General features: G+C 72.6%; 184 protein-coding genes and 1 tRNA gene (2 of these 185 running past the window's edge). 115 read left to right on the top strand and 70 right to left on the bottom strand.

Going from position 1 to position 230,686, the window contains the following annotated elements:
• Positions 1 to 1,550, bottom strand: the 5' portion of a protein-coding gene (locus tag OHA99_RS05535; RefSeq protein WP_405694472.1) for an amidase family protein. It extends 58 nt beyond the left edge of the window; only the first 1,550 of its 1,608 coding nucleotides appear in the window; its start codon is at positions 1,548 to 1,550; its stop codon lies off the left edge, out of view.
• Positions 1,551 to 1,768: 218 nt separating this feature from the next.
• Between OHA99_RS05535 and OHA99_RS05530 the strand changes: the two genes are divergently transcribed.
• The gene (locus OHA99_RS05530) at positions 1,769 to 2,503 is read left to right on the top strand and encodes a lytic polysaccharide monooxygenase (RefSeq protein ID WP_153177129.1); all 735 of its coding nucleotides are present in this window, start codon (positions 1,769 to 1,771) and stop codon (positions 2,501 to 2,503) included.
• Between the two features lie 82 nt (positions 2,504 to 2,585).
• Here the strand turns inward: OHA99_RS05530 and OHA99_RS05525 are convergent, their stop codons facing one another.
• Together OHA99_RS05525 and OHA99_RS05520 are read right to left on the bottom strand one after the other, a co-directional pair.
• Positions 2,586 to 3,059 carry a MarR family winged helix-turn-helix transcriptional regulator gene (locus OHA99_RS05525; RefSeq protein WP_153177128.1) on the bottom strand — a complete coding sequence of 158 codons (474 nt, stop codon included), beginning with the start codon at positions 3,057 to 3,059 and terminating at the stop codon, positions 2,586 to 2,588.
• A gap of 82 nt (positions 3,060 to 3,141) precedes the next feature.
• Complete coding sequence (locus OHA99_RS05520; RefSeq protein WP_165684217.1) at positions 3,142 to 3,900, bottom strand: hypothetical protein; 759 nt, start codon at positions 3,898 to 3,900, stop codon at positions 3,142 to 3,144.
• Positions 3,901 to 4,052: 152 nt separating this feature from the next.
• Between OHA99_RS05520 and ggt the strand changes: the two genes are divergently transcribed.
• Positions 4,053 to 5,900: a gamma-glutamyltransferase gene (ggt, locus tag OHA99_RS05515; protein ID WP_405694470.1), complete on the top strand. Its 1,848-nt coding sequence runs from the start codon at positions 4,053 to 4,055 to the stop codon at positions 5,898 to 5,900.
• Here ggt and OHA99_RS05510 read toward each other — a convergent pair whose 3' ends face one another.
• Together OHA99_RS05510 and map are read right to left on the bottom strand one after the other, a co-directional pair.
• Positions 5,901 to 8,429, bottom strand: a complete 2,529-nt coding sequence (locus tag OHA99_RS05510; RefSeq protein WP_405694467.1) for an ATP-dependent Clp protease ATP-binding subunit — start codon at positions 8,427 to 8,429, stop codon at positions 5,901 to 5,903.
• Positions 8,430 to 8,582: 153 nt separating this feature from the next.
• A complete protein-coding gene (map, locus tag OHA99_RS05505; protein WP_164382068.1) occupies positions 8,583 to 9,359 on the bottom strand; it encodes a type I methionyl aminopeptidase in 777 nt (258 codons plus the stop codon).
• 98 nt (positions 9,360 to 9,457) lie between these two features.
• On the opposite strand from map, the gene OHA99_RS05500 reads away from it, so the two are divergent.
• The 8 genes from OHA99_RS05500 to OHA99_RS05465 all read left to right on the top strand — a co-directional run bounded on the left by OHA99_RS05500 (position 9,458) and on the right by OHA99_RS05465 (position 18,870).
• Positions 9,458 to 9,709, top strand: a complete 252-nt coding sequence (locus OHA99_RS05500; protein ID WP_115745036.1) for a helix-turn-helix domain-containing protein — start codon at positions 9,458 to 9,460, stop codon at positions 9,707 to 9,709.
• A 179-nt stretch (positions 9,710 to 9,888) separates the two neighbouring features.
• Positions 9,889 to 10,731, top strand: a complete 843-nt coding sequence (locus OHA99_RS05495) for a nitrilase-related carbon-nitrogen hydrolase (RefSeq protein ID WP_087788949.1) — start codon at positions 9,889 to 9,891, stop codon at positions 10,729 to 10,731.
• Complete coding sequence (locus tag OHA99_RS05490; RefSeq protein WP_153177122.1) at positions 10,728 to 12,011, top strand: aspartate aminotransferase family protein; 1,284 nt, start codon at positions 10,728 to 10,730, stop codon at positions 12,009 to 12,011. Before OHA99_RS05495 ends, OHA99_RS05490 begins: the two co-directional genes overlap by 4 nt.
• 33 nt (positions 12,012 to 12,044) lie before the next feature.
• Positions 12,045 to 13,691: a PucR family transcriptional regulator gene (locus OHA99_RS05485; RefSeq protein WP_405694463.1), complete on the top strand. Its 1,647-nt coding sequence runs from the start codon at positions 12,045 to 12,047 to the stop codon at positions 13,689 to 13,691.
• 114 nt (positions 13,692 to 13,805) lie between these two features.
• Entirely contained in the window at positions 13,806 to 14,648 is an 843-nt protein-coding gene (locus OHA99_RS05480; RefSeq protein WP_153177120.1) for a nitrilase-related carbon-nitrogen hydrolase, read from the top strand.
• Positions 14,649 to 14,749: 101 nt separating this feature from the next.
• Positions 14,750 to 16,150: a dihydropyrimidinase gene (gene hydA / locus OHA99_RS05475; RefSeq protein WP_153177119.1), complete on the top strand. Its 1,401-nt coding sequence runs from the start codon at positions 14,750 to 14,752 to the stop codon at positions 16,148 to 16,150.
• A gap of 18 nt (positions 16,151 to 16,168) precedes the next feature.
• Positions 16,169 to 17,191 (top strand): TIGR03842 family LLM class F420-dependent oxidoreductase, encoded by a 1,023-nt coding sequence (locus OHA99_RS05470; RefSeq protein WP_153177118.1) that lies wholly within the window; start codon positions 16,169 to 16,171, stop codon positions 17,189 to 17,191.
• A gap of 113 nt (positions 17,192 to 17,304) precedes the next feature.
• Positions 17,305 to 18,870, top strand: a complete 1,566-nt coding sequence (locus OHA99_RS05465) for an NCS1 family nucleobase:cation symporter-1 (RefSeq protein WP_405694458.1) — start codon at positions 17,305 to 17,307, stop codon at positions 18,868 to 18,870.
• On the opposite strand, the gene OHA99_RS05460 is transcribed toward OHA99_RS05465, so the two are convergent.
• Genes OHA99_RS05460 through OHA99_RS05450 form a run of 3 tightly spaced genes read right to left on the bottom strand, consistent with a single transcriptional unit; the run spans position 18,867 to position 20,797 of the window.
• On the bottom strand, positions 18,867 to 19,526 hold the full coding sequence (locus OHA99_RS05460; protein WP_054101400.1) for a hypothetical protein: 660 nt from the start codon (positions 19,524 to 19,526) through the stop codon (positions 18,867 to 18,869). The genes OHA99_RS05465 and OHA99_RS05460 overlap by 4 nt on opposite strands.
• Before the next feature lie 60 nt (positions 19,527 to 19,586).
• Positions 19,587 to 19,787, bottom strand: a complete 201-nt coding sequence (locus OHA99_RS05455; RefSeq protein ID WP_153177116.1) for a hypothetical protein — start codon at positions 19,785 to 19,787, stop codon at positions 19,587 to 19,589.
• The gene (locus tag OHA99_RS05450; RefSeq protein ID WP_405694455.1) at positions 19,784 to 20,797 is read right to left on the bottom strand and encodes a carboxymuconolactone decarboxylase family protein; all 1,014 of its coding nucleotides are present in this window, start codon (positions 20,795 to 20,797) and stop codon (positions 19,784 to 19,786) included. Before OHA99_RS05450 ends, OHA99_RS05455 begins: the two co-directional genes overlap by 4 nt.
• Before the next feature lie 167 nt (positions 20,798 to 20,964).
• On the opposite strand from OHA99_RS05450, the gene OHA99_RS05445 reads away from it, so the two are divergent.
• Both OHA99_RS05445 and OHA99_RS05440 read left to right on the top strand, forming a co-directional pair.
• Complete coding sequence (locus OHA99_RS05445) at positions 20,965 to 22,089, top strand: sensor histidine kinase (RefSeq protein WP_282881228.1); 1,125 nt, start codon at positions 20,965 to 20,967, stop codon at positions 22,087 to 22,089.
• Positions 22,086 to 22,760 (top strand): response regulator transcription factor, encoded by a 675-nt coding sequence (locus OHA99_RS05440; RefSeq protein WP_153177113.1) that lies wholly within the window; start codon positions 22,086 to 22,088, stop codon positions 22,758 to 22,760. Before OHA99_RS05445 ends, OHA99_RS05440 begins: the two co-directional genes overlap by 4 nt.
• A gap of 7 nt (positions 22,761 to 22,767) precedes the next feature.
• Here the strand turns inward: OHA99_RS05440 and OHA99_RS05435 are convergent, their stop codons facing one another.
• Both OHA99_RS05435 and OHA99_RS05430 read right to left on the bottom strand, forming a co-directional pair.
• Positions 22,768 to 23,832 (bottom strand): biotin/lipoate A/B protein ligase family protein, encoded by a 1,065-nt coding sequence (locus tag OHA99_RS05435; protein ID WP_153177112.1) that lies wholly within the window; start codon positions 23,830 to 23,832, stop codon positions 22,768 to 22,770.
• Positions 23,833 to 23,930: 98 nt separating this feature from the next.
• Complete coding sequence (locus OHA99_RS05430) at positions 23,931 to 24,911, bottom strand: sensor histidine kinase (protein WP_164382044.1); 981 nt, start codon at positions 24,909 to 24,911, stop codon at positions 23,931 to 23,933.
• A 352-nt stretch (positions 24,912 to 25,263) separates the two neighbouring features.
• On the opposite strand from OHA99_RS05430, the gene OHA99_RS05425 reads away from it, so the two are divergent.
• Together OHA99_RS05425 and OHA99_RS05420 are read left to right on the top strand one after the other, a co-directional pair.
• Complete coding sequence (locus OHA99_RS05425; protein ID WP_381498884.1) at positions 25,264 to 25,479, top strand: hypothetical protein; 216 nt, start codon at positions 25,264 to 25,266, stop codon at positions 25,477 to 25,479.
• Positions 25,476 to 26,771, top strand: coding sequence for an MFS transporter (locus OHA99_RS05420; protein WP_405694449.1), 1,296 nt, complete (start codon positions 25,476 to 25,478; stop codon positions 26,769 to 26,771). Before OHA99_RS05425 ends, OHA99_RS05420 begins: the two co-directional genes overlap by 4 nt.
• A 72-nt stretch (positions 26,772 to 26,843) precedes the next feature.
• Here OHA99_RS05420 and OHA99_RS05415 read toward each other — a convergent pair whose 3' ends face one another.
• Positions 26,844 to 33,761: a glycoside hydrolase domain-containing protein gene (locus tag OHA99_RS05415; protein WP_405694447.1), complete on the bottom strand. Its 6,918-nt coding sequence runs from the start codon at positions 33,759 to 33,761 to the stop codon at positions 26,844 to 26,846.
• A gap of 372 nt (positions 33,762 to 34,133) precedes the next feature.
• On the opposite strand from OHA99_RS05415, the gene OHA99_RS05410 reads away from it, so the two are divergent.
• From OHA99_RS05410 to OHA99_RS05380, 7 genes are all read left to right on the top strand, one after another.
• Positions 34,134 to 34,886 (top strand): (5-formylfuran-3-yl)methyl phosphate synthase, encoded by a 753-nt coding sequence (locus OHA99_RS05410; RefSeq protein WP_153177109.1) that lies wholly within the window; start codon positions 34,134 to 34,136, stop codon positions 34,884 to 34,886.
• A gap of 2 nt (positions 34,887 to 34,888) precedes the next feature.
• Entirely contained in the window at positions 34,889 to 36,298 is a 1,410-nt protein-coding gene (locus OHA99_RS05405) for an aldehyde dehydrogenase family protein (protein ID WP_405694444.1), read from the top strand.
• A 37-nt stretch (positions 36,299 to 36,335) separates the two neighbouring features.
• On the top strand, positions 36,336 to 37,439 hold the full coding sequence (locus tag OHA99_RS05400) for an alcohol dehydrogenase catalytic domain-containing protein (protein ID WP_405694441.1): 1,104 nt from the start codon (positions 36,336 to 36,338) through the stop codon (positions 37,437 to 37,439).
• Between the two features lie 81 nt (positions 37,440 to 37,520).
• Positions 37,521 to 38,432: a class I SAM-dependent methyltransferase gene (locus OHA99_RS05395; protein ID WP_366471305.1), complete on the top strand. Its 912-nt coding sequence runs from the start codon at positions 37,521 to 37,523 to the stop codon at positions 38,430 to 38,432.
• A gap of 171 nt (positions 38,433 to 38,603) precedes the next feature.
• Complete coding sequence (locus OHA99_RS05390) at positions 38,604 to 39,137, top strand: EF-hand domain-containing protein (protein WP_366471306.1); 534 nt, start codon at positions 38,604 to 38,606, stop codon at positions 39,135 to 39,137.
• Positions 39,138 to 39,321: 184 nt separating this feature from the next.
• Positions 39,322 to 41,184 carry a gamma-glutamyltransferase family protein gene (locus OHA99_RS05385; protein WP_405694437.1) on the top strand — a complete coding sequence of 621 codons (1,863 nt, stop codon included), beginning with the start codon at positions 39,322 to 39,324 and terminating at the stop codon, positions 41,182 to 41,184.
• 126 nt (positions 41,185 to 41,310) lie between these two features.
• Positions 41,311 to 42,156, top strand: a complete 846-nt coding sequence (locus OHA99_RS05380; RefSeq protein ID WP_164382029.1) for an inositol monophosphatase family protein — start codon at positions 41,311 to 41,313, stop codon at positions 42,154 to 42,156.
• Between the two features lie 79 nt (positions 42,157 to 42,235).
• On the opposite strand, the gene OHA99_RS05375 is transcribed toward OHA99_RS05380, so the two are convergent.
• On the bottom strand, positions 42,236 to 42,916 hold the full coding sequence (locus tag OHA99_RS05375) for an NAD(P)H oxidoreductase (RefSeq protein WP_165684104.1): 681 nt from the start codon (positions 42,914 to 42,916) through the stop codon (positions 42,236 to 42,238).
• A 104-nt stretch (positions 42,917 to 43,020) separates the two neighbouring features.
• Between OHA99_RS05375 and OHA99_RS05370 the strand changes: the two genes are divergently transcribed.
• From OHA99_RS05370 to OHA99_RS05360, 3 genes are all read left to right on the top strand, one after another.
• Entirely contained in the window at positions 43,021 to 43,962 is a 942-nt protein-coding gene (locus OHA99_RS05370; protein WP_153177101.1) for an AraC family transcriptional regulator, read from the top strand.
• 95 nt (positions 43,963 to 44,057) lie between these two features.
• Positions 44,058 to 45,467, top strand: a complete 1,410-nt coding sequence (locus tag OHA99_RS05365; protein WP_381498897.1) for a phytoene desaturase family protein — start codon at positions 44,058 to 44,060, stop codon at positions 45,465 to 45,467.
• Between the two features lie 42 nt (positions 45,468 to 45,509).
• On the top strand, positions 45,510 to 46,022 hold the full coding sequence (locus OHA99_RS05360; RefSeq protein WP_405694430.1) for an O-acetyl-ADP-ribose deacetylase: 513 nt from the start codon (positions 45,510 to 45,512) through the stop codon (positions 46,020 to 46,022).
• A 99-nt stretch (positions 46,023 to 46,121) separates the two neighbouring features.
• Here the strand turns inward: OHA99_RS05360 and OHA99_RS05355 are convergent, their stop codons facing one another.
• On the bottom strand, positions 46,122 to 47,300 hold the full coding sequence (locus OHA99_RS05355; protein WP_381567118.1) for a Cmx/CmrA family chloramphenicol efflux MFS transporter: 1,179 nt from the start codon (positions 47,298 to 47,300) through the stop codon (positions 46,122 to 46,124).
• Between the two features lie 316 nt (positions 47,301 to 47,616).
• Between OHA99_RS05355 and OHA99_RS05350 the strand changes: the two genes are divergently transcribed.
• The 5 genes from OHA99_RS05350 (at position 47,617) to OHA99_RS05330 (ending at position 52,849) form a co-directional block, all read left to right on the top strand.
• Positions 47,617 to 49,281: an ABC transporter substrate-binding protein gene (locus OHA99_RS05350; RefSeq protein WP_405694427.1), complete on the top strand. Its 1,665-nt coding sequence runs from the start codon at positions 47,617 to 47,619 to the stop codon at positions 49,279 to 49,281.
• 32 nt (positions 49,282 to 49,313) lie between these two features.
• Positions 49,314 to 50,282: an ABC transporter permease gene (locus OHA99_RS05345; RefSeq protein ID WP_405698902.1), complete on the top strand. Its 969-nt coding sequence runs from the start codon at positions 49,314 to 49,316 to the stop codon at positions 50,280 to 50,282.
• Positions 50,283 to 50,287: 5 nt separating this feature from the next.
• Positions 50,288 to 51,175: an ABC transporter permease gene (locus OHA99_RS05340; RefSeq protein ID WP_194279865.1), complete on the top strand. Its 888-nt coding sequence runs from the start codon at positions 50,288 to 50,290 to the stop codon at positions 51,173 to 51,175.
• An 86-nt stretch (positions 51,176 to 51,261) separates the two neighbouring features.
• On the top strand, positions 51,262 to 52,188 hold the full coding sequence (locus OHA99_RS05335; RefSeq protein ID WP_228126299.1) for an ABC transporter ATP-binding protein: 927 nt from the start codon (positions 51,262 to 51,264) through the stop codon (positions 52,186 to 52,188).
• Positions 52,181 to 52,849 (top strand): ATP-binding cassette domain-containing protein, encoded by a 669-nt coding sequence (locus OHA99_RS05330; RefSeq protein ID WP_366471309.1) that lies wholly within the window; start codon positions 52,181 to 52,183, stop codon positions 52,847 to 52,849. The genes OHA99_RS05335 and OHA99_RS05330 overlap by 8 nt, the downstream gene beginning before the upstream one ends.
• Positions 52,850 to 52,886: 37 nt before the next feature.
• Here the strand turns inward: OHA99_RS05330 and OHA99_RS05325 are convergent, their stop codons facing one another.
• Complete coding sequence (locus OHA99_RS05325) at positions 52,887 to 54,281, bottom strand: ricin-type beta-trefoil lectin domain protein (protein WP_405694422.1); 1,395 nt, start codon at positions 54,279 to 54,281, stop codon at positions 52,887 to 52,889.
• A 280-nt stretch (positions 54,282 to 54,561) separates the two neighbouring features.
• On the opposite strand from OHA99_RS05325, the gene OHA99_RS05320 reads away from it, so the two are divergent.
• Positions 54,562 to 58,476: a glycoside hydrolase family 2 TIM barrel-domain containing protein gene (locus OHA99_RS05320; protein ID WP_405694419.1), complete on the top strand. Its 3,915-nt coding sequence runs from the start codon at positions 54,562 to 54,564 to the stop codon at positions 58,474 to 58,476.
• A 27-nt stretch (positions 58,477 to 58,503) separates the two neighbouring features.
• Here OHA99_RS05320 and OHA99_RS05315 read toward each other — a convergent pair whose 3' ends face one another.
• Positions 58,504 to 58,866, bottom strand: a complete 363-nt coding sequence (locus OHA99_RS05315) for a metalloregulator ArsR/SmtB family transcription factor (protein WP_345961924.1) — start codon at positions 58,864 to 58,866, stop codon at positions 58,504 to 58,506.
• Between the two features lie 85 nt (positions 58,867 to 58,951).
• Between OHA99_RS05315 and OHA99_RS05310 the strand changes: the two genes are divergently transcribed.
• From OHA99_RS05310 to OHA99_RS05295, 4 genes are all read left to right on the top strand, one after another.
• Positions 58,952 to 60,874, top strand: coding sequence for a heavy metal translocating P-type ATPase (locus OHA99_RS05310; protein WP_366471734.1), 1,923 nt, complete (start codon positions 58,952 to 58,954; stop codon positions 60,872 to 60,874).
• A gap of 79 nt (positions 60,875 to 60,953) precedes the next feature.
• Positions 60,954 to 62,438 (top strand): AlkA N-terminal domain-containing protein, encoded by a 1,485-nt coding sequence (locus OHA99_RS05305; RefSeq protein ID WP_322746703.1) that lies wholly within the window; start codon positions 60,954 to 60,956, stop codon positions 62,436 to 62,438.
• 55 nt (positions 62,439 to 62,493) lie between these two features.
• Positions 62,494 to 62,988: a methylated-DNA--[protein]-cysteine S-methyltransferase gene (locus OHA99_RS05300; protein WP_381498912.1), complete on the top strand. Its 495-nt coding sequence runs from the start codon at positions 62,494 to 62,496 to the stop codon at positions 62,986 to 62,988.
• A gap of 227 nt (positions 62,989 to 63,215) precedes the next feature.
• The gene (locus OHA99_RS05295; protein WP_381498934.1) at positions 63,216 to 64,067 is read left to right on the top strand and encodes an LLM class flavin-dependent oxidoreductase; all 852 of its coding nucleotides are present in this window, start codon (positions 63,216 to 63,218) and stop codon (positions 64,065 to 64,067) included.
• 22 nt (positions 64,068 to 64,089) lie between these two features.
• Here OHA99_RS05295 and OHA99_RS05290 read toward each other — a convergent pair whose 3' ends face one another.
• Together OHA99_RS05290 and OHA99_RS05285 are read right to left on the bottom strand one after the other, a co-directional pair.
• Entirely contained in the window at positions 64,090 to 64,815 is a 726-nt protein-coding gene (locus OHA99_RS05290) for an NAD-dependent deacetylase (RefSeq protein WP_381498915.1), read from the bottom strand.
• A 40-nt stretch (positions 64,816 to 64,855) separates the two neighbouring features.
• On the bottom strand, positions 64,856 to 65,350 hold the full coding sequence (locus tag OHA99_RS05285; RefSeq protein ID WP_381498918.1) for an NUDIX domain-containing protein: 495 nt from the start codon (positions 65,348 to 65,350) through the stop codon (positions 64,856 to 64,858).
• 223 nt (positions 65,351 to 65,573) lie between these two features.
• Here OHA99_RS05285 and OHA99_RS05280 point away from each other — a divergent pair, with 223 nt between their 5' ends.
• Entirely contained in the window at positions 65,574 to 66,698 is a 1,125-nt protein-coding gene (locus OHA99_RS05280) for a glycerate kinase (RefSeq protein ID WP_381498937.1), read from the top strand.
• 282 nt (positions 66,699 to 66,980) lie between these two features.
• Here OHA99_RS05280 and pssA read toward each other — a convergent pair whose 3' ends face one another.
• The 9 genes from pssA to OHA99_RS05235 all read right to left on the bottom strand — a co-directional run bounded on the left by pssA (position 66,981) and on the right by OHA99_RS05235 (position 77,867).
• Complete coding sequence (gene pssA / locus OHA99_RS05275; RefSeq protein WP_007387957.1) at positions 66,981 to 67,799, bottom strand: CDP-diacylglycerol--serine O-phosphatidyltransferase; 819 nt, start codon at positions 67,797 to 67,799, stop codon at positions 66,981 to 66,983.
• Positions 67,800 to 67,821: 22 nt separating this feature from the next.
• Positions 67,822 to 68,478 carry a phosphatidylserine decarboxylase gene (locus tag OHA99_RS05270; protein ID WP_007387958.1) on the bottom strand — a complete coding sequence of 219 codons (657 nt, stop codon included), beginning with the start codon at positions 68,476 to 68,478 and terminating at the stop codon, positions 67,822 to 67,824.
• Between the two features lie 170 nt (positions 68,479 to 68,648).
• A complete protein-coding gene (locus OHA99_RS05265; RefSeq protein ID WP_164382002.1) occupies positions 68,649 to 69,854 on the bottom strand; it encodes an acyl-CoA dehydrogenase family protein in 1,206 nt (401 codons plus the stop codon).
• Positions 69,855 to 69,856: 2 nt separating this feature from the next.
• On the bottom strand, positions 69,857 to 70,369 hold the full coding sequence (locus OHA99_RS05260) for a MaoC family dehydratase (protein WP_164382000.1): 513 nt from the start codon (positions 70,367 to 70,369) through the stop codon (positions 69,857 to 69,859).
• A gap of 5 nt (positions 70,370 to 70,374) precedes the next feature.
• Positions 70,375 to 71,337 carry an HpcH/HpaI aldolase/citrate lyase family protein gene (locus OHA99_RS05255; protein WP_381502034.1) on the bottom strand — a complete coding sequence of 321 codons (963 nt, stop codon included), beginning with the start codon at positions 71,335 to 71,337 and terminating at the stop codon, positions 70,375 to 70,377.
• Positions 71,334 to 73,361: a protein meaA gene (locus OHA99_RS05250; protein WP_366471315.1), complete on the bottom strand. Its 2,028-nt coding sequence runs from the start codon at positions 73,359 to 73,361 to the stop codon at positions 71,334 to 71,336. Before OHA99_RS05250 ends, OHA99_RS05255 begins: the two co-directional genes overlap by 4 nt.
• 18 nt (positions 73,362 to 73,379) lie before the next feature.
• Entirely contained in the window at positions 73,380 to 74,723 is a 1,344-nt protein-coding gene (ccrA, locus tag OHA99_RS05245) for a crotonyl-CoA carboxylase/reductase (RefSeq protein WP_153177086.1), read from the bottom strand.
• Between the two features lie 386 nt (positions 74,724 to 75,109).
• Positions 75,110 to 75,925, bottom strand: a complete 816-nt coding sequence (locus OHA99_RS05240; protein ID WP_153177085.1) for a TetR family transcriptional regulator — start codon at positions 75,923 to 75,925, stop codon at positions 75,110 to 75,112.
• A gap of 136 nt (positions 75,926 to 76,061) precedes the next feature.
• Entirely contained in the window at positions 76,062 to 77,867 is a 1,806-nt protein-coding gene (locus tag OHA99_RS05235; RefSeq protein ID WP_405694409.1) for a 3-hydroxyacyl-CoA dehydrogenase family protein, read from the bottom strand.
• A 384-nt stretch (positions 77,868 to 78,251) separates the two neighbouring features.
• On the opposite strand from OHA99_RS05235, the gene OHA99_RS05230 reads away from it, so the two are divergent.
• Positions 78,252 to 78,875 carry an adenylosuccinate lyase gene (locus tag OHA99_RS05230; protein WP_405694407.1) on the top strand — a complete coding sequence of 208 codons (624 nt, stop codon included), beginning with the start codon at positions 78,252 to 78,254 and terminating at the stop codon, positions 78,873 to 78,875.
• A 578-nt stretch (positions 78,876 to 79,453) separates the two neighbouring features.
• Here the strand turns inward: OHA99_RS05230 and OHA99_RS05225 are convergent.
• The 5 genes from OHA99_RS05225 to OHA99_RS05205 all read right to left on the bottom strand — a co-directional run bounded on the left by OHA99_RS05225 (position 79,454) and on the right by OHA99_RS05205 (position 83,609).
• Complete coding sequence (locus OHA99_RS05225; RefSeq protein WP_405694404.1) at positions 79,454 to 79,999, bottom strand: GNAT family N-acetyltransferase; 546 nt, start codon at positions 79,997 to 79,999, stop codon at positions 79,454 to 79,456.
• Entirely contained in the window at positions 79,996 to 80,394 is a 399-nt protein-coding gene (locus tag OHA99_RS05220; protein WP_007387967.1) for a RidA family protein, read from the bottom strand. Before OHA99_RS05220 ends, OHA99_RS05225 begins: the two co-directional genes overlap by 4 nt.
• Positions 80,395 to 80,436: 42 nt before the next feature.
• Positions 80,437 to 82,023: an alpha/beta hydrolase gene (locus OHA99_RS05215; protein ID WP_405694400.1), complete on the bottom strand. Its 1,587-nt coding sequence runs from the start codon at positions 82,021 to 82,023 to the stop codon at positions 80,437 to 80,439.
• 178 nt (positions 82,024 to 82,201) lie between these two features.
• Complete coding sequence (locus OHA99_RS05210; RefSeq protein ID WP_153177080.1) at positions 82,202 to 82,501, bottom strand: putative quinol monooxygenase; 300 nt, start codon at positions 82,499 to 82,501, stop codon at positions 82,202 to 82,204.
• A 61-nt stretch (positions 82,502 to 82,562) separates the two neighbouring features.
• A complete protein-coding gene (locus OHA99_RS05205) occupies positions 82,563 to 83,609 on the bottom strand; it encodes an Rv2578c family radical SAM protein (protein WP_405694396.1) in 1,047 nt (348 codons plus the stop codon).
• 186 nt (positions 83,610 to 83,795) lie between these two features.
• Here OHA99_RS05205 and OHA99_RS05200 point away from each other — a divergent pair, with 186 nt between their 5' ends.
• The 9 genes from OHA99_RS05200 to OHA99_RS05160 all read left to right on the top strand — a co-directional run bounded on the left by OHA99_RS05200 (position 83,796) and on the right by OHA99_RS05160 (position 96,383).
• Entirely contained in the window at positions 83,796 to 84,239 is a 444-nt protein-coding gene (locus tag OHA99_RS05200; RefSeq protein ID WP_153177078.1) for an SRPBCC family protein, read from the top strand.
• A 150-nt stretch (positions 84,240 to 84,389) separates the two neighbouring features.
• Positions 84,390 to 86,870 (top strand): MFS transporter, encoded by a 2,481-nt coding sequence (locus tag OHA99_RS05195; RefSeq protein WP_366471318.1) that lies wholly within the window; start codon positions 84,390 to 84,392, stop codon positions 86,868 to 86,870.
• A 145-nt stretch (positions 86,871 to 87,015) separates the two neighbouring features.
• Positions 87,016 to 89,529 (top strand): SpoIIE family protein phosphatase, encoded by a 2,514-nt coding sequence (locus OHA99_RS05190; protein WP_405694391.1) that lies wholly within the window; start codon positions 87,016 to 87,018, stop codon positions 89,527 to 89,529.
• Positions 89,530 to 89,779: 250 nt separating this feature from the next.
• Positions 89,780 to 90,505: a class I SAM-dependent methyltransferase gene (locus tag OHA99_RS05185; RefSeq protein ID WP_153177076.1), complete on the top strand. Its 726-nt coding sequence runs from the start codon at positions 89,780 to 89,782 to the stop codon at positions 90,503 to 90,505.
• Between the two features lie 150 nt (positions 90,506 to 90,655).
• A complete protein-coding gene (locus tag OHA99_RS05180) occupies positions 90,656 to 91,489 on the top strand; it encodes a M55 family metallopeptidase (RefSeq protein WP_405694388.1) in 834 nt (277 codons plus the stop codon).
• Entirely contained in the window at positions 91,482 to 92,813 is a 1,332-nt protein-coding gene (locus tag OHA99_RS05175) for a M20/M25/M40 family metallo-hydrolase (protein ID WP_153177074.1), read from the top strand. Before OHA99_RS05180 ends, OHA99_RS05175 begins: the two co-directional genes overlap by 8 nt.
• Before the next feature lie 88 nt (positions 92,814 to 92,901).
• Positions 92,902 to 94,857, top strand: a complete 1,956-nt coding sequence (locus OHA99_RS05170; RefSeq protein ID WP_405694385.1) for a prolyl oligopeptidase family serine peptidase — start codon at positions 92,902 to 92,904, stop codon at positions 94,855 to 94,857.
• Positions 94,854 to 95,786 carry an LD-carboxypeptidase gene (locus OHA99_RS05165; protein ID WP_153177072.1) on the top strand — a complete coding sequence of 311 codons (933 nt, stop codon included), beginning with the start codon at positions 94,854 to 94,856 and terminating at the stop codon, positions 95,784 to 95,786. The genes OHA99_RS05170 and OHA99_RS05165 overlap by 4 nt, the downstream gene beginning before the upstream one ends.
• 18 nt (positions 95,787 to 95,804) lie before the next feature.
• The gene (locus OHA99_RS05160) at positions 95,805 to 96,383 is read left to right on the top strand and encodes a GNAT family N-acetyltransferase (protein ID WP_405694381.1); all 579 of its coding nucleotides are present in this window, start codon (positions 95,805 to 95,807) and stop codon (positions 96,381 to 96,383) included.
• On the opposite strand, the gene OHA99_RS05155 is transcribed toward OHA99_RS05160, so the two are convergent.
• Both OHA99_RS05155 and OHA99_RS05150 read right to left on the bottom strand, forming a co-directional pair.
• The gene (locus tag OHA99_RS05155; protein WP_042821946.1) at positions 96,355 to 96,702 is read right to left on the bottom strand and encodes a DUF6204 family protein; all 348 of its coding nucleotides are present in this window, start codon (positions 96,700 to 96,702) and stop codon (positions 96,355 to 96,357) included. The genes OHA99_RS05160 and OHA99_RS05155 overlap by 29 nt on opposite strands.
• A gap of 148 nt (positions 96,703 to 96,850) precedes the next feature.
• Entirely contained in the window at positions 96,851 to 97,201 is a 351-nt protein-coding gene (locus OHA99_RS05150) for a VOC family protein (RefSeq protein ID WP_153177070.1), read from the bottom strand.
• An 80-nt stretch (positions 97,202 to 97,281) separates the two neighbouring features.
• Between OHA99_RS05150 and OHA99_RS05145 the strand changes: the two genes are divergently transcribed.
• Positions 97,282 to 97,809, top strand: coding sequence for a phage holin family protein (locus OHA99_RS05145; RefSeq protein WP_405694377.1), 528 nt, complete (start codon positions 97,282 to 97,284; stop codon positions 97,807 to 97,809).
• Between the two features lie 82 nt (positions 97,810 to 97,891).
• Here the strand turns inward: OHA99_RS05145 and OHA99_RS05140 are convergent, their stop codons facing one another.
• Complete coding sequence (locus OHA99_RS05140; protein ID WP_405694374.1) at positions 97,892 to 98,854, bottom strand: LLM class F420-dependent oxidoreductase; 963 nt, start codon at positions 98,852 to 98,854, stop codon at positions 97,892 to 97,894.
• A gap of 181 nt (positions 98,855 to 99,035) precedes the next feature.
• Between OHA99_RS05140 and OHA99_RS05135 the strand changes: the two genes are divergently transcribed.
• From OHA99_RS05135 to OHA99_RS05075, 13 genes are all read left to right on the top strand, one after another.
• A complete protein-coding gene (locus OHA99_RS05135; protein ID WP_405694372.1) occupies positions 99,036 to 100,874 on the top strand; it encodes an FAD-dependent oxidoreductase in 1,839 nt (612 codons plus the stop codon).
• A complete protein-coding gene (locus tag OHA99_RS05130) occupies positions 100,871 to 102,718 on the top strand; it encodes a transketolase (protein WP_405694369.1) in 1,848 nt (615 codons plus the stop codon). The genes OHA99_RS05135 and OHA99_RS05130 overlap by 4 nt, the downstream gene beginning before the upstream one ends.
• Before the next feature lie 80 nt (positions 102,719 to 102,798).
• A complete protein-coding gene (gene ligD / locus OHA99_RS05125) occupies positions 102,799 to 103,704 on the top strand; it encodes a non-homologous end-joining DNA ligase (protein ID WP_153177065.1) in 906 nt (301 codons plus the stop codon).
• 133 nt (positions 103,705 to 103,837) lie between these two features.
• The gene (locus OHA99_RS05120; RefSeq protein WP_153177064.1) at positions 103,838 to 104,203 is read left to right on the top strand and encodes a gas vesicle protein; all 366 of its coding nucleotides are present in this window, start codon (positions 103,838 to 103,840) and stop codon (positions 104,201 to 104,203) included.
• Positions 104,204 to 104,273: 70 nt separating this feature from the next.
• A complete protein-coding gene (locus OHA99_RS05115) occupies positions 104,274 to 104,711 on the top strand; it encodes a gas vesicle structural protein GvpA (RefSeq protein WP_153177063.1) in 438 nt (145 codons plus the stop codon).
• The gene (locus OHA99_RS05110; RefSeq protein ID WP_381500722.1) at positions 104,708 to 105,481 is read left to right on the top strand and encodes a GvpL/GvpF family gas vesicle protein; all 774 of its coding nucleotides are present in this window, start codon (positions 104,708 to 104,710) and stop codon (positions 105,479 to 105,481) included. Before OHA99_RS05115 ends, OHA99_RS05110 begins: the two co-directional genes overlap by 4 nt.
• A gap of 4 nt (positions 105,482 to 105,485) precedes the next feature.
• Positions 105,486 to 105,749, top strand: a complete 264-nt coding sequence (locus OHA99_RS05105; protein ID WP_007445595.1) for a gas vesicle protein GvpG — start codon at positions 105,486 to 105,488, stop codon at positions 105,747 to 105,749.
• The gene (locus tag OHA99_RS05100) at positions 105,746 to 106,414 is read left to right on the top strand and encodes a DNA primase (RefSeq protein ID WP_405694364.1); all 669 of its coding nucleotides are present in this window, start codon (positions 105,746 to 105,748) and stop codon (positions 106,412 to 106,414) included. Before OHA99_RS05105 ends, OHA99_RS05100 begins: the two co-directional genes overlap by 4 nt.
• Positions 106,411 to 107,553 (top strand): SRPBCC family protein, encoded by a 1,143-nt coding sequence (locus OHA99_RS05095; RefSeq protein WP_381500716.1) that lies wholly within the window; start codon positions 106,411 to 106,413, stop codon positions 107,551 to 107,553. The genes OHA99_RS05100 and OHA99_RS05095 overlap by 4 nt, the downstream gene beginning before the upstream one ends.
• Entirely contained in the window at positions 107,550 to 107,876 is a 327-nt protein-coding gene (locus tag OHA99_RS05090; RefSeq protein ID WP_073730590.1) for a gas vesicle protein, read from the top strand. Before OHA99_RS05095 ends, OHA99_RS05090 begins: the two co-directional genes overlap by 4 nt.
• Positions 107,873 to 108,742, top strand: a complete 870-nt coding sequence (locus OHA99_RS05085) for a GvpL/GvpF family gas vesicle protein (protein WP_405694360.1) — start codon at positions 107,873 to 107,875, stop codon at positions 108,740 to 108,742. The genes OHA99_RS05090 and OHA99_RS05085 overlap by 4 nt, the downstream gene beginning before the upstream one ends.
• Positions 108,739 to 108,921, top strand: a complete 183-nt coding sequence (locus tag OHA99_RS05080) for a gas vesicle protein (RefSeq protein WP_003972471.1) — start codon at positions 108,739 to 108,741, stop codon at positions 108,919 to 108,921. Before OHA99_RS05085 ends, OHA99_RS05080 begins: the two co-directional genes overlap by 4 nt.
• Position 108,922: 1 nt before the next feature.
• Positions 108,923 to 109,228, top strand: a complete 306-nt coding sequence (locus OHA99_RS05075; RefSeq protein WP_007445600.1) for a gas vesicle protein K — start codon at positions 108,923 to 108,925, stop codon at positions 109,226 to 109,228.
• A gap of 68 nt (positions 109,229 to 109,296) precedes the next feature.
• Here OHA99_RS05075 and OHA99_RS05070 read toward each other — a convergent pair whose 3' ends face one another.
• From OHA99_RS05070 to OHA99_RS05060, 3 genes are all read right to left on the bottom strand, one after another.
• Complete coding sequence (locus OHA99_RS05070; protein ID WP_007445585.1) at positions 109,297 to 109,467, bottom strand: hypothetical protein; 171 nt, start codon at positions 109,465 to 109,467, stop codon at positions 109,297 to 109,299.
• 54 nt (positions 109,468 to 109,521) lie between these two features.
• Positions 109,522 to 110,343: a class I SAM-dependent methyltransferase gene (locus tag OHA99_RS05065; RefSeq protein ID WP_366471323.1), complete on the bottom strand. Its 822-nt coding sequence runs from the start codon at positions 110,341 to 110,343 to the stop codon at positions 109,522 to 109,524.
• 89 nt (positions 110,344 to 110,432) lie between these two features.
• Positions 110,433 to 111,938, bottom strand: coding sequence for a bifunctional phosphatase PAP2/diacylglycerol kinase family protein (locus OHA99_RS05060; RefSeq protein ID WP_405694355.1), 1,506 nt, complete (start codon positions 111,936 to 111,938; stop codon positions 110,433 to 110,435).
• Between the two features lie 181 nt (positions 111,939 to 112,119).
• Here OHA99_RS05060 and OHA99_RS05055 point away from each other — a divergent pair, with 181 nt between their 5' ends.
• The gene (locus OHA99_RS05055) at positions 112,120 to 113,739 is read left to right on the top strand and encodes an ABC-F family ATP-binding cassette domain-containing protein (protein ID WP_153177056.1); all 1,620 of its coding nucleotides are present in this window, start codon (positions 112,120 to 112,122) and stop codon (positions 113,737 to 113,739) included.
• A 49-nt stretch (positions 113,740 to 113,788) separates the two neighbouring features.
• Here the strand turns inward: OHA99_RS05055 and OHA99_RS05050 are convergent, their stop codons facing one another.
• Positions 113,789 to 114,910 carry a Vms1/Ankzf1 family peptidyl-tRNA hydrolase gene (locus OHA99_RS05050; protein ID WP_366471326.1) on the bottom strand — a complete coding sequence of 374 codons (1,122 nt, stop codon included), beginning with the start codon at positions 114,908 to 114,910 and terminating at the stop codon, positions 113,789 to 113,791.
• A 62-nt stretch (positions 114,911 to 114,972) separates the two neighbouring features.
• On the opposite strand from OHA99_RS05050, the gene OHA99_RS05045 reads away from it, so the two are divergent.
• Positions 114,973 to 115,251, top strand: a complete 279-nt coding sequence (locus OHA99_RS05045; protein ID WP_054101968.1) for a DUF6158 family protein — start codon at positions 114,973 to 114,975, stop codon at positions 115,249 to 115,251.
• Positions 115,252 to 115,414: 163 nt separating this feature from the next.
• Here OHA99_RS05045 and OHA99_RS05040 read toward each other — a convergent pair whose 3' ends face one another.
• Positions 115,415 to 115,957 carry a type 1 glutamine amidotransferase domain-containing protein gene (locus tag OHA99_RS05040; RefSeq protein WP_108988864.1) on the bottom strand — a complete coding sequence of 181 codons (543 nt, stop codon included), beginning with the start codon at positions 115,955 to 115,957 and terminating at the stop codon, positions 115,415 to 115,417.
• Positions 115,958 to 115,977: 20 nt separating this feature from the next.
• On the bottom strand, positions 115,978 to 116,376 hold the full coding sequence (locus OHA99_RS05035; protein ID WP_164381940.1) for a DUF2795 domain-containing protein: 399 nt from the start codon (positions 116,374 to 116,376) through the stop codon (positions 115,978 to 115,980).
• Positions 116,377 to 116,581: 205 nt separating this feature from the next.
• Here OHA99_RS05035 and OHA99_RS05030 point away from each other — a divergent pair, with 205 nt between their 5' ends.
• The 6 genes from OHA99_RS05030 (at position 116,582) to OHA99_RS05005 (ending at position 125,069) form a co-directional block, all read left to right on the top strand.
• Entirely contained in the window at positions 116,582 to 118,972 is a 2,391-nt protein-coding gene (locus OHA99_RS05030; RefSeq protein WP_165684072.1) for an excinuclease ABC subunit UvrA, read from the top strand.
• A 69-nt stretch (positions 118,973 to 119,041) separates the two neighbouring features.
• On the top strand, positions 119,042 to 119,470 hold the full coding sequence (locus OHA99_RS05025; protein WP_054101965.1) for a helix-turn-helix transcriptional regulator: 429 nt from the start codon (positions 119,042 to 119,044) through the stop codon (positions 119,468 to 119,470).
• A gap of 654 nt (positions 119,471 to 120,124) precedes the next feature.
• Positions 120,125 to 120,925 carry an RNA polymerase sigma factor SigF gene (locus OHA99_RS05020; protein ID WP_153177052.1) on the top strand — a complete coding sequence of 267 codons (801 nt, stop codon included), beginning with the start codon at positions 120,125 to 120,127 and terminating at the stop codon, positions 120,923 to 120,925.
• Between the two features lie 139 nt (positions 120,926 to 121,064).
• Positions 121,065 to 122,033: a hypothetical protein gene (locus tag OHA99_RS05015; protein WP_405694347.1), complete on the top strand. Its 969-nt coding sequence runs from the start codon at positions 121,065 to 121,067 to the stop codon at positions 122,031 to 122,033.
• Positions 122,034 to 122,526: 493 nt separating this feature from the next.
• Positions 122,527 to 124,026 carry an aminotransferase class I/II-fold pyridoxal phosphate-dependent enzyme gene (locus OHA99_RS05010; protein ID WP_405694344.1) on the top strand — a complete coding sequence of 500 codons (1,500 nt, stop codon included), beginning with the start codon at positions 122,527 to 122,529 and terminating at the stop codon, positions 124,024 to 124,026.
• Positions 124,023 to 125,069: an MBL fold metallo-hydrolase gene (locus tag OHA99_RS05005; protein WP_153177050.1), complete on the top strand. Its 1,047-nt coding sequence runs from the start codon at positions 124,023 to 124,025 to the stop codon at positions 125,067 to 125,069. The genes OHA99_RS05010 and OHA99_RS05005 overlap by 4 nt, the downstream gene beginning before the upstream one ends.
• 38 nt (positions 125,070 to 125,107) lie before the next feature.
• On the opposite strand, the gene OHA99_RS05000 is transcribed toward OHA99_RS05005, so the two are convergent.
• Both OHA99_RS05000 and OHA99_RS04995 read right to left on the bottom strand, forming a co-directional pair.
• Positions 125,108 to 125,734: a DedA family protein gene (locus OHA99_RS05000; RefSeq protein ID WP_087788867.1), complete on the bottom strand. Its 627-nt coding sequence runs from the start codon at positions 125,732 to 125,734 to the stop codon at positions 125,108 to 125,110.
• Positions 125,731 to 126,504, bottom strand: coding sequence for an MBL fold metallo-hydrolase (locus OHA99_RS04995; protein ID WP_165684068.1), 774 nt, complete (start codon positions 126,502 to 126,504; stop codon positions 125,731 to 125,733). The genes OHA99_RS05000 and OHA99_RS04995 overlap by 4 nt, the downstream gene beginning before the upstream one ends.
• A 94-nt stretch (positions 126,505 to 126,598) precedes the next feature.
• Here OHA99_RS04995 and OHA99_RS04990 point away from each other — a divergent pair, with 94 nt between their 5' ends.
• From OHA99_RS04990 to OHA99_RS04965, 6 genes are all read left to right on the top strand, one after another.
• Positions 126,599 to 127,000, top strand: coding sequence for a hypothetical protein (locus OHA99_RS04990; protein WP_007445582.1), 402 nt, complete (start codon positions 126,599 to 126,601; stop codon positions 126,998 to 127,000).
• Between the two features lie 116 nt (positions 127,001 to 127,116).
• Positions 127,117 to 129,258 (top strand): phage holin family protein, encoded by a 2,142-nt coding sequence (locus tag OHA99_RS04985; protein ID WP_228126057.1) that lies wholly within the window; start codon positions 127,117 to 127,119, stop codon positions 129,256 to 129,258.
• An 81-nt stretch (positions 129,259 to 129,339) separates the two neighbouring features.
• A complete protein-coding gene (locus OHA99_RS04980; protein WP_366471328.1) occupies positions 129,340 to 130,740 on the top strand; it encodes an amino acid permease in 1,401 nt (466 codons plus the stop codon).
• 80 nt (positions 130,741 to 130,820) lie between these two features.
• Entirely contained in the window at positions 130,821 to 131,882 is a 1,062-nt protein-coding gene (locus OHA99_RS04975; protein ID WP_366471329.1) for a MoxR family ATPase, read from the top strand.
• Positions 131,879 to 133,687, top strand: coding sequence for a DUF2201 family putative metallopeptidase (locus tag OHA99_RS04970; protein ID WP_153177046.1), 1,809 nt, complete (start codon positions 131,879 to 131,881; stop codon positions 133,685 to 133,687). The genes OHA99_RS04975 and OHA99_RS04970 overlap by 4 nt, the downstream gene beginning before the upstream one ends.
• Positions 133,688 to 133,774: 87 nt before the next feature.
• Complete coding sequence (locus OHA99_RS04965) at positions 133,775 to 134,200, top strand: OsmC family protein (RefSeq protein WP_405694337.1); 426 nt, start codon at positions 133,775 to 133,777, stop codon at positions 134,198 to 134,200.
• A 29-nt stretch (positions 134,201 to 134,229) separates the two neighbouring features.
• Here the strand turns inward: OHA99_RS04965 and narI are convergent, their stop codons facing one another.
• The 6 genes from narI to OHA99_RS04935 form a co-directional block, all read right to left on the bottom strand.
• Positions 134,230 to 134,952, bottom strand: a complete 723-nt coding sequence (narI, locus tag OHA99_RS04960; RefSeq protein WP_164381920.1) for a respiratory nitrate reductase subunit gamma — start codon at positions 134,950 to 134,952, stop codon at positions 134,230 to 134,232.
• A complete protein-coding gene (gene narJ / locus OHA99_RS04955; RefSeq protein WP_153177043.1) occupies positions 134,949 to 135,443 on the bottom strand; it encodes a nitrate reductase molybdenum cofactor assembly chaperone in 495 nt (164 codons plus the stop codon). The genes narI and narJ overlap by 4 nt, the downstream gene beginning before the upstream one ends.
• Positions 135,444 to 135,447: 4 nt before the next feature.
• Positions 135,448 to 137,043 (bottom strand): nitrate reductase subunit beta, encoded by a 1,596-nt coding sequence (narH, locus tag OHA99_RS04950; protein WP_153177042.1) that lies wholly within the window; start codon positions 137,041 to 137,043, stop codon positions 135,448 to 135,450.
• A complete protein-coding gene (locus tag OHA99_RS04945) occupies positions 137,043 to 140,738 on the bottom strand; it encodes a nitrate reductase subunit alpha (protein WP_381500687.1) in 3,696 nt (1,231 codons plus the stop codon). Before OHA99_RS04945 ends, narH begins: the two co-directional genes overlap by 1 nt.
• Positions 140,739 to 140,839: 101 nt before the next feature.
• The gene (locus OHA99_RS04940) at positions 140,840 to 141,661 is read right to left on the bottom strand and encodes an SAM-dependent methyltransferase (protein WP_366471332.1); all 822 of its coding nucleotides are present in this window, start codon (positions 141,659 to 141,661) and stop codon (positions 140,840 to 140,842) included.
• A 62-nt stretch (positions 141,662 to 141,723) separates the two neighbouring features.
• Positions 141,724 to 142,587: a helix-turn-helix transcriptional regulator gene (locus OHA99_RS04935; RefSeq protein WP_153177039.1), complete on the bottom strand. Its 864-nt coding sequence runs from the start codon at positions 142,585 to 142,587 to the stop codon at positions 141,724 to 141,726.
• Between the two features lie 218 nt (positions 142,588 to 142,805).
• Here OHA99_RS04935 and OHA99_RS04930 point away from each other — a divergent pair, with 218 nt between their 5' ends.
• On the top strand, positions 142,806 to 143,231 hold the full coding sequence (locus tag OHA99_RS04930) for a hypothetical protein (RefSeq protein ID WP_366471333.1): 426 nt from the start codon (positions 142,806 to 142,808) through the stop codon (positions 143,229 to 143,231).
• Here the strand turns inward: OHA99_RS04930 and OHA99_RS04925 are convergent.
• On the bottom strand, positions 143,213 to 144,031 hold the full coding sequence (locus tag OHA99_RS04925) for a helix-turn-helix domain-containing protein (protein ID WP_405694330.1): 819 nt from the start codon (positions 144,029 to 144,031) through the stop codon (positions 143,213 to 143,215). The two genes, OHA99_RS04930 and OHA99_RS04925, sit on opposite strands and share 19 nt — an antisense overlap.
• A gap of 122 nt (positions 144,032 to 144,153) precedes the next feature.
• On the opposite strand from OHA99_RS04925, the gene OHA99_RS04920 reads away from it, so the two are divergent.
• From OHA99_RS04920 to OHA99_RS04910, 3 genes are all read left to right on the top strand, one after another.
• Positions 144,154 to 144,459 carry a 4a-hydroxytetrahydrobiopterin dehydratase gene (locus OHA99_RS04920; protein WP_165684047.1) on the top strand — a complete coding sequence of 102 codons (306 nt, stop codon included), beginning with the start codon at positions 144,154 to 144,156 and terminating at the stop codon, positions 144,457 to 144,459.
• Between the two features lie 4 nt (positions 144,460 to 144,463).
• Positions 144,464 to 145,204 carry a class I SAM-dependent methyltransferase gene (locus tag OHA99_RS04915; protein ID WP_165684046.1) on the top strand — a complete coding sequence of 247 codons (741 nt, stop codon included), beginning with the start codon at positions 144,464 to 144,466 and terminating at the stop codon, positions 145,202 to 145,204.
• A 77-nt stretch (positions 145,205 to 145,281) separates the two neighbouring features.
• The gene (locus OHA99_RS04910) at positions 145,282 to 147,177 is read left to right on the top strand and encodes a rhamnogalacturonan lyase (protein WP_405694325.1); all 1,896 of its coding nucleotides are present in this window, start codon (positions 145,282 to 145,284) and stop codon (positions 147,175 to 147,177) included.
• Between the two features lie 53 nt (positions 147,178 to 147,230).
• On the opposite strand, the gene OHA99_RS04905 is transcribed toward OHA99_RS04910, so the two are convergent.
• Both OHA99_RS04905 and OHA99_RS04900 read right to left on the bottom strand, forming a co-directional pair.
• Positions 147,231 to 149,906, bottom strand: coding sequence for a cellulose binding domain-containing protein (locus tag OHA99_RS04905; protein ID WP_405694322.1), 2,676 nt, complete (start codon positions 149,904 to 149,906; stop codon positions 147,231 to 147,233).
• Between the two features lie 253 nt (positions 149,907 to 150,159).
• Positions 150,160 to 153,081, bottom strand: coding sequence for a glycoside hydrolase family 48 protein (locus tag OHA99_RS04900; RefSeq protein ID WP_405694319.1), 2,922 nt, complete (start codon positions 153,079 to 153,081; stop codon positions 150,160 to 150,162).
• 519 nt (positions 153,082 to 153,600) lie between these two features.
• Here OHA99_RS04900 and OHA99_RS04895 point away from each other — a divergent pair.
• The 3 genes from OHA99_RS04895 to OHA99_RS04885 all read left to right on the top strand — a co-directional run bounded on the left by OHA99_RS04895 (position 153,601) and on the right by OHA99_RS04885 (position 157,220).
• Positions 153,601 to 155,340 (top strand): cellulose 1,4-beta-cellobiosidase, encoded by a 1,740-nt coding sequence (locus OHA99_RS04895; protein WP_381500676.1) that lies wholly within the window; start codon positions 153,601 to 153,603, stop codon positions 155,338 to 155,340.
• Between the two features lie 160 nt (positions 155,341 to 155,500).
• Positions 155,501 to 156,421, top strand: a complete 921-nt coding sequence (locus OHA99_RS04890) for a methyltransferase domain-containing protein (protein ID WP_381500673.1) — start codon at positions 155,501 to 155,503, stop codon at positions 156,419 to 156,421.
• Positions 156,422 to 156,518: 97 nt separating this feature from the next.
• Positions 156,519 to 157,220 carry an SDR family oxidoreductase gene (locus tag OHA99_RS04885; RefSeq protein WP_153177015.1) on the top strand — a complete coding sequence of 234 codons (702 nt, stop codon included), beginning with the start codon at positions 156,519 to 156,521 and terminating at the stop codon, positions 157,218 to 157,220.
• Positions 157,221 to 157,279: 59 nt separating this feature from the next.
• On the opposite strand, the gene OHA99_RS04880 is transcribed toward OHA99_RS04885, so the two are convergent.
• From OHA99_RS04880 to OHA99_RS04870, 3 genes are all read right to left on the bottom strand, one after another.
• Positions 157,280 to 158,113 (bottom strand): aldo/keto reductase, encoded by an 834-nt coding sequence (locus OHA99_RS04880; protein ID WP_153177014.1) that lies wholly within the window; start codon positions 158,111 to 158,113, stop codon positions 157,280 to 157,282.
• An 83-nt stretch (positions 158,114 to 158,196) separates the two neighbouring features.
• Entirely contained in the window at positions 158,197 to 160,023 is a 1,827-nt protein-coding gene (locus OHA99_RS04875) for an AMP-dependent synthetase/ligase (RefSeq protein WP_405694313.1), read from the bottom strand.
• A 224-nt stretch (positions 160,024 to 160,247) separates the two neighbouring features.
• Positions 160,248 to 161,762, bottom strand: coding sequence for an MFS transporter (locus tag OHA99_RS04870; RefSeq protein WP_153177012.1), 1,515 nt, complete (start codon positions 161,760 to 161,762; stop codon positions 160,248 to 160,250).
• Positions 161,763 to 161,884: 122 nt separating this feature from the next.
• On the opposite strand from OHA99_RS04870, the gene OHA99_RS04865 reads away from it, so the two are divergent.
• Positions 161,885 to 162,862, top strand: coding sequence for an Lrp/AsnC family transcriptional regulator (locus tag OHA99_RS04865; protein ID WP_405698897.1), 978 nt, complete (start codon positions 161,885 to 161,887; stop codon positions 162,860 to 162,862).
• Here the strand turns inward: OHA99_RS04865 and OHA99_RS04860 are convergent.
• Positions 162,841 to 163,722 (bottom strand): LysR substrate-binding domain-containing protein, encoded by an 882-nt coding sequence (locus tag OHA99_RS04860; RefSeq protein ID WP_007388971.1) that lies wholly within the window; start codon positions 163,720 to 163,722, stop codon positions 162,841 to 162,843. The two genes, OHA99_RS04865 and OHA99_RS04860, sit on opposite strands and share 22 nt — an antisense overlap.
• Positions 163,723 to 163,876: 154 nt before the next feature.
• Here OHA99_RS04860 and OHA99_RS04855 point away from each other — a divergent pair, with 154 nt between their 5' ends.
• Complete coding sequence (locus OHA99_RS04855; RefSeq protein ID WP_405694309.1) at positions 163,877 to 164,914, top strand: bile acid:sodium symporter family protein; 1,038 nt, start codon at positions 163,877 to 163,879, stop codon at positions 164,912 to 164,914.
• 25 nt (positions 164,915 to 164,939) lie between these two features.
• On the opposite strand, the gene OHA99_RS04850 is transcribed toward OHA99_RS04855, so the two are convergent.
• The 6 genes from OHA99_RS04850 to OHA99_RS04825 form a co-directional block, all read right to left on the bottom strand.
• Positions 164,940 to 166,856 carry an exo-alpha-sialidase gene (locus OHA99_RS04850; RefSeq protein WP_405694306.1) on the bottom strand — a complete coding sequence of 639 codons (1,917 nt, stop codon included), beginning with the start codon at positions 166,854 to 166,856 and terminating at the stop codon, positions 164,940 to 164,942.
• Positions 166,857 to 167,046: 190 nt separating this feature from the next.
• Complete coding sequence (gene fdhD, locus OHA99_RS04845) at positions 167,047 to 167,895, bottom strand: formate dehydrogenase accessory sulfurtransferase FdhD (RefSeq protein WP_153177008.1); 849 nt, start codon at positions 167,893 to 167,895, stop codon at positions 167,047 to 167,049.
• A 32-nt stretch (positions 167,896 to 167,927) separates the two neighbouring features.
• Complete coding sequence (locus tag OHA99_RS04840; RefSeq protein WP_153177007.1) at positions 167,928 to 168,788, bottom strand: 2Fe-2S iron-sulfur cluster-binding protein; 861 nt, start codon at positions 168,786 to 168,788, stop codon at positions 167,928 to 167,930.
• A complete protein-coding gene (locus tag OHA99_RS04835; protein WP_366471340.1) occupies positions 168,785 to 170,716 on the bottom strand; it encodes an NAD(P)H-dependent oxidoreductase subunit E in 1,932 nt (643 codons plus the stop codon). The genes OHA99_RS04840 and OHA99_RS04835 overlap by 4 nt, the downstream gene beginning before the upstream one ends.
• On the bottom strand, positions 170,697 to 172,625 hold the full coding sequence (locus OHA99_RS04830) for a molybdopterin oxidoreductase family protein (RefSeq protein ID WP_381502360.1): 1,929 nt from the start codon (positions 172,623 to 172,625) through the stop codon (positions 170,697 to 170,699). Before OHA99_RS04830 ends, OHA99_RS04835 begins: the two co-directional genes overlap by 20 nt.
• Positions 172,622 to 173,593, bottom strand: a complete 972-nt coding sequence (locus OHA99_RS04825) for a 2-dehydropantoate 2-reductase (RefSeq protein ID WP_153177004.1) — start codon at positions 173,591 to 173,593, stop codon at positions 172,622 to 172,624. Before OHA99_RS04825 ends, OHA99_RS04830 begins: the two co-directional genes overlap by 4 nt.
• Positions 173,594 to 173,802: 209 nt before the next feature.
• On the opposite strand from OHA99_RS04825, the gene OHA99_RS04820 reads away from it, so the two are divergent.
• From OHA99_RS04820 to OHA99_RS04725, 20 genes are all read left to right on the top strand, one after another.
• Positions 173,803 to 175,158 carry an OFA family MFS transporter gene (locus OHA99_RS04820; protein ID WP_153177003.1) on the top strand — a complete coding sequence of 452 codons (1,356 nt, stop codon included), beginning with the start codon at positions 173,803 to 173,805 and terminating at the stop codon, positions 175,156 to 175,158.
• Positions 175,127 to 175,279 (top strand): hypothetical protein, encoded by a 153-nt coding sequence (locus OHA99_RS04815; protein ID WP_164381847.1) that lies wholly within the window; start codon positions 175,127 to 175,129, stop codon positions 175,277 to 175,279. Before OHA99_RS04820 ends, OHA99_RS04815 begins: the two co-directional genes overlap by 32 nt.
• 170 nt (positions 175,280 to 175,449) lie before the next feature.
• The gene (locus OHA99_RS04810) at positions 175,450 to 176,400 is read left to right on the top strand and encodes a beta-ketoacyl-ACP synthase III (protein WP_153177002.1); all 951 of its coding nucleotides are present in this window, start codon (positions 175,450 to 175,452) and stop codon (positions 176,398 to 176,400) included.
• Positions 176,401 to 176,568: 168 nt separating this feature from the next.
• Positions 176,569 to 177,246 (top strand): GntR family transcriptional regulator, encoded by a 678-nt coding sequence (locus OHA99_RS04805; RefSeq protein WP_007388994.1) that lies wholly within the window; start codon positions 176,569 to 176,571, stop codon positions 177,244 to 177,246.
• A gap of 252 nt (positions 177,247 to 177,498) precedes the next feature.
• Positions 177,499 to 178,680: an ROK family transcriptional regulator gene (locus tag OHA99_RS04800; protein ID WP_153177001.1), complete on the top strand. Its 1,182-nt coding sequence runs from the start codon at positions 177,499 to 177,501 to the stop codon at positions 178,678 to 178,680.
• 229 nt (positions 178,681 to 178,909) lie between these two features.
• Positions 178,910 to 180,427 carry a sugar ABC transporter ATP-binding protein gene (locus OHA99_RS04795; RefSeq protein WP_153177000.1) on the top strand — a complete coding sequence of 506 codons (1,518 nt, stop codon included), beginning with the start codon at positions 178,910 to 178,912 and terminating at the stop codon, positions 180,425 to 180,427.
• On the top strand, positions 180,424 to 181,443 hold the full coding sequence (locus OHA99_RS04790) for an ABC transporter permease (RefSeq protein ID WP_153176999.1): 1,020 nt from the start codon (positions 180,424 to 180,426) through the stop codon (positions 181,441 to 181,443). Before OHA99_RS04795 ends, OHA99_RS04790 begins: the two co-directional genes overlap by 4 nt.
• A 16-nt stretch (positions 181,444 to 181,459) precedes the next feature.
• Positions 181,460 to 182,506 (top strand): substrate-binding domain-containing protein, encoded by a 1,047-nt coding sequence (locus OHA99_RS04785; RefSeq protein ID WP_007388998.1) that lies wholly within the window; start codon positions 181,460 to 181,462, stop codon positions 182,504 to 182,506.
• A gap of 86 nt (positions 182,507 to 182,592) precedes the next feature.
• Positions 182,593 to 183,900 (top strand): Gfo/Idh/MocA family protein, encoded by a 1,308-nt coding sequence (locus tag OHA99_RS04780; RefSeq protein WP_405694295.1) that lies wholly within the window; start codon positions 182,593 to 182,595, stop codon positions 183,898 to 183,900.
• A 16-nt stretch (positions 183,901 to 183,916) separates the two neighbouring features.
• Positions 183,917 to 184,915: a sugar phosphate isomerase/epimerase gene (locus tag OHA99_RS04775; protein WP_007389000.1), complete on the top strand. Its 999-nt coding sequence runs from the start codon at positions 183,917 to 183,919 to the stop codon at positions 184,913 to 184,915.
• 265 nt (positions 184,916 to 185,180) lie between these two features.
• Positions 185,181 to 188,897, top strand: a complete 3,717-nt coding sequence (locus OHA99_RS04770) for a ThuA domain-containing protein (RefSeq protein WP_405694291.1) — start codon at positions 185,181 to 185,183, stop codon at positions 188,895 to 188,897.
• Between the two features lie 226 nt (positions 188,898 to 189,123).
• The gene (locus tag OHA99_RS04765; protein ID WP_228126054.1) at positions 189,124 to 190,332 is read left to right on the top strand and encodes an inositol-3-phosphate synthase; all 1,209 of its coding nucleotides are present in this window, start codon (positions 189,124 to 189,126) and stop codon (positions 190,330 to 190,332) included.
• Entirely contained in the window at positions 190,329 to 191,417 is a 1,089-nt protein-coding gene (locus OHA99_RS04760; RefSeq protein ID WP_153176994.1) for an SCO3242 family prenyltransferase, read from the top strand. The genes OHA99_RS04765 and OHA99_RS04760 overlap by 4 nt, the downstream gene beginning before the upstream one ends.
• Complete coding sequence (locus OHA99_RS04755; RefSeq protein WP_405694287.1) at positions 191,414 to 192,469, top strand: sugar phosphate isomerase/epimerase family protein; 1,056 nt, start codon at positions 191,414 to 191,416, stop codon at positions 192,467 to 192,469. Before OHA99_RS04760 ends, OHA99_RS04755 begins: the two co-directional genes overlap by 4 nt.
• 13 nt (positions 192,470 to 192,482) lie before the next feature.
• Positions 192,483 to 193,226, top strand: a complete 744-nt coding sequence (locus tag OHA99_RS04750; RefSeq protein ID WP_405694284.1) for an EboA domain-containing protein — start codon at positions 192,483 to 192,485, stop codon at positions 193,224 to 193,226.
• Positions 193,226 to 194,074 carry a TatD family hydrolase gene (locus OHA99_RS04745; RefSeq protein ID WP_153176991.1) on the top strand — a complete coding sequence of 283 codons (849 nt, stop codon included), beginning with the start codon at positions 193,226 to 193,228 and terminating at the stop codon, positions 194,072 to 194,074. Before OHA99_RS04750 ends, OHA99_RS04745 begins: the two co-directional genes overlap by 1 nt.
• Positions 194,075 to 194,077: 3 nt before the next feature.
• Entirely contained in the window at positions 194,078 to 195,253 is a 1,176-nt protein-coding gene (gene eboE / locus OHA99_RS04740) for a metabolite traffic protein EboE (protein WP_164381823.1), read from the top strand.
• Positions 195,250 to 196,665, top strand: coding sequence for a nucleotide pyrophosphatase/phosphodiesterase family protein (locus tag OHA99_RS04735; protein ID WP_405694280.1), 1,416 nt, complete (start codon positions 195,250 to 195,252; stop codon positions 196,663 to 196,665). Before eboE ends, OHA99_RS04735 begins: the two co-directional genes overlap by 4 nt.
• 114 nt (positions 196,666 to 196,779) lie before the next feature.
• Positions 196,780 to 198,018 (top strand): sugar phosphate isomerase/epimerase family protein, encoded by a 1,239-nt coding sequence (locus tag OHA99_RS04730; RefSeq protein ID WP_405694277.1) that lies wholly within the window; start codon positions 196,780 to 196,782, stop codon positions 198,016 to 198,018.
• 82 nt (positions 198,019 to 198,100) lie between these two features.
• Entirely contained in the window at positions 198,101 to 199,330 is a 1,230-nt protein-coding gene (locus OHA99_RS04725; RefSeq protein WP_405694274.1) for an IS30 family transposase, read from the top strand.
• 80 nt (positions 199,331 to 199,410) lie between these two features.
• On the opposite strand, the gene OHA99_RS04720 is transcribed toward OHA99_RS04725, so the two are convergent.
• The 4 genes from OHA99_RS04720 to OHA99_RS04705 all read right to left on the bottom strand — a co-directional run bounded on the left by OHA99_RS04720 (position 199,411) and on the right by OHA99_RS04705 (position 205,998).
• A complete protein-coding gene (locus tag OHA99_RS04720; RefSeq protein ID WP_194279861.1) occupies positions 199,411 to 200,790 on the bottom strand; it encodes an OFA family MFS transporter in 1,380 nt (459 codons plus the stop codon).
• Positions 200,791 to 200,913: 123 nt separating this feature from the next.
• Positions 200,914 to 203,058, bottom strand: coding sequence for an acetate--CoA ligase family protein (locus OHA99_RS04715; protein ID WP_153176986.1), 2,145 nt, complete (start codon positions 203,056 to 203,058; stop codon positions 200,914 to 200,916).
• A 4-nt stretch (positions 203,059 to 203,062) separates the two neighbouring features.
• Positions 203,063 to 204,304, bottom strand: a complete 1,242-nt coding sequence (frc, locus tag OHA99_RS04710; RefSeq protein WP_153176985.1) for a formyl-CoA transferase — start codon at positions 204,302 to 204,304, stop codon at positions 203,063 to 203,065.
• A gap of 11 nt (positions 204,305 to 204,315) precedes the next feature.
• Positions 204,316 to 205,998, bottom strand: coding sequence for a thiamine pyrophosphate-binding protein (locus tag OHA99_RS04705; RefSeq protein WP_153176984.1), 1,683 nt, complete (start codon positions 205,996 to 205,998; stop codon positions 204,316 to 204,318).
• 143 nt (positions 205,999 to 206,141) lie between these two features.
• Between OHA99_RS04705 and sucC the strand changes: the two genes are divergently transcribed.
• Genes sucC through OHA99_RS04690 form a run of 3 tightly spaced genes read left to right on the top strand, consistent with a single transcriptional unit; the run spans position 206,142 to position 209,829 of the window.
• The gene (sucC, locus tag OHA99_RS04700; RefSeq protein ID WP_153176983.1) at positions 206,142 to 207,293 is read left to right on the top strand and encodes an ADP-forming succinate--CoA ligase subunit beta; all 1,152 of its coding nucleotides are present in this window, start codon (positions 206,142 to 206,144) and stop codon (positions 207,291 to 207,293) included.
• A 14-nt stretch (positions 207,294 to 207,307) separates the two neighbouring features.
• Positions 207,308 to 208,270: a succinate--CoA ligase subunit alpha gene (gene sucD / locus OHA99_RS04695; RefSeq protein WP_228126053.1), complete on the top strand. Its 963-nt coding sequence runs from the start codon at positions 207,308 to 207,310 to the stop codon at positions 208,268 to 208,270.
• Entirely contained in the window at positions 208,267 to 209,829 is a 1,563-nt protein-coding gene (locus tag OHA99_RS04690; protein ID WP_153176982.1) for an aldehyde dehydrogenase family protein, read from the top strand. The genes sucD and OHA99_RS04690 overlap by 4 nt, the downstream gene beginning before the upstream one ends.
• Positions 209,830 to 209,861: 32 nt before the next feature.
• Here OHA99_RS04690 and OHA99_RS04685 read toward each other — a convergent pair whose 3' ends face one another.
• Positions 209,862 to 211,193 carry a DUF2254 domain-containing protein gene (locus tag OHA99_RS04685; protein ID WP_153176981.1) on the bottom strand — a complete coding sequence of 444 codons (1,332 nt, stop codon included), beginning with the start codon at positions 211,191 to 211,193 and terminating at the stop codon, positions 209,862 to 209,864.
• 152 nt (positions 211,194 to 211,345) lie between these two features.
• Between OHA99_RS04685 and OHA99_RS04680 the strand changes: the two genes are divergently transcribed.
• Together OHA99_RS04680 and fusA are read left to right on the top strand one after the other, a co-directional pair.
• Positions 211,346 to 211,430 (top strand) — tRNA-Leu (locus OHA99_RS04680).
• A 395-nt stretch (positions 211,431 to 211,825) separates the two neighbouring features.
• Positions 211,826 to 213,910 carry an elongation factor G gene (fusA, locus tag OHA99_RS04675; protein WP_153176980.1) on the top strand — a complete coding sequence of 695 codons (2,085 nt, stop codon included), beginning with the start codon at positions 211,826 to 211,828 and terminating at the stop codon, positions 213,908 to 213,910.
• A gap of 108 nt (positions 213,911 to 214,018) precedes the next feature.
• Here the strand turns inward: fusA and OHA99_RS04670 are convergent, their stop codons facing one another.
• The gene (locus OHA99_RS04670) at positions 214,019 to 215,047 is read right to left on the bottom strand and encodes a LacI family DNA-binding transcriptional regulator (RefSeq protein WP_153176979.1); all 1,029 of its coding nucleotides are present in this window, start codon (positions 215,045 to 215,047) and stop codon (positions 214,019 to 214,021) included.
• 344 nt (positions 215,048 to 215,391) lie between these two features.
• Here OHA99_RS04670 and OHA99_RS04665 point away from each other — a divergent pair, with 344 nt between their 5' ends.
• The 4 genes from OHA99_RS04665 to OHA99_RS04650 are packed head-to-tail and all read left to right on the top strand — an operon-like array spanning position 215,392 to position 220,918.
• The gene (locus tag OHA99_RS04665; protein ID WP_153176978.1) at positions 215,392 to 216,702 is read left to right on the top strand and encodes an extracellular solute-binding protein; all 1,311 of its coding nucleotides are present in this window, start codon (positions 215,392 to 215,394) and stop codon (positions 216,700 to 216,702) included.
• Entirely contained in the window at positions 216,699 to 217,601 is a 903-nt protein-coding gene (locus tag OHA99_RS04660; protein ID WP_153176977.1) for a carbohydrate ABC transporter permease, read from the top strand. Before OHA99_RS04665 ends, OHA99_RS04660 begins: the two co-directional genes overlap by 4 nt.
• Before the next feature lies 1 nt (position 217,602).
• Positions 217,603 to 218,499, top strand: coding sequence for a carbohydrate ABC transporter permease (locus OHA99_RS04655; protein ID WP_153176976.1), 897 nt, complete (start codon positions 217,603 to 217,605; stop codon positions 218,497 to 218,499).
• A gap of 22 nt (positions 218,500 to 218,521) precedes the next feature.
• A complete protein-coding gene (locus OHA99_RS04650) occupies positions 218,522 to 220,918 on the top strand; it encodes a beta-glucosidase (RefSeq protein WP_153176975.1) in 2,397 nt (798 codons plus the stop codon).
• A 12-nt stretch (positions 220,919 to 220,930) separates the two neighbouring features.
• Here the strand turns inward: OHA99_RS04650 and OHA99_RS04645 are convergent, their stop codons facing one another.
• A complete protein-coding gene (locus OHA99_RS04645) occupies positions 220,931 to 222,118 on the bottom strand; it encodes a fumarylacetoacetate hydrolase family protein (RefSeq protein ID WP_153176974.1) in 1,188 nt (395 codons plus the stop codon).
• Positions 222,119 to 222,167: 49 nt separating this feature from the next.
• Positions 222,168 to 223,904 (bottom strand): IlvD/Edd family dehydratase, encoded by a 1,737-nt coding sequence (locus OHA99_RS04640; protein WP_153176973.1) that lies wholly within the window; start codon positions 223,902 to 223,904, stop codon positions 222,168 to 222,170.
• Positions 223,905 to 224,010: 106 nt separating this feature from the next.
• Here OHA99_RS04640 and OHA99_RS04635 point away from each other — a divergent pair, with 106 nt between their 5' ends.
• Positions 224,011 to 224,766: a FadR/GntR family transcriptional regulator gene (locus tag OHA99_RS04635; protein ID WP_153176972.1), complete on the top strand. Its 756-nt coding sequence runs from the start codon at positions 224,011 to 224,013 to the stop codon at positions 224,764 to 224,766.
• A 90-nt stretch (positions 224,767 to 224,856) separates the two neighbouring features.
• Here the strand turns inward: OHA99_RS04635 and OHA99_RS04630 are convergent, their stop codons facing one another.
• A complete protein-coding gene (locus OHA99_RS04630) occupies positions 224,857 to 226,689 on the bottom strand; it encodes a coagulation factor 5/8 type domain-containing protein (RefSeq protein WP_153176971.1) in 1,833 nt (610 codons plus the stop codon).
• A 267-nt stretch (positions 226,690 to 226,956) separates the two neighbouring features.
• Between OHA99_RS04630 and OHA99_RS04625 the strand changes: the two genes are divergently transcribed.
• The 3 genes from OHA99_RS04625 to OHA99_RS04615 all read left to right on the top strand — a co-directional run.
• The gene (locus OHA99_RS04625) at positions 226,957 to 228,039 is read left to right on the top strand and encodes a DUF1996 domain-containing protein (RefSeq protein ID WP_153176970.1); all 1,083 of its coding nucleotides are present in this window, start codon (positions 226,957 to 226,959) and stop codon (positions 228,037 to 228,039) included.
• A gap of 106 nt (positions 228,040 to 228,145) precedes the next feature.
• Complete coding sequence (locus tag OHA99_RS04620) at positions 228,146 to 229,921, top strand: discoidin domain-containing protein (RefSeq protein WP_405694257.1); 1,776 nt, start codon at positions 228,146 to 228,148, stop codon at positions 229,919 to 229,921.
• 37 nt (positions 229,922 to 229,958) lie between these two features.
• A protein-coding gene (locus tag OHA99_RS04615) for a glycoside hydrolase family 3 C-terminal domain-containing protein (RefSeq protein ID WP_405694254.1) crosses the window boundary here: on the top strand, positions 229,959 to 230,686 show its beginning. The gene runs 1,897 nt beyond the window's last position; only the first 728 of its 2,625 coding nucleotides appear in the window; the start codon lies at positions 229,959 to 229,961; its stop codon lies beyond the right edge, outside the window.

Here is a 230,686-nt window from a genome sequence, read left to right as displayed (position 1 = left end):
AGCCGGTGCTCCACCGCCGCACCCAGGGACAGCAGTTCCGCGTCCTGCCGGTCACCGGCCATGAGGAGCAGCCCGACCGGCAGTTCGCCGACGAACCCGGCGGGTACGGACAGCGAGGGGTACCCGGCCACGGCGGCGGGGGTGGAGGAGGGGATCACGTCGTTGTCGCCCCGCGCGCAGTCGGTGGTCCACGCGGGCGGGTTCGCCGGGGAGGCGATGGCGTCCAGGTCGTGCGCGGCCATGACCTCGTCGATGGACCGCCGGGACAGGTCGGTCAGCTCCGCGCGCATCGCCAGGTACTCCGGATCGGTGGTCGGCGGTGCGGTCAGCGCCTGCTCGAACAGTTCCTGACCGGCGAAGCAGGTCTGTTCCTCAGGGTGCGTGCGGTTGAACTCGATCAGCTCGGCCAGGTCCCGCGGCCCGCCACGGGTGGCGAGGTAGGCGTCGATGTCCCGGTGGAACTCGCTCAGCAGGGCCGGGAACTCGAGCTCGCCGAGCCGCTCCTGGTACGGCATGCTCACCTCGACGACCTCGGCCCCCGCCGCGGTCAGCCGCTCGGCCGTGCGGGTCATGAGGGCGTCCACCTCGGTGCCGAGCGACGGCAGCCGCCACAGGCCGATCCGCTTGCCGCGCAGCGTGCCGGGACGGCCGGCCGCGTCCGTGAGGCTCGGCGCGTCGCCGTCGCGCACGGTGTCGCGGCCGCTGAGCACGGAAAGGGTGAGCGCGGTGTCGATCACGTTGCGCGCCATCGGGCCGGCCGTGTCCTGCTCGGCGGAGATCGGAACGACGCCCGACTGACTGACCACTCCCAGGCTGGGCTTGAGGCCGACCACGCCGTTCATCCCGGCGGGGCAGACGATGGAGCCGTCCGTCTCGGTCCCGATCGCCACCTGCGCCAGCGACGCGGCGAGCGCCGCGGCCGAACCAGAGGACGAGCCGCAGGGGTTGCGGTCCAGGACGTACGGGTTGTTCGTCTGGCCGCCCACCGCCGACCACCCCGACGTGGGCTTCGCCGCGCGGAAGTTGGCCCACTCGGACAGATTGGCCTTGCCCAGGATCACCGCACCGGCCGCCCGCAGCTTCTTCACCAGGTCGGCGTCGTCGGCCGGGGGGCTTCCGGCCAGCGCCAGCGACCCGGCGGTCGTCGGCATGTCGCGGGTGTTCACGTTGTCCTTGAGCAGGACGGGGATGCCGTCCAACGGGCCGCGGGACTTGCCGAGGCGATGCCTGAGGTCGCTCGCGGCCGCCTGGCGCAGGGCCGTCGGACTGGTGCGCAGCACCGCGTTGATCTTCGGGTCGACGGCCTTGATCCGCCGTAGATAGGCGAGGGTCAGCCGGAGCGAGGACAGGGACCCGCGGTTCATGCGCGCCTGAAGTTCCGGGATGGTCACCGTGTCGAGGTCGACTCCGCGGACGAGCGTCGACTCGGCGGATCGCGCCGAGTCGCCGGGCCCGGGTTCGGCGGCCTGAACCCGTTGGCCGGGCGCCGCCGCCACGAGGGGGACCACGACCAGGATTGCGGTCAGGGCCGCCATGCTTCTCTTCTTCATGGCGGACAGCCCACTACACGGGGCCGTGGTGCACAAGGGGTCACTTTCAGGCCGCAGTTGGGTCTTCGCCCGCCCCCTTGACGGTCCCCGCTCCTTCGCTAAGGTCTAGACCAACATGTGCAGGTCTAGACCTGCGATGCGGGAGTTGCCGTGTCGGCAACGTCGTACGGACGCCGGGGCAGGCTGGTTCGACGTGGACCGAAGGGAAACGTGATGTCATGCGCATGAAAAGGAGAGTCGCCGCCGCCGTGGGAGCGCTGGTCGCCCCCATGGTGGCGCTGAGCCTGCCGGCACCCACGGCGAGCGCCCACGGCTGGGTGGTCTCGCCGGGGAGCCGACAGGACCAGTGCGCCAACCGCGTGGTGCAGTGCGGGCCGATCAAGTGGGAGCCGGCGAGTGTCGAGGGCCCGAAGGGGCTGCGCAATTGCAGTGGCGGGGACGCCCGGTGGGCCGACCTGGACGACGACAGCAAGGGCTGGCGGGTCACACCGATCGGCACCACGCAGACCTTCACCTGGACCATCGAGGCGCGGCACGCGACCAGCAACTGGCAGTACTTCATCGGCAACCAGAAGATCGCCCAGTTCGACGGTCACGGCGCCCAGCCGCCCGCCTCGGTCAGTCACCAGCTGGACTTCACCGGGTTCAGCGGGCAGCAGAAGGTGCTCGCGGTCTGGAACATCGCGGACACCGCCAACGCGTTCTACGCCTGCATCGACGTCAACATCGGCGGCGGGAACGACGGCGGCGGGAACGACGGCGGCGGGGACGACGGCGGCGGCGATCAGCCGGGCGACTGCGTCGCGGGAGCCTGGAGCGCCGGCGGCGTCTACACCGGCGGAGAGACCGTCTCCCACGCCGGCCACACCTGGCGTGCCAAGTGGTGGGTGACGGGCGAGGAGCCCGGAACCACCGGCGAATGGGGCGTCTGGGAGGACCTCGGCGCCTGCTGAGCCGCCGCACCGCCCGAGCGCGACCGGCCGGCGTGCGCCCCGCGAGGGATGTGCGCCGGCCCTCGAACGGCCGGGCGAAGGTTCAGGACCGTCCCCAGGCGAGCCCCTCGAGCTCCTCGATGCCGTGGTTGAACTCGACCATCAGCGTGAGGAACTGCTGGGTGCGCTCCTCGTCCCAGCCCGCCGCCTGGATCAGCCGCGCGGCACCGGCCCGGCTGATGGCCCGGTCGGCCGCCAGCCGCTCCAGGCCCAGCGGGGTGGGCCGGAAGGTGCGGGCGCCGCCCTTGGTGGCGGCGTCGATGCGCTCGACCAGGCCGTGCCGCAGCATGGTGCTCATCTGCCGGTTGATGGTGGACACATCGGCCTGGAAGGTGTGCGCCAGCTCCTTGAGCGTGAGGGGGTCGCCCGTTTCCAGCCGGGTGAGCAGCACATAGGCCGATCGGTCGAGGCTCTGGCCGATGCGTGGGCCGCGGGACGCGATGAAGTGCCTCGACAGCAGGGTCAGCTCGCGTTCCAGGTCGTTCAGGCGCCGGTCCCGCCCGCTCGGCTCGGTCATGTCCTCCGTGCTCCCTCTCCGCCGCCCCATGTGTGTAACTTGCACATCATAGTCCGCGTCGCCGGAGGGCTGCGGGCAGGACTCAGGCCCGGTGGGAGTTGCGGGAGGTCGGTTCTGGAGTCGGGAGGGGGCTGGTGGCCGCGCGGGTGACGTCGCCGACCAGTTCGACGACGTCCGGGCCGTAGGCCTGCGAGTTGACCACCTTGAGCAGCAGCACGAAGGAGTTGTTGCCGTGCTTGCGGGCCAGCTTCTCGTGGTGCCGGGCGAGGTAGCGGGTGGCGGCCTGGTTGTTGATCGCGCGCTGGCCGCAGAACAGGAACGCGGGCCGGGCCTCGCGCCGGTCGCCGGCGGTGAGGCGGGCCAGCAGGACGTACTCCGTGACCCCCGCGTCCAGGCGGTAGCGTTCGCCGCCGATCTGGAAGGCGCCCCGGTCCGGTCCCGGTTCCGGGTCGATGTTCACCCGCACCCCGGGCAGCATCGCCGCCATGTGGGCGACCATGCGCCGGTTCGAGCCGGGACCGCCCACACAGAACTCCGTACGCTCGCCGAAGCCCTGGCCGACCATGTCCTGGGTGACCACCTGGATGTGCGCGCCGCAGTCCTTGACCAGCGCGGCGAGCTCGAGCAGCGCGAAGACGTCGAAGCGGTGGACCGCCGGTTCGGAGGCGGCCGGGTCGCGGTTGACGACGAGCAGCGACTCCGAACTTTCCGGCAGCCCGAAGAACGCCTGCTTGCGCCGGAGCTTGCGCTTCCACAGGTAGGTGCGGGCGAGCCAGCCCAGCGTGGCGCTGATGCCCGCCGCGACCACACCCAGGACGATGTTGCGTACGTCGTCAGTCATGGGCGCGCATGCTAGCGGGCGTCCGCGTACTCGTGTTCGACGGGCCGCGGTGGACGGGCTCCGTACGGGTGCGCCGCGCGCTTCCCTTGTGTTCCTGACGCGGCCATGACGATCAACTAAGCTGCCCGAACGGCCTTTCCCTGGAGGTGCGGATGCGTCGCCCTGTCGCACGGAATCTGACGGTCCTGGCGGTCTCGGCCGCCGTGGTGGTGTCGGTGGGAGCGGCGGCGCCGCCCACGCAACGGAGCGGGCCCACGGACCGGAACGGGCCCGCCGACCGGGGCAGGCCCACCGCGCCCAAGGTTCCCGTCGCCGTCGGCTACGGCGGCGCGGTCTCCAGCGTCGACCGGGACGCCTCCGCCGCCGGCATCGAGGTGCTCCGCAAGGGCGGGAACGCCGTCGACGCCGCCGTGGCCACCGCCGCGGCCCTCGGTGTCACCGAGCCCTACTCCGCCGGTGTCGGCGGCGGCGGCTACTTCGTCTACTACGACGCCGGGTCCCGCACCGTGCGCACCGTCGACGGCCGCGAGACCGCACCGCTCACCGCCGACGAGAAGCTCTTCACGGAGAACGGCGAGCCGCTCGCCTTCGCCGACGCCGTCACCAGCGGCCTCGCCGTCGGCACCCCGGGCACCCCGGCCACCTGGCAGACCGCCCTGGACCGGTGGGGCAGCCGCCCGCTCTCCTCGGTCCTGAAGCCCGCCGAACGGCTCGCCCGGCACGGCTTCACCGTCGACGAGACCTTCCGCTCCCAGACCGCCTCCAACGAGCAGCGCTTCCGCTACTTCCCGGACACCGCCGAACTGTTCCTGCCCGGGGGCGAGTTGCCGGTCGTCGGCTCCACGTTCAAGAACCCCGACCTGGCGCGCACGTACAGGGAGCTGGGCCGCGAGGGTGTCGGCGCGATCTACCACGGCGAACTCGGCGAGGACATCGTCGACACCGTCAACGAGCCGCCCGTCGACCCGGAGTCCGGCTGGAACGCCCGCCCCGGCGACCTGTCCGCCAAGGACCTCGCCGCCTACCGGGCCAAGCTCCAGGCGCCGACGAAGACCGGCTACCGCGGCCTGAACGTGTACTCCATCGCCCCGTCCTCCTCCGGCGGCACCACGGTCGGCGAGGCCCTCAACATCCTGGAGCGCACCGACCTCTCCGCCGCGGACAAGGCCGGCTACCTGCACCGCTACATCGAGGCCAGCCGTATCGCGTTCGCCGACCGGGGCCGCTGGGTCGGCGACCCCGCCTTCGAGGACGTACCGGCGAAGGAGCTGCTGTCCCAGCGGTACGCCGACTCCCGTGAGTGCCTGATCAAGGACGACGCGGCGCTCACCAGCCCGCTGGCCCCCGGCGACCCGAGGCACCCGGCCGACTGCGCGGGCGGCGGCACGGCGGCGCCGACGACGTACGAGGGCGAGAACACCACGCACCTCACGGTGGCCGACAAGTGGGGGAACGTCGTCGCCTACACGCTCACCATCGAGCAGACCGGCGGCAGCGGCATCACCGTGCCCGGCCGGGGCTTCCTGCTCAACAACGAGCTGACGGACTTCTCCTTCGCCCCGGCCAACCCGGCCGTCCACGACCCGAACCTGCCGGGGCCCGGCAAGCGCCCCCGCTCCTCGATCGCGCCGACGATCGTCCTGGACCGCCACCACAAGCCGGTCGTGGCCCTCGGCTCGCCCGGCGGCGCCACCATCATCACCACCGTGCTCCAGACCCTCACCGGCTTCGTCGACCGCGGACTCCCGCTCGTCGACGCGATCGCAGCGCCGCGCGCCAGCCAGCGCAACGCCGCACAGACCGAACTCGAACCCGGCCTCTACGACAGCGCCGTACGGGCGGAGCTGGAGGCCCTCGGGCACTCCTTCAAGCTCAACCCCGAGATCGGCGCCGCGACCGCGGTGCAGCGGCTGCCGCACGGCAAGTGGCTGGCCGCCGCCGAGAAGGTACGGCGCGGCGGCGGCTCGGCGATGGTGGTCGAACCGGTGCGCGGCAGGTAGTCACAGCTCGGGGACGGGCCGCTCGGGCGTCCGGAACGCCAGCCGCCCGTCCTCGACGTCGACCGTCACCCGGCCGCCCTCCGCGACCCGGCCGTCGAGGAGCAGCCGGGACAGTTCGTTGTCCACCTCGCGCTGGATGGTGCGGCGCAGCGGGCGGGCGCCGTACTCGGGCTGGTAGCCGCGCTCGGCGAGCCAGTCCACGGCCGCGTCGGTGAACTCGACGGTGATGCCCTGCGCGCGCACCATGCGGCGGGTCTGGTCGAGGAGCAGGCTGGTGATCTGCCGCAACTGCTCGCCGCTGAGCTGGCGGAAGACGACGATCTCGTCGACACGGTTGAGGAACTCGGGCCGGAAGTGCTCGCGCAGCGGGCGCAGCACCTGCTCGCGCCGCGCCTCCTCGTCCGCCTCCGCGCCGCCCGAGCCGAAGCCGATGCCCGCGCCGCGCCGGGTGATCACGTCCGAGCCCAGGTTGCTGGTCATCACGACGACCGCGTTGGAGAAGTCGACCGTGCGGCCCTGCGAGTCGGTCAGCCGCCCGTCGTCCAGGACCTGGAGCAGGATGTTGAAGACGTCCGGGTGCGCCTTCTCCACCTCGTCCAGCAGGAGCAGCGAGTACGGGTGGCGGCGCACCACCTCGGTGAGCTGACCGGCCTCCTCGTGCCCGACGTAGCCGGGCGGGGCGCCGACCAGGCGGCTGACGGTGTGGCGCTCCTGGTACTCGCTCATGTCGAGGCGGACCATCCGGTCCTCGCTGCCGAACAGCGCCTCGGCCAGCGCCCGGGCCAGTTCCGTCTTGCCGACGCCGGTCGGGCCGAGGAAGAGGAAGCTGCCGATGGGCCGGTCGGGGCTGGACAGCCCGGCGCGCGAGCGCAGCACGGCGTCGGAGACGACCCGGACCGCCTCGTCCTGGCCGACCACCCGCTCGTGCAGGTGGGACTCCAGGCCCAGCAGGCGGTCCTTCTCCTCCTGGGTGAGGCTGCTGACCGGGATGCCGGTCTGCCGGGACACCACCTCGGCGATGGACTCGGTGTCCACGACCAGGTCGAGTCCCTCGTCGGCCTGACCGTCGCCGGTGGCCTCGGCGATCCGCTGCTTCAGCTCGACGATCCGGTCGCGCAGCTGCGTGGCCTGCTCGTACTGCTCGTCGGCGACCGCCTGGTCCTTGTCCCGGACCAGCTGGTCGACCTCCCGCTCCAGGGCCCGTACGTCGGTGCCCTTGGTGCGCGACTGGAGCCGGACCCGGGCGCCCGCCTGGTCGATCAGGTCGATGGCCTTGTCGGGCAGCCGCCGGTCGGTGAGGTAGCGGTCGGACATCTCCACGGCCGCGACCAGCGCCTCGTCGGTGTAGCGGACCTGGTGGTGGGCCTCGTAGCGGTCGCGCAGGCCGCGCAGGATCTCGATGGCGTCGGGGACGGTGGGCTCCGGCACCAGGATCGGCTGGAAGCGCCGGGCGAGGGCCGCGTCCTTCTCGATCCTGCGGTACTCCTCCAGCGTGGTGGCGCCCACGATGTGCAGCTCGCCGCGGGCCAGGGCCGGCTTGAGGATGTTCCCGGCGTCCATCGATCCGCCCTCGCCGCCACCGCCGGCGCCGACGACCGTGTGCAGCTCGTCGATGAAGATGATCAGCTGGTCGGAGTGGGCGCGGATCTCGCCCACGATGTTGTTCATCCGCTCCTCGAAGTCGCCCCGGTAGCGGGTTCCGGCGACCACACCGGTCAGGTCGAGGGCGACCACCCGCCGTCCCACCAGCACGTCGGGCACGTCGCCGTCGGTGATGCGCTGGGCGAGGCCCTCCACGACGGCGGTCTTGCCGACACCGGCGTCACCGATCAGCACGGGGTTGTTCTTGCCGCGCCGGGAGAGCACCTCGACGGTCTGCTCGATCTCCTCCTCGCGGCCGATCACCGGGTCGATCCGCCCCTGCTGGGCCAGGTCGGTGAGGTCGCGGCCGTACTTGTCGAGGGTCGGCGTGTTGGTGGTCCGGGCGCTCTCGGTGCGGGCCTTCGCGGCCTCCGGCGACTCCGTGGGCATGCTGGACGGCGCGAACCGGGCCGCGTTCAGGATGTGCCCGGCGGCCGAGTCCGGGTTGGCGGCCAGGGCGCTGAGCACGTGCTCCGGGCCGATGTACCCGGTGCCGGTGGAGCGGGCCAGCTCGTGCGCGTCCAGCAGGGCGCGCTTGACGGCCGGGGTGAGCGAGAGCGACGTGGGCGGCGGGACCTCGCCCGGGGGGTGCTGCACCGGGCCGGTCCGCTCGTCGATCTGCGACGCCAGCGAGTCGGGGTCGGCGCCGGCCCGGCTGAGCAGCCCCCGGGTCGGCTCGGTGGAGAGCGCGGCCCGCAGCAGGTGCTCGGTGTCCAGGTCCCGGCTGCCGTGCTCGGCGGCGTACTGGGCGGCGCCGCGCACCAGCTCACGGGCGGGCTGGCTGAGCAGCCGGCCGATGTCGATCTGCCGGGGCCTGGGCCCGCCGAAGAAGCGTGCCAGGAATTCCGCGAACGGGTCGCCCTCCGGGCCCATGTAGCCGCTGGTCATCGTGTCCGGACCTCCGCTGCATCGCTGATCGACGTGCCGGGGCCGGGTAACCCGGACGGGGCGCGGTCATGCCCAACATGACACGTTCTGTTCCCGCGGGCATGCCGGGAAGCCGGGCGGACGGAGGGCCTCGCGCGGGGGTCGTCCGGCGGCTCAGAGCCCGTCCCGCGACGTCAGCACGCGCGGACCGCTCTCCGTGATGGCCACGGTGTGCTCCACGTGCGCGGCCCGGGAGCCGTCGTTCGTGCGCAGGGTCCAGCCGTCGGGAGCCGCGTGGTAGTCGTCCCGGCCGCCTGCGGTCAGCATGGGCTCGATGGCGATGACCATGCCGTGCCGCAGCGGGAGCCCGCGCCCGGGACGGCCCTCGTTGGGCACTCCCGGGTCCTCGTGCATGTGCCGGCCGATGCCGTGGCCGCCGAAGTCCTCCATGATCCCGTAGCCCGCCGACCGGCACACGGTGCCGATGGCGTGGGCGATGTCGCCGATGCGGTTGCCGACGACGGCCGCCCCGATGCCCGCGTCGAGTGCCCGCTCCGCGGTCTCGATCAGCGCCAGGTCGGCCGGTCGCGGGGTGCCCACGACGAGGCTGAGCGCAGAGTCGCCCGCCCAGCCGTCCAGGAGGGCGCCGCAGTCGACGGAGAGCAGGTCCCCGTCGCGCAGCCGGTAGCCGTCCGGGATGCCGTGCACGATCGCGTCGTTCACCGACGCGCAGATGACGCCCGGGAAGGGGGTCGGCGCGAAGGAGGGCCGGTACCCGAGGAACGGCGAGCCCGCGCCCGCCTCCCGCAGTACCTCGTGCGCCACCGCGTCCAGCTCCAGCAGGGACACCCCCACGCCCGCCGCCTGCCGTACGGCGGTCAGGGCCCGCGCGACGACCTGTCCGGCCGCGTGCATGGCGTCGATCGATGAGTCCGTCTTCAGTTCCACCATGCCAATTACTATACCGGTATTTGAATTGGGTTAGCGCAACCGCGCGACCGTGTGCCGCATGGGGGCCCGGTACGGGAAGCCGGTATTAGAATGACGCCATGGTACGCACCCCTCTGACCCCCGAAGAGCGCGAGCGCGGCGAGCGGCTCGGCCGCCTGCTCCGCGCGGCCCGCGGCGAACGGAGCATGACGGCGGTCGCCGCCCAGGCCGGCATCTCCGCCGAGACCCTGCGCAAGATCGAGACCGGCCGGGCCCCCACCCCGGCGTTCTTCACCGTGGCCGCGCTGGCCGGAGCGCTGGGGCTGTCCATGGACGAGCTGGTGGGCAGGTGCGCGCCCGTGCCGGCCTGAGCCACCCGCCCGCGACGGGACCGGGCGCCCGCACTCACCCACCGGAGTGCGAAACGTGATCGACACCGCGCCTTGACGACGATGGTCTTGGCAAGCCCCTCCGGCCAGGCTTACGTTCGTCCCTCTACGGCCTGCTCTACGGGCGTAGAGGCTCTGACGTCGTGTCGAAGGAGCAGCTCATGGCCAACGTCGTACGTGCCGCTCTCGTCCAGGCCACCTGGACCGGCGACACCGAGTCCATGGTGGCGAAACACGAGGAGCACGCCCGCGAGGCCGCCCGGCGGGGCGCCAAGGTCATCGGGTTCCAGGAAGTCTTCAACGCCCCCTACTTCTGCCAGGTCCAGGACCCCGAGCACTACCGCTGGGCCGAACCGGTCCCCGACGGACCCACGACCCGCCGCATGCGGGCACTGGCCCGCGAGACCGGCATGGTGATCGTCGTCCCCGTCTTCGAGGTCGAGCAGTCCGGCTTCTACTACAACACCGCCGCCGTGATCGACGCCGACGGCACCGTCCTCGGCACCTACCGCAAGCACCACATCCCGCAGGTCAAGGGCTTCTGGGAGAAGTTCTACTTCCGCCCCGGCAACCTGGGCTGGCCGGTCTTCGACACCGCCGTCGGCAAGGTCGGCGTCTACATCTGCTACGACCGGCACTTCCCCGAGGGCTGGCGCCAGCTCGGCCTCGGCGGCGCCCAGCTCGTCTACAACCCGTCCGCCACCCACCGCGGCCTCTCCGCCCACCTGTGGCAGCTGGAGCAGCCCGCCGCGGCCGTCGCCAACGAGTACTTCGTCGCCGCCATCAACCGGGTCGGCGTCGAGGAGTACGGGGACAACGACTTCTACGGCACGTCGTACTTCGTCGACCCGCGCGGGCAGTTCGTCGGCGAGACGGCCAGCGACACCAAGGAGGAACTGGTCGTCCGCGACCTGGACTTCGACCTCATCGACGAGGTGCGGCAGCAGTGGGCCTTCTACCGCGACCGCCGCCCCGACGCCTACGAGGGGCTGGTGCGGCCGTGACCCGTGACCTCTTCGCCCGCCACCGCGCCGTCCTGCCCGACTGGCTCGCCCTCTACTACGAGGACCCGCTGGAGATCACCCACGGCGAGGGCCGCCACGTGTGGGACGCGGCCGGCCACAAGTACCTCGACTTCTTCGGCGGCATCCTCACCACGATGACCGCGCACGCCCTGCCCGAGGTCACCAAGGCCGTCGCCGAGCAGGCCGGTCGGATCGTCCACTCCTCGACCCTCTACCTCAACCGGCCGATGGTCGAACTCGCCGAACGCGTCGCCCAGCTGTCCGGCATCCCCGACGCCCGCGTCTTCTTCACCACCTCCGGCACCGAGGCCAACGACACCGCCCTGCTGCTCGCCACCGCGTACCGGCGCAGCAACGCGATCCTGGCGATGCGCAACAGCTACCACGGCCGCTCCTTCAGTGCCGTCGGCATCACCGGCAACCGCGGCTGGTCCCCGACCTCCCTGTCCCCGCTCCAGACCCTCTACGTGCACGGCGGCGTCCGCACCCGCGGCCCCTACGCCCACCTGGACGACCGGGACTTCACCGACGCCTGCGTCGCCGACCTCGAGGACCTGCTCGGCCACACCCGCGCCCCCGCCGCCCTGATCGCCGAACCCGTCCAGGGCGTCGGCGGCTTCACCTCCCCGCCGGACGGCCTGTACGCCGCCTTCCGCGAGGTGCTGCACGAGCGGGGCATCCTGTGGATCTCCGACGAGGTGCAGACCGGTTGGGGCCGCACCGGCGACCACTTCTGGGGCTGGCAGGCGCACGGCAGGAACGGCCCGCCCGACATCGTCACCTTCGCCAAGGGCATCGGCAACGGCATGTCGATCGGCGGTGTCGTCGCCCGCGCCGAGATCATGAACTGCCTGGACGCCAACAGCATCTCCACGTTCGGCGGCACCCAGGTCACCATGGCGGCCGGTCTCGCCAACCTCAACCACCTCCTGGAACACGACCTCCAGGGCAACGCGCGGCGCGTCGGCGGACTGCTCATCGAACGGCTGCGCGCCGTCGCCGCCCAGGTGCCGCACGTACGGGAGGTGCGCGGGCGCGGGCTGATGATCGGCGTCGAGCTGGCCCGGCCCGGCACCGACGAGGCGGACCCCGAGGCGGCGTCCACCGTCCTCGAGGAGGCCCGCGCCGGCGGGCTGCTGGTCGGCAAGGGCGGCGGTCACAGCACCAGCGTTTTGCGCGTCGCCCCGCCGATGTCCCTCACCGTCGCGGAGGCCGAGGAGGGCGCCGCGATCCTCGAACGCGCCCTGCGCAGCATCTGACCGCCGCGTGGCCGAGCCCCAGGAGGCGCCGCCATGACCACCACCTCGCCGATCCCGCCCCCGCGACCCGGCCAGCCCTGGGAGCCCGCCCTGTCGGTCCGTCAGGTCCTCGGCCTCGAACGGGTGCGGGCGGGGCAGCCCGAGGTGGTGGCCGGCGCCCACCGGCTCGACCGGCCCGTGCGCTGGGTGCACGTCGCCGAGGCCGCCGACGTCGGCGTGATGCTCAGCGGCGGCGAGATGGTCCTCACCACCGGTGTGCTGCTCGCCGGTGACGAGGCCCGGCAGGGCGAGTACGTCCGCTCCCTGGACCGCGCCGAGGCCGCCGCCGTCGTGCTCGGCCTCGGCCGCGCCTTCCCCGCGCCGCCCGACGTGATGCGCAGGGCGGCCGAGCGCTGCGGGCTGCCCATGGTCGTCCTGCACCGGCCCTTCCCCTTCGCGGAACTGACCGAGGAGGTGCAGTCCCGGCTGCTGCGGCGCAAGTTCGCCGCCGTCAGCCTCTCCGAGGCCGTGCGCACCGAACTGACCGGCCTGATCACCGCGGGTGCCCCCGTGCAGCGCCTGCTCGACGAGGTGGCCCGGCACGCCGGCTGCCCGGTCGTCGTCACCAACCTCGCCCACCGCGTCCTCGGCACGGCGGGGGAGCGGGCGGCCGTCGACGACGTACTGCGCGACTGGGAGCGCATCGCCCGGCAGGCCGGTGCCGCGTCGGCCGACGGCTGGATCCGCACCGAACTGAGCTGCCGCGGGGAACGCTGGGGGCGCCTGGTGCTGTGCGGCTTCCGGGGCGAACGGGCCGCCGGGCGGCTGCTCGCCGACCGCGCGGCCGAGGGCCTCGTCCTGCACCGCATGCTCGCCGGTGACGGCACCCACGGCCAGGGCACCGGGGGCCCCGGTGGTCCGGGAGGCCCCGGGGACTCGTGGGACTCCTGGGAGGAGCAGTCCGCGCGGAGCCTGCTCACCGACCTCGTCACCGGGGCCGTCCCCGCGCGGCAACTGCTGCCCCGGGCGCGCGCCGCGGGGCTGCCCGTCAACCGGCGCGTCTTCGTCCCCCTCGTCGTCCGCGAACGCGAGCCGGCCCGCGCCGCCCGGGTGCTGCGCCGCCTTGGACTGCCCGGCATCGCCGCCCGGCTCGCCGACGACCACGTCGCCGTCCTGCTCAGCCTCGCCCCCGACCAGGACGCCAGGGCGCTCACGGCCCACTTCGCCACCCGGCTGCGTGCGGAACCGGACAACTCCCGCGCCGTGGTCGCGGCGGCCGACGCCCGCGCCGACTGGACCGACGTCCCAGCCGGCCTGCGCGAGGCCCAGCACGTCGCCGACGCCGTCGCCGACTCCGCGACCGCCGCCCTGGACCTGCCACCCGTCGTGCGGCTGCGCGACATCCACCTGCGCGGCCTGGTGCGGCTGCTGCGCGACGACCCGCACGTGCAGTCCTTCGCCGAACGCGAGCTGGACGGACTGCTGCGCGGCCCCGACGAGGACCTGCTGTCCGTCCTGCGCACCTACCTCGCCACCGGACGCAACAAGTCCCGCACCGCCCAGCTCCACCACGTCTCCCGGCCCGCCCTCTACCGGCGCCTCGAAGCCATACAGGGCCGGCTCGGCGTCGACCTCGACGACTTCGAGCAGGCCGCCTCCGTCCACATCGCGCTCCTCGCCCACGACGCACAACAGGGGTGACACCGTGCAATGCCCGACCCCCGCAGACGTGACACCGTGCCACTCATTCCGGCCGGCCGCCGTCCCTAGTCTCGCCGTACACCGAGCGCCACACCGAGCGAGTGGAGGCCGAAGATGAGCCGAGTGATCCGTGCCGCGCTCTTCCAGACCGCCTGGACGGGCGACAAGGAATCGATGATCCAGGTCCACGAGCAGGCGGTGCGCGACGCCGCCGCCCAGGGCGCACAGGTCATGTGCTTCCAGGAGCTGTTCTACGGACCGTACTTCTGCCAGGTCCAGGACCCCGAGTTCTACGCCTATGCCGAACGCGTCCCGGACGGCCCGATCGTGGAGCGCTTCCAGCGCCTGGCCCGCGAACACGGCATCGTCCTGGTGCTTCCCATGTACGAGGAGGAGCAGCCCGGCGTCCTCTACAACACCGCCGCCGTCATCGACGCCGACGGCTCCTACCTCGGCAAGTACCGCAAGACGCACATCCCCCAGGTGCGGGGCTTCTGGGAGAAGTTCTACTTCCGCCCCGGGAACAGCGGCTGGCCGGTCTTCGACACCGCCGTCGGCAAGGTCGGCGTGTACATCTGCTACGACCGGCACTTCCCGGAGGGCTGGCGGGCGCTGGGCCTCGAAGGCGCCGAGATCGTCTTCAACCCGTCGGCCACCTCGCGCGGCCTGTCCGGCTACCTGTGGCAGCTGGAACAGCCGGCGGCCGCCGTCGCCAACGAGTACTTCGTCGGCGCCATCAACCGCGTCGGCGTCGAGGAACTGGGCGACAACGACTTCTACGGCACCTCGTACTTCGTCGACCCCGAGGCCCAGTTCGTCGGCGAGGTGGCGAGCGACAAGGAGACCGAACTCGTCGTCCGGGACCTCGACATGGGCAAGCTGCGCGAGGTCCGCGACCGCTGGCAGTTCTACCGCGACCGCGCGCCGGGGTCATATGAACCACTGACGGCTCCGTAGACGACCTGAGGGGCGCGGGGCCGTGCTCGATTGCGGCTACCGCCGCGCGGGCGCGACCAGCCCCCGACCACCGTCACTCACCCACAACGAGGAGCGACCCCATGAGCCGTACGGCAATTCGCGGCGGCCTCGTCGTCACCGCGTCCGACGAGATCCACGCCGACGTCCTGATCGAGGACGGCCGCGTCGCCGCCCTCGCCGCGACCGGCACCCCGGCGGCCGAGGCGTTCACGGCCGAGCGGGTGATAGACGCGAGCGGCAAGTACGTCGTCCCGGGCGGCGTCGACGGGCACACCCACATGGAGATGCCCTTCGGCGGCACTTACGCCGCCGACACCTTCGAGACCGGCACCCGGGCCGCCGCCTGGGGCGGCACGACCACGATCGTCGACTTCGCCATCCAGAGCGTCGGGCACTCCCTGCGCTCCGGCCTGGACGCCTGGCACGCCAAGGCGGAGGGCAACTGCGCGATCGACTACGCCTTCCACATGATCGTCTCCGACGTCAACGAGAAGACGCTCAAGGAGATGGACCTGCTGGTGGAGGAGGGGGTGACCTCCTTCAAGCAGTTCATGGCGTACCCCGGTGTCTTCTACTCCGACGACGGCCAGATCCTGCGCGCCATGCAGCGCGCCGCCGAGAACGGCGGCCTGATCATGATGCACGCGGAGAACGGCATCGCGATCGACGTCCTCGTGGAGCAGGCGCTCGCCCGGGGCGAGACCGACCCGCGCTTCCACGGCGAGGTCCGCAAGGCGCTGCTGGAGGCGGAGGCGACGCACCGCGCGATCCGGCTCGCCCAGGTCGCCGGGGCGCCGCTGTACGTCGTGCACGTCTCGGCGACGGAAGCGGTGGCCGAGCTGACCCGGGCCCGTGACGAGGGCCTGCCCGTCTTCGGCGAGACCTGCCCCCAGTACCTGTTCCTGTCCACCGACAACCTCGCCGAGCCCGGCTTCGAGGGCGCCAAGTACGTGTGCAGCACGCCGCTCAGGCCGAGGGAACACCAGGCCGCGCTGTGGCGGGGCCTGCGCACCAACGACCTCCAGGTGGTCTCCACCGACCACTGCCCCTTCTGCTTCAGCGGGCAGAAGGAGCTGGGCCGGGGCGACTTCTCAAAGATCCCCAACGGGATGCCGGGCGTCGAGAACCGCATGGACCTGCTCCACCAGGCCGTCGTCGACGGGCACATCAGCCGCCGCCGCTGGATCGAGATCGCCTGCGCCACCCCGGCCCGGATGTTCGGCCTGTACCCGAAGAAGGGCACCATCGCGCCCGGCGCCGACGCCGACATCGTCGTCTACGACCCGCACGCCGAACAGGTCATCTCCGCCGAGACCCACCACATGAACGTCGACTACTCGGCGTACGAGGGCCGGCGGATCACCGGCCGGGTGGAGACCGTGCTCTCGCGCGGCGAACCGGTCGTCACCGAGCGGGAGTACACCGGACGCAAGGGCCACGGCGTCTACACCCCGCGCGCCACCTGTCAGTACCTCAACTAGCAACGAGGAGCGGTGCCCATGGACTTCGGACTCGTCCTGCAGACCGACCCGCCGGCCTCCCGCGTCGTGGACCTGATGAAACGGGCCGAGCACAACGGCTTCAGCCACGGCTGGACCTTCGACTCCGCCGTGCTGTGGCAGGAACCGTTCGTGATCTACAGCCAGATCCTGGCCCACACCAGCACCCTGAAGATCGGCCCGATGGTCACCAACCCGGGCACCCGCACCTGGGAGGTGACCGCCTCCACCTTCGCCACCCTCAACGACATGTTCGGCAACCGCACCGTCTGCGGCATCGGCCGCGGCGACTCCGCGATGCGGGTGGCCGGACGCAAGCCCAACACCCTCGCCCGCATAAGCGAGGCGATCAGGGTCATCCGCGCGCTGGGCAGGGGAGAGGAGGCCGACCTGGGCGGCGGCACCGTCGTCCGGTTCCCCTGGACCAGGCCCGGCGCCGAAGTCCCCGTGTGGATGGCGGCGTACGGGCCCAAGGCGCTGAAGATGACCGGCGAGGAGGCCGACGGCTTCATCCTCCAGCTCGCCGACCTCTACCTCACCGAGTACATGGTCAAGGCCGTCCGGGACGCCGCCGAGGCCGCCGGACGCGACCCCTCGGACGTGACGGTCTGCGTCGCCGCCCCGGCCTACGTCACCGCCGACGACTCGCCCGAGGCCCTCGCCCACGCCCGCGAGCAGTGCCGCTGGTTCGGCGGCATGGTCGGCAACCACGTCGCCGACCTGGTCGCCAAGTACGGCGCCCACACCGGTGCCGTCCCCGACGAACTCACCGACTACATCAAGGCCCGCGAGGGCTACGACTACGCCCACCACGGGCGCAGCGGCAACCCGGACACGCAGTTCGTGCCGGACGAGATCGTCGACCGGTTCTGCCTGATCGGACCGGTCGAGAAGCACATCGAGAAGCTGACCGCCCTGCGCGCCCTCGGCGTCGACCAGTTCGCGCTGTACGACATGCACGACGCGCAGGAAGCCGTGATCGACACCTACGGCACGAAGGTCATCCCGGCCGTCAACGCGTGACCCACCCCTGCCCGCCCCGCACGACGGGGCGGGCACCAGGGCGCAGCACCCGCGCACCCCCCTCGGCACCGCCCGCACGGCCTCTCCCGTCCCACCGCATGATTGGCCTGCCCATGACCGACACCGCGCCCACGGCCATACCGCCGTCCGCCCAAGTCACCCTCCCCGACGGGCGTGTGGAGCTCGCCCCCGGCTCCCCGCCGCCGAGCGGCCCCTACGCCAACGAGGACCTGCTGCCCGTCCCCGTCGAGGGGCGCACCTGGACCACGTACAACTTCTCCGCCCTGTGGGTCGGCATGGCCCACAACACGGCCTCGTGGACGCTCGCCTCCGGTCTCATCGCGGTCGGCATGGACTGGAAGCAGGCGGTGTTCACCATCGCCCTGGCCAACCTGATCGTCCTCGCCCCGATGCTGCTCACCGGGCACGCCGGACCCAGGTACGGCATCCCCTTCCCGGTCTTCGCCCGCGCCTCCTTCGGTATCCGGGGCGCCAACCTGCCCGCCGTCGTACGGGCGTTGGTGGCCTGCGGCTGGTTCGGCATCCAGACCTGGATCGGCGGCGAGGCGATCTACTTCCTGGCCGGCAAACTGATCGGCGACGGCTGGACGAACGCGGGAACCTTCGGCGGCCACGCCTGGACCATGTGGCTGTCCTTCGCGATCTTCTGGGCGCTCCAGGTCGCCATCATCTACCGGGGCATGGAGACCATCCGCCGCTTCGAGAACTGGGCGGCGCCCTTCGTCCTCGTCGGCGCCTTCGTGATGCTGTGGTGGATGGCGGACAAGGCGGGCGGCTTCGGCCCGCTCTTCGACCAGCCCTCGAAGCTGGGCTGGGGCGGCGACTTCTGGAAGCTGTTCTGGCCCTCCCTGATGGGCATGATCGGCTTCTGGTCCACGCTGTCCCTCAACATCCCCGACTTCACCCGCTACGGGAAGAGCCAGAAGGCCCAGACCCGCGGCCAGGCCCTCGGCCTGCCGACGACGATGACGCTGTTCGCCTTCCTCTCCGTGATGGTCACCTCCGGCTCGCAGGCCGTCTACGGCGAACCGATCTGGGACCCGGTCCAGCTCGCCGCGAAGACCGACAACGTGGTCGGCCTGCTCTTCGCCCTGGTGACCGTGCTCGTGGCGACCCTGTCCGTCAACATCGCCGCCAACCTGGTCTCCCCGGCCTTCGACTTCTCCAACGTCGCGCCGCGCAAGGTCAGTTTCCGGGCGGGCGCGCTCATCACGTCCGTCCTGGCCGTGCTGATCTTCCCCTGGAAGCTGTACTCCGACCCGCAGGGCTACATCTTCACCTGGCTCGGCCTGGTCGGCGGACTGCTCGGCACGGTGGCCGGCATCCTCATCGCCGACTACTGGATCCTGCGCCGCGCCCGGCTGCACCTGGTCGACCTGTACCGCCGGGGCGGCCGCTACTGGTACGGCGGAGGCTGGAACTGGCGTGCGGTCCTCGCGTTCGCCGTCGGCGGCGTCCTGGCCATCGGCGGCGCGGACTTCCACCCCCTGGTCGACGGCCGCCCCGTACCGTTCCTCGAACCGCTGGCCGACTACGGCTGGGCGGTGGGCCTGGGCACGTCCCTGATCCTCTACCTGGCCCTGATGCTGCTGCCCGTCACCCGGCCCGGTGCCGAGGCGGCCGGAGCGGACCCGGCCCGCTCCGCGGGCACCTCCTAGCCGTCCTGCAAGGCGGCCACGGCCTCCTTGGCCGCCTTGATGGCGCCCTTGTTGATCTCGGTCGTAGCGGGGGCCTTCTTCGACTCGAAGTCGCTGCCGTTGTAGGTGATCACCACCAGGGCGTTGGCGGCGCGGACCAGCACGGTGCCCTCGCGGGTCTGCTGCTTGTCCTCGGTGGTGAGGTTCACGACGGAGTAGGCGCTGTCGCCGAGACCCGGGACGTCACCGCCGCCGCTGCGGTCGGCGACGCGCTCCTTGTACGACTTCTGCGCCGCCTCGTCCGTCTCCATCACCTCGAAGGAGACGTCGAGCCATCGGTAGTCGTATCCCTTCAGCGCGTTCCAGGAACAGGTGCGGCGCACCTTGGTGTCCGTGGACGGGATCTCCTTGCCGTCCGCCTTCGCGCCCGGCACCAGCGAGGTGACCGTCTTCCCGGCCAGCGCCTCGCAGGGCGCCGGAGCGGCGGCGTACGTCTTCGTCGCCGCCTCGGTCGCCGGGGCGGACGCCGATCTGCTGGTGGTGTCGGGCGCCGGCGTCCTGTCCTTCGCGGCCGGTGAGGTGTCCGGCCCGGACGACATGGCCCAGCCCGCCGTGGCGAGCACGGCGACCGGCGCCAGCCGGGCGGTCAGGGCGAGCGGCAGAGGAAGAGAACGCAAGGCGCACTTCTCGTGGGGGATGGTGCGGAGGGGGCCCGCACGGCGGACGGGACGCCAGTCTCACACGAGTCCCCGTGGGGCGGAAGGGCGAACTCGCTGCGTGGCCGGGCGGTGACGCAGACGAAGGAGCGGCGCCGCCTCCGGCCCGGCGAGCCGTCCGGCGGGCAGGGGACGGCCCGGGTAGCGCGACAGCAGGAAGTCGGCGGCGTCCCGGACCGCGTCGGAACCGGGCTCCCGGCGGGAGCCGGTGACGACGGTCATGAGGTCTCCCGATCGGCGGGCCGAGCGGCCGGGGCGGTCAGGGCCCTCTCGATGCGGTCCACGGCGGCGAACGCGCCGTACGCGACGAGGTGCACCAGGCAGTGGTCGGTGTGCTCCGGCCGGCGCCAGGCCGCCACGTCCGCGTCCGTCATCCGGTACGGCGCGAGCGCGGCCAGCAGCGCCAGCCGGGCACCGGGCCGGTCCCGCCGGTCCGGGAACGGGTCCGGAGTCAGGGGCGGGTGCGACCCGTCCCAGTCCCGCAGGGTGGCGCGTACGAGATCCTGGTCGTCGGCGTCCAGGAGACCGGCGCCCATCGGGGCCGTGGCGCTCAGCGCCGCGTACGCCGGGCCGACCGGTGTCCCCGCCGCCCACGCCGGTCCCCGGCCGGGGTCGTCCAGCAGGGGAAGGGAGGCGCCGGGCACGGCGGTTCGGCGCACGGTGCGGGACAGCGTCCGGCCCGCCAGGCTCCGCACCGGGCGCAGACGTTGCGCGCCGCCCGGCAGCAGCGTCTCGGTCACCAGGGACGACACGACGCGGTTGATGAAGTGGAAGGCCAGCACGGTGCCGAGGTAGCCGGGAGCCTCCTCGGGAGGGAACGGGTGGGGTTCGCGCGCCGTTCCCGGAACGCGGGTGCGGCGGGCCCAGTCGAGCACGCGCGCGTGCCGCTCGTCGGCCGGCTCCTGGCCCCGGGCCAGCCGCTCGGCCAGGGCGTGGTCGCCGGTGGCGTGCAGCAGCATGGTGTGCGCGTCCACGCAGAACCGGCACCTGTTGGCCTCGGACACCCCGAAGGCGGCGACCTCCTTCCCGGTCCGGTCGCCGGGGCCGGCGAGCAGGGACTCGCGCATCAGCGCCCAGGCGGGGGCGACCAGCACGGGTGCGGAGGAGAGGACCACGAACGGGGCGGGCTCGGGAATGCCGAAGTCCCGCGCGGCCTGTGCGTAGACCTCGGCGACGCGGCCGGTGGCCGCCTTCGGCGGCAGCGGTTCGGTGTGACGGAAGGGTGTGGGCATGGACAGCAGCGTGCGCCACCGGGGCGCCCGAAGTCGTCGTACGTCCGGATGCGGTGGGAACTGCGCCGCCGGGGCCGGGCCGGGCGGCCGGCTACTTCACCGGGAGTAGTCCGCAAGCCGTCCACAGGGCCGACGCGGCCGTCGGCCGGGACGCATAGGGTGCGGGCATGAGTGGGCGTCAGGACGGTCGCGGACGGCTCGCCGACGTGGTCCTCGCGGCCGTCGTCGGTGCCCTCGGCATGGGCGTCGCCGCTTTCGACGACGGCACCACGGCACTCGACCAGGTGCTCGTCGCCCTCGCCTCGGCGGCGCTCGCCTTCCACCGCGCCGCCCCGCGCGCGGTGCTGGCCGTCGCCACCGTCCTCGGCACCGCGTACGTCGTGCACGCGCACCCGGGACCACTGTCGGCGCTGCCCGTCCTGGGCGCCGTGCACACCGCGGCCCGGGTCGGCCACCGGGGCGTCGCGGCGGCCGGCGGCGCCGTGTTCCTCGCCGGGTACGTGGCCACCGGTCCCGGCACGGAGCACGTGGCCGAGCGGGCCGGGCTGCTCGCCGGCTGGTTCCTGTGCGCCGTGGTGACCGGGCTCGCCGACCGGAACTGGCAGGCGTACCTGCGCCAGACCGAGCAGCGGGCCCTGGAGGCCGAGCGCACCAGGGAGGAGGCGGCCCTGCGCCGCGCCGGGGAGGAACGGCTGCGGATCGCCCGCGAGTTGCACGACTCGCTGACCCACAGCATCTCCATCGTCAAACTCCAGGCGGGCGTCGCCGTCCACCTCGCCCGCAAACGCGGTGAGGAAGTGCCGCCCGCGCTGCTCGCCATCCAGGAGGCCAGTGGTGAGGCCATGCGCGAGCTGCGCTCCGCGCTCCAGGTGCTGCGGGCCGACGAACCCGTCGGCACGCCCGCGCAGCTCGTCGAGCGGGCCCGCGCGGCGGGACTCGCCGTCGACCTCGCGGTCACCGGGGAGGAGCGTCCGCTGCCCGAGACCGTCGACCGGGCCGCCTACCGCATCGTGCAGGAGGCCCTCACCAACGCGGCGCGGCACGCCGGACCCGCGAAGGTGCGGGTCCGCATCGACTACGGCCCGGCGAACGAGGGGGAGCGCGTGCGCGAGCTGACCGTGGAGGTGGACGACGACGGGACCGCCGACCCGGCCCGTCCGCCGGTCCCGGGCACCGGCCTGACCGGCATGCGGGAACGCGTAGGCGCCCTCGGTGGCACCCTGCGCGCGGCCCCGCGCACCGAGGGCGGCTTCTCGGTGTACGCGCGGCTCCCGACGGGGGAGACGGCGTGAGCCGCGTCGTCCGGGTCGCGCTCGTCGACGACCAGGCGCTGATGCGGGCCGGTTTCCGGGCGCTGCTCGAGGCCGAGGACGGCATCGAGGTGGTCGGCGAGGCCGCGGACGGGGAGCAGGGGGTGGCGCTGGTGCGGGCCCAGGTGCCCGACGTGGTGCTGGTCGACGTGCAGATGCCGGTGATGTCGGGCATCGAGGCCACCCGCCGCATCGCCGCGGACCCCGGCCTCGCCGCCGTACGTGTCGTCATCCTCACCAACTACGGCCTCGACGAGTACGTCTTCGAAGCGCTGCGGGCGGGGGCCAGCGGCTTCCTCCTCAAGGACACCGAGCCCGCCGACCTGCTCCAGGCCATCGACGTCGTCGCGCACGGCGAGGCCCTGCTCTCCCCGTCCGTCACCCGGACCCTGATCGGCGAGTTCGTCGCCCGGCCCCCGGACCGGACCACCGCGCCCGGACTGGACTCCCTCACCCGCCGGGAACGCGAGGTCACCGCGCTCGCCGCGCGGGGCCTGAGCAACGAGGAGATCGCCGCCCACATGGTGATCAGCCCGCTGACCGCCAAGACGCACATCAGCCGTGCGATGACCAAGCTGTGCGCCCGCGACCGGGCCCAACTGGTCGTGTTCGCCTACCAGTCCGGCCTGGTCACGGTGCGGACAGGCTCCTAGCCGCGCCTCAGGGCACCCGCGCGGTCCACTCGGGGGAGGAGAACTTCGTGCGCGCCAGCTCCCGGGCCCGGGTCAGCTCGTCGTCCGTCACCTTGCCGCGGGTCAGCCCGTACCGGTCGCCGAAGGAGGCGACCATCCGCTCGATCACCGTCTCGCGCGCCAGGCCGGTCTGCCGGCGCAGCGGATCCACCCGCTTCTTGGCGCTCTTGGTGCCCTTGTCGGACATCTTCTCCTTGCCGATGCGCAGGACGTCGAGCATCTTCTCCGCGTCGATGTCGTACGACATGGTCACGTGGTGCAGTACGGCGCCGGGTCCGCCCCCGGGACCCACCACGCGCTTCTGGGCGGCGCCCGCGATCTTGCCCTGGTCGGTGGCGATGTCGTTCAGCGGCTGGTACCAGGCGCGGATGCCCATCTCGCCGAGTGCGCCGAGCACCCAGTCGTCGAGGTAGGCGTAGCTGTCCTGGAAGGAGAGGCCCTGCACCAGCGCCTCCGGCACGGACAGGGAGTACGTGATCGTGTTGCCGGGCTCCACGAACATCGCGCCGCCCCCGGAGACACGGCGCACCACCTCGACGCCGTGCCGGGCGGCGCCCTCGGGGTCCACCTCATTGCGCAGGGACTGGAAACTGCCGATGATCACCGCCGGGGCGGCCCACTCCCAGACCCGCAGCGTCGGCGGACGGCGGCCCGCGGCGACCTCGGCGGTCAGCACCTCGTCCAGGGCCATGTGCAGGGCGGGGGCCTCGGGGCCCTCGTGGATCAGCTGCCAGTCGTAGTCCGTCCAGTCCGTGGCGTGTGCCAGGGCGCGGCGCACGGCGATGCCGACGCCCTCCGAGGTCAGCCCGTACATGACGGTGCCCTCGTGCAGGGCCGCGTCGATCCGCGCGGCGAGTCCCGCCGCGTCCGTGTCCGCCGGGGCGCCCTCCAGCGCGCGGTTCACGGCGTCCAGCGCCTCGTCCGGCTCCAGGAAGAAGTCGCCCGCCACCCGCACGTGCCGCAGCACGCCGTCCTCGGCCTCCACGTCCACGACGACCAGCTTGCCGCCGGGGACCTTGTACTCACCGTGCACCGTTCCGCCTCCGTTCCGCATCAGGAGGCAACAGTGCGCCCGGCCGGAGTGTTCCCGCGTCCTGCCGCGACGTCCCGCGCCGCGCCGGTCCGGGGCGGTCACCCGACCCGGTCGGCCACCCGCTCGGCCGCCCGGTCGCCGACGGGCACGGTCAGCCGCACCTCGGTCCCGCCGCCGCGCGCCGGGCCCACGGCGAGGTCGGCACCGATCAGCAGGGCGCGCTCCCGCATGCCGCGGATCCCGGCCCCCTCGGCGGTGTCGCCGGAGCCGTCGAAGCCCCGGCCGTCGTCGCGCACCCGGAGCTCGACCGCGTCCCCGGCCCGTTCCAGGGTGAGCAGCACCAGGCGGGCCCCGGCGTGCCGGGCCGCGTTGGTCAGGCCTTCCTGGGCGACCCGGTAGAGGACCAGGTCGGCGTTGTCGCCGAGCGCGGGCAGGCCGGCGGCGATGTCGTGGCGCACGGTCAGCGAAGGCCCGGTGAACTCGTCCGACAGCGACCGCAGGGCGCTGCTCAGGCCCAGCTCCTCCAGGACCCCCGGGAGCAGCCGCCGGGCGATGCGGCGGATCTCGTCCAGACTGGCCCGGGTCGTCTCCTGCACCTGGGAGAGCTGCTCCCGCACCTCGTCGGGCGCCTGGTCCGCGACCCGCTTGAGGTCCAGCAGCACGGCGGCGAGGGTCTGCCCCACCTCGTCGTACAGCTCCTGGGCCACGCGGTGGCGTTCCGACTCCTGCGCGCTCAGCGTCCGGGCGGCGCTCAGCGCGCGCTCGGCCTCCAGCCGGTCGAGCATGGTGTTGAAGGTGGTGATCAGCTCGGCGATCTCGCCGTCGCCGTCGACCTCCGTACGGACCCGCGGCCGCAGCAGATCGGTCGTGGTCATGGCGCGGGCGAGCTGCCGCAGCGGCCCGAGACCGATGCGCAGCAGCACGACGTTGGCGACCAGGATCACCACCAGCCCCACGGTGAGGATGGCGGCCTCGGTGAGCAGGACGGGCGTCGAGACGGTGACCGGTCCCAGCAGCAACGCGGTCGCGGCGATCAGCACCACCGAGTTGAACAGCGAGATTCTCCAGAACAAGGGCACGGCAGCAGCGTCGGCGACGCGCGGGACGGGCGTCCATCGGTTCGCGCACCCATTTCCGGCCCGCACCGGCACGTACGGGCCGGGTGGGAGCCCGGCCTGCCGCCGCGCTCCCGGGACGTCACAGAGGCCATGGTGCTGGGCGTCCACCGCTCGGCGAGCGCCTTCGGAGCGGCCTTCCGGCGGACCACGGGTACCACTCCGGGCCGGTTCCGGGTGCGCTGAGGGCCGGCGGGTGCGGCGGCCGGTGTGGCCCGCTCGCTACAAGGGCTGCCAGGAGAGCTCGATTGCTACGGGCGCGTCGGTTCCTTAACCTGTGCGAGTGAAAACAGGTAAGCCTTGCCTAACTCCAACGGTGCGACTCGTGCCGCCGGTCCAGCTCGCCCCGGCGGCCGGATACATGCGGGTCGTCGCGAGGGGCGGAGCCGCCCTCACCACCGGGTCCGTGTACGCCATGGAGAGCCGCGTCATCGAGGACCCGGTCTCCGGCAGGCCGCTGGTCCTGCCCGTCGGACGCCACCACACGACGGCCACGGCGACCGTCGCCGGAGACAACGAAGCAAGGCCATGACCCCGAAGCTCACCGCGCTGCTGCCCGACCTCGCGCCCTGGCGCTCCTCCCGCGACTTCCGCCTCCTGTGGGTGCAGGGACTCGTCACCTACCTCGGGAGCGTGATGGCGCTGATCGCGCTCCCGCTCCAGATCAAGGAGCTGACCGGCTCCCCGCTCGCCGTCGGCGTCATGGGCGCCGTCGAACTCGTCCCCCTCGTGGTCTTCGGGCTCTACGGCGGCGCTCTAGCCGACGCCGTCGACCGGCGCAGGGTCATCGTGCTCACCGAGGCGGGCCTGGGCCTCCTGGCCGCCGTCCTGCTCGTGAACGCGCTGCTGCCCAGCCCCATGCTCTGGCCGCTGTACGTGGTCGCCGGCGGGGTGGCCGCGCTCGCCGGACTGCAACGCCCCGCACTGGACTCGCTGCTGGCCCGGATCGTGCCGCACGACCAACTGGCCGCCGCCGCGGCCCTGAACGCCCTGCGCTGGCAGGCCGGCGCCATCGCCGGACCCGCGCTGGCCGGCCTCGTCGTCGCCTACGCCGGCAACGTCCCCGCGTACACCACCACCGTGGTCTGCTTCTGCGCCTCGGTCCTGATGTGCCGCGGGCTCTCGCCGGTGCCGCCCGCCGAACACGCGGCCAAGCCGTCGCTGCGCGGCATCGTCGAGGGCGCCCGGTACGCCTGGTCGAGACCGGTGCTGCTGGGCACCTACGCGATCGACCTGGCGGCGATGCTCTTCGCCTTCCCCAACACCATCTTCCCCTTCCTCGCCGACGAACTCGACGCCGACTGGGCGCTGGGCCTGATGTACTCGGCCGGTGCCGTCGGCTCGCTGCTGGTCAGCCTGACCAGCGGCTGGGTGTCCAGAACCCGGCGGCACGGCCTGCTGGTCGTGTTCGGTGCCACGGGCTGGGGACTGGCCGTCGCGGCGGCCGGCTGGACCGCGAACGTCTGGCTGGTGCTGGCCTGCCTCGCGCTGGCCGGAGCCGGGGACATGCTCAGCGGCCTGGGCCGCTCCACCATCTGGAACCAGACCATCCCCGACCGGCTGCGCGGCCGGCTCGCCGGCATCGAGGTCCTCTCCTACAGCATCGGCCCGCAGCTCGGCCAGGTCCGCGCCGGTGCGATGGCCGGCTGGACCGGCGCCCGCCCGGCGATCTGGACCGGCGGAGTGGCCTGTGTCGCGGCCGTGGGCCTGCTCACCGCCGCGCTGCCGGGGCTCGTCGGCTACGACGCCCGCACCGACGAGGACGCCCTGCGCCGCGCCCGGGAGGGCAACGGGCCGCGCGCCGAGGAGCCGACCCCGACGTGAGAACGACGGACCGCCCCGTCACGGACGTGCCGTGACGGGGCGGCCCACGCGGTCCACGCGGTCATCGCTCGGTCATCTCGAGGTCAGTTCCCATTCGCGTGCCGGAGACCACAGGCCGCCCCCGCCGCCGCCGTCACCGGCCGTCCCACCGCCGGCGTGCCAGAGCGCGCCCGGGCGGTGCGGATGCCGCTCCGTCGTCGGCCGGAAGCCGACCGTGTAGGCGCGGGTGAACGCGCCGTTGGCCGACGTCACCGTGAGGGTGCGGGCCGTGAACCCGCGCAGGGACGACGAGACCGTGGAGCTGCCGGACGTCACCTTCACCCGTGCCCCCGAAGCGGCCGTCACGGCACCGACGGCCGGGATCCGCCGGTGCTTCGGCCAGTCCACGACGTACGTGGACACCTCCGGGTCGAACCCGTCGAGCGCGACACCCCCCACGGTGACCGCGGAGGCGTCGGCGACGCTCGCCTTCGTGGCGTCGGGGGAGCCGGTCACCGTGACCGACCTGTCGGCGTTCACGACCACGTCCGCCGCCATCGCCGCCGCGAGGTTGATCCGCTGCCAGCTCGGTCCGCCGGACGCGGTGAGGTCGAGCGGGTACCCGGAGTCCGTGGCGGTCTGCTCCAGAACCTGGGTGCGCTGCTCGGCGGTGAGGTCCGGGAACGCCGTGATCAGCAGCGCCGCCGCGTCCGACGGCGCGTCGAGGGCCTGCCCGGCCTTGCCGGTCCGGGAGAACCCGTAGGTCAGGCGCCGGGTGTACTGATCGATCTGCTGGTCCGTGCTCAACCCGGCGTAGGGGTCGCCCGCGCAGTCCGTCAGGGTGGCGCCGTAGCCCTTCTCCTCGCACCGCGCGAGCAGCACGTTCCGGATCTCGGTGTGCGCCTGCGTCAGCAGCTTCTCGAAACCGGGGTCCGCCCAGCGGTGCGCCACCGTGGCCTGCGCGGTGACGCGGCCGCCCATGACGTCCAGCGGGTAGTGGAACCCGAGGACGACCCGGTTGTCCCCGTACTCCGAGGTGCGCGCGAGGATCGACGGCGCCAGCTCCGGCAGCAGCGTGGCGAGGATCGTCCCGGCCTCGTAGCCGCCGTAGGTGTGGCCGCTCGGGTACGAGCCCTGCCCCGCGAGGCCGCTGTACGAGCTGTCCGGCGACTCGTAGATCGCGCCGCCGTCCCCGGCGAAGCCGAGCCGCACGTACGGGCGCAGGTACTGGTAGTGGTTCTTCGCCGCGTCGTGCGTGTCGAGGTTCTCGGTGACGCGGGAGAACAGCGCGCCGGTCTTGGGCAGCCGGCCCTCCTTCAGCGCTTCGGTGTACAGCGGGCCGAGCCGGGAGCCGAGGCCGTCGGCCATCGTGACGGTGGCGCTGTTCGAGGCGTCGACCTCGGCCCGGTCGACCTGTGCCCGCGTCGCCGCGTTGTTGATGCCCACGGTGATCGTGTCGTTCTCCGCGGTGGGCGAAGTGCCCTCGGTCAGCTTCTCGTTGGCGCCGAGGGTGGCGGGGCCGAGGTCCTCGAAGCCGCTGAGGAGCCCGGTGAAGTAGTCGCTTCCGTCGTCGGTCGCGGGCCACGAGTCCGACGCGTAGGAGGCGTCCAGCACCTCGTCCGGGAAGGGGGACGGCTCGTAGCCCGCCGGGTCGGAGGCGGTGGCGGTGGTGGTGGCGGTTGTGCGCGTGACCGTCGTGGCGGGGGCGTCGGAGGCACCCGCCAAGGTCACCGCGGTCACGGTGGCGGAGTGGGCCTTGGCCCTGTCCGCGGTCGTGAGCAGTGCGGTGTCCGTGGTGCCGGGCACGTGCGCGGTCGTTCCGTCGTCGAGGGTCACCGTGTAGCCGACGACCGGGAAGCCGCCGTCGCCCGCGGGCCGCCAGCTCACCCGGACCCGCTTGCCGTCGGTGACCACGCCCGTGACGACCGGCGTCTGGGGCCGGTTGTCGCCCGTGACGGCGGGTTGCGTCGAAGCGCTCCAGGGGGAGTCGCCGAGGGCGTTCACCGCGCGGACCCGCGCCGGGTACGACGTGCCGTCCTTCAGCCGGGTGAACACCGTGCTCCGGCTGTCCGGATCGGAGATCTCGACCTGGTGACCGTCGTCGAGCGTGATCTCGTAGCCGGTGACCGGTGAACCGCCGTCGTCCTCGGGCGCGGACCAGGTGACCTTCACGCTGGTGCCGGACGCGGTCGCCGACACCGCGCCGGGGGCGGCCGGCACCGTCCTGCGCTTCGTGGTGAGCGCCGACACGGCGTCGTCGAGGCCGTCGTACCGCGCCGTGAGCGTCCGGTCCGTGGCCGCGTCGTCCGCCACGGCCTTCCTCGCCGCGGTGAGCGCGGTGGTGAACGCCGTCCACGAGGCGTCCGTGTAGCGCTCGTCGCGGAGGGCGGACGCGGTGGCGACCAGGTTCTCCAGCTTCAGTCTCGGGAGCGGGACCAGCTGGTTCGCGGCCAGGGTCAGGCTCCGGGTCCGCAGGTCGGCATCGAGCTGTGTCGCGTCCTTCGCGCCGAGGAGGGCGCGGGCGGCGGCGAGTTCGCGCCGGAACACGCCGAAGTCGACGGTGCCGTACCGGTCGGCGTCCTCGGCCAGACCCTCGTACTGGCCGACGGCCTTGTGCAGGGCGGACAGGTCCGTCTCCGCGGGCGGCTCGACGTGGCCGAAGGTGACCCGGCCGAGGTTGGCGACGTACGGGTGCGCGGAGTCCGCGTGCGTGGTCAGCCGCAGGTGCACCGCGTGTGTGCCGGTGATCGCCTCCGGCAGGGTCACGCTGGTCGTCCCGCCCGACGACCACGAACCGCCGGTGACCGGCAGCGGAACGGTCGCGTACGGCGTGCCGGGGGTGTCCGGGTCGAAGGCGCCCAGGTAGAGCTGGACGGCGGAACCGGTGCCGCAGCGGGTGGAGTTGTTGACGTAGGTGAGCGTGACGGTGTTCTTGGGGGAGTCGCCGAAGTCGACGTCCCCGTAGTCGAGCCAGGCGCCGTCGTAGGTGCCGCCGAGGCTGGTGGCGGAACCCGCGTCGCTCCAGGTGGCCGGCTCGCTCTTGAGCCCGCCCCCGCTGCTGCCCTCGAATGCCGTGGCGTCGAACACCACCGGGGCGTCCGACTGCCGCGTCAGGGTCAGCGAGTGGACGTTGGCGACGTAGGGCTGTGCGTCGGTCTGGGTGCTGGAGACGAAGACGGCGTACACCGTCTGCGCACCCTCGAAGACACGGGGGTCGAGCGGCACGGTTGTCTCGGCGACGGTCCCCCAGCCCGAACCGGTGTACTCCAGGGGGATGTCGACGCTCGTCGGACCGTCCTTCGAATCGAGGCGCAGTTCGATGTGCGAGTCCGACGCCGCACGCGAGCGGGGCTTGTCGTAGCGGACGGTGACGGCGTCCGCGCCGTCACCGAGGTCGGTGCTCCGCCACTCGGCCCAGGCACCGTTCGTCACGTTCTCGAAGACGCCGCCCGAGAGCTTCAGCGGCAGCGAACCGTCGCCGGTGGCCGAGGCGTTGGCCGTGGTCAGCTGGGCCAGTGTCGTCTTCGAGCCGGACGGGGAGACGTCTTCGGGCGAGAACCGGTACCAGTCGAAGTTGGACACCCACTGCCGCCCCGACGGCGCGTGGAACACGAACGTCGCGGCCGACGCGTCCAGCAGGGCCTGCGGGTCGGTGACGGCCGCCTCGACGGTGGTGTAGTACTGCCAGCCGCCGGTGCCGGGCAGGGAGACGGTGGCGACGACGGGGCCGTCGGCGTCTCCGGCACGGATGTCCACGCTGCTCGGTTCCGCCGTGGGGGCCTGCGCGTTGGCGTAGCGCACGGAGACGCTCCGCGGGGCGACCCCGCCGAAGTCCAGGCCCGTGTACTGCTCCCAGGCGCCCTCGGTGACGCCGCCGAGGTCGCCGTCCGAGTAGTACGCCTCCTTGACGAGGCTGGGGCCCTCCATCCGGTCGGGGTCCTCGGCCTGGAGGACGGCGTATCCGCCCTCGTCCAGGGTGAGCGCGTCGATCGCGGACCGCAGGGCGTCGTGCGCGGCCATGAGCGTGCCGGTCGGCGAGGCGCGGTCCGCGAGGACGGTCCCCGCACGTTCCAGCGCCGCCCGGAAGAGGCCGTAGGAGCCGTCGGAGTAGTTGCCCTCGCGCACCAGGGACGCGTCGTCGACGAGGGCGTCGAGGCCCGCCCGGTGCACCGCCGCGGCCGAGACGACCAGCGGGTCGGTCACGGACACGCCGGCGCCGGTCACCGTCGAGGCCGGAATGCCGTGCGGGAAGGCCCGGTCGCGGAAGACGAGGCCGACCCGCGCGTCGGTCCTCGTGGTGCCGGTGAGCTTCAGCGACGCCGTGCGCCTGCCCGTGACGCGGAGATCGGCCTCGACCCCGTCGGGCAGGCCGGTGACGCTCGCCGCGCCGGTCCCGGTGAGGCTGGTCCCCTTCTGCGCGGCGAACGACGCCGTGCCCGACAGGCGGAGCCCGACGCGGGTGTCGAGGGTGCCGTCGGCGTCGGTGCCGACGGTCTGCGGACGGGCGGAGACGACCGTCGTGCCCCGGCCCGGCCCGGTGCCGTCGTCACCGTCGCCCGGGTCGGTGCTCAGCGAGTACGCGGGCTCGGTGCGGGCGCCCCAGGACGACGGCTCGGAGCCCATGTCGAACTTCAGGGTGCCGCCGGCGACGATCTGCGCGTAGTCGAGCCACGTGTTGGTGAACCGCTTGCCGTTGAACGTGGCGCGCTGCACGTAGTAGTCGCTCGGCGAGACCCCGTCGGCCTCGACGGTGAACTCGGCGCCGTTGGCGTAACGGATCGTCGTGGAGTCGAAGAACGGGCTGCCGATCTGGAACTGGCTGGAGCCCGCCGTCACCGGGAACAGGCCGAGGGCGGCCGCGACGAACATCGTCGACATGGTGCCCGCGTCGTTGTCCATGGTGGGCAGGAAGCCGTCCGGGGCGAGTTCGTACGCCTTCGTCCTGACCGGCGGCCTGAACTCGCCGCCGGAGCTGGGTGCCTCACCGGTGGAGCCGGTGGCGATGTACCGGTTCCAGGTCTCGCCCGTGTAGATGGCCCGCACCCACTTCTGCGTCAGGCTGGGCTCACCGACGTAGTTGAAGAGGTAGGGGGCCTGGAGGTCGATCTCGTTGGCGTTGGAGTGCAGCATCGTCGAGCCGTCGTCGGCGTCGGAGTCCTCGCCGAACATGTGCCGGATCGCGGCCCGGCCGGCCTTCTCGCCGCCCATGGCCTCGACGAGGCCGGCCATGTCGTACGCGTCGTACCAGTGGTACTGCCAGAGCGTGCCCTGGTAGAGCCTCGCCTCCTCGAACTTCTCGTAGTCGACGCCCTGCCAGTCGCCCTCGCCGTCGCGCGGGGTGAGCAGACCCACCTCGGTGCCGTCGTCCGCCGTCCAGGCGCCGGGCTTGACCAGGTGGTCGATCGCCATCGTCGCCTGCTCGCGCAGCTTCTTCGCGTCCGCGTCCTCGCCGAGCGCGTCCGCGACGACGGACAGCGCCCACTGGTCGTAGCCGCGCTGCACCGTCGTACCGGGGTCACCGGCGATGTAGCCCTGCCGCAGCTGCGTCCCGGTGTAGTACCCGGTGTACGACTTCAGCGCCGGGTAGGCCTCGTCGAGCCGGTCGAAGTCCTTGAACCCCTTCGACAGCGCGTCGGCGATCACCACCGCCGAGCGTTCCCAGCGCACCGTCGGTACCGAGTGGGTGAGGCTGCCGAGGCTCTTGCCCGAGGCGTGCGCGTCGGCGAAGAGGACGATCGCGGACTGCACCATGTCCCGGTAGGCCGCCGGGTCGATGTACGCCTCGACGGAGTACTTGCGGAAGTCGTCCCAGGTGGACCAGCCGTCGTAGTACGTGAAGCCGTTCGCCTTGTGCACCGCCCCGTCGACGCCGCGGTAGGTGCCGCTGGTGCTGGTCGCGTTCACGGGCAGTGCGTACATGCGGTACAGGTGCGTGTAGAACTGCTTGGTGAGCGTCGAGTCCGGGTCGGCCTTCTTCGAGGCCTTCACCGCGACGGCGCCGAGCGTGCTGTTCCAGTCCGCCTTCGTCCCGGCGCGCACCTCCTCGAAGCCGCGGCCCGCCACCTCGTGGTGCTGGTCGGTCGCGGCCTGTTCGGCGCTGATCGGCGACAGGGTGACGCGCAGCTCGATGGCGTCGCCGTCGGCCTCGTCGAAGCCGAGCACGGCGCCCGTGTCGGTGCCGTCCTGCGCGGTCGCGTCGCTCAGCGTGCCGTCGTCGCCCCAACTGCGCAGCGAGGTCACGGGGACGTTCGTGGTGGCGTAGTAGTACAGGCGGTACGAGGCGCCGTTGAAGGACCCCGCGACGAGTCCGCTGATCGCGGTCGTCCCGTCCTTCAGCTTCGTCGCGTCGAGCGTCGCGCGGGTGCGGCTGGTGAAGTTGTTCGCCAGGTCGAGGACGAGCTGGGGCCGCGATCCTGAGGGGAAGCGGTACCGCTCGAGCGCGGTGCGGGTCGTCGCGGTCATCTCGGCGTCGATGGTCCCGGCGGGGGACCCGAGGCCCACCCGGTAGGAGCCGGGCGACGCCGACTCGTCGTCGTGACGGTAGGGGTGCGCGTAGCTGCTCGTGGCCGGGCGGCTGTCGTAGCGCTCCGACGTCGGGACGACCAGCAGGTCGCCGCCGCCGCCCGAACCGCCCACGCCGTCCAGGTTGGTGGCGGTGAACCCGGCGATGTGGTCCTCGTCGTAGTCGTACCCGGAGTGGTTGCGGCCCGGGGTGGTCATCGGGTTGACCTTGGCGAGTCCGTGCGGGGCCTGGGCGCCGGGGAGGTCGTTGCCGTCGTCGCCGGCGGTGGACACGAACGGGTCGACGAGCTGCGTGTAGTCGGTGCCGCGGGACGTGCCCTCGGCGGTGGACGCGGTCGGGCCGGGCGCGGCGACGGCGGTGCCGCCGCCGGTCAGCGCGGCGAGGCCGAGCGCCCCGGCGAGCACCGCGGCGACCGTGGACCGCAGGGCCCGGCGTCCGGTCGGCCGTGTCGCCTGCCGTATCGGCGGTCTCTTGGATCTGTCGGGCATGACGAGCACGGACCCCTCCAGTCGGACAACGTTGTCAAGCGGCAATCGAAGCAAGCGCTCCGAGGTGAACGCCTCCGCCATCACATAGGGAGAAGTCATACAACGGGGAAACGGAGTTCGTACAGAGGTTCACCCGGCCGGGAGCGGTGGGACCGCCGGCCGACGGCGCCGTTGCGCGCGCGGGGACCCGGCGCGGACGGCGCGTTGTCCAGGGCGCGAGCCGCTCGCGGCTACAACCCTTTCGTCACTCCGCGCGCCCTGCCGGGGGGCGACGCCCGGGGAAATGATGTGCGGACCGCATGTGAGCCAGGCGAATCCGCACCTCTGCCCGCCTTCCGGGGCAGGTGGAGTGTGCCGGGGAAGGACTCCACCTTGCTGCTTCTCATCTCTCCGGACGGTGTCGAGGAGGCCCTCGACTGCGCGAAGGCGGCCGAGCACCTGGACATCGTCGACGTGAAGAAGCCCGACGAGGGCTCGCTCGGGGCCAACTACCCGTGGATCATCAGGGAGATCAGGGCGGCGGTCCCGGCCGGCAAGCCGGTCTCCGCCACGGTGGGGGACGTGCCGTACAAGCCCGGCACGGTGGCCCAGGCGGCGCTCGGCGCGGCCGTGTCCGGAGCCACGTACATCAAGGTCGGTCTCTACGGGTGCGCGACACCCCAACAGGCCGTCGAGGTCATGCGCGGGGTCGTCCGGGCGGTCAAGGAGCACCGGGCGGACGCCTTCGTCGTCGCGTCGGGATACGCCGACGCCCACCGCATCGGCTGTGTCAACCCGCTCGCGCTGCCCGACATCGCGCTCCGTTCGGGCTCCGACGCCGCCATGCTCGACACCGCGATCAAGGACGGGACGCGGCTGTTCGACCACGTGCCGCCCGACGTGTGCGCCGAGTTCGTGCGCCGTGCCCACGACGCCGGCCTCCTCGCCGCGCTCGCGGGCAGCGTCAAAAGCGGCGACCTGGGTGAACTGGCCCGCATAGGGACGGACATCGTCGGCGTGCGCGGAGCGGTCTGCGAGGGAGGGGACCGCGACACGGGCCGGATCCGGCCGCACCTGGTGGCGGCCTTCCGGGCGGAGATGGACCGGCACGTCCGGGAACACGCGGCCGTCGCACCGCAGGGCTGACCGTGTCCCTGGCGACCGGACGTCCCGCGCACCCTCCCGCCGACCGGGGCGGGTCCTTCACCGTCGTCGATCCGGCCACCGGCGAGGCCTTCGCCGAGGCTCCCGACCGGCGGCCGGAGGAACTGGACGCGATCGTCGACCGCGCCCACGCGGCCTGGCGCGGCTGGCGGGCCGACCCGGCCGTCCGCAGGAGCGCGCTGCGCGCGGCGGCGGACGCCGTCGACGGGGCCGCCGCCGCTCTCGCCCCGCTCCTCACCCGCGAACAGGGCAAGCCGCTGACCGAGTCGCACGCGGAGGTGGCCCGCACGGCCGCCCGGCTGCGCTACTTCGCCGAGCTGGACATCGGGACGCAGCCGGTCGCGGACGACCGTCCCGTGCACAGCCGGCTGCGGTGGCGGTCGCTCGGGCCCGTCGCCGCGATCGTCCCGTGGAACTTCCCGCTGCAACTGGCGTCGGCGAAGTTCGCCCCGGCGCTCGCGGCGGGCAACACGGTGGTGCTCAAACCGTCGCCGTTCACGCCCCTCGCCACACGGATGCTGGGGTCCGTCCTCGCCGGCGCCCTGCCCGAGGGCGTCCTGACGATCGTCACCGGGAGGGAGCCTCTCGGCGCCCGACTCGCGTCGCACCCGGGCATCCGTTATGTCACCTTCACCGGGTCGGCGGCCACCGGACGGGCCGTCGCCGCGGGCGCGGCGGCCTCGCTCGCGCGGGTCACCCTGGAACTGGGCGGCAACGACGCCGCCGTCCTGCTCGACGACGTCGACGTGGAGGAGGTCGCGGACCGGCTGTTCTGGGCGGCGTTCCGCAACTGCGGCCAGGTCTGCATGGCCGTCAAGCGCGTCTACGCCCCCTCCCGGCTCCACGGCCGGGTGGTGGAGGCGCTCGCACACCGGGCGAGGACGACCGCCGTCGGATCCGGGCTCGACCCGCTCTCGCGGATCGGGCCGGTCAACAACGCCCCGCAACTCGCCCGCGTCGAGCGCCGCACGGCCCGGGCCCTGGCGGACGGCGCCCGGGCCGCCGCCGGTGGACACCGCCTGGACCGGCCGGGGTACTTCTTCGCCCCGACGATCCTCACCGACGTGCCGGCCGGCACCCCGGTGGTGACCGAGGAGCAGTTCGGCCCGGTCCTGCCGGTCCTGCCGTACGACCGTCTCGACGAGGCCGTACGGGCGGCCAACGACACCGGCTTCGGACTGGGCGGCTCGGTGTGGGGGACCGACCTCGACCGGGCCGCGGCCGTCGCCGACCGCCTGGAGTGCGGGACGGCGTGGATCAACCACCACGCCGAACTCTCCCTCGCCCAGCCCTTCGCGGGCGCCAAGGACAGCGGGGTCGGCGTCGCGGGCGGACCGTGGGGGCTCTACGGAAACCTCCGGCCGTTCGTCGTGCACCGCCCGGAGGAGGCGTGAAGTCCGGAGGGGGCGTGAAGTCCGGTGGAGGCGTGACGTGAGGTTCGGCGCGGCGGTACTGCGTGCGTACGGGAGTCCGTTCACCCTCGAGGAGGTGGTGCTGGCGGAGGGGCCGGCCGAGGGGGAGGTCCTGGTCCGGATCGCGGGCTGCGGGATGTGCCGGACCGACCTCGCGGTGCGGCGGTCGGCGGGCCGCTCCGCCCTGCCGGCAGTCCTCGGCCACGAGGGCGCCGGAGTGGTGGTGGAGACGGGAGGCACGGGCACCGGTCCGGGCGTCGGCGACCACGTGGTGCTGAGCTTCGACTCCTGCGGGCACTGCCTCAACTGCAAGGCCGCGGCCCCCGCCTACTGCGATTCGTTCGCCGCACTGAACCTGTTCGGGGGGCGCCGGGAGCGCGCCGCACGGTTCACCGACGCGACCGGGACCGCCCTGGCCCCCCGCTGGTTCGGGCAGTCATCGTTCGCCGAGTACGCGCTGGTTCCGGCCCGCAACGCCGTCCGGGTCGATCCCTCACTGCCCCTGGAACTGCTCGGACCGCTCGGCTGCGGCTTCCTCACCGGCGCCGGCGCGGTCTTCAACTCCTTCGGCGTCGGCCCCGGTGACACCCTCGCCGTCTTCGGCGCGGGCGCGGTGGGCCTGGCCGCGGTGATGGCCGCCCACGCCGCCGGGGCGGTGACCGTGGCCGTGGACCGGCATCCCGGGCGGCTGGCCCTCGCCGAGCGGTTCCACGCCCTGCCGGTCCCCGCCGCGCCGACCGGCCTGTCCGACCACATCCGGCGGCTGACCGGCGGGGGAGTGACGTACGCGCTGGACACCACGGGGTCCGCCGGGCTGATCAACGACGCGCTCCGGTCGCTGCGTCCGACCGGCCGCCTCGGCCTCGTGGCACGGCTGCACGACACGCTGCCGCTCGAGACGGGGACACTGGACCGCGGGCGCACCATCTCCCACATCTGCGAAGGCGACGCCGTCCCCGGGCTGCTGATCCCCCGGCTCACCGCGCTCTGGCGGTCCGGGCTGTTCCCCTTCGACCAGCTGATCCGCACCTACCCGCTCGCCGACATCAACGAGGCCGAGCACGACTGCGACACCGGCCGCGTCGTCAAACCGGTCCTGGTCCCGGACGGCCGGCCGCACTGAACGCGCCGCTCGCCGCCACCCGCCCCCGGCCGACGCCTCGGACGGGCGCCGGCCCCACGCGAACCCACCAGGGAGAGAAGCATGGCCGACACGGCACCGCTCAGCACCAGCAGGGACGGCGTGGAGGGAGGAGTGGGGCTGACCGCGCTCCTGGTCGCCGCGGCGCGGGCGATCGAGACCCACCGCCCGGACAGCCTCGCCCAGGACGTCTACGCGGAGCACTTCGTGCGGGGCGCCCAGGCGTCCGCGCACTGGCCGGTCCGGCTGGAGCAGGCTCCGGGCGGGGACACGAGCCCGCTGTGGGGACGCTTCGCCCGCTACTTCGGTCTGCGCACCCGGGTGCTCGACGACTTCCTGCTCCGGGCGGTCCGGGCCGCGGGCATCCGTCAGGCGGTGCTGCTCGGAGCGGGGCTGGACGCGCGGGCGTTCCGGCTCGACTGGCCCTCCGACTGCGTGATCTTCGAGATCGACCGGGACGGAGTCCTCGCGTACAAGCACCAGGTCCTCGACGCCCTGTCGGCCGAACCCGGGGCGGCGCGCGTGCCGATCGGGGTCGACCTGCGCGCCGACTGGGCCGGCGCGCTGACGGCCGCCGGCTTCGACCCCGCGATCCCCACCGTGTGGCTGGTCGAAGGTCTGCTGTTCTACCTGCCCCACGCCGCCGAGACCGCGCTCATCGACACGGTCGACCGGCTGAGTGCGCCCGGCAGCGCCCTGGCGTACGAGGTCAAGCTCGAGAAGGACCTCACGGCGTACCGCGACAGCCCGCTCTACACGTCCACGCGCCGGCAACTCGGCATCGACCTGCTCGGCCTGTTCAGCCTGGAGCCGCGGCCCGACTCCGCGGCCCGTCTGACGGGCAGGGGCTGGACCGCGTCGGTCCACACCCCCTTCGACTTCACCCACCGGCACGGACGCGGCCCGCTGCCCGAGGAGAACGACGCCCTGGCGGGCAACCGCTGGGTGTTCGCGGACAGGACGAGGCAGGCGTGAGCGGCCCGGCCCGTTTCATGCACGGAACCACTGTTTCCCCCCGTTCGTGTGTGAAGGGCCGTTGTTTCCCGGCGGAGCGGTCGGGACGACCGGATAGTTGGGTCGGCCGCCGGGGGCAGCTCCCCGGCGCATTCCGACGGCAACACCTCACCGCGAAAGGCAGGGTGCACCATGGTGCCCACCACCGAGGCGACCGACCGCATCGAGCTGGTCTTCTCCCTCTTCGACGCCGACGGCAACGGCTACCTGGAACGCGCGGACTTCGACCTGATGAGCAACCGCGTGGTGGCTGCGGTACCGGCCGCGCGGGAGGCCGTCAAGGAAAGGATGGCCGGTGCCTTCCGCGGCTACGGTGAGACGCTCCTGACCGAGCTGGACGCCAACGGCGACGGCCGGGTCAGCCCCGAGGAGTTCACCTCCGTCGTCCTCAACCCGCAGCGGTTCGACGCCGCCGTGGACGAGTTCGCCGAAGCCCTCGCGGCGATGGGCGATCCGGACGGCGACGGTTTCGTCGCCCGCCCCGAGTTCGTCGCGCTGATGATCGCGATCGGCTTCGCACGGCCCAACATCGAGGCCCTCTTCGAGGCCTTCGGCCCGGACGGGGAGGACCGTGTGCGGGTGTCCACCTGGGCCGACGCCATCAGGGACTACTACCGCCCCGAGAAGTCCGGGATCGCCGGCGACCACCTGGTCCCACGGGCCTGACGAGCCGGGGCAGACGGGTTCGCCGTCTGCCCGAGAACGCGTTCCACCTGATGAGGAGGGTGGCGTCGGTCGGTGGCGCGGATCTACGCTGCGTGCGGCAGCGGCCGACGCCGGCAGCCCGGCCCCGCGGGCCCGTGCCGCTGTCGCACGGGCCCGTCGACGTACAGGAACACCGAGGTCAGGCATGCAGTTCACGACCCGCCCCACCCTCCAGGGCACCTTCGGCATGGTGTCCTCCACCCACTGGCTGGCCTCACAGTCGGCCATGGCGGTGCTGGAGGACGGCGGCAACGCCTACGACGCCGCCGTGGCCGGAGCCTTCGTGCTGCACGTCGTCGAGCCGCACCTCAACGGGCCCGCCGGAGAGGTGCCGATCCTGCTCGCGCCGGCGGGCGGCGAGGTGCGGGTGCTGTGCGGGCAGGGGGTGGCGCCGGCCGGGGCGACGGTGGCGCACTACAAGGGACTCGGACTCGAGCTCGTCCCCGGCACCGGACCGCTCGCCGCCGCCGTGCCCGGTGCCTTCGACGCCTGGCTGCTCCTGCTGCGCGACCACGGCACCAAGTCACTGGCCGACGTGCTGAAGTACGCCATCGGCTACGCCGAGCACGGGCACGCGCCCGTGGAGCGCGTCGCGGAGACCGTCGAGACCGTCCGTGAACTGTTCGAGACGGAGTGGACGACGTCCGCCGACGTCTACCTGCCGGACGGCCGCCCGACCCGCCCCGGCGAGCTGCTGCGCAACCCCGCCCTCGCCGCCACCTGGCAGCGGCTGCTCGCCGAGGCCTCCGGCGCGCGGGGACGGCAGGGGAGCCGGGAGCGGGACCGCGAGGCGGAGATCGACGCGGCGCGGGAGATCTGGCGCTCCGGTTTCATAGCCGAGGCCCTCGTCCGGCAGGCCGGGCGGCCCACCCTGGACACCAGCGGTGAGCGCCACACCGGCACCCTGACCGGCGCCGACCTCGCCGGCTGGTCCGCCCACTACGAGGCGCCCGCGACCTACGACTGGAACGGCTGGACCCTGTGCAAGGCCGGTCCGTGGAGCCAGGGCCCGGTCCTGCTCCAGCAGTTGGCCCTGCTCCCGCCCGAGCTGCCCGCACACGGCTCCGCCGACTACGTCCACCTGCTGGTCGAGGGCTGCAAGCTCGCCATGGCCGACCGGGAGGCCTGGTACGGCGACGCGGACGGCGCGGACCGCGTGCCGCTCGGCGAGCTGCTGTCCCCGGCGTACAACGCGCAGCGGCGGCAACTCGTCGGCGACAAGGCGTCCTTCGAGCTGCGACCCGGCGCACCCGGCGGGCGCGCCCCGCGGCTCGCCGCGCACGCCCTCAGCGCGGCCGTGGAGGGGGAGGGCCTCGACGCCCTCGGGGTCGGCGAGCCGACGGTCGCCAAGAGCCCGACGTCCCCGGTGCCGGGCGAACCGGACGTCGCCGCCGACGGGGGCACCCGCGGCGACACCTGCCACCTCGACATCGTGGACCGCTGGGGCAACATGGTCTCGGCCACGCCCAGCGGCGGCTGGCTCCAGTCCAACCCGGTCGTGCCCGAACTGGGCTTCCCGCTCGGCACCCGGCTCCAGATGACCTGGCTGGAGGAGGGCCTGCCCAACTCGCTCACGCCGGGCCGCCGCCCGCGCACCACGCTCACGCCGTCCATCGCCCTGCGCGACGGAGTCCCGGTCATGGCCTTCGGCACCCCCGGCGGCGACCAGCAGGACCAGTGGCAGACGCACTTCTTCCTGGCCGTCGCGCTGCGCGCGCGGGTGCGCGGCGGCCTCGACCTCCAGGGCGCGATCGACGCCCCGAACTGGCACAACGACAGCTTCCCCGGCTCCTTCTTCCCCCGCGGCATGCGGGCGGGCTCGGTCACCGTGGAGTCCCGCATGCCGGCGGAGGTCGTCGAGGAGCTGCGGCGCCGCGGGCACGACGTGACGGTGGGGGAGGCGTGGTCGGAGGGCCGTCTGTGCGCCGTCGCGCGCGACCCGGCCACGGGTGTGCTGTCGGCGGCGGCGAACCCGCGCGGCATGCAGGGCTACGCGGTGGGCCGCTGACCGGCGCGGCACGCCGGCCGCGCGGCCGGCCCGCCCACGCACGCGCGCACCGGGTGTTCGTGTCGATTCCACCTGGAGTACACCATCCGGGTGGGGATTGTCAGTGGCGCGTGCTCTCATGGAGCCGTGATCGAGAACAACGAAACCATCGACGAGTTTCTCGCCCGGTACGCCGACGAGGTGGAGGCGGCCGTCCGCAAGGCCGCCGCCCAGGAGATCATGCCGCGCTGGCGCCGGCTCGCGGCCCACGAGGTGGACCAGAAGGCGGGCCCGCACGACCTGGTCACGGACGCCGACCGCAGGGCCGAGCTGTACCTGACGGAGATCCTGGCCGGTCTGCTGCCGGGCTCGGTGGTGGTCGGCGAGGAGGCGGTGCACGCGAACCCGGCGTCGTACGGGGCGATACGCGGCGAGGCACCGGTGTGGATCATCGACCCGGTCGACGGGACCCGGCAGTTCGTGCGCGGCGAGGAGGGCTTCTGCACGCTGGTGGCCCTCGCCCACCACGGCGTCGTGCACGCCTCCTGGACCTACGCCCCCGCCACCGACCGGATCGCCACGGCCGTACGCGGAAAGGGCGCCTTCCTGGACGGTGAGCGGCTGTACGCCGGGCCGCCCGAGCCCGGCCGTGAGCTGCGGGTGGCCACCTCCCACCCGGACTACACGACGGACGAGCAGAAGCGCGACCTGCTCGCCCTGCGCACCCCGGGCGTGGCCCCCCGCCCCTGCGGTTCGGCCGGCCTGGAGTACCTCGCGGTCGCCAGGGGCGAGTCCGACGCCACCGCCTTCTCCTGGGAGGCGGCGTGGGACCACGCGGCCGGCCTGCTCCTGGTCGAGGAGGCGGGCGGCTCCCACCTGACCCGCACGGGCGAGCCCTTCCGCATCACCGGGGGCAACGACCTGCCGTTCACGGCCGCCCGCGACACGGCCACGGCCCGGCGGGTGGTGGCCCTGCTCTCGGGCGAGGCCTGATCTCCGGAGGAGGGCGCCCTCCGTACGAGAAGCGGACGACGGCGGTTTGCTGCGCCCCCGTGCCCTGGAGCACCGGCCGTCAGGCCGCCAGCGACTCCGTGGCGAGGAACTTCTCCACGATCTCCCGCGCACGGCGGTCGAAGCCCGCGTACTGCGCCTCCCGCTCGGCGCCCGTGACCGCGTGGCCGACCAGCAGGTTGCCCTCGGCGTCGACGCGCTGCGGGCGGTCCTCGGCGTCGGTGAGCAGACCGACCACCGAGTGGGAGAAGCCGCAGTAGTAGGCGATGCCCTCGCTGAGGTTGGTCTCCAGCACGGAGTGCATCGCCTCGGTGATCGGATCGTCGGCGGTGGCACCGGCCAGGCCCAGCCAGAGCATGCGCTTGCCCGCCAGGCGCGGCTTGCTGCGGCCGTAGGCGAAGCCGTAGTTCCACACCCGGTCGATCCATCCCTTGAGGAGGGCGGGCACGCTCTGCCAGTACACGGGGAAGACGGCGACGACCACGTCGGCGTCGAGAACGCGCCGCATGTGGGCCCGTGCCTCGTCCGAGTACGCCTTCTCCCGGTCGCCCCAGTCCGGCTGGTCCGCCGGGTTCATCCGCGGGTCGAAGCCCTCGGCGTGCAGGTCGAGCAGGTCGACACGGTACCCGGCGGCCGCGAGCCGGTCGGCGGTACGACGGGCGGTGTGCGCGGTGAGGGAATCGGCGCGGTGGTGCGCGACCACCACGAGGGCGGTCCTGGCGTTGCCGCTGTGCTGCGTCACGGGGTCTCCCGGCTGGTCTCGGTCAATGCGACGAGTCCAGTACAGCCGCGGCCATGTGGATGATCCATGGGAGAAAGTCTCCGAAACATAAGAGATCGTCTACGATGACCGGCGTGGATCCCCTGAGTTCACTGCTGAGCGGCATCCGGGCCGAGGGTTCGGTCGTCAGCCACGCCGTACTGACGGCGCCCTGGACCATCCGCTTCACCGACGGCGCGCCGCTCACCATGGTCAGCGTGCTGCGCGGCGGCGGCACCCTGCTGCTGCCCGACGGCACCCGCCGGGCGGTCGGCGTGGGCGACACGGCTCTCGTCCGCGGCCCCGCGCCGTTCCTCCTCGCCGACCTTCCGGCCACGGTCGACCGCCCGCACACCGAGTACGAGATCGCGTGCTTCACCACGGATCCCGAGTGCACCGCCCAGGAACTCGGCGGTATCCGCTGGGGCACCGATCCGGACGGGGCGACCGCGCTGATCGTGGGCGCGTACCGCGCCTCCGGCCACCGCCACGAACGGCTCCTGCGCACCTTGCCACCCGTCCTGGTCATCCACGAGGACGTCGAGGTCTGCGCCTGGCTGGAGACGGCCGCGGCCGACGCCGCGCGGCTCACGGCCGGTTCCCAGGCGTTGATGGACCGGCTCCTCGACTGGGCCCTGGTCTGCACGCTGCGCAACTGGTTCGACCAGGCCGGTGCCGACGCGCCCAGCTGGTACCGCGGCCTGGCCGACCCGGTCCTCGGCCCCGCCCTGCACGCCTTCCACGGCCGGCCCGCCGAGTCCTGGACGGTGGCGTCGCTCGCCGGTCGGGCGGGCGTCTCCCGGGCGCTGTTCGCCAAGCGCTTCACCGAGCTGATGGGCCGCCCGCCCCTCGCCTACCTCACCGAATGCCGGATGGCCGACGCCGAGGCACTGCTGGCCGACAGCGACCTCAGCATCGCCCAGATCGCCAGGTCCGTCGGCTATGCCGACGCCTTCGGCTTCAGCGCCGCCTTCAAACGGCACAGGGGCCAGAGCCCCAGCACGTTCCGCGCCGCGGCGGCGGCCTGAACCCCGGCGCACCCGCGACCGCGCGCTGTCGGACCGCGGGCCTATCCTGATCCCGAGTGGCCATCGGCTGACGAAGGGGTCCGAAGGTGCCGTCGATGCTCGATGCCGTCGTAGTGGGTGCGGGGCCGAACGGACTGACCGCTGCCGTCGAGCTGGCCCGCCGGGGCTTCTCGGTCGCCGTGTTCGAGGCCAGGGACAGCGTGGGCGGCGGAGCGCGCACCGAGGAGCTGACCCTGCCGGGCTTCCGCCACGACCCGTGCTCGGCCGCGCACCCGCTCGGCATCAGTTCCCCGGCCTTCCGCGGCCTCCCCCTGGAGCGGTACGGCCTTCAGTGGCTGCACCCCGAGCTGCCCATGGCGCACCCCTTCCCCGACGGCACGGCCGCCGTCCTGTCCCGGTCGGTCGGCGAGACGGCCGCCTCCTTCGGAGCGCGCGACGCGGGCACCTACCGCAGACTGGTCGAGCGCTTCCTGCCCAGGTGGGACACGCTCGCCCGCGACTTCATGTCCCTGCCGCTGACCGCGCTGCCCCGCGACCCGGTCACCCTCGCCCGGTTCGGACTGGTCGGCCTGCCCCCGTCGACCTGGCTGATGCGCCGCTTCCGCGACGAGAAGGCCAAGACCCTCTTCGCCGGGCTCGTCGCGCACGTGATGGCGCCGCTCGGCGGCTTCGCCACCGGGGCCATAGGCCTGGTCTTCGCCCTCGCCGCGCACGCCCGGGGCTGGCCCGTGGCCCGCGGCGGCTCCCAGTCGATCTCCGACGCCCTCGCCGCGTACCTCCGCGACCTCGGCGGCACCGTCCACACCGACTACGAGGTCAAGCGCCTCGACGACCTGCCGCCCGCGCGGGCGTACGTCTTCGACACCTCGCCCACGGCCCTGGCGCGCATCGCGGGTCTCGGCCAGCACTACGCGAACTACCGGTACGGCCCGGGCGTCTTCAAGATCGACTACGCGCTGGACGGCCCCGTGCCGTGGACGGCCGAGGAACCGCGCGGCGCGGGCACCGTGCAGATCGGCGCCGACAGCGCGGAGATCGGTGCCGCCCTGGACGCCGCCTCCGGCACCGACCGCGCCCCCGAGCGGCCCTTCCTCATCACCGTGCAGCCCAGCGTCGTCGACCCCGGCCGCGCCCCGGCCGGCCAACACGTCTTCTGGGCCTACGGCCACGTCCCCAACGGCTGGACCGGCGACCTCACCGACGCGATCGAACGCCAGCTGGAGCGCTTCGCCCCCGGCTTCCGCGACCGCGTCCTCGCCCGCGCCACCGCGGGGCCGCCCGAACTCGCCGCCCGCAACGCCAACTACGTCGGCGGCGACATCTCCTCCGGCGCGGTCAACGGCCTCCAGCTCCTCCTGCGCCCCAAGCTCTCCCTCTTCCCCTACTCGACCCCCCACCCGGCCGTCTTCATCTGCTCGTCGGCCACGCCTCCGGGCCCCGGCGTGCACGGCATGTCGGGCCACAACGCGGCGAAGGCCGTGTGGCGCAGACTCCGTCAGACCTGACCCCGGAACGGAACCGAGCCGAACCGAGCGAGGACCACTCCCATGCCCACCATCACCCTGGTCCGGGGCGACATCACCCGCCAGCACGCCGACGCGATCGTCAACGCCGCCAATTCCTCCCTCCTCGGCGGAGGCGGCGTCGACGGCGCCATCCACCGGCGCGGCGGCCCCGCGATCCTCGAGGAGTGCCGCCGGCTCCGCGCCGGACACCTCGACAAGGGCCTGCCCACCGGCCGTGCGGTCGCCACCACCGCGGGCGACCTGGACGCGCGCTGGGTGATCCACACGGTCGGCCCGGTGCACAGCACCACCGAGGACCGCTCCGGCCTCCTCGCCTCCTGCTACCGCGAGGCCCTCCGCGTCGCCGACGAGTTGGGCGCCCGCGACGTCGCCTTCCCGGCCATCTCCACCGGCGTCTACCGCTGGCCGCTCGACGACGCGGCCCGCATCGCCGTGGAGACGGTGCGGGACGCCGACACGTCCGTCGAGGAGGTCAGGTTCGTCCTCTTCGACGACCGGGCCCACGAGGCCTTCGCCGCGCAGGCCGCTCGTTGACGCTCCGGCCCAGCAGCACGAGGCGGGGTATCAGACGCAAGCGGCCGTCCACGAGCGCCGGTTGAGTTTCCCCGTGGCAGTCCTCGGCCCTCGTGGAGTTCACCGGAGCCGGCGTTCAGGTGTCCCGGCCAGGGCCGCCCGCGTTCGTACCCCGACGGCCAGTGCCACGGCCACCAGCCCTGCGCTCACCCACAGCGGCCCCAGCTCACCGGCCGCCGTGCCGAGGGTCGCCCCGGCGAGGAAGGGGCCCGCGGCGGCGCCGGCGTTGAAGGCGGCGGTGGCGTAGGAGCCGGCCATGGCCGGGGCACCCGACGCCGCGTAGAGGACCCGGGTGATCAGCGTGGCGCCCAGGGCGAACGACAGCGTGCCCTGCACGAACACCAGGGGCAGCAGCGCGACGGGACGGTGGGCCAGTACGGCCAGGGCCGGCCAGCCGAGGAGCAGCAGCGGACCGGTGACCGCGGCGACCGCCCCCGGGCACCGGTCGGCCAGCCGGCCGGCGACGGTGACGCCGGCGAAGGACCCGGCGCCGAAGAGGACCAGCGCGACGGGGACCCAGAGTTCGCCCAGTCCCGCGGTGCCGGTGACGACGGGGGCGAGGAAGGTGAAGCTCGCGAAGGTCGCCGCGTTGACCAGGGCGCCGAGCAGCATGACCGGCAGCAGCCCCGGGTCGCGGAGGCGGGCCAGTTCCGTACGCAGCGGCGGCGGGGCGTCGGCCGCGTCCTGCCGTGCGGGGCGCTTGGGGATGCCGGTGAGGATGCCCAGTGCCGCGGGCAGGCAGAGCGCGGCCACCGACCAGAACGTGGCCCGCCAGCCGAGCAGGGCGCCGAGCAGCGAACCGCCGGGCACACCGGCGATCGTGGCCACCGTCGTGCCCGACAGCAGGACGGCGAGCGCACGGCCCTTCCGGTCCGCCGGGACCAGGGTGGCCGCCGTCGTCAGCGCCACGGCCAGGAAACCGGCGTTGGCCAGCGCCGCGACCACCCGGGTCGCGAAGAGGAACGCGAAGTCGGAGGCGACGGCGCCCGCGGCGTGGGCGGCCAGGAAGACCAGAACGCAGCCGAGCAGACTCGACCTGGGGGGAAGGCCGCGGCCGAGCGCCGCCATGAGCGGGGCCCCGACGACCATGCCCACGGCGAAGGCCGAGGTGAGCGTTCCGGCGGTACCGACGGTGACGCCGAGGTCCGCGGCGATGTCCGGCACCAGTCCGGCGAGCATGAATTCGGAGGTGCCCATGGCGAAGACCGCCAGGGCGAGCAGATAGAGGGGGAGGGGCAGCATCGAGTCGGCTCCGGGGTGAGGAAAGTGCGAGGAGGCATCTCGTCACCACCGCCGGCCCAGGAAGGTACGCCCGTCGGGCCGCGCGCGACACGGCGCGGCGACCGGGGTTACGGACTCAGGGGGTCTGGGGGCTGACGGCGTGACCGAAAGCCCCCACCCTGTCCGACACGGGACTCGTCATGACCCGCACGCTACCCGACCGGTCCGGGGCGGGGCAGCCGGGTTTTCGCCGACGCACGCTTCCCACCTGGCTTGACGCTTTATTGCGAGTGATGTGCAATAGCCGCGCATCGACAACAAGTGTGGGGGAGACATGACAGCCCGTCGGACCCGTTGGACCCGTCGGACCCGTTGGACCCGTTGGACCCGATCGCGCGGCCGGAGCGACCGGAGCCTTCCGATACGGAGTGCCGCCGCCGCGGTGGCGCTCGCCGCCGGTGCGGCCGCCTGCTCCGCACCCTCGGACGGAGGGAAGGACGGCGACGGCGGGGCGTCCGGGTCCGTCGTGATCGGGGTGGCCTCGGAGCCGGACACCCTCAGCCCGTTGCTCGGCTACGGCAAGGACGGAAACTCCAAGATCTTCGACGGGCTGCTCGCCCGCGACACCGACCTGGAACTGAGGCCGGCGCTCGCCACCGCCCTGCCCGAGATCACCGACGGCGGCCGGACCTACACGTACACCCTGCGCGACGACGTGAAGTTCAGCGACGGCGAACCGCTGACGGCCGACGACGTGGTCTACACGTACCGCACCGTCCTCGACGAGAAGACCAACAACACGGCCCGCAGCGAACTCGACGCGATCGAGGCCGTCCGCGCGAGCGGGGACGGCACCGTCGTCTTCACCCTCAAGTACCCCTACGCGCCCTTCGCCGCCCGCACCGTCCTGCCCATCGTCCCCGAGCACATCGCGGGCGAACAGGACCCGAACACCGGCGACTTCAACACCGAGCCGGTCGGCACCGGACCGTACGTGCTCACCAACTGGAGCAAGGGCGAGAAGCTCGCCTTCAAGGCCAACCCGCACTACTGGGGCGGCAAGCCCGCCGTGACGTCGTTCACCATGGCGATCATCGCCGACGACAACGTGCGCGCCACCCGGCTGCGCTCCGGCGACCTCGACGGCGCCGTCCTGCCGCCCAATCTCGCCGCCACCTTCGACAAGGACGACGGCAGGCGCACCCACCGGGCCAGGTCCTACGACTTCCGGGCCGTCACCCTGCCCACCGCGGGCAAGGTCACCGGCGACCGCGCGATCCGCAGGGCCCTGGACGCCGCCGTGGACCGCCAGGCCATGGTCGACAAGATCCTCAGCGGCGCGGGCCGCCCGGCGTACGGACCGCTGCCCGTCGACGACCCCTGGTACGAGCGCGGCATCGAGCGCCCGCACGACCTCGGGAAGGCGAAGCGCATCCTGGACGAGGCCGGCTGGCAGCCCGGCTCCGGCGGGGTCCGCGCCAAGGACGGACAGCGCGCGTCGTTCACCCTGTACTACCCCTCCGGCGACAAGGTCCGCCAGGACCACGCGCTCGCCTACGCCTCCGACGCCAAGAAGGCCGGTATCGAGGTGAAGGTCGAGGGCGCCACCTGGGAGGTCATCGAGCCGCGGATGAAGACCGACGCGGTCATGGCGGGCTTCGGCAGCGTCGGCGACCCCGACTTCGGCCTCTACACCCTGCTGCACTCCTCCCTCGCCGGCGACGGCTTCAACAACATGGCCCACTACGACAACCCGGCCGTCGACCGGGCGCTCGACACCGGGCGCCGCAGCCAGGACCCGGAGAAGCGCGCGGCCGCCTACGACAGGATCCAGCAGGCCCTCGTCGACGACCCCGGCTACACCTTCCTCACCCACATCGACCACCTCTACGTCCTCGCCGACCGCTGGGACGGGCTGACCACCCAACTGGAGCCGCACGAGCACGGCTTCGCCAGCGGGCCCTGGTGGAACATCGAGGACTGGCAGCCCAAGAAGTGACCGGAACCGTCCGGCGGCTGCCCTGGGGTGCGATGGCACGCCTCGCGGGGCGGCGGGCGCTGTTCGCCGTGCCCGTCGTCCTCGTCGTCACCTTCGGCGTGTTCGCGATCGCCGCCGCCTCCCCCTTCGACCCCGTCAAGGCGTACGCCGGTACCGCCGCGCTCGGCGCCGACCAGGAGACCCTGGACCGGCTGCGCGAGAACCTCGGCGTGGACCAGTCCTTCGTCGTCCGCTGGTGGCACTGGCTGACCGACGCCCTCACCGGCGACTTCGGCCACTCCAGCGTGCTGCGGCAGCCCGTGACCCAGGTCATCGGCGAACGCCTCGTCTGGTCCGCCCTGTTGTGCGCCGTCGCCTTCGCCGTCGCGGTCACCGTCGGCACGCTCCTCGGCGTGCTGGCCGCCCGCAGGCCCGGCTCGATGCCCGACCGGGCGATCACCTCCCTCGCGTACACCCTGGAGGCGGCGCCGGTCTTCTGGATCGCGCTGCTCGCCGTGTGGCTGTTCGCCCTCCAGTGGGACGTGCTGCCCGCCGGCGGCCTCACCGACACCGCCAGCGAACAGGTCACCGCGGGGCAGGTCGCCGGCCACATCGTGCTGCCCGCGGGGGTGCTCGCCGTCTCCCAACTGCCCTGGTTCATCCTCTACGTGCGCCAGGGCGTCGGCGACGCGCTCGCGGAGGACCCGGTGCGCGGCGCGCGGGCCCGCGGCCTGCGGGAGCGCACGGTCCTCCTCCAGCACGCCCTGCGCTCGGGACTGCTGCCCGTGCTCACCCTGATCGGCTCCCGGGTGCCCGAACTCATCACCGGGGCCCTGCTGGTGGAGAGCGTCTTCAGCTGGCCCGGCATCGCCGCCGCCACCGTCGAGGCGGCCACCGCCGTCGACTTCCCGCTGCTGGCCGCCCTGACCGTGCTCGCCACCGCCGCCGTACTCGCCGGCAACCTGCTCGCCGACCTGCTCTACGGACTCTTCGACCCGAGGGTGAAGCTGAATGAGATGTGATGGTCATGGCTGACGCCGTCGGAGAGAAGACCGGCACCGCGTGGCGGGCCGCCGGCGGCGACCGCCGCTCCACCCGCACCCTGCGCCTGCGCACCTCCGCCGCGCTGCTGACCGTCACCGTGCTCGCCGTGCTGCTCGTGCCGCCGCTGGTGCAGCTCGACCAGCAGGCCGTCGACCTGGCCGCCAAGCTGCGAGCCCCCGACTGGGCGCACCCCTTCGGCACCGACGACGTCGGCCGCGACCTGCTGCTGCGCTGCGTGTACGGCCTGCGCGTCTCCCTGCTCGTCGGGGTGGCGGCCGCCCTGACCGCGACGGTCGTCGGCACCGCCGTGGGCGCCGCCGCCGGGGCGTTCGGCGGCTGGGTCGACCGTGGCGTGATGCGGGTCGTCGACGCCCTGTCCTCCGTGCCCCACCTGCTGATGGGCATCTTCATCGTCGCCATGTTCCGGCCGGGCGTCTGGCCGGTGGTGGCCTCCGTCGCGCTCACCCACTGGCTGTCCACCGCCCGCATCGTCCGCGCCGAGGTGCTGTCCCTGCGCGCCCGCCCCCACATCGACGCGGCGGTCTCCGGCGGCGCCTCCCGGTGGCGGGTGACCGTACGGCATCTGCTGCCGGGCGTGCTGCCGCAGGCCGCGCTGGCCGCCGTACTGATGGTGCCGCACGCCATGTGGCACGAGTCGGCGCTGTCCTTCCTCGGGCTCGGTCTGCCCACCCACACGGCGAGCCTCGGCAACCTCATCCAGGAGGCGCGGGGTTCGCTGCTGGCCGGGCAGTGGTGGCCCACCCTCTTCCCCGGCCTGTTCATCATCGTGCCCACCCTCGCCGTCGCCGGACTCGCGGGCGCCTGGCGGGAGCGGATCAACCCGCGCCGGCGATCGGAGCTGATGCTGTGACCGAGCGAGCCCCCGTGCCGTCGGTGCCCGCCGTGCCGTCGGTGTCCCCCGTGCTGTCGGTGCACGGTCTGTCGGTGCGCTTCCGCATGCCGGGCGGGCGCCGCGTCGCCGCCGTCACCGACGCCCGCTTCGACGTGGCGGCCGGCGAGTGCCTCGCCCTGATCGGCGAGAGCGGCTGCGGCAAGTCCGTCCTCGCCTCCGCGCTGCTCGGGCTGCTGCCCGGCAACGCCCAGACCGCGGGCCGCGCGCTCCTCGGCGACCTCGACCTGCTCGCCGCCGACGAGCGGACCTTCGCCCGCACCGTACGGGGCCGGCTGATCGGCCTCGTCCCGCAGAGCCCGGCCGCCCACCTCACCCCGGTCCGCACCGTGCGCTCGCAACTGGAGGAGACGGTCGCGGAACTCACCGGCGTCCGGGGCGGCCGCACGGCCCTGCGCGAGGCCGCGGAGGCCGCCGCCGCGCGCGCCGCGTTCCCGCCCGACCACCTCGACCGCCATCCGCACGAACTCTCCGGCGGCCTCGCCCAGCGCGCCGCCACCGCCCTCGCCCTCGTCGGCGACGCCCCGCTGCTGCTCGCCGACGAGCCGACCACGGGGCTCGACCGGGACCTGGTGGACCGCACGGTCGACGAGCTGAGGCGACATGTCGACAAGGGTGCGGGCCGCGCCCTGCTGATGATCACCCACGACCTGGCCGCCGCCGAGCGCGTCGCCGACCGCATCGCCGTCATGTACGCCGGCCGCATCGTCGAACTCGCCGACGCCCGGACCTTCTTCGGCGCCCCCGGCCCGCGCCACCCCTACAGCCGCGGTCTGCTCGACGCGCTGCCCGACCGTGCCTTCACCCCCGTCCCCGGCCTGCCGCCCGAACTCGGTGCCCTCCCCGACGGCTGCGCCTTCGCCGCCCGCTGCGACCGGGCCACCGACGCCTGCGCCGTCCTGCCCCCGCCGGATCGCGCGGTGGCCTGCCACCATCCGCACGCCGCGCTCACGGAGGCCGTCGACCGTGCTTGAACTGCTGACCGTCACCGCCGGATACGACAGGAGAGCGCCCGTGTTCCGGGACGTCTCCCTGTCCGTGGCGCCGGGGGAGGCCGTCGGACTGCTCGGTCCCAGCGGCTGCGGCAAGTCCACCCTCGCCCGCGTCGCCGCCCTGCTGCACCGGCCCGACGCGGGCGCCCTGCACCTCGACGGCACGCCGGTACGGCACTGGCGGCACCGCGCCCCGCGCGACCTGCGCACCGCCTTCGGCGTCGTCTTCCAGCAGCCCCGTCTCGCCGCCGACCCCCGGCTCACCCTGGCCGACCTGGTCGCCGAGCCCCTGCGCGCCACCGGACGCCGGGACGAGGCCGCCGGCCGGGTCGCCGAGCTGGCCGCCGGCGTGGGACTGACCGCCGACCTGCTGACCAGGCGCCCGCACGAGGTCAGCGACGGCCAATTGCAGCGCGCCTGCCTCGCCCGCGCCCTGGTGCTGCGCCCGCGCTGGCTGGTGTGCGACGAGATGACCGCGATGCTCGACGCCTCGACCACGGCCGCCCTGGTCCGGGTGGTGGAGGACTACCGGGCCGGCACCGGGGCGGGGCTGCTGGCCGTCGGCCACGACCGTGTCCTGCTGGACCGCTGGTGCGACCGCACCGCGGAATGGGCCTCCCTGACCTCCCCGGCGGAGCACTGACCCCTCCCGTCCCGGAGCCGAGGGCGGCCGGGGTACGTCAGCGGGTGCTCCACTTCTGGTCGTCCTTGCCGTCGCACTCCCAGAGCTGGAGCCTCGCGCCGTTCCCGGTCTTCCCGTCCACGACGTCCACGCACTTGTTGGCCTGCACGTTGACCAGGTCCTTGGGCCCGGCCAGGATGAACTGCTGCGCCGGGTTGCCGCTGCACACCGCCACCTGGACCACGGTGCCGTTGGCCGTGCCGCCCCAGGTCGCGTCCATGCACAGGCCCAGCGACCGGATGGTGCCGTCGGGACGGAAGTCCCACTTCTGCCAGTTCTTGCCGGTGCAGTCCGCGATCTGAAGCGGCGCGCCGTCCCGCCACTTGTGGCCCGCCACCTCGATGCAGCGGTTCGAGGCGTGCCCGTAGATGGTGGTGCCGGGGGCGACGGTCTCAGGGGCCTCGGGCTCCTGCTTCTCCTTGTCGCCCCCGCCCGAGGACTCCTTCTCGGACTTGCCGGGCGCCGGTGCCTTCTCGCCGCCGCCTCCGCCTCCGCCGCCTCCGTCGTCCTTCGGCTCCCGCGTGGCCGGCTGCTCCGCCTGCGGCTGCTCGACGGGCGCGGACTCGGCGCTGCTGGGCAGGGTCTCGGGGCTGGCGCTGGGACTGGGGGCGAGTGCGGCGCCCGCCTGCTGGGTCCGCTCGGTGGCGCTGCTGCGGACCTGCGGCTTGTACGCGATCCAGATCATCACGAACGCGATGGCCAGCGCCACGAAGATCCCGAAGAACGTCGCCAGCCAGCGCGGCAGGAACCCGCGCTGCACATACGTGCCCTCGACGTCGGTCGGATCGACCCCGGAGCGCCTCACCGCCAGCGTGTACGGCCGCTCCTCCTTCGACCCGAACCAGATCACCTGCTTCGGCTTCAGCGTCGTCTCCACGAACGCCGCACGCCCCGGCTCGATCTGCACGTTCGACGGCCGGATCTCGTACGACAGGTGGTCGCCGGTGTCGCTGCCCGCGACCGACGCCGTCACCTTCGTGTTGCCGAGGTTGTCCACCGCCAGCCGGGGCCGGCCCCGGAACCGCCCCTTCACCGTGGGCGGTACCAACTCGGCCCGCACTTCGGTGAACGAGGTGATCGTGAGGTTGCCCTCCGGGACGGTCACCGCGTCCGGATGCTCCGTCGGCGTGATCCGCACGGCGTAGGGGTTCGGTCCCGCCGTCGCGTCCGGTGTGCGCGGCGGGGCGAAGGTCAGCTCGACGGTGCCGGTCGTCCCCGGATACAGGCGCAGGGTCTGCGGCTCCACCGTCGTCCAGCGAGCCACGTCCCCGACGGGCTCGAACCGGTACTCGTCCACCACGTCACCGGTATTGCGCACGCGCAGGCGCACACGCGTACTGCTGCCGGGGTCCACCGTCGCGGACGCGGGCTCCAGGGAAGTCCACAGGTTCACGCCAGGACGTTACGTGGTGGGCGAGTCCCCGTCAGGGGCTCCCGGGGCAGTCCTGGTTGCCCCAAGGGTCCAGGATTCCCGACCGGTCGTCCCGGTACGCCGCCGCCCATCAGGAACAAACAAACTCCGACGGGATAATTGATTCGGTTCTGTTCGAGTCCTAGGGTGACCCTGATCCAGTAGTCACCGCGTCACCGGCAGTTGAGATCCGCCCCACCGTCAACCACCGTCGAAGCACCGTGTGTTGAGCCGCCCCCGATGCCCACGGAAGGCCACGGTCATGCCGCACTCGCCCGCGTCCCCCGCCCAGTCCCCGGCCCGTCCGCCCCGCCCGGTCGTCAGCCGCCGCCGCCTCCTGGAGGGCGGGGCCGCCGTCCTCGGCGCGCTCGCCCTCTCCGCGTCGCCCGTCACCGCGCGGGCGGCCGGACGGAGAGCGGCGGCCGACGAGCCCCCGGAGTGGAACGACTTCGGCGTCTTCCGGCTCGGCACCCAGCCGCCGCACGCCACGCTCACGCCGTACGAGAACGTGAAGCAGGCCCTCGCCGGTGACCGCGCCCGCTCGCCCTACCGGCTGAGCCTGGACGGCACCTGGAAATTCGCCTACGCCGACCGCCCCGAGGACCGGGACGCCGACTTCCACCGCACCGACGTGGACGACGGCGACTGGGAGACCATCCCGGTCCCGTCCGTGTGGCAGCTGCACGGCCACGACTTCCCCATCTACCTGAACATCACCTACCCGTACTGGGGCCCCAACGGCCGCGGTGAGGAACCGCAGCCGCCCGCCGCGCCGACCCGCTACAACCCGGTCGGCCAGTACCGGCGCACCTTCACCGTCCCCCGCGACTGGAAGGGCCGCCGCACCTTCCTCCACTTCGAGGGCGTCAAGTCCGCGCACTACGTGTGGATCAACGGCGAACTGGTCGGCTACGACGAGGACTCCTACACGCCCTCCGAGTACGACGTCACCGACCACCTCAAGCCGGGCACCAACCAGATCGCCGTCGAGGTCTACCGCTACTCCGACGGCGACTGGATGGAGGACCAGGACATGATCCGGCTGAGCGGCATCTTCCGCTCGGTCCACCTCTACTCCACCCCGGCCGTGCACCTGCGCGACTTCAAGCTGGACACCCCGCTCGACGCCACCTACACCGGCGCCGAACTCGCCGTCACCGCGAGCGTGCGGGCGTACGGCGAGGGCGGCACCGGCCGCTACACCGTCGAGACCCAGCTCTACGACGCGCGCGGCCACGCCGTCTGGTCCCGGCCGTTGCAGCAGCCCGTCGAGGTCGGCGAGGCCCGCGCGGGGGAGGACGTCACGGTACGGGCCGCGAAGGCGGTCCCGAAGCCCAGGCTCTGGTCGGCCGAGCACCCGAACCTCTACACGGCCGTCCTGCGCCTGCGGGACCCCGCGGGGAAGGTGACCGAGACCCTGTCGCACCGGGTGGGCTTCCGCGAGTTCGCGCTCAAGGACGGGCTGATGCGGATCAACGGCGAGCCGGTGTCCTTCCGCGGCACCAACCGCCACGAGATGCACCCCTCCCGCGGCACCGCGCTCACCCGCGAGGACATGGTCGAGGACATCAGGATCATCAAGCGGATGAACATGAACAGCGTCCGCACCTCGCACTACCCCGACAACCCGTACTGGCTGGAGCTGGCCGACGAGTACGGCCTCTACCTCGTCGACGAGACCAACCTCGAGACCCACGGCATCCGCGGCGAGTACCCCGGCGACCATCCCGACTGGACCGCCGCCTGCGTCGCCCGCGCCCAGAACATGGTGCACCGCGACAAGAACCACGCCTCGGTCGTCATCTGGTCGCTGGGCAACGAGGCGGGCGGCGGCTCCACCTTCACCGCGATGCACGACTGGATCCGCTCCTACGACGACACCCGCGTCATCCAGTACGAGGGCGACGACCGCCCCGGCATCAGCGACATCCGCTCGGCGATGTACGACAGCCCGCAGCGCGTCGAGCAGCGCGCGAAGGACACCGCCGACACCCGGCCGTACGTCATGATCGAGTACGCCCACTCGATGGGCAACTCGACCGGCAACTTCAAGAAGTACTGGGACGTCGTGCGCGCCCACGACGTGCTCCAGGGCGGCTGGATCTGGGACTTCGTCGACCAGTCCCTCTACACGCCGGTCCCCGCCCGCACCCTGCTCACCGAGGCCGGGCCCGCCGGACTGCGCGGCGAGATCCTCGCCACCCGCGGCACCCTCGACCGCGCCGAGGGCCTGTCCGGCATCACCGTCTTCGAACGCGACGACAGCCTGGACCTCACCGGTTCGCTCACCCTGGAGGCCTGGATCACGCCGGACGTGACGGGCTACCACCAGCCGATCATCGCCAAGGGCGACACCCAGTACGCGCTGAAGCAGAACGGCCGGACCCTGGAGTTCTTCATCCACTCCGACGGCCAGTGGATCACCGCCAACTGGACCGTGCCGGACGACTGGACCGGCCGCGAACACCACCTCGCGGGCGTCTTCGACGCCGACGCCGGGACCCTGACCCTCCACGTCGACGGCACGGTGCGGGCCACCCGCACCACCGACCGGCGCCCCAGCAGCAACACCGCGCCCCTCGCGCTCGCCTCCGACGCCGACAACCAGGTGCGCGAGTTCAGCGGCACCATCCGCCGGGCCCGCGTCTACGCCCGCGCCCTCGGCGCCGCCGAACTGGCCTCCGACGGCCGCGGCCCCGACGACGACGGCGTGCGGTTCTGGTTCGACGCCGCCACCGTGAAGAGCGAGAAGAAGCGGCCCGGGGACAAGACGTTCCTCGCCTACGGCGGCGACTGGGGCGACAACCCCAACGACGGCGCCTTCGTCGCGGACGGCATCGTCACCGCCGACCGCCGCCACACCGGCAAGGCCGCCGAGGTCAAACGCGTCTACCAGGCCATCAACGCCGCCCGCACCCCCGGCGGCGGCCCCGGCGCGGTCACCCTCACCAACGAGTACCTCTTCACCCCCCTCCGCGAGTTCGACGGCCACTGGGAACTCGTCGCCGACGGCAGGACCGTACGGCGCGGCAGGCTGACCCGGGACCAGCTGGACGTGGCACCGGGCGCGGAGAAGGACATCGTGGTCCCCGTACGCCTGCCGCACGACCCGGACCCGGGGGCCGAGTACTTCCTGGAACTCTCCTTCACCACCAAGGAGTCCACCCCCTGGGCGAAGGCCGGATTCGAGGTGGCCCGCCAGCAGCTCCCCCTGGAGAGCGGCGCACCCGCCCCGGCCCCGGCACGTCTGGAGAGCGTCCCGGCGCTGCGCCACGAGGACCGCGACGACGAGGTGAGGGTCACCGGCAAGGGCTTCTCGGTCACCGTCGACAAGCGCACCGGCACCATCACCTCCTACGAGGCGAAGGGCACCCGCCTGATCAGCTCCGGGCCGGTGCCGGGCTTCTGGCGCGCACCCACCGACAACGACAAGGGCAACGGCCAGCACACCCGCAACCAGACCTGGCGCGACGCCGGCGCCCGCCGGAAGGTCACCGGCGTCGCCGTACGGGCCCTCGGCGACCGGGCCGTCGAGATCGAGGTCACCGGCACGCTGCCCACCTCGGTCGAGTCCGCCTACGGCACCACCTACACGGTGTTCGGCAACGGCGAGATCAAGGTCGACAACACCCTGCGTCCGGGCGCCGCGAACCTGCCCTACATCCCCGAGGTCGGCACGATGCTGTTCCTGCCGCGCCGCCTGGACCGGGTGCACTGGTACGGCCGCGGTCCCGAGGAGAACCACTGGGACCGCAACGACGGCACGGACGTCGGCCTGTACTCAGGCACCGTCGCCGAGCAGTGGACCCCGTACATCCGCCCGCAGGAGAACGGCAACAAGACCGACGTCCGCTGGATCGCGCTCACCGACCGCCACGGCGTGGGCCTGCTCGCCTCCGGCGAACCCCTGCTGGAGGCCAACGCCTCGTACTTCACGCCGGAGGACCTGTCGGCCGGCGTGCGGCACGACTACCAGCTCACGCCGAGGGACGAGGTCGTCCTGCGCCTGAATTACCGTCAGATGGGCGTCGGCGGTGACAACAGCTGGGGCGCGCACACCCACGACGAGTTCAAGCTCTTCGCCGACCGGGACTACGCGTACACCTACCGGCTGCGGCCCCTCACCGACGTCGGTGACGCGACGCGGGCCGCACGGCGGCGGACGGCGACGGAGTAACCGGACGGGAGCGGGGGAGCGGCGTCGTCAGCCGGCGGCGTCGCTGATCCCCAGCCGCAGGTGCTCCACGTGGTAGACGGCCTGGTCGAGCAGCCCGGCGACGTGGTCGTCGTGCAGGGCGTACACCACGGAACGGCCCTTGCGCTCGCCGACCACCAGGCCCAGATTGCGCAGCAGTCGCAGCTGGTGCGAGCAGGCCGACTGCTCCATGCCGACCTCCGCCGCCAACTCGGTGGCGGGCAGCGGGCCTTCGCGCAGCCGGGCCAGGATCAGCAGCCGGGACGGGGTGGACAGGGCCTGGAGGGTCGTGGCGACCTTCGCGACGTTCTCCGCGTCCAGGCGCACCCGCTCGGCGGCGTCCTGCGCGGTGGTGGCGGCTCCGTGACCCATGCGGTCATCTTACGCATCCCCCTGACGGATCCCCGGGAGGCACATGAACAGATGAACGAATGAATGAGTCTTCATGTGTTCCTGTATGGTGTGCCGCGTGTCCACCACCGTCGCCCCCGCTCCGCAGGCCGCGCCCACCGCCCCGGCGCCGCCCCGCCGCCGCACCCGCGTCCTCGCCCTGCCCGAGGCCCGCTGGGCGCTCGTGTCCCTCGTCGCCTTCCTTGTGGCCCTGCCGCTCGACCTCGGCTCCGCGCCCGCCTGGACGTACGGCCCGCTGTACGCGGTCGCCTACGCCGCCGGCGGCTGGGAGCCCGCGCTCGAGGGACTGCGGACGCTGCGCGGCAAGACCCTGGACGTCGACCTGCTGATGATCGTCGCGGCGCTCGGCGCCGCCGCCATCGGCCAGGTCCTCGACGGCGCCCTGCTCATCGTCATCTTCGCCACCTCCGGCGCCCTGGAGGCCCTGGCCACCGCCCGCACCGCCGACTCCGTGCGCGGCCTGCTCGACCTCGCGCCCACCACCGCGACCCGCCTGCGGGACGGCGGCGAGGAGACCGTCCCGACCGCCGGCCTCGCCGTCGGCGACCTCGTCCTGGTCCGGCCCGGCGAGCGGATCGGCGCCGACGGCACGGTCGCCGAGGGCACCGGGGAGGTCGACCAGGCCACCATCACCGGCGAGTCCCTGCCCGTCCTCAAGCGCCCCGGCGACGACGTCTTCGCCGGCACCCTCAACGGCACCGGCGCCCTGCGCGTCCGCGTCGGACGCGACCCGGCCGACTCGGTCATCGCCCGGATCGTCACCCTGGTCGAGGAGGCGTCCCGCACCAAGGCGCCGACCCAGCTGTTCATCGAGAAGATCGAGCAGCGCTACTCGGTCGGCGTGGTCGTCGCCACCCTCGCGGTCTTCGGCATCCCGCTCGCCTTCGGCGCCGGCCTCACCGACGCCCTGCTGCGCGCCATGACCTTCATGATCGTCGCCTCGCCGTGCGCGGTCGTCCTGGCGACCATGCCGCCGCTGCTCTCGGCCATCGCCAACGCCGGCCGGCACGGCGTCCTGGTCAAGTCCGCGGTCGCCATGGAACGCCTCGGCGAGATCGACACCGCCGCCCTCGACAAGACCGGCACCCTCACCGAGGGCACCCCCGAGGTGACCGCGGTACGCCCCCTCGCCGACTCCGGCCTCGACGAGGACGCCCTCCTCGCCCTCGCCGCCGCGGCCGAGCACCCCAGCGAACACCCGCTGGCCCGCGCGATCGTGGCCGCCGCCCGCGCCCGGGGACTGCGCATCGCGCCCGCGGACGACTTCACGGCGGCTCCCGGCCTCGGGGTGACGGCCGTGGTCGACGGACACACGGTGCACGTCGGCCGCGCCGATCCCACCGAGGGCACCGCCGGCGCCGAGACCACCGTCCGCGTCACCCGCGACGGCACCCTCCTGGGCACCCTCGCCCTCACCGACCGGCTCCGTGCCGACGCCGCCCCGGCCACCGCCGCGCTCACCGCCCTCACCGGCACCGCCCCCACCCTGCTCACCGGCGACCATGCGGCCGCCGCCGCCCGCGTGGCCGACGCGACCGGCATCACCGACGTCCGCGCCGGACTGCTGCCCGCGGGCAAGGTCGAGGCCGTACGGGAGCGGGAGCGGGCCGGGCGCAGGGTGCTCTTCGTCGGCGACGGTGTCAACGACGCCCCCGCGCTGGCCGCCGCACACGCCGGTGTCGCCATGGGCCGGGCCGGCTCCGACCTGGCCCTGGAGACCGCCGACGCGGTCGTCGTGCGCGACGAGCTGACGACCGTACCCGCCGTCGTGCGGCTCTCCCGGCGCGCCCGCCGGCTGGTGGTCCAGAACCTGGTCGTCGCCGGCGTCTTCATCACCGTCCTCGTCCTGTGGGACCTCGTCGGACACCTGCCGCTGCCGATCGGCGTCGCGGGCCACGAGGGCTCGACCGTGCTGGTCGGCCTGAACGGCCTGCGGCTGCTGCGCGAGTCGGCGTGGCGCCCGGAGTGATCCGCGAGAGCCCAGCAAGCGGCACGTGCATGTCGGATTCCCGCCAGCCCCCACCCGTCCCGGGGGCCATCCTGGACGCATGCAGACGGGAATGCACACCGACACCGAACGCTGCGTGCGCGCCGTGCGGTCGAAGGACGCGCGCTTCGACGGCTGGTTCTTCACCGCGGTCCTGACCACCGGCATCTACTGCCGGCCCAGCTGCCCGGTGGTGCCGCCCAAGCCCGGGAACATGACCTTCTACCCGAGCGCGGCGGCCTGCCAGCAGGCCGGGTTCCGGGCGTGCAAGCGCTGCCGCCCGGACACCAGCCCCGGCTCACCCGAGTGGAACCGGCGCGCCGATCTCACGGCCCGCGCCATGCGCCTGATCGCCGACGGCGTCGTGGACCGCGAGGGAGTCCCCGGCCTCGCCGCCCGCCTCGGCTACAGCACCCGGCAGATCGAGCGCCAGCTCCTCGCCGAACTGGGCGCGGGCCCCCTCGCCCTCGCCCGCGCGCAGCGCGCGCAGACCGCCCGGCTGCTGATCGAGACCACCCCGCTGCCCATGGCGGACATCGCCTTCGCGGCCGGCTTCGCCTCCATCCGCGCCTTCAACGACACGGTCCGCGAGGTCTACGCCCTCGCCCCGAGCGAACTGCGCACCCGCGCACCCAGGAGCCGCCCGGCCGCCGCGGCCCCCGGCACCCTCTCCCTCCGCCTCCCCTTCCGCACCCCGCTCAACCCCGACAACCTCTTCGGCCACCTCGCCGCCACCGCCGTACCCGGTGTGGAGGAGTGGCGGGACGGCGCGTACCGCCGCACCCTGCGCCTCCCGTACGGTCACGGCATCGTGGCCCTCACCCCCAAGCCCGACCACATCGCCTGCCGCCTCACCCTCACCGACCCGCGCGACCTGACCGTCGCCATCAGCCGCTGCCGGCGCCTGCTCGACCTGGACGCCGATCCGGTGGCGATCGACGACCAGCTGCGCGCCGACCCGCTGCTCGCGCCGCTCGTCGACAAGGCCCCGGGCCGACGGGTGCCCCGCACGGTGGACGAGGCCGAGTTCGCCGTACGGGCCGTGCTCGGCCAGCAGGTCTCGACCGCCGCCGCCCGCACCCACGCCGCCCGCCTGGTCACCGCGCACGGCGACCCGGTGGACGACCCCGAGGGCGGCCTCACCCACCTCTTCCCGTCCACCGAGGCGCTGGCGGCGGTGGACCCGGAGACCCTGGCGATGCCCAGGACCCGCCGCGCCACCTTCACCACCCTGGTCGCCCACCTGGCCGACGGCTCGGTCAACCCGGGCGTCGAGAGCGACTGGGCCGAGACCCGCGCCCGCCTCCTCGACCTGCCGGGCTTCGGCCCCTGGACCGCCGACGTCATCGCCATGCGCGCCCTCGGCGACCCCGACGCCTTTCTGCCGACCGACCTCGGCATCCGCCGCGCCGCCGCCGAGCTGGGCCTGCCCTCCACCCCGGCCGCGCTCACCGCCCGCGCGGCGGCCTGGCGGCCCTGGCGGGCGTACGCCGTCCAGTACCTGTGGGCGACCGACGACCACCCGATCAACTTCCTGCCCGTATGAGCCCGCACAAGCGTGTATGAGCCCGTTCGCCGTTCGAGGAGCCGGAGCGAAACCCGTGAAACAGCACACCGTCATCGACAGCCCCTACGGCGCACTCACCCTCGTCGCCGAGGACGGCGCCCTGTGCGGCCTCTACATGACCGATCAGCGCCACCGCCCGCCCGAGGAGACCTTCGGCGCCCGCGACGAACGCCCCTTCGCCGAGACCGAGGAGCAACTGGAGGCCTACTTCTCCGGCGAACGGAGGGACTTCACCCTCGGCCTGCGGCTGAACGGCACCCGGTTCCAGCGCACGGTCTGGGCACAGCTCCAGAAGATCCCCTACGGCGAGACCCGCACCTACGGCGAACTCGCCGCCGCCCTCGGCAACCCGGCCGCCTCCCGCGCCGTGGGGCTCGCCAACGGCCGCAACCCGGTCGGCATCATCGTCCCCTGCCACCGCGTCGTCGGTGCGAGCGGCGACCTCACCGGTTACGGCGGCGGCCTGGAGCGCAAGCGGCGGCTGCTGGACTTCGAACGCGGGGCGGCGGGACCGGAGGCACTGTTCTAGACGGGCGGGAGTTCCAGACAGCTGGGACGCGTGGGCTCCGGGTGAAAACGCGTTGCCCGCGCGCCACGGGGCCCGTTACGCTCGCGGAACTTCGAAGACCACGCTCTCCCGAACGATGCCGCAGATGGGGAGCAGGCCCGCGCACAGCAGCCCGGAGCCACGGAGGGGCGGCGCCACCCTTTCGGCACGCCCTCCGGAGGACTGCACCCATGCATCCCACGCGCCCCATGCGTATCGGCCTCGGCCTTCCCGTCGACGACCCCGCCCTGCTGCTGAGCTGGGCACGGCGCGCCGACGCGCTCGCCTTCAGCACCCTCGGCCTGCTCGACCGGCTCGTCTACGACAACCCCGAGCCCCTGATCACCCTCGCGGCCCTCGCGGGCGCCACCTCCCGCATCCGCCTCCAGACCGAGGTGCTGATCGCGCCCGTCCACAACACCGCGCTGCTCGCCAAGCAGACGGCGACCCTCGACCGGCTGTCCGGCGGGCGCTTCACCCTCGGCATCGGAGTCGGCGGGCGGGCCGACGACTTCCTCGCCGCCGGCATGGACCTCCACCGCCGGGGCCGCCGCCTCGACGAGCAGATGACCCTCCTGCGCCGGACCTGGCAGGGCGAGCCCTACGCCCGGGACGTCGGGCCCATCGGCCCCCGCCCCGCGACGCCCGGCGGGCCGGAGGTGCTGTTCGGCGGCTTCGCCCCGGCCGCCCTGGAACGGGTCGGCCGCTTCGGCGACGGTTTCCTCGGCGCCGCGCTGCCCGCCGCCCACATGGCCGGCCTGTTCCGCGAGGTCGAGGCGGTCTGGCGCAGGCACGACCGCCCCGGCCGGCCGCGCCTGGTCGCCCAGGCGAGCGTCGCCCTCGGCCCGGACGGCACGGTCGAACGGGCCCGTCGGGCGCTCGGCGACTACTACGCCTTCACCGGGCGCGCCGAGTACATGACCAAGGGCCTGCTCACCACCGCACGGGAGATCCAAGCGGCCGTCGACACCTTCCGGGACATCGGTGCCGACGAGGTCGTGCTGTACTGCTGGGCCTCGGACCCCGACCAGGTCGACCGCCTGGCGGACGCGGTGTTCTGACCGTCCCTCCCGGCGGGGCGGCTCAGCCCAGCCCGCGCAGCAGCTCGGGCAGGGCGGTGCCGATCGGCTCCCGGACGACCTCGTCGGCCAGGTCGTCGTACGGCGTCGGCTCCGCGTTGACGACGACCAGCCGGGCCCCGTGGTCGACGGCCACGCCGGCCAGCCCGGCGGCGGGCTGCACCTGGAGGCTGGTGCCGACGGCGACGAACACCTGGCACGCCTCGCTGACGGCGACCGCCTCGCCCAGCACCACCGGGTCGAGGCTCTCGCCGAACATCACGGTCGCCGGCTTCAGGACGGAGCCGCACTCCAGGCACGGCGGGTCGTCCTCACCGGCGTCGAGCCGGGCGAGGGCGTCCGCCATCGGCCCCCGGACCCGGCAGCCGGTGCACACGCAGGCGCGCGCGGTGCCGTGCAGCTCGAGGACCTTGCGGGCGGAGACCCCGGCGAGCTGGTGCAGGCCGTCCACGTTCTGGGTGATCACCCGGACCGGCACCCCGCGCCGCTCCAGCTCGGCCACCGCACGGTGCGCGGCGTTCGGCTCGGCGTGCAGCGCCGCGGTCTCGCGCCGCATCCGCCAGGAACGCCGCCTGATCTCGGGATCACCCATGTAGTACTCGTAGGTGACGAGCTTCTCGGCGTCCGGGTCACGCCGCCACAGCCCGTTCGGACCGCGGTAGTCGGGGATGCCGGAGTCGGTCGAGACGCCTGCACCGCTGAGGATGGCGACGAGGGGCTTGCCGGTCATGCGGTCGAGGGTAGGGCGCCGGTGCGGGCCCGGCGAACGGTTATCGGTCCACCCGGACGCCGTCGACCAGCTCCGCCGTGCCGGAGCCGTCCGCGAGCACGTCCAGGGCGGCCAGCACCCGGCCGTGCAGCGCGGGCAGCAGCAGACCGCCCAGGTCCTCGCGCGGCACCAGCCGCCACGACAGCAGCTCCTCCTCCTGCAAGCGGATCGCCTTGAGGTCGTCCTCGGCCAGGACCCCGCCGTCGTACAGGTACGCCACGATCGGCGGCCTGCCCGCACCGCGCACCCAGTCCACCGTGAGCAGGCGTCCGATCCGCACGTCGAGCCCGATCTCCTCGAGGGTCTCCCGCCACGCGCCCTGCCGCGGGGTCTCCCCGTCCTCGGACTCGATCGTCCCGCCGGGCAGCGCCCACCCCTCGCGGTAGTTGGGCTCGACGAGCAGCACCCGCCCCCCGGCGTCCCTGAAGACCGCGGCGGAGCCGGCCAGCACGCGGGGCAGACCGGCGATGTAGGTGGCGTAGTCAGGAGTGGTCATCCCGGAAGCGTAACGAGCCGGCGCCCGGTCCCGGGGCCGTCCCGACGCGGCCCGGGGGAGACCCGGGACGTGCGCACGGCCGGTTCCACGGTGTGGGCAGGGCATGACGGCGCGGGTGTCCTCCGGTTAGGGTCGCAGCGGCGCGACTGCCTTGACGTGCGCAAGGCTCGGAGAGCAAGGGGAGATCAAGGTGGCTGACGCTGCTGTGGACGGGGCCCGCCGGGTGCTCGTCGCCGCGGACAAGTTCAAGGGGTCGCTGACGGCCGTCGAGGTCGCCGAGCGCGTCACGGCCGGACTGCGCCGTGTCGTGCCGGACGTCCTGGTCGAGGCGCTGCCCGTCGCCGACGGCGGCGACGGCACGGTGGCCGCCGCGGTCGCCGCCGGATTCGAACGCCGGGAGGTGCGGGTCGCCGGGCCCCTCGGCGACGAGGTGACGGCGGCGTACGCGCTGCGCGACGGCACCGCGGTGGTGGAGATGGCCGAGGCCAGCGGCCTTCAGCGGCTCCCGGAAGGCGTCCTCGCGCCGCTGACGTCGTCCACGTACGGCTCGGGCGAGCTGCTGCGGGCCGCGCTGGACGCGGGGGCGCGGACGATCGTGTTCGGGGTCGGCGGCAGCGCCACCACGGACGGCGGCGCCGGAATGCTGGCCGCGCTGGGCGCGCGGTTCCTGGACGCGGACGGGGAGCCCGTCGCGCCGGGCGGGGGCGGCCTCGCGGGGCTGGCCTCGGCCGACCTGTCGGGTCTCGACCCGCGGCTGTCGGGCGTGGAGCTGGTCCTCGCCAGTGACGTCGACAATCCGCTGACGGGGCCGAAGGGCGCCCCGGCGGTCTACGGACCCCAGAAGGGCGCCTCGCCGGACGACGTGACGGCCCTCGACGCCGCGCTCGCCCACTTCGCGAAGGTGCTGGAGGGGACGGAGGGCGTGGGCACGCGAGTCGCCGAGTACGCCGCGTCGCCGGGCGCGGGCGCGGCGGGCGGCATCGGCTTCGGCGCGATGCTGCTGGGGGCGCGGTTCCGGCCCGGCATCGCGGTGATGCTGGACGTGCTGGGCTTCGCGCCGGCGCTGGACCGGGCGGACCTGGTGATCACCGGGGAGGGCTCGCTGGACGAGCAGACCCTGCACGGGAAGGCGCCGGCGGGTGTCGCGGCGGCGGCCCGGGCCGCGGGCAAGGAGGTCGTCGCGGTGTGCGGGCGCCTCGCCCTGCCGGCGGAGACGCTGGGGCGGGCGGGGATCCGGCGGGCGTATCCGCTGACGGATGTCGAGCCGGACGTCGCGAAGTGCATCGCGGACGCGGGGCCGATCCTGGAGCGGGTGGCGGAGTCGATCGCGCGGGACTTCGTCGGGTAGGGGGAGTCTCGCCCCCGCCGCCCCTTCCCATTCCCGACCCTGGGGGCTCTGCCCCCAGACCCCCGTTTCGGCCTGAACGGCCTCGCCCTCAAGCGCCGGACGGACTGGTTGGGCCGACCACGGCCACTCATGTCCCCACCGAGTCGGGTGGTGGGTGGGCATGGGCCGGGGGTCTGGGGGCGGAGCCCCCAGGGACGCCGACGCCGACACCGGCGCCGGGCGCGCACAAACAGAAGGGCCCCGAACCCGACCCGGGTCCGGGGCCCTACCGACGTTCGCACGTCACGGAAGCTGCGCGGCCCGCGCCTCCCGCCGATTGTCACGGAAATTGTTCACCCTGCGAGCGGTGGCGAACAGGGGAATCACCGCGCCCATCACCAACTGCAACGCACATCCCGTCTGCAACAGCAGCTGCCCGCTCGGCGCGTCGAACGCCCAGCCGGCCAGCAGCCCCATCGACAGGACGATCCAAGCCAGCATCGCCACCGCGAGCCGCCCCCGCGGCTTCGGGTACTCGACGCGGCTCACCATCAGCCAGGCCGTGCCCAGGATGGCCAGGAGCGTCGCCACGAAGGGCAGCTCGAGCAGCACGATCGACACCACCGTCAGCGCCCCGAACGGCGACGGCATGCCCTGGAAGGTGCCGTCCTTGACGGTGACGCAGGAGAACCGCGCGAGCCGCAGCACCACCGCCAGCAGCACCACGATCGCCCCCACCGCCGCCACCCGCTGGTAGGCGTCGTCCGCGACCATGCCGTAGACGAGGACGAAGTACGCCGGTGCGAGGCCGAAGCTGATGAGGTCGGAGAGGTTGTCCAGCTCCGCGCCCATGGGCGAGGACCGCAGCTTGCGGGCGACCAGACCGTCGAACAGGTCGAAGATCGCCGCGCACAGCATCAGGATGACCGCGGTGGCCGCGCTGTGCCGGGCCATGCCCGACTCGTCGCTGCCCATGAGGTGCGGGATCAGGATGCCGGTGGTGGTGAAGTACACCGCCATGAAGCCGCACGTCGCGTTACCGAGCGTGAGCGTGTCCGCTATCGACAGGCGGAGCGAGAGCGGCATCTCCTCCTCGTCGTCCACCTCGTCGGCCTCCGGCACCCATCCGGCCTGGGTCTGTGGATCAATCACGGTCAATTCGAGTCACCCCAGCCACCGTCTTCTGGCCCACCTCGACATCCACCTCTACGCCCTCCGGCAGGTACAGGTCGACGCGGGAGCCGAAGCGGATCAGACCGACCCGCTCGCCCTGCTCGACCTTGGTGCCCTGCGGCACGTACGGGACGATGCGGCGGGCCACCGCGCCGGCGATCTGGATCATCTCGATGTCGCCGAGCTCGGTGTCGAAGTGCCACACGACGCGCTCGTTGTTCTCGCTCTCCTTGTTGAAAGCGGGAACGAAGCCGCCCGGTACGTGCTCGACCGACGTGACCGTGCCGGACAGCGGGGCGCGGTTGACGTGGACGTTGAGCGGGCTCATGAAGATCGCGACGCGGGTGCGGCCGTCCTTCCACGGCATGATGCTCTGCACCACACCGTCGGCGGGCGAGATGACCCGGCCCCGGGTGATCTCGCGCTCGGGGTCGCGGAAGAACCACAGCATCCCCGCCGCGAGCGCGGTGGCGGGGACGGCGACGGCCTTGGCGGCGCCGGAACGGCGGGCCCGCAGGAGGCTGACGGCTGCGGTGGCGACGGTCGGCAGAAGCCACGGCGATGCTCCGCGCGCGAGGCGTACGCCGGCGAGGCTGTCGCGAGGTGCAGAGGTTTGGCTGTGGGGCATGGATGACCTTCGTAGCGGATGATGCCGCGCTATGACGGGGGACGGCGGCTTTCCGGCGATCGTAGCGGCTTCCCGCCGCAACTGGGTAAGCCAGGAAGCCGAGTCGGCGGCCGAACACTGCCTACGGGGTGTGACCTTCTTCTCCAAGAAAACACCCCGTATCCGGACATCTAACCCTGGAATCGATACTCTTCGAGCAGTCGGCGGCCGATGATCATTTTCTGGATCTCGGCGGTGCCTTCACCGATGAGCAGCATCGGCGCCTCGCGGTAGAGGCGCTCGATCTCGTACTCCTTGGAGAAGCCGTACCCGCCGTGGATCCGGAAGGCGTCCTCCACGACCTCCTTGCAGTACTCGGAGGCGAGGTACTTGGCCATCCCCGCTTCCAGGTCGTTTCGTTCGCCCGAATCCTTTTTGCGTGCAGCGTTCACCATCATCGCATGCGCCGCCTCCACCTTGGTAGCCATCTCCGCGAGCTTGAACTGGATGGCCTGGTGCTGGGCGATCTGCTTGCCGAAAGTGTGACGCTGCTGGGCGTACCGGACACCGAGCTCGAAGGCACGCTGAGCGACGCCGCAGCCACGGGCCGCCACGTTGACGCGCCCGACCTCGACGCCGTCCATCATTTGGTAAAAACCTCGGCCGGTGACGCCGCCGAGCACCCGATTGGCCGGAATGCGCAGGCCGTCCATGATGAGCTCGGTGGTGTCGACGCCCTTGTAGCCCATCTTGTCGATCTTCCCGGGGATGGTCAGGCCCGGGCGGACCTCGCCGAAGCCGGGCTCCTTCTCCACCAGGAAGGTCGTCATCGACTTGTGCGGGGCCGTGCCGTCCGGGTGACCCTCGTCACTCTTCACCAGGACGGCCACCAGCGAGGACGTACCGCCGTTCGTCAGCCACATCTTCTGGCCGTTCAGGACGTACTCCTCGCCGTCCTTCACCGCCTTCGAGGAGATCGCCGAGACGTCGGAGCCCAGCGCCGGCTCGGACATCGAGAAGGCACCCCGGATGTCCCCGGCGGCCATCCGGGGCAGGAAGTGGTCCTTCTGCTCCTGCGTGCCGTGCTGCTTGAGCATGTACGCCACGATGAAGTGCGTGTTGATGATGCCGGACACCGACATCCAGCCCCGGGCGATCTCCTCCACGCACAGGGCGTACGTCAGGAGCGACTCGCCCAGGCCCCCGTACTCCTCGGGAATCATCAGGCCGAACAGGCCGAGTTCCTTCAGCCCGTCGACGATGTCCTGCGGGTACTCGTCCCGGTGCTCCAGCTCGGTGGCGACCGGGATGATCTCCTTGTCCACGAAGTCCCGGACGGTCGAGAGGATCTCCCGCTGGACGTCCGTGAGGCCGTGGGTCTGGGCGAGGCGGCTCATCTCTACTTCCCCTGTTCCTTCAGCTCGGGCCGGCCGGGCTGTTCGCCGCCGCGCTCCTTGGTGTACGTCTCGGTCGGCACCATCACCTTGCGGCGGAAGACGCAGACCAGGGTGCCGTCCTGCTTGTAGCCCTTGGTCTCCACGTGCACGATGCCGCGGTCGCTCTTCGACTTGGACGGCCACTTGTCGAGCACGGTCGTCTGGCCGTAGACCGTGTCCCCGTGGAAGGTCGGCGCCACGTGCTTGAGCGACTCGATCTCCAGGTTGGCGATCGCCTTGCCGGACACGTCCGGGACGGACATGCCGAGCAGGAGCGAGTAGATGTAGTTGCCGACCACCACGTTCTTGCCGAAGTCCGTCGTCTTCTCGGCGTAGTTGGCGTCCATGTGAAGCGGGTGGTGGTTCATGGTGAGCAGACAGAACAGGTGGTCGTCGTACTCCGTGACCGTCTTCCCCGGCCAGTGCTTGTACGTCGCCCCGACCTCGAACTCCTCGTAGGTGCGTCCGAACTGCATGGCGCTCAGCCCTCCGGGATCTCGAACTTGCCGGTGCGCCGCATGCCGGCCGCGCGCCCCTTGCCGGAGACGACCAGCGCCATCTTGCGGCTGGCCTCGTCGATCATCTCGTCGCCGAGCATCGCCGAGCCCTTCTTGCCGCCCGCCTCGGACGTGTAGTAGTCGTACGCGTCCAGGATCAGCTCGGCGTGGTCGTAGTCCTCCTGGGAGGGCGAGAAGATCTCGTTGGACGCCTCGACCTGGCCCGGGTGAAGCACCCACTTGCCGTCGAAGCCGAGGGCGGCGGCGCGCTGCGCGACCTCGCGGTAGCCGTCGACGTTGCGGATCTGGAGGTAGGGGCCGTCGATCGCCTGGAGGTTGTTGGCGCGGGCGGCCATCAGGATCTTCATCAGGATGAAGTGGTAGGCGTCCGCCGGGTAGCCGGGCGGCTGCTCGCCCACGACGAGGGACTTCATGTTGATGGACGCCATGAAGTCGGCCGGGCCGAAGATGATGGTCTCCACGCGCGGGCTCGCCTGGGCGATCTCGTTGACGTTGTTCAGGCCCTGCGCGTTCTCGATCTGCGCCTCGATGCCGATCCGGCCGACCTCGAAGCCCATCGTCTTCTCGATCTGGGTGAGCAGGAGGTCGAGCGCGACGACCTGCTGGGCGTCCTGGACCTTCGGCAGCATGATGCAGTCCAGGTTCGGGCCGGCGCCCTCGACCACCGTCACGACGTCCCGGTACGTCCACTCGGTCGTCCAGTCGTTGACGCGCACGACGCGGGTCTTGCCGGTCCAGTCGCCCTCGTTGAGGAACTTGACGATCGTGTGCCGCGCCTCCGGCTTGGCGAGCGGCGCGCAGGCGTCCTCCAGGTCGAGGAACACCTGGTCCGCCGGGAGGCCCTGGGCCTTCTCCAGGAAGCGCGGGTTCGAGCCCGGGACCGCCAGGCAGGAACGCCGGGGGCGGAGACGGTTGACCGTGGTCATGCGGGGACCTCCAGGGGGTCGAGCTTGTTCGCGTACCGGATCTCGTCGACGATCCGGCCGATGATGCCGGTGATGTCGAAGTCCTTCGGGGTGAAGACCGCGGCCACTCCCGCGGCCCGCAGTTCCTCGGCGTCACCGTTCGGGATGATGCCACCGGCGATCACCGGGATGTCTGTGGCACCGGCCACACGGAGCCGTTCGAGCACGTCCGGCACGAGCTGGGCGTGCGAGCCGGACAGGATGGACAGGCCCACCGCGTGCACGTCCTCCGCGAGGGCGGCGTCCACGATCTGCTCGGGGGTGAGCCGGATGCCCTGGTAGACCACCTCGAACCCGGCGTCGCGGGCCCGCACGGCGATCTGCTCGGCGCCGTTGGAGTGGCCGTCCAGGCCGGGCTTGCCGACCAGGAAGCGGAGCTTGCCGACCTCCATCTCCTTGGCCGTCAGCTCCACCTTGCGGCGCACCTCGGAGAGGGCCGAGCCCTCCTCGGCGGTGACCGCGACCGGCGCCGAGGACACGCCGGTCGGTGCGCGGAACTCGCCGAAGACCTCGCGCAGCGCCCCGGCCCACTCGCCGGTGGTGGCGCCGGCGCGGGCGCACTCCAGGGTGGCCTCCATGAGGTTGCCGGTGCCGCGCGCGGCCTCCTTCAGCTTCTCCAGCGCCTTGCAGGGGCGCGGGTGGTTGAAGGGCGGCTGGTAGCGGGTGTCGCGCCAGTTCTCCAGCGAGGCGATGACGCGGGCCTCCACCGCCGGGTCGACCGTCTGGATCGCGGTGTCCAGGTCGGCGGTCAGGGGGTTGGGCTCGGTGCCCTCGAAGGCGTTGACACCGATGATCTTCTCCTCGCCGGACTCGATCCGGGCCCGGCGCTCGGCGTGCGAGGCGACCAGCTGCGACTTGAGGTAGCCGGACTCGACGGCTGCCATCGCGCCGCCCATCTCCTGGATGCGGTCGATCTCCGCGAAGGCCGCCTCGACCAGCTCGTCGACCTTCGTCTCGACCACCTTCGAGCCCTCGAAGAGGTCCTCGTACTCCAGCAGGTCGCTCTCGTGCGCCAGCACCTGCTGGATGCGCAGCGACCACTGCTGGTCCCAGGGGCGGGGCAGGCCCAGCGCCTCGTTCCAGGCCGGCAACTGCACGGCACGCGCGCGTGCGTCCTTGGAGAGGGTGACCGCCAGCATCTCGAGGACGATCCGCTGGACGTTGTTCTCCGGCTGCGCCTCGGTCAGGCCCAGGGAGTTGACCTGGACGCCGTAGCGGAAGCGGCGGTGCTTCGGGTTCTCGATGCCGTAGCGCTCGCGGGTGACGCGGTCCCAGATGCGGCCGAAGGCGCGCATCTTGCACATCTCCTCGACGAAACGCACGCCCGCGTTCACGAAGAAGGAGATGCGGCCGACCACGTCGCCCATGCGCTCCTGCGGCACCTGACCGCTGTCGCGCACCGCGTCGAGGACGGCGATCGCGGTGGACATCGCGTACGCGATCTCCTGCACCGGCGTGGCGCCCGCCTCCTGCAGGTGGTAGCTGCAGATGTTGATCGGGTTCCACTTGGGCAGGTGGGAGACCGTGTACGCGATCATGTCGGTCGTCAGGCGCAGGGACGGGCCCGGGGGGAAGACGTGCGTCCCCCGGGACAGGTACTCCTTGACGATGTCGTTCTGGGTCGTGCCCTGGAGCTTGGTGATGTCCGCACCCTGCTCCTCCGCGACGACCTGGTAGAGCGCCAGCAGCCACATGGCCGTGGCGTTGATGGTCATAGAGGTGTTCATCTGCTCCAGCGGGATGTCCTGGAACAGCCGGCGCATGTCACCGAGGTGCGCGACCGGCACCCCGACCCGGCCGACCTCGCCGCGGGCGAGGACGTGGTCGGAGTCGTAGCCGGTCTGGGTCGGCAGGTCGAAGGCGACCGACAGACCCGTCTGCCCCTTGGCGAGGTTGCGCCGGTACAGCTCGTTGGACGCCTCGGCCGTGGAGTGACCGGCGTAGGTGCGCATGAGCCACGGCCGGTCCTTCTGACGCTCAGTCATGTGTGGCCTCCGCCGTCCTCAGATGTTCCGGAAGCGGTTGATGGCGTCGAGGTGCTTCGCGCGCTTCTCGTGGTCGCGCACGCCCAGGCCCTCCTCGGGGGCCAGGCACAGCACGCCGACCTTGCCCTGGTGCAGGTTGCGGTGGACGTCGTAGGCGGCCTGGCCGGTGTCCTCGAGGGAGTACACCTTGGAGAGCGTGGGGTGGATCTTGCCCTTGGCGATGAGGCGGTTGGCCTCCCAGGCCTCGCGGTAGTTGGCGAAGTGGGAGCCGATGATGCGCTTCAGGGACATCCACAGGTAGCGGTTGTCGTACTCGTGCATGTAGCCCGAGGTCGAGGCGCAGGTGGTGATGGTGCCGCCCTTGCGGGTGACGAAGACGGAGGCGCCGAAGGTCTCGCGGCCGGGGTGCTCGAAGACGATGTCGATGTCCTCGCCGCCGGTCAGTTCGCGGATGCGCTTGCCGAAGCGCTTCCACTCCTTGGGGTCCTGGGTGTTCTCGTCCTTCCAGAACTTGTAGCCCTCGGCGTTGCGGTCGATGATCGCGTCGGCGCCCATCGACCGGCAGATGTCCGCCTTCTGCTCGCTGGAGACGACGCAGATCGGGTTGGCGCCGCCGGCGAGGGCGAACTGCGTGGCGTAGGAGCCGAGTCCGCCGCTGGCGCCCCAGATGAGCACGTTGTCGCCCTGCTTCATGCCGGCGCCGTTGCGGGAGACGAGCTGGCGGTACGCGGTGGAGTTGACCAGACCCGGTGCGGCGGCCTCCTCCCAGCTGAGGTGGTCGGGCTTCGGCATCAGCTGGTTGGACTTGACCAGCGCGACCTCGGCGAGACCGCCGAAGTTGGTCTCGAAGCCCCAGATGCGCTGCTCGGGGTCGAGCATCGTGTCGTTGTGGCCGTCGGACGACTCCAGCTCGACGGAGAGGCAGTGCGCGACGACCTCGTCGCCCGCCTGCCAGGCGTTGACGCCCGGGCCGGTGCGCAGGACGACGCCGGCCAGGTCGGAGCCGATGATGTGGTACGGCAGGTCGTGTCGCTTGGTGAGCTCGCTGACCCGGCCGTAGCGCTCCAGGAACCCGAAGGTGGACAGCGGCTCGAAGATCGAGGTCCACACCGAGTTGTAGTTGACCGAGGAGGCCATGACGGCCACCAGGGCCTCGCCCGGGCCCAGCTCGGGCAGCGGCACCTCGTCCAGGTGGATCGACTTGCGGGGGTCCTTGTCCCGGGTCTCGAGGCCCGCGAACATCTCCGTCTCGTCCTTGTGCACGGTGATCGCGCGGTACGACTCGGGGAGCGGCAGAGCGGCGATGTCGGCCTTCGTGGAGTCGGGCGACTGGATCGCGTCCAGGATGTCCTTCACGGTCACGGTGTTGCCTCCGGCGGTGAGCGCCCTGAGGGAGGGGCGCTGAGGGGTACGTCGGTGCTGCTGAGGTGAGGGTGTGTGCCTGTGACGCAGGCGCTCGGGCGCGCAGGGGATGAGGTGCGGGGACAGCCCGAACACCTTCAACGTATGACACCGCGTGTCACCTCGCAAGGCACTGAGTGCCAGAAACTCTTCTCAGATGAAAACTTTACGGATCAGATGAGCGATGATCGATCGAATCATCCCCCGCCAGGGGTGAAAAAGGGGCATCGACATGCAAAAACGGCCACCCGGTGGGTGGCCGTCGTCACTGAGCGGAACAGTGCGGAACGATGCGGAACGGTGTGGAAGGGCGGTGGAAAGGTGTTGGAAGGCGCTGGAAAGGGCGGTCAGCGCTCCTTGAGCGCCTGCTCGATGGTGCGCATGACCTCGTGCAGCGGCGCGTCGGTGCGCGCCACCGTCACGAGCACCTCGCCCCGCACGGAGGCCGAGGAGGCCGCCGGCTGTGCGGTGGAGGCGGTACCGCGCCCCGCCCCGATGCCGGTGCCGAAGGTCTTCCGCACGATCGCGAAGGCGTGGTCCAGCTCGGCCTCCACGTCGCCCTGCCCGTCGGCCCGCAGCCAGCGCCGCAGCACGTGGTTGTGCGCGGTGACCACGGCGGACGCGGCGACCTCCGCGAGCAGCGGATCGTCGTTGGCGTCGTCGTCGTGCGCGTGCTCGTCGAAGTGGCCGAGCAGGTAGCGGGTGAACAGGCGCTCGTAACGGGCCACCGACGCGATCTCCGCCTCGCGCAGGGTGGGCACCTCGCGCGTCAGCTTGTAGCGGGCGACCGAGATCTCCGGCCGGGCCGCGTACATCTTCATGACTTCCTTGATGCCGCGGCACACCGTGTCGAGCGGGTGCTCGTGCGCGGGCGCCGCGTTGAGGACCGCCTCGGCGCGCACCAGGGTGTCGTCGTGGTCCGGGAAGATCGCCTCTTCCTTGGAGCGGAAGTGGCGGAAGAAGGTGCGGCGGGCGACCCCGGCGCGGGCCGCGATCTCGTCGACGGTGGTCGCCTCGTACCCCTTGGCCGCGAACAGCTCCATCGCCGCCGCCGCCAGTTCCCGGCGCATTTTGAGCCGCTGGGCGGCGGCCCGGCTGCCGGCCGTGCTCTCCGGAGCGTCGGACGTGGCTGAGGTACGTGAGGACTTGGCGGGCTGGGACATGACCCGAACGTACTGCATGTGGGCGCAATCATGCGCGTGACCGGGGATTCCCCCGCCCTCGCGGGGCGGGGGACAGCCGGCCGGATCGAGCAGTCCTCCCCAGTCCTCCTCGGACCTGAACCAGTCGCCCGGCCGCTCAGCGGCGGGCATGCTCGCGGAAGCCGCGGCCCGTCTTGCGGCCGAGGCAGCCCGCGGCCACCAGGTGCTCGAGCAGCGGTGCGGGGGCGAGTCCCGGGTCGCGGAACTCCCGGTGCAGCACCTTCTCGATGGCCAGCGACACGTCGAGTCCGACCACGTCGAGCAGTTCGAAGGGGCCCATCGGGTAGCCGCCGCCGAGCTTCATCGCGGCGTCGATGTCGTCGAGGGTCGCGTAGTGCTCCTGCACCATCTTGACCGCGTTGTTGAGGTACGGGAACAGCAGCGCGTTCACGATGAACCCGGCCCGGTCGCCGCAGTCCACGGCGTGCTTGCGCACCTTGGCGCAGACCTCGTGGACGGTGGCGTGCACGTCGTCGGCGGTCAGCACCGTGCGGACCACCTCGACCAGCTTCATCGCCGGCGCCGGGTTGAAGAAGTGCATGCCGATCACGTCCTGCGGGCGCGAGGTGGCACGGGCGCAGGCGACGACCGGCAGCGAGGACGTGGTCGTGGCCAGCACCGCGCCGGGCTTGCAGACCTTGTCCAGCGTGCCGAACAGCTGCCGCTTGACCTCCAGGTCCTCGGCGACGGCCTCCAAGGCCAGGTCGACGTCGGCGAAGTCGTCGTAGCTGCCCGTCGGCGTGATCAGCTCCAGCGTCTGCGCGGCGGCCTCCGCGGTCATGCGTCCCTTGTCGACCGACCGGGACAGGGACTTCCCGATCCGGGCCTTGGCCGTCTGCGCCTTCTCCGCGCTGCGGGCGGCCAGCACCACCTCGTACCCGGCCTTGGCGAACACCTCCGCGATGCCGGACGCCATGGTCCCCGAACCGGCCACACCGACCGCGCGGACCGTCCGCCCGGTGACCGGGGCTCCGCCCGTGCCCGGGGTCAGCGCGTCCGGCACGACGACCGCGCTGCCCGGCGCCTCGTACGTGTAGAAGCCGCGCCCCGCCTTGCGCCCCGTCAGGCCCGCCTCGCTGAGCTGCCGGAGGATCGGCGCCGGGGCGTGCAGACGGTCCCGGGACGCGGCGTACATGGCCTCCAGGACCGTGCGCGCGGTGTCCACGCCCACCAGGTCGAGCAGCGCCAGCGGCCCCATCGGCAGACCGCAGCCGAGCCGCATCGCGGCGTCGATGTCCTCGCGGGAGGCGTAGTTCGCCTCGTACATCGCGGCGGCCTGGTTGAGGTAGCCGAACAGCAGCCCGTCGGCGACGAAACCGGGCCGGTCCCCGACCGCGACCGGCTCCTTGCCCAGGTCCAGGGCGAGGTCGGTGACGGCCGCGACGGCGGCGGGCGCGGTCAGCACCGAGGAGACGACCTCGACCAGCTTCATCGCCGGCGCCGGGTTGAAGAAGTGCAGTCCGAGCACCCGCTCCGGGCGGGCCGAGTCCGCGGCCAGCCGCGTGACGGACAGCGCGTTGGTGCCGGTCGCCACGATCGCCTCCGGGCGCACGATCCCGTCCAGCTCCCGGAGGACCCGCTGCTTGATCTCGTACGACTCCGGGACCACCTCGATCACCAGGTCGGCGTCGGCGGCCGCCCGCAGGTCGGTGGAGGTACGGACGCGGCCCAGGGCCGCGGCGCGCTCCTCCTCGGTCAACCGGCCGCGCTCGACGGCACGGGCGGTGGAGGACTCCAGCGCGGCGACGGCCTGGACGGCCTGCGCCTCGCTGACGTCGATGCCGACGACGTCGCGGCCGGCCCCGGCCAGGACCTCGGCGATGCCGGTGCCCATCGTGCCGAGGCCGACGACGGCGACGGTTCGGAGCGGGGACAGGGGGGTGTCGGACAGGGGAGTGGCCATCGCGGGACTCCAGGAATGAGGGGTGACGACGGGAGCACGCCCGGGTGAGCCGTCGTGGCACACCGGGGGCGTGAGAAAGGAAGGAAAGGAGTGCGGGTGTTGCCGGGCTCGAACAGCGCACACGCCCGGTGCCGTCGCGGTGGGCGTGCACACGCCCGCCCGGCGGCCTGTGACCGGCCCTGTCCCGAGGCCGAGTCCTGATGCGGTACCCGAGGTACCGGACCGACTGCTCTCCCGGTGGTTGCGTCACCAGACCACCGTGAGGAGTTGCTGCGAGTGGATGACCCGCTCGTCTGAGGTTAACCCGCGGGTAACGAGCGCGCCAGCCCTCGGTGTTCGTGATGTACGTCCCACGGGTGGGGTGACGCGCCTAACCTCGGTGTCATGGACGAAGAGTTGCGGGTGCTCACCGAGCGCTTACGGGCCGAGTCGGCGGCGTCGGGGCCGAAGGGGTCGGCGGGGTCGGTATCGGGCGCTCCCGGCGCTCCGGTGGAGTACGACCGTCTCGTGGCGACCGGGGACCACGACGAGCTGGCCGCGGTGCTCACCGAACCGGGACACCCGCTGTGGGCCCGGGAACTGGCCGCCTTCCGGCTGGGGGTCGCGGGGGACCGGCGGGCCTTCGAGTCACTGGTGCTGCTGCTCAACCACCGCGATCCACCGCGCTGCGCCTCGGCCGCCCACGCCCTGGCCCGCCTCGGCGACCCGCGCACCGCCCGCGCCGCGGCCGCGCTCGCCACCAACGAACTGCGGGTCGCCTACGCCCTGCACCCGGTGCGGCTGCTGGTCGAGCTGCGGGCCCCCGAAGCGGTGCCCGCGCTGATCACCACGCTGCGGCGGAGGCTGCGCCCGCACGACCCGTACCGGCGCGTCGCGCTGGCCTGCGTCGAGGGCCTCGGCACCCTCGGCGACGACCGCGCCGCCCCTGTCCTGAACGACGCCCTCGCCCACCCGACGCTGGCCGAGGCGGCGGTGCGGGCGCTGGCACGCATCCCGGGGCAGCGGTGAGGTGCGCCGGGCCGGGGCGGTGAGAGACAGCGCGGGGGCGCGGCCGGCCGGCGCTCGGGCGAGCGCTGGGGAGTGGCCGATCGGTGCGGGGGCCGGCAGTGGTCGGAAGTCGGCGGTCGGTTGTCCGGTCCGGGGGTGAGGAGTCGTGATCGGTGCCGGGTGAGTGCTGGGGAGTGGCCGATCGGTGCGGGGGCCGGCAGTGGTCGGAAGTCGGCGGTCGGTTGTCCGGCCCGGGGTCGAAGAGTCGCGGTCGGCGCCGGGTGAGCGCTGGGGAGTGGCCGATCGGTGCGGGGGCCGGCAGTGGTCGAGAGTCGGCGGGCGGCTGTTCGGTCCGGGGTTGAGGAGTCGCTGATCGGCGCTCGGGGCAGCGGTGAGGTGTGCCCCGCCCTGTGGGGGCAGGGAGCGGTCGAAAGTCACCGGCTGCCCGGGCCCCGGCGCCGAGGAGCGGCCGATCAGCCGGGTGAGCGCCGGGGAGCCGTCCGACCGGTGCCGGGGAGGAGGACGTCGGGGAGCCGCCCGACGGGTGCCGGGGTGGAAGCCGGGGAGCGGCCGGGCGGAACCGTGCCGGTGACGGGGCGTCAGCCGTTCAGTGGGCGCGCGTACCGCACCTCGGGCACCGCGACCCCCTCCACCACGAAGGGCTCCTCGGTGCCGTCGGGGCCGAACCCCGCCCGCTCGTAGAAGCGCCGGGCGCGGGTGTTGCCCTTGAGCACCCACAGGAGCATCCGCGCGTGCCCGGCGGTCTCGCACCGGCGTACCGACTCCCGGAGCAGGGCCTGCCCGACGCCCGCGCCGGACCGTCCGGTGTCGACGTAGAGCGCGTACAATTCGGCGTCCGCGGTGCGCACCTCGCCGTCCCGGTAGGGGCCGACGCAGGCCCAGCCGACGACCTCGCCGCTCTCGTCCTCGGCGACCAGGTGCACCTCGTCGTCCGGGGCCCGTGCGAACAGGGCACGGCGTTGCTCGGCGTCGGCGGTGACGTCCATGGCGTCGAGGTACGGCTGCGGCATCAGCCCCCGGTAGGCGGACTGCCAGCCCAGGACGCGGATCCGGGACACGCGGTCGCAGTCCGCGAGGGCCATCTCCCGCACCCGCGCCGGCACCCGCGCCGGCGGCAGGCTCACGGTGCCACGACCGCGAAGGCCTCGATCTCCATGAGGAACTCCGGCCGCACCAGCGCCGCCACCTGCACCGCCGAGGCGGCCGGCAGCCGGTCGTCGGGTATGTGCTCGGCGCGGGCCGCGCGGATCGCGCCCATGTGCGCCGTGTCCGTGACGAAGAAGGTCAGCTTCACCACGTCGTCGAAGGTCGCTCCGGCCGAGGCCAGACACCGGCGCAGGTTCTCGAACACCTGACGGGCCTGGGCCGCGGGGTCGCCCTCGCCGACCACCTCGCCGTCCTCGTCCAGGGCGAGCTGCCCCGAGACGGCCACGAACCGCCCGGTGCCGAGGACGACATGCGTGTACTGCGCGGCGGGGGCGACGCCCTCGGGGGCGGTGATCCTGGTCAGCTCACTCATGCGTCCATCGTGGACCACGGCTCTGACAACGCCGCCCCGGGGTCAGCCGCGGAAGCCGAGCAGCCCGTGCAGGGTCGAACCGCGTGAGGACGTCGAGGCCGCCTTGGACTCCAGCGGCGCCGGGTCCGGCAGCGCCGGGCACACCGCGTCCGCCACGCTGCCGCCGTCGCCGCGCGGCACGGTGCCGTCGCTCAGGTAGGCGGCCAGGTGCTGGTCCAGGCAGTCGTTGCCGCTCAGCGTGATGCCGTGGTTCCCGCCGCCCTCCTCGACCACGAGACGGGAGCCGCCCAGCAGGCGGTGCGCGGTGACACCGCCCTCGTAGGGGGTCGCCGCGTCACCGGTCGCCTGGAACAGCAGTACCGGGGGCAGCTCGTCGTTGGCCACGTCCACCGGCTCCCGGGACTCGGCGGGCCAGAACGCGCACGGGGCGTTGTACCAGGCGTTGTTCCACACCATGAAGGGTGCCTTCCCGTACAGGCCCCAGCTGTCGTCCCGCCACTCCTCCCAGTCGCGCGGCCAGCTCGCGTCGCGGCACTCGACGGCGGTGTAGACGCTGTACCCGTTGTCCCCGGAGGCGTCCTGGGCGCCGAAGTTCTCGTACGCCTCGACGAGCGGGCCGGTGTCCTCGTCGTTGACGTACGCGGCGAACGCCTCGGCCAGGTAGGGCCAGTAGCCGTTGTAGTACCCGCCGGGCATGTAGGTGTCCTCCAGTTCGGAGGCGCCGACCTTCCCTCCCGCGGGCTTCTTCGCCAGCGCCGCCCGCATGGCGTACCACGCGGTCTCGACCCGCTCCGGGTCGGTGCCCAGCCCGTACGCCGCGTCGTGCTCGGCGATCCAGGCCAGGAACGCCCGGTGGCGGTCGTTGAAGGCGAGGTCCTGGTTGAGGTTGGCGTCGTACCAGACGTCGTCCGGGCCGACCACCGAGTCCAGCACCAGCCGCCGCACCCGGTCCGGGTGGAGCTTGGCGTAGACGGCGCCCAGGTAGGTGCCGTACGAGTAGCCGAAGTAGTTGAGCTTCTCCGCGCCGAGCGCCGCACGGATCGCGTCCAGGTCCCGCGCGGCGCTGACCGTGTCGATGTACGGCAGCACGTCCGCGTACTTGTCGCCGCAGGCGTCGGCGAAGGCCTTCGCGCGCCTGAGATTGGCCCGCTCGACGTCCGGCGTGTCCGGCAGCGAGTCGGGACGCACGGGGTCGAAGTGCCCCGGCACGCAGTCCAGCGCGGGACTGCTTCTGCCCACCCCGCGCGGGTCGAAGCCGACGACGTCGTACTGGGCGGCCACCTTCGCGGGCAGCGAGGAGGCCACGAACCCGGCGAGTGACAACCCGCTGCCGCCGGGGCCGCCGGGGTTCACCAGCAGGGGGCCCTGGTACTTCTCGGCGGTGTGCGGGACGCGGGACAGTGCCAGCGTGATCTGCCTCCCGCGTGGACGCGCGTGGTCGAGCGGCACCTTCAGGGACGCGCACTGGAGCGTGGGGTAGTCCTCCGTGGCGCACTTCTTCCAGTGCAGGTCCGCGGCGGGCGCGGCGGCCGGCGCGGACCCCGGGGTCTTCGCGTCGGCGGGGACGGCCGTGACCGCTCCGGCGGCGATGACGGCGGCGCCGCACAGCACGGCTGCGCGTTGTCTCATGGCGTTCTCCCAGGACTCCCAGGACGGAGAGGCGGCGGTCCGCGCGGGTCGCGGTCCTCGCCGGATCGTCCCGGGAAGCGCCTTCGGAAGAACGCGAGCTGTCCATAGTTGACCCAATTGGGCCGGAAGATGCCCCCAATGCTTCGAGTCGGAGATCCTCGGCCGACTGACGGGACCGTCAGAGCCCGAGACCGCCCGCGACCGTCATCTCCCGCTTGGTGAACTCACCCGTGAGCATCGGCATGGCCCGGCCGATGGCGGCCTTCGCCTCGGGCAGTTCCAGCGAAGCGTCGTGATGTTCCCGGGTGCGCCACACCTCGGTCACCCAGATCGTCGTCTCGTCGTCGTCGGACCGGCCGACGAGATACAGGTCGCACCCGGCTGCCCGCAGGCCGTCGGCGCCGCTCAGGAGAAGGGAGACGACCTCGTCGCGGAAGCCGGGCCTCGTCTTCATGGAGGCGATGCAGCCGTAGGGCATGCGGGATCCTTTCCGCCGGGCCGAGCCGGCTGTTTCGGGCGGGGCCGGTACCCGAAGACTCTCAGAGGAGCGAAAGCTGAACCGGCTCGGTGGCCGTGGACCCGTCCGGCCGCGAGGGTTCCGGCCCCGCGCTCCGGCGCGGCATGCCCGCGCGCGGGGGGCCGATGCCGTACTCGCGGGCCAGGTCGTGCACCTGGCGCGTGATCCGGCGCTGGTACCACTTCGGGGCGTAGGCGCCGTCCGCGTACAGCCGCTCGTACCGGCGGACCAGGTGGGGGTGGTGCTGTCCGAGCCAGGCCATGAACCACTCGCGGGCGCCCGGCCGCAGATGCAGCACCAGGGGCGTCACCGAGGTGGCGCCGGCGGCGGCGACGGCGCGCACCGTGGCCCTCAGCTGGGCCGGCTCGTCGCCGAGGAAGGGGATGACCGGCGCCATCAGCACCCCGCAGCCGATGCCGCGCTCGCCGAGCGCCCGGACCACCTCCAGGCGGCGCTCCGGGGCCGGGGTGCCCGGTTCCACGGTGCGCCACAGCTCCGCGTCGGTGAAGCCGACCGAGACCGAGATGCCCACGTCCGTCACCCGGGCCGCCCGGGTCAGCAGGTCCAGGTCGCGCAGGATCAGCGTGCCCTTGGTCAGGATCGAGAAGGGGTTCGCCCGCTCGGTGAGGGCCTCGATGATGCCCGGCATCAGCCGGTAGCGGCCCTCCGCGCGCTGGTAGCAGTCGACGTTGGTGCCCATCGCCACGTGCTCGCCCTGCCAGCGGCGCGAGGCCAGCTGGCGGCGCAGCACCTCGGGCGCGTTCACCTTGACGACGATCTGGGAGTCGAAGCCGAGCCCCGTGTCGAGGTCCAGGTAGCTGTGGGTCTTGCGGGCGAAACAGTAGACGCACGCGTGCGTGCAGCCCCGGTAGGGGTTCACCGTCCACTCGAACGGCATCCGCGAGGCCCCCGGCACCCGGTTCAGGACCGAGCGGGCCCGCACCTCGTGGAAGGTGACGCCGCTGAACTCGGGCGTGTCGAACGTGCGGGTGACGACCGCCTCCGCGCCGAACAGCGCGGTGTCCGCCGCCCGGGCGTGGTCGGAGTCCGTGAGGTTCTCCCAGCGCATTTCGGCCTCCTCGGGTAGCACTGCCCGACACAATAGAACACTTGTTCCCTTGATCGTGCGGACGAGTCGTGCGGACGAGACGGCGGACGAGTCGCGCGGGGCCGCTTCACGCCCCCCGATTTGGTGGCCGCGCGGTGGGGTGGTTGGCTTGCCCCGAACCCGAGAACCAGGCCCTGGAGGAACCCGATGGCGCAGGTCGAGGCGATGACGGAGCGGATCGTCGCAGCGGACGCGGAGACGGTGTTCGACACCCTCGCCGACTACAGCGGCACCCGCGAGAAGCTGCTTCCCGAGCACTTCAGCGAGTACGAGGTCCGTGAGGGCGGCGACGGCGAGGGGACCCTCGTGCACTGGAAGCTCCAGGCCACGAGCAAGCGCGTCCGCGACTGCCTGCTGGAGGTCACCGAGCCCACCGACGGGGAGCTGGTCGAGAAGGACCGCAACTCCTCCATGGTCACCACCTGGCGGGTCACCCCGGCGGGCGAGGGCAAGGCCCGGGTCGTCGTCGTCACCACCTGGCAGGGCGCCGGCGGCGTCGGCGGCTTCTTCGAGAAGACCTTCGCGCCCAAGGGCCTCGCCCGGATCTACGACGCCATGCTCACCAAGCTCGCCGCCGAGGTCGAGAAGTAGCCAAAGGGCAAGCGTGCGGCGCCCGTTGGGCGCCTCACCGGTTCGAGTGATCTCCGCGCGAACCCGTCGTGCGTCCGTAACTCGTCGCACTTGTTCGCAGTTGTCGCCTCAGGTGGCAAATGTGAGCAGGTGTGACGAGGGGAGCGGTACGTGGGCGGGATCACTCTGGTGCAGGACCCGGTGGAGGACGGACCGGTCGCCGCGGCCCAGGCGCCACCCGAACCACCCACCACCGGACCGGAGCGGGAACCGGGGCGCGAACCGGGTGGAGAGCCGGGTGGAGAGCCGGGCGCCGGGCTGAGCCCGCGCCGGGTGCGGCTGGTCTTCGTCGGGCTGATGCTGGCGCTGCTGCTCGCCGCCCTCGAGCAGATGATCGTCGCCACCGCGCTGCCGAAGATCGTCGGCGAGCTGCACGGCCTGGACCGGATGTCCTGGGCGATCACCGCGTACCTGCTCACCTCGACCGTCGGGCTGCCGATCTACGGCAAGCTCGGCGACCTCTTCGGGCGCAAGGGCGTCTTCCAGTTCGCCATCCTGGTCTTCGTCGTCGGCTCCGCGCTCGCCGGACGCGCGCAGAGCATGGACCAGCTGATCGCCTTCCGCGCGGTGCAGGGCGTCGGCGCGGGCGGCCTGATGATCGGCGTGCAGGCGATCATCGCCGACATCGTGCCGCCCCGCGAGCGCGGCCGCTTCATGGGCCTGATCGGCGCCGCCTTCGGACTCGCCTCCGTCGCGGGCCCGTTGCTCGGCGGCTACTTCACCGACCACCTCTCCTGGCGTTGGTGCTTCTACATCAACGTGCCCTTCGGCCTGGTCACCATGGCCGTCGTCGCCGTCGTCCTCAAGCTGCCCAGGCCGAGGGTCAAACCGCGCCTGGACGTCCTCGGCGCCCTGCTGCTCGCCGCCGCCTCCACCTGCCTGGTGCTGCTCACCAGCTGGGGCGGCACCGAGTACGACTGGGGGTCGAGGACGATCCTCGGTCTCGCCGCCGGCGCGGTCGGGTCGACCCTGCTCTTCGTGGTCGCCGAGCGCTTCGCACCCGAACCGCTGATCCCGCTGCGCCTGTTCCGGGACTCCGTCTTCAACGTCACCGCCCTGGTCGGCCTCGTCGTCGGCGTCGCCCTGTTCGGCGCCGCCAGCTACCTGCCGACCTTCCTGCAAATGGTCGACGGCGCCAGCGCCACCGAGTCCGGCCTGCTGATGCTGCCGATGATGGGCGGCGTCGTCGTCGCCTCGATCGTCTCCGGGCAGCTCATCAGCCGCACCGGTCACTACCGGAGCCACCCGATCCTCGGCAGCGCGCTGTCCGTCGTCGGCATGTGGCTGCTCTCCCGCCTCGACATCGACACGCCCCGGCTGCACTACAGCGTCTGGATGGCCGTCCTCGGCGCCGGCATCGGCATGGTGATGCCCGTCCTCGTCCTCGCCGTCCAGAACTCCGTGCGCCCGACCGACCTGGGCACCGCCACCAGCGCCAACAACTACTTCCGGCAGATCGGCGGCAGCGTCGGCGCGGCCGTCTTCGGCACCCTCTTCGCGGGCCGGCTCACCGACGCCCTGGCCGACCGGGTCCCCGCCGACGCGGGCGCCGGGCTCCCCGACGCCGAGGCCATCACCCCCCAGCTCGTCCACTCCCTGCCCCCGGCGCTGCGCGACGCCTACATCGGGGCGTACGCCGACGCCATGCCGCGGATCTTCCTCTACCTGGTGCCGGTGCTCGTCCTCGGGCTCCTCATCGCCCTCTTCCTCAAGGAGAAACCCCTGGTGTCCCACAACGCCCCCGTCACCGAGCCGGAGACCGCGCAGCAGGCGCAGTACACACCGCAGGCGCAGCCGGCCGCCCAGGTCCCGCCGGCCCGGTCGCCCTACACGGGCGGCATCCCCGTCTGCGGCACGGTGCAGCACCCCGACGGCACCGTCGTGCCGCGTGCGGCACTGACCCTCATCGACGTCGGCGGACAGCAGATCGGCCGGGGCGCCAGCGGCGACGACGGACGGTACGCGCTGGCCACGCCCGGCTCCGGGGCGTACGTCCTGATCGCCGCGGCCGGCGGCCACCAGCCGCAGGCCGTCTCCGTGACCGTCGGCGAACGACCGGTGGAACTGGACGTGGTCCTCGGCGGGGCCGGACGCCTGGCCGGCAGCGTCATGACCGCCGACGGCAGCCCCGTGCGCGACGCGATCGTCACCCTCACCAACGTCCACGGCGAGGTCGTCTCCACCACCCGCAGCGGCCGCGAGGGCGGCTACGTCATCACGGAGCTGGTGGCCGGCGAGTACACCCTCGCCGCCAGCGCCCCCGCCTTCCGCCCGGCCGCACTGCCGGTCAGCGTGCAGGCCGCCCGCGAGACCCGCCAGGACGTCGAACTGGCCGGCGGCGCCGTGCTGCGCGGCACCGTACGGGCCAGTGGCGGACGGATCGTCGAGGACGCGCGCGTGACGCTGCTCGACGCGGCGGGCAACGTGGTGGACACCCTGACCACCGGACCCGACGGCACGTTCCGGTTCGTCGACCTGTCGTCCGGCGAGTACACCGTCATCGCGGCCGGGTACCCGCCCGTCGCCACCGTCCTCCAGGTGGCCGGCGGCGGCCGCACCGAGCGCGACCTGCAACTCGGGCACGAGGACTGAGACCGGCCACCGGCGCGCGGGCGCGCGCCGGTGTGCTCGCGCGTCACCAATTCCCCCGTTGCCGCACATGGTCACCGGCCACCCCCGTACGGTGGTGACGGCGACACAGATCTTGCGGAGCCGTGGGCAGAGAGGGCCTGACGCCATGGACCATGGCACCGAGCGGGACGCACCTCCCGGCCGCCGGGCCGGACCCGGCACCGTGCAGGCCGACCCTGTGCCGGCCGACCCCGTGACGGGTCGTGTCCCGCTGGCCGTCGTCGTGGTCGACCGCGACGGGCTGGTCTCCCACTGGAGCCGGGGCGCACGGCGGCTGTTCGGCCTGCCCAAGGAAGAGGCGATCGGCCAGCCCGCCCCCGACCTGCTGCCCGTCTCGGGCGTGCTCCCGGGGGACGGCACCGGGGACGACGGCCCGGCCCACGGCTCGTACCCGGACGACGACGGCCTCGGACCCGGCCTGGAGTCCTCCCTCGGCGGGCGGCTGTCCTACCCGGCGGCCGGCCGCGCCCGGCTGACCGTGCCGGCCGACGACCGCGTCGACGTGCTCTGGTGGGCCTACCCCCTGGTGGGGCCCGGACCGGAGCGGCTGCTCGTGCTGGCCGCCGACGCGGACGGGCTGCGACGGGACTACGCCGACGGGGCCGCCGGCGACAGCGCCGAGCCGGCCGTCGTCGAGCGGGTCGCGCCCGGCTTCGCCCTGCACACCGACTTCCCCGGCGCCGAGGAACTCGCCCGCCGCCTCCCCGAGATCCTGCCCAGCATGAGTGTCGGCGAGAGCGCCCGCATCGTCGCGCAGGTCCTCGAACTGGGCTATCCCGTCCTCGAGTTCAGCCGACACGACCGGCTGCCCGTCACCCCCGACTGGGGCGTGCCGCGGCGTGCCGAGCGCCGGGCGCGCCGCGAGCGGGCGGCACGGGCGCTGGCGGCCGGTGAGCCGGTGCCGGAGGAGCTGCGGGACGAGGCCGAGAACCTGGAGTACACGGCGGTCCGCGAACGCCTGGAGTTCCTCAACGAGGTCAGCGGCGCGATCGGCACCTCGCTGGACCTCGCACAGACCATCGTCGAGGTCAGCCGGGCGGTCGTCCCGCGCTTCACCGACGTCGCCGGGACCTACCTGCGTGAACAGGTCGTCGCCGGTGAGGGTTTCCCCGACGGCGTGCCCGACACGACGACGATGTGGCACCGGGTCGCCCTCGAGCACACCGACGAACCCGGCCGCTGGGACGACGTCGTACCCGTCGGCGAGGCGATGCCCTTCCCGGCGCACACCCCCTTCTTCCAGTGCATGACCAGCGGCGAGCCGGTCCTGGTGCCCCGCATCACCGAGGAGATGGGCCACGCCATCGCCTCCCAGTTCGAGAAGCGGGACATCCGGCCGCTCATCACCGGCCGCTCGATGCTGCTGGTGCCCCTGAAGGCACGCCAGGTCGTCCTCGGCTTCATGATCCTGCTCCGGCACCCGGAGCGGCCCGTCTTCAACGACATGGACCGCGTCACCGGCGCCGAACTCGCCGCCCGTGCGGGGCTCGTCCTCGACAACGCCCGCATGTACACCCACCAGGAGAACGTCGCCGAGACGCTCCAGGACAGCATGCTGCCGCACATCCCGGCGCGCATGGCCGGCTGCGACATCGCCACCCGCTATCTGCCGGGCACGCTGCTGGGCCGGGTCGGCGGCGACTGGTTCGACTCGGTCAAGCTGCCCGGCGCCCGCACCGCCCTCGTCGTCGGCGACGTCATGGGCCACGGCCTGGGCTCCGCCGCGATGATGGGGCAACTGCGCACCGCCGTCCAGACCATGGCCGGCCTCGACCTGCCGCCCGCCCAGCTCCTGCGGCACCTCGACGACCTCGCCCAGCGGCTCGGCGACACCCACCTCGCGACCTGCCTGTACGCCGTGTACGACCCCATCGCCGGTGAACTGCACCTGGCCAACGCCGGCCACATCCCGCCCGTCCTGGTCCGCGCAGAGGACGGCGCCAGCGAGCTGATCGACCTGCCGACGGGGGCTCCGATCGGCGTCGGCGGGGTGCCCTTCGAGTCGGTACGCGTGCCGGTGGCGCCCGGCGACCGGCTGGTGATGTGCACCGACGGTCTCGTGGAGGTGCGCGGGGAGGACATCGGCGTCGGCCTCGCCACCCTCTGCGAGTCCGCCGCCCACCCCGCCGCGTCCATGGACGACGCCTGCGACAGCATCATCCGCGCCCTGGGCATCCGCGGCGGCCGCAAGGACGACGTCGCCCTGCTGATGGCCCGGCTGACCGGCATCGACCCCGACGCCGTCGCCGAGTGGCGCCTCGCCCGCGACCCGGCCGAGGTGGGCCGCGCCCGTGCGGCGGTCCGCGAGCAACTCCACGACTGGGGACTGCCGAAGCTGGCCGGCCCGGCGGAGCTGATGGTCAGCGAACTCGTCACCAACGCCGTCCGCCACGCGCACGCCCGCCCCGTCGCACTGCGCCTGGTCCGCGCCGACACGCTGCTGTGCGAGGTGGACGACGACGACCACGACCTGCCTGCCCTGAGGAGCGCGGGCCCCGAGGACGAGACCGGGCGCGGCCTGCGGGTCGTCAGCACCCTGGCCCGCGAGTGGGGCGCCAGCCGCACCAAGGCGGGCAAGACGGTGTGGTTCGAACTCACGCTGCCCGCCCGGCGCCGCTAGCACCGGATCACCGAACGGCGGTCCGGCGTCGCCGCTCGCGCCGCCGGCGTCGGCTCTCCGCGCACCGCTCGGCCCGTGCCCGAGCGCGTCCGCCCCCTCACTCCCGTCGGACGGCCTGCGAACCCGTATCCGCCGGCGCGAACGAGCGGTGAAGGAATGCGCCGGGCGCTTGTGGCCGTGCGCCGGGCGCGATACACCGTACGGACCCGTCGTCGGCGGGTCGTACATCGTCGCACCTGGGGAGACGGGCATGAGCGTGACGAGTCGGTACCGGGACGCCTGGGAGAGCTTCTGGCACGAGGCCTCCGGGGACCGGGGAGCGGTGTTCTGGGACGCGGAACCGACCCTGACCGCCGGTCGCCACCTGGCCCACTTCGAGCCGCACCTGACCGACCCCGCCCTGCCCCTGATCGACCTGGGCTGCGGCAACGGCACCCAGACCCGCTACTTCGCCGAACGCTTCCCGCACGTGGTCGGCGCCGACCTCTCCGCCGCCGCCCTCGGCCACGCCCGCCACGCCGACCCGGCCGGACTCGCCGCGTACCGGCAACTGGACGCCGCCGACAAGGCCGAGGCGGAGACCCTGCACGCGGAACTGGGCGACGCGAACGTCTACGTCCGGGGCGTCCTGCACCAGTGCGAGCCCGACGACCGCCAGCCCCTGGCCGACGCCCTCGCCGTACTCCTCGGCGCACGCGGCCGCGCCTTCCTGGTCGAACCGTCCCAGGCGGCCAAGACCGTCCTGATGGGCCTGGCCCAGGGCCCCGCCGGCCCGCCCGCCAAACTCGCCCCCGTACTCCGCCACGGGCTGACCCCCGCCGCCGTCCCCGACGAAGCGGTGCCCGAGTACCTCCGCGCGGCAGGCCTCACGGTCCTCGCGAGCGGCGAACTCCCCCTGGTCACCACGGAGTACACGCCGGACGGCACCCGCATCGAGCTGCCGTCGACGTGGATGGTGGCGGGCCGGCCCGCGTGAGATGCGCTGCTCCTCGCGTTTGTATGACCGCACCGATTCTGGAGAAAGCGCTGATCGTAGGCCGTACGAGGTCAGTTTTGCGGTCTAGACCACCGGTGGTTGTCCACAGCCCTGGCCGAGGCGGCCGGGCAGCGCGTACGGTTTCGAGCCATGAAGATCCTCATCAGTGCCGACATGGAGGGCGCCACCGGTGTCACCTGGCCGGCCGACGTGCTGCCGGGGACGCCGCAGTGGGAGCGGTGCCGGTCGATGTTCACCTCGGACGTGAACGCGGCCGTGCTGGGCCTCTTCGACGGCGGCGCCGACGAGGTGCTGGTCAACGAGGCGCACTGGTCCATGCGCAACCTCCTCCTGGAGCGGCTCGACGAGCGCACCGAGATGCTCACCGGCCGGCACAAGGCGCTGTCCATGGTGGAGGGCGTCCAGCACGGGGACGTGGACGGCATCGCGTTCGTCGGCTATCACGCGGGCGCCGGCATGGAGGGCGTCCTCGCGCACACCTACCTCGCCAACCAGCTCACCGGCGTCTGGCTGAACGACGTACGCGCCAGCGAGGGCCTGCTCAACGCGCATGTGGTCGCCGAGTACGGGGTGCCGGTGGTGCTGGTCACCGGGGACGACGTGGCGTGCGAGGACGCGCTCGGGTACGCCCCGGAGGCGCGGAAGGTCGCGGTCAAGGACCACGTGTCGCGGTACGCGGCCGTGTGCCGTACGCCGGCCAGGACCGCCGCCGACATCCGGGCCGCCGCCAAGGAGGCCACCGCACTCGCCGTGCGGCACGAGCCGGTGAGCGGCGGTCCGTTCACCCTCGCCCTGGAGTTCGACGCCGAGCACCTCGCGGCCGCTTCGACCGTCGTGCCCGGAGTGGCGCAGGTCGGGGAGCGCAAGGTGGCGTACACCCACGACACGATGTTCGAGGCGATCAGGACCTTCAAGGCGGTCACCACGATCGCCTCGGCGGCGGTGGAGGAGCAGTATGGCTGAGCACCGGGGCGCCGGACCGGACACCGGCGGGCAGGCGCTGGACGAGGTCGTCCGGTTCACCTCCGAGCTGATCCGCATCGACACCACCAACCGAGGCGGCGGAGACTGCCGGGAGCGGCCCGCCGCCGAGTACGCCGCCGCGCGGCTCGCCGAGGCCGGGATCGAACCCACGCTCCTGGAGCGGACCGAGGGCCGCACCAACGTCGTGGCCCGCATCGAGGGCACCGACCCGTCGGCCGACGCGCTGCTGGTCCACGGCCACCTGGACGTGGTGCCCGCCGAGGCCGCCGACTGGAGCGTGCACCCGTTCTCCGGGGAGATCCGCGACGGCGTCGTCTGGGGGCGCGGCGCGGTCGACATGAAGAACATGGACGCGATGATCCTCGCGGTCGTCCGCGACTGGGCCCGGCAAGGGGTGCGGCCCCGCCGGGACGTGGTGATCGCCTTCACCGCGGACGAGGAGGCCAGCGCCGAGGACGGCTCCGGCTTCCTCGCCGACCGGCACGCCGCCCTGTTCGAGGGGTGTACGGAGGGTGTCAGCGAGTCCGGGGCGTTCACCTTCCACGACGGGACCGGGCGGCAGTTCTATCCCATCGCCGCCGGTGAGCGTGGCACGGGCTGGCTCAAGCTCACCGCGCACGGGCGGGCCGGGCACGGGTCCAAGGTGAACCGGGAGAACGCGGTCACCCGGCTCGCCGCCGCGATCACCCGCATCGGCGACCACGAGTGGCCGCTGCGCCTGACCCCGACCGTGCGCGCCGCCCTGACCGAGATCGCCGCCGTCCACGGCATCCGGACCGACCTGAGCGACGTCGACGCCCTGCTGGACAAGCTCGGCGAGTCCGCCAAGCTGGTCGAGGCCACCGTCCGCAACAGCGCCAACCCGACCATGCTGGACGCCGGGTACAAGGTCAACGTCATCCCGGGAGAGGCCGTCGCCCACGTCGACGGGCGGTTCCTGTACGGCGGCGAGGACGAGTTCCGCGACACCCTCGACCGGCTCACCGGGCCGGACGTGGACTGGGAGTTCGCCCACCGGGAGGTGGCGCTCCAGGCGCCGGTGGACTCGCCGACGTACGCCCGGATGCGCGCGGCGGTGGAGGAGTTCGCGCCCGAGGGGCACGTCGTGCCGTACTGCATGTCCGGGGGCACGGACGCCAAGCAGTTCTCGCGGCTCGGCATCACCGGGTACGGCTTCGCGCCGCTGAAGCTGCCGGAGGGCTTCGACTACCAGGCCCTCTTCCACGGCGTGGACGAACGGGTCCCGGTCGAGGCGCTGCACTTCGGGGTCCGCGTCCTGGACCGTTTCCTGCGCACGGCCTAGAGACCCGAGGGCCCGGACCCCGCATCCCGGGAACGGGCATCGCCCGGACACGTATGGAGCTGGAGGAGAAGTGGGAGTGGAGGAGTCAGTGCCGACTCTCTCGTACGGATCGTGGCCCTCGCCCGTCGACGCGGCCCTCGCCGCCGCGCACGACGGACGGCCCGACGACGTCGGCTTCGTCGGTGACGAGGTGTGGTGGACCGCACCCCGCCCCACCGAGGGCGGGCGGCGCACCCTGGTGCGGCGGCACGCCGACGGCACCGAGGAGCCGGTGCTGCCCGCACCGTGGAACGTGCGCAGCCGCGTCATCGAGTACGGCGGCCGTCCGTGGGCCGCGGTCACGACCGACACCGGCCCGCTCGTCGTCTTCGTGAACTTCGCCGACCAGCGGCTGTACGCCTTCACCCCGGGCGGCGGCGAGCCACGCCCGCTGACCCCGCTGTCCGCGGTGGGCGGCGGCCTGCGCTGGATCGAACCGGACCCGCGCCCCGAGCGCGGCGAAGTGTGGTGCGTCCTCGAGGAGTTCACCGGCGAAGGACCCACCGACCTGCGCCGGGTGCCGGTGGCGGTGCCGCTGGACGGCTCCGCGGCCGACGACCGGGCCGCCGTCCGCGAACTCGCCCCCGAACGGCACCGCTTCGTCACCGGGCCCCGCCTCTCGCCCGACGGGCGCCGCGCGGCCTGGCTGGCCTGGGACCACCCCCGCATGCCCTGGGACGGCACCGAACTGATCGTCGCCGACGTCGGTCCCGAGAGCACTTTCCAGGATGCCCGGACCGTCGCGGGCGGGCCCGAGGAGTCGATCGCCCAGGTCGACTGGGCCCCGGACGGCAGCCTGCTGTACGCCTCCGACCGCACCGGCTGGTGGAACCTGTACCGCGACGGGCGGCTCCTGTGCGCCCGCGAGGAGGAGTTCGGGGGGCCGCTGTGGAAGCTCGGGCAGCGCTGGTTCGCGCCCCTGGACAGCGGCTTGATCGCGGTCCTGCACGGCCGGGGCGCCGCCGTCCTCGGCATACTCGACCCCGAGACCGGCGAGGTCGTCGACGCGGCGGGCCCCTGGACCGAGTTCGCGCCGGCCCTCGCCGCGCACGGCGAGCGCGTCGTTGGCATCGGCGCCGGTGCGCACAGCGGCTTCGAGGTCGTCGAACTGGACGCCCGCACCGGCCGCGCCCGTGTGATCGGCGCCCCGCACCAGGACGCCACCGACCCTGCCTACTACCCCGAGCCGCAGATCCGCACCTTCCGGGGCCCGGGCGGACGCGAGGTCCACGCCCACCTCTACCCGCCGCACAACCCCGGCTGCCGCGCCCCGGACAGCGAACTGCCGCCGTACGTCATCTGGGTGCACGGCGGTCCCACCAGCCGCGCCCCGCTCGTCCTCGACCTGGAGATCGCCTACTTCACCTCCCGAGGCATCGGCGTCGCCGAGGTCAACTACGGGGGCTCCAGCGGGCACGGCCGGGAGTACCGCAACCGGCTGCGCGAGCAGTGGGGCGTCGTCGACGTCGAGGACTGCGCCGCCGTGGCCGTCGCCCTCGCCGAGGAGGGCACCGCGGACCCGGAGCGGCTCGCCGTGCGCGGCGGCAGCGCGGGCGGCTGGACGTCCGCCGCGTCGCTGGCCACCACCGACGTCTACGCCTGCGGCACGATCCTCTACCCGATCCTCGACCTCACCGGCTGGGGCACCGGGGAGACCCACGACTTCGAGTCGCGGTACCTGGAGGGCCTGATCGGCCCGTACGCCGAGGTCCCGGACCGCTACACCGAGCGCTCGCCCGCCGAGCACGCCGAAAGCGTCACCGCCCCGTTCCTGCTCCTCCAGGGACTCGACGACGTGATCTGCCCGCCCGTGCAGTGCGAGCGGTTCCTCGCACGCATGGCGGGCCGGGGAGTACCGCACGCCTACCTCACCTTCGAGGGCGAAGGGCACGGATTCCGCCGGGCGGAGACCATGGTGCGCGCCCTGGAGGCCGAACTCTCCCTCTACGCACAGGTCTTCGGCCTGACCCCGCCCGGCGTGCCGGCCCTGGAGCTGACCCGGTGAGCCGGGCCGGAGAGCTGGTCCGGCCGGCCCGGCTCGCCCCGGGCGCCCGGGTGGCCGTCGTCGCGCCCAGCGGACCCGTGCCCGAGGAGCGGCTCCAGGCGGGACTCGACGTGCTGCGCGGCTGGGACCTCGACCCGGTCGTGGCACCGCACGTGCTGGACCGGCACGGCACCTTCGGCTACCTCGCGGGCACCGACGCCGACCGGGCCGCCGACCTCCAGGCCGCCTGGTGCGACCCGTCCGTGGACGCGGTGCTGTGCGCCCGCGGCGGGTACGGCACCCAGCGCATGGTCGACCTGCTCGACTGGGAGGCGATGCGCGCGGCCGGACCGAAGGTGTTCGTCGGCTTCAGCGACATCACCGTGCTGCACGAGGCGTTCGCCACACGACTGGGCCTGGTCACCCTGCACGGCCCGATGGCGGCCGGGATCGACTTCGTGAAGAACACCCGGGCGCAGGAACACCTGAGGGCCACCCTCTTCGCCCCCGAAACGGTCCGCGTGATCGCCTCCAGCGGTACGCCACTGGTGCCGGGCCGGGCCCGCGGCGTCACCCTGGGCGGCTGCCTCGCCCTGCTCGCCGCCGAACTGGGCACCCCGCACGCCCGGCCCTCGGCGCGCGGCGGACTGCTGTGCCTGGAGGACGTGGGGGAGGAGACGTACCGCGTCGACCGCTACCTCACCCAGCTGCTGCGCGCCGGCTGGCTGGGCGGGGTCGCCGGCGTGCTGCTCGGTTCCTGGAAGGCGTGCGACCCCTACGAGCGGCTGCGGCCCCTGCTGGCCGACCGGCTCGGCGGCCTCGGGGTGCCGGTCGTCGAGGACTTCGGGTTCGGGCACTGCGAGGGCGCGCTGACGGTCCCGTTCGGCATACCGGCGGAACTCGACGCGGACGCGGGCACCTTGGCCCTCGACCGGCCGGCGCTGCGCTGACCGTCGTAGGGTGACCCCATGCCGCACACCCCGTCCCGCCACCTCGCCGAGGGCCCGCGCGTGGGCATCCGGTCCTTCACCTACGAGGACGGGGCCGAGTTCACCGCCCGGGCGCGGGAGAGCAAGGACCTGCACCAGCCGTGGCTCTTCCCGCCGGACAGCGCCCAGGCGTACGAGGCCTACGCGGGCCGGCTGATCGAGGACCGCACCAAGGCCGGGTTCCTGGTGTGCGAGAAGGACCCGGACGCGGCTTCCGGGGGCGCACCCGGCGGCTCCATCGCCGGGTTCGTGAACATCAACAACATCGTCGAGGGCGGATTCCTCAGCGGCGCGCTCGGCTACGGCGCCTTCGCGCACGCGGCGGGCCGCGGGCTGATGCGCGAGGGGCTGGACCTCGTGGTGCGGTACGCGTTCGGGCCCATGCGACTGCACCGGCTGGAGATCAACGTCCAGCCGGGCAACGCCGCCTCGATCGCGCTGGCCCGCGCCTGCGGCTTCCATCTGGAGGGCTTCTCGCCGAGGATGCTCTACCTCGACGGCGCCTGGCGCGACCACCAGCGCTGGGCGATCACCGCCGAGTCCGTGACTTCCGGTTGATCTTCATCGTGTCCAGGTCCGTCACCGTGCACCGCAGATCGCGGAAGCCGTAGCCGAGACCGCGCAGCGCGCCCTCCGCCCGGTCCTGGGCGATCACGCCCGCCATCTCCTCGCCGTCCGCCGCGTCCGACACCACCACGTAACGCATCGAGAAGTGCTTCAGCGGAGCGGGCTCGTACGACAGCGACCCCTCCTCGGTGAACCGCATGCTCGCCATCCCGTGTTCGTCCGCCTCGGCCAGCAACCGGGCACGGGCGTCCTCGGTCAGACCGTCCCAGGTCCCCCGGACGATCACCCGGTAGGTGTGCTGCTCAGCCACGGGCTGCTCACTCACGTGCCGTTCTCCTTCGCATGCGTACGCGCCGACCGCCCGACCCTAAGCCCGGGCCCGCACCGCGCCCCAGCGGATTTAACGTGAGCCACGGCGCCCCCGGCCCGTCCCGGCCCGTCCCGCCCCCGGTACCGGTCTACTTCTGCTGCCGGTCCACGTACTCGTAGATCGCCCCGTCCGGGTGCCGGGCGATCAGGTTGCGGCCCGCGGGGGTGGCGACCGGGCCGGCGATGATGTCCGCGCCCAGCGAACCGAGCACGCGATGCGTTTCCTCGACGTCCGTCACGGCGATCGTCGCGGCCACCTTGCGCAACACCTCGAGTTGGGCCTCGGGCCCGCTCATCAGCAGGAAGCAGCCGACGGCGGCGACTTCGACGCCGCCGCGTTCGAAACGGAGCGCGTCGCCGCCGGCCAGCCCCTCGTAGAAGGGGATCGCCTTGTCCAGGTCGTCGACGTAGATGCGCAGTGTGGCTCCCAGAATGTCCATACGGAGGAGCCTAGTTGCGCCCACCGGCCGAGCGCCCCCGGTCCGGCCATGGAAGCCGGACCCGCGGGTACCCGCAACACATGGAACGCATGGATCACTTGGAACACCTGGACAGGCAACTGGTCGACGAACTGGCGCAGGTGGCACGCGAGACCGTGCGCGACGAACTGCGGGAACAGACCCGCAGGCAGCGCCGCAAGGCCGCGCTGTACGCCGCGTCCGGCACCGCCGCCCTGTACGCGGGCGCCGCCGTCGCGCTGGCCGTGGGACTGGCACTCGCCCTCGTACTGCCCGGCTGGGCCGCCGCGCTGATCACGGCCGCCCTGCTGGGCGTGGCGGCCCAGCTGCTGCGCGGCGCGGCCCGGCCGCACGCCTCCGGACCGGGCTCGGCCCACGGCTCCGGTGCCGAGCACGTCGTCGGCGGCGGCGCGCCCGGCGGGCCTCCGAGCGGCCTCGGCGGTGTGCCGTACCCGCCGATGCCACCCGGCGCGCCCGGCGGTGTGGGCGGGGCGACCGGCGCCCCGGGCGCGGGCACGCCCGCACCGGGCGGCACGGGGCCGGCCGCACCGCGCCAGGACGACATCGACCCCGAGGCCGGGCGCCGCTGACCGGCCGCGGACAGGGGTACGCCCCGCACGGATGCACAAGTCCGTGCGGGGCGTACCCCTGTCCGCCCGGCCGTGAGGCGCGTCAGGCGCTCTGCTGGAGCTGCGGCAGCACCTTGGTGCGGTAGAGGTCGAAGAAGCCGCGCAGGTCCGGACCGATCTGGTTGACGTAGACGCGGTCGAAGCCGGCGTCGGCGAACTGCTTCAGCTCCGCGACGTGCTCGTCGACGTCGTCGCCGCACACCCGGTTGTCGCGGACCATGTCCTCGGTGACCAGGGTCTGCGCCTGCTCGAAGTGCTTCGGCGAGGGCAGCACCTGGGCCAGCTCGCCGGGCAGCTGCTCGTTGGCCCACAGCCGGTGCACCGTGCGTACGGCGGCGTCCCCGTCGGTGTCGTAGCAGACCTTCGTGCCCCCGCTGACCAGCTTGCCGCCGCCCCCGCCCTTGCGGTACTGCTCCACCATCGAGGCGTCCGGCATCATCGTGATGTAGCCGTCGCCGACCCGTGCCGCCAGCTTCGTCGCCGACGGACCGAAACCCGAGATGTCGATGGGGACCGGCTCGTCCGGCACCGTGTACAGGCGGGCGTTCTCCACCGTGTAGTGGGTGCCGTGGTGGTTGACCTCCTCGCCGGTGAGCAGCCGGCGGATGATCAGGATGGCCTCCTCGAGCATCTCCAGACGTACGTGCGCGGCGGGCCAGGCGTCGCCGAAGATGTGCTCGTTCAGCGCCTCGCCGGTGCCGACGCCCAGCCGGAAACGGCCGTCCGTCATCACCGCGCTGGTCGCCGCGGCCTGGGCCACCACCGCCGGGTGGATGCGCACGGTCGGGCAGGTCACCGCCGTCTCGATCGGCAGGGACACGGCGTCGGACAGGGCGCCGATCACCGACCAGACGAACGGACTCTGGCCCTGCTCGCCGTTCCAGGGGTGATAGTGGTCGGAGATCCACAGCGCCTGGAATCCGGCCTGCTCGGCCATCCGCGCCTGCTCGATGAGCTCCGCGGGACCGTACTGCTCGCACGAGAGGAAATAGCCGTACTCGGGCATGAGGGGGTGCCTCCGGACAAGGGAGCGGGTGGGTCCGGGGCCGGGTACCCGGGCGCGGGGCCGGAAACCGGTGGCGCGGCGGCTTCCGGGAGCACGGGGCGCGGCTTCCCGTGACGTTTGGGCGCCCCGGCCAAGGGGACGCGGAAGGCCCACGAGGTATGCGACAGCCCGGAGGCGAACCGTGAGCCGACCCCGCATCGTGATCGTCGGTGCCGGCTTCGCCGGGTACCGGACGGCCCGCACCCTGTCCCGGCTCACCCGGCACCAGGCCGACATCACCCTGCTCAATCCGACCGACTACTTCCTCTACCTGCCCCTGCTGCCCCAGGTCGCCGCCGGAATCCTGGAACCGCGCCGGGTCAGCGTGTCCCTGTCGGGGACGCTGCCGCACGTACGGCTGGTGCTCGGCGAGGCCGACGGCATCGACCTCGACGGACGGACCGTGCACTACACCGGCCCGGAGGGCGAGGAGGGCACCCTGCCCTACGACCGGCTGGTGCTCGCCGCCGGCAGCGTCAACAAGCTGCTGCCCATCCCCGGCGTCGCCGAGCACGCGCACGGCTTCCGCGGGCTGCCGGAGGCGCTCTACCTGCGCGACCACGTGACCCGGCAGGTGGAACTGGCCGCGGCGGCGGACGACCGGGCGGAGTGCGCCGCGCGGTGCACGTTCGTCGTGGTCGGCGCGGGATACACCGGCACCGAGGTCGCCGCGCACGGCGCGATGTACACCGACGCGCAGGTGCGCAAGCACCCGATGCGCACCGGGATGCGGCCCCGCTGGATGCTGCTCGACGTGGCGCCCAGGGTCATGCCCGAGATGGACGAACGGCTCTCCGCGACCGCCGAGCGCGTACTGCGGCAGCGGGGCGTGGAGGTGCGGATGGGGACCTCCGTGAAGGAGGCGACGCACGACGGGGTGGTGCTGACCGACGGGTCGACCGTCGACACCCGCACCCTGGTGTGGTGCGTGGGCGTGCGGCCCGACCCGCTGGTGGAGTCGCTGGGGCTGCCCATGGAACGCGGCCGGCTGCTCGTCGACCCGCACCTCCAGGTGCCCGGGCGGCCCGAGCTGTTCGCCTGCGGTGACGCGGCCGCCGTACCCGACCCGAACCAGCCGGGCCAGTACACGCCGATGACCGCCCAGCACGCCTGGCGGCACGGCAAGGTCTGCGCCCACAACGTCGTCGCGTCGCTCGGCCGGGGGCAGCGGAAGGTCTACCGCCACCGTGACATGGGCTTCGTCGTGGACCTCGGCGGCGCCAAGGCCGCCGCCAACCCGTTCGGCCTGCCGATGTCCGGCCCGGCGGCGGGCGCGGTCACCCGCGGCTACCACCTCGCCGCGATGCCGGGCAACCGCGTCCGGGTCGCCGCCGACTGGCTGCTCGACGCGGTGCTGCCCCGCCAGGCCGTGCAGCTCGGCCTCGTACGCTCCTGGTCCGTACCGCTGGAGTCGTCGTCCCCCGAGGTCGCGCGAGTACCGGGGCGCCCGGAACGGACCGGCACGGACACCGGGAGCGACCTCGGGAAGGACCCCGGGCAGTCCGGCTCCGAGCCGGACGGCGAGCCCGCGAAGACGCCTCCGAGCGAGCCGGCCAAGACCCCTCCGAGCGAGCCGGCCAAGAACCGGCCGGGCGGTGAGCCGGCCAAGAACCGGCCGGGCGGTGAGCCGGCCAAGAACCAGCCGGGCGGTGAACCGGCCAGGAACCAGCCGCACACCGAGCCCGCCAAGAGGGGGCCGTCCGGCTCGCCCCGCGCGTCCGGCAGGCCCCGCCGCGCCGTCGAGGCCGCCGGGCCGCGCCCCGCCCGGGGAGGCTCGGGCAAGCCGGGCAAGGCCTCCCGCGCCTCCGGAACGGGCTCCGCCGGGAAGCGGCCCACCGCTCCGTCCGGACCGAGCCGTTCCGCGCGCCCGCCCGCCGACCCCGGTCCCGAACCCCCGGCGAACCAGCCGCCCCCCGGACCCGACATCGCCCCCGGCCCCGTCAAGCGCACCGACGGCCGTGCCGTGGAAGGAGACTCATGAACACCGGTGAACTCGTCGACCTCGGACAGCGGTTGCGCGTCGACAGCGTACGGGCGGCCGCCGCCGCGGGCTCCGGGCACCCGACGTCGTCGATGTCCGCCGCGGACCTGATGGCCGTACTGCTGGCCAACCACCTCCGCTACGACTTCGCGCGCCCCGCCCACCCCGGCAACGACCGCTTCGTACTCTCCAAGGGACACGCCTCGCCCCTGCTCTACTCCGCCTTCAAGGCGGCCGGCGCCATCGACGACGAGGAACTGCTCACCTTCCGCAAGCAGGGCAGCCGCCTGGAGGGCCACCCCACGCCCCAGCGGCTGCCGTGGGTCGAGACGGCCACCGGTTCGCTCGGCCAGGGGCTGCCCGTGGGCGTCGGCATCGCGCTGTCCGGCAAGCGGCTCGACCACGCCGACTACCGGGTGTGGGTGCTGTGCGGCGACAGCGAGATGGCCGAGGGTTCCGTGTGGGAGGCCGCCGAGCACGCCGGGCACGAGCACCTGGACAACCTCACCGTGATCGTCGACGTCAACCGGCTCGGCCAGCGCGGCCCCACCCGGCACGGCCACGACCTCGACGCCTACGCCCGCCGCTTCCGGGCCTTCGAGTGGCACACCATCGAGATCGACGGCCACGACGTCGACGCCGTCGACCGCGCCTACGGCGAGGCCCTGTCCACCAAGGGCCAGCCCACCGCGATCATCGCCCGCACCCTCAAGGGCAAGGGCGTCAAGGCCGTGGAGGATCGAGAGGGGCAGCACGGCAAGCCGCTGCCCGAGGCCGAGGAGGCCGTCGCCGAACTCGGCGGCCCCCGTGATCTCACCGTGCGGGTGCACGCGCCCGAGGACGCCCGGTCGCTGCGCTCGACGGGCACCGGGCAGACCGAGCTGCCCCGCTACGACCAGGGCGACGAGGTCGCCACCCGCAATGCCTTCGGGGAGGCGCTCGCCGCGGTCGGCACCGCGCGCGGCGACGTCGTCGCCCTCGACGGCGAGGTCGGCGACTCCACGCGGGCCGAGTTCTTCGCCAAGGAACACCCCGAGCGCTACTTCGAGTGCTACATCGCCGAGCAGCAGATGGTCGCCGCCGCGGTGGGGATGGCCGCGCGCGGCTGGGTGCCGTTCGCCACCACCTTCGCCGCCTTCCTGACCCGCGCCTACGACTTCGTGCGCATGGCCTCGATCAGCGGTGCCGGCATCAACCTCGTCGGCTCCCACGCGGGCGTCGCCATCGGCCAGGACGGGCCCAGCCAGATGGGCCTGGAGGACCTCGCCATGATGCGGGCCATCCACGGCTCGACCGTGCTCTACCCGTGCGACGCCAACCAGGCCGCGCGCCTCGTCGCCGAGATGGCCGGCCTGGAGGGCATCCGCTACCTGCGCACCTCGCGCGGCGAGAGCAAGGTGATCTACGGCCCCGACGAGGAGTTCCCCGTCGGCGGCAGCAAGGTGCTGCGCTCCTCCGACGCCGACCGGCTCACCGTCGTCGCGGCCGGCGTCACCCTGCACGAGGCGCTCGCCGCGGCCGACGCCCTCGGCGCGGACGGCATCCCGGTCCGGGTGATCGACCTGTACTCCGTCAAGCCCGTCGACCGGGCCACGCTGCGCGCGGCCGCCGAGGAGACCGGCTGCCTGGTGACCGTGGAGGACCACCGTCAGGAGGGCGGCATCGGCGACGCCGTCCTGGACGCGTTCACGGACGGACGCCCCGTGCCCCGGCTGGTGCGGCTCGCGGTCACGACGATGCCGGGATCCGCGACCCCGGCGGAGGAACTGCGCGGCGCCGGGATCGACGCCGAGTCCATCGAGGCGGCCGCACGGATGCTCGTGGAGCAGGCGATCGTTTCGTGAGTGGCAGGGGCAGGGGCAGGGGCAGGGGCGGTGGCGGCGGGAGTGGGGGCCGTCGGACGGGCGACGGCGGTTCCCGGACCGTGCGGGCCGGACGGCACACGGTGGAGGTCCACCGGCCGGACAAGGTGCTGTTCCCGGCCGGTGACGGCGGCACCGAGGAGTACACCAAGGGCGACCTCGTCGACTACCACCGCGCCGTCGCCCCGTTCATGCTGCCGCACCTGCGGGGCCGCCCGCTGATGCTGGAGCGGCACCCGGACGGGATCGACGGGCCCCGTTTCATGCAGAAGAACACGCCGGAGCACTACCCGGAGTGGATCGCGCGCGTCGAGGTCGGCAAGGAGGGCGGCACGGTCTGCCACACCGTCTGCGACGACTCCGCCACCCTCGTCCACCTCGCCGACCAGGCCGCTCTCACCCTGCACCGCTGGCTGTCCCGGACCGGTCAGGTGGACCGGCCGGACCGGATGGTCTTCGACCTCGACCCGGCCGGCGACGACTTCGAGGCGGTCCGGGCCGCGGCCCGGCTGCTGGGGGAACTGCTGGACGAGCTGAAGCTGCCCTCGGCGCCGATGACGACGGGCTCCCGGGGGCTGCACGTCGTCGTGCCGCTGGACGGCCGCCAGGACTTCGACGACGTACGGGACTTCGCGCGGGCCGTCGCCGACGCCCTGGCGGCGGACCACCCCGACCGGCTCACCACCGCCGCCCGCAAGAAGGACCGCGGCGACCGGCTGTACCTCGACATCCAGCGCAACGCCTACGCCCAGACCGCGGTGGCCCCCTTCACCGTCCGTGCCCGCCCCGGCGCGCCCGTGGCCACGCCCATCTCCTGGGACCAGCTGGACGACCCCGGCCTGCACGCCCGCCGCTGGACCGTTGCGGACGCCGTCGAGCAGGCCCGCACCCGGCCCTGGGCCGGGACGATGAACCGCCCCCGCGCCCTGGGCCCCGCCCGGCGGCGGTTGAACGCCCTGCGCGGCTGAGCGCTCTGCACGGCTGCCCGACATGCACGGCTGAGTGGCTTGTACCGCTGGGCGACATGCACGGCTGAGCGGTCTGCGCAACCTGGCGAGGTTTGGCGAACACACATGCGGCCACCCGAGTGACGAGGTGGCCATGACCAACACCAAGAAGACGCCCGAATCGCAAGACTCGCACCAGAGTTCACGCGAGTCACAGGACTCCCACGAGTCACACACACCACAGAAGTCGCGTCGACCCAAGCCCATGGAGGTGCTGCGCGAGGCGCGCGCCCAGCTCGCGGAGCTCACCGGCATGACCGCCGAGTCCGTCTCCTCCTTCGAGCAGACCGAGGAGGGATGGGCACTGGAGGTCGAGGTCCTGGAGCTGGAGCGGGTGCCCGACACCATGAGCCTGATGGGGAGCTACCAGGTGGAACTGGACGCCGAGGGGCAGCTCACGGGCTACCGGCGCGTACGGCGCTACGAGCGCGGCCGGGCCGACGCCCGCGGCAGCCGCTAGAGAGGCGCACCGCGCCCACCCGTACACGCGAAGACACCACACCACCGACAAAGATGGAGGAACAGCAGGTATGACTGTCGTACCGGCACAACAGTCCGGCGGCGGAGGCGGCAGCAGCGGCCTCTACGACGTGCTCGAGCTTGTTCTGGACAGGGGGCTCGTCATCGACGCCTTCGTGCGTGTCTCCCTGGTCGGCATCGAGATCCTGAAGATCGACGTCCGTGTCGTCGTCGCCAGCGTGGACACGTATCTGCGCTTCGCCGAGGCGTGCAACCGGCTCGACCTGGAGGCCGGGCCGCGCAAGGACCCGGGGCTGCCCGACCTGGTCGGCGAGATGACCGAGTCCGGCGCCCGCGGCAAGTCCAAGGGGGCGCTGTCCGGCGCCGCCGAGACCATCTCCGACGCGTTCAAGCAGGCCCGCGACGACGGCGGCTCCGAGCGCGAGACCTCATCGCGTCCGCGCGCCCGCAAGGCCGCGCCCTCGCGCCGGAAGGAGGAGCAGGAGTGAGTACGTACGTCTACGGCATCACCGCCGCCACGCATCCCTCGCTCCCCGAGGGCTCGGGCGGAGTCGGTGACCCGCCGCGCGTGGTGCGGATCCTCAAGGAGGGCGACCTGGCGGCCGTTGTCAGCGACGCCCCGGAGGGGCTGCGCCCCAAGCGCAGGGAACTGCTCGCCCACCAGAACGTGCTGAGCGAGGTCGGCGCGGACGGCTGCGTGCTGCCCATGCGCTTCGGCAGCGTCGCCCCGGACGACCGTGCGGTCACCGGGGTGCTCGCCGAGCGTGCCGAGCACTACGCGGAACGCCTGACGGCGCTGGACGGCCGGGTCGAGTACAACGTCAAGGCCACCCACGTCGAAGAGGCCGTGCTGCATCACGTGATGGCCCAGAACCCCGAGATCCGCGCCCTCGCGGAGTCCAACCGGCAGGCGGGGGGCGGAACGTACGAGACGAAGATCCAGCTCGGCGAGATGGTCGCGGCCGCGGTCAAGGGCAAGGAGGCCGAGGACGCGACCGCGCTGGAGCGCGCCCTGGAGCCGACCGCCGACGCCGTGAGCGTGGGCCCGGAGTCCACCGGCTGGCTGGCCAACGTCTCGTTCCTGGTGAAGCGGGAGGTCGTCGACGACTTCCTGGAGGCCGTCGAGCGGGCCCGCGGCGAGATGCCGCACCTCGAGGTCCGCCTGAACGGCCCGCTGCCGCCGTACAGCTTCGTCGAGCCCGGCCCCGCCGAACCCGCGGGCACGGCGGCCGGCGGGGCGGACGCGGGAGCGGGGTGACGACATGGGACTGATCTCGGAGGTGCTGCTGCTGCCGTTCGCCCCGGTGCGCGGCAGCGGCTGGGCCATCAGACAGGTGCTGGAGGAGGCCGAGCGGATCTACTACGACCCCGCCACGGTACGGGCCGAACTTGCCCGCCTGGAAGAGCAGTTGGAGGCCGGCGAGATCACCGAGGAGGAGTTCGACCGACAGGAGGACGAGCTTCTGGACCGGCTGGAGATCGCTACGCGCACGAGCGCGGGATTGGGCAACGGGACGGCACCATGAATCGAACGGGACTGGGCCTCGCGATAGGGGCCGGCTATCTGCTGGGACGCACCAAGAAGCTGAAACTCGCGGTCGCCGTGGGCACCATGGTGGCCGGCAAGAAGATGAACCTGACCCCGAAGGGCATCGCCGAACTGGTCTCCGGACAGTTGCAGAACAACCCCCAGTTCAAGGAGATCGGGGACCAGCTGCGCACGGATCTGCGGGGCGTGGGCAAGGCGGCCTCGGGCGCCATGGTCGAGCGGCAGATGGACGCGCTGGCCGACCGGCTGCACGGGCGCACCGCCGAGGTGCGCGACCAGCTCTCCGGCGTGGCGTCCCAGGCGCCAGGCGTCGGATCCGACGACTCCCGCGACTCCGAGGACTCGGAGGACTCGGAGTACGAGGAGTCCGAGCCGCCCGAGGCACACGGGGAGTCCGACGACCGCGAGGCGCACGAGGAGCGCGGCGAACGGCGCGCTCCGCGGCGTGAGCGGCCCGCCAGGAAGGCTCCGTCCGAAGCGCGGAAGACGGCCAAGAAGACTCCCGCGAAGACGCCCGCGAAGAAGGCCGCGGCCAAGGCCCCCGCGAAGAAGGCGGCGGCGAAGCGGGCCCAGCCCGCGAAGAAGGCGGCCGCCAGGAAGACGTCCGGTGCCCGTCAGTCGAAGGGCGGTGGTGAGCGATGAGCGACACCCTCGGATCCGCGGCCTCCAAGGCGGGAGACGCCGCGAAGAAGAACCCGCTGGCCGACGTCGCGCAGAGTGAGGCGGCCGACCGCCTGAAGGCCGAGGTGCAGGACTACCTCGCCGCCCAGGCAACCCGGCTGCTGACCGGCTTCGGCACCAAGCTCGGCGAGACCACCGGCAAGCTCAACGACATCGCCGAGGGCAACAGCCCCGGATTCGCCAAGCTGGCCCTCGACGGCGGACGCAAGCTCGCCGAGGGCAAGAGCCCGATGCGGGCCGCCTTCGAGGTGGGCGCCGGCAAGGTCAAGGACAACGTGGTCGGCGCCTTCAAGAACCTCACCGGCGGCAAGGGCCACAAGAAGGGCGGCGGCGGCCAGAAGCCGACGGTCATCATCGAGTACGTCGACGTCGGCGTGCCGCTGCGCACGGCCTACGACCAGTGGACCCAGTACCAGGACTTCAGCACCTTCGCCAAGGGCGTCAAGAGCGCGAACCGCGCCGACGACACGACCTCCGACTGGCAGCTGAAGGTCTTCTGGTCCAACCGCAGCTGGAAGGCGACGACCACCGAGCAGGTGCCCGACGACCGGATCTCCTGGACCTCCGAGGGTGCCAAGGGCTCCACCAAGGGCGTCGTCAGCTTCCACGAGCTCGCCCCTGGCCTGACCCGCGTGGTCCTGGTCATCGAGTACTACCCGAAGGGCCTGTTCGAGAAGACCGGCAACATCTGGCGCGCCCAGGGCCGCAGGGCCCGGCTCGACCTGAAGAACTACGTCCGCCACATCACCTTCAAGGGCGAGGCCGACGACGGCTGGCGCGGCGAGATCCGCGACGGCGAGGTCGTCCGCAGTCACGAGGACGCGGTGGCGGAGGAGGAAGAGCAGCAGGAGCAGGAGCAGGAGCAGGAGCAGGAGCCCGAGGGCGAGGCGGAGGCCGAGTACGACGAGGAGCCCGAGGGCGAGTACGAGGAAGAGCCCGAGGGTGAGTACGAGGAGGAGCCGGAGGAAGAGGCCGACGCCGAGTACGAGGAGGAGCCCGAGGGCGAGTACGAGGAGCCCGAGGCGGAGAAGGAAGCAGGGGAGGACGAGTACGCGTCCCGTGAGGAGTACGAGGACGCCGAGGGCGGGAGCCGTCGATGACCACCCCCAGCCGGCTGCCCGATCCCTACGGCCAGGGACAGAGCGCCAACCTCGCCGACATCCTGGAGCGGGTGCTCGACAAGGGAGTCGTGATCGCGGGCGACATCAAGATCAACCTGCTCGACATCGAGTTGCTGACCATCAAGCTGCGGCTCGTCGTCGCCTCCGTCGACAAGGCCAAGGAGATGGGCATCGACTGGTGGGAGAGCGACCCCGCACTGTCCTCGCGCGCCCGGCACGACGAACTCACCCGGGAGAACGCGGCGCTCCGCGAACGCCTGCGTGAACTGGACCCGGGCCGCGTACCGAGGGAGGCGCCGTGACCGGACTGCGCTACGTCTACGCCGTCTGCCGCCCCTTCGACGCGGCCCTCCAGGCACAGCTCACGGGGGTGGCGGGCGATCCGCCCCGGCTGCTGCCGCACGGCGACCTGGTCGCCGTCGTCAGTCACGTGCCCGAGGCCGACTTCGGCGAGGAGGCACTGCGCTCCCATCTGGAGGACCTGGACTGGCTGACCGCCACCGCCCGCGCCCACCAGCAGGTCGTCGACGCGCTCACCGCCGTGACCACCCCGCTGCCGCTCCGGCTGGCCACCGTCTTCCGGGACGACAGCGGCGTACGCCTGATGCTGGAGGAGCGCGAGGCGGCCTTCCGGCGCACGCTCGACCGGCTGGACGGCCGGGTGGAGTGGGGCGTGAAGGTGTTCGTCGAGAGCGAGCGGACCGACCGGACGGAGCGGACCGAACGGGCGGAGCAGGCGGGGGCCGAGCCGTCGGCCGCGCCGGACCGGCCCGCACCCAGGCCCGTCTCGGGCCGGGACTACCTGCGGCAGCGGCGCCGGCAGTCCCGGGCCAACGACGACCTGTGGAGCAGGGCCGAGTCGTTCGCCACGGGCCTGCACACGGAGCTGTCCGGCCGGTCCGACGACGCCCGGCTGCACGCACCGCAGAATCCGCGCCTTTCCGGAGCCGCCGGACGGAACGTCCTCAATGCCGCCTATCTGGTGCGCCGCGACGCTTCCGAGGAATTCGTGGAAAGGGTGGACCGTACGAAGGACGACGCCCCCGGAATTCGTGTGGAACTCACCGGACCGTGGGCGGCCTATTCCTTCGCCGGAGAGGAAACCGGTGGGGGAGAGGCCGACGGGAAGACGGCGGAGGACGGGAAGAAAGCGGGGGAGGAGTCATGACCGTCGTGGAACGCCGTGAGATCGCCCTGGTGGACCTGCTCGACCGGCTGCTGGCCGGCGGAGTCGTCATCACCGGCGACGTCACGCTGCGCATCGCGGACGTCGACCTCGTCCGGATCGACCTGAACGCGCTGATCAGCTCGGTCAACCGCAACGTCCCCTCACCGTTCGGGGACTGACATGACCGGACAGCCCGAACCCTCCGAGCCGGGCGGGCGCCGCCTGGACCTGGACCCCGACACGGTCGAGCGCGACCTGATCAAGCTGGTGCTGACGGTCGTCGAGCTGTTGCGCCAGCTCATGGAACGGCAGGCGCTGCGCCGCGTGGACGAGGGCGACCTGAGCGAGGACCAGGAGGAGCGGATCGGGCTCACCCTGATGCTCCTCGACGACCGCATGACCGAACTGCGCGACCGCTACGGACTGCGGCCCGAGGACCTGAACCTGGACCTCGGGCCGCTGGGACCGCTGCTGCCCCGGGAGTGAACAGTCTCCCGGGGCAGCAGCCTCGTCACCTGTGGTGTGTCACGTGCCGGTCGTCGACCGCCGGTCGTTCACCACCGGTACCAGCGGCCCCTGCCGCCGCCGGTCTTCGTCCCGCGGGCCAGGAAACCGATCAGCCACAGGACCAGAACCGCCAGAGCGATCCACCAGAGAATCTTCACCGCGAACCCGACACCGAAAAGAACGATCGCGAGAAGCAGTACGAGCAGAAGCGGAACCATAATGTTGAACCTCCTGCCGTACTGGTTTCCCGAAAATCGTCGAACAGGCGTCGGTCATGCTTCCTTTCGGCACAGGATTTCTCCGTGCAGGACGCCGAACCAGCTTTCCGGTCGCCGTCCCCACTCCCGCCAGGCCGCCGAGACGGCGCGCAGTTCCTCCGGGGTCGCGTGGCCGCCCTCGGTGGCGCGTTCCGCGTACGCCGACGCCAGGGTGCGGTCCGCCCACAGGCCGCTCCACCACTCCCGCTCCCCGGGCGTGGCGAAGGTCCAGGTGGCCGAGGTCGCCGTGATGTCGGTGAACCCGGCCTCCAGCGCCCACGCCTTCAGCCGGCGCCCCGCGTCCGGCTCGCCCCCGTTGGCGCGGGCCACCCGCCGGTACAGGTCCAGCCAGTCGTCCATGCCCTCGGACGCGGGGAACCACGTCATGGCGCCGTAGTCCGCGTCACGGACGGCGACGATCCCGTTCGGCCGCGCGACCCGCTTCATCTCCCGCAGCGCCCGCACCGGGTCGCCCACGTGCTGGAGCACCTGGTGGGCGTGGACGACGCAGAAGCTGTCGTCCGGGTAGTCCAGCGCGTGCACGTCCGCGACCGCGAAGTCGGTGTTGTCCAGCCCCCGCCCGGCAGCCGCGGCCCGGGCCCGTTCCACGATCTCCGGAGCCCGGTCCACGCCGGTGACATGGCCGTCCGGGACCCGTTCCGCCAGGTCCGCGGTGATGGTGCCGGGGCCGCAGCCGATGTCCAGGATCCGCATGTGCGGCCGCAGGGAGCCGAGCAGATAGGCGGCGGAGTTCTCGGCGGTGCGCCAGGTGTGCGAGCGGAGCACGGACTCGTGGTGCCCGTGCGTGTAGACGGCGGTCTCGTGCGGCTTCGGCATGGTGGATCCCCTCTCCCGACGGTGCGATCACGGTACGCCCGTCAGCCGCATGGTGAGATCCGCGTTTTGCCATATGGACTGACGGGGAGTCAGGAGAGCAGGCCGCCGCCGGGCAGCGGCCGGTACACCGTGAGCGCCTCCGGCAGCTTCTCCAGCGTCAGGTCGCCCTCGGTCTCCGTCAGCTCGCCGTCGTACGCCATCAGCGTGCCCTGCGCGACCCCCGACAGGCGCAGCCGGGGCACCTGCACGGCCGCGTGGGCGGGGGAGCGGGTCAGCGGTCCCGCCAGGGCCGCCGAGAGCAGCCGCAGGGCCGGCCGGCGGCCCCCGTGCACCACCCGCACGTCCAGCTGGCCGTCCGCGAGATCGAGCCGGCGGCCGGAGGCGAGACCCCGGCGGTGGTACGTGCCGTTGCCCGCGAACAGCATCCACAGCGGGCGCCTGCGGCCGCGCACCTCGGCCTCCAGCGGATGCCGGTCGGCGCGCAGCACCCGTACGGCCGCCAGCACCCCGGCCGGCCAGCCGCCGATCCGGGGCGACCAGCGCTCCCGCTCGTTGACCAGCTCCGGGTACACGCCGAGGCTGAAGGTGTTCAGGAAGACGCCGCGCCGCCCGCCGGAGGCGAACCGGCCGACGTCCACCCGCACCCCCTCGCCCCGCTCCAGCGCCCCGCACAGGTCCCGTACGTCCTCCACGCCCAGGTCGTAGGCGAAGTGGTTGAGCGTGCCGCCGGGCAGTACCGCCAGGGGCAGGCCGTGGCGGAGCGCGATCTCGGCCGCGGCGTTCACCGTGCCGTCGCCGCCGCAGACACCGAGCACCCGGGCGTGCCCGGCCGCCTTCTCGAGTTCCGCCCGGACGTCGCCCGGCTCGCACTCCACGACCTCCGCGTCGGGCAGCGCGTCGCACAGGGCCCGCACCCGCTCCGAGGTGCCCGAGCCGATGTTGGCGACCATGACCAGACCCTCACCGCCGGGCAGCGCGGGCACCTCGGCACGCGGCCGGGCCGGCGGCGTGTGCTGCGCCCGCGTCGGCACCATCCCCCGCACGGCGAACGCGGCGCCCGCGCCGAGCGCCGCACCGGCCAGGACGTCGCTCGGGAAGTGGACGCCGGTGTACACCCGGGACAGGGCGACCGCGGCGGCCACCGGGGCCACCGCCGCACCCCACGCCGGTGACTCCAGCGCGACACCGGTCGCGAACGCGGCGGCCGACGCGGCGTGTCCGGACGGGAAGGACGTCGTGATCGGCTGCCGCTTCAGCTGCCGCACCAGCGGCACCGGGTCGAGGACCGGACGGGGGCGGCGCACCGAGCGCTTGCCGAGGGTGTTGATCGTCAGCGAGGCCAGGCCCAGCGAGGCGAGTCCGCGGGCGGCGGCGCGCCGCGCCCTCGGGGTGCGCGAGGCGGCCAGCGCGGCGCCCACCGCGAACCACAGCACTCCGTGGTTGGCACCGCGGCTCAGCCGGGGCAGCAGGGGGTCCGCGCCGGGCCAGGTGCGGGCGGCGACGGCCTCGAACGCCCGCTGGTCCAGGCGCAGGAAGCCGTTGCGGAGGGGATGCGGGCCGGGCGTCGGGGCGGTGAGGTCTACGTCGGGACTCATGGGTCCCGCCTACCCTGCGGACGGCGTTTCCTGCCGTGGCCCGCGCCACGTGCCCCGGGGGCCCGGCCGAGCGGCCGAAGACGGCGCTGCCGTCCGGCCGAAGGCGGCCCTGCCGAGCGCTCCGGCGGGCGGCCGAAAACGGTTTGCCCGGGACACGGCCGGAGCAGCACAATCCGGTCCCATGGGTCACCTCGAAGCCGCGCACCTGGAGTACTGCCTGCCCGACGGGAGGGCGCTCCTCGGCGACGTCTCCTTCCGGGTGGGGGAGGGGGCCGTCGTGGCCCTCGTCGGACCCAACGGCGCGGGCAAGACCACCCTGCTGCGCCTGCTGGCCGGCGAGCTGAAGCCGCACGGCGGCTCCGTCACGGTCGGCGGCGGCCTCGGTGTCATGCGCCAGTTCGTCGGCTCCGTGCGCGACGGGACGACCGTGCGCGACCTGCTGGTGTCCGTGGCGCAGCCCCGGATCCGCGAGGCCGCGCGCGCCGTCGACGCCGCCGAGCACGCGATCATGACGGTCGACGACGAGGCCGCCCAGCTGGCGTACGCGCAGGCACTGTCCGACTGGGCGGAAGCGCGCGGGTACGAGGCCGAGACGCTGTGGGACATCTGCACCACCGCCGCGCTCGGGGTGCCGTACGAGAAGGCCCAGTGGCGGCAGGTGCGCACCCTCTCCGGCGGTGAGCAGAAACGCCTCGTCCTGGAGGCCCTGCTGCGCGGCACCGACGAGGTGCTGCTGCTCGACGAGCCGGACAACTACCTCGACGTACCCGGCAAGCGCTGGCTGGAGGAGCGGCTCGCCGAGACCCGCAAGACCGTGCTCTTCGTCTCCCACGACCGGGAGCTGCTGGCCCGCGCCGCCGAGAAGATCGTCTCGGTCGAGCCCGGACCCGCGGGCGCCGACGCCTGGGTGCACGGCGGCGGCTTCACCACCTTCCACGAGGCCCGCCGGGAACGCTTCGCCCGCTTCGAGGAACTGCGCCGCCGCTGGGACGAGAAGCACGCCCAGCTGAAGAAGCTCGTCCTGACGCTGCGTCAGGCGGCGGAGAACAGCCCGGACATGGCGTCCCGCTACCGTGCCGCCCAGACCAGGCTGCGCAAGTTCGAGGAGGCAGGGCCGCCGCCCGAGCCGCCGCGCGAGCAGGACATCAGGATGCGCCTGAAGGGCGGCCGCACCGGCGTCCGCGCCGTCACCTGCGCACAGCTCGAACTCACCGGCCTGATGAAACCCTTCGACCTGGAGGTCTTCTACGGCGAACGGGTCGCCGTCCTCGGCTCCAACGGCTCCGGCAAGTCGCACTTCCTGCGGCTGCTGGCCGGCGACGACGTGGCGCACACCGGGGACTGGAAGCTCGGGGCCCGCGTGGTGCCCGGTCACTTCGCGCAGACCCACGCCCACCCCGAACTGCTGGGCCGCACCCTCCTGGACATCCTGTGGACCGAGCACGCCCAGGACCGGGGCGCCGCCATGTCCCGGCTGCGCCGCTACGAACTGACCCAGCAGGCCGAGCAGCCCTTCGACCGGCTCTCCGGCGGCCAGCAGGCCCGCTTCCAGATCCTGCTGCTGGAACTCCAAGGCGTCACCGCCCTGCTCCTGGACGAGCCCACCGACAACCTCGACCTGGAATCGGCGGAAGCCCTCCAGGAGGGCCTGGAGGGCTTCGCGGGCACGGTCCTCGCGGTCACCCACGACCGCTGGTTCGCCCGCTCCTTCGACCGGTACCTGGTCTTCGGCAGCGACGGACGCGTGCGCGAGACGGCGGAGCCGGTCTGGGACGAACGGCGGGTGGAGCGGGCGCGCTGAGCCGACCCGGGCCCGCCCAGCCGCCCCACCCGGGTCCGCAGCGGATGGGTCACTTCCAGCGCAGCAACGCCCCCAGGCCGCCCACCGGCGCCTTCCGGTCGGTCTCCGGCGGCAGCACCGGCGTCACCGAGATCGCGGGCGCTCCGGTCATCACCGCCGAGCGCAGCAGGGCGTCGTCCGCCCGGGCCGACCAGGAGTTCTGCTCACCCAGCGTCTTCAGCTCGGTGCGGCGCACCGCCACCTGGTCGGCGTCCTCACCGATCCACACCTCACGGTGCGTGTCGGGGGCGTCCGGGATGACGAGCAGCTCGTCGATGCGGTGCTCGCGCGCCGCCTCGACCAGCGCGGGCACGCCCTCCGCCGCGCCGGCCCGGCCCTCGTCGTCCGGTGACCGGGCGGCCAGGAACCGGTCCAGGTCCTCCCGGGCGCGGCCGCGGACGTGGTCCTCGCGCAGCCCCTCCACCTCGTCGTCCAGCAGCCTGCTCCCGGCACCGCGCGAGGCCTCGGCGATGCGCTCCTGGAGACGCGACGGCAGCCGCTCGTGCACCGAACGCCGTTCCCGGTCGTCGCCCACCAGGATCAGCAGGTCGGCGCCCGTCTCCTCCTGGCACACCGCGAGGGCGTCCGCGATCTCCGCCGCGTTGTGCTCCCAGGTGTTCTCCACCCGGAGCTGGAAGTGGCGCTCCGACCAGTCCGCGCTGCTCGTGCGGTGCACCGGCCACTGCCGTCCGGTCACGCCGCCCGCGTCGGAGCTGCCCAGCGCGCTGCGCAACTCGAAGTCGGCGCCCTTGCGGTCGATGTACGCCACCACGCACACCGGGTCCTCGCCGGCCAGGTCGAGCAGCGGCGTGACGTGCGGCAACGGGGCCCAGTCGGCGGTGGTCCCGCCGTACGGGGGCCGGGCCAGCGGCGGATCGAGGACCACCTCTCCGGCACACGCGAACAGCGCCCGCCCGTGCGGGTCGGTGGCGTGCCGCAGCTCGTCCACCGCCTCCCGGACCGCCCGGCAGGTGGCGTCGTCGGCGCCCTGCTCCGCCAGCTCCCGGGCCACCGCGGCAGCCGTCAGCTCGCGCTCGTGGGGGGTGTCCTCCGTGTGCCGGGAAAGGTCGACGTAGACGGAGGCCCAGGGCCCCTGGTGTTCGTAGAGGGGGTGCAGAAACGCGAGATCCATGTGGCTGCCCTCCCGGGTGCCGCTCGGGGGTGGTAGTGCTGCGGGGCGGGTACCCGGGACGCATGAACGAACACGACACGCGGGACGACACCAGGACCGGAGTGGACCCGGGCCGCCTGGACGACCAGCAGCTGATGAAAGAGCTGGAGACCATCCACCGCACGCGCCACGACACCCTCCTGTACGGGTCGAACGACGCGCTGCGGGCCCACAACGACCGCATGGCGGGGCTGGAGGGCGAGTGGCTTCGCCGCAACCCCCGCCGACCGGTGGCCCCGGGCCGCACCCGTGAGGGCGCCCGGGAACGCGGCTGCGGCCAGGCCGCGGCGCCCGGTGTCTGAGGGGCGTCGGGGCCCGGTGTCTGAGGGGCGTCGGGCCGTGTCCAGGCGCCGGTGACCGAGCGCGACGGGGGACCGAGCGCGACGCGCGACGGCGGGCCACCCGCGATCCCTCGCCGGTGGCCCGCCCGCCGCCTGCCCGGTCGCCCGCCTCAGCCCGCCCGCCTCAGCCGGCCGCCTTGGCGAACTCCGCGAGATAGGTCGCGCAGAAGGCCTCGAGGTCGTCCGGCTTGCGGCTGGTGACCAGGACGTTGCTGCCTCCGTCGCAGACCTTGACCTGTTCGTCGACCCAGGTGGCGCCGGCGTTGCGCAGGTCGGTCCGCAGGCTGGGCCACGAGGTCAGGGTCCGGCCGCGGACGACGTCCGCCTCGACGAGCGTCCACGGCGCGTGGCAGATGGCGGCCACCGGCCGGCCCTGCGTGAAGAAGTCCTTGACGAAGGCCACGGCCTTCTCGTCGGTCCGCAGGAAGTCGGGGTTGGCCACTCCGCCGGGCAGGACGAGACCGCCGAACGCGTCGGCGGAGGTCTCGCCCACCACCTCGTCGACGGGGAACGTGTCCGCCTTGTCGAGGTGGTCGAAGCCCTGGATCTTCCCGGACTGCGTGGAGACGAGCACGGGCTCGTGACCCGCGTCCTTCGCCGCCTTCCACGGCTCGGTCAGCTCGACCTGCTCCACGCCCTCGGGCGCGGTGAGAAATGCGATGCGCATGGAGTTCGGGCTCCCTTCCTTCACGTACCGCGCGGACCGGGCCGGTCGCCCTCGGTGAGGGCTACCGCCAGCTCCTGGACATTGTCGTAGCGCGCCTTGTGCGGCAGCCGGTCCAGCTCCTCGACGAGGGCGTCCGGTGCGTTGCCGCGGCGCAGTGTGCGGGTCAGTTCCCGCGGTCCCGCGGGGAAGCTGCCCCGGGTCAGGTTCCGGGCCAGCTCGAGCCGCAGGGCCTCCAGGTACGTCGGTCCGCGGCCCGGTGTGACGGGTCCGTACATGACGTCCGGATCGTCCTCGGCGGCAGGTTCCGGGTCGTTCCACTCCTCGCTGCGGGTGGGGTGCCCGGACCTGAGCAGACCCTGCAGTTCATGCTTCATCTCGTCGTCGCGGTGGACGCTCATCCGGTCGCTGCCTCGCTGCATGTCTCCCTCCAGATCCTCGGGGTGCCGACCGCGTACCCGGACACCGCGGGCCGACACGGATTCACCCGGACGGGTCCATTCCGATTTCCGGCGGATCCGCGGCGGATCAGTAATCGAGAAGCGCGGGCCGCCGCGCCCCCTCTAGCGTGTGACCACCGAGGCACTGAGGGCGTCACCCACCGAGCCCCCGACAGATGGAGACACGATGAGCAGCGCCAAGAGGCCGGGCACGCAGGGGCCCGGATCGCACGCCGCCGACAGCCACGACCTGATCCGTGTGCACGGCGCCCGCGAGAACAACCTCAAGGACGTCAGCATCGACCTTCCCAAGCGCCGCCTGACGGTGTTCACCGGAGTCTCCGGCTCGGGCAAGAGCTCGCTGGTGTTCAACACCGTCGCCGCCGAGTCGCAGCGGCTGATCAACGAGACCTACAGCGCCTTCGTCCAGGGCTTCATGCCCACCCTCGCGCGACCCGAGGTCGACGTCCTGGAGGGCCTCACCACCGCGATCATCGTGGACCAGCAGCGGATGGGCGCCGACCCCCGCTCCACCGTCGGCACCGCCACCGACGTCAACGCGATGCTGCGCATCCTCTTCAGCCGCCTCGGCAAGCCGCACATCGGCCCGCCCAGCGCCTACTCCTTCAACACCGCCTCGGTCCGGGCCAGCGGCGCGATCACCGTCGAGCGCGGCAACAAGAAGGCGGTGAAGGCGACCTTCCAGCGCACCGGCGGCATGTGCACCCACTGCGAGGGCCGCGGCACCGTCTCCGACATCGACCTCACCCAGCTCTACGACGACTCCAAGTCGCTCTCCGAGGGCGCGTTCACCATTCCCGGCTGGAAGTCGGACAGCCAGTGGACCGTGCAGGTGTACGCCCAGTCCGGCTTCGTCGACCCGGACAAGCCGATCCGCCGCTACACGAAGAAGGAACTGCACGACTTCCTGTACGGCGAACCGGTCAAGGTGAAGGTCAACGGCGTCAACCTCACCTACGAAGGTCTCATCCCGAAGATCCAGAAGTCCTTCCTGTCCAAGGACAAGGAGGCCATGCAGCCGCACATCAGGGCCTTCGTGGAGCGGGCCGTCACCTTCACCACCTGCCCCGAGTGCGAGGGCACCCGGCTCAGCGAGGGCGCCCGCTCGTCGAAGATCAGGAAGATCAGCATCGCCGACGCCTGCGCGATGGAGATCCGGGACCTGGCGCAGTGGGTCCGCGACCTCGACGAACCCTCGGTGGCACCGCTGCTCACGGCCCTGCGGGACACCCTCGACTCCTTCGTGGAGATCGGCCTCGGCTACCTCTCCCTCGACCGGCCTGCGGGCACCCTGTCGGGCGGCGAGGCACAGCGCGTCAAGATGATCCGCCACCTCGGCTCGTCGCTCACCGACACCACGTACGTCTTCGACGAGCCCACCGTCGGACTGCACCCGCACGACATCCAGCGGATGAACGACCTGCTGCTGCGCCTGCGCGACAAGGGCAACACGGTCCTCGTCGTCGAGCACAAGCCGGAGGCCATCGCGATCGCCGACCACGTCGTCGACCTCGGCCCCGGCGCCGGAGCCGCCGGCGGCACCGTCTGCTTCGAGGGCACCGTGGAGGAACTGCGGGCCGCCGACACCGTCACCGGCCGCCACCTCGACGACCGGGCCGTCCTCAAGGAGTCCGTCCGCAAGCCCACCGGCGCCCTGGAGATCCGCGGCGCGAGCACGCACAACCTCCAGGACGTCGACGTCGACGTCCCGCTCGGCGTGCTCTGCGTGGTCACCGGCGTGGCCGGCTCCGGCAAGAGCTCCCTGATCCACGGCTCGGTCCCGGCCGGCGCCGACGTCGTATCGGTCGACCAGAGCCCCATCAAGGGCTCGCGGCGCAGCAACCCCGCGACGTACACCGGGCTCCTCGAGCCCATCCGCAAGGCCTTCGCCAAGGCCAACGACGTGAAGCCGGCCCTCTTCAGCGCCAACTCCGAGGGCGCCTGCCCCACCTGCAACGGCGCCGGTGTCATCTACACCGACCTGGCGATGATGGCCGGCGTCGCCACCCCCTGCGAGGACTGCGAGGGCAAGCGGTTCCAGCCCTCCGTGCTGGAGTACCGCTTCGGCGGCCGGGACATCAGCGAGGTGCTCGCCATGTCGGTGGACCGGGCCGAGGAGTTCTTCGGCGCCGGGGAGGCACGCACGCCGGCCGCGCACAAGATCCTCCAGCGGCTCTCCGACGTCGGCCTCGGCTACCTCACGCTGGGCCAGCCGCTCACCACCCTCTCCGGCGGCGAGCGGCAGCGGCTCAAGCTGGCCACCCACATGAGCGAGAAGGGCGGGGTGTACGTCCTCGACGAGCCGACCACCGGTCTGCACCTGGCCGACGTCGAGCAACTGCTCGGCCTGCTCGACCGCCTCGTCGACGCCGGCAAGTCGGTCATCGTCATCGAGCACCACCAGGCCGTCATGGCGCACGCCGACTGGATCATCGACCTCGGCCCCGGCGCCGGTCACGACGGCGGCCGGATCGTCTTCGAGGGCACCCCCGCCGACCTCGTCGCCGACCGCTCCACCCTCACCGGCGAGCACCTCGCCGCCTACGTCGGCGCCTGACCCGGGCGACGCGGTCCACGGCGCCGGAAACGCCACCCGGAGCGGCCGGCGCTGTGGGATCGTGGTCCGGTGACGACGCTGGAGGACCTGGCCCGGCTGCGCCGGGCCCGCGACCTGATGGACCGCGAGTACGCCGAACCGCTCGACGTGCCGGCGCTGGCCCGCGTCGCCCTCATGTCCGCGGGCCACTTCTCGCGCAGCTTCCGCGCCGCCTACGGGGAGACGCCGTACAGCTACCTGATGACGCGACGCATCGAGCGCGCCATGGCGCTGCTGCGGCGCGGCGACATGAGCGTCACCGAGGTCTGCTTCGCGGTCGGCTGTACCTCACTGGGGTCGTTCAGCTCGCGGTTCACCGAACTGGTCGGCGAGAGCCCCAGCGTGTACCGGGACCGCGACCACTCCGACGGCGCCGCCGTCCCGGCCTGCGTCGCCAAGGTCCACACCCGGCCGGTCAGGAACGGAGAAGCGACGCCCGCGCCACCGTCCGTGGCGTGACCCGCACGGACATCAGCCTCACGCAGTGCCTCATCGCCGTCGACGACCACGACAAGGCGCTCGCCTTCCACCGGGACGTGCTCGGCGTGGAGGTCGCGCCCACGTCGCTCACGCGGGAATGCGCTGGGCCACCATCGGTTTCCCGGCCCGGCCCGGCCCGACGTCGACCTCGTCCTCGAACCCCCGCCGGCGGACCCCAAGGCCTCGGCCGCCGACAGGGAGGCGACGGCCGGGCTGCCGGCCAAGGGGCACCCGCACGGCGTCGTCCTCGGCACCGACGACGTCGCCCTACGGCGTCCACGACTGCGCCTTCCGTGCCCCGGCCGGCAGCACGCTGCGCTTCAAGAAGCCGCGCGTGGACCGAGGATCCGGGTGTTTGCCGTGGGAGCCAGGGGGCAGGCGCAAGTTCAGTGCTTCGGACAGGAGGCACGTCCGTGGGAGCGGCGCCACGCCGCCTCGGACGCGTCCGAGGGGAGCCGGACATCCTCCCACGGTGACCGCCCGACCCCAGGGCCGCGTCGTCGTAACGGTGCCGGCCGCATCGCGAGCCGGAGGCCGCCCGCCTCCCGGTCGCCTCCTGTGCGGACCGCACCGACCGGACTGCCGTCCGGCGCGACGGCGGGACCCCGCACTCCGAGGGAGTTGCGACGCACCATGCCGATCCACGCCAGTGTGAAGCACCCGCACGACGACGCCCCCGACACGGCCGACGCGTTCCGTCGGCTCTCCACCCTTCCCGACGGTCCCGAGCGCGACGCGGTCCGCGACCGGATCGTCGAGGCGTGGCTGCCCATGGCCGAACGGCTCGCGGGACGGTTCCGCAGCCGCGGCGAGAGCTACGAGGACCTGCGTCAGGTCGCGTCCCTCGGCCTGGTCAAGGCCGTCGACCGCTACGACCCCGAGCGCGGCAACGCCTTCGAGAGCTACGCCGTGCCGACCATCACCGGCGAGATCAAGCGCCACTTCCGCGACCACATGTGGACCCTGCACGTACCGCGCCGGGTCCAGGAACTGCGCAACCGCGTGCGCTTCGCCGGCCAGGACCTGGCCCAGACCATCCCGGGCCGCAGGCCCACCGTCGCCGAGATCGCCGAGCACGCCGACCTGAGCGAGGACGACGTCCGCACCGGTCTCGAGGCGCTGGAGAGCTTCACGGCCCTGTCCCTGGACGCCGAACTCCCCGGCAGCGAGGACGGCTACTCGCTGGGCGACGCGCTCGGCGCCCCCGACCCGGCCCTGGACACGGTCGTCGACCGCGAGGCCGTCAAGGACCGGCTGGCCGCGCTGCCGCCGCGTGAACGCGCCATCCTCTACATGCGGTTCTTCGACGACATGACGCAGAGCCGCATCGCCGAGCAACTCGGCATCTCCCAGATGCACGTCTCCCGGCTGATCACCCGCTGCTGCGACCGGGTGCGGGAGCAGGTCCTGCGGGAGCCGGGTCCGGGGGCGTGAAACCTCGGGCTCACCCGCCCGGACCCCCGGTTCGCGCGAACGGCGCACGGTGACGGGCGTCCCCGTGCCGGACGGGCTGTGATGGCCGAGGGGCGCGAGTGCCGTGCCCCCGCAGCCGTCGCTCGAAGGAGCCCGCCCCATGCGCCGCACCGCCCGCGCCCTGTCCGTCGCCGTCCTGGCCAGTGCCGCCCTCGGCGTCTGCGCGGGAGTCGGCGCGGCCGACCCGGGCGTCCCGTCGCCCCCCGTCGGCACGGGGGCCGGGGAACCGGTGGCCCCGCCGTCCGCCGACGACCCGGCCGCCGACGACCCGGCCGCCGTGCCTCCGCCGTCCGCCGAGGAGGCCGTCCCGCCGCTCGGCGGGCAGCCCGCCGCGCGGGTCAGTCCGGCGGACGCCGCCCCCGGTGACACCGTCACCGTCTCGGTCTCGTGCGGCCCGACCGGCGGGTCCGCGCCCCCGAGCCTCGACGCCACCTCGGCGGCCTTCGAGGAGGGCACCGTCGCGCTGCGCAAGGTGGCGGACGACGGGGGGACGGCGTCCGGGCCGACCTACCGCGGCACCGCGCGCATAGCCGCCGCCGGAGCGCCGGAGCCGGCCCCGGCGGACCCGGAAGACGCCGGAGACGCCGAGGCCCCCGGAGACGCAGCGGTCCCAGGGGACGCAGCGGACCCCGCGGATGCCTGGACCGTCGACGGTGCCTGCCCGGACGCGTCCGGCGGCGAGGGCGGCGACCCGTGGAGCACGACGATGAGTGTGCCGGGGGAGAGCGGTACGGACGCGGGTGCCGGTGCCGGTGCCGGTGCCGCCCAGCCGGGGTGCCGGGAATCCGCCGCTCCGGGCGCGGGGGCCGCCACGCGCGGCACGCCCTGCGCGCCCAGCACCAAGTCCGCGTGCCCCGAACCCACCGCCGCGCACGGCGGGTCCGCGACGTGGGCCAAGCCCTGCGGCGGCGCGACGACGGCCGAGCACGGGGTGCAGGCGGGCACCGGAGGGGCCTTCGGCGGCTCGATGACCGCTCTGGTCGCCGGCGGTGTCCTGATCGCGGGCGCCTGCGGAGCGGCCGCGCACCGGCTGCGGTTGCGCCTGCGCGGGGAGGACGGCGAGCGCTGACCCCGCGCGGCGCCCGGCCCGGCTGTGACGCGCGCAACCGGAGTCGCAGCCATGGCGGGGCGGCACGGTGGGTACTGGGACCAACGAGCACGAGCGAGCACACGAGCGAGCAACAGGGCGCGGCACGGACAGGCGGCACAAAGGCGCGGAGGCACGCATGCGGCGCACGGACCCCGAAGGCCCGGCCACGGCTCCGCACGGCTCGGCAGCGGGGCCGGAGGGCTCGGCCACCGGGTCAGGGGGCCGGGGCCCCGCAGGCCGCGCCGCCCCGGGGGTTGGAGCCGCGGACCCAGGGGGCGGGCGCGCCGGCTCGGGGGCTGGCCCGGCCGGCCCGGGGTCTGAGCCTGCGGACTCGCGGTCCGGATGTGCTGGTTTGGGGGCTGGCGCTGGCCGGGGGTCTGAGCTTGCGGACTCGGGGTCCGGATGTGCTGGTTTGGGGGCTGGCGCTGGCCGGGGGTCTGAGCTTGCGGACTCGGGGTCCGGGCGTGCCGGTTTGGGGGCTGGCGCTGGCCGGGGGTCCGAGCCTGCGGACTCGCGGTCCGGACGTGTCGGCTCGGGGGCTGGCCCGGCTGACCGGGGGTCCGAGCCTGCGGATTCGGGGTTCGGGCGTGCCGGCTCGGGGTCGGGACGTGCGGACTCGGGTCCGGGGGCCGTCGGCTCGGGGTCGGGACGTGCGGACTCGGGGTCGGGGTCCGGGCGCGCCCGTTCGGGGTCGGGGTCCGCCGATCCAGGGTCCGGACGCGCCGATCCGGGGGCCGGGCCTGCCGGGCACGGGCCCGTTCGTTACGGTCCGCACTTTCCCGAGGACGGGCTGCCCGTGCTGCCCGAGCTGGCCGCCGTGCTCGCCGCCGCCGCGGGCCGGGCGCGCGGGGAACCGGCCGGCGGAGCCCCCGCCCTCCTGGAGGCGGCGAGCGGCTACTGGGACCGGCGGGGTCTGACCACCGGGCCCGGTCATCTGGCCGCCGCCCCCGGCGCGGGCGCCCTGCTGCTCGCGCTGACCGCCGCGCTGGGCGGCGACGTCCTGGTGCCCCGTCCGTGCGCCGCCTGGTGGGCACCGTACGCACGACTGCTGGGCAGGCCCGTCTTCCACGTACCGACGCCGGCCGAGTCAGGAGGCGTGCCCGACCCGTACGCGCTCCTGGAGACCGTCCGCCGGGTCCGCGCCGAGGGCGGCGATCCCCGTCTGCTCGTGCTGTCCGTCGCCGACGACCCGACCGGCACCGTCGCGCCGCCCGAGCTGCTGCACGAGACCGTCGAGGCCGCCGCGGCCGAGGGGCTGCACCTGGTCAGCGACGAGACCTGGCGCGACACCCTGCACGACCCGCACGCCACCGTGGTCCTCAGCCCCGCCGAGATGCTGCCGGAACGGGTCACCGTCGTCACCGACCTGGCCGGGGCGCTGCTCCCGCCCGCCTGGCCGGCCGCGGTCGCCCGCTTCCCGGCCTCCGCCGCCGGGAACGGCCTGCACGCGCGCGTGCTCGACGTGCTCACCGCGCTCGGCGCCCGCGTCGCCGCGCCCGTCGCCGCCGCGGCCGGGTACGCGCTCGACGAACCCGAGCCGGTCACCGCCCGCCGGGCGGCCGCCGTACGCCTGCACGCGCGCGTGGCCGCCGCCGCGCACGCGGCCGTCGTCGCCGCGGGCGCCACCGCCCGGCCCCCGCAGGCCGGCCGCCACCTGTACGCCGACCTCGGCCCGCTGCGCGACGCCCTCGGCGCCGAGGGCGTCGGCGACGCCCAGGAACTGGAGGACTTCCTCACCGCACGGCTCGGCATGCCCGCCCCCGGCGGCCACCGCTTCGGCGACGACCTGCCCGCCCTGCGCGTCCGGCTCGCCACCGGTCCCCTGCTCGACGCGGGCACGGACGAGCGGCGGGCGGAATGCCTGCTGTCCTCGGACCCGTTGGAACTGCCACACGTGCAGCGCGCGTTGACCGGCCTGAAGTCGGTCTTCGACGGTCTCCGCGACGCTCAGCGATGGGAGCCCCCTCGATGACGCACCAGCCCCGGTCGACCACGAGCACCCCCACGTCCGCCTCCGCCGAGGACGCCGGCACGGCCCCCGCCCACCCGCCGCTGGCCGCACCCCGCCCGCCCGCGGAGCACCGTGTGTGGCCGCGGACCTTCCACGACCGGCTGACCGCGCCGCTGCCCGGCCTGAAGGCCCTCGCCAGATTCGCCCGCGAGGGCGCGGTGAGACCCGGCCCCGCCGGACTCGCGGACATCCCGCGGCTGCCCTGCGCCCCCGGCCCACTGCCCCGCGTGGACGCGCGCACCGTCGCCGTCACCTGGGCCGGACACGCCAGCTGGGTGGTCCGGATCGGCGGCCTCACCGTGCTCACCGACCCGGTCTGGTCCCGCCGGATCCTCGGCACCCCGGCCCGGATCACGCCCGTCGGCGTCGCCTGGAGCGACCTGCCCCGCGTCGACGCCGTCCTCATCAGCCACAACCACTACGACCACCTGGACGCCCCCACCCTGCGCAGGCTCCCGCGCGACACCCCCGTACTCGTCCCCGCCGGGCTCGGCCGCTGGTTCCACCGTCGCCGCTTCACCCACGTCACCGAGCTGGACTGGTGGGAGGCGACCGAGCTGAACGGGGTCCGGTTCGACTTCGTCCCCGCCCACCACTGGTCCAAGCGCAGCCTCACCGACACCTGCCGCACCCTGTGGGGCGGCTGGGTGCTCACCGACCCCGACGGCCGGCGCGTCTACTTCGCCGGCGACACGGGATACGGCCACTGGTTCACCCGGATCGGCCGCCGCTACCCCGGCATCGACCTCGCCCTGCTCCCCATCGGCGCCTACGACCCCCGCTGGTGGCTCAGCGACGTGCACTGCGACCCGGAGGAGGCGGTACGGGCCGCCCGGGACGTCGGCGCGCGCCACATGGCGCCGATGCACTGGGGCACGTTCGTGCTCTCCGCGGAACCGGTACTGGAGCCCCTCACCCGGGTACGCGACGCCTGGCAGCAGGCGGGCCTGCCCCGCGAACGCCTCTGGGACCTGCCGGTCGGCGGCTCCCGCGTGCTGGAATAGCGCCCCCGGCCCGCCCCCGTCGGGCCACCTCCACCTACCTACGCCTTCGCCGGCCCCCGCAGCCGCCGCCACACCCCCGGTGCCACGCTGACCAGCACGGTGAGCGCGATCGCCGCGGCCACGCCCTCCCACGGCTTGCTGAACAGGGCGCCGCTGAGGACGCCGATCAGCTGGTACGTCGCCGCCCAGGCCAGGCAGGCCGGCAGATTGCCCCGGGCGAAGCGGCGCAGCGGCCACTTCGCCAGCAGACAGGCCAGCATCACCGGGATCCGGCCGGCCGGCACCAGCCGGGACAGCACCAGGACCGCCACGTCGTGCTCGGCGAGTTTCTCCTGCGCCTGCTCGAGACGGTCCTCCGGCGCCCGGGACCGGATCGCCTCCAGCCAGCGCGAGCCGTTCTTCGAGCCGACCCCGCGCCGGCCCAGCCAGTACAGCGCCATGTCCCCGCAGAACGCGGCCAGCGACGCCGTCGCGAACACCATCAGCATGGCGAACGGCAGCGTCTGGTGCATCGCCACCACCGCCGCCGAACTGACCAGCGCGCCCGTCGGCACCACCGGCACCAGCGCCCCGATCAACACCAGCAGGAACAGCGAGGGATAGCCGAGCGCCTGCTGCGTCGGCTCCGTCGGTATGTCCAGCGTCGCGGCCCCCAGCCAGCTCACCGCGCGACCTCCACCCGTACACGCTCGCCGTGCCCCAGCCGGTGCACCGTCACCCCCGGCGCGCGCAGCGCCGACAGGCGCACGAACTCCTGGCCCGGCGTGTGGAACTCGTGGGGGCGCACGGCGTCCATCCCGATCGGCCAGTACGTGCCGTAGTGCACCGGCACCGCCGTGCGCGGCGCCAGCCGGGTCAGCGCCTCGGCCGCCCGCCCCGCGTCCAGGTGCTCCGCACCCAGGTAGGGGCCCCAGCCGCCGACCGGCAGCAGCGCCGCGTCGACCGGCCCGACCTCCTTCTCCATGCCGTCGAACAGACCGGTGTCCCCGGCGAAGTACGTCCGCGCCTCGCCCTCGACGACATACCCGAGAGCGGGGGCGCGGTGCCGTCCGACCGGCAGCCGCCGCCCGTCGTGCCGCGCCGGCACCGCCCGTATCCGCAGGTCGCCGACGGCCGTCTCGTCGCCCGGCGCCACCTCGGTCAGCTCCAGGTGCCCGAGCCGGCGCAGCCCCGGCACCGCCCGGAGTGCGCCCCGGGGCACGAGCAGGCGCGTGCCCGGCGCGAGCCGCGCGAGCGACGGCACATGCAGGTGGTCGGCGTGCAGGTGGGACACCAGGGCCACGTCCGCCCGCCAGGCGTCCGGCGGCGGCACCGCACCCCGCCTGCGGCGCAGGTGGGCGAGCCGGCGTGCGAACAGGGGATCGGTGAGCACGCGGACGTCCGAGTCCTCGACCGTGCAGGTGGCATGACCCCACCACGTGAGCTCCACCGGCACCTCTTTGCCTCCTTCGCGCGACTCCCCGAAGCCTACGTCCAGGAGTAGGGTCGGCGGCGAAAACGGGAGGTGACAGGAGGTGAGGGGGGACACCATGGGGCCGGTGCGGGTGACGGCGATCGCGAGTCTGACGCCACTGGAACAGCTGGACGACGACCCCTTCCTGGTCGACTCCCGCAGCCAGCACGCCATGTGCGCCCGCTGGGCCGCCGAGCACGGCTACGTCGTCGCCCGGCAGCTCCTGGTGCGCCGTCTGCGGCACGACCACGGCGCCCTGTGGGACGGGGTGCGCCCCGGGCACGACCTGTTCGTGGCACCCAGCCGCCGGGTGCTGGAGAGCGCGCTGTCCTCCGTCGACGACTTCACCGCGGAGTGCGCGCGGCGCGGCGTCCGCGTCGAGACCGTGGGCCACGCCGAACCGTCGTACGACGCCCGGATGAAGGCCTGCGTGCACCGCAGGCTGTCCATGCCGACGGCCGGGTACGACGGCCGCTGACCGCCGCCCGGGGGTGTGAACCGGACCCGGGGGGACAAACGGGGACTCCCGAGCGTTGTGGCAGGGTGGGGACGGCCCGCACGGACGACGGGCCGGGGACGTGAGGTGTGCAGGACGTGAGCGGAGGCCGTTGGCGCCGGGTCGCCAGTCAGATCGGGCGGAGTGTCGCGGTGTGGGCCGTGTCCACCCTCACGATGCTCGTGCTCGCCGGGATCCTGCCGGACTTCCGGCTCCAGTCGCCCGACGGCGACAGCGCGACCGACATCGCCATGACCGCCGCGGTCGGTGCCGGCGCCTTCGGTCTGCTCTCCGCCCTGGTCTGGCCGCTCATGGTCCGCCTGCTGCTCCTGGTGCCCGCCCTCGTCCTCGGCCTGCTGGTCTTCTTCCTCAACGGCGGGCTGCTGCTCCTCGCGATCGACGTGAACCCGGCCGGGCGCGGTGGCGTCGCCCCCGAGACGGCGGTCGTGGTGGCCGCCGTCATGTCCGCCGTCGCCTCCGCCACCGGCGGGGCCCTGGCCGTGCGCGACGACGACGCCTACCGCCGCCGCCTCTACCGTCTCGCCGACCGCCGCCGCAGATCCGGGCCGCCCTGCCCGGCCGGGCCCGGCACCGTCTTCCTGCAACTGGACGGCGTCGGTCACGACGTCCTGCTCGACGCGGTCGACGGCGGCGCCATGCCCACCGTCGCCCGCTGGCTCGGCCGCGACGGCGCCTCCGCCACCCACCGGCTCGACCCGTGGCGCACCGACTGGTCCAGCCAGACCGGCGCCAGCCAGCTCGGCATCCTGCACGGCAGCAACCACGACGTCCCCGCCTTCCGCTGGTACGAGAAGGACAGCGGCGAGGTCATGGTCAGCAACCGCCCGACCAGCGCCGCCGAACTCCAGTACCGCGCCGTCCGGCGCACCGGCGACGCCGGACTGCTCAGCCTCGACGGCGCCAGCCGCGGCAACCTGTTCGGCGGCGGCGCCGACGAACAGGCCCTCGTGCTGTCCATAGCCACCCGCCGCCGCAGCCGCGAGACCCGCTCCCGGGCCGGCTACTTCGCCTACTTCTCCGACCCGGCCAACGCCGTGCGCACCGCGATGTCCTTCGTCGCCGAGGTGTGCCGGGAGATCGGCCAGTCGACCCGCGCCCGCCTGCACAAGGTCCGCCCGCGTGTCTCCCGCGGCGGTCTCTATCCCTTCGTCCGCGCCTTCGCGACCGTCGTCGAGCGCGACGTCGTCGTCGCCGCGGTGATGGGCGACATGCTCGCCGGCCGCACCTCCGTCTACGCCGACCTGGTGGCCTACGACGAGGTCGCGCACCACTCCGGGCCCGGCAGCCGGGACGCCGCCAAGGTCCTCGGGCGGCTCGACCGGGCCCTCGCGCTGATCGGGAACGTCGTCGAGCACGCCCCCCGCCCGTACCGGATCGTGGTCCTGTCCGACCACGGCCAGAGCCCGGGCGAGACCTTCCGCGCCCGCTACGGGCTGACCCTCGCCGACCTGGTGCGGGCCGGCTGCGGGCTGGCCGTGCCGCGCAGCGCCCGGCGCACCCGCAGCGGCGCCGAGGCGCGCAACACCGTACGGGCCGCCCTGCACCGACCCGTCGAGGAGGGCGCCGAACAGCAGCGGCCCGCCGACACCCCCACCGGGCGCCGCTCCGAGCCGATCGTGCTGGCCTCCGGCAACCTCGGTCTGGTCTCCTTCCCGGACGTCCCGCACCGGATGACCCGGGAGGAGATCGACGCCCGCCACCCCGCGCTGCTGACGACCCTCGCCAACCACCCCGGCATCGGCTTCCTGCTGGTGCGCAGCGAGAGGCACGGCGGGGTCGTGCTCGGCGCGCGCGGCGCCGAGGTGCCCCTGGACCGGCTGGACGAGGACCCCGGGCCGCTCGCGCCCTTCGGCCCCGGCGCCGCCGACGCCGTACGCCGCACCCACTCCTTCCCGCACACCGCCGACATCATGGTCAACTCCTTCCACGACCCGGCCGACGGCGAGGTCCTCGCCTTCGAGGAGCAGATCGGCTCCCACGGCGGACTCGGCGGTGCCCAGTCGCGCGCCTTCCTGCTGTCACCGACCGTGCTGTCCGCGCCGGCCGGCCAGGGTGAGGAGATCGTCGGCGCCGAGCAGGTCCACCGGGTGCTCCGCCACTGGCTGCGCGAGTCGAACGGTCCCCAGGTGCCGGTGGGGGCGGAGGATCCACGGCCGAAGGTCGTCGAAGGCGCACCCTTTCCCGTGGCGGACGGGTTCGTGCAGGACAAAAGCGCCTGATTTGGAGCGAAGCGGGACTGTGCCGGACCATGAGCCGGTCCGGCGATCCCGGGCCCCGTTCCATGAGAGGCGCACCACCCCATGCACGCCACCGGGACCGTCCCCCCACCGGCTCCGGAACCGCGGGAGACCACTGCGGCCCCCGCATCCGACAGCACCCGGCACGCCCGCCGCTTCGGGCTCCCCGTCGCCACCGCCCTGGTCATGGGCAACATCATCGGCGGCGGCATCTTCCTGCTCCCGGCCTCCGTCGCCCCCTTCGGCACCATCAGCCTGCTCGCCTTCGGCGTCCTGACCGTCGGCGCGATCGCGCTCGCCCTGGTCTTCGGCCGCCTCGCCGCCCGCGACCCGCGCACCGGCGGCCCCTACGTCTACGCCCGCGGCGCCTTCGGCGACTTCGCCGGTTTCCTCGCCGCCTGGGCGTACTGGATCACCACCTGGGTGTCCAACGCGGCCCTCGCCGTCGCCGCCGTCGGCTACCTCGACGTCCTGATCCCGGTGAACGACCACCGCTGGACCGCGTGCCTGGCGGCCCTCGTCATCCAGTGGCTGCCCGCCCTCGCCAACTTCGCCGGCACCCGCTGGGTCGGCGCCGTCCAGCTGATCTCCACCGTGCTGAAGTTCGCGCCGCTGCTGCTCGTCGCGGTCGGCGGGCTGTTCTTCTTCGACCCGGACAACCTCGGCCCGTTCAACGCGAGCGGCTCCAGCGGCATCGGCGCGGTGTCCGCCGCCGCCGCGATCCTGCTCTTCTCCTACCTGGGCGTGGAGTCCGCCGCCGTCAGCGCCGGCGAGGTCAAGGACCCCCGCCGCACGGTCGGCCGGGCCACCGTCATCGGCACCGCGGGCGCCGCCCTCGTCTACCTCCTCGGCACCCTCGCGGTCTTCGGCACCGTCGCCCACGACCGCCTGGTCACCTCCTCGGCGCCCTTCTCGGACGCCGTGAACGCCATGTTCGGCGGCGCCTGGGGCGGCTGGGCCGTCGCGCTGGCCGCGCTGGTCTCGATGACCGGCTGCCTCAACGGCTGGACCCTGCTCAGCGCCCAGACCCCGTACGCGGCGGCCAAGGACGGCCTCTTCCCGGCCGCCTTCGCGCGCAAGCGGCGCGGGGTGCCCACCGTCGGCGTCGGCGTCACCGTCGTCCTCGCCTCGCTGCTCACCGTCTACAACTACACGTCCGGCTCGGCCAGGGTCTTCGAGGTCCTGGTCCTCGTCACCACCTTCACGGCGACCGTGCCCTACCTGCTGGCCACGGCCGCCCAGCTCTTCCACCTGGTCTCCGGGCAGGGCGAGAAGGTCGACCGGGCGCGCCTGGTCAGGGACGGCGTCGTCGCGTCGGTCGCGGCGGCGTTCTCGCTGTGGCTGGTCGCGGGCGCGGGATACGCGGCGGTCTACCAGGGCGTGCTGTTCCTCTTCGCGGGTGTGCTCGTGTACGCGGTGATGGCGGCCCGCAGGCGCCGCGCGGAGGGGCCCACCGCACCGTAATTCGGCTGCGCGGGGGCCCGGGAGGCACGCACACTGGGCCGGTCACCTCCCGACCCCCTCTCCCGCCAAGGAGCCCCTGCGTGCAGGCAGCCGTCACCGTCACTCCCGCCCGCCTCCCGGAACTGCTGCTCGGCCTCGCCACCGTGCGGCCGGTGTTCCTGTGGGGCGCACCCGGCATCGGCAAGTCCTCCCTGGTGAGGAACTTCGCCGACTCGCTGGGCCTGGAGTGCGTGAGCCTGCTCGGCACCCAGCTCGCGCCCGAGGACCTGATCGGCGTCCCGCAGATCCGGGACGGCCGGTCGGTGTTCTGCCCGCCGGAGGCCATCGCCCGCGACGAGCCGTACTGCCTCTTCCTGGACGAGCTGAACGCGGCCACCCCGGACGTGCAGAAGGCGTTCTACTCCCTCATCCTCGACCGCCGCATCGGGAACTACGAACTCCCCAAGGGCTCCCTCGTCATCGGCGCCGGAAACCGTGCCACCGACAACGCGCTGGCCCGCCCCATCGCCTCCGCGCTGGTCAACCGCCTCACCCACGTCCACCTGGATGCCTCCGCGAAGGACTGGCTGGTGTGGGCCGGTGAGCACGGCATCCACCCGTGGATCACCGACCACCTCACCGACCGCCCCGACCACCTGTGGTCCAAGCCGCCCAAGACGGAGGAGCCGTTCTCCACCCCGCGCTCCTGGCACATGCTCTCCGACGCCCTGCACTCCTTCGGCCGGGACCTCGACGAGGAGACCCTGAAGGTCCTCGCGCACGGCACGCTCACCCCGGCCCACGCGACCGCCTTCTGCGGATACGTCAAGATCGTCCGCAGCCGCTTCGGCATCGAGGCGATCCTCAAGGGCGAGGCCCGCTGGCCCAGCCGCCTCGAGGACCGCGATCTCCTCTACTACCTCGCCGAGTCCTTCCGGGGCCGCCTGGTCAAGGAACTGCCCGCGAGCAAGGAGCACATGTCGGCGAACGGCCGCCAGACCGCCTACCGCGCCAAGTCGCTGCTCGTGCAGCTCGCCGAGATCTCCGTCGAGGTCGCCCAGAGCGTCATCGCCTCCGACGCCGACGGCAACCCGCTGCTGCCCGCCTGGTTCCTGGTCGAGGCCGCCCGCGACATGCCCCGGCTGGTGGAGGCCCGCCGATGAGCCGCACCCGCAGGCAGAAGCAGCAGCAGAAGAAGAAGGACCCGGCCGCCGAGGACTGCGCCAAGGGCGTGCAGCTGGTGTGGGCCAACCCGGCCCTCGCGGCCATGGAGGTCAAGCTCTGCCGGGAGGAGGAGTGCGAGGTCGCGCCCCGGCAGGGGCTCGCCCGCGTCAGCTCCAACGGCCGGGTCCACCTGAACCCCACCCGCCACGCCGAACCCGCCGACTGGGCCTGGGCCATCGCCCACGCCCTGATCCACCTCGGCTTCGGTCACGTCCCCGCAGCCAACGGCGAGCGCGTCCAGCCCGACCGCTACGACCTCGCCGCCCGCTGCACCGTCGTCAACCGCTTCCTCCTGACCTTCCCGGTCGGCCGCACCCCGGACCACCTGCCGCCGACGTACCCCGACGGCGACGAGGAGCGCATCGCCGCCGCCTGGCGCCGCGAGGGCGGCGTCCCCGCCGCCTACGAGCACTGCGGCACCGCGGGCGGCGACCCCGACCAGCTGCTCGTCCCCTGGGACGGCTGGAACCTCCAGGTACCCGACTGGCAACTGGCCTTCGCCCACGCCCTGACCCGCACCATGTCCACCGCCCTCGACCTCGCGGGCGGCCGCCGCGACGCCATGCTCGGTGGCCCCACCCGGCTCCAGCCCTGGCAGCGGGCCCTGAGCTGGTTCGTCTCCTCCTACCCCCTCCTCGGCGGCATCGCGTCGGGCATCACCCTCGTCGCCGACGCCGAACTGGCCCGCGCCCACGGCATCTCCGTCGCCGCCGTCAACGCCGAGGCGGGGGAGATCTACGTCAACCCCCTGCGCCGCTACGACGACGAGGAATGGCGCTTCATCCTGGCCCACGAGATGCTGCACGCCGCCCTGCGCCACGGCGACCGCTGCGGCACCCGCGACCCGTACCTCTTCAACGTCGCCTGCGACTACGTCATCAACGGCTGGCTCGTCGAGATGCAGGTCGGCACCATGCCCGAAGGCCTGCTGCACGACCCGGAGCTGGCCGGGCTCTCCGCCGAGGAGGTCTACGACCGCATCGCCGGAGACCTGCGCCGCATGCGCCGCCTGTCCACCCCGCGCGGCAAGGGCGTCGGCGACGTCCTCGGCGGCCCGCTGGGCCCACCCCGCGACCACGTCGACCTCGACGGCTTCTACCGCCGAGGCCTGACCCAGGGCTTCGACCTGCACCAGCAGCAGGAACGCGGATACCTGCCCGCCGGCCTGGTCCAGGAGATCCGCGTCCTCAGCCACCCGCCGCTGCCCTGGGACGCCCGGCTCGCCCGCTGGTTCGACGAGTTCGTGCCCCGCCCCGAGCCCGTACGGACCTACGCCCGCCCCTCCCGGCGCCAGGCCGCCACCCCCGGCATCCCGCGCGCCGGGCGGTACTTCCCCCCGGAGGAGATCGCCCGCTGCACCTTCGGCGTCGTCCTGGACACCTCCGGCTCCATGGACCGGACCCTGCTCGGCAAGGCGCTCGGCGCGATCGCCTCCTACGCCGAGGCCCGCGACGTGCCCGCCGCCCGCGTCGTGTTCTGCGACGCCGCGCCGCACGACGCCGGGTACCTCCCGGTGACGGACGTCGCCGGGAGGGTGCGGGTGCACGGCCGGGGCGGCACCGTTCTCCAGCCCGGCATCGACCTGCTGCTGCGCGCCGAGGACTTCCCGCCCACCGCGCCCGTCCTCGTCGTCACCGACGGCTGGTGCGACGTCCTGCGGGTGCGGCGCGAGCACGCCTACCTGATTCCGCAGGGCGCGCGGCTGCCGTTCACCGCCCGAGGGCCGGTCTTCCGGGTGAGCTGAGCCGGAGTGTGATCGGATGGGGGCGGGAACCCGGACACACGGGCTACCACCGCCCCAGTACAGCAAGCGAATTCGAGAGGACCCGCCGTGGCAACCACGCGCTCCGCACACACCGTCTGGGAAGGCAACCTGCTCGAGGGCAACGGTGTCGTCACCTTCGACTCGTCCGGCATCGGCGAGCAGCCGGTGTCGTGGCCGTCGCGCGCCGAGCAGGCGAACGGCAAGACCAGCCCGGAGGAGCTGATCGCCGCCGCCCACTCCAGCTGCTTCTCCATGGCGCTGTCGCACGGCCTGGCCGGCGCCGGCACCCCGCCCACCAAGCTCACCACCTCCGCCGACGTCACCTTCCAGCCCGGCGAGGGCATCACGGGCATCCACCTCACCGTGGAGGGCGCCGTCCCCGGCCTGGACAACGACGCGTTCGTCGCCGCCGCCGAGGACGCCAAGAAGAACTGCCCGGTCAGCCAGGCCCTGACCGGCACGACGATCACCCTGTCGGCCAAGCTGGCCTAGTCGGACAGTCGGACAGTCGGACAGGGGCGCTAGGAGCCCGCGCGCTCCCAGCCCCGCCGGTCCGGGCGCGGCCCCAGCTGCCTGGGGTCGCGCGACCGGTAGACCACGTACGGCCGGGTCAGGTACTGCAAGGGCGCGCTGAACATGTGCACCAGGCGGGTGTAGGGCACCAGGGCGATCAGCACCATCCCGACCACCGCGTGCACGTGGTACAGCACCGGCACGCCCTCCATCAGCTCCGTCCTCGGATTCAGCGTGAACAGGCTGCGCGACCAGGGGGCGATGGTGCTGCGGTAGTCGTAGCCGTTGCCGGAGGTGTCGGAGAGCTTGGCGATCATGCCCAGCAGCAGGGCGCCGAGCAGGAAGACGTACATGAGCTTGTCGTTGGCCGTGGTGGCCCGGAACACGGGCGCGTTGGTGCGGCGCCGGTAGATCAGGATGCCGATCCCGGCGACCGCGAGGACCCCGGCGAAGGTGCCGCCGTAGAGCGAGAACAGGTGGTACGCGTGCTCGTCGATGCCGACGGCCTGGGTCCAGGACGCCGGAATGAACAGGCCGATCAGATGACCGGCGAGCACGAAGAGGATGCCGTAGTGGAAGACCGGTGACGCGATGTTGAGCAGCTTCGACTCGTAGACCTGCGAGGAGCGCGTGGTCCAGCCGAAGCGGTCGTAGCGGTGCCGCCACACCAGGCCCGCGATCAGCAGCGCGAAGGCGGCGTAGGGCAGGACGCCCCACAGGAAGACGTTCATCGGCGGGCTCCGGTGGGTGCGGGCGGCAGGGTGGCGCACACGGCGTCCAGGACGCACGCGTAGGGCGTGCCGAAGGCGGTGAGCCGGGAGCGCAGCTGGTCCAGGGCGTCACGGTGCTCGGTGAGCATCTCCATGTTGCCGGTGCGGGAGACGAACTCCAGGACCGCCGGCAGGAAGTCCGGCAGCTCCTCGCCGGTGAACTCCAGGCCGTGGGCGCGGTACAGCTCCTTGAAGCGGACCAGGGACATCCCCCGGTTGCGGGTGTCGCCGTCGGTCCACCAGCTCAGGTACAGGCTGTGCCGGTTCTTGAAGTCGAAGACCTCGACGTAGTGCGCCTGGAGTTCGCCCTGCCCGGTCGCCGCCGCGTGGTCGGTGAAGCCGCGCAGCTGCGGCGCCGCCTCGCGCAGCAGGGGCAGCCGGGCGCGGAAGTCGTCGTCGGGATACGTCAGACAGAGCGCCGCCGCCTGGTAAAGCACCTCGAAGCCGGGCATCGGATCAGACCTCCCTCTCGTCGTCGGCCGTCTGGCGCCTGCGCAGGATGTGGAAGTTCTCCACCGGCACCAGTGGCAGCCGCTTGCGCCCCGAGTCCTGGCCGAACGGCCCGTCGCCGCCCATGCCCGGGCCGCCGTCGGTGTCCAGGCTGCACGTGTCCGGCAGCGCGGACGCCTCCAGCCGGTGCGCGTCGCCGACGGCCGCCGTCGGGATCACGTACCGCTCCTCGTACTTGGCGATCGCCAGCAGCCGGTACATCTCCTGAATCTCCTCGGGACGCATGCCGACGCCCGCGCAGACGGCCGGGTCGGGGTCCTCGCCGAGGTTGACCGACCGCATGTGGGCCCGCATCGCGGCGAGTTTCTCCAGCGACGCCCGCACCGGGCCGGTGTCACCCGCCGTGAACAGCTCGGCCAGGTACTCCAGCGGGATGCGCAGCGTGTCGATCGCGCCGAACAGGTTGTCCGCGTCCTCGCCGTCGTGCCCGGTCTCCGTCAGCGCGTCCACGACCGGGGACAGCGGCGGGATGTACCAGACCATCGGCATGGTGCGATACTCCGGATGCAGCGGCAGCGCGACCTTGTACTTGCTGACCAGCGCGTGCACGGGGGAGCGCCGGGCCGCCTCGATCCAGTCGAACGGGATCCCCGCCTCCTCGGCGGCCCGCCGCACCCCGGGGTCCTCCGGGTCGAGGAAGACACCCAACTGCGCCTCGTACAGATCGCGTTCGTTCGGAGTCTCGGCGGCCTCGGTCACCTTGTCGGCGTCGTAGAGGACGACCCCCAGGTACCTGAGCCGCCCCACGCAGGTCTCCGAACAGACGGTGGGCTGGCCCACCTCGATGCGCGGGTAGCAGAACGTGCACTTCTCCGCCTTGCCGGTGCGGTGGTTGAAGTACACCTTCTTGTACGGGCAGCCGGTCACGCACATCCGCCAGCCCCGGCAGCGGTCCTGGTCGACCAGGACGATGCCGTCCTCCGAGCGCTTGTACATCGCCCCGGACGGGCACGAGGCCACGCAGGACGGGTTGAGACAGTGCTCGCAGATGCGCGGCAGGTAGAACATGAACGTCTCTTCGTACGCGAACCGCACCTTCTCCGAGGCCTGCTGGCGGGTGCGCTCCACCATCGGGTCCAGGTCGCCGTAGGCGGGGGCGCCGCCCAGGCTGTCGTCCCAGTTGGAGGACCAGCCGATCTTCATCGGCTTGCCGTCGAGCTGCGAGACCGGCCGGGCGACGGGGTAGTCGGTGCCGAGCGGGGCGTCGGTGAGGTTCTTGTAGTCGTACGTCCAGGGCTCGTAGTAGTCCTTGATCTCCGGGAGCCGGGGGTTGGAGAAGATCCCGGCGAGCTTCTTGAAGCGGCCGCCCGCCTTCAGCCGCAGCGCTCCGCGCCGGTTCAGTTCCCAGCCGCCCCGCCACTTCTCCTGGTCCTCGTAGCGGCGCGGGTAGCCCTGTCCGGGGCGGGTCTCGACGTTGTTGAACCAGACGTACTCCATGCCCCGCCGGTTGGTCCACGCCTGCTTGCAGGTGACCGAACAGGTGTGGCAGCCGATGCACTTGTCGAGGTTCATGACCATCGCGACCTGGGCCATCGGGCGCATCAGTACTCGACCTCCTGGGAGCGGCGGCGGATGACCGTCACCTCGTCGCGCTGGTTGCCCGTCGGGCCCAGATAGTTGAACGCCCAGGACAACTGGGCGTAGCCGCCGATGAGATGGGTCGGCTTGAGGAGCAGACGGGTGAGCGAGTTGTGCACGCCGCCGCGTTTTCCGGTGGTCTCCGTGAGGGGGACGTTGACCGTGCGTTCCTGGGCGTGGTGCATGAAGACCGTGCCGGGCGGCATGCGGTGCGAGACGATGGCGCGGGCCACGACCACGCCGTTGCGGTTGACCGCCTCGATCCAGTCGTCGTCCGCGACCCCGATCGCCGCCGCGTCCTCGGCCGACATCCAGATGGTCTGACCGCCCCGGGACAGCGCCAGCATGAACAGGTTGTCCTGGTACTCGGAGTGGATGGACCACTTGTTGTGCGGGGTGAGGTACCGGACCGTCACCTCGCGGTGGCCGTCGGGACCCAGTTGAGGCTCGCCGAACAGCCGGTGCATGTCCAGCGGCGGCCGGTACACGGGCAGCGCCTCGCCCAGCTCGTGCATCCAGTCGTGGTCGACGAAGAAGTGCTGCCGGCCGGTGAGGGTGTGCCAGGGCTTGAGATGCTCGGTGTTGAGCGTGAACGCCGTGTAGCGACGTCCGCCCGCCTCACTGCCCGACCACTCCGGCGAGGTGATCACCGGCACGGGCGCCGCCTGGGTGTCGGCGTAGGTGACGCGCTTGCCCTCGTGCTCGGCGGCCAGGTGGGCCATCTCCTGCCCGGTCCTCTCCTCCAGGGTGTGGAAGCCCTGGGTGGCCAGCCGCCCGTTGGTGGTGCCGGACAGGGACAGGATGGTGTTGGCCGCCTTCACCGCCGTGTCCAGCGCCGGGCGCCCGTCGGCCGGGCCGCCGCGCACCGTGCCGTTCAGGTCCCGCAGCCGCGCCACCTCCTCGTCCGGCCGCAGCGTGATGCCCTTGGCGGGCAGCCCCTTGGCCTCCGCCAGGGGGCCCAGCGCCGCGAACTTCGCCCCGATCGCGGTGTAGTCGCGCTCGACGACCACGAGGTTCGGCATGGTCCTCCCGGGCTCCGGCTCGCACTCCCCGCGTCGCCAGTCCCGTACGACGCCGCCCGGCTGGGCGATCTCGCCCGGGGTGTCGTGCTGGAGCGGCGCCGCCACCAGGTCCTTGCGCACCCCGAGATGGTCCTCGGCCAGCTCGCTCAGCTTCTCCGCGAGGAGCTTGAAGGTGTCGAAGTCGGTGCGCGCCTGCCAGGGCGGGTTCACCGCCGGGGAGAAGGCGTGCACGTAGGGGTGCATGTCCGTGCTGGACAGGTCGTGCTTCTCGTACCAGGTCGCGGCGGGCAGCACCACGTCGGACAGGAGCGTGGACGAGGTGTGCCGGAAGTCCAGCGAGAGGAGAAGGTCGAGCTTTCCCTCGGGCGCCTCCTCGTGCCAGACCACGTCCCGGGGCCGCTCGCCGGGCGCCGCCTCCTCGGCCCGCAGCGAGGACTGGGTGCCCAGCAGGTGCTTGGTGAAGTACTCGGCACCCTTGCCGGACGAGCCGAGCAGGTTGGCCCGCCACAGAGTCACGATCCGCGGCCAGTTCTCCGGCGCGTCCGGGTCCTCGCCCGCGAACTTCAGGGTGCCCGCCCGCAGTTCGGCCACCGCGTTCGCCACCGGGTCGCCGAAGCTCTCGCCCAGCTCCAGCGGGTTGCGGTTGAAGGTCGGGTACGAGGGCATCCAGCCGGTGCGCGCCGACAGGGCGAGGCAGTCCGCGCCCGCCATCCCGGCCAGCCGCCCCTCGCCCAGCGGCGAGGCGAGGACGTCGGCGCGGAAGCGGTCGTAGCGCCACTGGTCGGTGTGCAGGTACCAGTACCCGGTGCCGATCGCCTGGCGCGGCGGGCGCGACCAGTCCGACGCGGCGGCCAGCGACGCCCAGCCGGTCACCGGGCGGCACTTCTCCTGGCCGACGTAGTGCGCCCAGCCGCCGCCGTTGCGGCCCTGGCAGCCGGTGAGCTGGAGCAGGGCCAGGAAGCCCCGGTAGATCGTCTCGGAGTGGAACCAGTGGTTGGTGCCCGCGCCCATCAGGATCATGCAGCGGCCCTTGGAGCGTTCGGCGGTGCGCGCGAACTCCCGGGCGATGCGCACGCAGGCCGCCGCCGGCACCGAGGTGTGCGTCTCCTGCCACGCCGGGGTGGCGGGCGCGGCGGCGTCCTCGTACGACGCCGGCCAGTCGCCCGGCAGGTCCGGCCGGGCCACGCCGTACTGGGCCAGCATCAGGTCGAAGACCGTCGTCACCAGCGGCCCGGTCGCCCCGCCGAGGCGTGTCGCCGGTACCCCCCGGCGCAGGACGTCGCCGCGTCCCTGCCCGTGCGGGCCGCCCTCGGTGTCGAAGCGGGGGAGGAGCACTTCCACACCCGACGCCATCTCGTGGCCGTGCAGGCTCAGCCGGGGGCGTACGTCGCCCAGGTCCAGGTTCCACTTCCCGCGGTCCGCGTCGTTCCAGCGGAAGCCCAGCGAGCCGTTCGGGACCACCGCGCGGCCCGTCGCCTCGTCCAGGACCACCGTCTTCCAGCGGGCGTCGTCGCCGCCCTGCCCCAGGTCGGCGGCGCGCAGGAACTTGCCCGGCACGTACGCCCCGTCCCGCTCGGTCAGCGTCACCAGGAACGGCAGGTCGGTGAAGCGCCGCACGTAGTCGTCGAAGAACGGGGTGACGCGGTCGACGAAGAACTCCTTGAGCACCACGTGCCCCATCGCCATCGCCAGTGCGGCGTCGGTCCCGGGGTGCGGGTGCAGCCACTGGTCGGCGAACTTGGTGTTGTCGGCGTAGTCGGGCGAGACCACGACCACCTTCTGGCCCCGGTAGCGGGCCTCCGCCATCCAGTGCGCGTCCGGCGTGCGGGTCACCGGCACGTTCGTGCCCCACATGATCAGGTACGCCGCGTCCCACCAGTCGCCCGACTCCGGCACGTCCGTCTGGTCGCCGAAGACCTGCGGGGACGCCACGGGCAGGTCGGCGTACCAGTCGTAGAACGACAGCATCGGGGCGCCGATCAGCGAGTGGAAGCGGGCGCCCGCCGCGTGCGACACCATCGACATCGCGGGGATGGGGGAGAAGCCCGCGATGCGGTCGGGGCCGTGGGCGCGGATGGTGTGCACGTGCGCGGCGGCGACCATCTCGACCGCCTCGTCCCAGCTCGCCCGGACCAGGCCGCCCTTGCCGCGCGCCCGCTGGTAGCGCCCGCGCCGCTCGGCATCCCCCTGGATGTCGGCCCACGCCAGGACCGGGTCCTTCAGCCGGGCCTTCGCCTCCCGGTACATGGTCAGCAGCACGCCGCGCACGTACGGGTACCGCACCCGGGTGGGGGAGTAGGTGTACCACGAGAACGCCGCGCCACGGGGACAGCCGCGCGGCTCGTACTCGGGGCGGTCCGGGCCGACCGACGGATAGTCCGTGGCCTGGGTCTCCCAGGTGATGATGCCGTCCTTGACGAACACGTTCCACCGGCACGACCCCGTGCAGTTCACGCCGTGCGTCGACGTCACGACCTTGTCGTGGCTCCAGCGGTCCCGGTAGAAGGCGTCCGACTCCCGGCCGCCGACCAGCCCGATGCTGTGCAGGTCGGGTGCGGCGGTGCCCGGCCGGAAGAACCGTCCCGCGCGCAGCAGCGCCGCGCCCGGCTCGGTGGGCGGTGTCCGCGTGTCGGTCACGTGCGCTCCCTTGCTCACCCGGTGCCGGGTGCTCGCCGGGCCCTGGTTCTCGAACCTAGGGCCGGGCGCGGGAGCGCACCTGTTCGCGGCGCCCGTACGGGTCAGGGCTTGCGGGCCACCCCCGCGTACACCGGCACGATGCCCTCCGCCTGGGCCGCCACGTCCTCCGGGTCCGGCCGCCAGCCGGTGACCGGGATGACGCCGGGGCCCAGCAGCTCCAGACCGTCGAAGAAGCGCGCGAACCCGGTCAGGGAACGCGGGTGGAAGGGCGTGCCGCTGCGGCCGAACAGCTCCGCTGCCTTCCCCACCGCCTCGGGGTTCAGGTCGGGCGTGACCTGCGACAGGACCAGGTAGCTGCCCGGGGCGAGCACGTCGGTGTACCGCTTCAGCAGGCCGTGCACGTCGTCGCCGTCGGCCGCGTCGCCGAGGTAGTGCGTCAGGGCCACCAGCGACAGCGCGACCGGTCGACCGAAGTCCAGGGACTCGCCCGCGAGCCGCAGGATCAGGTCCGGGTCCCGGACGTCCGCGTGGACGTAGTCGGTGGAGCCCTCCGCCGACCCGTGCAGCAGCGCCTCGGCGTGCCTGAGGACGATCGGGTCGTTGTCGGCGTAGACGACCCGCGCCTCGGGAGCCACCGCCTGGGCCACCTGGTGCAGGTTCGGCTCGGTGGGGATGCCGGTGCCGATGTCCAGGAACTGGCGGATCCCGGCCTCGGCGAGGGCACGGACCGCCCGGTGCATGAACCGGCGGTTCGCGCGCGCCCCGCGCACCGCCGTGGCGTCCGCCGCGAGGATCCTGCGGGCCAGCTCCTCGTCCACCGGGTAGTTGTCCTTGCCGCCCAGCCACCAGTCGTAGACCCGGGCCGGGTGCGGCCGACCGGTGTCGACGGGGGCGGGAGCGGGCGCGGACTCGCAACCGGTCATGCGGTGTCGTCTCCTCAGGGCTGCGTGGCAGGTCGTAGAAGGTCGTCGCAGGTCGTCGCCGATCAGAACGTCTCGCGGTACTCGCGCAGGATCTTCTCGGTGCGCTGGGTCGAGGCGGCCCGCGCCGTCATGTGGTCCAGGACCTCCAGGTGGGCGGAGACCTCGGCTCGGGAGTCCAGGTAGAGGGCGCCCGTCAGGTACTCGGTGAAGACCATGTCGGGCAGCTCCGGTTCGGCGAACCGGAACAGGGTGAACGGCGCGTACGTCCCGGGGTGCGGCCCGTCCTCGAACTCGGCGACCTGGAGCGTCACCCGGTCCCGGGCGGCGAACTCCAGCAGCTTGTCCAGCTGGTCGCGCATCACCCGGCCGTGGATGCTCACCGGCCGCTTCAGCACCGTCTCGTCCATCACCACCCACAGGTGGGGCGGGCGGGGGCGCTCCAGCAGCCGCTGCCGCTCCATGCGCAGGGACACGTGCCGCTCCACCGCGTCCCCGCCCGCGTTGCCGATCGTCCCGGCCTCCAGGACCGCGCGCGCGTAGTCCTCGGTCTGCAACAGCCCGGGGACGAAGTGCGGCTCGTAGGAACGGACGATCCGCGCGGCCCCCTCCAGGCTCACGTACAGGCTGAACCAGTCCGGCAGCACGTCGTGGTACCGCTGCCACCAGCCCGGCTGGTTCGCCTCCTCGGCGAGCGCGACGAACGCCGCGACCTCCTCGGAGGCGACGCCGTACGCCGTCAGCAGTATCTGGACGTACGGTATTTTCAGCGCGACCTCGGCCATCTCCATGCGCCGCACGGTCGCCGGGGCCACCCGGAGCACCTTGGCGGCCTCCTCGCGCTTGAGGCCCGCCGTCTCCCGCAGTTCCTGAAGCCGTCTGCCGAGGACCACCTGGCCCACGGTGGGTGCGGCCCGCCGCTCGCTCACGCCACGCCTCCCCAACGCGCCCATGTCACACCGCAGTCTGTCATGTTCCACCGCCGGTCTCACAGGGGCGGTCGTGGATCAACGTCATTACCTGCGGGGTAATCGACCTGGCACGGTCGGAACGGGATCGTGGAGTCACCGGGTTCCGGTCCGGCGCACTCCGGACCGGCACCCAGCTCCACGCAGCCCGGTCCCGACCCGACGGAGGGTGACTCGTCATGACCACGAACCAGCCCGCCGCACGCGCCCGCACCGCCGAACCGCAGCTGATGCTCCGCCGCCTCCTCGCCCTCGACGCGGCGGTGACCGGCGCCAACGCGTTCGCCTACCTGGCGTTCTCCGGGCCGCTGGGCCGCTTCCTCGGCGCCGGTTCGGGGCTGCTGCTCGGCCTCGGCGCGTTCTTCGCGGTGTACGCCGGGTGCGTGGCCCTGCTGGCCGCGCGCACCCGGCCGCCGGCCCTCGGGGTGCGGGCCGTCGTGGACGCCAACCTCGCCTGGACGGCGGTGAGCTTCGTCGCCCTCGTCCTGTGGCTGACGCCCACCACGGCGGGCGCGGTGTGGACGGTGCTCCAGGCACTCACCGTCGCCGGGTTCGCGCTGCTTCAGTACGGAGCCCTGAGACAGGATCAGGGCAGCAGCGTGTGAAGGTACTTGACCGTCGCCGGATCGGCCGGGAGCAGCGTCTCGATGGCCAGCTCGGCGACGGTCACGTCCATCGGGGTGTTGAAGGTGGAGATGGACGAGATGAACGACAGCCCGTGCCCCTCGTGCTCGATCTGCATCGGCAGCGCGAAGTACGGCACCGGCTCGGCCGGCTCCTCGCCCGGCGCATCGTCCGGCACCGGATACGCCGCCACCTCCTCGTACAGCGCCCGCAGCGGCTCCGAGCGGTGCAGGGCGATCTGCCGCCCCATCTGCTCCAGCAGGTGCCCGCGCCACTCGCGCAGGTTGCGGATGCGCGGTGCCAGGCCCTCGGGGTGCAGCGTCAGCCGGATCGCGTTCAGCGGCGGGGCGAGCAGGTGCTCCGCGACACCGTCCATGAGCATCGTGATCCCCCGGTTGGCCGCCAGCACCCGGTACGTTCCGTCGACGACCAGCGCCGGATACGGCTCGTAGCCCCGGATCAGCCGCTCCATGCCCTCACGCAGGGCGCCCAGCGCGGGGTCGTCCAACGGGGTCTCCGGGTAGCGCGGGGCGTAACCGGCCGCGAGCAGCAGCGCGTTGCGCTCGCGCACCGGGACGTCCAGGTGCTCGGCGAGGCGCAGCACCATCTCCTCGCTCGGCCGGGAGCGGCCCGTCTCGACGAAGCTGATGTGCCGCGCGGAGGAGTCGGAGCGCAGCGCAAGCTCGAGCTGGCTGACCCGCCGCCGCTCCCGCCAGGCCCGCAGCAGCGGGCCCACGCCCCGGTCGGTGGCGGGGGCGGTACCGGGCGCGAGTGCGGTCATGCCCCGAACGGTAGCCGACGGCGGGCCGCGCCGGAGCGGCCCCGCTGTGGCAGGCTGAAACCGACCCGATCCCCGGGCACCGGGACCCGACCCCGGGCACCACCAGCGAAGGAGCGCCGTACATGCCCGTCGAACCGCTGTCGCCGCAGGAGATCGAGGAGCGGCTGGCCGGGCTGCCCGGCTGGTCCCTCGAGGACGGCCGCCTCACCCGCTCCTACCGGCTCGCCTCCCACTTCGCGGCGGCCGCGATGGTCGTCCACATCGCGCAGGCGCAGGAGGAACTGGACCACCACTCCGACCTGACCCTCGGCTACAACACGGTCGCCCTCGCCGTACACACCCACAGCGCTGGTGGCGCCGTCACCGAGAAGGACGTCGAGCTCGCCCGCAAGGTGGAGGACCTGGCCGCCGGACACGGGGCACACTGACGGTGTGCTCGACTACGACAAGGAAGCGGAGCGGTACGACGAGTCCCGCGGCGGCGAGCCCCGGGCCGCGGCGGCCGCGCACGCCGTACTGAGTCTGGTGCCCCGGCAGGCCCGACGCCTGCTCGACGTGGGGTGCGGCACCGGCATCGTCACCCGGCGGGTCGCGGCCGGACGCGACGGCCTCCGGGTGACCGGTGTCGACCTCGTCCCCGCCATGGCCCGCCGCGCCGCCGCCCGGCTGCCCGGTGCCGTCGCGCTCGCCGACAGCCGCCGGCTCCCCTTCGCGGACGGGGAGTTCGACGCCGTCACCAGCGTCTGGCTGCTGCACCTCGCGGGCGGCGACGGGAACGCGCGGGCGATCGTCGGCGAGTGCGCCCGCGTGCTGCGGCCGGGCGGGGTGTACGTGACCACGGTGGACAAGGGCGCCTCCCACAACGTGGGCAGCGACATCGACGCCGTGCTCGCCGCCCGCCCGCCCAGCACCGCGCACGACGCCGCCCACCTGGTGGCGGCGTACGCCCGCGAGCACGGTCTGGTCCCCGCCGGCGGGGCCCGCTTCACCGGCCACGGCCAGGGCCGCAGCCCCCGCCGGACGGTCGCGGACCTGCGGCGCGGCTGGTTCGTCACGCTGCCGCCGGGCGAACCGCTCGCGGAGGAGTTCGCCACGCGCCTGGCCGCGCTGCCGGACCAGGACCGGCCCCGGGCCGACCCTGTCTTCACCCTCGCGGCGTTCACGAAACCCTAGGGCGAGGGGCGGCAACCCGCCCGCCCCGGGCGGCGACTGAGAGGCGGAATCCGTCCGCCCCTCAGGAGGTTCGTCCCGTGAGGCACCCCCACATCCGCCCCCACGCCCCCCGCACCCACCGCAGACGCCCCCTCGCCGTGGCCGCCGCCCTCGCCGCCGCCGGGCTCCTCGGCGCCGGCCTGACCGCGCTGGCCCCCGACACCGCCCAGGCCGCCACCGCACGCCAGGTCGAGGCCCTCGACCGGGGCGTCGTCAGCGTCCACACCGGCGACGGCAACCTGGTCGGCTGGCGCTGGCTGGGCACCGACCCGGACAACGTCGCGTTCAACGTCTACCGGGCCGGTACGAAGGTCAACTCCAGTCCGGTCACCGGCTCCACCACCTTCTTCCACGCCGGCGCCCCCTCCCACGCCGACTACACCGTCCGCGCGGTCGTGAACGGCACCGAGCAGGGCGACTCCGTCCACGCCATCCAGTTCCGCGCCGGCTACAAGGACGTACCGATCAGCGCGCCCTCCGGCGGCACCACCCCCGACGGCGTCTCCTACACCTACGAGGCCAACGACGCCTCCGTCGGCGACCTCGACGGCGACGGGGCCCTCGACCTCGTCCTCAAGTGGCAGCCGACCAACGCCAAGGACAACTCCCAGTCCGGCTACACCGGCAACACGATCGTCGACGGCATACGCCTCGACGGCACCCGCCTGTGGCGCGTCGACCTGGGCCGCAACATCCGCTCCGGCGCCCACTACACCCAGTTCCAGGTGTACGACTACGACGGCGACGGCGAGGCCGAGGTCGCCATGAAGACCGCCGACGGCACCAGGGACGGAACCGGCGCGGTCATCGGCAACTCCTCGGCCGACTACCGCAATTCCAGCGGCTACGTCCTCTCGGGTCCCGAATACCTCACCATGTTCAACGGCCGGACCGGCAGGGCCATGGGCACCGTCGACTACGTCCCCGCCCGGGGCTCGGTCTCCTCCTGGGGCGACTCCTACGGCAACCGCGTCGACCGATTCCTGGCCGGCACGGCCTACCTGGACGGCGCCCGCCCCTCCGTGATCATGGCGCGCGGCTACTACACGCGCACGGTGATCGCCGCCTGGGACTGGCGGGACGGCCGGTTCACCCGCCGCTGGACCTTCGACACCAACTCCTCCACCAACAGCGGCAGGGGCTACGACGGCCAGGGCAACCACCAGCTCTCGGTCGCGGACGTCGACGGCGACGGCCGGGACGAGATCGTCTACGGCGCGATGGCCGTCGACGACAACGGCTACGCCCTGTGGACCACCAGGAACGGCCACGGCGACGCCATGCACGTCGGCGACCTCGACCCGTCCCGTGCGGGCCTGGAGGAGTTCAAGGTCGACGAGGACGGCTCGAAGCCCTCGTCGTACATGGCGGACGCGCGCACGGGCCAGATCCTGTGGTCGACCGGCGCGAGCGGCGACAACGGGCGCGGGGTCTCCGGCGACATCTGGTCGGGCAGCGCGGGCGCCGAGTCCTGGTCGTCGGCGGAGAGCGGCATCCGCAACCCCAAGGGCACCGTCGTGAACAGCCGCAAGCCCTCCAGCACCAACTTCCTGTCCTGGTGGGACGGCGACACCGTCCGCGAACTCCTGGACGGCACCCGCATCGACAAGTACGGCCCCTCCGGCGACACCCGCCTGCTCACCGGCTCCGGCGTCGCCTCCAACAACGGCACCAAGGCCACCCCGGTCCTGGCCGGCGACATCCTCGGCGACTGGCGCGAGGAGGTCGTCTGGCGCACGTCGAACAACACGGCCCTGCGCATCTACTCCACCCCGTACGACACGGACACCCGCATCACCACCCTCCTCCACGACACCCAGTACCGCACCGCCCTGGCCTGGCAGAACACCGCCTACAACCAGCCCCCGCACCCGAGCTTCTTCATAGGCAACGGCATGCCGACGGCTCCACGCCCGTCGGTCTACACGCCCTGAACTGAGGGGGGCGTGCACTCCGGCCGCCCGGCGTGCACGCCCCGCCCCTTTGCTCAGCCGACCTCGCAACTCCGGTCGCCGAGCGTGAACGAAGCCGGTTTCGCGTTGGCCCCCGACCAGTTGCCCGTGAACCCGAAGCTCACCGAGGCGCCCGGCGCCACACCGGCGTTCCAGGCGACGTTCTTCGCCGTCACCGTCATACCGGCCTGGGTGTGCTCGGCGTTCCACATCTGGGTCACCTTCTGATCGCCGGGGAACGACCAGTCGAGGGACCAGCCGTTCCAGGCCGACGTGCCGGTGTTGGTGAGGCGGACGTCCGCCTGGAAGCCGTCCGACCACTGGTTGGTGACCGTGTACTCCACCTCGCAGGCTCCGGTGGGCGTCGGGTCGGGGCCCGGCCCCGGATCGGTGCCGCCGTCGTCGCCTCCGCCCGTGTCCGAGGTGTCGCCGTAGATCACCCCCCGCCCGTTGGTCGCCACGTACACCCGGCCGTAGACCCGCGGGTCGCCGGTGATGGCCGCGCCGGTCCAGCCCCACTGGTGGGCGTCGTCGTTGACGCGGGTCCAGGTCGATCCTGCGTCGGTGGAGCGGAAGATGCCGCGGACGCCGCCGATCTCCGCGCCGGTGAAGAGGGTCTGGTAGGTGGCGTCCGGCGCCGCCTTGCCGAAGCCGACGGTGTCCGCCGCGTCGACCCCCGGCAGCTTGGTGAAGGCCTTGCCGCCGTCCGTCGAGTGCCACAGTCCGTACGGACCGTCCGCCGCCCCGCCGGCCAGCCAGACGTCGCCCTCCCCGCCCGGCAGCGCCTTGAAGCGGACGCTGTCACCGGCGGGCAGCCCGGTCGCCGCCGAGGCGGTGAAGGTCGCGCCGCCGTCCGTACTGACGTAGAACTTCCCGGACTTGAAGCCGTAGAAGGTCGCCGGGTTCACCCGGTCGGACTCGACGACCGCGCCCGCCGGGATGCCCGACGACGCCTGCCAGGACGTACCGAAACCCGTCGTGTACTGCACGCTCGTGCCCTCCGGGCTCCACACGAAGCGGCTGCCGTCCGCGCCCGCCGCGACCGTGCCGCCGCCGCTGACCCCGGACGGGTCGGTGCCGCCGAACCAGTTGGCGCCGTTGTCCGTGGAGAAGGCGACGTGCGGGCCCGAGTCGAGGTTGCCCGCCCGGACGACGACGTCCGGCTTCTTCTCCGCGAAGTCCAGGCTCGTCGTGGTGGTGAAGTTCGGCGAGGTGTACATCATCGACGGGACCTCGGTGAGGCTCGTGTGCCGGAAGCCGCCGATGTCACCGAGCGCGCTGAGCAGCGGGGCGCCGGACGGGGGCGAGGCCAGGTCGTTGACCGCCGTCTCCTCCAGGCCGCGCACCATCGGTTCGATGGCGAACGTGCCGCCCTCGTCGTCCCAGTTCGTCAGGTTCTCCGTGCCGTAGATCGTGGCGCCCGTGCCGTACATCATCCGGTCCGAGTCGAACGGGTCGATCTCCAGCGCCTCCGTCATCCAGCCCAGCTTCGGCGTCTGCTCGGGCGGCGCCGGGTTCGCGCCCCAGGTGAGCCACGGTGACGACGACACGTCCATCGTGTAGCGGTTCTCGCGGTCCGGGTACGCGGTGTAGCTCCACGCCTGGGACCATGTCGCGCCGCTGTCCGTCGAGCGGAAGATCTGCGTGTCCGGCCACCACGAGCTGTACGCGGTCGCCATCACCGTGCCCGGACGCTGCCGGTCGACGGTCAGGCCGCTGAAGCCGTAGTACGTGTCCGCCTCCGCGGCCGGGCTGACGTCCGTCCAGGTGCCCGTCGCCGTCGCGTACCGGTACAGCCGGCCCTTGCCGCCGTCGTACGGGCCGCCCGTGTCGCTGTAGGCCAGGTAGAGGTAGCCGTTCTCCGCGTCCAGCACGCCCTTGTGGGCCAGGTAGCCCGTGGGCTGGCCGGCGAGCCGCTCCCAGGTCGCGCCCGCGTCCGTCGAGCGGTAGACCGCGTTCTCCTTGTCGGCGACCCCCACGTACACCGTCTTCGTGGCCGTACCCGCACGGCCCGTCGACTCGTCGAAGGTGACCCAGGTGATGCCCTGGTTGTCGGAGGCGTAGCCGGACGTGTCGCCCGGGTCCTGCGCGTAGTTGCCGGGGTTGGGGAAGGCCGTCACCTCGGACCAGGTGACACCCGCGTCGGTGGACCGCCACAGGCCGTGGCCGCTGGGTGCGCCCAGGTACAGCACGTCGTTGTCGTGCGGGTCGACGGCCAGGCGCTCGCCCATGCCGCGGCCCGGCATGTTGCCGCCCAGCTTGAACGGCAGGTCCGTCTTCTGCCAGGTCGCGCCGCGGTCGGCGGAGCGCAGCACCGCGCCGTTCGTCGGGTCCCAGTCGTTGGTGTACGTGCCGACCGCCGCGTAGACCCGGTCGGGATCGACGGAGTCGGAGGCGACGCTGACCACGCCCGTGTGGCCCCAGTCGTCCCAGCCGACGTGGTCCAGGAGCGGTGTCCAGGTGTGCGACGACTCCTGCCAGCGGTACGCGCCGCCGATGTCGGTGCGGGCGTAGGCCAGGTCCTTCTCGGCCCGGTTGAAGACGATGCCGGGGACGAAGCCGCCGCCGTCGATGCGGGCGTTCTTCCAGGTGTAGCTGTCGGCGGAGGCCGGCGCGGGCGGGTTCTCCGCGGCCAGCGCGGTGGGCGGGCTGCCCGCCAGCAGCCCGGCCGCGAGGGCCAGCAGCACGGTCAGGATCCGGGTTCTTCGCACGGTGGGGAACCGTCCTTCCGTCAGGAACAGAACACATGCGAGGACCGGGCGGCCCCAGGCGTGGGCAGGGGCCGCCCGGTCGGTTGGTCCCGTCGTCCGGTGACGAGACCGAGTACACGGAGCCGTCAAGCGCCCCGAGGAAGGAAGCGGTGCTCACCACGCCCCTGCAAGGGGCGCGGGGAACTGCGCGACCAGCCACACACGGCCGGCAGCCGAAAACGAACCGCCCGACCCGCGGAGCGCTTCGCGGGGGCTATTCCAGTAGCTCCGCGTACGAGCCCATGGCGAGGGCTATGTCCGCCTGGGCCCAGAACCGGTGGTACGTGAACGTGGGCGCGGCACCGCCCTGGAGGTAGCTCTCGATCTTCGACCAGGCCGGGTCGTCCTGGTAGAAGGAGCGGATCGAGGCGAAGGTCGACGACGCGTCGATCGTGTCGCCGTTCGGCATGGTGCCGCTCCAGCCGCTCGGGACGTAGATCCCGTCGTCGAACCGGTTGTAGTCGGCGCGGGTCTCCGGGACGGCGATGCCGAGCGCGTCCTGGTTGTTCTCCCACATGCCGTCGAGCAGCGCCTTGGCGGTCGAGGCCGCCGCCGTGTCGCCCGAGCGGTCGGCGTAGTACGTCAGGGTCTTGGCGTACGCCGCCGCCACACCGACGTCGTTGGTGTAGTCCGCGACCGTGACGTGCAGGTCGCCGTTGTCACCGGGGGACGAGGCGTTCCAGGTGTCCGGCTGACCGGACCACTCGAGCGTCGACGGGATCCGGAAGGTGCCGTCCGGGTTGACCGTCGTCTCCGACAGGGCCCAGTCGACCCACTTGTCCAGGACCGCCTTGGCACCGGCGTCACCGCTCTGCTGGTAGTACTCGGCGACCCGCTCCATGGACCACGCCTGGAAGCCGAACCACTGGTTGGACGGCGGGTCGTGGTACACCGGCTTCTCGTCGTAGAACATGCCGTAGAAGGTCGGCGTACCGGCCGGCGGCGTTCCGTACCGGCCCGCCCAGCTGTTGGTCGCGCCGCCCGCGATGGCACCCTCGTCGGACTGGAGCCAGCGGTAGAACTCCACCTGCCGGTCCAGGGACTTGGCCCAGTCGGACTGGCCGGTCGCCGACTTCGGCTTCAGGTCGGGGTCGGTGCTCAGCGCGTACGCGGCCAGCGGGTTCTGGTAGCCGCCGTGGGTGTGGCTGGAGCCGATGCGCCAGGCCCAGCCCGCCGAGGTGTCCACCGCGCCGCCCCAGGCGTAGTACCAGGACAGCAGGTACATCGAGGAGTCCTTGCCGGTGCCCGCCGGGCAGGCCGACGGCCCCACGCAGTCGCCGATCTTCTTGAAGTACTTGTCGAACATGGCGTAGCGCAGGTAGTCGCCCATCTTCGCGGCCTTGTCGAGGGTCGCGGAGATCTCGTCGCTCTTCCCCTGCTCCCCAGCCCAGATGTCCGCCCAGTACGCGGCCTGCACGGCGCGCGCGTCGGCGTCCGGGGCGTTGGTGAACTTCCACTGCTTGGCGTAGGAGGCGTCACCGGTGAACAGGTCCAGGTAGCCGTTCTTTCCGCCGTACTTGAAGGCGTCGCAGGTCGGCTGCGGCACCGTCTCCCACACCGACTCCTGCGCGCCGCGCTGGAAGGTGTTGATGTAGGACGGGCCGGTGTCGGAGGGACCCGCCTCGCAGTTGCCGGGCGAGTTGCCGTAGCCGTAGGTGTTGTCGACGTCCTGGAGCCAGTGCATGCCGTAGACGTCGTCCGTGCCGTACGCCGACTTCAGCTCACCGGCGATCGGGTCCGGCCCCACCGACACGGTGCCGTCCAGCGGCGCCGGGTACTCGTTCGGCGTGTCCAGCTCGGGCGCGTAGGTCGCCGGCTTGGAGGCGTTGTAGAAGGAGTTGGTCGGCTGGTCGGCGTGGGTGGGGATCATGTACGTCTCCATGATCTCCCAGGCGTTGTTGAACTTCGCCCAGTCGCCGGTCACCTTGCCGTACATGGCCTGGAGCCACAGCAGATAGCTGTACGCCTCCGACGTGGTCTCGTGGCCGTGGTCCGGCGCCTCGACGATCAGCGTCTCGACCGAGTGGTACGGGATGCCCTCCGGCGAGAAGTAGCCGTTCGCCGGGTCGGTGATCTTGCCGTACAGCTCCAGGAAGCGGGCGTCGTAGTCCTTCGCCGCCGCCAGCTGGGTCACGGTGACCGCGGCCTTGCCGTGGCCGGGGGCGATCGACTCGAAGACCGCCGAGCCGCTGCCGGAGGCGTCCGCCGAGACGGTCACCTCCTGGGCGGTGTCCCAGTTCGACGGCGTGAAGGTGAGGCTCGCGCCGCCGGTCAGGGTCAGGCCCGTGTTGCCGCTCGCGCGGGCGGTCGTGACGGTCACGTCCGCCGTCGGCTGCTCGGACAGCTTGACCTCGTAGGTGCCCGACTCGCCCTGCTGGACGCCCAGTTGACCCGGCGAGGCGACCACGGTCGGTCCCGCGGCCACCGTGACGCCGACCGGCGTCGAGTCCGCGGAGGCGCCCGTGCTGTCGTAGGCCTTCGCCACCAGGGAATGACTGCCCACGGTCAAGCCAGAGGCGGAGTGCGTGTAGGGCGAACTGGTGTCGGTGCCCAGCAGGGTGGTGTCGTCGTAGAACTCCACCTTGCTGATGGTGGCGCCGTCGGCCGCGGCCGCCGTGGCCGCCAGCGGCACCGCCTCGCCCTGTGAGTACACCGCGCCCGCCTCCGGGCTGGTCAGCACGGTGATCGGCGGCTGGTGCGCACCCGTGCAGGAGGTGCCGTTGACCGCGAAGTCCGCCGGGGCGGCGTTGCTGCCGCTGTACGTGAACTGTCCGCCGGTGGAGACGGCGGCCCCGGCGGCGATCCGCGCGTTGTACGGCGCGTTCTTCACGGTGACGTTCTTGCCGGACTGCGACCAGGTGCCGTTCCAGCCGTTGGACAGCTTCTGGTCGCCGGCGTAGGAGTACGTCAGCGTCCAGCCGTCGATGGCGTCGGAGCCCCGGTTGGTCAGCGTCAACTCGGCGGTGAAACCGGAGCCCCAGTCGTTGGTCCTGTAGTCCACGCTGCACTGAAGTGCGGCCGCCTGGGCGGGAGTCGAACCGGTGCCCAGCATCGTGAGGGGAAGTGCGAGGGCCGCCAGAGCGGCGGTCCACCATCGCCGCGCGGTGCGGCGTCTGGGTCTGTGTCCGGAGTGCATGGTGCTGGTTCCTCCTTGCGGCTCGGGGAGGGGTGGGGGAGGAGCAACAAGCCTTGAACCAGTGGGAGCGCTCCCATAGTGAGGAGAGCACCTTGTGCGGTCAAGATGTGTGGAGAGTCGAAAAGATTCGACGGGTCCGGCCGGCAGAAAGTCGGTAACTCCTCTGTTCTTTGCCGTCACTTGGCGCTACCTTCGCTGCACCAGTGGGAGCGGTTCCATCAGTCGACGCGTCCGTCACGACGTGCCCGAACTGCAAGGAGTCGCTCATGCGCCACCCCCCGTTCCACCCTCCGCGTTCAGGACTTTTAGCCGTCGCCGCAGCCGTGGCCGCTACGTGTCCGACGCCTTGCCGGCCCGCGTGCCGGATCGCTCACCCCGCGGCCGGTTCCGCCGTGCCCGCGGGCCGTTCCTGACCTCTCATCACGACGGCACCCCCATGCCGATCGGCAGCGGGCCGCGCCGAGGGACGCGCGGCCCCGGACGACAGCAGCACCCCCACGAAAGAAGGAACCCGCACTCATGACCCGTACCAGAACCGCGATGCTCGCCGCCCTGACCCTGGTCGCCGGCGCCTCCGGCACGGCACTGGCCGCCCACTCCGCGAGCGCCGGAGCCGCGGCCGCCGCCTGCACCGTCGACTACCAGGTGCAGAACGACTGGGGGAGCGGATTCACCGCTGCCGTGACCGTCACCAACAACGGTGCCGCCACGTCCAGCTGGTCGCTGGGATGGACGTACGCCGGCAGCCAGAAGGTCACCAACAGCTGGAACGCGAAGGTCAGTCAGAGCGGCGCCGCCGTCACCGCGGCCAACGAGTCGTACAACGGAACGCTCTCCACCGGCGGCTCGGCGAGCTTCGGCTTCCAGGGCACCTACAGCGGAAGCAACGCGATCCCGGCCACCTTCACCCTCAACGGGGTGACCTGCAACGTCGACGGCGGGACCGACCCGACGGACCCGCCCACCGATCCGACCGACCCGCCGACCGACCCCACCGGCCCCGGCGACCGGGTGGACAACCCCTATGACGGCGCCCAGGTCTACGTGAACCCCGAGTGGTCCGCCAACGCCGCCGCCGAGCCCGGCGGCGACCGCATCGCCGACGAGCCGACCGGGGTGTGGCTCGACCGGATCGCGGCCATCGAGGGCGCCAACGGCGGCATGGGCCTGCGCGACCACCTGGACGCCGCGCTGGAGCAGAAGGGCTCCGGCGAGATGGTGGTCCAGCTGGTCATCTACAACCTGCCGGGACGCGACTGCTCCGCCCTCGCCTCCAACGGAGAGCTGGGCCCGACCGAGATCGACCGGTACAAGACCGAGTACATCGACCCGATCGCCGAGATCCTCGCCGACTCGAAGTACGCGGGCCTCCGGATCGTCACCACGGTCGAGATCGACTCGCTGCCCAACCTGATCACCAACGTCACCGGGCGGCCGACCGTCACGGAGAACTGCGACGTGATGAAGGCCAACGGCAACTACCAGAAGGGCGTCGGCTACGCCCTGAACAAGCTTGCCGACGCAGGCAACGTCTACAACTACGTCGACGCCGGCCACCACGGCTGGCTCGGCTGGGACAGCAACTTCGACCCCTCCGCCGAGATCTTCAAGACCGCCGCCACCACCGAGGGGGCGACCCTCGACGACGTGCACGGCTTCATCGTCAACACCGCCAACTACAGCGCCCTGAAGGAGGAACACTTCAAGATCACGGACTCGGTGAACGGGACCTCCGTGCGCCAGTCCGACTGGGTCGACTGGAACCAGTACACCGACGAGCTGTCCTACGCCCAGGCCATGCGCGACAAGCTGGTCTCGCTCGGCTTCGACCAGAACCTCGGCATGCTGATCGACACCTCCCGCAACGGCTGGGGCGGCGCCGACCGGCCCACCGGACCGGGCGCGACGACCGACGTGAACACCTACGTGGACGGCGGACGCTACGACCGCCGCATCCACCCCGGCAACTGGTGCAACCAGTCCGGAGCCGGCCTCGGTGAACGCCCGCAGGCCAGTCCCGCCGAGGGGATCGACGCGTACGTGTGGATGAAGCCCCCGGGCGAGTCCGACGGCTCCAGCAAGCTGATCGATAACCCGGACGGCAAGGGCTTCGACCGGATGTGCGACCCCACCTACACGGGCAACCCGCGCAACGGCAACAGCATGTCGGGCGCCCTGCCCGACGCCCCGATCTCCGGGGCTTGGTTCTCCGCGCAGTTCCAGGAGCTCATGAAGAACGCCTACCCGCCCCTGTCGTGAGCGGGTTCCCGCGCGCGCGGCGCGGGTGAACCGCCGGGGTCCGGTCCTTGCGGGCCGGGCCCCGGTGGCCTCCTCATCTTTTGCGGGAGCGGCAACATCGGTTGCGCCCCTCCGGTGAGTCGTCGCACGCTGGCGGCACCGCGAACGGGAGGCTACCGGCATGGCGCACGACCACCACCACGACACACAGGGCCCCGCCCACCAGCAGGGACACGGGCACGGACACGCGCACGACCACGGCGACATCGACTGGGCCGAGATGGCCCCGCACCTCGAGGCGCAGGCCGAGCTGTACACGCCGCTGTACCGGCAGGCCATGACCTGGCTGGCCCGGGAGGTGACCGATCCCGGCCTGGTCGTCGACGTCGGCAGCGGACCCGGCGTCGTCTCCGGCCTGTTCGCCGACACCTTCCCCGGCGCCCGCGTCGTCGCCGCCGACGGCGCCGCCCCACTCCTCGAACGGGCCCGTGCCCGTGCCGAGCGGCTCGGGTTCGGCGACCGCTTCGGCAGCCTCGCAGGGGACCTGCCCGCCGCACTGGCCGAGCTGGACTACCCGGCCGACCTGATGTGGGCCAGTCAGAGCCTGCACCACCTCCCCGACCAGCGCGCCGCCCTCGCCGCCCTCGGCGGTCACCTCGCCCCCGGCGGCACCCTGGCGATCCTGGAGGGCGGACTGCCCGCCCGGTTCCTGCCCCGCGACATCGGCGTCGGACGCCCCGGCCTCCAGGCCAGGATCCGCGCCGTGGAGGAGGACGCGTTCGCCGAGATGCGCGCGGACCTGCCGGATTCCGTGGCCGAGACCGAGGACTGGCCCGCGATGCTGACCGCCGCCGGCCTGAAGCACACCGGCACCCGCAGCTTCCTGCTCGACCTGCCCGCACCCGTCTCCGACGCGGCCCGCGACTACGTCACCACGTCACTGTCCCGGCTGCGCGAGCGCATCGGCGAGCGGCTCGACTCCGACGACCTCGTCACCCTGGACCGGCTGCTCGACCCCGCCGACGAGGCGGGCGTGCACCGCCGCCAGGACCTGTTCGTGCTGGTGGCACACACCGTGTACACGGCGGTGCGGCCGGTCTGACGGCCGGTCCGACACGGGGCCCTTGACTTCGAGAGCGCTCCAAGTGATGGACTCCCCGCTGTCCGTGTGAGACGCAGGAACAGACACAGGGGGACCCATGACCGACAGACCGGTCACGCTCATCACCGGTGGCGGCAGCGGCATCGGAGCCGCTGTCGCCCGGCGGCTGCTGGACGCCGGGCAGCGGGTGGCCGTCACGGGACGCGGGGAGGCGAGGCTGCGGGCGTTCGCCGAGGAACTCGGCGACCCGGAGAACCTGCTGACGATCCGGGGCAGCGCCGCAGAGCACGCCCAGGTGGCCGACGCCGTCGAGGCCACGCTGAAGGAGTTCGGCCGCCTCGACACGGTCGTCGCCAACGCCGGCTTCGCCACCCACGACTCGGTCGCCGAGGGCGACCCGGCGGGCTGGTCCGAGATGGTGCTGACCAACGTGCTCGGCCCGGCCCTGCTGATCAGGGCGTCCATCGACGCGCTCAAGGAGACCCGCGGGCGGATCGTGCTGGTGGGCAGCGTCGCCGGGTTCGTGAACACGCCCGGCAACCTCTACGGCGCCACCAAGTGGGCGGTGACCGGCCTCGCCGAGAACACCCGGCGGGAGGTGACGCAGTGGGGCGTGGGCGTGACGCTGGTCGCGCCCGGACGGGTGGAGACCCCGTTCTGGGAGGCCACCGGGGGCCTGCCGCCCGGCGAGCTGCTCACCGCCGACCAGATCGCCGACTCGGTCGTCTGGGCCATGACCCAGCCCGCCGGGGTCGACGTCAACACCGTGGTCGTACGGCCGCTGGGACAGCCCAACTGAACAGAGGGAAGGGGCCCGGCGGCACGTGCCGCCGGGCCCCTTCCCTCTGCGCGTACCGCTCAGGAGTTGACGTTCGCCGGGTCCGGGCCCAGCCGGCGGTCCTCGTTCAGCGCGCTGATCGCCGCGAGGTCCTCGGTGTCCAGGGCGAAACCGAACACGTCGATGTTCTCCTTGATCCGGGACGGCGTCACGGACTTCGGGATCACCACGTTGCCCAGCTGGAGATGCCAGCGCAGCACGACCTGGGCCGGGGTGCGCCCGTGCTTCTGGGCGATCGCGACGATCGCGGGGATGTCCAGGATGCCCTTGCCGGAGCCGAGCGGGGACCAGGCCTCGGTGGCGATGCCCTGCTCCGCGTGCAGCTCGCGGGCGGCGTGCTGCTGGAGGTGGGGGTGCAGCTCGATCTGGTTGACGGCCGGGATCACCGAGGTCTCGGCGGTCAGCCGCTCCAGGTGCTCCGGCAGGAAGTTGGACACGCCGACGGCGCGGACCCGCCCGTCGGCGAGCAGCTTCTCGAGCGCCTTGTAGGTGTCGACGTACAGGTCCTTGGCCGGCGTGGGCCAGTGGATCAGATAGAGGTCGAGGTACTCCAGGCCGAGCTTCGCCAGCGAGGTGTCGAAGGCGCGGAGCGTGGAGTCGTACCCCTGGTCGCTGTTCCAGAGCTTGGTGGTGACGAAGAGGTCCTCGCGGGCCAGACCGGAGGCGGCGACCGCCCGGCCGGTGCCCTCTTCATTGCCGTAGATCGCCGCTGTGTCGATGCTGCGGTACCCGGCCTCCAGGGCCAGGGCGACGGCGGTCTGCGCCTCGTCGTCCGGCACCTGCCAGACGCCGAAGCCCAGCTGGGGCATCTCGACGCCGTTGTTCAGGATGATCGGGGGGACCTTGCTGCTCACGAGCTCTTGATCCTTCGGTTGTGGTCAGGTGGTACTCATATCGTCAACGATCACGAGCCCCGGCGCATTCCTGACCGTGGAACTCACGCCCGGTACAGTGCCTCGACCTCGGTGCCGTAGGCGTTCTCGATGGCCTTGCGCTTCAGCTTGAGGGAGGGCGTCAGCAGCCCGTGCTCCTCGGTGAACGGCTGGGCGAGGATGCGGAAGGTGCGGATCGACTCGGCCTGGGACACCAGTGTGTTCGCGGCGACCACCGCGCGCCGCACCTCCGTCTCCAGGTCGGCGTCGTGCACCAGGTCGGCCGGGGCCATCTGCGGCTTGTTGCGCATCGTCAGCCAGTGCTCGACCGCCTCCTGGTCGAGGGTGATGAGGGCGGCGACGTAGGGGCGGTCGTTGCCGACGACGACGCACTGGTTGACCAGGGGGTGGTCGCGCACCCGTTCCTCCAGCAGACCGGGGGAGACGCTCTTGCCGCCGGAGGTCACCAGGATCTCCTTCTTGCGGCCGGTGATGGTGAGGTAGCCGTCCTCGTCCAGGGAGCCCAGGTCACCGGTGGCCAGCCAGCCGTCGTGCAGGGTCTCGTCGGTGGCCTTCGGGTTGTTCAGGTAGCCCTCGAAGACGTTGCCGCCGTTCAGCCAGATCTCGCCGTCGTCCGCGATGTGCACGGTGACACCCGGTACCGGCTGCCCGACGGTGCCGTAGCGGGTGCGCTCGGGCGGGTTGGCGGTGGCGGCCGCCGTGGACTCGGTCAGCCCGTAGCCCTCGTAGATCTGCACGCCCGCGCCGGCGAAGAACAGCCCGAGCCGCCGGTCCATCGCCGAGCCGCCCGACATGGCGTTGCGGATCCGCCCGCCCATGGCGGCCCGCACCTTGGAGTAGACGACCTTGTCGAAGAACTGGTGCTGCATGCGCAGGCCCGCCGACGGGCCGGGGCCGTCGCCCCAGGCCTTCGCCTCCACCGCCTCCGCGTACTTCACGGCCACGTCGACGGCCTTCTCGAACGGACCGGCCTTCCCCTCCTTCTCGGCCTTGCGCCGCGCGGCGTTGAACACCTTCTCGAAGATGTACGGCACCGCCAGGATGAAGGTCGGCCGGAAGGCGGCCAGGTCGGGCAGCAGGGCCGCGGCGTTGAGCTGCGGCTGGTGGCCGAAGCGGACCCGGCCGCGGATCGCCGCGACCTCCACCATCCGCCCGAAGACGTGCGCGAGCGGCAGGAACAGCAGGGTCGCCGCCTCGTCGCCCCGCTTGGAGTGGAACACCGGCTCCCAGCGCTCGATGACGGTGTCCGCCTCGTACATGAAGTTGCCGTGGGTCAGGACGCAGCCCTTGGGCCGGCCGGTGGTGCCCGAGGTGTAGATGACGGTGGCGACCGACTCCGGCGTGACCGCCTTGCGGTGCCGGTGCACCACCTCGTCGTCGAGGTGCGCGCCCGCGTCGTACAGCTCCTGCACGGCTCCGGAGTCCAGCTGCCACAGACCGCGCAGGTGCGGCAGCCGGTCGATGACGGTGGCGATCGTCATGGCGTGGTCCTCGTGCTCCACGACCGCCGCCGTCACCTCGGCGTCGTACAGCATCCACATGCACTGCTCGGCCGAGGAGGTCGGGTAGACGGGCACCACCTGGGCGCCGATCGCCCACAGGGCGAAGTCGAACAGGGTCCACTCGTAGCGGGTGCGGGACATGATGGCGACCCGGTCGCCGAAACGGATGCCCTGGGCGAGGAGCCCCTTGGCGAGGGCCAGCACCTCGTCTCGGAAGGCGCCGGCGGTGACGTCCCGCCACTGCCCGGCGTCGTTCTTGCGGCCGAGCGCGATGTGCCGGGGATCCTCCTGCGCATACTCGAAGACGACGTCGGCCAGACCGCCCACGGGTGGGGCCAACGTCACCGGAGGACTGGTGAACTCGCGCAAACCCCGCTCCCCGCTTTTCGGCCGCTTTTCGATGACACCCCCGCACAGCGCGGTGAAAGCTACCCCACCCGGCGCGGGGACGGGAGGGGTGCCAAAATCGAACAGGGCTCATGTTCGCGCTGGTCAGCGGGAGAAAATGCGCTCACATGGGGAAGGGTCGGACAGTTTTCCGACGGTTGAGCAAGTTTCGGTGCCGTAATCTCCACCGAATCTGTACGACCCGCTTACCGCCGGTACGGGGCTGCCGGAGCGGCCTTCTCCTCCTTCAGCGCGGGCGGCGCGGAATCCGTCACACCGGCCTCCCGGGCGCCCCGGCCGGCCCGCACCAGGACGAGCACCAGCACCCCGGCGACCGCCGCGACCGCGCCCGCCGCCACCGCCGCCGCGTTCAGCCCGGAGGCGAACGCGGCCCGCAGCGCGGGCTCGCCGAACACCCCCCGCAGGGCCCCCGCGGCACCGCCCGCGAGACCGTGCGCCGCGTCGTGCGGCAGCGTGTCCGTCATCCGCGAGGTCAGCACCGTGCCGAACACGGCGATGCCGAGCGCGTACCCGAGCTGCCGGAAGGTGTTGACCGCGCCCCCGGCCATACCGGCCCGCTCCGCCGGGACCGCCGCCAGCGCCGCGCCCGCGAGGCCGGGCGAGACCAGACCGGTCCCGACGCCCACCAGGAGCAGCCCCGGCACCAGGTCCGACGCACTGGACCCCGCGTCCAGGAACGCCATGCAGAACTGGCCCGCCGCGATCAGCAGCAGCCCGCCCCCGATGGTCAGCCGCGCCGGCACCCCGTGCAGCAGCCGCCCGCCGGCCGCGGCCACCACGAACGACGCCAGCGACAGCCACACGAAGACCAGGCCGCCCCGCACCGGGCTCATCCCCAGCAGCGTCTGAAGCCATATGGAGGTGTACGCCATCACGCCGAACGCCGCCGCGTTGAAGGCCAGCCCGCCCAGCATCACGCCCGAGAACGCGGGCCGCAGGAACAGCCGCGGGTCGAGCAGCGGATCGGCGACCCGGCGCTCCACGGCGACGAACGCGCCCAGCGCCGCCACCGCGAGCACGAAGGAGGCGAGCGTGCCTCCCTCCGTCCAGCCGTGCGACCCGGCCCGCACCGCCCCGTACGTCAGCGCCCCGGCGAACGCCGCGAAGGTCGCCGTACCCGCCCAGTCCACGCGGCGCCCGGCCGCCCCGCGCGACTCCGGCACCACGCGCAGCGTCAGCCAGACCGCCGCCACGCTCACCGGCAGGTTCACCCAGAAGATCCACCGCCAGCCGGGACCGTCGGTGAGCAGCCCGCCCAGCACCGGGCCGACGGCGGCCGCCGCGCCGCTGACCGCACCCCACACACCGAGCGCCATCGACCGGCGGCGCCCCTGGTAGACCGAGCCGAGCAGCGGCAGCGTGGTGGCGAACATCGCCGCCGCTCCCACGCCCTGGAGCCCGCGCGCGGCGACCAGCATCCCCGGCCCGCTCGCCAGCCCGCACAGCAGCGACGCCACCGCGAACAGCACCACCCCCGCCACGTGCACCCGGCGCCGGCCCAGGACGTCGGCCGCCGCGCCGAGACCCAGCAGCAGCGCGGCCAGCGCCAGCGCGTATCCGTCCATCACCCACTGCAGATCGCTCAGCGACGCGTGCAGCCCCCTGGCCATGTCCGGCAGCGCGACGACCGCGATCGTCACGTCGAGGAGCAGCATGAACGTCCCCAGGCACACCGCCGTGAGCGGCCCCCATGTACGCATGTTCCGTCTTCTTCCTGTGTGCTACGAGTGTCTGTGCCTCCGTACGATGAACCGGCGCCGACAGAACGACCCCGCCACCGGCGTATCGGTGACGGAACCCGATGGGAGAGCCTGCGTTGCGGATGGAATCCGACACCTTCGACGAACTCGACCTGCGCGTCCTGGACGCGCTGGAGGTGAACGGCCGCGCCTCCTTCAGCCGCATCGGTGCCGTACTCGGCGTCTCCGACCAGACCGTCGCCCGCCGCTACCGCAGGCTCCGCGCCGAGGGCGGCCTGCGGGTGGTCGGCGTCCGGGACCCCGCGGCGCTCGGCCAGGACCACTGGACGCTGCGGCTGCGCTGCGTCCCCGACAGCGCCCTGGCCATCGCGGACGCCCTCGCCAAGCGGCCCGACACCAACTGGATCGGGCTGGCCGCGGGCGGCACCGAGGTCGTCTTCGGCACCCGGCCGCGCAGCCCCGGCGACCGGGACGACCTGCTCCTCGGCAAGCTGCCGCGCACCCCGCGCGTCCTGGAGATCCACGCCCACCAGATCCTGCACCGCTTCTACGGCGGCCCCAGCGGCTGGCTCCGCAAGTTCGGCGTGCTCGGCGACGACCAGGTCGCGGCGCTGCGGCCGGAGTCCGGACCGCGCCCGGCCGGTCCGGCCCGCATCGATCCCGAGGACGAGCCGCTGCTCGACGTCCTGGAACGCGACGGGCGCGCCGGGTATCCCGAACTGCAACGCGCCACCGGCCGCTCCGAGTCCGCGGTCAAACGCCGCCTGGCCGCGCTGCTCGCCTCCGGCGCCGTGTACATCGACGTGGAGTACCACTCGGAGATCCTCGGATATCCGACCGCCGCCGTGCTGTGGCTCACCACCAGCCCGGCCGCCCTCCACCGCGTCGGCGAGGCGCTCGCCGCACACGACGAGATCGCTCACGCCGCCGCCACCGCGGGCCCGTCCAACATCGTCGCCACCGCGGTCGTGCGCAACACCGCGGACCTCTACGCCTACCTCAGCGGCCCGCTCGGCCGTCTGGAGGGCGTCCGGCACGTGGAGGCGTCGCCGTTCCTGCGCCGGGTCAAGCAGCTCACCTATCCGAGGCCCGCCCGCTGAGGCCGGTGCAGCCGGTCGCCGCCCGCCAGGACCGCCGCCGCCAGGGCGTCCGCGGCACCCTGCGCGGAGGGGCGGCGCCGGCCGTGCACCAGCACGAAGTCGACGCCGCCCAGCTCGGGCAGTCCGGCCCGGTCCGGCACCCGTACGAGACCGGGCGGGACGAGGCCGCGCGAGTGCGCCATCACGCCCAGGCCCGCCCGGGCGGCCGCGATCAGGCCGTTCAGGCTGCCGCTGGTGCACGCGACGCGCCACTCGCGGCCCTCCCGCTGCAAGGCGTCCAGGGCGAGGGCCCGGGTGATGCCCGGCGGCGGGTAGACGATGAGCGGCACCGGGCGGTCCGGGTCCAGGCGCAGCCGCTGCGCGCCGATCCACACCAGCCGGTCGCTCCAGACGGGTTCGCCCCGAGGGTCCTCGGGCCTCCGCTTGGCGAGCACCAGGTCCAGCTTGCCGGCCGCCAGCTGCTCGTGCAGCGTCCCCGACAGCTCCACCGTCAGCTCCAGGTCCACCTCCGGGTGCTCGTGCCGGAAGCCCTCCAGGATCTCCGGCAGCCGGGTCAGCACGAAGTCCTCGGACGCCCCGAACCGCAGCCGCCCGCGCAGCCGGGTGCCCGTGAAGAACGCCGTCGCCTGCTCGTGCAGCTCCAGGATCCGGCGCGCGAACCCGAGCATCGCCTCCCCGTCCTCCGTCAGTTCCACGGAGTGCGTGTCCCGGCTGAACAGCTGCCGTCCGGTGGCGTCCTCGAGCCGACGTACGTGCTGGCTCACCGTCGACTGGCGCAGCCCGAGCCGCCGGGCGGCCTGCGTGAAGCTCAGCGTCTGGGCCACCGACAGGAACGTGCGCAGGTGGGAGGGGTCGTACATGCCGCCAGTCTAGCGACGGTCATCGGACATCGTGATGACAGTCAGAGCGGTATACCGGATTCCCGATCGCCGGGCGGGAGAGCACGATGGAGCGGGGACCCGTGACCCCACCCGAACGAGCGAGAACGCGTAAGCAGCGAGCAAGTGGAGCACCGTGAAACGCCTGCGTTGGCCGAGTTGGATGCCGATCGACCCGTACATCCTGCTGCTGCTCGGCACGGTGGGCCTCGCGGCGCTGCTGCCGGCCCGCGGCACGGGCGCGGACGTCGCCTCCGGTGCCTCCACCGGAGCCATCGCGTTCCTCTTCTTCCTCTACGGCGCCCGGCTGTCCACCCGTGAGGCGATGGACGGCGTACGGCACTGGCGGCTCCACGTCACCGTGCTGGCCTGCACCTTCGTCGTCTTCCCGCTGCTGGGACTCGCCTCGCGCGGCCTGGTCCCGGTGTTCCTGACCGACCCACTCCACCAGGGCCTGCTCTTCCTCACCCTGGTCCCGTCGACCATCCAGTCCTCGATCGCGTTCACCTCCATCGCCCGCGGCAACGTGCCCGCCGCCATCTGTGCCGGGTCCTTCTCCTCGCTGGTCGGCATCGTCGTCACACCGTTGCTGGCCGCGGCCCTGCTGGGCGGCAGCGGGGGCGGGTTCTCCGCCGACTCGGTGGTGAAGATCGTGCTGCAACTCCTTGTGCCGTTCGTGGCCGGGCAACTGCTGCGCCGGTGGATCGGGAGCTTCGTCGCCCGGCACAAGAAGGTGCTCGGCCTCGTCGACCGGGGCTCGATCCTCCTGGTCGTCTACACGGCGTTCAGCGAGGGCATGGTCCAGGGCATCTGGCACCAGGTGAGCCCGGTGCGCCTCGCCGGGCTGCTGGCCGTCCAGGCGGTGCTGCTGGCCGTGATGCTGGCGCTGACCTGGTACGGGGCGAAGGGGCTCGGCTTCGGGCGGGAGGACCGCATCGCGATCCAGTTCGCCGGGTCCAAGAAGTCGCTCGCCGCCGGGCTGCCCATGGCGAGCGTCCTGTTCGGCGCCCAGGCCTCGCTGGCGGTCCTGCCGCTGATGCTCTTCCACCAGATGCAGCTGATGGTCTGCGCGGTGATCGCCAAGCGGCGGTCGCACGACCCGGAGGCGGTCTCCGCCGAGGAGCCGGCCGCCCCGGCGCGCACCGCGGTCGGCACCGGCGGCCGTTCCGCCTGAGGCGTCCGTCCCCGCGCGGTGACGCTCAGCCGCCCGCGTCCGTCCGGTCCACCCGGTCCATGGGCAGGTGCAGGACCGCGTCCCCGGTGGCGGAGGGCGGGGCGCCGGCCGCGATCTCCTCGTCGGTCAGGGCCCGTTTCCACACCCGCACGTCGTCGACGGCGCCGGTGAACCGGGCCCGGCCGTCCATCCGCTCGCCGATGTGCACCCCGAAGGGTGAATCGCGGCTGACGGAGCCCGGCACGTCCGCCGTGCCGGCCACCGGCGCACCGTCCACGAAGAGCGTGAGCCGGCCCCCGCCGCGGCGCAGCGCCAGCCGGTGCCACCGCCCGTCGTCGTACGCCCGGTCGGTGTCCACCCAGGCCGAACGCGGGGCCGCCCCGCCCTCGCGTGCGGTGATCAGCCCCCGCACCCGCCCGTCGCCGGGCTCGGCGCGCAGCCACACCTGGGGCTGGGTGGTGCCGATGCCGCCCATCCACAGCAGCGGCTGCTCCCCGTCGGCCGCCGCGTACCGGAACCACAGCGACGCCGTGAAGTCGCCGTCCCCGAGCGGCAGCCGCCCGTCGTACGGCAGCCGTACGGCGTCGTCGGCGCCGTCGAACGCGAGCGCGCCACCCACCGCGCCGTCCGTCGTCCCGGCGCCCCCCAGCACGGTCGCGGGCGCGGCACCCGGCGCCACGTCGGGGGTGGTCGGGTCGGCCGGCCGGGGCGGCGCCGGCCAGTCCTCGGTGAAGCGGGCGAAGCGGATCTCGTCGCGGGCGTCGGACGCCCCGCCCTCGTACAGCAGGCCCACCGTGTCGTCGTCGACGGCCACCAGGTCCGAGTAGCCCGACCAGTCCCGGGTGACGACCGTGCCGCGGTCCGCACCGTCCCAGGTCGCGCCGCCGTCGTAGGAGGAGCGCAGCGTCATCGTCCGGCGGCGGTCTGGATCGGCCGGCGCGGACAGCAGGACGCGGTCGTCCAGGCGCAGCAGCGCGCCCTGCACCTGCGGGGCGTACAGGCCGGGCAGGGCGCGGAAGGGCGCGGTGAAGCTGTCGCCGCCGTCGCGGCTGAGGGCCTGGGTGCGGTGGCCGAGGTCGGTGCCGTGCTCCTCGCGCCCGCTGACCAGGAGCGCACCGTCGGCCCGCTCGGTGAGGGTCAGTTCGGAGGGCTTCTGCCGGAAGGTGCCGTCGGCGGCGACGGGCCAGGTGTCGGTGGCGCCGGTCCTCCAGTGCGCGCCGCCGTCGTCGCTGACCACGAGGGCGGCGTGGTTGGCGGTGATCCTCCCCCGGCCTCCGGCCCGGGGGACCCCCCTCTCGCTTCGCTCGCCGTCCCAGGTCTCGGCGTTGACGCCGACGACGAGCCGGCCGGGGTGGGCGCCGCCGGTGAGCTGGACGCCGTGCCCGGGACCGGTGGCGTACCAGGAGTTCCAGGTGGGAGGCAGGATCTCGGGGCCCAGGTCGCGGGGCACGGACCAGGTGCGGCCGTCGTCGTCGCTGTGCTGGAGGTGCGGTGTGCGGGCACAGGGCACCGCGCAGTTGCCGGCGTCCGCGCGGCCCGCGTTGTACGTCTCCAGCAGGAGGACCCGGCCGGTGTCGCGGTCGACGACCGGGGCCGGGTTGCCGTGGGTGTCGCCGCCGCCGTCGTTGACGACCTGGAGGGGGCCCCAGGTACGTCCGCCGTCGCTGGAGCGTTTGAGGACGATGTCGATGTCGCCCGCGTCCCCGCAGTCGAGCACGCGGCCCTCGGCGAACGCGAGCAGCGTGCCGACCGTCGTGCGCACGATCGCCGGGATGCGGAAGCAGGCGTAGCCGCCCGGGTCCCGGGCCGCGTCGAAGAGCACCTGCTCCCCGAACTCCGGCGCCCGCCCGCCGGGCTGGGCGAAGACAGGGGGCGCGGGGACGGCCAGCGCGCACGACGCGACGAGGGCGAGCCAGAGGGAGCGGGGAGGTCGGGGCGGCATGGCGCGGTCTGCCCTTCGGGCGGCTGGGGAGGGGGACACCTTCGTGCGCACATCAGTACAAGAGGCGTCCCGTGCCCACGGGGACCGCGCCGCTTCCCGCGTGTCGGGACGGGGTCGAGGCGGGGCCCCGGCGGCGCAGGGGGCGCTCCCCGCCGGCCGGGGCCCCGCCGCCGTGCAGCGGGGAGGCGGGTCAGCCCTGGGCGGCCGCGGCCCGCAGGGCGACGCGGTCCTCGCCCGCGTACACGTTCATGGAGCTGCCGCGCAGGAAGCCCACCAGGGTCAGTCCGGTCTCGGCGGCCAGGTCAACGGCCAGCGAGGACGGTGCCGACACCGCGGCCAGCACCGGGATGCCCGCCATCACGGCCTTCTGCGCCAGCTCGAAGGAGGCCCGCCCCGACACCAGCAGCACGGAGCGGGACAACGGCAGGTCCCCGTTCTGGAGCGCGCGCCCGACCAGCTTGTCGACCGCGTTGTGCCGGCCCACGTCCTCCCGTACGTCCACCAGCTCGCCGTCCTCGGTGAACAGCGCCGCCGCGTGCAGACCGCCGGTCCGGTCGAAGACCCGCTGGGAGGCGCGCAGCCGGTCGGGCAGCCCGGCCAGCAGCTCCGGGGTGACGCGGACCGGGGGAGTGTCGGCGACCGGCCAGCGGGCCGTCGTACGCACCGCGTCCAGGCTCGCCTTGCCGCACAGCCCGCAGGAGGAGGTGGTGTAGACGTTCCGCTCCAGTGTGATGTCGGGGATCCGCACGCCGGGAGCGGTCTTCACGTCGACCACGTTGTAGGTGTTGGAACCGTCGACCGTGGCGCCCGCGCAGTACACGATGTTCCGCAGGTCGCCCTGTTCGGCGAGCACCCCCTCGCTCACCAGGAAGCCCGCCGCCAGCGCGAAGTCGTCGCCGGGGGTGCGCATGGTGATGGCGAGGGGCTTGCCGTTCAGCCGGATCTCCAGCGGTTCCTCGGCGACGAGCGTGTCCGGGCGGGTGGAGACCGCCCCGTCCCTGATGCGGATGACCTTGCGTCGTTCCGTGACTCGTCCCATGTTCGTGCCCCTTGCGCCGGTCGGTGTGCCGGTCAGTCCCGGTTCTGTACGTGCTGGTAGCCGAAGCGGCCCTTGATGCACAGGTTGCCGTGGGTCACCGGGTTGTCGTGCGGAGAGGTGACCTTGACGATCTCATTGTCCTGCACATGGAGCGTGAGGTTGCAGCCCACACCGCAGTACGCGCACACCGTCGTCGTCTCCGTCTGCCGTTCCTCGTCCCAGGTGCCCGCCGCCCGCATGTCGTACTCCGACTTGAAGGACAGGGCGCCCGTGGGGCACACCTCGATGCAGTTGCCGCAGTAGACGCACGCCGAGTCGGTCAGCGGGCCGTCGTGCTCGACCGAGATCCGGGCGTCGAAGCCGCGGCCGGAGACGGAGATCGCGAAGCTGTTCTGCCACTGGTCGCCGCAGGCGTCCACGCACTTGTAGCAGAGGATGCACTTGCCGTAGTCGCGCACGTACAGGTCGTTGTCGACGCGCGGTTCCTCGTCGACGCGGGCCGCGTCCGGGCCGAAGCGGCCGGGCTTCGCCTCGTACTCCTTGAGCCACTGGGCGACCGAAGGGGTCGTGGAGAGGTCGACCGAGGAGGCGAGGAGTTCCAGGACCACCTTGCGGCTGTGCCGCGCGCGCTCGGTGTCCGTGCGCACCACCATGCCGGGCTCGGCCCGGCGCGAGCAGGCGGGCGCGAGGGTCCGGGCGCCCTCCACGTCCACCACGCAGACCCGGCAGGCGTTCTTCGGGGTGAGCGTGTCGCCCTCGCACAGGGTCGGCACGTCCTTCCCGGCGGCCCGGCAGGCGTCGAGGATCGTGGACCCTTCGGGGACCCGGGCCTCCTGCCCGTCGAGGGTGAACTCCACCAGGCGGCGCGGCACTCCGAGCGGTATCGCGGTCATTCGTACGCCCCCAGACGGTCGATGGCGGATTCCACGGCGTTCCACGCGGTCTGCCCCAGACCGCAGATCGAGGCGTCCCGCATCGCGCGGCCGACCTCGCGCAGAAGGGTGATGTCACTGGCGGCGTCGGCGCCCGTACGGTCGACGATCCGGTGCAGGGCCTCCTCCTGACGTACGGTGCCGACCCGGCAGGGCACGCACTGACCGCACGACTCGTCGCGGAAGAACTCGGCGATGCGGAGCAGCAGGCGGGGGAGCGGGACCGTGTCGTCGAAGGCCATGACGACGCCGGAGCCGAGGGTCGTGCCCGCCTCCCGGGTGCCTTCGAAGGTGAGCGGGATGTCCAGCTCGTCGGGGCGGACGAAGCCGCCGGCCGCGCCGCCGAGCAGGATGGCGCGGAGGTTGTCGCGGACCCCGGCGAGGGCGAGCAGCTCGCCGAGTGTCGCGCCGAAGGGGAGTTCGTAGACGCCGGGGCGGGCCACCGTGCCGGACACGCAGAACAGCTTGGGGCCGGTGGACGTCGGGGTGCCGATCGCGGCGTACGCCTCGGCGCCCATCGTCAGGATGGGGAGGACGTTGACCAGGGTCTCCACGTTGTTCTCGACGGTGGGCTTGCCGAACAGGCCCTTCTCGACCGGGAACGGCGGCTTGGAGCGGGGTTCGCCGCGGCGGCCCTCGATGGAGTTGAACAGGGCCGTCTCCTCGCCGCAGATGTACGCGCCGGCGCCGCGCCGGATCTCGATGTCGAAGGCGTAGCCCTGACCGAGGACGTCGTCGCCGAGCAGGCCGCGGGTGCGGGCCTGCTCGATGGCGTGGGTGAGGCGGGCCAGCGCGCGGGGGTACTCGCCGCGGAGGTAGAGGTGGCCCTGGTGGGCGCCGGTCGCGTAGGCCGCGATCGTCATCGCCTCGACCAGGGCGTAGGGGTCGCCCTCCATGAGGACGCGGTCCTTGAAGGTGCCCGGTTCGGATTCGTCGGCGTTGCAGACGAGGTAGTGCGGGTGGTCGGGCTGGGCGGCCGTCGCCTGCCACTTGCGGCCGGTGGGGAAGGCGGCGCCGCCGCGGCCGACCAGGCCGGCGTCGGTGACCTCGCGGATGACGGCGGCGGGGCCGAGGTCGAAGGCGCGGCGGAGGGCGGTGTAGCCGCCGTGGGCGCGGTAGTCGTCCAGGGAGGCGGGGTCCACGGTGCCGATGCGGTGGAGGAGGGTGAGGGTGGGGTCGCCGGACTGGGGGACGGCGGCTTCGGGGGCGGATTCGGTGGGGGCGGCTTCGGGGGCGGTGGCGGCTCGGACCGCCGCGTCCGGGGTCGCGGGGGCGCATACGGCTGTCGCGTGGTGGGTGTCTCGCCCCCGCCGCCCCTTCCCTGTCCCGTCCCCGGGGGCTACCGCCCCCGGACCCCCGCTTTCGGCCTGGACGGCCTCGTCCTCAAACGCCGGACGGGCTGATTGGCCCGCCCTGATCGTCAAAGTCGCCGGGGCCCGTTCGCACAGGCCCAGGCAGGGAGATCGCTCGACCTTCACGCCGCTCTCCGGGCCCAGGCGTGCCTCCACGGCCGCGCACAACTCACTCGCCCCCGCCGCCGTGCACGCCAGGTCCGTGCAGACGTGCAGGACCGTGGCCGGGCGGGGGCGGACCGAGAACATGGCGTAGAAGGTGGCCACCCCGTACGCCTCCGCCGGGGGGACGGTCAGGCGGCGGCACACGTAGTCGAGGGCGCCCTCGCTGATCCAGCCGACGCGGTCGTTGAGGGCGTGCAGGGACGGGAGGAGCTGGTCGCGGCGGTCCCGGGCCTTCCGGCCGCCGCGTGCCCATCTGAGGTCCGCGTCGGAGCGGTCCGCGCCCTCCCAGGAGGACTCGGGCGGGCCGAGCAGGGCGTCCACGGCCGCGCGTTCCTCGTCCGTGGGCTTGCCGTCACCGAAGCGCAGGTCCACCGGTGCTCACCTTCTCGATCCGGATCGCCGAGGCCTTGAACTCCGCCGTCCCGGCGATCGGGCAGTTGGCCTCGATGGTCAGCTGGTTGGTGTCCACCTCGTCGGGGAAGTGGAAGCTCATGAAGGCCAGGCCGGGGCGCAGGGCCGGGTCGACCCAGACGGGGGCCAGCAGCGAGCCGCGCCGGGAGGTCACCCGGACCTGCTCGCCGACCACCACCCCGTAGCGTTCGGCGTCCTCCGGGCAGAGTTCGACGGACTCGCCGCGGCGCAGCGGGGAGGCGTAACCGCCGCTCTGCACCCCCGTGTTGTAGGAGTCGAGGCGGCGTCCCGTGGTCAGCCGGATCGGGTACCGCTCGTCGGTGAGGTCCACGGGCGGGTCGTGCCGGACGATGCCGAAGGGGGCGGGGCGGCCACGGAGGCCGACGTCCCGGGACCACAACCTGCCGTGCAGATAGGGAGGTTCGAGCTCCTCCGTGCTCGGACACGGCCACTGGATGCCCTGGTGCTCCTCCAGACGGGCGTACGTCATGCCGTGGTGGTCGGGGGAGAGGGAGCGCAGTTCGTTCCAGACCGCCTCCGCGTCGGCGTACTTCCAGTCGTGACCCAGGCGGGCGGCGAGGTCGCAGAGGATGTCGATGTCCTCGCGGGCCTCTCCGGGTGGGGTCACCGCCTTGCGCACGCGTTGGACGCGCCGCTCGCTGTTGGTGGTGGTGCCCTCCGTCTCCGCCCAGCCGGCGGTCGCCGGGAGGACCACGTCGGCCAGCTCGGCGGTCTTCGTGAGGAAGATGTCCTGGACCACCAGGAAGTCCAGGGCGCGCAGGCGGCGTACCGCCTGTTCCGCGTCCGCCTCCGACTGGGCCGGGTTCTCGCCGATGCAGTAGACGGCGCGGAGCGTGCCCTCGTCCATCGCCTCGAACATCTCCGTCAGGGTGAGGCCGTGGTGCGGCTCGACGACCGTGTCCCACGCCGTCTCGAACTTCCGGCGGACCTCCGGGTCGAGGACGTCCTGGAAGCCGGGGAGGCGGTTGGGGATGGCGCCCATGTCGCCGCCGCCCTGCACGTTGTTCTGTCCGCGCAGGGGCTGGAGACCGGAGCCGTAGCGGCCGACGTGGCCGGTGAGCAGGGAGAGGTTGATCAGGGCGCGGACGTTGTCCGTGCCGTTGTGGTGCTCCGTGATGCCGAGGGTCCAGCACAGCTGGGCGCGCTCGGCGCGGGCGTAGGCGTGCGCGAGGTCGCGGATGGCGGCGGCCGGTACGCCGGTCACCTTCTCGGCGAGGGAGAGGGTCCAGGGCTCGACCAGCGCCTTGTAGTCCTCGTAGCCCGTCGTCGCCCGTTCGATGAACGCCTCGTTGGCCAGGCCCGCGTGGATGATCTCGCGGCCGACCGCGTGCGCCAGCGGGATGTCCGTGCCGACGTTCGGGCCGAGCCAGCTCTCCGCCCACTCCGCCGTCGAGGTGCGGCGCGGGTCCACCGCGTACATGCGGGCGCCGCCCCGGATGCCCTTCAGCACGTGCTGGAAGAAGATCGGGTGGGCGAAACGGGCGTTGGAGCCCCACATCACGATGACGTCGGTGTGCTCGATCTCCTCGTAGGAGGAGGTGCCGCCGCCCGAGCCGAAGGCGGCCGACAGGCCCGCCACGCTCGGCGCGTGACAGGTGCGGTTGCAGGAGTCCACGTTGTGGGTGCCCATGACCACCCGGGCGAACTTCTGCGCCACGTAGTTCATCTCGTTGGTCGCCCGCGCGCAGGAGAACATGCCGAACGCGCCGCGGGCCTCGGCCAGGCGCCGGGCCGTGCGGTCCAGGGCCTCCTCCCAGGTGGCCCGGCGGAAGGGCTGGTCGCGCGAGTCCCGGACCAGGGGGTGGGTGAGGCGGGTGTAGGTCTTCGGGGTTCGGTCGCGTTTCCTCATGCGGCGCTCCTCGACGCGAGCAGGTCCGACAGGGCGTGCACGGTGCGCAGGGTGGGCACCGGGACGCCGGTGATCTCCGCCAGCTCGACGACGGCCGCGAGCAGCACGTCGAGTTCGAGCGGCTTGCCGCGCTCCAGGTCCTGGAGCGTGGAGGTGCGGTGGTCGCCGACCCGTTCGGCGCCCGCGAGCCGGCGTTCGATGGACACGCCGACCTCGCAGCCGAGGGCCCGGGCGACCGTCAGCGTCTCGGTCATCATGGTCTCGATGACTTCGCGGGTGCCGCCGTGCCGGCACATCTGGCGCATGGTGGCCCGGACCAGGGCGCTGATCGGGTTGAAGGAGATGTTGCCCAGCAGCTTCAGCCAGATGTCGCCGCGCAGGTCCGGCTCGACCGGGCACTTCAGGCCGCCCGCCCGCATCGCCTCGCTGAACGCCAGGCACCGCGCCGAGACGTCCCGGCCGGGCTCGCCGATCGAGAACCGGGTGCCTTCCACGTGCCGTACGACGCCCGGTTGTTCCAGTTCGGTGGCCGCGTACACGACGCAGCCGACGGCCCGTTCGGGTGCGAGCACGGCACTGACCGCGCCGGCCGGGTCCACGCTTTCGAGACGGCGCCCGTCCCAGGGGCCGCCGTGGCGGTGGAAGTACCACCAGGGGATGCCGTTCTGGGCGGCCACGACCGCCGTCGAGTCGTGCAGGAGCGGCTCGATCAGCGGCCCGCACGCCGCGTACGAGTTGGCCTTCAGACCCAGGAACACGTAGTCGACCGGGCCGACTCCGGCCGGGTCGTCGGTGGCGCGCGGGTGCGCGGTGAAGTCGCCGCGCGGGCTGCGCACCCGTACTCCGTACTGCCTCATGGCCGCCAGATGCGGTCCACGGGCGATGAGATGCACGTCGGCGCCCGCACGGTGGAGCGCGGCGCCGACGTAGGCGCCGATCGCCCCGGCGCCGAGGACTGCGACTTTCATGGCAGGGGAGCTCCGTTCGGTCGAGGGATACCGAGGAACCGGGAGGAGAGAGCCGATGAAGGCTCGCAGTGACGCGAAGATGTCGACGAAATATTGTCTACAGTATGGAGGTTGGGGCGGCAAGGCTTTGTGCAGCAGTAGTGGTGGTCTGTAGTTGTCCGCTCAACAGTCTTCTCAAGCGCTTTCCGGATGCCTACGGTTGGGGACCCATGAGTCCCCCCGTCGCACCCCCGGGCTGGAGCCGCTGGCTCGTCCCCCCGGCCGCTCTCTCGGTCCACCTCTCCATCGGCCAGGCCTACGCCTGGTCCGTGTTCAAACCGCCCCTGGAGTCCGCGCTCGGCCTCAGCGGCACGCAGAGCGCGCTGCCCTTCCAGCTCGGCATCGTCATGCTCGGTCTGTCCGCCGCGTTCGGCGGCACGCTCGTGGAACGGCACGGCCCGCGCTGGGCGATGACCGTCGCCCTCGTCTGCTTCTCGTCCGGCTTCCTGCTCTCCGCGCTCGGCGCGGCGGTGGAGCAGTACTGGCTGATCGTCCTCGGCTACGGCTTCGTCGGCGGGATCGGCCTCGGCATCGGCTACATCTCGCCCGTCTCGACGCTGATCAAGTGGTTCCCGGACCGGCCGGGCATGGCCACCGGCATCGCCATCATGGGCTTCGGCGGCGGCGCCCTCATCGCCTCGCCCTGGTCGGCGCAGATGCTGAAGTCCTTCGGCACCGACAACTCCGGGATCGCCCTGGCTTTCCTCGTCCACGGACTGACGTACGCCGTCTTCATGCTGCTCGGCGTGCTGCTGGTACGGGTGCCGCGGCCCAGGGAACGGGCGGACGGGCGGCCCGCGCCGCTCGAGGGCGTCCAGGTCTCGGCGCGCTCGGCCATGCGCACCCCGCAGTTCTGGCTCCTGTGGATCGTGCTCTGCATGAACGTCACGGCCGGCATCGGCATCCTGGAGAAGGCCGCGCCGATGATCACGGACTTCTTCGCCGACACGTCCACACCGGTGTCCGTGACCGCCGCCGCCGGATTCGTGGCCCTGTTGTCGGCGGCCAACATGGCGGGCCGGTTCGGCTGGTCCTCGGCCTCGGACCTCATCGGGCGCAAGAACATCTACCGCGTGTACCTCGGCGTCGGCGCGCTGATGTACGCCCTGATCGCGCTGCTCGGCGACTCCTCCAAGCCGCTGTTCGTCCTGTGCGCCCTGGTCGTCGTGTCCTTCTACGGCGGCGGCTTCTCCACCGCCCCCGCCTATCTCAAGGACCTCTTCGGCACCTACCAGGTCGGCGCGATCCACGGCCGGCTGCTCACCGCCTGGTCGCTGGCCGGCGTCCTCGGACCGCTGATCGTCAACTGGATCGCCGATCACCAGGAGGAGGCCGGACGGCACGGCTCGGCGCTGTACGGCACGTCCTTCCTCATCATGATCGGGCTGCTGGTGGCCGGCTTCGCCGCCAACGAACTGATCCGGCCCGTCCACGCCCGGCACCACGAACCCGCGACCACCGTCCCCGCGCAGCACGCGCAGAAGGAGGGCAACGATGTCGGCCGACAGCAGCCAGAGTCCGCCTGACGCGGCCCAGGTGCCCGACCGCAGGCCGCTGATCGCCTTCACCTGGCTCTGGGTGGGCGCGCCGCTCGCCTACGGTCTGTACGAACTCGTCCGGAAGGCGACCCAGCTCTTCACCGGATGAGGGCGGGCGGGGGCGGGGACGGCCGGCGGGGACGGCCGGCGGCGGTGGAAGATGCTGACCGAAGCCGACAAGCCGGACGCCGGTTTCCTGTCGTATCACCTGCCGTCGTACCCGTCGGTCACTGATCACACTGGTGGATCCCGTACCCCGAGGCAGCGAGGACTCCACCCATGCACCACGGCTCCCGCATCACCGCCGTCGGCCACTACCAGCCCGCCAGGATTCTCACCAACGAGGATCTGGCGGGCATGGTCGACACCAGCGACGAGTGGATCAGGAGCCGGGTGGGCATCCGTACGCGTCGGATCGCCGGACCCGACGAGCCGGTGGACGAGCTGGCCGGTCACGCCGCCGCGAAGGCGCTCGCGGCGGCCGGGCTGACCCCCGCCGACGTGGACCTGATCGTGGTCGCCACCTCCACCGCGATCGACCGCTCCCCGAACACCGCCGCCCGCGTCGCGGCCCGCCTCGGTGTCCCCGGGCCGGCGGCACTGGACGTCAACGTCGTGTGCGCGGGCTTCACCCACGCCCTGGCCACCGCCGACCACGCCGTGCGGGCCGGTTCCGCGAGCCGGGCGCTGGTCATCGGCGCGGACAAGATGTCCGAGGTCGTCGACTGGACCGACCGCACCAGCTGTGTGCTGGTCGGCGACGGGGCGGGCGCCGCCGTCGTCGAGGGCTGCGCGCCGGGCGAGGAGGCGGGGATCGGGCCCGTGCTGTGGGGGTCGGTGCCCGAGATGGGCCACGCGGTCCGCATCGAGGGCACCCCGCCGCGGTTCGCGCAGGAGGGGCAGAGCGTGTACCGCTGGGCCACGACCCGGCTGCCCGCCATCGCGCGCCAGGCCTGCGAGCGGTCCGGCCTCGAGCCCGCCGACCTCGCCGCGGTCGTCCTTCATCAGGCCAACCTGCGCATCGTCGAACCCCTCGCCGCGAAGATCGGCGCGGTCAACGCCGTGGTCGCCCGCGACGTCGTCGAGTCCGGCAACACCTCCGCGGCGAGCATCCCGCTGGCGCTCTCCAAGCTGGTGGAGCGGGGCGAGATCACCACCGGCGACCCGGCGCTGCTCTTCGGCTTCGGCGGCAACCTCTCGTACGCCGGACAGGTCGTCCGCTGCCCCTGAAGGCCCCGCCTGTCCCTGATCACCCCGCCCGGCCTTCCGGTGTGACGTGGCCTACACACCCGGTTCAAGGCTCCCCGTGCGCCGTAGACTGTAGACGAAAGACAATCAGTACCGCGTGTACCGAGTGTCGCGCCTGCTGGTTGTGTTCCGGCCGTCGAGGGGGGACCGATGTTGTCCGCAGGACTGCCGCAGGGCGCGGTGCCCAAGCTGGAGCGACCCGGCCCGTTGCGGGACCGTGTCTACGAGGCGCTGCTCGAACTCATCACCACGCGGGCGCTCCAGCCCGGCCAGCACCTCGTCGAGAGCGAACTCGCCGGCCATCTCGGGGTGTCGAGGCAGCCGGTGCGCGAGGCGTTGCAGCGGCTCAACACCGAGGGCTGGGTCGATCTGCGCCCCGCGCAGGGCGCGTTCGTGCACGAGCCGACGGAGGAGGAGGCCGACCAGCTCCTCACCGTGCGTACGCTCCTGGAGGCCGAGGCGGCGCGGCTCGCCGCGGCCAACGCCTCCAGCGCCGGGATCGCCGCGCTCGAGGAGCTGTGCGAGGAGGGGGAGCGGGCCGTCGCCGCCGAGGACGTGGACGCCGCCGTCGCCTTCAACGCCCGCTTCCACCGCAAGGTCATGGAGCTCGCGGGCAACACCGTCCTCGCCGAACTGGCGGCGCAGGTCGACCGCCGGGTCCGCTGGTACTACACCCCGGTCGCCCGGCAGCGCGGCCGGCAGTCCTGGATCGAGCACCGCAAGCTGATCGCCGCCATCACCGACCGGGACGAGCAGTCGGCGACCCGGCTGATGCGCGAGCACACGGAGCACACCCGGCGTTCGTACCACGCACGCGAGGAAACCTGAGGTCGGAGCAGGATCGGAGCTCGTTCACAGGCCGCCCGGCACGCCGACCGGGCGGCCTCGTCGTGTCTGGGCCGGTCCGGTGCCGGCCCCTTCTTTGTCCACTCAGTGGAGAAAGTTGGCAGCAATTCGTGCGTGACTTCTTCCCACACCCGGCGCCCACTGCTACGTTCCCTCCGAAAGCAAGCCACTGGACGAGGCCGGGAGACCGGCCCACTCACAGCCGATCGAGGCGGGGAGGGGCTCGTGAGACGCATGACCGCACGACCCGCGAACGCCCACCAAGCGCGACTGCTCCAGCTGTTGCGCGACGGTGGACCCAACTCCCGTGCCCAGCTGGGTGATCAGGTCGACCTCTCCCGGTCGAAACTGGCCGTCGAGGTGGACCGGCTCCTGGAGACCGGTCTCGTGGTGGCGGACGGACTCGCCGCCTCGCGCGGCGGGCGCCGCAGCCACAACGTCCGCCTCCACCCCGAACTGCGCTTCCTCGGCGTCGACATCGGCGCGACCTCGGTCGACGTCGCCGTCACCAACGCCGAGCTGGAGATCCTCGGGCACATCAACCAGCCCCTGGACGTGCGCGACGGCCCGGTCGCGGTCTTCGAGCAGGTGCTGTCGATGGCCGCCAAGCTGCGGGCCTCCGGGCTCGCGGAGGGCTTCGACGGCGCCGGCATCGGCGTCCCGGGGCCGGTCCGCTTCCCCGAGGGCGTGCCGGTGGCGCCGCCGATCATGCCGGGCTGGGACGGCTTCCCCGTACGGGAGGCGCTCAGCCAGGAGCTCGGCTGCCCCGTCATGGTCGACAACGACGTGAACCTGATGGCGCTGGGGGAGCAGCACGCGGGTGTCGCCCGCACCCAGCACGACTTCCTCGTCGTCAAGATCGGCACCGGCATCGGCTGCGGCATCGTCGTCGGCGGTGACGTCTACCGCGGGACCACGGGCAGCGCGGGCGACATCGGGCACATTCAGGCCGTGCCCGACGGACGTCAGTGCGCCTGCGGCAACCGAGGCTGCCTGGAGGCCCACTTCAGCGGCGCGGCACTGGCCCGCGACGCCACCGAGGCCGCCGAACAGGGCGCTTCGGCCGAACTCGCGAACCGGCTGGAGGCGAACGGCGTCCTCAGCGCCGCCGACGTCGCCGCCGCGGCCGCCGCGGGCGACGGCACCGCACTGGACCTGATCAGGGAGGGCGGCCGCAGTACCGGCCAGGTCATCGCCGGCCTGGTCAGCTTCTTCAACCCCGGCCTGGTGGTGATCGGCGGCGGGGTGACCGGCCTCGGCCACAACCTGCTCGCCGCGATCCGCACCCAGGTCTACCGCCAGTCGTTGCCACTCGCGACCGGCAACCTGCCCATCGTCCTGGGGGAGTTGGGCCCCACCGCCGGCGTCATCGGCGCGGCCCGGCTGATCAGCGACCACCTGTTCTCACCCGCGTAGTACCCCTTTCTCACCCGCGCAGCACCCGTTTCTCACTCGCGCAGCACTCGCCGTTTCACTCGCGTAGCACTCGCCGTTTCACTCGCGTAGCACTCGTTCGGTTCCGCAGCTCCACCAGCACGGCGCTCTACCCCGTCATGCCCTGTTCCGCATCACTGTGACCTGCTTCGCCACGCCCTGCTCCGCTCTGCCCTGACACCGGCCCGCAAGCCCGCCGAGGGGACCTCACATGGCACCAGAACCACCGCTGCTCAGCATGTCCGGCATCACCAAGTCGTTCCCCGGAGTCCGGGCCCTCGACGGCGTCGACCTCGACGTCCAGGCCGGTGAGGTGCACTGCCTCCTCGGCCAGAACGGCGCCGGGAAGTCCACCCTCATCAAGGTGCTGGCCGGCGCCCACCAGCCCGACACCGGCACCATCCGCTGGCGCGGCGAGGACGTCACCCTGCGTTCGCCGATGGCCGCCATGCGCCTGGGCATCGCCACGATCTACCAGGAACTCGACCTGGTCGAGCACCTGTCGGTCGCCGAGAACGTCCACCTCGGCCACGAACCGACCGCCGCCGGCTTCGTCGTGCGGGGAAGGGCGGCCAAGGCGTCGACGGCCGCGCTCCTCAAGCGACTCGGGCATCCCGAAGTGGACCCGGGGCGGCTGGTCGGGGACCTGTCGGCCGCGCAGCAGCAGATCGTGTCCATGGCGCGGGCGCTGTCGCACGACGTACGGCTGATCGTGATGGACGAGCCGTCCGCCGCGCTCGACCCGGACGAGGTCGACAACCTGTTCCGCATCGTCGCCGACCTCACCGCCGACGGGGTCGCCGTCGTCTACATCTCGCACCGCCTGGAGGAGATCCGCCGCATCGGCGACCGGGTCACCGTCCTCAAGGACGGCCGGGCCGTCGCCGGCGGGCTGCCCGCCGAGTCGACGCCGACCCGCGAGGTGGTGGCGCTGATGACGGGGCGCAACGTCGAGTACGTCTTCCCGGAGCGGCCGGCCGCACCGCCCGCGGCCGAACCCGTTCTGAAGGTCGAAGGGCTGTCCCGGGACGGTGAGTTCGCGCCGCTGGACCTGGAGGTGCGCCCCGGGGAGATCGTCGGCCTCGCGGGGCTCGTCGGCTCCGGCCGCTCCGAGATCCTGGAGACGGTCTACGGGGCACGCAAGGCGAAAACCGGCCGGGTCCTCGTCGACGGGCGCCCGCTCAGGTCCGGCAGCGTGCGCGCCGCGGTACGCGCCGGACTCGGGCTCGCCCCCGAGGAACGCAAGGCCCAGGCCCTGCTGATGCTGGAGTCCGTCACCCGCAACGTGTCGGTCTCCGCCATGTCCCGCTTCTCGCGGGGCGGCTGGATCGACCGCGGTGCCGAACTCGGCGCGGCCCGCGAGGCCACCCGCGAACTGTCGCTGCGGCCCGACAACCCCGCCGTGCCCGTGCGCACCCTGTCCGGCGGCAACCAGCAGAAGGCGGTACTCGCCCGCTGGCTGCTGCGCGGCTGCCGGGTCCTGCTGCTCGACGAACCCACCCGCGGCGTCGACGTCGGCGCCCGCGCCGAGCTGTACGCCGTCATCCGGCGCCTCGCCGACGAGGGCCTCGCCGTGCTGCTGGTCTCCAGCGAGGTGCCCGAGGTGCTGGGCCTCGCCGACCGCGTACTGGTGCTGCGCGAGGGCCGCGTCGTGCACGAGGCCCCCGCCCGCGAACTCGACGAACACCGTGTACTCGACCTCGTGATGGAAGGAAGCCCGGCGTCATGACGCAGCACGTGTCCCCGCCACGGGGCGGCACCGACAAGGCGGCACCGGTGGAAGGGCCGCCCGCCTGGCGGGTCCGGCTGGGCCGCGCCGACGTCCGCACCCTCACCCTGCTCGGCGTGCTCGCCGTCCTGGTCCTCATCGGCGGCATCACCCAGCCCGACTCGTTCCTCGACACCCGCAACCTCCAGCTGGTGCTCACCCAGGCGTCCGTGATCGGCGTCGTCACCGTCGGCATGACCTTCGTCATCGTCTCCGGCGGCATCGACCTGTCCGTCGGCGCCATCGTCGCCCTCTCCTCGGTGTGGGCGACCACGGTCGCCACCCAGGAGTTCGGGTTCGTCGGCATCCTCTTCACCGCGATCGTGGTGGGCGTGGGCTGCGGACTGGTCAACGGGGTGCTCATCGCCTTCGGCCAGATGGTCCCGTTCATCGCCACCCTCGCCATGCTGGCCTCGGCGCGCGGCCTCGCCCTCCAGATCACCGACGGCCGCACCCAGGTCGTCACCGTCCCGGACGTTCTCAAGCTCGCCGAGCGCGACTGGTACGTGCTCGGCATACCGCCGCTGGTCATGGTCTTCGCGGCCGTCACCATCGTCGGCTGGCTGGTGCTCAACCGGACCACCTTCGGCCGCCGCACCGTCGCCGTCGGCGGCAACGCCGAGGCTGCCCGGCTGGCCGGCATCGACGTCCGCCGCCAGCGCCTCTACCTCTACCTGCTGTCCGGGCTGTGCTGCGGCATCGCCGCCTTCCTGCTGGTGGCCCTCGCCGGCTCCGGCCAGAACACCAACGGCAACCTCTACGAACTCGACGCCATCGCCGCCGCGATCATCGGCGGCACCCTGCTGACCGGCGGCCGGGGCCACATCCTCGGCTCCGTGCTCGGTGTCCTGATCTTCACCACCATCACCAACATCTTCGCCCTGAACAACCTTCAGACCGACGTGCAGCAGATCGCCAAGGGCGCGATCATCGTCGCCGCCGTGCTGGTCCAGCGCCGTACCGCAAGCACGCATTGACAAAGGGTTCACCGTCATGACGAAGCTCACGAGTCGCAGAGGGCTGCTCTTCGGAGCCGCCGCCGTGTCCGCCGGTGCCGTCCTCACGGGGTGCACCAGCAACGACCCCGACAGCGGCGACGACAAGGCCGCCGCGGACACCCAGCCGGCCGCCGACGACAAGCCCGGCAAGCCCGTCACCATCGGCTACGCCGGCCCGCAGGCCGACCACGGCTGGCTCAACGCAGTCAACGACCAGGCCAAGAAGCGCGCCGAGAAGTACTCCGAGATCACCATGGAGATCACCGAGGGCTCCAACGACACCGCGCAGCAGATCGGCCAGATCGAGACCCTCATCAACAAGAAGGTCGACGTCCTGGTCATCCTGCCGGCCGACGGCAAGGCCCTCACCCAGGTCGGTCTGAAGGCGATGCGGGCGGGCATCCCGGTCATCAACCTCGACCGGATCTTCAACAGCCCCCAGGCCTACCGCTGCTGGGTCGGCGGCGACAACTACGGCATGGGTCTCAACGCCGCCCACTACATCGGCGAGAAGCTGAAGGACAAGTCGGACGCCAAGGTCGTCGAGCTGGCCGGCATCGACAACCTGGAACTGACCCAGCAGCGCACCCAGGGCTTCGACGACGGCCTGAAGAACTACCCGAACATCAAGAAGGTGGCCCGCCAGGCCGCCGAGTTCACCGTGGAGTCCGGCCAGTCCAAGATGGCCCAGCTGCTCCAGGCCCAGTCGGACTTCGACGCCATGTGGAACCACGACGACGACCAGGGCGTGGGTGCCCTGCGCGCCATCGAGCAGGCCGGGCGCGACGACTTCCTGATGGTCGGCGGCGCGGGCGCGCTCTCCGCCTTCCAGGCCATCAAGGCGGACAGCGGCGTCCTGAAGGCGACGGTGCTGTACCCGCCGACCATGGCCGCGTCCGCGATCGACCTGGCCCGCGCCCTCGGGCAGGGCAAGGGCGTCAGCGGCCTCGCCGAGTTCGAGATCCCCTCGACCGTCACCTGCTACTCGGCCGTCGTCGACAAGGACAACGTCGACCAGTACATGTCCACGGGCTTCAAGTGAGGGCTGCCGCCCCGGCAGCGGCCCGACCAGCCGCCGCCGGGGCGGGGCCCACCCCACCGCGCCACCACGACGAGGAGGACATCCGCATGGGACAGCCGCAGCAGCCCGAGGGGGCCGGCGCCGAGGAGGAAGCCGCCGGGACCGGCAGCGGGACCGATACCGGGACCGCCGCCGGGACCGGGGCCGGGGCGGCGACGGGGGCGTCCGCGACCAGACCGCCCCTGCGCGTCGGCATGGTCGGCTACGCCTTCATGGGCGCAGCCCACTCCCAGGGCTGGCGCACCGCGGGCCGGGTCTTCGACCTGCCGCTGAACCCGGTACTGGCCGCCATCTGCGGGCGGGACGCCGACGCCGTCCGCCTGGCGGCCGACCGGCACGGCTGGGCGAGCACCGAGACCGACTGGCGGACCCTGGTCGAACGGGACGACATCGACCTCGTCGACATCTGCACCCCCGGCGACAGCCACGCCGAGATCGCCCTGGCCGCGCTCGCCGCCGGAAAGCACGTGCTGTGCGAGAAGCCGCTCGCCAACACCGTCGAGGAGGCGCAGGCGATGACCGGCGCCGCCGAGCAGGCAGGGGCACGCGGGCAGCTGGCGATGGTCGGGTTCAACTACCGCAGGGTGCCGGCCACCGCGCTGGCCCGGCGGATGGTCGCCGAGGGCCGCGTCGGCCGGCTGCGGCACCTGCGGGTGACCTACCTCCAGGACTGGCTGGTCGACCCGAAGGCCCCGCTCACCTGGCGGCTGCGCAAGGAACTGGCCGGATCGGGCGCGCTCGGCGACCTGGGCGCCCACATCGTCGACCTCGCGCAGTACCTGTCGGGGGAGCGGATCGCGGGCGTCTCCGCCCTCACCGAGACCTTCGTACGGGAACGCCCGCTGCCCGCGGGTGCCCCCCGGGGCCTGTCCGCGGGCTCGGCGGACGGCGTGACGGGACAGGTGACCGTCGACGACGCCGCCGTGTTCACCGGCCGCCTCACCTCCGGCGCCCTGGTCTCCTTCGAGGCCACCCGGTACGCCACCGGCCGCAAGAACGCCCTGCGCATCGAACTCAACGGTGAGCGCGGCTCGCTCGCCTTCGACCTGGAACGGCTCAACGAGCTGGAGTACCACGACGGGACGGAACCGGGGGAGTACGCCGGTTTCCGCCGGATCCTCGTCACCGAGCCCGAACACCCCTACCTGGAGGCCTGGTGGCCGCCGGGCCACGGGCTCGGCTACGAGCACACCTTCGTGCACCAGGCGCGCGACCTCGTGCACGCCGTCGCCGAGGGCCGCGGGCCCGAACCCTCCTTCGCCGACGGACTGCAGGTGCAGCGCGTGCTCGCGGCCGTGGAGGAGAGCGCCGAGAAGAACTCCGTCTACACCCCGATCGCCCCCATCGCACTCTGAGGAGGCCGGCAGCGACATGCCACGCAACTTCACGCTCTTCACCGGACAGTGGGCCGACCTGCCGCTGGAGGAGGTCTGCCGCCTCGCCCGCGACTTCGGCTACGACGGCCTGGAACTCGCCTGCTGGGGAGACCACTTCGAGGTCGACAAGGCCCTCGCCGACCCCTCCTACGTGGACTCCCGCCACCAGCTGCTCGACAAGTACGGCCTCAAGTGCTGGGCGATCTCCAACCACCTGGTCGGCCAGGCCGTCTGCGACGCCATCATCGACGAGCGCCACGAGGCCATCCTGCCCGCCCGCATCTGGGGCGACGGCGACGCGGAGGGCGTCCGGCAACGCGCCGCCGCCGAGATCAAGGACACCGCACGCGCAGCCGCCCGGCTCGGCGTCGACACCGTCATCGGCTTCACCGGCTCCGCCATCTGGCACCTGGTGGCCATGTTCCCGCCCGCACCCGAGTCCATGATCGAGCGGGGCTACCAGGACTTCGCGGACCGCTGGAACCCGATCCTCGACGTCTTCGACGCGGAGGGCGTGCGGTTCGCGCACGAGGTGCACCCCAGCGAGATCGCCTACGACTACTGGACCACCCAGCGCGCCCTGGAGGCGGTCGGCCACCGGCCGGCCTTCGGCCTCAACTTCGACCCCTCGCACTTCGTGTGGCAGGACCTCGACCCCGTCGGCTTCCTGTGGGACTTCCGCGACCGCATCTACCACGTCGACTGCAAGGAGGCCCGCAAGCGCCTCGACGGCCGCAACGGGCGGCTCGGCTCCCACCTGCCGTGGGGCGACCCCCGGCGCGGCTGGGACTTCGTGTCCGCCGGGCACGGCGACGTCCCCTGGGAGGACGTGTTCCGCATGCTGCGCTCCATCGACTACCAGGGACCCGTCTCCGTCGAGTGGGAGGACGCCGGCATGGACCGGCTGCAGGGCGCGCCGGAAGCCCTCACCCGGCTGAAGGCCTTCGACTTCGAGCCGCCCAGCGCGTCCTTCGACGCGGCCTTCAACAGCTGATCCTGAGGTTCGACCGCAGGTCAGGACCGGGGACCGGCCGCCACGCCGGTGCCCGGTCAGGCCTGCCCGAATCTCGCTTTGTCCTGAGTTGGGAAAAAGTTCAACCAGCTGCGGTCCAAGGGGTGTTGGCCCCGGAAGAACGCGGTTACCGTCCCTGAAGTGTCCAGGACACTCACGTCTCCGGGGTGACGGCGCACCCCGGCGCCCGCATCGCACGTCTTCGCACCCATCCCAGTACGGCCCACCCCGTTCCCGGAGGGACTTCGTGCACAGAACCAGACTCAAAGGCACCAGCACCACCAGGCGCCCCAGACTCCGCACCACCCTCGCCCTGTTCACCGGCCTGCTGCTGGCCGTGGGCACCCCGGCGACCGTCGCCGGCGCCCACCCGGGCCACCCGGAGCACGACGAGACGGCGGCCGCCGCCGAGGGTCAGTTCCAGCAGGTACCGCTCGCCAAGGGCGAACCCGAGATGGGCGAGCCGATGTCGCTCGCCGTACTCCCCGACCGCAGCGTCCTGCACACCGCCCGCGACGGCACACTGCGCCTGACCGACCAGGGCGGCGTCACCAAGGTCGCCGGCAAGATCCCCGTCTACAACCACGACGAGGAGGGCCTCCAGGGCGTCGGCATCGACCCGGACTTCGAGAACAACCGGGCGATCTACCTCTACTACGCCCCGCCGCTCGACACCCCCGCGGGTGACGCCCCGGAGAACGGCACCGCCGAGGACTTCAAGCCGTTCGACGGCGTCAACCGCCTCTCCCGCTTCGTCCTCAACCCCAACGGCACGCTGGACATGTCCAGCGAGAAGAAGGTCCTGGACGTCGCGGCCTCCCGCGGCACCTGCTGCCACGTCGGCGGCGACATCGCCTTCGACGCCGAGGGCAACCTCTACCTCTCCACCGGCGACGACACCAACCCGTTCGCCTCCGACGGCTACACGCCGATCGACGAGCGCGCCGACCGCAACCCGGCCTTCGACGCCCGCCGCAGCGCCGGCAACACCAACGACCTGCGCGGCAAGCTCCTGCGCATCAAGGTCGCCGAGGACGGCTCGTACACCATCCCGGAGGGCAACCTCTTCGAGCCCGGCACCGAGAAGACCCGTCCCGAGATCTACGCGATGGGCTTCCGCAACCCGTTCCGGATCAGCGTCGACAAGAAGACCGGCACGGTCTACGTCGGCGACTACGGCCCCGACGCGGGCGCCGCCGACCCGAAGCGCGGCCCCGCCGGACAGGTCGAGTTCGCCAAGGTCACCAAGGCCGCCAACTTCGGCTGGCCCTTCTGCACCGGCGACAACGACCCGTACGTCGACTACGACTTCGCCACCAAGACCTCCGGCGAGACCTTCGACTGCGCCGCCCCGAAGAACACCTCGCCGCACAACACCGGCCTCACCGACCTGCCGCCCGCGCAGGCCGCGTGGATCCCCTACGACGACGACTCCGTGCCCGAGTTCGGCAGCGGCTCCGAGTCCCCGATGGGCGGCCCGGTCTACCGCTACGACCCGGAGCTCGACTCCAGCGTGAAGTTCCCCGAGGAGTACGACGGGGACTTCTTCGCCGGCGAGTTCGGCCGCCGCTGGATCAAGCGGATCGAGCAGACCGAGGACGGCGCGGTCGCGAAGATCAACGACTTCCCGTGGACCGGCACCCAGATCATGGACATGGAGTTCGGCCCCGACGGCGCGCTCTACGTCCTGGACTACGGCCTGTCCTGGTTCCAGGGCGACAAGGACTCCGCCCTGTACCGGATCGAGAACGCCGCGGACGGCTTCTCGCCGATCGCCGAGGTGAGCGCGAACAAGACCTCCGGCGCGGCCGGACTGAAGGTCGCCTTCACCGCCACCGCCAAGGACGCCGACTCCCCGGACCTCACCTACGGCTGGGACTTCGGCGACGGCACCAAGGGCGAGGGGCTGAACCCCACCCACAAGTACAAGAAGGTCGGCACCTACACCGCGACCTTCACCGCCAAGGACCCCGAGGGCAACACCGGCAACGCCAGCGTCCGGATCGTGGTCGGCAACACCGAGCCCAAGGTGGTCATCGAGACCCCGGGCAACGGCACCCTGCTCCCCATGGGGCAGCCCATCCCCTTCAAGGTGAAGGTCACCGACCCCGAGGAGACGATCGACTGCTCCAAGGTCAAGGTCGCCTACAGCCTCGGCCACGACTCCCACGCCCACGAGCTGACCAGCGAGATGGGCTGTGAGGGCACCCTCAACCCGCCGCCGGGTGACGGCGGACACGACCCCAACGCCAACATCTACGGCGTCGTCGGCGCCAGCTACACCGACGGCGGGGCCAACGGCCAGGAGGCCCTGACCGGCACCGCCCGCACCGTGATCCAGCCCCCGCACCGCCAGGCCGAGCACTTCAGCACCCAGCAGGGCGTGGCGCCGATCGACAAGACCGGCGCCAACGGCGGCAAGACCGTCGGCGACATCAACGACGGCGACTGGATCTCCTTCACCCCCTACAAGTTCGACGGGCAGAAGAAGCTGACCGTCCGGGCCTCCTCCGGCGGCACCGGCGGCTACCTCGAGGTCCGCACCGGTTCGCCCACCGGCAAGCTGCACGGCTCGGCGTACATCCCGCCGACCGGCAGCTGGGAGACCTTCCAGAACGTCGACGTACCGCTGCGGTCCCTGCCCAAGAAGACGACGGACGTCTACCTGGTCTTCAAGGGCGGCGAGGGCGCGCTGTACGACATCGACGACTTCGAGTTCTCCAAGGAGCCGTTCAAGGCCGGCAAGAAGGTCCTGGTCTTCTCCAAGACCGCGGGCTTCCGCCACGACTCCATTCCGACGGGCATCGCCGCCCTGAAGGAGCTGGGCACCCCGGCCGGCATCTCGGTCACCGCGACCGAGGAGGCCGGACAGTTCACCACCGCCAACCTCGCCAAGTACGACGCGGTCGCCTTCCTCTCCACCACCGGTGACGTTCTCAACGCCGATCAGCAGAAGGCGTTCGAGAACTACGTCAAGAACGGCGGCGGCTACATGGGCATCCACGCCGCCGCCGACACCGAGTACGACTGGGAGTTCTACGGCGGTCTCGTCGGCGCCTACTTCGACTCGCACCCGGCCATCCAGAAGGCCACCGTGCGCGTCGAGGACCACGACCACCCGGCCACCGCGCACCTGGACGACACCTGGGAGCGTACCGACGAGTGGTACAACTACCGCACCAACCCGCGTGAGCAGGCCAAGGTCCTCGCCACCCTGGACGAGACCACCTACCAGGGCGGGAACATGAAGGGCGACCACCCGATCGCCTGGTGCCAGAACTACGGCGGCGGCCGCTCCTTCTACACCGGCATGGGCCACACCAAGGAGTCCTACGCGGACGAGGCCTTCCGGAACCACCTGCTCGGCGGCATGCAGTACGCCACCGGCCAGGTCAAGGCCAACTGCAAGCCCGGCAAGGGCTACCGGGACATCTTCAACGGCGAGACCCTGGAGGGCTGGAAGCAGGCCGGCCCCGGCAAGTTCAACGTCAAGGACGGCGTCCTGGAGTCCGAGGGCGGCATGGGCCTGCTCTGGTACCAGGCCAAGGAGCTGAAGTCGTACTCGCTCAAGCTCGACTGGAAGATGCGGGGCGACGACAACTCCGGTGTCTTCGTGGGCTTCCCGGCCTCCGACGACCCCTGGTCCGCCGTGAACAAGGGCTACGAGATCCAGATCGACGCCACGGACGCCGTGGACCGCACCACCGGTGCGATCTACACGTTCAAGGCGGCGAACATCAAGGCCCGTGACCAGGTTCTGCGGCCGCCCGGCCAGTGGAACTCCTACGAGATCAAGGTCCGGGGCGAACGCCTCCAGGTGTTCCTCAACGGAGTCAAGATCAACGACTTCACCAACAAGGACCCCGAGCGGAGCCTGACCGACGGCTACATCGGCCTGCAGAACCACGGCGCCGACGACCAGGTCTCCTTCCGCAACATCCAGCTCAAGGAACTGCCCTCCTAGGGCGAACCGCCCTCGAGGGGTGACCTCTTCCAGGGGCGCCCGCTCCTCGGGGGCGACCGGAACGGCGGCGGGCGGAGGACGCCGGACCTCCGCCCGCCGTCACCGGGCACGGCGCGTCGCTCCCGGCCGTGCCACCTCTCCGGCGGTGCCACCTCTCCGGTCGTCCCGCCCCTCCGGCCGTACCACCGCTCGTGTGTGCTCGACGCGCTCGACAAGGAGGCTGCCCATGTCCGCGTCCCCCTCTGCTTCCTCCCACGGCTCCCGTACCGGTGTCTGGCTGATCGGAGCCCGCGGTTCCGTCGCCACCACGGTGGTGGCGGGCTGTGCCGCCGTGACCGCGGGGCTGCACGCCCCGACCGGCATGGTCACCGAGACCCCCGACTTCGCCGGGACGGGACTGCCCGCGCTCGCGTCCCTCGTCTTCGGCGGCCACGACACCGTGGACTGTCCCCTGCCCAAGCGGGCGGAAGCCCTGGCCGCCGGGGGTGTGCTGCCGCACGGGCTGCCCTCGGCCGTGGGCGCCGAACTGGCCGCGGCCGACCGCGAGATACGCCCCGGAGGGCCGCTGCCCGGCGACACCCGCGACGAGGAGGAGCTGATCGCCGCGTTCGCCGCGGACATCACCGACTTCGCGCGACGCTCGGGAGCGGAGCGGACGGTGGTCGTGAACGTGGCCTCCACCGAGCCCGCCCCCACCGGGGGAGCCCTGCCCGCCAGCTCCCTCTACGCCGCCGCCGCCCTGCGCGCCGGCTGCCCCTACGTCAACTTCACCCCGTCGACCGGCCTGCACCACCAGGCCCTGGCCGCGCCTGCCGAGTCCTCGGGGCTGCCGTACGCCGGCCGGGACGGCAAGACCGGCCAGACCCTGCTGCGCTCGGTGCTGGGTCCGATGTTCGCGCAGCGGGCGCTGGCGGTGCGCGCCTGGTCGGGCACGAACCTGCTGGGCGGCGGTGACGGCGCCGCGCTGGCCGACCCGGCGGCGGCCGCGGCGAAGAACGCCGGCAAGGAACGCGTGCTGGCCGACACCCTCGGCGCGCCCGTCGAGGGCGAGGTCCACATCGACGACGTGCCCGCGCTCGGCGACTGGAAGACCGCCTGGGACCACATCGCCTTCGACGGCTTCCTCGGCGCCCGCATGATCCTCCAGACCACCTGGCAGGGCTGCGACTCGTCCCTCGCCGCACCGCTCGTCCTCGACCTGGCCCGCCTGGCCGCCCGCGCCCACCAGAAGGGACTGTCCGGCCCGCTCGGCGAACTGGGCTTCTTCTTCAAGGACCCGCTGGGGGACGGGCCGTCCTCCCTGGCCGAGCAGTACGGCGAGCTGAAACGCTTCGCCGGACGGCTGTCGGACGACCCGGGGGACGACCCTGGGGACGGTTCGCCGGGGGACGGCGGTGGCGGCGGCGTCGCCGTCGGGGACGGGGCGGGGCGATGAACCGCGCCGTCCCCGCGGCGCGGGACCGGTCCGCGCGGGAACCCGGAGCGACGCGGGCGCAAGCCCCCGGCCCCCGGGCCCCCGCCCCGGCCCCCGGCAGCCCCGAGCCGCGTACACCCCGGGCCGAATCCCGCGCCCCCCGCACGGACGGCGGCATCGGCGCCTGGGCCGAACTGCTGCGCCTGCCCGCCCTGTTCACCGTGCCCGGCGACGCCCTGGCCGGGGCGGCGGCGGCAGGTGCCCGCCCGGGACCCCGCACCCTGCTCGCCATCGCCTCCTCCCTGTGCCTGTACGAGGCCGGCATGGCGCTCAACGACTGGGCCGACCGCGCGGAGGACGCCGTGGAGCGCCCGCACCGCCCCCTCCCGTCCGGCCGCATCCGCCCCGCCGCCGCTCTCACCGCGGCCGGCGCCCTCACCGGCGCCGGGCTGGCGCTGGCGGCCGGTGCGGGCCGGCCCGCCCTCGCGGTCGCCGCACCGCTGGCGGTCACCGTCTGGGCCTACGACCTCGCCCTGAAGCACACGCCGGCCGGTCCCGCGGCCATGGCCGCGGCCCGCGGCCTCGACCTGCTCCTGGGCGCGGCCGCCACCGGGGGCGGCACCCGGGCCGCGCTGCCCACGGCCGCGCTGCTCGGCAGCCACACCCTCGCGGTCACCGCCGTCTCCCGGCGGGAGACCACCGGCGGCTCGGCCCTGGCACCGCTCGCCGCCCTCGCCACCACGGGGGCGCTGGCCGCTCTGGCCGCCCGCCGCCCCAACCGACTCCCGGCAGGCCGGCGGGCAGCAGCCGCCCCCGGCCTGTCGGGCTCCACTCCGGCACCGGGTGTCACCGACGCCCTCAGGACAGGGCTGAGCGCCGTGTACGCCGCGACGGCCGCCCGCCCCTACTTCCACGCCGCGCTCAACCCCTCACCCCCGCTCACCCAACGCGCCGTGGGCGGCGGCATCCGGGCCACGATCCCGCTCCAGGCCGCGCTCGCCGCCCGCTCCGGTGCCGGCGCCACGTCCCTCCTGGTCGCGGCCCTCGCCCCGGCCGGGCGGTGGTTCGCGAGGAGGACCGCCATGAGGAAGGTGAGCATCACATGACCCGGAACCCGAACCAGGAACGGAACCCCGAGCCGAACCGGGGACCGGACGAGGCCGGAGCCGCGCCCGGGGCTGGGGCCGGAGCCGGGGCTGGGGCTGGGGCCGGGTCCACTCCCGGGGACGCGGCGGGGGCCGGGAACCCGGCGGGGGGAGGGGCCGTCGCGTCCCCGCTCCGCTTCGGGTACGGCACCAACGGCCTCGCCGACCTGCGCCTCGACGACGCCCTCGCCCTCCTCGCCGACCTCGGCTACGACGGCGTGGGACTGACCCTCGACCACATGCACCTCGATCCGCTCGCCGACGACCTCGCCGCCCGCACCCGCCGGGTCGCGCGTCGACTGGACGCGCTCGGCCTGGACGTCACCGTGGAGACGGGCGCCCGCTACGTGCTCGACCCGCGCCGCAAACACGGCCCCTCCCTGCTCGACCAGGACCCGGAGGACCGCGCCCGCCGCACCGACCTCCTCGTCCGTGCCGTCGGCGTCGCCGCCGACCTCGGTGCCCACGCCGTGCACTGCTTCAGCGGCGTCACCCCCGCGGGCACGGACGAGGACACGGCCTGGAAGCGGCTGGCCGAGTCGCTCGCCCCGGTGCTGGACGCCGCCGCCACCGCGGGCGTCCCCCTCGCGGTGGAGCCGGAACCGGGACACCTCCTCTCCAGCCTCGCCGACTTCCACACCCTGCGCCGCACCCTCGGCGACCCCGAACTCCTCGGACTCACCCTGGACATCGGCCACTGCCAGTGCCTCGAACCGCTCCCTCCCGCCGACTGCGTGCGCGCCGCCGCCCCCTGGCTGCGCCACGTACAGATCGAGGACATGCGCCGCGGAGTCCACGAACACCTCCCCTTCGGTGACGGCGAGATCGACTTCCCGCCCGTCCTCGAAGCCCTCGCCGCCACCGGCTACCAGGGCCTCACCGTCGTCGAACTGCCCCGCCACTCCCACGCGGGACCCCACCACGCCGAACGCTCCCTCCCGTTCCTGCGGCGCGCCGCCCCGGCGTCACCGCCCCGCACCAACCGCTCGGGCGAGCCCTCCGCCACCCACTGAAGGGAGCCACCCCATGACGCAGCCACACGCCGCCCACGCCCACCCCGGCACCCAGGGCGCGGACGGCACCCCCGCCGGACACGCCGGACCGGACCAGGGCACCACCCCCGCCCACGTCCCGCCGGCCGAACTGCGCGCAGCGCTGGCCACCTGGCTCGACGGAGCCGCCCGCGCCTGGCTGGACCAGGCCCTCGACGAGGCCGCCGCCCACCCCGGCACCCACGGCCCCATCTCGGTGTGGGAGCTGCGCCTCGCCGAGGCCGGCCGCCGCTGCGGGCCCGCCCACGCCGACGCCGCCCGCGTCCTCGTCCTGCACGCCGCCCGCGCCGACACGGACGCCCTCAGCCGGGTCTACACCCAGGGCACCGCCGACGAACGCCGCGCAGTCCTCCACGCCCTGCCCCACCTCGTGCCGGGACCGGACGCCCTGCCGCTCGTCGAGGACGCCCTGCGCACCAACGACACCCGGCTCGTCGCCGCCGCCCTCGGCCCCTACGCCGCCCGGCACCTCGACGCCCACCAGTGGCGGCACGCCGTACTGAAGTGCCTGTTCACCGGCGTCCCCGTCGCCGCCGTGGCGGACCTCGCCCGCCGGGCCCGGGGCGACGACGAACTCGCCCGGATGCTCGCCGACTACGCCGCCGAACGCACCGCCGCGGACCGCACCGTCCCCGAAGACCTGCACCGCGTCCTGGCCCTGACCGACTCCGGACGCCCCGCGCCCGGCACGGCCGACCCCCACGGCAAGGAGTCCTGATGCGCATCTTCGACCCCCACATCCACATGACCTCCCGGACCACCGACGACTACGAGGCCATGCACGCCGCCGGCGTCCGCGCCGTCGTCGAACCCTCCTTCTGGCTGGGCCAGCCCCGCACCTCCCCCGACTCCTTCCGCGACTACTTCGACGCCCTGCTCGGCTGGGAGCCCTTCCGCGCCGCCCAGTACGGCATCGCCCACCACTGCACGATCGCCCTCAACCCCAAGGAGGCCAACGACCCCCGGTGCCTGCCCGTCCTCGACGAACTGCCCCGCTATCTCGTCAAGGACCGGGTGGTGGCGGTCGGTGAGATCGGCTACGACTCGATGACCCCCGCCGAGGACACCGCGCTCGCCACCCAGCTCCAGCTCGCCGCCGACCACGGGCTGCCCGCCCTCGTGCACACCCCGCACCGCGACAAGCTCGCCGGGCTGCGCCGCACCCTCGACGCGGTCCGCGAGTCCGCCCTGCCCACGGAGCGGGTGCTGGTCGACCACCTCAACGAGACCACCGTCAAGGAAGCCAGGGACAGCGGCGCCTGGCTCGGCTTCTCCGTCTACCCGGACACCAAGATGGACGAGGTCCGGATGGTCGCCCTGCTGCGCGAGTACGGCCCGGAGCGGGTGCTGGTGAACTCCGCCGCCGACTGGGGCAGGAGCGACCCGCTCAAGACCCGCAAGGTGGGCGACCTGATGCTCGCCGAGGGCTTCACCGAGGACGACGTGGACCGGGTGCTGTGGCGCAACCCCGTCGCCTTCTACGGGCTCAGCGGACGCCTCGAACTCGACGTGGCCGCCGGGGACGCCACGCACGAGGGCAACTCCATCCTGCGCGGCGGGGAGTGAGCCATGCGCTTCCGGCACCCCGACGGCTCCACCGTCCACCTCGCCTACTGCACCAACGTCCACCCCGCCGAAACCCTCGACGGCGTCCTCGCCCAGCTCCGCGACCACTGCGAGCCGGTCCGCAAACGCCTCGGCCGCGACCGCCTCGGCATCGGACTGTGGCTCGCCCGCGACGCCGCCCACGCCCTGGTCACCGACCCCGCCGCGCTGCGCGGCCTGCGCACCGAACTCGACCGGCGCGGCCTGGAGGTCGTCACCCTCAACGGCTTCCCCTACGAGGGCTTCGGCGCCGAAGAGGTCAAGTACCGCGTCTACAAGCCGGACTGGGCCGACCCCGAGCGCCTCGAACACACCACCTCCCTGGCCCGGCTGCTCGCCGGACTGCTGCCCGACGACGTGACGGACGGCACCATCTCCACCCTGCCGCTCGCCTGGCGCACCGCCTACGACGAGCCCCGCGCCGACCGGGCCCGCGCCGCCCTGGTCACCCTCGCCGAACGCCTCGACGCCCTCCAGGAACTGACCGGCCGCTCCATCCGCGTCGGCCTGGAACCGGAACCCGGCTGCGTCGTCGAGACCACCCATGACGCCATCGCACCGCTCACCGCGATCGCCCACGACCGCATCGGTGTCTGCGTCGACACCTGCCACCTCGCCACCTCCTTCGAAGATCCGGACACCGCCCTGGACGCCCTCACGGCCGCCCGCGTACCCGTCGTCAAGTCCCAGCTGTCCGCCGCACTGCACGCCGAACACCCCGCCGACCCCGAGGTCCGCGAAGCCCTCGCCGCCTTCGCCGAGCCGCGCTTCCTGCACCAGACCCGCACCACCACCCCCTCCGGCGGCCGGCAGGGCACCGACGACCTGGACGAGGCCCTCGCGGACGGCGGCCCGCTGCCCGCCACCGCGCCCTGGCGCGCCCACTTCCACGTCCCCCTGCACGCGGCCCCCGCCGCACCCCTCACCTCCACCCTTCCGGTACTCAAGGCCGCGCTGACCCGGCTCGTCGGCGGCCCGCACCCCCTCACCCGGCACCTGGAGGTCGAGACCTACACCTGGCAGGCCCTCCCGCCCGAGCTGCGGCCCCGCGCCCGCGCCCAGCTCACCGACGGCATCGCCGCCGAGCTGACCCTCGCCCGCGACCTGTTGACGGACCTCGGCCTGAAGGAACTGCCATGACCGGACCCACCCACTCCGACGCAACACCCCACCCCGACGGACCCACCCCCCTCCTCGTCCTGGACGTCGTCGGCCTCACTCCCCGTCTCCTCGACCACATGCCCCACCTCAAGCAGCTCGGCCAGTCCGGATCCCGCGCCCCGCTCGGCACCGTCCTGCCCGCCGTCACCTGCGCCGCCCAGTCCACCTTCCTCACCGGCACCACGCCCTCCGAACACGGCATCGTCGGCAACGGCTGGTACTTCCGCGAACTCGGCGACGTCCTGCTGTGGCGCCAGCACAACGGACTCGTCTCGGGAGACAAGCTCTGGGACGCCGCCCGCCGCGCCCACCCCGGCTACACCGTCGCCAACATCTGCTGGTGGTACGCCATGGGCGCCGACACCGACTTCACCGTCACCCCCCGTCCCGTCTACTACGCCGACGGCCGCAAGGAACCCGACTGCTACACCAGGCCTCCGGCCCTGCACGACGAACTCACCGACAAGCTCGGCACCTTCCCCCTCTTCCACTTCTGGGGACCCGGCGCGGACCTGGTCTCCAGCCAGTGGATCATCGACGCCACCCGGCACGTCATGGCCACCCGGCACCCCGACCTGACCCTCTGCTACCTCCCTCACCTCGACTACGACCTCCAGCGCTTCGGCCCCGACGACCCGCGCTCCCTCGAGGCCGCCGCCGACCTGGACGCGGCCCTGGCCCCGCTCCTCGACGACGCCCGCGCCGAGGGCCGCACCGTCGTCGCGCTCTCCGAGTACGGCATCACCCCCGTCAGCCGGCCCGTGGACATCAACCGCGCCCTGCGCCGCGCCGGACTGCTCGAGGTGCACACCCAGGACGGCATGGAGTACCTCGACCCGATGGCCTCCCGCGCCTTCGCGGTCGCCGACCACCAGATCGCCCACGTGTACGTCCGCCGCCCCGAGGACCTCGATGCGACCCGAGCCGCCCTGGAGGGGCTGCCCGGCATCGCCGAACTCCTCGACGACGAGGGCAAGAAGGCCCAGCACCTCGACCACCCGCGCGCCGGTGAACTCGTCGCCGTGGCGGAGCCGGACGCCTGGTTCACGTACTACTACTGGCTCGACGACGACCGCGCGCCCGACTTCGCGCAGCTCGTCGAGATCCACCGCAAACCCGGCTACGACCCGGTCGAGCTCTTCATGGACCCCCTCGACCCCTACGTCAAGGTCAAGGCGGCCGGCGCCCTGGCCCGCAAGAAACTCGGCATGCGCTACCGCATGGCGGTCGTGCCCCTCGACGCGTCACCTATTCGAGGCAGCCACGGCCGCCTCCCCGCGAGCGACGACGACGGTCCGCTCCTCATCTGCTCCACCCCCCGCGCTGTCGGAGGCCGCGTCGCGGCCACCGACGTGAAACAACTCCTGCTCCGGCTGGCCGGACTCGGCTGACGCACCACGTCGTACACCCGCCGAAATCCGACTACTGAGAGTGAAACACACGGCACTGACAACGGCCCGCCCGAGCCGCATCGGCGCAGGCCACGACCCAGAAGGCAGGCACCCGTGACCCCGTTCACCGACCCCTCCCGCACCGACGCCGACCCGGCCGCCGACGGACCCGGCGAGAGCCTGCGCCGCACCCTCGGCGTGAACCGGCGCCGCTTCCTCAGCACCTGCACCGCAGTGGCGGCCGGCGCCGTCGCGGCCCCCGTCTTCGGCGCCTCCCCGGCCCTCGCCCACGGCCGGGACAGAGACCACGACCACGACCACGACCACGGCCACGGCCACGGCCACGGGCACGGGCACGGGCACGGGCACGGGCAGATCCTCGTCCCGGCGGACAAGCGCGGCATCATCCTCTACACCGTCCGCGACGCCACCGCCCGCGACCCCCTCGCCTCCGACCTGCCCTCCGGCTTCCGCGAGGTCTTCAAGCAACTGGCCCGCCACGGCTACCGCCAGGTCGAGTTCGCCGGATACAACCAGCACGCCAACGCGCCGGGCGGCGCCAGCCTGGAGTCCGTCAAGGGCGCCCGGCTGCTGCGCTGCTGGCTCGACGACTACGGCCTGCGCGCCCAGGGCAACCACGGCTTCATCCCGTCCTCCTGGCCGCTGACCGAGGCGGACAAGGACACCTTCAAGAAGCACCTGGAGATCGCCAACATCCTCGGCATGGACCACATGGGCACCGGCGGCGACCCCACCGGCAGCTCCTACCGCGCCGACTGGGACGTGGCCGCCGACAAGTGGAACGCACTCGGCGCGATCGCCCACCGGGAGGGCATCAAGCTCTACACCCACAACCACGACAGCGCCTACGGCTTCCTGCTCGACGGCGGCCCGCTGGACGACCAGGGCCGGCCGACCCGCAGCTCGGGCATCCGGAAGCTCGAGTACTTCCTGAAGATCACCGACCCGAGGGTCGTCTGGCTGGAGATGGACATCTTCTGGGCGCACGTCGCCCAGTACAAGTTCCACGAGTACACCGCCCACGACGGCTCCACCAGGAAGAACGTCTTCGACCCGGCCGGTCTGGTCGTCCGCCACAACCGACGCTACCCGCTCTTCCACGCCAAGGACGGAGTCGTCAGCACCACCAACGGCATGGGCTACGACATGGTGCCCTTCGGAACCGGAGTCATCGACTACACGACGTTCTTCTCGCGCGTCGGACAGCGCAACTACCACAACCCGATGGTCGAGGACGACAACTCCCCGAGCGCCACCGACCCCGCGCAGTCACTGCGCGAGGCGAAGATCAGCTACGACGGCCTGGCGGCCCTGCGCAAGCGCCGCCACTGACCCGCGACACGGACCGGGCGGCCCCTCCCGCGTGCTTCCGTTCTAGTGGTCGTTGCAACACCCCAGCTTGAAGGGGTGCTCGATGGGCTTCGAGATCCGGAAGGACAAGCAGACCAGGGGGGCGAAGCTCCGGCGTGAGCGGGAGGAATACTTCCGGCTCGTGGACCTGGGCTACAGCAACAAAGAGGCGAGCAAGCTCGTCGGCATCAACATCCGGACCGGCCGCGAGTGGAGGAACGGCCGGCCCGAAGGACGCAAAAAGCGCCCGAGGCCACCTGCGCACATCGTGCGGGTGGCCTCGGGCGCTCCTTCGCGTTTTCTGACGGAAACCGAACGAATCCACATAGCCGACCGGGTACGGGAGAAGGCCACCGTCCGCGCCATCGCGGCGGAGCTGGGCCGCAGCCCGTCCACGATCAGCCGCGAGATCCGGCGCAACCGCAGCGTCCTGCCAGACGGCCGCTGGTACTACCGGCCCCACGCGGCCCAGCGGCGGGCCGACGCCCGCCGGCCACGTCCCAAGCCGGGCAGGATCGGCCAGAACCCGGAGCTGCGAGACTTCATCCAGGACCATCTCACCAAGCGCTGGAGCCCGGAGCAGATCTGCCACGCTCTGCGCAGACGCTTCCCTGACCGGCCGGAGATGCACGTGGTCCACGAGACGATCTACCAGGCCCTCTACGTCCAGGGCCGCGGAGAACTTCGGCGAGAACTGACCCGGGCCCTGCGTTCTGGGCGGGTCCGCCGCAGGCCGCACCGCCAGGCCGCCAAGCGCCAGCCGCGGTTCACCGGCAACATGCTGATGATCAGCGACCGGCCGGCCGAGGCCGCCGACCGTGCCGTCCCCGGGCACTGGGAGGGGGACCTCATCGTCGGCGCCCGGCACAAGTCCGCGATCGGCACCCTGGTCGAACGCGCCACCCGGTACGTCATGCTGGTCCACCTGCCGGACGGCCACCAAGCCGAGCACTTTCACAAGGCCCTGGCCGAGACCGTCGCCCAACTTCCGCCCCACCTGCGGCGGTCGCTGACGTGGGACCAGGGCAACGAGATGGCCAGCCACCACGTCTTCTCCACGGCAACCGACATGCCGGTCTACTTCTGCAACCCCGGCAGTCCCTGGCAGCGCGGCTCGAACGAAAACACCAACGGCCTGCTCCGGCAGTACTTCCCCAAGGGCACCAACCTCGCCCAGCACAGCCGCGAGGACCTCGACACGGTCGCGGCCGAGCTCAACGCCAGACCGCGAAAGACGCTCGGCTGGGAAACCCCAGCCGAGCGCCTCGCTAAGCTCCTGGCGACAACCAGTTGATCACTGTGTTGCGACGATCCCTGGAATCTGCCGTGCTGGGGGAGGGGCCGCCCGGTCCGTGCGAAGAAGCCTCCGTCGGGTCATCCCTCGCCGAGCGGCTGGGGATTCGGAGTGACGCGCTTGCCCTTCGGGCGCCCCGGAGGCCGCAGGGACAGCGCCACGAACCCGGCGAAGATCGAGATACTGCCCGCCAGGCTGAAGGCGCCGTTGTAGCCCCAGACGCCGACGACCACGGAACCCATGCCCGCGCCGAGGCCGGAGACGAGCTTGGAGCTGTAGACCATCCCGTAGTTGGTGGCGTTGTTGTTCTCGCCGAAGTAGTCCGCCGTCAGCGCCGCGAACATCGGGAAGATGGCGCCACCGCCGAAACCGGAGACGGCGGAGAAGACCAGGAACAGCGGCAGGTTCTTGATCTCGGCCGACCAGATGATGCCGAACTGGGCCAGGCCCAGGATCGCGCACACATAGAGCAGGCACTGCTTGCGGCCGTAGAGGTCGGAGAGCCAGCCGATGACGCCGCGCCCGGTGCCGTTGACGATCGCCTTCAGCGACATCGCGGCGGCCACGATCCCGGCCGCGAAGCCCGCCTCCTCCCCGATGTCGACCTGGAAGGCGATGCCGAAGATGTTCACACCGGAGGTACAGGCGAGACAGAACCACATGAGCGCCACCCGACCGGTCTTCCAGGCCTCCATCGGGGAGTACTGCTTGACGGCCGGGGGATTCTTCTCCAGCGAACGCCGGGCCCGCGGGTCGGCCGGCGGGTTCAGCGGGTCGACGGTGGACGGCCACCAGTTCTTCGGCGGGTCCCGGAAGTAGAACCCGGCGATCGCCACCATCGCCGCGAGGAAGACACCCGCGGAAACCAGCACCCAGCGGAAGTTGGAGGTGTCCATGTAGCCGTGGAAGATGAAGACGAACGGCACCGAGCCGTAGGCGAAACCGCCGTTGACGAAGCCGGTCTTCCCGCCCCGGCGCTCCGGGTACCACTTGCCGACCATGTTGACGCAGGTCGCGTACACCATGCCGGCACCCATGCCGCTGAACACGCCGAACCCGATGAAGGCGAGCGAGACGTGCGGCGCGAACGCCAGCGACAGATAGCCCAGCAGCGTGCCGGCCGACCCCAGCATCATCGCCCAGCGCGCCGGGAGCCTGCCGCTCTCCCGCAGCCGCCCCGCCGGAAACGCGACCGCGGCCTGGCAGAACACCCAGGCGGTCATCATCCAGTAGATGCTGCCGCTGGACCAGTGCTGGGCCTCGTGCAGCGTGTCCTCGGCGGACGCGAACGCGTACTCGGCGGAGGAGATGCCCATCATCCCGATCCAGGGCAGGATCACCATCCACTTGCGCTTGCGCCCCATGATGTCGATGTCGGACTCGCCCACGCGATAGACGCGTCCGTTCCTGTCGGTCACCTCCCGGTAGGCGGCGACCTGTGTGACATCGGTGGTTGTCATGTCGATTGCACCCCTAGCGTCGAAAGATCTGGCCAGCGCCCCCTGTCCAATGCCTTTCGTGCGCGCGCGGGTCCCCGGGGCCGGCCGACGCGCACCCGTCGGCCGGCCCCTCGCCGTCTCACGTCATGAACCGCCCCCCAACAGGCCCGCGGCCCGCGCCCACCGGTACTTGGCGCCCAGCACCGCCACCGGCTTCTCGGTCGTGTACGGGTACGCCACGACCCCGCGTTCGAAGAGGTACTGGCACGCCTCCTCCACCTCCACGTCGCCCGCGAGGGAGGCCACCACGGGCTTCTCGACGCCGCGCGCACGGAACTCCTCCACCACGCGCGCGGTGAGTTCGGCGAACACCATGGGAGGCGTCACGATGGTGTGCCAGTAGCCGAGGACGAGCGCGTGGATGCGCGGGTCCTCCAGGCCGAGCCGGATCGTCGCCTCGTACGTCGACGGCGGCTCGCCCCCGGTGATGTCCACCGGGTTGCCCGCCGCACCGAACGGCGGGATGAAGGCGCGGAACGCCGTGTCCAGGTCGGGCGGTATCTCCATCAGCGACAGCCCGTTGTCCGTCACCGCGTCGGACAGCAGCACCCCGCTGCCCCCGGCCCCGGTGATGATCACCACGTTGTCGCCCCGGGGAGCGGGGAGCACCGGCAACGCGCGCGCGTACTCCAGCATCTCGTTCAGCCCCGGCGCCCGGATGACGCCGGCCTGGCGCAGGATGTCGTCGTACACGGCGTCGTCCCCGGCGAGCGCCCCGGTGTGCGATCCGGCGGCCTTCGCGCCCGCCGCCGTACGGCCCGCCTTGAGCACCACGACCGGCTTCCTCGGCACGGTCGCCCGCGCGGCCTCCACGAAGGCGCGGCCGTCCTTGAGGTCCTCCAGGTGCATCGCGATGCACTCGGTGTGCGGGTCCTCGCCGAACCAGGTCAGCAGGTCGTCCTCGTCCAGGTCCGACTTGTTGCCCAGGCCCACGATCGCCGACACGCCGGTCTTCGTGGTCCGCGCGAAGCCCAGGATGGCCATGCCGATGCCGCCCGACTGCGAGGTCAGCGCGACGCCGCCCTTGACGTCGTACGGCGTGCAGAACGTGGCGCACAGGTCCTGCCAGGTCGAGTAGTAGCCGTAGATGTTCGGACCCAGCAGCCGGATGCCGTGCCGTTCGGCGACCGCCACTATCTCGTCCTGGAGCGCCTGTTCCCCGGTCTCGGCGAAACCGGAGGGGATGAGGACGGCGTTCGGGATCCGTTTGCGCCCCACCTCTTCCAGGGCCGCCGCCACGAACCGCGCGGGGATCGCGAAGACCGCCACATCCACCTCGCCGGGAACGTCGGTGACACTCTTGTACGCCTTGCGGCCCAAGATGTCATCGGCCTTGGGGTTCACCGGGTGGATCTCGCCCGCGAAACCGCCGTCGACGAGGTTGCGCATCACCGAGTTGCCGATCTTCCCCGGCTCGCCCGACGCGCCGATCACCGCGACCGAAGCGGGCTGCATCAGGCGGCGCATCGAGGTGAGGATCTCCTCGCGCGTGTACCGGCGCCGCTCCTTCGGCGTGTCGGTCGCGAGGATCACCCTGATGTCGGCGGCGACCGCACCCTCGGGCGTGGCGATCACCGGGTTGAGGTCCACCTCGGCGATCTCCGGGAAGTCGGCGACCAGCTCGGAGACCCGGCGGATCTGCTCCGCCACCGCCCACCGGTCCACCCCGGCCTGCCCGCGCACCCCGCGCAGCACCTCGGCCGCCCGGATCGAGTCCAGCATGGACAGCGCCTCGTCGGCGTCCACGGGCGCCAGCCGGAAGGTGACGTCCTTCAGCACCTCGACCAGCACCCCGCCGAGCCCGAACGCCACCACCTTGCCGAACGTCGGGTCGGTGACCGCCCCGACGATGACCTCCTGCCCCTGCGGCAGCAGCTCTTGAATCTGCACGCCCTCGATCCGCGCGGAGGCGTCGTACGCGCGCGCGTTGTCGACGATCCGGCAGAACGCCGCCCGCACGTCCGCCGCGCCCTCCACCCCGACGACCACACCGCCGGCGTCGGTCTTGTGCAGGATGTCCGGCGAGACGATCTTCATCACCACCGGCCCGCCGAACCGCGCAGCGCACGCCACCGCCTCGTCCACGTCCCGCGCCAGCTCCTCGCCCGGTACGGCGATCCCGTAGGCGTCCGCGAGCACCTTGCCCTCGGGGGCGGTGAGCGCGGTGCGCCCCTCGGCCCGTACGGCGTCCAGAAGTCCGCGCACCCGTGCCCGGCGGTCCTCGGCCATCACGTCAGATCACCCCGTTCGACTTGAGCAGCCGCAGTTCCTCGTCGCCGAGGCCCAGCTCCCCGACGTAGACCTCTTCGTTGTGCTCGCCGAGCAGCGGGGAACTGGTCACCTCCACCGGGGAGTCCGAGAGCTTCAGCGGGCTGCCCACGGTCACGAACTCGCCCCGCTCGGGGTGGGGGACGGTGACGACCATCTCGTTGGCGACCAGGGAGTCGTCCTCGATGATCTCCTTCGTGGACAGGATCGGTCCGCACGGGACGTTGTGGGCGTTCAGCCGCTCCAGCACCTCCCACTTGGGCAGCGTGGACGACCACTCCTCGATCAGCTGGAACATCTTGTTCAGCTTCGGCAGCCTGGCCTGCGGGGTCGCCCACTCGGGGTCGTCCGCCAGCTCGGGCCGGCCGATCAGCTCGCTCAAGGGCCGCCAGCCGACCGGCTGGACGATGACGTACACGTAGTCGTTGGGTCCGCCCGGCGCGCACTTGACCGCCCAGCCCGGCTGCCCGCCGCCGGACGCGTTCCCGGACCTGGGAACCTCGTCGCCGAAGTCCTCGTTGGGATATTCGGCGAGTGGACCATGGCTCAGGCGCTGCTGGTCGCGGAGCTTCACCCGGCAGAGGTTGAGCACCGCGTGCTGCATGGCCACGTTCACCCGCTGGCCACGTCCGGTGTGCTCCCGCTGGTACAGGGCGGCGAGGATGCCGGCCACGACGTGGACGCCCGTGCCCGAGTCCCCGATCTGGGCCCCGGTCGCCAGCGGCGGCCCGTCCTCGAAACCGGTGGTGGACATCGATCCGCCCATGGCCTGCGCGACGACCTCGTACGCCTTGAACGCGGTGTACGGGCCCTCGCCGAACCCCTTGATGGAGGCGTAGACGATCCGTGGATTGATCTCCTTGATGCGGTCCCAGGTGAAGCCCATCCGGTCGATCGCGCCCGGTCCGAAGTTCTCGACCATGACGTCGGAGCGCCGGATCAGCTCGGTGAGGATCTCCTTGCCGCGCTCGGTCTTGGTGTTGAGGGTGATGCTCCGCTTGTTGCAGTTGAGCATCGTGAAGTAGAGGGAGTCGACGTCCGGCAGATCGCGGAGCTGCCCCCGCGTGATGTCGCCGTGCGGCGCCTCCAGCTTCACGACGTCCGCACCGAGCCAGGCGAGCAGCTGGGTGGCGGAGGGCCCGGACTGCACGTGCGTCATGTCCAGGACGCGGATGCCCTCAAGAGCCTTCGCAGGCGTGCCTGTCATGGGGGGTCACCTCACTTGTACATCGTCTGGTTCATGGTTCCGGGGGCGTACGCGTCCGGGTCCACCCAGACGTTGATCAGGGACGGCTTGCCGGACTCCCGGGCCCGGCGCAGCGCGGGGCCGATGTCGGCGGGGTCGCGGACCTCCTCGCCGTGGCCGCCCAGCATCCGGGCGAACGCGTCGTAGGGCACGTCGCCGAGGGTGTTGCCGACCCGCTCGCGCTCCTTGCCGTACTTGACGGCCTGGCCGTAGCGGATCTGGTTCATCGAGGAGTTGTTGCCGACGATGCCGACGAAGGGGAGGTCGTAGCGGACGAGGGTCTCGAAGTCCCAGCCGGTGAGGGAGAAGGCGCCGTCGCCGAAGAGGGCGACGACCTCCTTGTCGGGCCGCGCCTGCTTGGCGGCCAGCACGAAGGGGACACCGACGCCGAGCGTGCCCAGCGGCCCCGGGTCCATCCAGTGGCCCGGCGACTTGGGCTGCACGACCTGACCGGAGAAGGTGACGATGTCGCCGCCGTCGCCGATGTAGATCGAGTCCTCGGTGAGGAAATCGTTGATCTCGCTGACCAGCCGGTACGGGTGGATGGGGGAGGCGTCCGACCTGAGCTGCGGCAGCCGCTTGTCCAGGGCCGTCCGCTCGGCCGCGCGCAGCTCGTCCAGCCACTCCTTGCGCTTCGCCGCGCCCCCGTTGATCCGTCCGGACGCGGCCTCGGTCACCGACTTCAGCACCAGCCCCGCGTCGCCGACGATGCCGAGGTCGATGTCGCGGTTCTTGCCGACGGTGCGGTAGTCGAGGTCGATCTGCACGACGGTCGCGTCCGGGGAGAGCCGCTTGCCGTAGCCCATCCGGAAGTCGAGGGGCGTGCCGACGATCACGATCACGTCGGCGTTGGAGAAGGCGTAGCGGCGCGAGAGCTGGAAGTGGTGCGGGTCGCCGGGCGGCAGGGTGCCGCGGCCGGCGCCGTTCATGTACGCCGGGACGTTGAGGGTGCGGACCAGCTCGACGGCGGCCTCGGTCGCGCGGGTCGTCCACACCTGGCTGCCGAGCAGGATGGCCGGCTTCTCGGCGTGCACCAGCAGGTCGGCGAGCCTCTCGACGGCCTCGGGGTCACCGGCCGACCGGGTGGAGGCGCGGTAGGCCCCGGCCCGCGGCACCCGCGCCTTCTCCGTCGGCACCTTGGCGTCCAGCACGTCGCGCGGGATCTCCAGGAAGGAGGGCCCCGGGGCCCCGTGGTAGCACTCGCGGAAGGCCATCGACACCATGTCGGCGGCGCGGGCCGTGTCCGGCACGGTCGCCGCGAACTTGGTGATCGGCGTCATCATGTCGACGTGCGGCAGGTCCTGGAGTGACCCCATCTTGTGCTGGGTGTGGGCGCCCTGGCCGCCGATCAGCAGCATCGGCGACTCGGCGCGGAAGGCGTTGGCGACCCCGGTGACGGCGTCGGTGGTGCCCGGCCCGGCGGTGACGACCGCGCAGCCGGGCCTGCCGGTGATACGGGCGTATCCGTCGGCGGCGTGCGCGGCGACCTGCTCGTGGCGTACGTCGACGACCTCGATGCCCTCGTCGACGCAACCGTCGTAGATGTCGATGATGTGGCCGCCGCACAGCGTGTAGATGCGGTCGACCCCCTCTGCCTTGAGTGCCTTGGCAACGAGGTGGCCGCCGGAGATGACGTCCTGGGTGTCGTCGGGCATGGCGAAGTCCTGTCCCTTCACGAGGGGTTGGGGCGCTCTCGCGGTACATTGCATACAGTCGACGAATACTGTATGAAGCTTGTTATCCCGCATCCGGTGGGTGGTGTCCAGGGGGCGTGCGGCACTTTCAGTCAGGAGCCGAGATGGACCTGTACGAACACCAGGCAAGGGAACTCTTCAAGGAACACGGGATCGTGGTCCCGAGGGCCGAGGTCACCGACTCGCCCGAACGGGCCCGGGAGATCGCCCGCGCACTCGGCGGACGCGCCGTCGTCAAGGCGCAGGTGAAGACCGGCGGGCGTGGCAAGGCGGGCGGCGTGCGGCTCGCCGCCGACCCCGCCGAGGCGGAGGAGGCGGCACGGCACATCCTCGGCATGGACATCAAGGGCCACACGGTCGACACCGTCATGCTGGCCGAACCCTGCGCCATCGAGCGGGAGTTCTACGTCTCCTACGTCCTCGACCGGGCGTCCGGCGGCTTCCTCGCCATCGCCTCCGCGGAGGGCGGCACGGAGATCGAGGAGGTCGCCGCCCGGCGGCCCGAGGCCGTGGCACGCATCCCCGTCGACCCCGCCACGGGCGTGCACACGGCCACCGCGGTACGCATCGCCGACGCCGCGGGCCTGCCCCCGCAGACCGTCGACACCCTCGTGCGGCTGTGGAAGGTGATGGTCCGCGAGGACGCCCTCCTCGTCGAGGTCAACCCGCTGGTCAGGACGGTCGAGGGCCGGATCGTGGCCCTCGACGGCAAGGTCACCCTCGACGACAACGCCCGCTTCCGTCAGTCGCGTTGGGGTGAGGAGAAGCATGCCTGCGCCGACTCGCTGGAGGCGCGGGCCGGCGCCAAGGGCCTCAACTACGTCAAGCTCGACGGCGAGGTCGGCGTCATCGGCAACGGCGCCGGGCTGGTCATGTCGACACTCGACGTGGTCGCCGGCTGCGGCGCCCGCCCCGCCAACTTCCTCGACATCGGCGGCGGCGCCTCCGCCCGGATCATGGCCGACGGACTGTCGGTCATCCTCTCCGACCCCGGCGTGAAGTCCGTCCTCGTCAACGTCTTCGGCGGCATTACCGCCTGCGACGCGGTCGCCGACGGCATCGTCCGGGCCCTCGACGAGGTCCGGCCGACCAAGCCGCTCGTCGTACGCCTCGACGGCAACAACGCCGCCCGGGGCCGGGCCCTGCTCGACGCACGCGCGCACCCCCTGGTCGAACAGGCCACCACCATGGACGGCGCCGCCCGCCGTGCCGCCCGGCTCGCCACCGCGGCAGCCACCCCCGGACAGGCCGGATAAGGAGACAGGACGACATGGCGATCTACCTCACCCAGGAGAGCAAGGTCCTCGTCCAGGGCATGACCGGTGCCGAGGGCATGAAGCACACCCGTCGCATGCTGGCCGCCGGCACCGACGTCGTCGGCGGTGTCAATCCGCGCAAGGCCGGCCGCAGCGTCGACTTCGACGGTCGTGCCGTCCCGGTCTTCGGCTCGGTCGGCGAGGGCATCGAGAACACGGGCGCCGACGTCACCGTCGTCTTCGTGCCGCCCGCCTTCGCCAGGGCCGCGGTCGTGGAGGCCGCGGACGCCGGCATCGGCCTCGCGGTCGTCATCACCGAGGGCATCCCCGTCCATGACGCCGTCGCCCTCACCGCCCACGCCAGGGCCAAGGGAACCCGGGTCATCGGCCCCAACTGCCCCGGGCTGATCACCCCCGGCCAGTCCAACGCGGGGATCATCCCGCCCGACATCGCCAAGCCCGGCCGTATCGGCCTGGTCTCCAAGTCGGGCACACTCACCTACCAACTCATGTACGAGTTGCGGGACATCGGCTTCTCCACCTGCGTCGGCATCGGCGGCGACCCGGTCGTCGGCACCAGTCACATCGACTGCCTCACCGCCTTCCAGAACGACCCCGACACCGAACTGATCGTCCTCATCGGCGAGATCGGCGGCGACGCGGAAGAGCGTGCCGCGGCACACATCCGCGAGCACGTCACCAAGCCCGTCGTGGGCTACATCGCCGGTTTCACCGCGCCCGAGGGCAGGACCATGGGCCACGCCGGTGCCATCGTCTCCGGCTCCTCGGGCACGGCGCGGGCCAAGAAGGAGGCGCTGGAGGCGGCCGGCGTACGGGTCGGGAGCACACCGACCGAGACGGCACGGCACGTACTCGCGGTACTCGACGGAGCGGTGCGCGGCGACGTGGTGCGCTGCGACGTGGTGCGCGACGAAGTGGTGTGCGACGAAGCGGCCCGCGACGGAGCCCGCGCATGACGGCGGCCGGCGCGCAGGGCGCCGAAGCCCTCGCCCTGAAGTCCGGCACCTCCTGGGCCGACGCCTGGCGCCGCTGCCGCGCCGTCGCTCCCGAGGCGTTCCGCGACGACCGGGTCCTCAACCTCTGGGACGCCGGCTGGCGGGCGGACGGCCGGGTCCTGCCGGCCACCAGCCCGGTCGACGGCACCCCGATCACCGGCCCGCCCCGGCTCGACGCCGCCACGGCCCAGTACGCCGTACGCGCCTCGCTGGACCAGCACCGGGCCTGGCGCCACGTCCCGCTGCCCGAACGCCGCGCCCGCGTCGCGGCCACCCTCGACGCCCTCGCCCAGCACCGCGAACTGCTCGCGCTGCTGCTGGTCTGGGAGATCGGCAAACCCTGGCGTTCGGCGCGGGCCGACGTCGACCGGGCCGTCGACGGCGTGCGCTGGTACGTGGACGGCATCGACGGCATGCTCGACGGGCGCGCCCCGCTGGACGGCCCGGTGTCCAACATCGCGAGCTGGAACTACCCGATGAGCGTGCTCGTTCACGCATTGCTGGTACAAGCACTGGCGGGCAACGCGGTCATCGCCAAGACCCCGACCGACGGCGGCGTCGCCTGCCTGACCCTGGCCTGCGCGCTCGCCGCCCGCGAGGGACTCCCCGTCACCCTCGTCAGCGGCAGCGGCGGCGAGCTGTCCCAGGCGCTGGTGCGCGCGCCCGAGACCGGCTGCGTCTCCTTCGTCGGCGGCCGGGACACGGGCGCCGCCGTCGCCACCGCCCTCGCCGACCTGGGCAAGCGGCACATCCTCGAACAGGAGGGACTCAACACCTGGGGCATCTGGAACTTCACGGACTGGGACGCGCTCACGCGGCTGATCCCGAAGCTCTTCGACTACGGCAAGCAGCGCTGCACCGCCTACCCGCGCTTCGTCGTCCAGCGGCAGCTGTTCGACGCGTTCCTGGCGGCGTACCTCCCGGCGGTCCGCAGCCTGCGCGTCGGCCACCCGCTCGCCGTGGCGGCACCGGACGACCCGTACCCGGCGCTCGACTTCGGGCCGGTGATCAACGCGGCCAAGGCCAAGGAGCTCCAGGACCAGGTCGCCGAGGCCGTCGACCGCGGCGCCGTCCCGCTGCACCGCGGCAGCGCGGCCGACGGCCTGTTCCTGCCCGGCCAGGACACCTCGGCCTACGTCCAGCCGGTCACGCTGCTGAATCCGCCCCGGTCCTCACCGCTGCACCACGCGGAACCCTTCGGCCCCGTCGACACCATCGTCCTGGTCGACACCGAGGCCGAACTGCTCGCCGCGATGAACGCCTCCAACGGCGCGCTGGTGGCCACCCTGTCCACCGACGACCCGGCGACGTACGACAGGCTGGCGTCGCAGATCCGGGCGTTCAAGGTCGGCCACGGGGTACCGCGCTCGCGCGGGGACCGCGACGAGCTGTTCGGCGGGCACGGCGCGTCCTGGCGCGGTGCCTTCGTGGGCGGTGAGCTGCTGGTGCGCGCCGTGACGCGCGGCCCGGCGGGGGAGCGGCTGCCGGGGAACTTCCCGGACCACCACCTCATGCCGTAAGGGGGGCCGAGGGGGTGGTGGTCCGGGGGCGGTCAGCCGATGCCCTGCCGGTCCGGCCGCAGGGCGAAGGCCCGGTCCGCCGGGGTCGGCGCGGTCCGCTCGACGGCCTGCCGCAACAGCTCGCGGTGGCGCTGCAGCGGTTCACACCGCTCCGGCGGCACGAGCCGCAGCAGGTCGTCGAAGCCGGCCAGCAGACGCCGCGTCACCTGCGGCGACCCGACGGCGCAGGCCCGGACCTCGGTGAACCCGAGGTCCACCAGCTCCGCCCAGCCGGGCACGGGCTGCACCAGTCGGACCACGCCGCGCCGGTCCCGGTGCGTCACCGCGTCGAGCGGCCGCCGGGACAGTGCGGCCAGGATCTGCACGACCCGGTCCAGCGCCTGCACGGCGGTCGTCGGGTCGTTCACCGCGGGGGACAGGGCGCGCAGCCCGATGTCGGACAGCTGTCGCAGGCCGAACGCCAGATCCTGGTGGAAGGTGCGCTCCACCCCCACGGACAGGGCGAACCGCAGCGCACGGCGGGACGGGGCCGTCCCGCCGTGCACCGCCAGGACCGGAGTGCCCGGCACGAGGAAGTCACCGATCCGCGGGACCAGCCGCAGCACCACCCCGTGCCCCCGGGCCACCCGCACGAGCCGGGCGACGTGCACGTCCCGCAGCACACCGGCCTGCCCGTCGTGGGCGACCCACGCCGTCGCCGGCCCGAGACCCGGCGCCTCGCCCCCGCCCGCCGCTACCGGCATCAGCGCCGCCACCCGGAAGGACTCGGCGGCGATACGGGCGATCACATGGCTGACCCGCATCAGCCGCAGCGTGGCGTTCACGTACATCACGAAGAGCAGCAGACTCAGCGCGACCATGAGCAGGGTCAGCACCGACTGCACCAGGGGCACCGACGTGGCCCCGCGGGGGTCGACATTGCTGTCGTAGCTGGTGAGGACGAGCAGCGTGAGGACGAACGTGGCGAGGAAGACGGCGAAGGTCGCCTTGGTGATCCTGCTGCGGACGAAGAGCCGCACCACCCGCGGGGTGAACTGTCCGCTCGCCATCTGCACCGCGACCAGCGAGATGCTGAACACCACGCCGATGAACGTCATCATCGCCGAGCCGACCGCCGACACCACCGTCTTCGCGTCGTCCGCGAAGCGCAGGAGATCGGCGAGCGTGTCGAAGTCGCCGTCGTCCTGGAGCGAACGCACAAGGGCGGCATCGAGCTCCTGGGCCACCAGCCAGACCACGAAGACACCCACCATGGCCGCGGTGGGCGCGAACCAGAACGTGTCCCGCAGATGCTCCCTGAGAGGCGACAGCGCCCGCGGCCGACGACGCGGATGCGGGCCCTGCGTAACCGTCCAGTCACTCATGGTGCGACCCTAGATGCAGCGGAGCCGCCGGTCCCGGACCGCCGCCCAGGGAGAGGGTGAGGGAAGGAAACGCAGGTGAAAGGCACCGCGAAACCTTGGTATGGTTGTCCATGTCGCCGCGGGGAGCACCCCCGCACCGCGACAGACACCTGGTCCGGGTGGCGGAATGGCAGACGCGCTAGCTTGAGGTGCTAGTGCCCTTTATCGGGCGTGGGGGTTCAAGTCCCCCCTCGGACACAAGATCAGGCAGAGTGTGATGCCGGTCGGGAGAAATCCCGGCCGGCATTTCGCGTATCGCGGGTCGCCGAGAGTCTCGCGAGTTGCCGAGAGCTTCGCGGGTCGCTGGAAAACACGGTGCGGCGCGCGCCCCGGTCTCCCTACACTCACCACCACACCGAGATCGAGACCGAGTGGGGGGAGCCGGGCCGTGCGCATTCACACCGCACCTGTCGTCCCCCCGTCCCGGTACGAGGTGATCCTGGTGTCTTCGGCCGTCCGGTGTCCGCTGCGCGGCCGGCACCGGATGCCCACGACGCACATCTGATCGCCGACGCCCCCTGCCGGGAGCGTCCGGCACGTGCGTCGCGGGGAATCGCGCTGTCCCTTTCCGGTTCCTCCGAAAGGCCACGGCCATGCGCACCAACCCGCTCGCCACCGTCCGCAACCTGGGCATCCTCGCCCACGTCGACGCCGGCAAGACCACCGTCACCGAGCGGATCCTCTACACCACCGGCACCACCCACAAGCGCGGCGAGGTACACGACGGCACCACCGTCACCGACTTCGACCCGCAGGAACGCGACCGCGGCATCACCATCTTCGCCGCGGCCGTCAGCTGCTCGTGGGACGGTCACCGGATCAACCTCATCGACACCCCGGGACACGTCGACTTCGCCGACGAGGTCGAGCGCTCGCTGCGCGTGCTGGACGGTGCGGTCGCCGTGTTCGACGCGGTCGCGGGAGTGGAGCCGCAGAGCGAGTCCGTGTGGCGGCAGGCCGACCGGCACGGCGTGCCGAGGATCGCGTTCGTCAACAAGATGGACCGCACGGGCGCCGACCTCGACACCGCCGTCGCCTCCATCCGCGAACGGCTGCACCCCGCACCGCTGGTGGTGCAGTTGCCCATCGGTGCGGAGCACCGCTTCACCGGCGTCGTCGACCTGGTACGCATGCGCGCCCTGGTCTTGGCCGACGGCGCGGAGACGGCCGAGGAGGGGCCGGTCCCCGAAGCCCTGCGGGAGGAGGCGGCGCGCAGGCGACGCCTGCTGGAGGAGGCGGTCGCCGAACGCCACCCGGCCGCGCTGGAGGAGTTCTGCGACCGGGAGACGCTCACCGCGGCCACCCTCGCCGCCGCCCTGCGCGACCTGACCCGCACCGGCGACGGCGTGGTCGTCCTGTGCGGCTCGGCCTACCGCAACCGCGGCGTCGAACCGCTCCTTGACGCCGTGGTGGCGTACCTGCCCTCGCCGCTGGACGTACCCCCCGTGCACGGCACCCACGACGGCCACGACGGCAAGGAGGAGGAACGGACCGCCGACCCGGCGGCGCCGATGGCGGCACTGGCGTTCAAGGTGAACGCCACCCCGACGGGACGGCTGACGTACCTGCGGGTGTACTCGGGCACGATCGAGAAGGGAGACACCGTGTGGGACGCGGGTACGCGCCGCACCGAGCGCGTCGGCCGCATCCTGCGGGTACGGGCCGACCGGCACGACCCGCTGGACCGTGCGGTCGCCGGGGACATCGTCGCCGTGGTCGGGCTGAAGTCGGCCCGCGCCGGCTCGACCCTGTGCGCACCGGGTGCCCCCCTGCTCCTGGAACCCCCGGGCGTCGCCGAACCGGTCGTGCACGTGGCCGTGGAGGCCCGGCGCTCCACCGACACCGACCGGCTGGCCTCGGCGCTCGCCCGGCTGACCGAGGAGGACCCCTCGTTGGCCGTGCGGACCGACCCGGAGACCGGGCAGACCGTGCTGTCGGGCATGGGCGAACTGCACCTGGAGGTCGCCATGGAACGCGTCCGGCGCGAGCACGGCCTCGAGGTCGCGGTGGGCCGCCCCGGCGTGGCGTGCCGCGAGACGGTCGGCGAAGGCGTCACCGGTTTCGTCCACCGGCACGTCAAACAGGACGGCGGCGCGGGGCAGTTCGCGCACGTCGTGCTCGACGTGGAGCCGTGGGACGCGGACGGCGACGAGGGCACGGAAGGACGGGGCGGTTTCGTGTTCCGTTCCACGGTCGCCGGCGGCCGCGTGCCGCAGGAGTACGTCAGGGCCGTCGAGGCGGGCTGCCGGGACGCCCTCGCCGAGGGTCCGCTCGGCGGGCACCCGGTGACCGGCCTGAGGGTCACGCTCACCGACGGCCAGACCCATGTGAAGGACTCCTCGGACACGGCCTTCCGCACCGCCGGCCGGTTCGGTCTCCGCGACGCCCTGCGCGCCTCGGCGATGGTCCTGCTGGAACCGGTCGTGGACGTCACGGTCACCGTGCCCGAGGACGCGGTCGGCGGTGTGCTCGGTGACCTCGCCGCGCGCCGCGGCCGGGTCACCGGCTCCGGCACGCGGGGCGGCGCGACGGTGGTCACCGCCACCGTGCCGCTGGCCGAGCTGTTCGGTTACGCGACCCGGCTGCGCAGCCGCACCCGGGGCCGCGGCACCTTCACGGCCCGGCCCACCGGCTACGCACCGGCGCCGGTCGCGACGGCCGTCACGACCACGCGGTAGGCGCGGCGCGGCACCCTCACGCCCCGGCCGTGAGGGTGCCGAACCGGGGCGCCGAACCGTGGGCTCCCGTACGGCGTCGGTCTTCGAGACCCGCCCCTTCCCCTTCGGCTACCCACGCTCCGGAGACGCGGCGCGGGGCGGCGCCGTGGAGGCGCGCACCACGAGTTCGGTGGCGAGCTCGATGTGGTGGGAATCGACCCGCTCACCGTTGGCGAGCCGGAGGGCGGTGCGCAGGGCGGCACCGCCCATCTCCCGCAGGGGCTGGCGGACGGTGGTGAGGGGTGGCGACGCCGTCCGGGCGAGGCTCGTGTCGTCGAAGCCCACCACACTCAGGTCCTCGGGCACGCGCAGGCCTCGGGCACGGGCGGCCTCGACCACACCGACGGCGATCTCGTCGTTGCCCGCGAAGACCGCGGTGGGTGGCTCGTCCAGGTCCAGCAGCGCCGCGGCTCCGAGCAGTCCGGTCTCGTAGGTGAACTCTCCCGGCCGGGTGCAGGCCTCGGGTACGGGGACGCCGCCCGCCTCCATGGCGGCGCGGTAGCCGTGCAGGCGTGCCTGGTTGCACACGGCCATGGCGGGTCCGCCGAGATAGGAGACCCGGCGGTGGCCGAGGGAGAGCAGGTGCCGGGTAGCGGCCAGGCCGCCCGCGAAGTTGGTGGCCCCGACACTGTGGATCCGGCTGTCCGGCAGGTGCAACGGGTCCAGCACCACCAGGGGCAGCCCGGACCGGGCCAGTTCGTTCAGATGCGCCGTGGTGTACACGCTGGTGACCGCGATGACGGCACGACGCCCGGCCGAGACCAGGTCCCGGGCCCAGTGCGGGGCACCGGATGCCTTGCTGATCACCACCGAGGCCCCGGACTCGGAGGCCGCATCGATGATCCCTTCCAGGGTCTCGGCCACGTACGACTTCAGTCCGCCCCTGAACTGCACCTCGATGGTGGGGCTTTCCACCGCCTCCGTGTGCCGGAACACGGGAGCGAGGTAGTCGTGCAGGTGCAGCAGCTCCTGCACCCGGGTGCGGGTCTGCGGAGCCACGTCACCGCGGCCGTTGACCACCTTGGACACCGTCGCCACGGACACCCCGGCCGCTCGTGCGATGTCCGCCAAGGTGGTGCGCCTCGCGTCCGGTCGCATCGGTTCCCTCCCACGGGTACGTCCACCGTGTGGTGAGTCGCCGGTCGGCCGGCAACGCGGGTGGAACCGGTCAACAGTACGGCAACGCGACTCGTGTCACCTCACCTTCTCTGCCCTTCAGTCACGCATTTCGAAACAGTTTCGAAGCGGCCGGGGCTCCTTGATGCTCGTCAAGTCCCAGTCGTAGCAACGGTTGTCGATGCCGGAGAACGCTTCCGCACGTGCCTTGACACCCTGTCAGTCCGCTCCCTAACTTTCATGAGCAGAGCTCGGAGAAGGCGATTTCGAAAACCTTTCACCACGAGTCACGAGAAGCCGACGGCTCTCGGGTGCGGAGAAAAGACATGGCGCTCTCCCGACGTACTCTCCTAGGCATGGCCGCCGGCCTGCCGGTCTCCGCGGCGCTGGCGGCCTGTGGCTCGTCGGGCCCCGGCAAGAGCGGTGGCGGAGCCACGTACTGGTACCTGAACGGCCAACCGCAGGAAGGCGTCCGAGCCGGTGCGGTGGACGCCTTCAACAAGGCCCACCCGGACAGTGAGATCAAGGACACGACGTTCCAGAACGACGCCTACAAAACCAAGATCAAGACGGCCATCGGCGCGGGGCAGGCACCCACCGTCATCTGGGGCTGGGGCGGCGGGACGCTGCGCACCTACGCGGAAGCCGGCCAGGTCGACGACCTCACCTCGTGGTTCGACCAGCATCCCGAGGTCAAGCAGTCACGCTTCCCGTCGTCCTTCGGTGCGGCGACGGTGGACGGCAAGATCTACGCGGTCCCGTGCGACGCCGTGCAGCCGATCGTCCTCTACTACAACAAGAGGGTCTTCGAGAAGGTCGGCGCGGAGCCACCGGAGTCCTGGGAAGACATCATGGCGCTGGTGCCCCGGTTCAACGCGAAGGGCATAGCGCCGTTCTCCCTCGGTGGGCAGTCCCGGTGGACGAACATGATGTGGCTGGAGTTCCTGTTCGACCGCATCGGCGGTCCCGAGGTGTTCCAGGCCGTCATCGACGGGCAGAAGGACGCCTGGTCGCACCCGGACGCCATCACCGCGCTGACCAGGGTGCAGGAACTGGTCGAGGCCGACGGGTTCATCAAGGGCTTCTCCTCCATCACCGCGGACTCCAACGCGGACCAGGCGCTGCTCTACACCGACAAGGCCGCGATGATGCTGCACGGCGCGTGGTCGTACGGCATCCAGCAGGCCGACGGCGGTGACTTCGTCCCCAGCGGCGGCCTCGGCTACATGAACTTCCCGCCCGTCGACGGCGGCAAGGGCGATCCGAGCAACGCGGTCGGCAACCCCGCCCAGTACCTCTCCCTCTCCGCCAAGGCCACCGAGGAGGAGAAGAAGATCGCCAAGGAGTTCTTCGCGACCGGTGTCCTCCAGGACGCCGAGGTGAAAGCGTGGATCGACAACGGGTCCGTTCCGGTCCGGGTCGGCACGGAGAAGCTCCTGGCCGCCTCCAAGAGCGCCGACTTCCTCCAGCTCAACTACGGCATCGCCAGCAAGGCCAAGACGTTCGTGCAGTCCTGGGACCAGGCCCTCAGCCCGACGGCCGCCGAGACGCTGCTGGACAACGTCGCCAAGCTGTTCCAGTTGTCCGTCTCGCCGCAGCAGTTCGCCCGCAACCTCAACGCGGTCATCGGCACATGAGCCCACACACCGGCCACCCGCCCGGTCGCCCACCGCGCAGCATCCTGCCGTGGCTGGCGACGCCCGCGCTGGTGGTCTTCGTCGGCTTCGCGGTGGTCCCGCTCGTCGGTGTCTTCGCGCTGAGCTTCACCACCTGGGACGGGATCGGCACCATCCACGGCTCGGGGCTGGACAGTTGGCGCGCGGTGCTCACCGACCCCGGGCTGCCGCACGCCCTGTGGGTGACGTTCCTGGTGATGGCCGTGTCCTGGGCCGTTCAGACGCCGCTGAGCATTCTGCTCGGCACGTTCCTGGCGGGCCGCCAGCGGTACCGCGCGGTGCTGGGAGTGGTCTACTTCATCCCCCTGATGCTCAGCTCCGCCGCCATCGCGATCGCGTACAAGGCGCTGCTGGATCCCAACTTCGGGCTCGGAGCGGGGCTGAAGATCCCGCTCCTGGTCCAGGACTGGCTGGGGCGGCCGGGACTCGCGTTCGGTGTCGTCGTCTTCGTCGTCTCCTGGCAGTTCGTCCCGTTCCATTCCCTGATCTACCAGGGCGGCGTCCAGCAGATCCCCAAGTCCCTCTACGAGGCCGCACAGCTGGACGGGGCCGGACGCATCCGCCAGTTCTTCAGCATCACCCTGCCCCAGCTGAGGTACACCGTCATCACCTCGTCCACGCTGATGGTGGTGGGGTCGCTGACCTTCTTCGACCTCATCTTCGTGCTGACCGAAGGCGGTCCCGGAGACGCCACCCGGGTGCTCGCACTGGACATGTACAAGCGGGGATTCCAGGCCAGCCTGATGGGACCGGCCAGCGCCATCGCGGTCATCCTGGTCCTGGTGGGTCTGGCCCTCGCGCTGCTGCTGCGCAGGCTCGGAGGCCGGGACGCCGGCGCGAGCCAACTCGAGGGAGCCTGAGGTGACCACCACACTGCCCGAGGCACGACGGCCGCCCGAGGCCACCGAGCGCGACCGGCCGCACCGCTCGTCCCGGACGACCGGCCGGCGCAACTGGGCCGGCGGCCTGGCGGGATGGCTCTGGCTCGTCGTCGTCGCCGTACCCCTGTACTGGACCCTCATCACCAGCCTCAAGGCCCAGAGCCGCTACTACGCCGAGAACCCGCTGGTGCCTCCGGCCGACCCGACGCTGGACAACTACCGGCTGGTCGTCGAGTCCGACTTCCTCCGCTACTTCGCGAACAGCGTCGTGGTCACGGCGGGCGCCGTGGTGCCGGCGGTCCTGTTCTCCTTCATGGCGGCCTACGCGATCGTCCGGGGCCCGCGCATGCGGGTACTGCGCGCGATGAACGGACTGTTCCTCATGGGCCTGGCCATCCCGCTGCAGGCGACCGTGATCCCCGTCTACCTGATCATCATCAAACTCCAGCTGTACGACAGCCTGCTGGCGCTGATCCTGCCGTCCGTCGCCTTCGCCATCCCGCTGTCGGTGCTGGTGCTGGCCAACTTCGTCCGGGACGTGCCCAAGGAACTGTTCGACTCGATGCGGGTCGACGGCGCCGGCGAATGGACGACGATGTGGCGCCTGGCGGCACCGCTCACCCGACCGGCCCTGCTCACCGTGACCATCTTCAACGCACTGACCATCTGGAACGGATTCCTGCTGCCCCTGGTGCTCACCCAGAGCCCGCAGCGCCGGACCCTGCCGCTCGCGCTGTGGACCTTCCAGGGCCAGTACGGGGTCAACGTCCCCGCCGTCCTGGCCGCCGTCGTCCTCACCACCCTGCCCGTCCTGATCCTGTACGCCTTCGGCCGACGCCAGTTGCTGAGCGGTCTGACCGCCGGATTCAGTCGCTGACCGACGCCTACGTGGGAGGAAAATGAACACCAACGTGGCCGAAGAGAACGAGGACACCACCGCCGCCCCGCTCTGGAACGACACCACCGCTCCCGTCACCGCACGCGTCGACGCCCTCGTCGCCGCGATGACCCTCGCCGAGAAGACCGCCCAGCTGTACGGAGTCTGGGTGGGCGCCTCCGACGACGGCGGCGAAGTGGCCCCGCACCAGCACGACATGGAAGAGGCCGTCGATCTCGACGCGCTCCTGCCCGCCGGGCTGGGCCAGCTGACCCGGCCCTTCGGGACGGTCCCGGTCGACCCGGCGCTGGGGGCGCTCTCCCTGGCCCGCACCCAGGCCCGGATCGCCTCCGGGAACCGCTTCGGCATTCCCGCGCTCGCTCACGACGAGTGCCTGGCCGGCTTCTCCGCCTGGGGCGCCACCGCCTACCCGGTCCCGCTGTCCTGGGGCGCCACCTTCGACCCGGACCTGGTCGGGCGCATGGCCGCCGCCATCGGCCGCGACATGCGCGCCGTCGGCCTCCACCAGGGACTCGCTCCCGTCCTGGACGTGGTGCGGGACGCCCGCTGGGGCCGGGTCGAGGAGACCATCGGTGAGGACCCCTACCTCGTCGGCACCGTCGGTACGGCCTACGTGCGCGGGCTGGAGTCGGCCGGGATCGTCGCCACCCTCAAGCACTTCGCCGGCTACTCGGCCTCACGCGCCGGCCGCAACCTCGCTCCCTCCTCCGTGGGCCCCCGCGAGCGGGCGGACGTCCTGCTGCCCCCGTTCGAGATGGCGATACGCGAAGGCGGCGCCCGGTCGGTGATGAACGCGTACACCGACACCGACGGCGTCCCCTCCGCGGCCGACGAGGACCTGCTCACCGGGCTGCTGCGCGACACCTGGGGCTTCGACGGCACCGTCGTCGCCGACTACTTCGCCATCGCCTTCCTCAAGACGCTGCACGGCGTGGCGGCCGACTGGGCCGGCGCCGCCGCGCTGGCACTGGGCGCGGGCGTCGACGTCGAGCTGCCCAACGTCAAGACGTACGGCGCCCCCCTGGCCCAGGCCGTCGCAGACGGGCGCGTCCCGGAGGCGCTGGTGGACCGGGCCCTTCGCCGGACACTCACGCAGAAGGCGCGGCTCGGCATGCTCGATCCGGACTGGAACCCGGTACCGGCCGCACTGCAAGGGGCGGATCTCGACCGTCCGGAAGCCCTGAGGGGCCGGATCGACCTGGACGGGCCGGAGAACCGGCGACTGGCCCGCACGATCGCTCAGGAGGCGGTGGTGCTGCTGAGCAACGACGGCACCCTGCCGCTGGACCGGCCGCGTCGCATCGCCCTGCTCGGTCCCAACGCCGACGAGCCCACCGCCGTACTCGGCTGCTACTCCTTCCCCCAGCACATCGGCGTCCGCCACCCCGGGACCCCGCACGGCATCGAGTTGCCGACGCTGCGCGACACCCTCGCCGCAGAGTTCCCCGAGGCCGAGATCACGCTCTCCCGGGGCACCGGGATCGACGACGGGGAGCTCACCGGCATCCCGGAGGCCGCACGCGCGGCACGCCAGGCCGACATCGCCGTCGTGGTGCTCGGGGACCGCGCCGGGCTCTTCGGGAGGGGCACCAGCGGTGAGGGGTGCGACGCCGAGACGCTGGCGCTGCCGGGGGCGCAGCAACAGCTGCTCGACGCCCTGCTCGACCAGGAGACCCCCGTGGTCGCCGTGCTGCTCGCGGGGCGGCCGTACGCGCTCGGCCGTGCCGTGGGGGAGTGCGCCGCGATCGTGCAGTCCTTCTTCCCGGGAGAGGAGGGCACGCACGCGATCGCCGGTGTGCTCAGTGGCCGCGTCAATCCCTCCGGGCGGCTTCCGGTCGGCGTGCCCAGCGGGCCCGGTTCGCAGCCGGCCACCTACCTCGGCGCGCGGCTCGCCCACGCCGGCCCGGTGTCGAACGTCGATCCGACGCCCGCGTTCGCCTTCGGCCACGGCCTGTCCTATACGCGCTTCGACTGGACCGACCTGACGGTCGACGTGCGGGAGGCGCCGACGGACGGCGAGTTCCGTCTTGCCTTCACCGTCCGCAACACGGGCGAACGGTCCGGAACCGAGGTCGTCCAGCTGTACCTGCACGATCCCGTCGCCTCCGTCGTCCAGCCGGTCGAGCGCCTCGTCGGCTACGCCCGGGTCGGCCTGGAGCCGGGCGAGGCCGTACGTCTGCGTGCCACGGTCCCGGCCGACCTCGCCTCCTTCACCGGACGCGACGGCCGGCGCGTGGTCGAACCCGGCGAGCTGGAACTGCGGTTGGCCGCCTCCAGCGCGGATCACCGCCTCGTCGCCAGGGTCGGGCTGACCGGGGCCGCACGGTACCCGGACCACACGCGACGCCTGCGGTCGGTGATCGTCCGGGAGCGGGACCGTCCGCCGGGAGCCGCTTGAGGCCCCGGTGGCTCACAGCACGCCGCGCCGGGCGAGGCTGCGCGTCAGCGCGCGCACGCCGAACGTCCACGGCGCGGCCTGCTCGCTGGTGACGACGGTGTTGAGCAGCGTGCCGAGTCGCGGACTGGAGATGCGTACGACGTCGCCGTGCTCGTGGGTGAAGCCCGACCCCGGTGCCCGTCGGTCCTCGGTGGGGGCGAACAGCGTCCCGGTGAACAGCACGAAGCCGTCGGGGTACTGGTGGTGCGGACCGTGCGTGGCGGCCACCAGGTCCAGGACGTCGCGGCTGATCTCGCGCATGGAGCTGCTGCCGTGCAGTGCGTAGCCCTCCGGGCCGTCGATCCGCAGGCCGACGTCGAGCCCGCGGACGGTGTCGAGGTCGAAACCGTCGTCGAAGAGGCGGACGAACGGGCCGATCGCGCACGAGGCGTTGTTGTCCTTGGCACGGCCCAGCAGCAGCGCGGAGCGTCCCTCGACGTCGCGGAGGTTGACGTCGTTGCCGAGCGTCGCACCGCGTACACGGCCGCGCGAGTCCACGACGAGGACGACCTCGGGCTCGGGGTTGTTCCACACCGAGGCGCCGAGCACTCCGATGTCGGCGCCGACGCCGACCGCGGACAGGACCGGCGCTTTGGTGAAGACCTCCGGGTCCGGCCCGATGCCGACCTCCAGGTACGGCGACCACAGACCCTCGGCGACGAGCAGTTCCTTCACCCGGTCCGCCTCGGGCGATCCGGGACGGACACCGCCGAGCGCGCCGCCCACCGCCCGCTCGACACGGGCCCGTACCCGGGTGGCCCGCGCCGGGTCGCCGCCCGTGCGCTCCTCGATGACGCGTTCCAGCAGGCTCCCGGCGAAGGTCACACCGGCGGCCTTGATCACCTGAAGGTCGACGGGCGCGAGCAGATGAGGAACGTCACGACGGCCGTGGGGTGCCTCGAGCAGTTCGTCCAGCCGCCAGACGCGTCCTCCGTCGGCCTCGCGGACGACGGCCGCCGCGTCGTCGCGTTCCATGAGGTCGGAGACGGTGGGAACGACGGCCGTCAGGTCGACGACCTGCTCCCCGCGCACCGCGGCCACACACGGCCCGTCCCATTCCGGGGCGTGGACGCGTGCGACGAGGGCCGCGCGGTCGGCGTCCTTGGGCAGGACACAGGAGCCGGTGAGGACCGGACGAGGGCGTGCTGCTGCCGATTCCACGATCGATGCTCTCCTGGGTTCGGAAGAGTGCGGTGGCCCGAGGCGTGCCTCAGTGGGAGTCGCGGGGGACCTCGTGGCCGCGGCTTCCGCGCAGGAAGCCGAAGTCGGCGCCCCGGTCGGCCTGTTCCACGTGCTGCGTGTAGAGCCAGGTGTAGCCGCTGCCGTGCTGCTCGGCGGATGCCCTCCACAGCTGTCGGCGCCGAGTGAGCTCGGCGTCGTCCACGTCCAGGTGCAGGGTGCGGTTCGGGACGTCGAGGACGACGGGGTCGCCGTCGCGCACCAGGGCGAGGGGTCCGCCGACGGCGGCCTCGGGCGCCACGTGCAGGACCACCGTCCCGTACCCCGTGCCGCTCATCCGGCCGTCGCAGACCCGCACCATGTCCTTGACGCCGGCTTTCAGCAGCTTGGCGGGGAGCGGGACGTTGGAGACCTCCGGCATCCCGGGGTACCCCTTGGGACCGGCGTTGCGGATGACGACGACGGTGTTCTCGTCGACGTCGAGGTCCGGGTCGTCGGCCACCTCGTGGTAGGCCTCCGGTGAGTCGAAGACGCGCGCCGGGCCGCGGTGGGTGAGCAGGTGGGGCGACGCGGCGGACTGCTTGATCACGGCGCCGTCGGGGCACAGGTTGCCCCGGAGCACGGCGATGCCGGTGCCGGCGGGCTGGAAGGGGGCGTCGAGAGGGGTGATGACGTCGGAGCCGACGCGTTCGGCGTGCTCCGTGTTGTCGGCGACGGTGCGTCCGGTGACCGTGATCTGGTCGCCGTGCAGCAGCTTGCCCGCGAGCAGCTCGGCCAGGACGGCCGGCAGGCCGCCCGCGTAGCAGAAGTCCTCCATGAGGTACGCGCCGCTGGGCATCAGATTGACCAGGGTCGGCACCGCGCGGGCCAGGTCGTCGAAGTCCGACAGGTCCAACTCGACGCCGACGCGCCCCGCGAGGGCGGTGAGGTGGATGACGGCGTTGGTGGAGCCGCCGATGGCCGCGTTGACCCGGACGGCGTTCTCGAACGCCTCCCGGGTGAGGATCCGCGAGGGGCGCAGCTCCTCCTCCACCATCCCCACGATGCGCCGCCCGGCCGCCTGCGCGGTCTCCATCCGGCGGGAGTCGACCGCGGGCCAGGCCGCCGAGCCCGGCAGCTGCATGCCGAGCGCCTCCGCCACGCACGCCATCGTCGAGGCGGTCCCCATCGTCATGCAGTGCCCGTTCGAGCGGGCCATGCAGCCCTCCGAGAAGAAGCACTCCTCCTCCGTCATCCGGCCGGCCTTGAGGTCCTCCTCGAACTTCCACACGTGGGTGCCGGAGCCCACGTCCTGCCCCCGGTACTTGCCGTTGAGCATCGGCCCGCCGGTGACCATCACGGCGGGCAGGTCGACGCTGGCGGCGCCCATCAGCATGGCGGGGGTCGTCTTGTCGCAGCCGGACAGCAGCACGACGCCGTCGAGCGGATTGGCCCGGATCAGCTCCTCGACCTCCATGGCCATCAGGTTGCGGTACAGCATGGCAGTGGGGCGCATCAGGGTCTCGCCGGTGGCCATGGTGGGGAACTGGAGTGGCAGCCCGCCCGCCTGCCACACGCCGCGTTTGACGGCTTCGGCGACGCGGGTCAGATGGGCGTTGCACGGAGCCAGTTCGGAGGCACTGGTCGCGATGCCGATGACGGGACGCCCGTCGAACACCTCGTGCCCGAACCCCTGGTTGCGCATCCAGGAGCGGTAGATCATCCCGCTGCGGCCCCGTGCGCCGAACCAGGCCTGGCTGCGTCGGTTCGTCCTCTGCCCGTCGGTCATGCGGTCACTCCCGTCGGCTGTGGCGTCGTCCGTCTCACGCAGGGGCGTTCTCGGGTGAGGGACCGTGGGCCATACCCTGTGCCACAATCATTAAATGATTCGATGAATGGCGTCCAGGGGGCGGGCAGAGATCGTGGAACACTTCCCGACCACGCACCAGCGTGTGGTCGACGAGCTCGGGCGGCGCGTGGTGGGCGGCGTCTGGAACCCGGGGGACCCGCTGCCCGTCGAGGACGCGCTCGCGGCCGAACTCGGCGTCAGCCGCGGGGTGGTGCGAGAAGCGGTCAAGGCGCTGATGGCCAAGGGGATGCTGCGCGTACGACCGCGCACCGGCACCCGGGTGCTGCCTCCGGAACACTGGAACCATCTCGACCGGGACGTCCTGCGCTGGAAGCAGGACGGGGACGCCGCGTCCCTGCTGCGCGACACGGGTGAACTGCGCCTGATCGTCGAGCCGAAGGCGGCCCGGCTCGCCGCACACCGTGCCGGACCCGACGACCTGCGAGTCCTGCACGAGTCGCTGGCCGCCATGGAGGCCGCGGCGGCGGCACCGGGCCGCAGCGGCTACGTCGAGGCCGACCTCGCCTTCCACCGGGCCCTGCTCGCCGCCAGCGGCAACCGTCTCCTCGGCTCACTCGGCCGGGCCGTCGAGATCGCCCTGGAGCACAGCTTCCTCATCAGCACGCAGACCCCGGGAGCGGTGGAGGCCTCGTTGCCGGGGCACCGCGCCATCGTGCGGGCCGTCGAGGCCCGCGACCCGACGGCCGCGGCCGAAGCCGCACTGGCCCTGATCGAAGCCGCCGAACGGGAGATCGCCCAGTCACCGGGTATGCCGAACGCGACCCCGGGCGACGCCGGATGAGCGGCCGCAACCGAGACCTGCGAGCTCCACGAGACGGCCGCCCCCGCCCGCCCGGGCACCCCTGCTCAGGGGCGCCCGGGGCATCACGGCTCAGGGGTACTGGACGACCTTCGACGGCACGGTGTCCGTCCCCGACGTGGGCGCGCCCGTGTCGTTGATGACGCACTCGTACTGCCCCTGGCCGCCCAGCGACACCACGAGCAGCCCGTGGAAGCGCACCCCGGAGCGGTTCGGCGCGGCGAAGCCGTGGTGCTGCACGATGGACGGGTTCACGTTGTAGTAGCAGTAGCTGCCCAGGCCCCAGCCCTCGTGCTCGGTGACGTCGTCGCCGACCTTGTAGGCGGCGTAGCCCTTGATCGAGCCGTTCTGGATCGCGGCCTGGTCGGGGGCGTCGTACGCCTTCTCGTTCTGGAAGAAGACCGTGCGGCCGCGCTCGCCGTTCCACTGCACGTCGTACTTGTTGAAGTGCTCGACGAACAGGCCGGTGATCAGTACGTCGTCGCCGTTCACGACCACGCCGTAGTCGGCGCGGTTGGTCTCCCAGCCGACGCCGTCGCCGTGGTCGGCGCGCCACACCCAGGTGTGGTCGACGATCGTGTGCCGGCTGTTGACGACCAGGCTGGTGGTCGCCTTGCCGGGACCCGCACCGCCGATCCGGACGAACACGTCCTGCACGGTGGTCGGGTTGGCCGAGTGGTCCGCGGACGCGCCCTCGGGCCCGACCTCCAGCAGCGTCGCGGAGTTGACCGGCCCCGCGTCGACGAGGAATCCGGCGAGTCGTACGCCGTCCACGTCGGCGACCCTCAACGCGGTGACACCGTTGTCGGGGATGAGCGTGGCGTAGCCGAGACCGAGGACGACCGTGCCCGCGCGCTTGACGTCGACGGTCCGGTCGACGTGGTAGATCCCCGGGGTCAGCAGCAGGTGCAGGCCCTCCTCCAGCGCCTGGTTGAGGGTGGCCGCCGAGTCCTCCGGCCTGGCCACGTAGAACTGGGACAGCGGCAGCGAGGTCCCACGCGGGGTGCCGTTGCCCCAGGAGACGCCCCGGGCGCCGGTGCGCTTCTCCGGGAGGAAGACGCGGTACTCGTCGCCCTCGAGGTACAGGAACGGCTTCTCACGGGAGACGGGCGTGGTCTCCAGCGTGGTGTACGGCGGCTCGGGGAAGCTCTGCGCGGGCGCGCCCTCCACGCCGGAGAACACCATGTTCCAGACGGCGTTGAGCCAGCCGCCGACCGAGCTGTCCCGGGTGTACCACTGCTGCTGCGAGTACGGGCCGACCTCGCCGTCGATCCGGCTGTCGGCGATGTAGCCGCCGCTGGCCCAGCCGTAGCCGTCGGGGGCGAGGTTGAGGCCGCCGCGCACGTGCATGCGCCGGAAGGGCGCCGCCTGCGAGACCGCCCAGCGGTTGGTGCCGCTGACCGGGACCAGGGCGAGATTCTCCGCCGAACGCCAGAAGTTCTGCGTGGCGTTGCCGTCGAACCAGCCGGCGTCGACCGTGACGTCGCCGTTGATGGTGGTGTCGTCGGGGGAGAGGCCGAGGCCCGCGATCGAGGTGTAGAAGCCGAGCTGGGCGTTGAGCCCGTTGTAGGTGCCGGGCTTGAACAGCAGCGCGTAACGGCCGGTGCCGAACTGGGCCGACTCCTGCTGCTTGAAGATCTCGTCCAGCCGGCCCTGGATGTTCGCCGTGGACGGGTCGAAGACGATGACGTTCGGCCCCAGATCGCCGCCGCCGGGCAGCGCGCGGGGTCCGGCGGCGGCGGAGCCGGCGGACGTCGCGGCGGAAGCAGGGGACGGTGCGGCGGAGGCGGTTCCCGCGCCGGCGAGTGAGGCCAGCACGGGTGCCGCCGCGGCCGCCCCGAGGAGGCTGCGGCGGCGCGGCCCGGAGTGCTCGGGCGTAGGGGAGTGCGTGGGGGAAGAGGGCATGGGGGGTGGCTCTCCTTGTTCGGGAAGTGAACGCAGTGGGGGTGGGGGAGCGCTCTCTGGGAGTGCACTCTTCATCCGTCCGCACGGACACGTCAAGAGTTGCGACCGCTTCTCGTGCGCTGTGTTCAACAAGTGGGGACGCGGGCCGTGTTGGCGTGCCGGATGTCGAGTCCGTCGAATCCCTTGACACCCACCCCTCGTGCCCTCAACACTCCGATTTGGGAGAGCGCTCTCCGAGAATTTCCCCGACCTTCTCAGGAGGTCTCCATGCCACGGAGATCGAAAGTTCTGTCCGGCGCCCTCGTCGCGAGCGCGTTACTGCTGACCTCGATCGGCATCGGCACGGTCGCCGCCAACGCGGACACCCCTGCCGCGTCCGCCCCGGCCCACGCCGCGTACTCCGGACACACCATGGCGGTCTCGACCGCCGCCTCGCCCGAGGACCCGGACGGTGACGGCTACATCCCCGCGAACCCGCCGGTCACCGGTGTCACCCCGTCCACGCAGGAGCCGCCGCACCGCTACTTCCACGAGTTCCAGGCCAACTGCTCGGTCAGTCACACCGCACCCGACGACCCGATCGTCTTCCCGCAGCAGCCCGGCAAGTCCCACGACCACACGTTCATGGGCAACACGACGACCGACGCGTACAGCACCACGGCCTCGCTCGACGCCGGCTCCACCACCTGTCTCGCGCCCGGCGACCGCTCGGGCTACTGGATGCCGACCATGTACGACGGCGACCACCCGGTGCTCCCGGTCGGCCCGCAGACCATCTACTACAAGGCCGGCGTCACCGACTACACCAGCGTGCGGCCCTTCCCGAAGGGACTGCGCTACGTCGTCGCCAGCCCGATGCAGAGCGCCCGGGAATTCCGCGACCACCCCGGGTTCGTCGAGGGCTGGGAGTGCGGCGACAGCTTCTTCAACGTCGACTTCCCGGCCGACTGCCCGGAACGCCAGGACGTGCAGGTCAACATCCGCTTCCAGGCCCCCAGCTGCTGGGACGGCAGGAACCTGGACACGCCGGACCACAAGAGCCACATGGCGTACCCCGTGGTCAACCCCGGGACCAACAACAACATCTGCCCGGCCGACCACCCGGTCGCCCTGCCGATGATCGAGTTCAAGATGGCCTTCCCGGTCAACGGCGACCTCTCCCAGGTGCGACTGGCCAGTGGCGCGAGCTACTCGTGGCACTACGACTTCTTCAACGCCTGGGACGAGCCGACCCTCGCCGCCATGGTCGGCCACTGCATCGTCGGCGGGCTGCAGTGCGACGCGCGCGGCTACGACCAGACCCACCCGGAGGCCGGTGCCGCACTGAACGAGGACTACGAACTGCCCTGACCCGGCCCTCCCCGCCCCTCGGACCGGCCCGGCCGTCCACGCCCCGCCACGGCCGGGCCGCCCTCCTCTCCCCCCCCGCGAACCCGCAGACCGGAGACACACCTTCATGAGTCACACCCCCACGAGTCACACCCCCTTGAGACGACGCCCCGCCCGTAGACTCACCGCCCCCCTGACCGCCGGCCTGCTCACGGTCGGCGCCCTCACCGCCCTCCCCGCGACACAGGCGCACGCCGCCGGCAGCGTCGTGAAGGTCACCGGCAGCCAGGGCGACTGGCAACTGACCGTCGACGGCAGCCCGTACACGGTCAAGGGCCTCACCTGGGGCCCGTCCCCCGCCGACGCCGACCGGTACATGCCCGACCTGGCGTCCATGGGCGTCAACACCATCCGCACCTGGGGCACCGACGCGAGCAGCCGCCCGCTCCTCGACTCCGCCGCCGCCCACGGAGTCAAGGTCGTCGCGGGCTTCTGGCTCCAGCCCGGCGGCGGCCCGGGCAGCGGCGGCTGCGTCGACTACCTGACCGACACCGCGTACAAGGACCAGATGCTCGCCGAGTTCCCGCGCTGGGTGCAGGAGTACAAGGACCACCCCGGCGTCCTGATGTGGAACGTGGGCAACGAGTCTGTGCTCGGCCTCCAGAACTGCTACGGCGGCGACGAGCTGGAGCGCCAGCGCGACGCCTACACCAGCTTCGTCAACGACGTCACCAAGAAGATCCACGCCGTCGACCCGAACCACCCCGTCACCTCGACCGACGCCTGGGTCGGCGCCTGGCCGTACTACAAGAAGAACGCCCCCGACCTCGACCTGTACGCCGTCAACTCCTACGACGCCGTGTGCGACGTGCGCTCCGCGTGGGAACAGGGCGGCTACACCAAGCCGTACATCGTCACCGAGTCCGGACCGGCCGGCGAGTGGGAGGTGCCGGACGACGCCAACGGCGTACCGAGGGAACCCACCGACCAGGCCAAGGCGCAGGGCTACACCGACGCCTGGAACTGCGTCACCGGCCACCAGGGCGTCGCCCTCGGCGCGACTCTGTTCCACTACGGCACCGAGTACGACTTCGGCGGCATCTGGTTCAACCTGCTTCCGGCCGGGCAGAAACGGCTGTCGTACTACGCCGTGAAGCGGGCCTACGGCGGCGACACCTCGCGCGACAACACCCCGCCCGTCGTCTCCGGCTTCGGCGTCGAGGGCGACGCGGGCCAGGTGCAGGCGGGCAAGGACCTGGTCCTGACCGTGCGCGCCGCCGACCCGGACGGTGACCCGATCGCGTACGAGGTGCTGGCCAGCAGCAACTACATCGACCAGAGCAAGCAGTTGACCCCGCTGCCCTTCACCGACCTCGGCGGCGGACGCCTCAGGGTGACCGCCCCCGACCGGCCCGGCGTCTGGAAGCTGTACGTCAAGGCCACCGACGGCAAGGGCAACGTCGGCGTGGAGACCCTCTCGGCGCGGGTCGTGCCGCCCGCCGTCGACGGCACCAACGTCGCCCTCGGTAGACCGGCCACCGCCTCCTCCTTCCAGCCGAGCTACGGCGACTGCCCCTGCACCGCCGCCAACGCCGTCGACGGCAACCCGGACACCCGGTGGGCCAGCGACTGGAGCGATCCGCAGTGGCTCCAGGTGGACCTGGGCACGCGCACCGCCTTCCGGCACGTCCAGCTGTACTGGGAGGCCTCGTACGCCAGGGCCTACACCGTCCAGACCTCCGACGACGGGCAGAACTGGCGGACCGTGTCCACGGTGACCGACGGCAACGGCGGCGTCGACACCCTCGACGTGACCGGTACCGGCCGCTACGTACGCGTCAACGGGACGGCACGCGGCACGGGTTACGGCTACTCGCTGTACGAGTTCGGCGTCTACAGCTGACGTCGCGGGGACGACGAGACGAGAGGAGGTCGCCCAGGTGGGGGCGAGCGACGAAGAGATCGACCGGCTGCTCGGCAAACTGACTCCGAGCGCCCGCGCGCTGCTGCTGACCGGCGCCACGACCTGGCGTACGCAGGCGGAACCGGCGGTGGGCCTGCGGAAGTTGGTGATGTCGGACGGCCCGGCGGGCGTACGGGGCGAGGCCTGGGACGAGCGGATCACCTCCGTCCTGCTGCCCTCGGCCTCGGCGCTCGCCGCCACCTGGGACGAGGCCCTCGTCGAACGCCTCGGCGGTCTGCTCGCCGCCGAGGCCCGGCGCAAGGGGGTGGACGTCCTCCTCGCCCCGACCCTGAACCTGCACCGCAGTCCGCTGGGCGGCCGGCACTTCGAGTGCCTCTCCGAGGATCCCGAGCTCACCGGCCGTATCGGTGCCGCGCTGATCCGGGGTGTCCAGGCCCACGGTGTGGCGGCCACCGCCAAGCACTACGTGGCCAACGACTCCGAGACCGACCGCCTCACCGTCGACGTACGGGTGGGTGAACGGGCGCTGCGGGAGGTCTACCTCGCGCCCTTCGAGGCGGCGGTGGCGGCCGGGGTGCGGCTCGTCATGGCGGGGTACAACGCGGTCAACGGCACCACCATGACCGCGCACGCCCTGCTCACCGACCCGTTGAAGAGCGAGTGGGGCTTCGACGGCGTCGTCGTCTCCGACTGGGGAGCCGTGCGCGACACCGTGGACACGGGCCGCGCCGGCCTCGACCTCGC

Origin of the sequence: Streptomyces coelicoflavus (genome assembly GCF_045041415.1) — a bacterium.
Taxonomy (GTDB): domain Bacteria; phylum Actinomycetota; class Actinomycetes; order Streptomycetales; family Streptomycetaceae; genus Streptomyces; species Streptomyces coelicoflavus.
Note: the sequence above shows the minus strand (reverse complement) of the source record. Positions and strands in the feature narration are given on the sequence as shown.

Coding starts and splice junctions, on each gene's coding strand:
- OHA99_RS05270 (WP_007387958.1), bottom strand. CDS start 68,478: ATGCCCCACAGCCAAACCTCTGCACCTCGCGACAGCCTCGCCGGCGTA.
- OHA99_RS04805 (WP_007388994.1), top strand. CDS start 176,569: ATGTTGTCCGCAGGACTGCCGCAGGGCGCGGTGCCCAAGCTGGAGCGA.
- OHA99_RS04890 (WP_381500673.1), top strand. CDS start 155,501: ATGGCGCACGACCACCACCACGACACACAGGGCCCCGCCCACCAGCAG.
- OHA99_RS05315 (WP_345961924.1), bottom strand. CDS start 58,866: ATGGGTCACGGAGCCGCCACCACCGCGCAGGACGCCGCCGAGCGGGTG.
- OHA99_RS05005 (WP_153177050.1), top strand. CDS start 124,023: ATGACGCACCAGCCCCGGTCGACCACGAGCACCCCCACGTCCGCCTCC.
- OHA99_RS04625 (WP_153176970.1), top strand. CDS start 226,957: ATGCCACGGAGATCGAAAGTTCTGTCCGGCGCCCTCGTCGCGAGCGCG.
- OHA99_RS04760 (WP_153176994.1), top strand. CDS start 190,329: ATGAACCGCGCCGTCCCCGCGGCGCGGGACCGGTCCGCGCGGGAACCC.
- OHA99_RS05200 (WP_153177078.1), top strand. CDS start 83,796: ATGGCGCAGGTCGAGGCGATGACGGAGCGGATCGTCGCAGCGGACGCG.
- OHA99_RS05040 (WP_108988864.1), bottom strand. CDS start 115,957: ATGCGCATCGCATTTCTCACCGCGCCCGAGGGCGTGGAGCAGGTCGAG.
- OHA99_RS05455 (WP_153177116.1), bottom strand. CDS start 19,787: ATGACCGTCGTCACCGGCTCCCGCCGGGAGCCCGGTTCCGACGCGGTC.
- OHA99_RS05220 (WP_007387967.1), bottom strand. CDS start 80,394: ATGAGTGAGCTGACCAGGATCACCGCCCCCGAGGGCGTCGCCCCCGCC.
- OHA99_RS04685 (WP_153176981.1), bottom strand. CDS start 211,193: ATGAGTGACTGGACGGTTACGCAGGGCCCGCATCCGCGTCGTCGGCCG.
- OHA99_RS04750 (WP_405694284.1), top strand. CDS start 192,483: ATGACGCAGCCACACGCCGCCCACGCCCACCCCGGCACCCAGGGCGCG.
- OHA99_RS05390 (WP_366471306.1), top strand. CDS start 38,604: ATGGTGCCCACCACCGAGGCGACCGACCGCATCGAGCTGGTCTTCTCC.
- OHA99_RS05465 (WP_405694458.1), top strand. CDS start 17,305: ATGACCGACACCGCGCCCACGGCCATACCGCCGTCCGCCCAAGTCACC.
- OHA99_RS05210 (WP_153177080.1), bottom strand. CDS start 82,501: ATGCCCTACGGCTGCATCGCCTCCATGAAGACGAGGCCCGGCTTCCGC.
- OHA99_RS05035 (WP_164381940.1), bottom strand. CDS start 116,376: ATGCAGCGAGGCAGCGACCGGATGAGCGTCCACCGCGACGACGAGATG.
- OHA99_RS04850 (WP_405694306.1), bottom strand. CDS start 166,856: ATGCCGCCCCGACCTCCCCGCTCCCTCTGGCTCGCCCTCGTCGCGTCG.
- narJ (WP_153177043.1), bottom strand. CDS start 135,443: ATGCCCGGCTTCGAGGTGCTTTACCAGGCGGCGGCGCTCTGTCTGACG.
- map (WP_164382068.1), bottom strand. CDS start 9,359: ATGGTGGAACTGAAGACGGACTCATCGATCGACGCCATGCACGCGGCC.
- OHA99_RS05140 (WP_405694374.1), bottom strand. CDS start 98,854: ATGCCCGAGTACGGCTATTTCCTCTCGTGCGAGCAGTACGGTCCCGCG.
- OHA99_RS05080 (WP_003972471.1), top strand. CDS start 108,739: ATGACCGTCGTGGAACGCCGTGAGATCGCCCTGGTGGACCTGCTCGAC.
- OHA99_RS05470 (WP_153177118.1), top strand. CDS start 16,169: ATGGACTTCGGACTCGTCCTGCAGACCGACCCGCCGGCCTCCCGCGTC.
- OHA99_RS05230 (WP_405694407.1), top strand. CDS start 78,252: ATGGACGAAGAGTTGCGGGTGCTCACCGAGCGCTTACGGGCCGAGTCG.
- OHA99_RS04775 (WP_007389000.1), top strand. CDS start 183,917: ATGCCACGCAACTTCACGCTCTTCACCGGACAGTGGGCCGACCTGCCG.
- OHA99_RS05530 (WP_153177129.1), top strand. CDS start 1,769: ATGCGCATGAAAAGGAGAGTCGCCGCCGCCGTGGGAGCGCTGGTCGCC.
- OHA99_RS05065 (WP_366471323.1), bottom strand. CDS start 110,343: ATGCCGAAGCCGCACGAGACCGCCGTCTACACGCACGGGCACCACGAG.
- hydA (WP_153177119.1), top strand. CDS start 14,750: ATGAGCCGTACGGCAATTCGCGGCGGCCTCGTCGTCACCGCGTCCGAC.
- OHA99_RS04640 (WP_153176973.1), bottom strand. CDS start 223,904: ATGACCGACGGGCAGAGGACGAACCGACGCAGCCAGGCCTGGTTCGGC.
- sucC (WP_153176983.1), top strand. CDS start 206,142: ATGGACCTGTACGAACACCAGGCAAGGGAACTCTTCAAGGAACACGGG.
- OHA99_RS05520 (WP_165684217.1), bottom strand. CDS start 3,900: ATGACTGACGACGTACGCAACATCGTCCTGGGTGTGGTCGCGGCGGGC.
- OHA99_RS05500 (WP_115745036.1), top strand. CDS start 9,458: ATGGTACGCACCCCTCTGACCCCCGAAGAGCGCGAGCGCGGCGAGCGG.
- OHA99_RS05420 (WP_405694449.1), top strand. CDS start 25,476: ATGACCCCGAAGCTCACCGCGCTGCTGCCCGACCTCGCGCCCTGGCGC.
- ggt (WP_405694470.1), top strand. CDS start 4,053: ATGCGTCGCCCTGTCGCACGGAATCTGACGGTCCTGGCGGTCTCGGCC.
- OHA99_RS04705 (WP_153176984.1), bottom strand. CDS start 205,998: ATGCCCGACGACACCCAGGACGTCATCTCCGGCGGCCACCTCGTTGCC.
- OHA99_RS05365 (WP_381498897.1), top strand. CDS start 44,058: ATGCTCGATGCCGTCGTAGTGGGTGCGGGGCCGAACGGACTGACCGCT.
- OHA99_RS05290 (WP_381498915.1), bottom strand. CDS start 64,815: ATGACCGGCAAGCCCCTCGTCGCCATCCTCAGCGGTGCAGGCGTCTCG.
- OHA99_RS05510 (WP_405694467.1), bottom strand. CDS start 8,429: ATGACCAGCGGCTACATGGGCCCGGAGGGCGACCCGTTCGCGGAATTC.
- OHA99_RS05020 (WP_153177052.1), top strand. CDS start 120,125: ATGCCGATCCACGCCAGTGTGAAGCACCCGCACGACGACGCCCCCGAC.
- OHA99_RS04665 (WP_153176978.1), top strand. CDS start 215,392: ATGGCGCTCTCCCGACGTACTCTCCTAGGCATGGCCGCCGGCCTGCCG.
- OHA99_RS05250 (WP_366471315.1), bottom strand. CDS start 73,361: ATGACTGAGCGTCAGAAGGACCGGCCGTGGCTCATGCGCACCTACGCC.
- OHA99_RS05105 (WP_007445595.1), top strand. CDS start 105,486: ATGGGACTGATCTCGGAGGTGCTGCTGCTGCCGTTCGCCCCGGTGCGC.
- OHA99_RS05175 (WP_153177074.1), top strand. CDS start 91,482: ATGGCTGAGCACCGGGGCGCCGGACCGGACACCGGCGGGCAGGCGCTG.
- OHA99_RS05265 (WP_164382002.1), bottom strand. CDS start 69,854: ATGAGCCGCCTCGCCCAGACCCACGGCCTCACGGACGTCCAGCGGGAG.
- OHA99_RS05205 (WP_405694396.1), bottom strand. CDS start 83,609: ATGCGCTGGGAGAACCTCACGGACTCCGACCACGCCCGGGCGGCGGAC.
- eboE (WP_164381823.1), top strand. CDS start 194,078: ATGCGCTTCCGGCACCCCGACGGCTCCACCGTCCACCTCGCCTACTGC.
- OHA99_RS05285 (WP_381498918.1), bottom strand. CDS start 65,350: ATGACCACTCCTGACTACGCCACCTACATCGCCGGTCTGCCCCGCGTG.
- OHA99_RS04815 (WP_164381847.1), top strand. CDS start 175,127: ATGTCGGCCGACAGCAGCCAGAGTCCGCCTGACGCGGCCCAGGTGCCC.
- fusA (WP_153176980.1), top strand. CDS start 211,826: ATGCGCACCAACCCGCTCGCCACCGTCCGCAACCTGGGCATCCTCGCC.
- OHA99_RS04990 (WP_007445582.1), top strand. CDS start 126,599: ATGGGGCCGGTGCGGGTGACGGCGATCGCGAGTCTGACGCCACTGGAA.
- OHA99_RS04810 (WP_153177002.1), top strand. CDS start 175,450: ATGCACCACGGCTCCCGCATCACCGCCGTCGGCCACTACCAGCCCGCC.
- OHA99_RS04635 (WP_153176972.1), top strand. CDS start 224,011: ATGGCGTCCAGGGGGCGGGCAGAGATCGTGGAACACTTCCCGACCACG.
- OHA99_RS05295 (WP_381498934.1), top strand. CDS start 63,216: ATGCGTATCGGCCTCGGCCTTCCCGTCGACGACCCCGCCCTGCTGCTG.
- OHA99_RS05185 (WP_153177076.1), top strand. CDS start 89,780: ATGAGCGTGACGAGTCGGTACCGGGACGCCTGGGAGAGCTTCTGGCAC.
- OHA99_RS04860 (WP_007388971.1), bottom strand. CDS start 163,722: ATGTACGACCCCTCCCACCTGCGCACGTTCCTGTCGGTGGCCCAGACG.
- OHA99_RS05415 (WP_405694447.1), bottom strand. CDS start 33,761: ATGCCCGACAGATCCAAGAGACCGCCGATACGGCAGGCGACACGGCCG.
- OHA99_RS05495 (WP_087788949.1), top strand. CDS start 9,889: ATGGCCAACGTCGTACGTGCCGCTCTCGTCCAGGCCACCTGGACCGGC.
- OHA99_RS04720 (WP_194279861.1), bottom strand. CDS start 200,790: ATGACAACCACCGATGTCACACAGGTCGCCGCCTACCGGGAGGTGACC.
- OHA99_RS05340 (WP_194279865.1), top strand. CDS start 50,288: ATGGCTGACGCCGTCGGAGAGAAGACCGGCACCGCGTGGCGGGCCGCC.
- OHA99_RS05360 (WP_405694430.1), top strand. CDS start 45,510: ATGCCCACCATCACCCTGGTCCGGGGCGACATCACCCGCCAGCACGCC.
- OHA99_RS04940 (WP_366471332.1), bottom strand. CDS start 141,661: ATGACCGGTTGCGAGTCCGCGCCCGCTCCCGCCCCCGTCGACACCGGT.
- OHA99_RS05180 (WP_405694388.1), top strand. CDS start 90,656: ATGAAGATCCTCATCAGTGCCGACATGGAGGGCGCCACCGGTGTCACC.
- OHA99_RS04620 (WP_405694257.1), top strand. CDS start 228,146: ATGAGTCACACCCCCACGAGTCACACCCCCTTGAGACGACGCCCCGCC.
- OHA99_RS04765 (WP_228126054.1), top strand. CDS start 189,124: ATGTCCGCGTCCCCCTCTGCTTCCTCCCACGGCTCCCGTACCGGTGTC.
- OHA99_RS04900 (WP_405694319.1), bottom strand. CDS start 153,081: ATGCACTCCGGACACAGACCCAGACGCCGCACCGCGCGGCGATGGTGG.
- OHA99_RS04925 (WP_405694330.1), bottom strand. CDS start 144,031: ATGACCGCACTCGCGCCCGGTACCGCCCCCGCCACCGACCGGGGCGTG.
- OHA99_RS04735 (WP_405694280.1), top strand. CDS start 195,250: ATGACCGGACCCACCCACTCCGACGCAACACCCCACCCCGACGGACCC.
- OHA99_RS05260 (WP_164382000.1), bottom strand. CDS start 70,369: ATGCAGTTCGGACGCACCTACGAGGAGTTCGAGGTCGGGGCGACGTAC.
- narI (WP_164381920.1), bottom strand. CDS start 134,952: ATGAACGTCTTCCTGTGGGGCGTCCTGCCCTACGCCGCCTTCGCGCTG.
- frc (WP_153176985.1), bottom strand. CDS start 204,304: ATGACAGGCACGCCTGCGAAGGCTCTTGAGGGCATCCGCGTCCTGGAC.
- OHA99_RS04785 (WP_007388998.1), top strand. CDS start 181,460: ATGACGAAGCTCACGAGTCGCAGAGGGCTGCTCTTCGGAGCCGCCGCC.
- OHA99_RS05385 (WP_405694437.1), top strand. CDS start 39,322: ATGCAGTTCACGACCCGCCCCACCCTCCAGGGCACCTTCGGCATGGTG.
- OHA99_RS04715 (WP_153176986.1), bottom strand. CDS start 203,058: ATGGCCGAGGACCGCCGGGCACGGGTGCGCGGACTTCTGGACGCCGTA.
- OHA99_RS04840 (WP_153177007.1), bottom strand. CDS start 168,788: ATGACCGCGATACCGCTCGGAGTGCCGCGCCGCCTGGTGGAGTTCACC.
- OHA99_RS05030 (WP_165684072.1), top strand. CDS start 116,582: ATGAGCAGCGCCAAGAGGCCGGGCACGCAGGGGCCCGGATCGCACGCC.
- OHA99_RS05235 (WP_405694409.1), bottom strand. CDS start 77,867: ATGGCCACTCCCCTGTCCGACACCCCCCTGTCCCCGCTCCGAACCGTC.
- OHA99_RS04725 (WP_405694274.1), top strand. CDS start 198,101: ATGGGCTTCGAGATCCGGAAGGACAAGCAGACCAGGGGGGCGAAGCTC.
- OHA99_RS05055 (WP_153177056.1), top strand. CDS start 112,120: ATGGGTCACCTCGAAGCCGCGCACCTGGAGTACTGCCTGCCCGACGGG.
- OHA99_RS05145 (WP_405694377.1), top strand. CDS start 97,282: ATGGAACGCATGGATCACTTGGAACACCTGGACAGGCAACTGGTCGAC.
- OHA99_RS05015 (WP_405694347.1), top strand. CDS start 121,065: ATGCGCCGCACCGCCCGCGCCCTGTCCGTCGCCGTCCTGGCCAGTGCC.
- OHA99_RS05130 (WP_405694369.1), top strand. CDS start 100,871: ATGAACACCGGTGAACTCGTCGACCTCGGACAGCGGTTGCGCGTCGAC.
- OHA99_RS04800 (WP_153177001.1), top strand. CDS start 177,499: ATGACCGCACGACCCGCGAACGCCCACCAAGCGCGACTGCTCCAGCTG.
- OHA99_RS05450 (WP_405694455.1), bottom strand. CDS start 20,797: ATGCCCACACCCTTCCGTCACACCGAACCGCTGCCGCCGAAGGCGGCC.
- OHA99_RS04885 (WP_153177015.1), top strand. CDS start 156,519: ATGACCGACAGACCGGTCACGCTCATCACCGGTGGCGGCAGCGGCATC.
- OHA99_RS05305 (WP_322746703.1), top strand. CDS start 60,954: ATGCAGACGGGAATGCACACCGACACCGAACGCTGCGTGCGCGCCGTG.
- OHA99_RS04670 (WP_153176979.1), bottom strand. CDS start 215,047: ATGCGACCGGACGCGAGGCGCACCACCTTGGCGGACATCGCACGAGCG.
- OHA99_RS04865 (WP_405698897.1), top strand. CDS start 161,885: ATGGAATCCGACACCTTCGACGAACTCGACCTGCGCGTCCTGGACGCG.
- OHA99_RS05150 (WP_153177070.1), bottom strand. CDS start 97,201: ATGGACATTCTGGGAGCCACACTGCGCATCTACGTCGACGACCTGGAC.
- OHA99_RS04790 (WP_153176999.1), top strand. CDS start 180,424: ATGACGCAGCACGTGTCCCCGCCACGGGGCGGCACCGACAAGGCGGCA.
- OHA99_RS05060 (WP_405694355.1), bottom strand. CDS start 111,938: ATGAGTCCCGACGTAGACCTCACCGCCCCGACGCCCGGCCCGCATCCC.
- OHA99_RS05370 (WP_153177101.1), top strand. CDS start 43,021: ATGACCGGCGTGGATCCCCTGAGTTCACTGCTGAGCGGCATCCGGGCC.
- OHA99_RS04930 (WP_366471333.1), top strand. CDS start 142,806: ATGACCACGAACCAGCCCGCCGCACGCGCCCGCACCGCCGAACCGCAG.
- sucD (WP_228126053.1), top strand. CDS start 207,308: ATGGCGATCTACCTCACCCAGGAGAGCAAGGTCCTCGTCCAGGGCATG.
- OHA99_RS05095 (WP_381500716.1), top strand. CDS start 106,411: ATGAGCGACACCCTCGGATCCGCGGCCTCCAAGGCGGGAGACGCCGCG.
- OHA99_RS05120 (WP_153177064.1), top strand. CDS start 103,838: ATGACCAACACCAAGAAGACGCCCGAATCGCAAGACTCGCACCAGAGT.
- OHA99_RS05350 (WP_405694427.1), top strand. CDS start 47,617: ATGACAGCCCGTCGGACCCGTTGGACCCGTCGGACCCGTTGGACCCGT.
- OHA99_RS05310 (WP_366471734.1), top strand. CDS start 58,952: ATGGTGTGCCGCGTGTCCACCACCGTCGCCCCCGCTCCGCAGGCCGCG.
- OHA99_RS05100 (WP_405694364.1), top strand. CDS start 105,746: ATGAATCGAACGGGACTGGGCCTCGCGATAGGGGCCGGCTATCTGCTG.
- OHA99_RS04970 (WP_153177046.1), top strand. CDS start 131,879: ATGAGCCGCACCCGCAGGCAGAAGCAGCAGCAGAAGAAGAAGGACCCG.
- OHA99_RS05320 (WP_405694419.1), top strand. CDS start 54,562: ATGCCGCACTCGCCCGCGTCCCCCGCCCAGTCCCCGGCCCGTCCGCCC.
- OHA99_RS05070 (WP_007445585.1), bottom strand. CDS start 109,467: ATGGTTCCGCTTCTGCTCGTACTGCTTCTCGCGATCGTTCTTTTCGGT.
- OHA99_RS04980 (WP_366471328.1), top strand. CDS start 129,340: ATGCACGCCACCGGGACCGTCCCCCCACCGGCTCCGGAACCGCGGGAG.
- OHA99_RS05255 (WP_381502034.1), bottom strand. CDS start 71,337: ATGACCACGGTCAACCGTCTCCGCCCCCGGCGTTCCTGCCTGGCGGTC.
- OHA99_RS04630 (WP_153176971.1), bottom strand. CDS start 226,689: ATGCCCTCTTCCCCCACGCACTCCCCTACGCCCGAGCACTCCGGGCCG.
- OHA99_RS04870 (WP_153177012.1), bottom strand. CDS start 161,762: ATGCGTACATGGGGGCCGCTCACGGCGGTGTGCCTGGGGACGTTCATG.
- OHA99_RS05445 (WP_282881228.1), top strand. CDS start 20,965: ATGAGTGGGCGTCAGGACGGTCGCGGACGGCTCGCCGACGTGGTCCTC.
- OHA99_RS05345 (WP_405698902.1), top strand. CDS start 49,314: ATGGCACGCCTCGCGGGGCGGCGGGCGCTGTTCGCCGTGCCCGTCGTC.
- OHA99_RS05160 (WP_405694381.1), top strand. CDS start 95,805: ATGCCGCACACCCCGTCCCGCCACCTCGCCGAGGGCCCGCGCGTGGGC.
- OHA99_RS04745 (WP_153176991.1), top strand. CDS start 193,226: ATGCGCATCTTCGACCCCCACATCCACATGACCTCCCGGACCACCGAC.
- OHA99_RS05485 (WP_405694463.1), top strand. CDS start 12,045: ATGACCACCACCTCGCCGATCCCGCCCCCGCGACCCGGCCAGCCCTGG.
- OHA99_RS05525 (WP_153177128.1), bottom strand. CDS start 3,059: ATGACCGAGCCGAGCGGGCGGGACCGGCGCCTGAACGACCTGGAACGC.
- OHA99_RS05045 (WP_054101968.1), top strand. CDS start 114,973: ATGAACGAACACGACACGCGGGACGACACCAGGACCGGAGTGGACCCG.
- OHA99_RS05090 (WP_073730590.1), top strand. CDS start 107,550: ATGACCACCCCCAGCCGGCTGCCCGATCCCTACGGCCAGGGACAGAGC.
- OHA99_RS04895 (WP_381500676.1), top strand. CDS start 153,601: ATGACCCGTACCAGAACCGCGATGCTCGCCGCCCTGACCCTGGTCGCC.
- OHA99_RS04820 (WP_153177003.1), top strand. CDS start 173,803: ATGAGTCCCCCCGTCGCACCCCCGGGCTGGAGCCGCTGGCTCGTCCCC.
- OHA99_RS04650 (WP_153176975.1), top strand. CDS start 218,522: ATGAACACCAACGTGGCCGAAGAGAACGAGGACACCACCGCCGCCCCG.
- OHA99_RS05190 (WP_405694391.1), top strand. CDS start 87,016: ATGGACCATGGCACCGAGCGGGACGCACCTCCCGGCCGCCGGGCCGGA.
- OHA99_RS05480 (WP_153177120.1), top strand. CDS start 13,806: ATGAGCCGAGTGATCCGTGCCGCGCTCTTCCAGACCGCCTGGACGGGC.
- OHA99_RS04690 (WP_153176982.1), top strand. CDS start 208,267: ATGACGGCGGCCGGCGCGCAGGGCGCCGAAGCCCTCGCCCTGAAGTCC.
- OHA99_RS05335 (WP_228126299.1), top strand. CDS start 51,262: ATGCCGGGCGGGCGCCGCGTCGCCGCCGTCACCGACGCCCGCTTCGAC.
- OHA99_RS04825 (WP_153177004.1), bottom strand. CDS start 173,593: ATGAAAGTCGCAGTCCTCGGCGCCGGGGCGATCGGCGCCTACGTCGGC.
- OHA99_RS04755 (WP_405694287.1), top strand. CDS start 191,414: ATGACCCGGAACCCGAACCAGGAACGGAACCCCGAGCCGAACCGGGGA.
- OHA99_RS05075 (WP_007445600.1), top strand. CDS start 108,923: ATGACCGGACAGCCCGAACCCTCCGAGCCGGGCGGGCGCCGCCTGGAC.
- OHA99_RS04780 (WP_405694295.1), top strand. CDS start 182,593: ATGGGACAGCCGCAGCAGCCCGAGGGGGCCGGCGCCGAGGAGGAAGCC.
- OHA99_RS05240 (WP_153177085.1), bottom strand. CDS start 75,925: ATGTCCCAGCCCGCCAAGTCCTCACGTACCTCAGCCACGTCCGACGCT.
- OHA99_RS04830 (WP_381502360.1), bottom strand. CDS start 172,625: ATGAGGAAACGCGACCGAACCCCGAAGACCTACACCCGCCTCACCCAC.
- OHA99_RS04920 (WP_165684047.1), top strand. CDS start 144,154: ATGCCCGTCGAACCGCTGTCGCCGCAGGAGATCGAGGAGCGGCTGGCC.
- OHA99_RS05395 (WP_366471305.1), top strand. CDS start 37,521: ATGGCCGACACGGCACCGCTCAGCACCAGCAGGGACGGCGTGGAGGGA.
- narH (WP_153177042.1), bottom strand. CDS start 137,043: ATGCGCCCGATGGCCCAGGTCGCGATGGTCATGAACCTCGACAAGTGC.
- OHA99_RS05215 (WP_405694400.1), bottom strand. CDS start 82,023: ATGAGACAACGCGCAGCCGTGCTGTGCGGCGCCGCCGTCATCGCCGCC.
- OHA99_RS05050 (WP_366471326.1), bottom strand. CDS start 114,910: ATGGATCTCGCGTTTCTGCACCCCCTCTACGAACACCAGGGGCCCTGG.
- OHA99_RS04660 (WP_153176977.1), top strand. CDS start 216,699: ATGAGCCCACACACCGGCCACCCGCCCGGTCGCCCACCGCGCAGCATC.
- fdhD (WP_153177008.1), bottom strand. CDS start 167,895: ATGGGACGAGTCACGGAACGACGCAAGGTCATCCGCATCAGGGACGGG.
- OHA99_RS04795 (WP_153177000.1), top strand. CDS start 178,910: ATGGCACCAGAACCACCGCTGCTCAGCATGTCCGGCATCACCAAGTCG.
- OHA99_RS05115 (WP_153177063.1), top strand. CDS start 104,274: ATGACTGTCGTACCGGCACAACAGTCCGGCGGCGGAGGCGGCAGCAGC.